A 223,587-nucleotide genomic window follows, 5' to 3' on the forward strand; every position below is an offset into this window, starting at 1 on the left:
ATGCAGCCGAGTCTCGTTATCCAGGACGATCAAGAGCATCTTCCTTCCCTTCTGGCAACAGACGCGCAGGAGCTGTCCTATCAGCTCCAGCAGCACCAGGCCAAAATCTTCCCACCCCTTTCTCAAAAGACGATGCGGGTCTTTTCCCCTGCCGAGGCAGCGGGTTTCATTGGCATCGGCGAGGGTTATCTCAGGCAGGTCGCAGCCGAGGGGCACGGCCCGGACCCCCTTGCCAATGGCCGGCGCCTTTATGGTGCTGACGATATGGATCGGATCCGTCGGGTTCTCGATGAACGCAACGGGACGCCGAAATACGTCCCGTCCCGCAAGGGCGCCGACAAGCTTCAGATCGTGTCGGTGATGAACTTCAAGGGCGGCTCAGGCAAGACGACCACCGCCGCGCATCTGGCGCAATATCTCGCCTTGAGAGGCTACCGCGTTCTGGCCGTCGATCTCGACCCGCAGGCCTCTCTTTCGGCCCTGTTCGGCCATCAGCCGGAACTCGACGTCGGCGAGGCAGAGACGCTCTACGGCGCGATCCGCTATGAAGATCCGCGGCCGATTGCCGATATCGTGCGCGCCACCTATACCCCCCATCTCCACCTGATCCCTGGCAATCTTGAGCTCATGGAGTTCGAGCACGAGACCCCGAAGGCGATGGCATCCGGAACCGCGGAGACAATGTTCTTCGCCCGGATCGGCGAGGCGCTGACCGAGATCGAAAGCCTCTACGATGTTGTGGTCGTCGATTGCCCGCCGCAGCTCGGGTTCCTGACGATGTCGGCGCTCTGCGCTGCCACGTCTGTGTTGATCACCGTGCATCCGCAAATGCTCGACGTTATGTCGATGTCGCAGTTCCTGACCATGACCAGCGAGCTCATGTCCGTGGTCGAAAGGGCAGGGGGCCGGACGAGTTACGACTGGATGCGGTACCTCGTCACCAGATTTGAACCCAATGACGGCCCGCAAAGCCAGATGACGGGCTTCATGCGCGCCATCTTTGGCAACCGCATGCTTCAGAACGCGATGCTGAAATCGACCGCCATCGCCGATGCCGGGGTGACGAAGCAAACGCTTTATGAAGTGGACAGGTCGCTGTTCGTCCGCGGCACCTACGATCGCGCCTGGGAATCGCTCAATCTCGTGAATGCCGAGATCGAGGCCCATATCCGATCCACGTGGGGAAGGAAGTAATTAGATGGCACGAAAAAACCTCATCGAGATATCGTCGTCCACCGCGGTGCGCCCCGAGCCCACTGCCCTGAGGGACAATCGCCCGATCGCCGGCTTTGTGCCACAGGCCCGCAATCCGGCCCCTGTCGGCGGGATCACCAAGACGCTTGGCAACATCACCGAGAAGGTCGAACGGGCGAACGATCTTGAACGGCAGCTGGCCCAGGGCCAGATGGTCGTCGAGATCGATCCTGGCCTTATCGACGCGTCCTTCGTCGAAGATCGACTGGAGATCGACGCGGTTCAGCTGAACGAGCTGGTGGAGCAGATCCGCGAGCATGGCCAGCAGGTGCCCATCCTGGTGAGGCCCCACCCGCAGACGAAAGGCCGCTATCAGGTCGCCTACGGCCATCGGCGGCTGGCTGCGGTCAAAAAACTTGGCATCCGTGTACGGGCAGTTGTCCGCGAACTCACTGATGATCAGCTTGTGGTCAGCCAAGGGCAGGAAAACAGCGCCCGAACCAACCTCTCCTATATCGAGCGGGCGCTTTTCGCTTTGCGGCTCGAGCAACGGGGTTTTACCCGCGACATCATCATGGCGGCGCTGGGTGTGGATAAGGCCGCTCTCTCCAAGATGCTGATCGTGACGCGGCAGGTGCCGATCACCTTGATAACCGCCATCGGCGTGGCACCGGAGATCGGCCGCAGACGCTGGCTGGAATTGGGTGAGCGCCTTGAGAGTGTGGAGCCTGACCGGATTTTGGCGGAGTTGTCCGCGGACAACTCGCGGCCGCTATCAAGCGACGAGCGGTTTCATCGGGCGCTGGCGCTGGCCTCCAGAAGACCGGCCGTAACCAAGGCTCCTGCCGCCAATTCGCAAATTTCCGGAATTCCGGTCCAGTTCAAGAAGAACGCATCGAGCGCAACCTTTGTTTTTGATAACAAGGCCGCGCCCGGGTTCGATCAGTTCGTGCAGGAGAGGCTCGAAGGCCTCTTTGCAGAATTCCAACAGAATAAAGGAGCGTAAACCGCAAAAGAAAAAGGCCCCCAAGCGACATGGTCGTGGAAGCCCTTCTCAGATCTTAGCAAATCCAGAATCGCATTTCCTCGAATCACTGTCAAGAGTTTAGGCGCCGTTTGGGCGTGCGGATTTCTTTTGCCTTAGCGAAAGTGAAGGCAGATGGAGAGTAGGTATGTGACGACGCCCTTTGGGCGGCGGGCAATGTCGCTTGGCATGTTGGTAAATCAGCAACTTGCCGAGACAATTGAACCCGGATTTACCCGTAACAAATGGAAACTGTTCAGAGCCGTCTGCGAGGCACGGCCGTTGCTGGGCGTGACCGATCGTGCCTTGACGGTGCTGGACGCGCTGTTGACCTTCTACCCTGATGACGAGATTTCCGAGGCGAGGGGTCTCGTCGTCTTCCCTTCCAACGCCCAGCTCTCTCTCCGCGCCCGTGGCATGACGGCTGCGACCCTCCGGCGACATCTTGCCGTTCTCATCGAGGTCGGTCTCATCCTGCGCAAGGATAGCCCGAACGGGAAACGTTACGCCCGGCGCAGTAGGGCTGGAGAGATCAACGAGGCGTTCGGCTTCAGCCTCGCGCCGCTTCTGGCGCGTGCAGCCGAGATCGAGAGCATGGCCGCCCAGGTGATTGCCGATCGGGAACTGCTGCGGATCACCCGCGACCGGCTCACCGTCTGCCGGCGTGATATCGCCAAGCTGATTGCCGCAGCCTTCGACGAAGGTGTTCCGGGCGATTGGGGGATGATCCTCGACATGTTCCGGGCGCTGGTCGGGCAGATTCCGCGCGTCGCCACCGTCAAAACCCTCGCTCCCGTTCTGGAGGAGATGGAAATGTTGCGCTCGGAAATCATCAACCTCTTGGAAATCCGGGTAAAAACGCAAAAAATCGACGCCAGAGAGTCTCAGATTGAGCGCCACAAACAGAATTCTAATCTTAACTACCATTATGAATCTGAACCCCGCCTGGAGATCACGCGTGTTGCACCCTTGCCGAACGGACCCCAACCGTTGAGTACACCCGTTCCAGGTAACCAAAGCAGCGAAAGAGCGTCCCGCAACGACGGTGTAGGCCAAAGATCTCTGCAATCCTTCCCGCTCGGGCTCGTACTCCAGGCCTGCCCGCAGATCGCAGACTACGGGCCAGGCGGGAGGATCGACAACTGGCGCGACCTGATGGCGGCGGCGGTCGTTGTCCGTACCATGCTGGGGGTCAGCTCTACCGCCTATGAGCAAGCGTGTATGGCGATGGGGAGGGAAAATGCCGCGACCGTCATTGCCTGCATTCTCGAGAGGGGAGGGCACATCAACTCGGCTGGCGGCTATCTGTGCGATCTCACCCGCCGTACCGAAAGAGGCGAGTTCGCTGTCGGTCCGATGCTGATGGCCCTTGCGCGGGCAGGCGTTCCCGGTCGCCGGCTCGCGGGCTGAGCGTGAGGCAAGCGCCCGGGGCCGCGGAGATGCAGGATCGGCATGGTTTCAGGTCGACGGGGTGTGCGGTTATTTGCTGAATATCCGATAGAAACCGCTCACACCATTGCGCCGATGTTCTGGTATCAGCCAGCCAGCCGCTCAGGGAGAACGACCAGGATGCGGTATCGAACGGTTTTTCCCGACGACCGTCAGGACGGAGTGGCTTGTATCCGGTTGGCGTTGGGACGGCGTAGGTTGAAAAGATTGCCGGCAAGGATCAGTCCCGCGCCAATCGCCGTAAAACTGTCGATCGCCTCGGCATACAGGAGGTAACCAAGGAGGGCGGACAACGGCACGCGCAGATAGTCCATCGGCATCACCACCGTTGCGTCGGCATGGAACAATGCCTTTGCCATGCAATAGTGGGCGAATGTGCCTGTAAATGCGATCAGGAAGATCCACGGCCAGATTGCTGCAGACGGCCAGACCCATACGTTCAGCGCCGGTACTATTCCGATTACCGATTGAATGACGAGCATCCAGAAGATGATCTTCGTTGCGCTGTCGGAACGTGTCAGGGCCTTTGTGGTGATGAAGGATATGGCGAATACAAAGGCTGCGCCGAGCACGATGAGGTGACCCGGGTTGAGCGCCGCAGCACCGGGGCGCACGATCAGAGCTACGCCGGCCAGACCAAACAGGATTGCCACGCCTTTACGCCATGTCAGCCGTTCTCCGAGAAACGCCGCGGCCATTAGAGCTGCCCAGATGGGGGCGGTGAACTCGATGGCGATGACTTGCGCCAGCGGGATCAGTGTAAGGCCCATTAGCCAGGCGAACTGGCCGACATAGTGGGCAACGTTGCGGCCTATGTGGCTTGGCAGAATGCTCGTTCGCATCGCCTTGATGCCGCCTTCGCGATGGACAAGCGGCAACAGCATGAAGAAGGCGATAACGGAGCGCATCTCCATCACCTGAAAAACGTCGATCTCGCGGGTTACGGCCCGACCCGAGACGGCCATGAGCAGGAGCAATGCGATGGATGTCATCATCCATGCGGCCGCCCTGATATTCGACTGCTTATTTTCCACGTATGTCTTTCTTCCCGCCGCGCAGCACGAGGATCACAACCGGGCTCAGCCATGGGCCGCGGCGGCTTCTCCTGGTCGGCGTTAGATACGACGGAAGGTCTGTCGTTGTGAATAGTCCAACTTCCGACCATCCGTGCCTCCCTGCGAACGCCAGAGCAATGGCTTGGCGGGAGGGGCAGATCGGGCTACTCCGGTTCTCCGCTCGCGATCACTTTATCGTCGGACCTGGCATCGTGCTTGATCCATGACGGATCAAGCAGCTCCAGCTCGCTCCAAGGGCGATATGACGGGTTGACGATCGGCCCGGCGCACCACTCCACCTCACGGCCGAGCGAAACCTGCACATAGTCAGCCGCGCCCGATCCGGCCGGAGCGAACGCGTAAACGCTGTTGCCGTGCCATTCCGAAATCTGAAGGCCGGTTTCGCGCAGGCGCTCCCACATTGCGCGGATGCCGCCATTGTCCTTCCCCAGTTCGGCTTCTATCCATGCTCGGTACTCGGCGAGCCGAGTTCCATCGGCGGCAAGCACCGAACGCTCGACCCGCCAATATTCATCACGTCATTCACCGCGGTGAAGGCGAACCCGGGAAACGCCTCGGTCAGCGCCGCCGCCAGTGCGGAATCGTCGGTGCCACCCGGCAAGCGCGCCAGAACCGCCTCGACCGAGGCATGGTCTGGAAGCCTTGGGTGCCTTCTCGAAAATCTCGGCCATACGAAAATCCGACCCGTTCAACCCGCCGTCGCCCGCCAAACTCCATATCGGACGCGCCTATAGATTAATCTCTGCGGCAGGGCTGTCCAACCCGAACCGCTCTTTCATCTCGCCCGTACGGACCCATGGGTCACCGGCGATCTTGACGATCATTTCCTCGAAGACGCGCACGAAGGCATCCCTGGTGGCGTTCTCGGTCAGGCTTTCGGCCTGCGCAAGAGGAAGCAGCGGCTTCATGTCGATGAGGAGGCGCGGATTCGCGAGCTTGGCGAACATCCGCTCCTCTGCCTGGGCGCGCGATATCGATTGCCCTGCAAGGGCGAGATATTGGCCGAACAACACGGCGACCCGATCGACATTCAGACCTTCGAACGCCTCCAGCGCGTGAGAAAGATCGTAGAGGTCGCGGCCCTTGTCGCGCTGAAGAAGCGCTCGCAGCTTTGTCGCCAGCATCTCCTCGCGAGAGAAGGTCGGGATCGCAGCCTCGCCGGCGAACCACGGATTGTCGACGCGCAGCGCCATGGCTTGCGGAGGATCGAAGGCTTCGATTTCGCGCGTATTGATTTCGACCTTGAGCCGGATGGGTACACCACTTCCGTCTTCAGCCTCGGCACGGAAACGAAACTTGGGGGCGACCGGGCTTTGGTCGAATTGCGCGCGGCCGAGCCAAGGTTCCAGAACGACGCGCAACTGATCGAGGATCGATCCGATCGGGCCCGAGGAGGTTCGGACGAGGTCTATATCTTCGGAGTAGCGAAGCGGCTTGGGGAAATGGAGCTTGTTCAGAGCCGTGCCGCCGCGAAAACGAAGTTCGGCGCTCAGCATCGTGTCGTTGAAGATGTCGATGAGGGCGCGGCTGATGATAAGGTCCTGTTCAACCTGCCGCTGGTCCGCCCAGGGAACGACACTACCCCAGGCGACGATGTTCTGAGAAGGGATCATTCGTCGACCTCCGGCGTACGGCGCACGATCACATGCCAGCGGTCGTCGCGCTCCTGCGGCTCGGGCGTGAAATCGGGATCACGTGCCTCCTGCCTGTCGAGTTCCGTCCATGGCGCCGCGCCGCGATCGGTCAGCGCCGCGTGCATAGGGACTGCGCGATCGGCGTGCCCCAGCCGATCCAGCAAGTGACCGAGACGCTGGACCACAGGCCGTTCGGCCGCATTGGAGAGCGCGGCAAGCTGAGGGGGCGAGATTTTCTCGGCGAGGTCCGTGAGTACCGTCGCGACATTATCGATACCGCCTGCGGCCTGCGGGTAGCGCAGGAGGTCGAGCGCCGTAAGAGCGGGCGAGGATATTTTCATTCTACCTGTATCTGTCTTTCGGTCCTCGATGCCCGCCTCCACCGCCGCGACGTCCTTGCGGTAGTAGAAGACAATCAGATTGCGGCCCGCTTTGATCTTGGGCATGCGTTTGCCGGTAATGATCTGGAACTCCATCACGGCTTGGTGCGTAGCGCCGTGGAGTTCGGCCGCTTTCAGCAACCCGACATAGTAAGGCTGCTGTTCGTACCGCATCAGGGCATCGATGTACCACGAAGGGGGCGGCGCGCCCCACGAGGCGAACTGCGGGGGCACGGCGACATAGAGACCCTGGCGCGGCCTGATCAGCGCCTTGCGGCGTTGCAGCCGCTCGGCGGCATCAAGGAACGCGCCTCGAGCGAGCCCCAACGCCTGTTCCACCTGCTCGCTGGTAAAGACCACCTGGCCCGCGGATAGCAGGCTGGCGATATGAGATGACAGAGCGGATCGTTGATCGTGAACCATGTTGAATTATCCGCGCTTAGAGCGGATAATTCAACATGATTCATGGATCACAAGTAAATCATGATGGCTTTTCCGCACTAAGTGCGGCTTTCCCGACATGATTTATCGCTTCCTCCCGAGAAGAGCCTGTTAGCCCGCCGTTGGTGCGACCGTTAGCGAAGCGCCGTACATCCTGGACAGTTTGCTGATGAATGAGGCAGGTCGGCAGGTTGGGGAACAATATGCCGATACGACCGGCTTCACGGATCACCTCTTCGGCATCAGCGCCATGCTTGGCTGTCGCCTCATCCTGCGTATTCGTGATTTGCCATCGAAACGGCTACGTGTTCAATCCCGCAGCAACGCTGAAGGATTTACGCGGCCTGGTCGGCGGCAAAATCCGGGAAGAGTTGATCGTCGCCAATTGGCCCGATCTATGCCAGTGCGCCGCCACGATGGCTGCCGGCAAGAGCAGACTGAGCCAGCTACTCCGGAAACTCGCATCCTATCCCCGACAGAACGATTTGGCTGCGGCGCTGCGCGAGGTAGAATGCGTCGAACGTACTCTCTTTATCATAGGATGGATCCTCGACACCGATATGCAGCGCCGCGCCCAGATCGGCCTCAACAAGGGCGAGGTGGGTGCAAGCGTCCGATTGTTGTTGCTAAGTGGCGGGAATGAGCGCGTCGTGCTACCTCCAGCATTGTGCCGGGAGGAGAACTATCATGCCGTGGAAGCGAGTACCGGCCTACATCGCGGGCGTTCAATGGGGCACTCCCGTTGCCGTTCGCATCGGTTACGGTTCGCCTGAAATGATAGAGAACGCTGCGGACGGGCTGGAATTCCTTGAAAGACGTTGGCCGCCTGAGCGCGATAAACAGTATCAAGCCGCCAAACAAGCGTGCGAGGGTGCGCTCTTCCATAGTCGTTCGAGCTCCGTAGCGCGCGAGGCATTCATAGCAGCCGCCATTGAGGCATATGTTCTTGCCTAGTGCAGCGTGAGCTTGGCTGTTCGTCCTGACTTCGCCCTTGTTCCCGGGGACAACCCGCGGCACCAATCTCTCGGGCATCAACCGCGGTGATGAGTGTCTTCAGGGATCATCTCGCGTGTGCTAACCCAACATCGATCTCCCGACGCCCTCTGAACGAGAGCCAAGTTTGATGCCATCGATCCTGAATAGGGAACCCTCTTCAGCCACATGACGCATCCCCATGCGCCACCGCACAAGCCTGTCCCGGCATTCGGTCATCACGGGCATTGGCCGCCGTTGCAGCACTAAATCCAGTAGAGGTAGATCTCGTTCCCTATGGCCACCCCCCAGCTAGATCAGGCGTCAGCCCACCGCATTCTCATAGTCGAACGTAATCAAAATGGCTTGTGCCGAAGTGTCATGCACCCCCTCAACCCTGATGCCATGCGTCTGCAGTTCCAGTACACGACTTTGAAATTCGAGCGATTTCAGTTGTTGGCCAGCCTGCAGAATGCCTCCGTCAAATCTGAGATCGAGCCTGTCACCCATCATGTGCGATGCTCCCGCTCCGCCGCTCCTGATGAGTTCAACTCCACGCTTCGTCACTTGGATCGTTCCGACATAAAGTTCGCCCAGACCGGCATGCTTTCCGATGATGGAATTTATGACGTCGTCGCTCAAAAGCATCAGCAATGCGTTCTTTGCCTTTTGCTGTACCTCCCGTCGCTCCGCGTTCGCGCGATCCGAGGCCTGCTGCAGTTCGGCTTCTCTTTGCGCTCGAGCAGCAGTTACCGTGGCCGCGATGCGCTGTCTCAGGCCAGCGGCGGGGTCTCCCGCCGATTTGACCATCGGGCGGTTGCCCAGAGCCTCCGCCGGGTGTGAACTCTCGGCAATATTTACAACCTGTCCATCGAACGCCGTCGGTTTCATGATGCTTTAGCCTTGTTGGTGGGTCTTCCGAATTCCGGAGCAGGAAACTTGGCCTCCGCGAGCATAGCGACCTGCGTTGCCGAAGCACCTAACTTGAGAAAAAGCCGCTCAGCTTCCACTTCACCCAATCGATATTTTTTCGCAAACTCGTAAACCGCGGCTCGTGGTCCATCCAAACGTGGTTGTACGGCTTCGAATTTTATCATCGAGAATTCTCCTAGGGCCCATCAAGGGGGTTCGGATGCAGTGGTGGCGCGAGCGGCGATTGTGTTCATAGGCTCTGATCACCGCGTGCCGACGGCCGCGCGACCTGTCGAACGTGTTGAGATCGCACGTTTCGCGTCCCAATCATCGCCGCAAAGCTCAACCAGTAGGTGACGAATACGCTGGTACCAAAGGGGACAAGACATCAACGATCGACTGAGACTAGCTCACGTGATGGCCGACAAGTCCAACGCCAAATATTGAACCATTTACGGCTGGCCTACAGGAGTGACATCTGATCCAGTTGGTTCTGGACCAGTCCGCGGTCGCAACGTCCCCTTCCTCGCCCGTCCAACCAACGTTTTCCGCGCCTGATGCAAGGCCTTCAGCACCGGAGGAAGACTGCCACCGGCCGTCTGCCATGATGTCAGGGGTTAACCCTCCGCAAGCTCGAGAAAGGCCTGCTTCAGCGCTTCTGGCAGCCGATATCACGACCTGAATAGGGAGCGGAAATCCGAGGTTTAGGGCGAACATCTGATCCTCGTGACCTTGCCCCGTTGAAATAATCCATTTTGAAGTAAGCTCTGGCCCATTGAGAGGACCAGAGAATGAAGCGCAACCGTTTCACGGACGAACAGATCATCGGCATTCTGAAGGAGCACGAGGCGGGCACGCCGGTCGCGGAGCTTTGCCGCAAGCACGGTGTCAGCGATGCCAGCATCTATAAATGGAAAGCCAAGTTTGGCGGCATGGAGGTGTCCGAGGCCAAGCGGCTGAAGACGCTGGAGGACGAGAACACGAAGCTGAAGCGGCTTCTGGCGGATGCCATGCTCGACAATGCCGCTTTGAAAGACCTTTTGGGAAAGAAGTGGTGACGCCCGCAGCCCAGCGGAAAGCTGTCGCACATCTCATGAACCAACGTGGGATGAGCGAACGGCGGGCGTGTAAAGCCATCGGTTTTTGCCGGATGACGATCCGTTATGACACTAAACTCAGCGACGATCAGGGCCTTCGCGAGCGCATGAAGGCGTTGGCGCACGAACGCCGCCGCTTCGGCTATCGACGCCTTCATGTGCTGCTCAGGCGCGAGGGACACCTTGTAAACCACAAGAAGCTCTTCCGGCTCTATCGCGAGGAGAAGCTGACGGTGCGCAAGCGTGGCGGCCGAAAGCGAGCGATAGGCACACGAGCACCGATGCTGGTTCCGATGGCGTCCAACGATCGTTGGTCGTTGGACTTCGTGTCGGATCAGTTCACCGATGGTCGCAGGTTCCGGGTTTTGACGGTCGTCGACGATTGCACCAGAGAATGCCTTGGCCTCGTCGCGGATACCTCGCTTTCCGGCCTTCGGGTTGCCCGCGAGCTTGATCGGATTATCGAGGAACGTGGCAAACCCAGGATGATCGTCAGTGACAATGGCAGCGAGTTCACCAGCAACGCGATCCTGCAATGGGCCGACCGGACCAAAGTCGATTGGCACTACATCGCACCAGGCAAACCGATCCAGAACGCCTTCATCGAAAGCTTCAATGGTCGGCTGCGCGACGAGCTCTTGAATGAAACGCTCTTCTCGTCATTGACCCACGCTCGATCAGCGCTTTCAAACTGGCGCAGCGATTACAACGATCATCGACCGCACTCCGGCCTTGGCTGGCTGACACCCGCCGAGTTCGCTCAGACCATCAATCCGCGACGTGATGCGGTGCTGCGCAGCCGAAATGGCTCCGCACCGCAACCCGCCGCTACCGCCCCAAATACAGCAACCAAAAACCGCTGGAGCGAACTCAAAACTGGATAAAACTTGGGGGCAAGGTCACTCGATCCTCTTTCAGATAAGCAGTAATCCTTATTAGAAAGCAATAAATACATCTTTGAATTTATGATTGTTATGCGGAAGAATTTCCAACTATATCAAAACATTACCGGCGAATTTAGATTGTCTGAAAGATCACAGGCCATTGATTTTTTTAGATATGCGATTATATTTAAAGATGGATCGAAAAAAGGTGAGCTGGATTTCGAGGTTTGTTATTTTAATTCTTTCTTGAAATCGTTCCGATCTAGGCGATCGCAGGCTGACGCAGTCTTTTTGGCCAAAATCAGATCAGTCCCACGAACTGTCCGCCACCCCACAGCAGGATACTCCGACCTCAGATCGTCCCGGTCTTAGCGGTTCGATGAAGGAGTTCCATAATGGCAATCGAGCAGGCCGGCGTGCGGATTGCACGCAAACCCTGGGGCAGCCACGATCTCCAGCCCTGGGCGAAGACACGCCACGACGACGCGATCGGCGAAATTTGGTTCGAGCGCGCCGACGCGCAGGCCCCCGATCCTGCTCTGCTTCTCAAGCTGCTCTTTACAAAAGAGGCCCTGTCGATCCAGGTCCATCCCGACGACGGCCTTGCGCAATCGCTCGGCATGGGAACCGGAAAGACCGAGGCATGGTATATTCTTTCAGCGGAACCGGGGGCTCAGGTTGCCGTCGGGTTGACGAGGAGGCTAACGCAGCCGGAACTGCGCCATGCGATCCTTGATGGCTCCATAGCCGATATCGTGGATTGGCGGAATGCCGTCGCGGGCGACGTCATTTTCGTCCCGGCCGGAACCATTCACGCCATTGGCGCCGGGCTTGTTGTCGCGGAGATTCAGCAGAGAAGCGATACGACATTTCGTCTTTTCGACTATGGCCGCGAGCGCGAACTGCATGTGGAGCAGGCCGTCGCGGCTGCGGATCTAGAGCCGGCGAATGCCCAGGCAATTCCGATGGACCTCACAGAGGTGAGGACACAGCTGGTCTCCTGTCCTTTCTTCGTCCTCGAACGGGTCAACCTTCCCGCAGGCTCGAACTGGGAGTTGAACGCGGAATGCGAAACTTGGATGCTGGTCATCGCCGGTGAGATAGACGTCGGGAAGGCATCTGCCGGCATCGGAGACGCGTTGTTTGCCGACGCTTCGCACACCCATATCAAGGCCGGAAGCAACGGACTGACCGCCCTGCTTGCCTATGCCGACGCGCAACCAAGGTCCGACCTGCTACGCAATCTCGACATACGCACCGCCAAGCCGGCATTCCGGCATCTTGAACAGGCACTCATTCACCACCAACAACCGGCGGGCTTGCCATTCCGCTCAACGGAGGCATGACCATGACCCAACTCAGGAAAATTGCATTCATCGGCAATTCGCTCCCGCGTCGCTGCGGTATCGCGACTTTCACCAGCGATCTTCAACAGGCGGTTTCCAAATCCCCGGCAAAGGTGGAGGCGGTCATCGTGGCAATGAACGATCACGGCCATACCTATGATTACCCTCCCACTGTCTCGCTTCAAATACGTGACGGAAACCTCGAGGACTATATCAGCACCACCCAGGCCCTGAATGCCGGACGATTCGACGTAGTTTGTCTCCAGCATGAATTTGGAATTTTCGGCGGCGAAGCCGGTAGCTATATTCTGGAATTGATGTCGCGCCTGAACATGCCGATCGTGACGACCCTGCACACGGTTCTTGCCGAACCCAATGCAGCCCAGCGCCGCGTTCTGACGCGGATTATCGAGACATCAGCAAAGGTCATCGTCATGGCCGAGAAGGGCCGTGCGCTTTTGCGTCAGGTCTATGATGCCCCGGCAGACAAAATCGACGTGATCCCGCATGGGATTCCCGACATCGCCTTCGCGGAACCGGACCTCGCAAAGGCAAAACTCGGGTTCAATAATAGGCCCGTTATCCTGACATTCGGACTGCTTTCGCCCAACAAGGGCATAGAGGTGATGATCGATGCGATGCCTCTGATCCTGGAAAGCAGCCCGGACGCTGTCTATGTAGTGCTCGGTGCGACCCACCCCAATCTTATCCGCAATCAGGGCGAGGCCTATCGCGAGAGCCTTGTTGCCCGGGTGCAGGCGCTCGGCATCGAAAACCACGTCATTTTCCTTGACCAGTTCGTCGACCAGGCAAAGCTCCTGGACTTCATTTCCATGTGCGACGTCTATGCGACGCCTTATCTGAACGAGGCGCAGATGACATCGGGCACCCTGGCTTACAGTTTCGGCTTGGGAAAAGCGGTCGTTTCGACACCCTATTGGCATGCCCGCGAACTTCTGGCCGAGGGCCGCGGCATTCTGGTTGCGTCCGGCGATGTAAAAGCCATCGGCACCGAGATCGCGGGATTGCTGACGGATGACACAAGGCGCGATGCCATGCGTGCGCGTGCTTATGCCAGCAGCCGGTCGATGACGTGGCAAAGGACGGCCGAACGTTATGTGGCCGTCTTCGAGACCGCCAGGCGACATTTGCGGGCCCTCGCAACCGCTGCCGGGGAGAGACATGCACCAATACGCGACGTCTCCGTCCTGCCGGATACGCAGCTCACCTATTTCCTTTCCATGTGCGACGACACAGGCCTTTTTCAACATGCCGTCCATTCGGTGCCTGATCGCGCGCACGGTTACTGCGTCGATGACAACGCACGGGCATTGCTTCTGGCGAGCGCCCTCAACACGTCGGGCGAAAAATCTCTACCGGAGACACTGACGAGCCGATTTGCATCCTTCGTGCAACACGCGTGGAATCCCGACAAGAAGCATTTTCGCAACTTCATGGGCTTCGACCGGAGATGGCTCGAAGACATGGGCTCCGAGGACAGCCATGGGCGCACGCTCTGGGCTCTGGGAGAATGTGCCCGCAGCGATATCAATGCGTCCCGCCGTAGCTGGGCGGCGGCCCTGTTCGCGGAAGCTCTGCCGACGGTAGAAATGTTTCGCTCACCGCGCGCCTGGGCTTTCACCCTCCTTGGGCTGGATGGCTATTGTGCCATAAGGGGAGAGGATCTTTTCGCCAAACGGATGCGCCGTCTTCTCGCAGACCGTCTGATGGATATCCTCGTTCGTGTGGAGACGGGGGATTGGACCTGGTTCGAGGAAGGCCTCTCCTATGACAATGCACGCCTGCCCCAGGCGCTGATCATAACGGGCCACGCCAGCGGAACATCCGCGTATGTCGTTGCGGGTGTGCGGACCCTGCGTTGGCTGATGACAAAGCAGACGGCGCCGGGGGGCCATTTCCGGCCGATCGGAACCGATGGTTTCGGCGACATCCGCAAGCCACCCCAGGAGTTTGATCAGCAGCCGCTCGAGGCCACTGCAACGATCTCGGCCTGTCTTGCCGCCTGGCACGCCGATCAAGGCGCAGAATGGAAAAACGGCGCCAACAGCGCATTTGCTTGGTTTCTCGGCAGCAACGATCTTTCGCAGACACTCGTCGACATCGATACGGGCAGTTGTCGCGACGGACTGCACCGCCTGCGCGTCAACGAGAACCGGGGTGGGGAATCCGTAATCTCCTATCTTCTGGCCCTTGTGGAGTATCGCCGGTTCGCCCGTGTCAGCGAGCAGCCTGCAGAACCCGCCCCCCTTCGCGCCCTCTGCGCCTAATCGCCAATCAGATCAATTGAGGTCCCTTTGTCACAAGCCACTTTTCTGAACCGTCAGGCCCTTTTCCTGCGCCCCGATTCGTCGCGCGTCGTCGTGCGACCTTTCAAGCCTGCCACCGAACCGAGGGACCTCAATCCCACCGACAAGTCGCGGGCAAACCATATCGTCGACCGCGTTCTGGCGCTTGACCTGGAGACGACGGAAACCCTTCTCGCCGACGTCCTGGAGAATTTCGAGGGCCGCCACCGTAACCTGCTCGCGACGTTCGAAAACCGGGCCGCGGAAATGGAGGAGGCATTCGCGCCTCACGCCAACTTCACGAAAAAACAGCGTCAGCTTGTTGGCGCGTATTTTCTCAATGAATATTCCTTCGAAGCATCCGCGTTGTTCAATCCCAGTATTGTCTCCCATCCGGATCAGTCGGGTCTGGAAAAGGGGAGCCGGCGTTTCGTTCTCAGCTTGCGCGCCGTCGGCGAAGGGCACGTGTCGTCCCTGACATTCCGTACCGGCGTGATCGCCGCCGATGGCGGCGTTGACATCGATCCGACGGTGCGGCTCGCTTCCACGCCAACCGTCACGGCGCGCACATCCGTTGCGGCAGGCGAGCAGGTCGACGTCAGCTTCGGTTCGGAACAGTCGATCAGCGAGCGGGTCATCTTTCCGATCACACCCGCTCAGTCGAACGGAATCGAGGACGCGCGGTTTGTCGAATTCGAGGACAACGGAGAGAAGACATTTTACGCGACCTACACGGCCTACAACGGCATGGGCATCCGCTCGGAACTGCTGGAGACCAAGGATTTCGTGTCTTTTCGCTTGAGCCCACTCGCAGGCACCGTGGCCAGGAACAAGGGAATGGGCCTGTTTCCCCGCAAGATCGATGGCCGCTACGCGATGATCGGCCGGCAGGATAGCGAGAACCTCCACCTCATCTATTCCGACGATCTCTATACCTGGAATGGCGGGCAGTTGATCCTCGGCCCCAAGTTTCCATGGGAGTTCGTTCAGATGGGCAATTGCGGCTCGCCGATCGAGCTCGACGAAGGCTGGCTGCTGTTGACCCATGGCGTCGGCGCCGTCCGCAAATATGCTATCGGCGCGGCGCTGCTCGATAAACAGGATCCCTCCAAGGTCCTCGCCCGTTCGCGGGAACCGCTGGTGCGGCCGGAACCATCAGAGCGGGAAGGGTATGTGCCGAACGTCGTCTATACCTGCGGCGCCATGCGCCACAACGACCAGATCGTCCTGCCATACGCGATATGCGACACGTTCTCGAATTTCTCGACGATCAAGATTGCAGATCTTCTGCGAACGCTCGACGGCTGAGCCAGCTTATTTCGCCGCTTTGGCGCAAGCCACGCTAACCTTCGGCGATCGGTCTTTCTCAATCCCGGGCGTGGTCAGGCCATACCCGGGATTGCCTATGTGTGGACGAAGCAGATGCGGAATAATCCTAGATAAGACGGTCGTCTTCCTTTGCCGGCAGCGAACGGCGACGCGCGCTTTCCTCTGCCGATTTCCTGTGTCCTTCGACGGCGGCCCCTCGGATCTCGTCGAAGCGGTTCTTTTCGTTCTCCGGCGGCAAGGGTGCTGCAGCGACTTTGTTTTCGAAACGGATCATGATGTCATTCTCCTGTTTGGCAGATGGAGGAGGTGGCCCGATGACAGGGCGCTGAGGTATCTTGAGGAGGCGGTTAGACGGACAGAGCAGTGCTGCAGCCTTCGGCGACGTGGCTGTCGGCGGAGGTCTGGCCCGGCATGGTGGCCCAGCCACCGGCTTCGATGAACTGCCGCTTCCTGTAGCTGTCGGGGATGGCCTTGAGTTCGGTCAGTTTCGTTGCTGCGTCCGGTGCCGCATTGAAACGCTGGACGCAGATGGCGGAGGCGAGTTCGCCCCGAGCCGTGTCGCCCGCAGTCACAGACAAGGCTCGCGACGAGCCGCCCGTCACCCAGCCGCCCCAGTTGAACCCGACGACGATGGTGGCGATCACCGTGATGAAGCACGCCCATACGAGAACTGTCTTGCTGGGCTGGTAGTTGTCGAAACGCTGGGCGATTGAAATCTTGCCGCTGCTTTGCGTGGCCAATGGAATATCCCTTCATGGATGTTGCGGGTCCGCTCCCGGCAGCACCGGCCGAGCGGTTCAGGCACTGCTCTCAGTATCCCATCCCGGCGATGCCGCCGTTGACGGCAGCAGGTTCCTTCACCGGCATGTCGGCGATCATTGCCTCGGCGGTATCAGGAACGATAATCCTGCATTTGGATTCGAGGTCGCCTTCGGCGCGACTGATGACGACGCGGTCGTGGAGTGGCCGGAATTCGATGGGAGTCTTTCTGCGGCCGGCGCATAGGGCGGCTGCAACCTCTATATAGTCCCTCTGGCGCTCGATTGGTAGGACCGCCAGATCATATTTAATATTTACCCGAAATTTTAGACGCGTATATTCAGTATTTATTTGTTTATTGAATGAAGATTCGACTTATCCAAAGGATCTTGGCAGCGATATATCAGAATCAATACAGAATTATTGAATATAGTATTATCGCGGCTTGCACGGGAAAATGGTTGAGGGATCGGCGTTGGAGCCTGATCTCGTAGTGGGCTCATGGGCTTGAGTCGGGGCAGACCGGTGCGGTTCTGGTGCCTTGCAAGCGCGCAGCGAAAGCTGCGGAGGTGTTCTAATCTTACTGCGTCACAAAATTCGGGGATTCGGGCCGGGCAATGACGTGCTAAACCTGCCGTTCCCCAAGATTATCGACCCCCGCGGATCCCCGCGCGGGTCAAGGATAGTCAGATAATGCACCATCCCGTCGACAATAGGGACAGTCTGCGATGTTTGGTTCGCGGAAGACGGTCGCCCACTCGCTGAAGCTGAGATTGGTGGTGATCACCACACTGGTCCGCTGGTAGAGCTTGCTCAGCAGGTGGAAGAGCAGCGCTCCGCCTGAGGCGCTGAACGGAAGGCATCCCAACTCGTCCAGGATGAGCAGGTCACGCGTCGCGCCCAAGTCCAGACGCCTGGCGGATCGCGGATGGAGCGGTGATCGCGAGGTCCTGTCCGAGCAGCGGCAATGCAGGGAGTGCCGCCTTGAGGTCGGCAAGCCTTCTCGCTTCGGGCACGACCGTCACCTGTGGCGCCTTGTGGCGATGGTTGATCCTGACCTGGTTCGGGCGTTGCAACTGAGTATTGAGCCCCGGTATGTCGGCGACCGAGTTCGGATCGATCGCCGCGATGAAGGGCAGGCGAAGGTAACGCGCCATGGCGCCGTAATAGGCCGCCTCATCGACCTGTCCGCTGTGAAGCCGTTCGCTTTCGATGCTGGTCCCGTTGCGCCGCGCGAGAGGGCGAGGAGTTCCGGGTCGCCGGCAGCGCTGCCGTTGTCAGCCGACAGGTTTCCGGACGACGCCGAATTGTTCCACGCATCATCTTGCACCGGCAGCGCTGCTGGCGGATATTCCCTCAAGCGCATGTCTCTGCTACACCGCCCGCAAGCAAGCGCCCCAACCTGTCCCGATCTGGATCATAGAGATGCATCCCATGATTGCATCCCCGAAAATCAAGGGGTTCTTCCGTCTTCTGCGGCTTTGCCTTCTGACCGCAGGAATTGTTGCCGCCGCGGTCCCGGCTCGGGCTGCCGAAGGCAGCAGTCCGCTGCCCCTGATGTTCGATGCCAAGGAGCGGCTCGCCCGTCCCGATCTTTCCACCGTGATCCGGGTCCGCATCCTGACGAGCGTCGATTTCCCGCCGTTCAACTTCGCCGACCAGACAGGCAGGCTTGCCGGCTTCAATGTCGACCTTGCCCGCGAAATCTGCGCCGAGTTGAAGATCGAGGCGAAGTGCCAGATCCAGGCGCTGCCTTTCGACGAGCTGGAAAAGGCCCTGGAGGGTGGCGCCGGCGAAGCGGTCATGGCCGGCATGGCCGTGACGCCGGAGCGGCGCCAGCGGTTTGCCTTCTCGCGGCCTTATCTCGGCGTGCCGGCGCGGTTCGCCCGCAACCTGAAGGCCAGGATCGACGGCGATACGGCGGCAGCGCTTTCCGGCAAGCCCGTCGGCGTCGTCAGGGGTACCGCCCATGAATTGATGTTGAAGGCGTTTTTCCCGAAGATCGCCGCGACCCCGTTCGACAATTACGAAGCGGTGCTGGAGGCCCTGAAGACGGGCAAGGTGGATGCCGCCTTTTCCGATGGCCTGAGACTACCCTTTTGGGTGGCGGGCGAAGGTTCGGCGAAATGCTGCGCTCTCTTCGACGGCCCCTATCTCTCGGAAAAATTCCTCGGCGAAGGCCTGTCGATCATGCTCGGCAAGGACGACCCGCTCTTGGTCGCCGCCTTCGACCAGGCGCTCAGCGTCCTGTCGCGCAACGGCCGGCTGCAGGATATCTACCTGCGCTATTTCCCGAACGGGCTTTATTGATGGCCGAGTAGGAGCAGTTTCCTACTCCCTCACTTATTGGCTGGCCCAGATGATGCGGGCTATCCATTCCACCTCGGAAAGGTCGAAGCTGCGGTTCGGATGTTCCGGATTGAGGGAGAGCAACTCCACAGTCCGGGCGCTCTGGCGGGCGAGCACTTTTGCCATCACCTCGCCCTCCTTGGTCTTGAGGACCACGCGGTCGCCACGGCGCACCTGGGCGCCGGGCTCGACGATCAACACGTCGCCGTCGCGATAAAGCGGCATCATTGATTCGCCTTGGACTTCCAGCGCATAGACGCCGGCCTTGCGGGACGGATCGACCGGAAACTCGACCACGTCCCAGCCCTGGCCGGCCGGAAACCCGCCATCGTCGAAAAAGCCGCCGGCGCCGGCCTGCGCAAAACCGAGCAGCGGGATGGAGCCGTTCTGCGGCGGGAAATTACCCTCCGGGACCGAGGAGCGGCCGGGAACGGCGGGCAGGTAGCTCATGAACTGGTCGATCGTGGCGCCCGTCGCCTCGAGCACCTTGGCGATCGATTCCGTCGACGGCCAGCGCAGCCGCCCGTCCGGCCCGAGCCGTTTCGACTTGTTGAACGAGGTCGGATCGAGGCCGGCGCGTCGCGCCAGCCCGGAAGGCGTCAGCTGGTGGCGTTGGGCGAGCGTATCGATCGCGCTCCAGATCGTATCATGTGACAGCATCGTCGTCCGTACCCGTGACCGGTGCGCGAGACAAGGCCGGACAATCCAGCGCTCTGCGAACCTCTCGATCAGAACCCTACCGATCAGACTTTTGTCGACCGGTTCCTTGAACGCCTCGCTCCAGCGGGCTGCCGGCTCGCGCGCACCCCGAATTTTAACGGAAGCTCAGCCTCGCGTAAAGGGACGAGAGGAATAAAATCCTGTTCCAGTCCTGGCCCGTGTCAAGCCACCAGCGCCATGTTGATCTTGCCGAGCTTGATCACCGCCTGGGTGCGGCTGTCGACATTGAGCTTGAGAAGGATTGCCGAGACATGCGCCTTGATGGTCGCCTCGGAGACGCCGAGTTCATAGGCGATCTGCTTGTTGAGCAGCCCCTCGCCGAGCATGGAGAGCACGCGGTTCTGCTGCGGCGTCAGCGTTTTCAGCCGTTCGATGATCTCGGTGAGGCCCGAATCTTCTTCCGGTCCGGCAAGGTAGTCTTTCGGTGCCCAGATGTCGCCTTCCAGCACCGTCTGGATGCCGGCGCGGATATCGTCGAGCCCGGAGGATTTCGAGATGAAGCCGGAAGCGCCGAGTTCCAGCGCCCTGCGGATGGTGGAGCAATCGTCGCTGGCCGAGACGATGACGATCGGCAGTCCGGAAAATTCGGCGCGCAGCGACATCAGTCCTGAAAAGCCGCTGACGCCCGGCATGGCGAGGTCGAGCAGCATCAGGTCGGCATCGGGATTGTCTTCGGCCGCCCGCCGCGCCGCCTCGAAATCGCCGGCCTCGATGATCACGAGTTCTTCGGCAATGCCCCGCACCGAATGGCTGAGCGCGCCGCGAAACAGCGGATGGTCGTCTGCGATGATGATCGTGAGTGTCTGCATGTCCACGCCCCCTCCCAAGAGCATAGTCGTGCCAATGAATCTTAGAAAGTTGTAAACCTCTCGCAGACCCGAAACAAGTGCGGGAGATCACGTACGATTGGGTTGTGGTTTATCGGCTTCCCGTTCATCCGCGAACTCGCCGACGATCGCCATGAAGCGCCGCATGAACTTCTCCATGATCGACAGCGAGCGGTCGACTTCCGCATCGCTCGGCAGCGCTTTTGGCAAGGCGTCCGGCGGAATGTTGCTGAGCCGCTCCTCGAGCGCGGTGACCCGTTTGGCCAGCCGGTCGAGTTCCTGTTCGTAGGCTGCCCTCTCGTCGGGTTGCATGCGGCAGGCGAGCGTGCCGTTCTCGTCGCGGCAGAGCGTCATCGCACCGGTTTCGGTATCGAGCCGGACGATGCCGGTCTCGGTGCGTTGAAGCTGGAAACGGTTCGTCTGCGCTTGTTGCGCCGAGGCGGCAAGGGGCAAGAGCAGTACGCAAGTCGTCAATGCGAGCGTTTTCATGTTGTGGTCCTCCTGCTGTAACGGTGGACAAGCGCCGGGCTTTGCGGCAAACGGTCGGAGAATAGCAGGTCCCCGAGAGTTGATGATGACGGATATAGTGTACAAGATCGTGCCGGAAACGCTCTGGCGCCAGGCAAAGCAAAAAGGTGTCTTCGAAGGCGCCGAAATCGACCTCAAGGACGGCTTTATCCATTTTTCCACCGGTACACAGGCAAAGGAGACTGCAAGGCTGCACTTTGCCGGCGTCACCGGCCTGATGCTGGTCGCGGTCAATGCGCCCAGTCTCGGCGAGGCGCTCAAATACGAAGCCTCCCGCGGCGGCGATCTTTTCCCGCATCTTTACGGCACCCTGCCCGTTTCGGCCGTCCTTTGGGAAATGCCGCTGCTGATCGGCGTCGATGGCCTGCATGCCTTTCCGGAGAAAATGCCATGATCGGCCCCTTTGCCGGGTTTGCCTCGCGCAGCCTTTTCGTTTTCGATCCGGAAACTGCGCACGGCCTGTCGATCGCCGCCCTCAAAACCGGCCTCGTGCCTGCCTGCCGCCTGGCCCTCGATCCGCGGCTTGCCCAGACGGTCGCCGGCATCCGGTTTCCGAACCCGATCGGGCTTGCGGCCGGTTATGACAAGAATGCCGAGGTGCCGGATGCGATGCTGAAGCTCGGCTTCGGTTTTACCGAGATCGGCACGGTGACCCCAAAGGCCCAGACGGGCAACGACAAGCCGCGCATCTTCCGCCTGGTGGAGGACCGCGGCGTCATCAATCGGCTCGGCTTCAACAACGAGGGCCATGAGGCGGCGTTCACGCGCCTGACCGCACGGCGCAACTTGTCCGGCATCGTCGGCGTCAATATCGGCGCCAACAAGGATGCGGCCGACCGGGTTGCCGACTACGTCGCCGGCATCCGAAAATTTTATGCGCTCGCCACCTATTTCACCGTCAACATCTCCTCGCCCAATACGCCGGGCCTGCGCGATCTTCAGGCGCGCGACAGCCTGAAGGCGCTGCTCGACGCCATTCTGGCCACCCGCGCCGAAGAGGCGCTGCGCCATGGCCGGACCGTTCCGGTCTTCCTGAAGATCGCACCCGATCTGACGGAGGTGGGCCTGGACGATATCGCGGCCGAGGCGACCGCGCATCCGCTCGACGGGCTGATCGTCTCCAACACGACGCTCGCCCGAGATGGATTGAAGGACCAGGCCCAGGCGAAGGAAGCGGGCGGTCTTTCCGGCGCCCCGCTCTTCAAGCGCTCGACGGCAGTCCTTGCAAAAGTACGCAAGCGCGTCGGCCCGGACCTCGCCGTCATCGGCGTCGGCGGCGTCTCGAGTGCGGCGGATGCGCTGGAAAAGATCCGCGCCGGTGCCGACCTCGTGCAGCTCTATTCCTGCATGGTCTATGAAGGCCCCGGCCTGCCGGCGACGATCGTCAAGGGGCTTTCGGGCCTTCTCGACCGGGAGAAGGTCTCCTCGATCCGCGAGCTGCGGGATGCCCGCCTCGATCAATGGGCCGGGACAAAGCTCTGACGCGCCTTGCGCGGCACCATGGCCGCCAGGAAGAAGCCGCGCATCAACAGGAACAGGTTGAGCGACAGCCAGAGCCCGTGATTGCCCATCATCGGCACGAGCACGGCGAGGCTGACGCAATAGCCCGCAAATGAGACGAGCATCATGTTGCGCATCTCGCGCGACCAGGTGGCGCCGATGAACACGCCGTCCATCTGGAAGGCGAGCGCGCCGGTCAGCCCCGTCACCGCCGCCCAGCCGAGATAGACATAGGCTTCCTGCCGCACCGCTTCCGACGTGGTGAGAAGCTGGATGATCGGCTGGCCGAAGCCGATGAAGAAAAGTCCGACGACGCCGGCCATCACGAAGGACCAGAGGCCGGTCAGCTTCAGCGCCCGATCGAAGGACGGCCGGTACTGCGCGCCCACCGCCCGGCCGGCGAGCTGTTCGGCGGCACCCGCGAGCCCGTCGAGGAAGAAGGCGGACAGCATGAAGATGTTCATCAGCACCGCGTTGGCCGCCAGCGTCACCGCCCCAAAGCTCGACCCGACGCGGGTCAGTACCGCAAACGCGCCGTTCAATATCAGCGAGCGGATCAGGATGTCGGCATTGAGCTGGAAGAGCTGGCGCAGCTTGGCCACATCGAAAACGTCCGCGAGCGTCGGCCGGTCGGCGGCGGAAAACTGCCGGCTGACGATGACAAGGCCGATCACCACGGCGGTCACTTCCGCTGCCGCGGTCGCCCAGGCGACGCCCGCCACGCCCCAGCCGAACACCAGGCCGAACAGGATGGCGAGCACGATATTGGTGCCGTTGAGGATGATCTGCAGCGTCAGCCCGAGCATGCCCTGGCCCTGCCCGAGCACATAGCCGAGAATGGCGAAATTGGCGAATGTTGCCGGGCTCGTCAGCACCCGGATGCCGAAATAGTGCCGCGTCACGTCGGCCACGGCCGGATCGCTGGTCATCAGGTCCGGCGCGTATCGAAGGATCAGTGGCGAGAACGCCAGCATGATCGCCCCAAGGCCGAGCGCGCTCAAGAAGGCTCGCCAGAACACCGCCTGCTGTTCCCGGCGGTCGCCGCGGCCGAAGGCCTGCGCCACCAGCCCGGTGGTCGAGGTGCGGAAAAAGCTGAGGCTGCCATAGATAAGGTCGAAGAGGATGGCGCCGATCGCCAGACCCGCGAGCGACTCTGCCTGGCCCAATTGCCCGACCACCGCGGTATCGGTGAGGCCGAGCAGCGGCGTCGTCAGGAAGCCGAGCGTCATCGGGATGGCGATCCCAAGCACCAGCCGGTGCGTCACGTCGAACGGCCTGGCCACCTCGGTCTCTTGATTACGCCCCCCGCTCTCCATGGGTCAGCCGGAAAGGACCATGGCCCAATAGGGCCGGGCGCCAACCGAGGTCCGTGCCATGGCAACCCCGAGCCCCCGGTAGGAGCCGAGCATGTTTTCGAGATGTTTGGGCGAATCGATCCAGGCCTGCACGGCAGCCGTCACCGTATCCTGCCCGCTGGCGATGTTTTCCGCCGCCGGCAGCGCCACGTCGCTGCTCTTCATCCGGGCGCCAAAGCTGTCGCCGAAGCCGATCAGGTGCTTCATCTCGTTGGCTTTCGCCATGCGAACCGCCTGGCGGGCCGCGGCCTTGCGCGCCGGCATGTCGAGCGCCAGCGCAGGCAGGCCGCGGCTCTGCCGCAGCCTGTTGACCATCGGAAGGGCGGCCTGGGTTTCGTCCTCGGCACCGGCAGTCGGCGTCAGGACTGATGTGGTGGAGCAGCCGGCAAGCACCAGCGCCATGCCGGAAAAGACGAGGAGGTCCCGCCGGGAAGGTTTGATCAGTGAAGTCATGTCAGCGGCGGTAGCTCATCAGGCGCAGGATGACGAAGATCGGGATGACGATGATCGCGCCGAGCACGAGATAATTGCCGACCCGTCCGAGCGCCCGGAAGCCGTTATACCAGAGGTCCAGGAACCAGTAGCGGATCGTGTCGACGATATTGTCCGGCGTGAAGCCGAAGAATGCCAGCACGAAACCCACCACCAGGCACACCACGATCAGCTTGATGATCGTGCGACTTGGCGTATCGCCCAGGAACTTGTTGACCCCGTCCGCCATCCTTGTCCTTCTCCGAATTTCCCATGAGAGATAATCGGCAGCCGTTGCCACCGCAAGCGTTTCCCCTCAGATAGAACTTGAGTTTTTTTGTGGCTTCGGCAAAGAACCTCCACCTCCGAGGATCATCCATGCCGCCCAGCCCGTTTTCCAGTCAATTCTCCTCGGGCGATGCCACGGCTGATCGCCGCGCCGATTACGCCCGCATGCTGGCGGAGGGCGGAGATTTCGCGGCTGCGGCGGAGCTGATCGAACAGGCGCTCGAACTGGCGCCCGACTGGGCGGCCGGCTGGTTCCGGCTCGGCGAATATCGCGACAAGGCCGGTCTCGGCACGGCCGCGGACGCCTATCGCCAGACGCTAGCTCTGCGGCCGGACGACGTTTTTGGCGCCCGCCTGAAACTCGCGCTGATCGGCGCGGAACAGACGCCCGACCGGCCGCCGAGCCGTTATGTTGAAGGCCTGTTCGACGACTATGCCGACCGGTTTGATACTGCGCTCGTCGAAAAGCTAGGTTATTCGGTACCCGGCAAGCTGGCGGCGCTGGTCATGCCGCACGGGCCTTTCAGCAATACGGTCGATCTCGGCTGCGGCACCGGCCTGTTCGGTGCCGAAATCCGAACCAGGACCGCGCGCCTCGAAGGTTTCGACCTGTCGACCAACATGCTGGCGAAGGCGCAGGCCAAGGGTCTTTACGACCATCTCGGCCAGTCCGACCTCAGCCTCGCATCGGACGACTCCGGCCTGTTCGGCGACCTCTCGTTCCACCGCGCCGATCTGGTCTCGGCGGCCGACGTGCTGATGTATCTGGGCTCGCTCGAAACCGTCTTCCCGCTGGTCCTGGAACTGCTGGCGCCGGCCGGTGTCTTCGCGTTCTCGGCCGAGGATGCGGGCGAGGACGAGGGCCGGGGGGCTGGTTTCGTGCTGCGGGATTCCCTGCGTTACGCCCATTCGCAAGCTTATATCCGCGCGCTGCTTTCCCGCTTCGGCTTCGATCTGCTCTGCGTGGAAAACACCGTCATTCGCATGGATGCTGGAAAACCTGTGCACGGCGTTCTGTTTCTGTCGAAAAAGCGCGGCTGAACGCCCAGCCACGAACTCAAATGTGGAATCTTAAATGATGGGGCAGAAGTAACCCATAGGATTGCAGCCGCTCAAGCAGCATTCCCGATACCGAGTTTTTTCATAGACCCCATGCTGCATGCGGCCCTTCTCTCCCAAGGAAATTCTTGTTGGCCGCATGCATCTCACATTTATATGTGAAGAGGATGGAGGATTACGGCATGTTGAAGAACACGACCATGAATCTGCCAGATGAACTGGTCGCCAGGGTAAGAGCGTACGCAGCACAAAACCGGACAACCATGACGGCCATTGTCCGTGAGCATTTTGAGGTAATCACCGAGCCGGAGAAGGAAATTTCCGACCAGGACCCACTGCTGGCCTATTCCAAGGGCTTGCTCTCTCGGCGCGAGGTCGTCCGCCGCCTTGGGCTAAGAGACTATGCGGACCTGCTGGTCGCGCTAGGGGATGCTGACCTTCCGATGCCGCTTCCCCCGGCACACGAGATCGAAAATCAAGCTGCCACCTTCGCCAAGCTCTGGAGAATGGAATGAAGAGGTGCACGATCGTCCCGCCAGATGCGGGTCCGATCAACAGCCCTGGATGGCTGATCGGCTTGATCTTCCGCTTGCACTGGACATGAGGATTGTCATTGTCGATGCCGTCTACGATGAACTAACAAGCGATATCTCCTGCCCCAAGGACTCCGAGGTCAAAGATTTCATCGACAACAACTCTCCACCCCAGCAATCCTGGTAGAAGACCTGAAGACGCCAGAAGGTTACTGACCTGCCGGATGGCATCGATGAAGCCGCCTCAATTGGCAGTTCGTGGAAGCCTTGATCTAAAGGGACGGGCTTCCACAAAGTCGATGTTCTCAGCATATATTCGCGGGATTCCACGTCCAGGTAAGTGGCTGGGCTGAACCCGCCGATTCCTGCTTTTTTCCGCGCCCGCCGATGAACACTTGAAGATCCTTGCCGACAGTTTTATTGCAGTGCAATATCACCGAAAACCTGAGGGGTTCAAATTGGCTGAGCAGCAGAGGCGCGGTCTCGGATTTTACAGCGCCGACCCGGCACAACACACGCTGCTGGAAGATGGGCAAGGCCTGTTCATCGGCGCCATGGTGTCGGCGCTCGGCTTTTATTTTCTGAACGAGGTCGGCCTTTTGACCGGCGGCACGGCGGGCGTCGCCTTCCTGCTGCATTATGCGTTCGGGATCTCGTTCGGCCTGTTGTTCTTCATCGTCAACCTGCCGTTCTACTACCTGTCGTTCAAGCGCCTGGGCCTCGCCTTCTCGCTGAAGACCTTCCTCGCCATCGCGCTGGTCTCGGTTATCACCGAACTGGAAAGCCATTTCTTCCTGATCCAGTACCTGCACCCGTTCTGGGCAGCCCTGCTCGGCGGCCTGGTGCTCGGTTACGGCCTGCTCGGGCTTTATCGCCACCGCGCCTCGCTCGGCGGCGTCGGCATCCTGGCAATCTATATTCAGGAGCGCTTCGGCATCCAGGCAGGCCTCATCCAGCTCGCCTTCGATCTCTGCGTCATGCTCTGCGCCTTCGCCGTCGTTTCGCCCATCACCGTCGCATGGTCGGTGCTGGGCGCCGTCGTGCTCAATCTCGTGCTGGCCATCAATCACCGCTCCGACCGGTATATCGTCGCGCGGTGATCGAGGCGGGAGCTTGCGTCAGGCGGCCCCCAATCAGGCGGCCTTGGTGGCCGGCTTGTCGATCGGGTGCTGGTTGCGGAAGCCGACGGCCAGCCGGTTCCAGGTGTTGATGACGCCAAGAGCGACGGTGATCTTGACGATCTCTTCCTCGGTGAAATGCGCCTTCAGCGCGTCGAAGGCGGCATCCGGAATGCCGGTATCGGCGATGCGGGTCACGGCATCGACCCAGCCGAGCAGGGCGCGTTCCTTGTCGTCATAGACCGGCGATTCCCACCAGACGCACATCATGTTGATCCACTGTTCCGAAAGTCCGTCATGCCGTGATTCCTTCACATGCATGTCGACGCAATAGGCGCAGCCGTTGATCTGCGAGGCGCGCAGCTTGATGAGGTGGATGAAGCGGCGCTCCAGACCGGAAGCCTGCACGTAGTTTTCGAGTGCCGTGACGGCCTTGACGGCTTCCGGGGCGGCCTTGAGCATGTTGAGACGCTGATGCATGGGTCTTCTCCTTGGGGTTTTGGCCGCCTTCGGCGCGCCTGTGGCCCGGTTACCGGGCGGTTCTGCGTTCGTTGATTTCCAAAAAGGCGCAGCCGCGCGCGGCGATGCCGCCGTCGTCGGTTGCGTTGAGGTCCGCCAGGATGTCGGCGATCGTCACCTTGGCGAGTTCAGCGCGATAGGCCTTTTCGGCCTTCAGCATCGCGGCGTTGATGCCGCAGGGTTTGGTGAAATAGTGGCCCGGCAGCGGGTTCGGTCCCCGTTGGCGGATTTCGGCGCAGCGGAAGGCTGGCGCCGGTCCTTCGACGGCAAGCACGATATCGAGAAGCGTGATCTCCGCCGGCTTCTTCGCGAGCCGGTATCCGCCCTTCGGACCCGGCGCCGTTTCCACCAGCCTGGCGCCCGAAAGCGCCTGGAGGTGTTTCAGCAGGTAGCTGGTTGAAACCCCGTGGAAGTCCGCAAGGGCAGCGGCCGACAGCACCCCGCCTTCGGAAAGGCTGGACAGCATGCTGATGCTGTGGATCGCCTGTTCGACACCGTCGCCGAGTTTCATCGCTCATCTCCATATCATGGATAAAATTTATCCATGATTGTCACGCGCGCGTCAAGCCCCTTCTTTTTCGCGCGGTTTCTCTTAACTTAGCGGCGTGGATATCGTCGAAACCTCCTCTACCGGCCGTGACGCCGCGCTTCTGCCCCGGCCGTTCCAGAAATGGTTCGCGGAGAAGGGCTGGCAGCCGCGCGCCCATCAGCTGGAACTGCTGTCGCGCTCGACGGCGGGCGAAAACATGCTGCTGATCGCCCCGACCGGTGCCGGCAAGACGCTTGCCGGTTTCCTGCCGTCGCTGACCGATCTGACGCGGCGCGGCAAGATCCCGCCGGGCTCCGCCTTCACCGGCATCCACACGCTCTACATCTCGCCTTTGAAGGCGCTGGCGGTCGATATCGAGCGCAACCTGATGAAGCCCGTCTTCGAAATGGGCGTGGACATCTCGATCGAAAACCGCACCGGCGACACGCCGCAGGCCAAACGCCAGCGCCAGAAGCTCAACCCGCCGGACATCCTGCTGACCACGCCGGAACAGGTGGCACTGCTGCTGGCCAACAAGGAGGCCGAGCGTTTCTTCAAGGACCTGAAATACGTGGTCCTCGACGAGTTGCATTCACTCGTCACCTCCAAGCGCGGCCACCTCCTGTCGCTCGGCCTTGCCCGTATCCGCCGGCATGCGCCCCACATGCGCACCATCGGCCTCTCGGCCACCGTCTCCGATCCGATGGACCTGCAGCGCTGGCTGGTGCCGCAGGGTGAAAACCCAGCCCCGCCCGCGGGCCTCGTGCATGTCACAGGTGGCGCGGCACCCGATATCACCATCATGCGCACCGAGGACCGCATCCCCTGGTCCGGGCATGTCTCGACCTACGCGATCCCCGAGGTCTACGAGGAGATCAAGCGCCACAAGACGACACTGATCTTCGTCAACACCCGCTTCCAGGCGGAACTGCTGTTCCAGACGCTGTGGACGATCAACGAGGACAACCTGCCGATCGCGCTGCATCACGGCTCGCTCGACGCCGGGCAGCGCCGCAAGGTGGAAGCCGCCATGGCGGCCAACAAGTTGCGCGCCGTCGTCGCCACCTCCACCCTCGATCTCGGCATGGACTGGGGCGATGTCGATCTGGTCGTGCATGTCGGCGCGCCGAAGGGCGCTTCCCGCCTTGCCCAGCGCATCGGCCGCTCCAACCACCGCATGGACGAGCCGTCGAAGGCGATCCTGGTGCCGGCCAACCGCTTCGAGGTGATGGAATGCCAGGCGGCGCTCGACGCCAATTATCTCGGCGCCCAGGATACGCCGCCGGTCGGCGAGGGCGCGCTCGATGTGCTCGCCCAGCACGTGCTCGGCATGGCCTGCGCCGAACCTTTCGATCCGGTCGAACTCTACGATGAGATCACCAGCGCCTCGCCCTATGCCACCCTCTCGTGGGAAATGTTCGAGCGCATCGTCGATTTCGTCGCGACCGGAGGTTATGCGCTGCGCTCCTATGAGCGTTACGCCAAGATCCGCAAGACCAAGGAAGGCCGCTGGCGTGTCTCAAATCCGGCGGTCGCCCAGCAATACCGCCTGAACCTCGGCACGATCGTCGAGGCGACCGAACTTAATGTCCGGCTGGTGAAGCGCAATGCCAAGGGAACCGTCGGTCGGGGCGGCATGTCGCTCGGCAAGGTCGAGGAATATTTCCTCGAACAGCTGGTGCAGGGCGATACCTTCCTGTTCGCCGGCAAGGTGCTGCGCTTCGAAGGCATCCGCGAGAATGAATGCCTTGTTTCCAACGCCTTTTCGCTCGATCCGAAAATCCCCGCCTATGCCGGCGGAAAGTTTCCGCTCTCCACCTATCTGGCCGACCAGGTGCGCGGCATGCTTGCCGATCCCGATCGCTGGGGCGTGTTGCCGGACCAGGTGCGCGATTGGCTGAACATCCAGCGCGAACGCTCGATGCTGCCTGCCAAGGATGAACTTCTCATCGAGACCTTTCCGCGCGGAAAGCGGTTCTTCATGATCGCTTATTGTTTCGAGGGACGGCTCGCCCACCAGACGCTCGGCATGCTGCTCACTCGCCGGCTGGAGCGGACCGGCGCCCGCCCGCTCGGCTTCGTCGCCACCGACTATTCGCTAGCCATCTGGGGCCTCAACGATATCGGCGCGATGATCCGCGCCGGTGCCTTGAGCCTCTCCGACCTTTTCGACGAGGACATGCTCGGCGACGATCTCGAGGCCTGGCTCGACGAATCGTATATGCTCAAGCGCACCTTCCGCAATTGCGCCGTGATTTCCGGCTTGATCGAGCGGCGCCATCCGGGCAAAGAAAAGACCGGAAGGCAGGTTACTGTCTCGACCGATCTCATCTACGACGTGCTGCGAAGCCACGAGCCGGACCACGTGCTTTTGGAGGCGACACGGCGGGATGCGGCATCCGGTCTTTTGGATCTTGCCCGGTTAGGCGATATGCTGGCGCGAATCAGGGGGCACATCACCCACCGCGATCTCGACCGCGTTTCGCCACTTGCCGTTCCGATCATGCTGGAAATCGGCAAGGAGAGCGTTCCGGGCGAGGCGCATGACGCGGTGCTGCAGGAAGCCGCCGACGAACTGATCGCGGAGGCTCTCGGCTGATGCGGTACGCTGGACTGGAAGACATTGAATTGATGCACCGCCTCGCTTTGGCGCGAACGATTTCAGGAGGACCTGCCGCAACCGGTGCGGAAGAGATCGTCGTGAACGGCGTTCTCGCCGTCTGCGATCCGCTCGGAGGTCTTTATCTGCCCGAAACCGGCGTTCTCGTCGTCTCCGACCTGCATCTGGAAAAGGGTGCTGCCTTTGCCCGCCGCGGCATGATGCTGCCGCCCTACGATACGGTCGCCACGCTCAACATCCTGTCCGCCGTCATCGCCCGCTATGATCCGAAGACCGTCGTCTCGCTCGGCGACAATTTCCATGACCGCAAGGGATCGGAGCATCTTGCCGCCGACCTGCGTTCGCTGATCACGACCATGGCGCGCGGCCGCGAGTGGGTCTGGATCAACGGCAACCATGACCCGGACGGCACGGTCGACCTGCCCGGCACCTGCACCGACGAACTCTTTTATGGCGGCCTCGTCTTCCGCCACGAGCCGAGCCTGATTTCCGGCCCGGGGGGGAGCAAGGGCGAGATCGCCGGCCACCTGCATCCGTCGGCCACCGTCCGACGCCGCGAAAAATCCGTCCGCCGCCCGTGTTTCGCCAGCGACGGCAACCGCCTCCTCATGCCGGCCTTCGGCGTGCTGGCCGGCGGTCTCGACCTGCGTCACCGGGCCATGCACGGCCTGTTCGACCGCGAGGCCCTGGTCGCGCACCTTCTCGGCCGCGACCGCATCTATTCGGTGCGCTACGGCAATCTGATCGGTTGACCGTCTGGTTTAAACCTGTCCAAGCGCCCTACCACATGCGCGGACGCGGATGCCATCCATCATCGACAGCCCTTTCGACGCCGACAGGCTGGACTGACAACGATTACGATCTCACCAGATCCAACAACCAGCGTTCCACTCTAAGGAAACCTGTCCAGATGAAACGATACCCAATCCTCATGCTCGACCGCATCGAGGGTTATGCGGTGACCGCCGAGCCGGAGGGTCGGAGCGTTCAGTGCAGTTCGTAGAATGGACGGTTTGGTGCGAACGTGCCCGACATAACGGCAACTGTCGCCGTCGCGAAATTCGGTGACATTGTAGTCGACCAGCGCCAAGACTGTCGTGCCGGCGGCGAGTTCCCCTTTTAGGCCTTCAAATACGGTCATCATTCGCTGTCCCCCGGGCCAAGGGAGCATTGTGCGCCGCAATATCGAAGGTGTAAAGCACCGCATGACCGGTCGGTTTTGAACGAACATCCGCAGCCAGCGCCGGCGTAGACCAGATCTCACCGATAGACCAGCACCGGCGTCTTGGAATGCGCCAGCACCTTCATCGTCACGCTGCCGAGCATGAAGGCCTTGAAGCCGGAGCGGCCGTGCGAGGCCATGGCGATGACGTCGCAATGGTAGGTGCCGGCGGTTTCGACGATGGTGCTCGCCGGATCGAGGCTGCCAAGCTTCACCGTTTCGCACGCGACCAACCGTTGTTTCGCCGCTTCCTGGGCGTCGGCGAGAATGCCGTCGGCCGCCTCGTTGTTCTGGCGGTCGTATTCCGCATAGGCGACTTCCATGCCGGTCGGGTTGAGCGTCAGGACCTGCAGCGGTTCCATCACCACCAGAACGGTGGCTTCCGCGCCGATCTCGCGCGCGAAGTCGAGCGCTTTTTCCAGCGCGCTGGTCGAAAGCGGAGAGCCGTCGGTCGGGATGAGAACATGTTTGAACATCTGTGCCTCCTTTTAATCTGGTGACATCATCGCAGCTGCCCGGGATCATTCGTTGATCCAGCGCAAGCCGCAGGCCCGGACGTTACGACGTTATCACATGTCCGGACCAGGGATTGATGCCGTCCCGCAACCAGCGAAGGCTATCCTGCCAGAAGCCTTCCCGGTGCCGGGAGTGGAACAGGCTGAAATGTCCGATGGCGGCCAGGCCGTAATCCTCCGGCTTCAGCAGCACCTGCGTCACCTGGGCATTGCGATAATAGCTGAGCGTGCGCCGGATTGCCGCCACCGTACCGATGTCGTCGTCCGACATGGTCACCGCCAGGATCGGCGCCGTCACCGTCTCGAACCGCCGCAGCACATCGCTTCGTTCCGATGCCGGATGGGTCGATTCCATCCGCGCGCCGCGAAAACTCCATTCGTTCGCCACCCCCGCCGGCAGGTCCTCCAGCCATCCGAGACGCTTTCCGGGGAAATAGCCGAAGGCGGCAGTCAGGGCTGGCATCACCACATGCCATTTCAGAAACAGCCGCAGGCGGCGGCCGCTGGCATAGTCCGGCCAGTAGGCATATTGGGCGCCCATGGTCAGCATCCGGTCGATGCGTTTGGCCATCGGCGAAAGCCCGGGCAGGTAGCCGCCGATGCTGTGGCCGACGACGTAAAGCGGTTGCCCCGGCCTTGCCGTGTCCATGAACCTCAGCGCCGCGTCGAAATCCTGCTCGCCCCATTCCCGCCAGCGATAACTGCATCCCTTCAGGCTTTCGGGGCGCGAAAGGCCGATGCCGCGATAGTCGTAGGTCAGTACGTCGAAACCTTCGCCGGCCAGGAAGTCGGCGTAATAGTGGTAATAACGGGCAAGCACCCCGGTCGCCGGATTGACGACGACGCTGCCGATGGCCGGGGACCGTGCCTGCCAGAGGTGTCCTTGGAGAGTGATACCGTCCCGGCAGGCCAGGCCGACAGGCTGCCCGGCGGGCCGCGACGAACGAGCGTCGCCGTCGCTTTCCCGATCCGCAGCCGCTTCGCATTCCGTATCGGCCATCGTCCTTCTCCCTGGAAGGTGACCATATATCGCGCTTCGTGAGGCGCAATTAGCCGAAGGGAGAAGGCGGCTCAGATCTGAAGATCCGGCCGCGCATCGCAGCCCGCCCTTCGCCTGCGGCGTCAGGCCGCCTTTGCCACCGCGTAAGTCAGGATCACTGCGCCGTTGGCCGTTGTGCTGGAGCTCAGCAATTTGAGTTCGGTCTGCTGCTCGGCCTTCTTGAAGAGGGGATTGCCGGAGCCGAGAAGCACCGGCGCGATGCACAGCCGGTATTCGTCGACGAGGCCTTCCTTCATCAGCGAGGCCACCAGTTCGGCGCTGCCGAAGATGAAGATCGTCTTGCCGTCCTCGCCTTTCAGCCTGGTGAGCTCGGCAACGGGATCGTCGACGACCCGGGTATTGTTCCAGGGGGCATCCCTTATCGTCTTCGACACCGCGATCTTGGCGATATTGTTCATGTAGTGCTTGACCTTGCCGCCTTCCTCGGCGGTCGGCCAATAGGCTGCCATGCCCTCGTAGGTCCTGCGGCCGAATACCAGGAGGTCGCCTTCCTCGCCGAACTGTTCGGAAAGCTTTTCCAGTTCCGGCCCCCAGGCATAGTTGTGGAAGGCGAGGTCCCACGGCTTCTCTCCCTCGAAATAACCGTCGAGGCTCATCAGGTTCCAGACCACCAGCTTTCTCATGTCATCCTCCATCGCGTTTAAACCAGTTGCAAAAAGCAAGCAGTTGAAAGCTAGCTAAACTGATTGTAGAATGCAAGCGGTATTGGAGAAAAAAATGAACGACACATATCGGTCGGGTTGCCCGATCAATCTGACGCTGGAGGTTCTCGGAGACCGCTGGAGCCTGATCGTCATCCGCGACATCATGTTCGGCAATCGCCGCCACTTTCGCGAACTGCTGCAGAATTCCGAGGAAGGCATCGCGTCCAACATCCTTGCCGACCGGCTGAAGCGGCTGGTCGAGCGGGGCCTGCTTTCCCGCGAGGACGACCCGAGCCACAAGCAGAAGGGAATCTACAGTCTCACGGAGATGTCGATCCGCCTGGTGCCGATCTTTGCGGAAATGGGCGCCTGGGGCCGCCGTTTCATGCCGGTGTCCGAAGAGCTTTCGATCCGCGCGCAACTGCTGGAGGAGGGCGGCCGGCCGCTCTGGGAGGATTTCATGGCAGAACTGCGCGTCCTGCATCTGCATGCGCCGCGCGATCCTGGCAAACCTTCCGTGTTCGACCGCCTGCGCGCCGCCTATCTCGAAGTCGTCGCTCGAAACGCGGCGGCGGCCGATGCCGCGGAATGATCAGTCCTTGCGGAAGACGATGCTGGCGCCCCAGCCGGTGATGACCGCGATCAGCACGCAGAGGAAACCGTAAGCGAGCGGTCGGTCGTGGGCGGCGTCGGTAATCGCCTGTTCGATGCCGGTCTTGACGACCCGCAGCGGCATTTCCCGCTGGTTGATCAGCTGGCCGCTCTTGAACAGGTAGGCGCGCACCATGTGCATCCCGTCGGGGATGTTGGCCGGCAGTTTCAGGGAGGCGCGGAACAGGCTCGACGAGACGAAGCGCACGCCGCTCGTGTCGCGCTGGTAAAGTCCGTTCGACAGCTTCAGGCGCCGATAGGCGTCGCGGAACTCGCCGATCATGCCGGAATCGGGGATGTAGCCGACCGGGTTCAGCGCCAGGTGGTCGATGCCGACCCCGATATTGTTGAGGCTCGGCGCCTCGTCGATGCTGTCGATCATCCGGGTGCTGGCGAGCGAGTAGCTTTCCGGCACCTGTTCGAAGGTCAGCCCCTCGGTATTCATCCAGATCCCGAAGACGCGCTCCTTCTTGCGCACCGTCGCATAGTCCTTCGGCCCTTCGAGCGTCACCACCACGTCGTATTGGCCGATTGCCAGGAACAGCTCGTCGGCATTGGTGAGCGCCCCGAAGATCGTCAGGTCGGCGCCGCGGAAATCCGAGGCGATGGCGATTTCGCTGGTCGAAGTGCCGATCTCCAACCCTTCCTTGACGCCCGATGCCTGGCCGAACGGCACTTGCGCCTCGACCGGGAAGGCGAGCGCCAGGAGCGGCAGCAGCAGGGCGGTGCGAAGAAACCGGCGCATCAGTAGGACATCCCCCCGACCGCGACCGAATAGACGTCGTTCGGCGTGACGATCAGCCCGACCGCCAGACGAATGCCGACGGCAAGCACGAGCAGCGCCAGGAGCGCGCGCAGCTGTTCGCCGCGCAGCTTCTGCCCGACCCGTACCCCGTATTGCGCCCCGATTACGCCCGCCACCATCAGGATCGTCGCCAGCACGATATCGACGGAATAGTTGGTCGCCGCCTGCACCATGGTCGTGTAGGCGGTCACGAAAATGATCTGGAACAGCGAGGTGCCGACGACCACGTTTGTCGGGATGCGCAGGAGATAGATCATCGCCGGCACCATGATGAAGCCGCCGCCCACGCCCATGATCGAGGTCAGCACGCCGATGCCGAAGCCAAGCCCGACGATCGGAATGGCGGAAAGATAGATCTTCGACTTCTTGAACCGCATCTTGAGCGGCAGCCGGTGCACCCAGTTGTGCTGGCCGGGGCGCTTGATCGGCAGTGGATTGTTGTTCTTCGCCCGGCGCATCGCCCGGACGCTTTCCTGCAGCATCAGCGCGCCGATCGAGCTCAGCAGCACGACGTAGAGCAGCGAGATGAACAGGTCGAGCTGTCCGATACGTCTCAGCCACGAGAAGACCCAGACACCCGCCGTCGCGCCCGCAAGGCCGCCGACAAGCAGGACCGAGCCGAGCTTCATGTCGAGCGTGCCGCGCCTGAAATGGGTGATCGCGCCGGAAATTGACGAGGCGACGACCTGGTTGGCGCCGGTCGCGACCGCCACGACAGGCGGGATATTGTAGAAGATCAGCAGCGGCGTGATCAGGAAGCCGCCGCCGACGCCGAACATGCCCGAGAGGAAGCCCACGGCCGCGCCCATGCCCAGAATGATGAAGATGTTCACCGACAGCTCTGCGATCGGCAGGTAGACAGTCACGGCAGAACCTCGACACGGCAAAAAGCGACGCCCTCGCGGGCGTTCGCGATGTGGTTGTCCGCCCGGTGCGGCGAAGGAAACGTGATCTCACATGCCATGTGAACAGGGCATGAAGGGTGTCACCCGTCATGCGCCCGGGCGCCGCTGCGAGTCAATTCGCAAGTGCCGGATAATGCGGCAATTTTACCGTTTTTGTGCGGGCGTGATTAATATCGCGCAACTCCCCGATCCCGGTCGGGTAAGTAGACTTACTTGTTCTTCGCAAGTAGTTCCTTGACCAGCGCGTCGGTGATCTTGCCGTTCGGTTCCTGGCCGACCGAAGTCTGGAAGGCCTTGATGGCGGTCACGGTCTTGGCGCCCATCTTGCCGTCGGCGGTGCCGGCGTCGAAACCGCTCTTGTTCAGGATCGCCTGGATATTGCGGATCGCCTTTTCCATGTCGATCGAAGCCGTGGTGAGCGGCTTGCCGGAGGCCCATTCGTCCGGGAGATTGATGGAGTTGGCCTTCGGATCGAGCGGCTTCACCTTCCACCGGTCGACCTTGGCGCGGGCGCTTTCGAGCTGTTCCTTGCGCATGGCGTTGGCCACTTCGTCGCGCTTCTGGGCGGCGTCCTTGTCGCCTCCCTTGGCCGCGACCGCGAACCACTTGTAGGATTCCTCGAGATCCTGCTTCACGCCATTGCCGCGGGCAAGCAGGATGGCGAGGTTGAACTGGCTGTCGGCGACGCCGAAGTCGGCGGCCTTGGCGAACCAGGAGACGGCCGCGGCATAGTCCGGCTGGCCGGCGGCACCCGACGCCTGGAGCACGGCGAGATTGTGCATCGCGCTGGCATTGCCGGCCTCGGCGGCCTGCTTGTAATAGGTCATCGCCTTGGTCAGGTCGCGGGAAACGCCCGTGCCCTTTTCGAAGAGGTTGGCGAGCCGGTACTGCGCCGGCGCCAGGCCGCGGTCGGCGGCGAGCTTGTACCAGTTGGCGGCCTCCGAGAGATCGCTCTTGACACCCTTTCCGTCGGTGAAACGAGCGCCGATCTCGAAAAGCGCGTTCGGGTCGCCGGCAGCGGCCGCGTCGGCAAGCGACTTCGGTTCGATGCCGACCGGAACCACGATCGCGGCCGGAGCATCGGCCTTGGGCACTGCGGCGAAGCTGTTCTGGGCCGGAAGCGGGTTGCCGGCCGGCTCCATCACGGAGGGCTGGCCCGTCGCCGGGCGCGGATCGGTCAGATGGTTCGCCGTCGTCGGGGCCGGCGCTAGTTCGACGGGTCGCGTCGGTGCGGCCGCGATATCCGCGTCGCTTTCGGCGCCGTCGGTCGCAGCCTGATCCTCGACGGTCGGAATCCCGTTGCTGCCGCTCATATTGGCCGGTGCGGCCGGCCGGGCAGGGGCCTCGATCGTCGGGGCCGGCGCCACGGGAGCCTTCGTGCCGCTTGTCAGCGTCTTGGCGAGCGGCATCGCCATCAGCACCAGAAGCACGGCGCCGACGGCCATCAGGATCGGACGGCGATGCTGCGAAAGCATGGCGCCGAAACCCTTGTTGGCGGAAGCCTTGGCGGCTTTGCGCAGGTCCTTGGAGGGCGAACCGCCCTGCGAAGGATCGGTTTCCTGGGCAGCGGCCTTGGCGGCGCGGCGGGCGGCCGCGATATAGTCCGCACGTTCCGCGGCGCTCGTCCGATCGGTGTCGAATTCGCCGGCGACCTGGCTGGCGCGAACCCGCTCGAGGATCTTCTTGACGTCGGGTGCGCCTGAGCCGGGCTCCAGAAGGTCGTTTTCGCGATCCGCCGGCAGCACGTCGGAGGGGTCGAGTGGCGGCGTCGGCTCGATGACGGTGCGGCCACCCTTCGGCGCCTCGGCCTTGCCGCCGGGCAGGAAGCGGCGGGAAAGCTCGGTCAGAAGGCTGGTCTTGGCGGCCTTTTCCCGGGTGGGATTGTCCTTGGTGGCGGTTTTGGTGTCGGCATAGTCGGCGCGAAGCACCGTTTCGTCGGAGGATGCTTCTTCCGGGGCTTTTGCACGGTGACCGAAGGTCGCTGCCGGCTGTTCGTCGGCCTCGGCCTCCGCCAGCTCGTAGCGCATCAGCTCTTCGGCTGCCGCGACGGAAAGCTGCGCGGCCGCCGGCATGGCCGGGGCAGGGCGGGTTTCGTAACGAGCCGGTTCTTCATGATGGCGATCGCGCTCCGCATGAGCGGAGGCGACAAGCCGTTCTTCCATGCCGTCCAGGCGGTCGGCGATCTGCACCAGCGTGCCGTGCAGGGCTTCGAACGTCTGGTGGGTGCGGTCGTCCGAATGCCGGGTCAGGTCTTCGAGGTGGCGAAGGTCGTCGGCAAGCGCCGAAAGTGCCGCCATGTCGGCGGCGGCGCCCGGTGTGCCCGCCATGCCGTTTCGCGAATAGGCTTCCACCACCGTCTCGGCCGCCTGGCGGGCAGCCTCGATGATGTATTCGTCGTTGGTCGCCATATAGCTTTCGAGCGCCGTCATGCGGTTTTCGAATTCGGCGGGAAGGGCGCCGGCACCTTGCTGCGGCTGGCTGATCAGCACCGAAAGATGGGCGATCTGGTCTTCGAGACTGCGAAGCGCGCCGTCGTCGCCGCGCGGCGACGCCGTTGCCTCGTCAAGCCGTGTGGCAATATCGGTCAGCCGGTCTTCGATCCGCCCGAAGGCTTTTTCGTCGATCGCCGACTGGGCCGGCGGCTGATAGGCGATTTCCTCGATCCGGCGGGCAAGATAGTCCAGCCGTTCGGCGAGCACGTCACTGACGCTACCCTGCTCCAGACCGTCGATCTTGCGGGAAATATCGGCGAGGTAGGCGGAAAGTTCGGGGTCCTGGGAAGGCTTCTGCGCCTGTTCCAGGATCAGCGAAAGCTGTTCGAGCCGTTCCTCCAGGCGCATTGCGGCCTGTTCGTCGGTGAGCTCCTCGATGCGGCCGGTCAAGGCCTCGATGCGGGCGGACAGCGCTTCGGTCGGATCGAACTGGGTATGGGTCGCCTGGCTGATCGCATCGATCTGGTCGGCGAGCGCGCTGATCCGGCCGTCCAGCCGCTGCAGGAAGGATTGGTCGATCGAGGCCGAGGCCGAGGCGCGGCTGCCGGCGGCAATCGCCCGGCTGATCTCGTCCAGCCGCTCGTCCAATGTCGCGAACTGTTCGGCGATGACCGAATCGTTCGGCTGCATCCGCGAGCCGAGCTGTTCCATGGCGCTCGCCACCGTGATCAGCTTCTGTTCGAGCGCCCGGATCACCGGGCTGTCGCTCATTTCGCCGAGCTGGCCCTTGATGTCGTCGATGCGGTAGGCGAGCGAGACGAGCTCTTCGCGCAGGGCCGTGGAGTCGAGGCCGTGCATGCGATCTTCGAGACCCTGCCAGCGGGTTTCCATCCGCCGCACGGAATCTTCGCGGGCGAGGCCGTCCATGACGGCGCGCAATTCCTCGAATTCGTGGCGCAAGCCGGCGGCCTCCGGCGTCGCCTGATAGCCGAGCTGGCTGATGCCTTCGGCAAGCCGGGCAAGGTCGCTGCGCAGGTCCTCGGTGAAGTGCTGATCCTCGGCAATGGATTTGATCGAGCGGATTTCGGAGCGCAGCGCCGTCATTTCGCGCGCGACGCTGTCGGAAATATCCTGCTTCAGCTCCTGGCGCAGGCCGATCAGCGCCTGGGCGATGTCCCGCATGCCATTGTCGACCTGCTGCTGCGGCTGCGGTGCGGGTATGCGCGGCTGCGCGGCCGGGCGACGGGGTTCTTCGCGGCGCGGCGCTGGCGCGATCGGGCGCTGCTCGGTGTAACGGGGCGCTTCGGCGCGGACGGGGGCCTGGCGCGCCGGCGGGCGGTAGGCCTCAGGCGGGCGCAGCTCGGTTCGGCGCGGTTCGGCATGGCGCGGTTCTTCACGGCGCAGATCCGGCGCGCGCTGGCGTTCGGGACGGGCGGCACGGTCGCGGCTGGCCTCGAGCATGCGCTGGCGCTCGCGGATCTGTGCGAGCGGGTCGCTTGCGAGTGGCGGTTCGCGATAGGCAGGAGCCGCGGCGGGCCGGCGCTCCTGGCGCGGCTCGGCAGGCTTCGGCGCGCGGCTGTCGCGTGCGGTACCCGACATCAACCCCTCTATACGCGCCTCGAGCCCTTCGATGGTGCGGTTCAACGCATCCAGGGAAGAGCGGTCGCCGGGACGGGAAGGGGTCGGTCGTGATCCGTTCATGTGCTCGCTCGTTTCGACGTTGTACCTGCTGGCTCTCGTACCGGCCTCGTTTCAGGGATAGGATGATCCCCAAAGGGCCGTATATTAGAAATGCCTTGCGCAGGACTGCCATTTCAGCGGACGCGGGACGTCTTGGTAATAAATGCACTGCGTCGCTTAAGAGCCCACTATTTCGCGAGACGTGGTAAACAAGTCGTTAACCCGGACGAAAATTTTAACCTTTTCGATGCGTTTGGCCGCTTTGCGATGATGACGTAGCGCCTACCGCCTCTATCTTCCGGCTTTCCCATCCAGCCTCGCAACTGTTCGGTCCGTTAAGACTATGCCCGGGACGGAGGAATGGCGGTGGTGCAGATCGCCGAAGTTCCCGCCGTCGCAATTGACGTTTACGCGAACGTCAATTATTTGTGGTAGGAGGAATACGGATCCTGCCGTGAGCCATGGGCCACGAGGCGGATCCGGAAGACGAGGATTTGGAGGAAGCTCGACCATGCCAGTGTACAAGGCCCCGGTGAACGACACGCTGTTCATTCTCAACGATGTGCTCGGCATCGAGCGCTATGGCAATCTGCCGGGCTTTGCCGATGCTACTCCGGACATGCTGGAAGCGATCATCGGAGAAGCCGCCAAGGTGGCCGAAGACGTCCTTTTCCCGCTGAACCTCTCCGGCGACCAGGAAGGCTGCACCCGCCGTGACGATGGTACGGTCTCGGTGCCCAAGGGTTTCAAGCAGGCCTATGATCAGTATTGCCAGGCCGGCTGGATCGGTCTTGCCGTGCCGGAAGAATTCGGCGGCCAGGGCCTGCCCTACACGCTGCATGCTGCCGTCGGCGAATACATGTCGTCCGCCAACATGTCGCTGATGATGTATCCGGGCCTGACCCAGGGTGCCATTGCCGCGATCCTCGTGCACGGTTCCGAGGAGCAGAAGAAGACCTACCTGCCGAACATGGTCGCCGGCACCTGGTCGGGCACGATGAACCTCACCGAGCCCCATTGCGGCACGGATCTCGGCCTGCTGCGGTCGAAGGCGGTGCCGCAGGCCGACGGGTCCTACAAGATTTCCGGCCAGAAGATCTTCATCTCCGCCGGCGAACACGGCATGACCGACAATATCGTCCATTTGGTGCTTGCGCGCATCGAAGGCGCGCCCGAGGGCACCAAGGGCATCTCGCTCTTCATCGTCCCGAAGTTCATGGTCAATGCCGACGGGTCGCTGGGCAAGCGCAACGGCGCTACCTGCGGTGCGATCGAACACAAGATGGGCATCCACGGCAACTCAACCTGCGTCATGAACTATGACGAGGCTACCGGCTTCCTGATCGGGCCCGAGAACAAGGGCTTGGCGGCCATGTTCGTGATGATGAACGAGGCCCGCCTCGGCGTCGGCCTGCAGGGCCTGTCGATCGCCGAGACCGCCTATCAGAACGCCGTCGCCTATGCCCGCGAGCGCATCCAGGGCCGTTCGCTCTCCGGCGCCAAGGCGCCGGACAAGAAGGCCGACCCGATCATCGTCCATCCGGACATCCGCCGTACGCTGATGACCATCCGCGCCTTCAACGAGGCCGGCCGGGCCTTCCTGCTGTGGACCGCGCTGAAATCCGACATCGCCCACCGTTCGCCGGATGCGGCCGAGCGCCAGAACGCCGACGATCTCCTCGGCCTGGCGACCCCGATCTTGAAGGGCGTGATGACCGACAAGGGTTTCGAGCATGCCGTCATGGCGCAGCAGGTCTTCGGCGGCCACGGCTATATCGAGGAACATGGCATGAGCCAGTATGTTCGCGATGCCCGCATCACCATGATCTACGAAGGCGCCAACGGCATCCAGGCGCTCGACCTGGTCGGCCGCAAGCTGGCGCTCAACGGCGGCCGCGCCGTCATGGCGATGTTCAAGGAGATCGGCGATTTCTGCGAGGAAAACCGCGCCGACGAGGCGATGGCGCCCTTCACCAAGGGTCTCAAGAAGGGCTTGAACGACCTGCAGGCCTCCACCATGTGGTTCATGCAGAACGCCATGGCCAAGCCCGACAATGCCGGCGCCGGCTCGACCGACTACATGCACCTCTTCGGGATCGTGACGCTCGGCTACATGTGGGCCAAGATCGCCAAGGCGGCCCAGAGCGGACTTGCCGCCGGCGACGCCCGCGCCGACTACCTGAAGAACAAGCTGGTGACGGCGAAGTTCTTCATGGAAAAGATCATGCCGGAAACCGCGATGCGGAAAGTCCGCATCGAAGCCGGCGCCGACAGCGTGATGGAACTGGCCGCCGACGCGTTTTGATTTTGCGCCGACGCGCTCCCTCCCCCTTGTGGGGAGGGCTGGGGAGGGGTCTTCCCTCCCATGTCCGAGATTTGAGGCAATATAAATTGCCACCCAGGGAGATGACACCATGACCGAAGTCTTCATTTACGACCACGTCCGCACGCCGCGCGGCCGCGGCAAGAAGGATGGGGCGCTGCACGAAGTGCCGTCTGTGCGGCTCGCCGCCAAGACGCTGGAAGCGATCCGAGACCGCAACGGCCTCGACACGTCTTATGTCGACGACATCATCATGGGCTGCGTCGATCCGGTCATGGATGCCGGCGCCGTCATCCCCAAGGCCGCCGCCTTCGAGGCCGGATATTCCACCCGGGCGCCCGGCATGCAGATCTCCCGTTTCTGCGCCTCGGGCCTCGATGCGGTCAATTTCGCGGCCGGCAAGGTCGCGGCCGGGTCCGACGACATCGTCATTGCCGGCGGCGTCGAGTCGATGTCGCGCGTCGGCATGGGCATGTCCGGCGGCTCCTGGTACATGGACCCGTCGGTCAATTTCCCGGCTTATTTCATGCCGCAGGGCGTCTCGGCCGACCTGATCGCCACCAAATACGGGTTTTCCCGCGACGACGTCGACGCCTATGCCGTCGAGAGCCAGAGGCGTGCGGCCAGGGCCTGGGACGCCGGCTACTTCAAGAACTCGGTCATTCCGGTCAAGGACCAGAACGGCCTGATCATCCTTGACCGCGACGAGCACATGCGGCCGACCACCGACATGCAGTCACTGGCCTCGCTCAACCCGTCCTTCCAGATGCCGGGTGAGATGGGCGGTTTCGAAGCGGTCGGCATCCAGGCCCATCCGGAAATCGAGCGGATCAATTACGTCCACCATGCCGGCAATTCGTCGGGCATCGTCGATGGCGCCGCGGCCGTGCTGATCGGCTCGAAGGCCGGCGGTGAAGCCATGAACCTGAAACCGCGCGCCCGCATCCGCCACTTCGCCAATATCGGCTCCGATCCGGCGCTGATGCTGACCGGCCCGGTCGACGTCACCGAAAAGCTGCTCGCCCGCTCCGGCATGAAGATCTCCGACATCGACCTCTTCGAGCTCAACGAAGCCTTCGCCGCCGTGGTTCTCCGCTACTGCCAAGCCTTCGAGATCAGCCACGACAGGATCAACGTCAACGGCGGCGCCATCGCCATGGGCCACCCGCTCGGCGCCACCGGCGCGATGATTTTGGGCACCGTCCTGGACGAGCTGGAACGCCGCGATCTCAACACCGCGCTGGTCACGCTGTGCATTGGCGCCGGCATGGGTACAGCGACGATTATCGAACGGGTCTGATCTGCCGGCAAAGCAAAGAGGCACACGGCATGTATGAGAGCCAGAAGAACGAAGTCGAGAAACAGTTCGCCCAGCATAACCTGGCGAAGGACATGGCAAAGGCGCACGAAAAAGCCTCGCACCCCGTTTCCGCGGGTCATGTCCGGTCGCTGAAGCTCGGCAATCTCGTTCTTCTCGTCGTTCTGCTCCTTCTCGTCGGCTGGCTTTGCCTCGTACTCGGCGTATTCTGAATTTCAGGGAAGAGGAAATCCCATCATGAGCACCTACAAGAACTTCACCGTCGGAACCGACGCGGACGGCATTGCTCTCGTCACCTGGGACATGCCTGACAAGTCCATGAACGTCTTCACCATGGAGGTGATGGACGAGATCGATGCGATCGTCGATGCGACGGTTGCCGATGCGGCCGTCAAGGGCGTCGTCTTCACGTCCGGCAAGTCGTCCTTCTCCGGCGGCGCCGATCTGACCATGATCAAGTCGATGTTCTCGATGCTCGCCGAGGAACAGGCCAAGGATCCGGCCACCGCCGCGCAAAAACTGTTCGATGCCGCCGGGCGCATGTCGTGGCTGTGGCGCAAGATCGAGACCAACGGCAAGCCGTGGGTTTCTGCGATTAACGGCACCTGCATGGGCGGCGCGTTCGAGCTGTCGCTCGCCTGCCATGGCCGCGTTGCCGCCAATTCCAAGTCGGTGAAAATAGCGCTTCCGGAAGTCAAGGTCGGCATCTTCCCCGGTGCCGGCGGCACCCAACGCGTGCCGCGTCTGGCGAACGCCCAGGATGCCCTGCAGATGATGACGACCGGCTCGTCGCTGACCGCCCAGCGCGCCAAGGCCATGGGCCTCGTGCACCAGGTCGTCGAGCCCGCCGAGCTGATCAACGCCGCCAAGCAGATGATCAAGGACGGCCTGAAGCCCGTGGCCCCCTGGGACGAGAAGGGTTTCAAGGTCCCCGGCGGCGGCATCTGGACGCCGGCCGCAGCCCAGCTCTGGCCGGCCGCCCCCGCCATCCTGCGCCGCGAAAGCGCCGGCAATTATCCGGGCGCGCTCGCCATCCTGAAATGCGTCTATGAAGGCCTGCAGCTTCCCTTCGATACCGGGCTCAAGGTCGAGCAGCGGTATTTCACCGAGATTCTGCGCACCACCGAAGCGTTTTCGATGATCCGCTCGCTGTTCGTCTCCATGCAGGAGCTCGGCAAGGGCGCCCGCCGCCCGGCCGGTATCCCGAAGTCCGAATTCTCCAAGATCGGCGTCGTCGGTGCCGGCTTCATGGGCGCCTCGATCGCCTATGTGACGGCCGCCGCCGGCATTCCCGTCACCCTCATCGACCGGGATCAGGAAGCCGCCGACAAGGGCAAGGCCCATTCCGAAAAGCTGGTGGCCGATCAGGTCGGCAAGGGCCGGATGACCAAGGAGGAGGGCGAAAAGCTGCTCTCGCTGATCACCCCGACGCCGGATTATCAGGCGCTGTCGGATGCAAGCCTCGTCGTTGAGGCGGTGTTCGAGGATCGCGCCGTCAAGAAGGCGGTCATCGAGGCGGTCGAAGCGGTCATCCCGCAAACCACCATCTTTGCCTCCAACACGTCGACCCTGCCGATCACCGGCCTTGCCGAGAATTCGAAGCGCGCCGACCAGTTCATCGGCGTGCATTTCTTTTCGCCGGTCGAAAAGATGATGCTGACCGAGGTCATCCTTGGCGAAAAATCGGGAGACAAGGCACTGGCCGTGGCGCTTGATTTCGTCGCCGCGATCAAGAAGACACCGATCGTCGTCAACGATACCCGCGGCTTTTATGTCAACCGCTGCGTCTTCCGGTATATCAACGAAGCCTATGACATGCTGACCGAAGGCGTGCCGGCGGCGATGATCGAGAATGCCGCGAAAATGGCCGGCATGCCGGTCGGCCCGCTATCGCTCAACGACGAAGTCGCCGTCGACCTGTCCCAGAAGATCATGAAGGCCTCGATCGCCGATCTCGGCCCCAACGCCGTCAAGGCGGAACACATGGCGCTGGTCGACCAGATGGTCGACGTATTCGACCGCCGCGGCCGCAAGAATTCCAAGGGCTTTTACGAATACCCGGTCAAGCCCGCCAAGAAATTCCTCTGGCCCGAGCTGAAAACCCTCTACCCGCAGAAAAAGGCCTCGGAGGTCGATGTTAGCGTCCTGAAACAGCGCCTGCTGGTCACGATCGCGCTTGAAGCCGCCCGCACGGTCGAGGAAGGCATCGTCACCGATCCGCGCGAAGCCGATGTCGGCTCCATCCTCGGCTTCGGCTTCGCCCCCTATACCGGCGGCACGCTCTCCTACATCGACGGCATGGGCGTGAAGAACTTTGTCGCGCTCTGCGAAAAACTGGCCGCAAGCTACGGCCCGCACTTCAAGCCGACGCCGCTCCTGAAGGACATGGCGGCGAAGGGCGAGACCTTTTACGGGCGGTTCGACCCCTATGCGAAGGTGGGGGAGGCGGCGTAAGGCTGCGAACAGGCGTTCCAAGGACAGACTGGACCCGGCAGTGCTGGTCGTATCGTAGGGCTGCGGCGTCTGAGGAACCAGGCACCCAATGCTCGTCGCCGTTGGCGGCTGCGTGGATACAATAGGCGCACTCTTTGGTGAAGATGGACCCGTGCGCCTTTTGTACCGATAGGAGGCAAAATTACGCTCACGGCCTATCTATCGGGGTCTCGCGGTAGAGGCTTCCGGCCGCCATGTCCTGGCCGACAGGGATCCCTCATTGCCGTGCTCCACGCCGGTTGAGGAAAGATTATCGCTTTCCTCTAGATGTATCGATTTTCTCGGCAAGCCAGATCTTGATCAGCGACTGGTATGGGACATCACGTTTGCCAGCGGCGACCTTGATCTGTTCCAGAAGCGAGTTGGGCAGGCGCAACGAAATTGACGTGGACGACGGCTTCAGGTTCGGCAATCGCACTTTGGTTGCCTTGCTCCAGTCGACATGACCGGCGGAATCATGGTGTTCCCAATAGGTCCGCTCTTCGGCTTCCGTACTGAAGTGCGGCACGGGATCAGGCCTCCTGCTCATAATAGCTCCGCTCCTTCCGGCTCATATCCCGGGCGGAGATCACCCGGATTCTCGTTTCGCTTGCTCGAAGCGTGAAGGTAATATGGAGCAACCTTCCGTCATCGGTGCGACCAAGCGCATGAATGCGCTGCTCTGAAAAACTATGCCTCAGATCGGGCACCATCAGCAGCGGTTCGTTAAAAAACACCTGCTCAGCTTCGCTCTGGCTGACGTCGTGTTTGTCGGCACTCTTACGGGCATTTCCTTCGTCCCACTCGAATCCGACAATCCGTTCCCAATCGATCATCGATGTATATTGCCATAATATACGCTGGATTCAAGGCAGGAGGAATAATGAAGGAGGAAAATGCTTTTCCGAAACCGGCCCTTCCGGCGCCGCTGGCGTTTACCCGCGGTGCCATCTCGTCTCCACCAGCGAGCGTCGGATGTCGCGCCGATCCACAACCGCCAGATCGTGGTGCTCAAGCGGAACACTGGAGCCACGGGCTTCATCTCCGCAAGGCAGGAAGGAACTTTTCCATCTGCGCTATCAAGGCAGTCCCGCCATTGAAAGGGCCTGTTCAGGCTGCCAGGTTCCGGCCGCGGCTTGGCCAACACAAGTTCCGTCATTTCAGCTCCCCGCCCCCTGCTTCCCCAACCCCGTTTTTCCTTCTATCTTCCCCGCATTTGCAGATCTCAGGTTGCAGGAGGGGTTATGTTTGGAGAGGTGAAATATCGTCTGGGTGGCTTGCTGGTCCTGGTTATCGGCGCGGCCGTGGGGTGGTCGGCGATATGGCAGCCGCTTCAGCAGGCGGATTTGGGCGCCGACACCGTCACGTGGATGCCGCGCGTCGTCGTTTTGCTGGCGGTGTGTGCGGTTTTCGGCCTCTATTTGCTCTTCACCGGCAACCGCTATCCCTATCGCGATGTCGAGCGTAGCACCTTGACGACGGCGGGATGGATCTTGTTTGCGATCATCGCCGTGGCTGCGGTCGCCGGTTTCTTCTGGATGGACATGACGTTGAAGTCGCTCGGCTACCACTGATCGCGCCAGGCGCCGGTGCTTGTCATCCGACCGCCATCTCGCCAATCCTGGCAACGCAACGAGCAATGGCTGCCATCTGGATCGGCAGTTCGCCAACCGGGAGCCGCCCATGGACCTTGCCACCCAAGCACTCGCCTTCACCGATCCCGCCGAATGGGCCTCCTGGCTTTCCGCCCACCATGCCACCTCGTCCGGCGTCTGGCTGCAGATCGGCAAGAAGAACCCGAAGCGGACCCTGATCACCATCGACGAGGCGCTGGACGTGGCGCTCTGCCATGGCTGGATCGACAGCCAGCGCAAGGGCCTCGACGCGACCTCCTATCTGCAGCGGTATTCGCCGCGCCGCGCCAAAAGCCCGTGGTCGAAGCTCAATGTCGATCGGGTGGCGGCACTGACGCAGGCCGGGCGGATGCAGCCGGCGGGGCTGGCGGAGGTCGAGGCGGCCAAGGCCGACGGGCGCTGGGCGGCCGCCTATGCGCCGCAGCGCGAGGCCGGCCTGCCGGACGACCTGATGGCGGCGCTCGCTGAAAATGCCACCGCCGCCGCAGCCTTCGAAAAGCTCGACAAGACCAGCCAGTATGCGGTGGTGCTTCCGCTCCTCAAGGCTACGACCCCGGAAATCCGCCGCGCGCGGCTCGAAAAGGCGGTCGCGAAACTGGAAAAACCCAGATAGGCGGCCCAGGACGGCGATTGAAAAAAGAACCTACACCTTGTTCAGGAAATGAGACCTCCTGGTCCGCTTTGGGGCTGATAGCGGAAAATTCCGCTACGAGCATACGCGGCGTTCATCCAGTGCCTCAAAAGGCTTGGTCACATACACAAGATCACAGCGGCTCGGCGAAAAGCGTGAAAGTCCACGAGAGAACCGACCATTCGCATCAGAATTTATCACGGTTGTATATTTTAGGGATATCTCTGGCAAAAAATCCAAGGTCCGCGACGCCATCTCATCGGCAGTCAGCAGCGATTGCGGCTGGACATAATCATGAACGGCCGCCCACGCGGCCTCGGGTTCTCGTCCGAGACGACACGATCGTGCGGGTAGGCGCATCGGGATTGTGCTCGCGGATCGGCAAGACGCGCATGCGCTTGCTGTTCTGGTTCAGCCGGCGGTCGATGGTCACCGTTGAGCTGCGACTACATGAATGCTCTTTGCAATGATACCAAGCACTTGTGAAAAGCCGCCGTTATAAGTGAACCTCACCCGCGCTTTTTCTCCGTCTTCTTGTCATGTTCCAGGCGTTCCCCCCCGCGACCAGACACCCGCCCCGCAGACCCCAGCAACTGTGTCGTCGATTGCCCTACCCGTGCGGGGCAGCTACCCCTTCGAGGCACGACCTGTTGAGGTGAGATACATGCCGCCGCGCTCACTGCACGCGACGGTTAAAGCGCGCCTCCTTGGCGGCCGGGAGCCACCAGACCGGTATGCCGTCGAGCGAGATTACCTCATTTGGCGTAACCTGAACGGGGGATGACGTATCTCAGGTTATCTGCGATGTTCCCGCCGCCAAGAGACTGTTGAGGGCTCGAACGGGAAAAACGGGCGAGCCCTCTTCTTTTTGAACCTGTTTGTTCAGCGTCGGGTTGGGGGCCTGCACCACGGCGGACCGGCGCAGGCCCTTGCATAGGCAACTGTTCTCCCTGAAGGCCGGCCAGGCAATCGGCGCTTATGCCGCTGATGAAGTCTTCAATGGTCGACGGCGCTGCTTCGCCGACCTCGTCGGCGGCGAACTTCTGGAACAAGTAGTCGAATGCGGCATCTCGCCATGCGATGAAGGCGGCCGCCTCGGCAGCCCTTTGCGGCTCGGTGCTGCCCAGATAGCCAACAACCGTCGATCGGCTGCTGTATCTCCGCTCCTGCGCGAGGGCCGCGGCCACTGAACGCCAACTGTTGGAGTGCTGACGCCTCTTGGAGGAAGGACAAAGCATCCTACCTGCCCGGATTGACCTAGGCCGAGTTCAAAGCGTTGGCGAAACGCCGCAGATCCCGCGAGGTACAGAGGCTCACCAGTATTTCAAGACCTATCTCGGCTTCTGGAAGACCTGCGACCTTTCTTCCTGCCGCCGGGCCAAGGCCTGCAGAGGGTTTCTCACGGAAGCGCAATATCGCGCCAAACCGGGTTACCACGACAGCTTCCCACCCTGTGTCGGCCCTGGCGGTGCGCGTCAGCAGGAGGTGCTGGCGGGGATGAGGCGGCTCGGCGGCGCGGACGACGACGAGCCAAAATACGACGGCCGCCGGAAAACCGGGGAGGAGGACGAATGATCGCCCCGATGCCGGCCGGTTCCAGGCGCGCCCGTCACGCCTTGTCGAGCGCGATCGTCAGGTCGGCGATCAGGTCGTCGGGGTGCTCGATGCCGATCGACAGCCGGATGGTCGAGTCGAGCACGCCGATCCTCTGGCGCACCTCGGCAGGCACGCCGGAATGGGTCATGGTCGCCGGGTGGCTGGCAAGCGATTCCGTTCCCCCGAGGCTCACCGCCAGCTTGAAGATCTGCAGCGCGTTCAAAAACCGGAACGAGGCCGGCTGGCCTCCCCTGATATCGAAGGAAAAGGTCGAGCCGCCGCCCGTGCACTGCGCCGCAAACACTTGCCCCACCGGCGATGCCGGGTCGTGATAGGGCAGGTAGTGGATGTTCTCGACATTCGGGTGCCCGCGCAGGAAGTCGGCGACCGCCAGCGCGTTGGTATTGGCCTTTTCCATGCGGATCGACAGCGTCTCCAGGCTGCGGCCGAGCATCCAGCAGGAATGCGGGTCGAGCTGCGTGCCGATCGCCCCGCGCAGCGCCTTCACCTGGCGCATCACCGCCTTGGAGCCGAGGGCGGCGCCGGCGATCAGGTCCGAATGGCCGCCGACATATTTGGTCAGCGAATAGAGCGAAATATCCGCCCCGTGCTCGATCGGCCGCTGGAAGACCGGGCCGAGCAGCGTGTTGTCGCAGGCGATCACCGGCCGGTGCCCCTGTTTTGCGCCGATCGCCTCCGCCACCCGGCGGATCATCGCCACGTCCACCAGGCTGTTGGTCGGGTTCGCCGGCGTCTCGATCAGGATCACCGAGACGCGGCCCCTGCCCATCGCCTCCTCGGCCGCCGCCGTCACCGACTGCTCGTTGACCCCGTCCGCAAACCCGACCGCCGCAACGCCCATGTTGAGGAAGGTTTTCGAAAGCAGCGTTTCGGTGCCGCCATAAAGCGGCTGCGAATGCAGCACGCTGTCGCCGGGCCTGACGAACGCCATCAGCGTCGTGGCGATCGCCGACATGCCGGAGGAAAACAGCACGCAGCTCTCGGTGCGCTCATAGACCGCCAGCCGGTCCTCGACGATCTCGCTGTTGGGATGGTTGAAGCGGGAATAGACCAGTCCCGCCCCGGTGCCCGCCGGCGGCTCGCGGCGGCCGGAAACGAAGTCGAAGAAGTCGCGGCCCTCCTCGGCGGACTTGAACACGAAGGTGGAGGTGAGGAAGACCGGCGGCTTGACCGCACCCTCGGAAAGCTCCGGGTCGTAGCCGTAGTTCAGCATCTGCGTTTCGGGATGGAGCTTGTGATTGCCGATATGCGTCTTGGAGGGATGCGGGGCGGTCATTGTCGGTCTCCTGGTCTGAAATAAGCGGATGCCATGACCGGAGATAATATCGGAAAAGCCGCCGCCAAGGGGCGCTACCTGCGAAAGCCGGGTTGCTCAGCGCGCCGCGGGCACGGCCGGAGGCGCGGCTGCCGCTGCCGGCTCTCCCCAGGCCGAGATCGGCTGTCCGCCCTTGGTCGTCACGCGCATGTCGTAGAGCGCAAGCGAGGCCTCGACCTGGCGCATGTCGGCGCAGCGGTTGATGATGCCGCCGATATATTGCACGCAGTCGCTGACATTGCCCTGTACCGAGCCGGTCGCCCAGTCCTTGACGATGCCGTCGGCGCCGACCAGGAAATAGGAAAGCCGGTTGTTCTGCGACACCGTCGAGCGGCCGACCAGCCCGCCGAAGCTCGAACCGGACTCGGTTTTCGAAGCCGGTGCGATATGCCGGTAGATGGTCATCCCGTTTTTCAGCTGCGTCCCGCCGATCATCGGCCCGAACGTCGCGTCGGAGCCGGAAAGCCGCGCCAGGGTCGACTGGTTGACATTGGCCACCTCCGCATAGGGACGGCCCATCGCATAGCTGGTGAAGGACCGGTTGGCGGCATTTTCCGCCTTTTCCGCCACCTGCGAACAGCCCGCCAGAGCCAAGCCAAACGCCATCGAAAGAGCCGCCAGAAAACGCATAAATGTCCCCCTGTCTGCAACGCCCCGTGCCAAAGACCCGGTCGATCTCCGGTCTATCGGTGGATGTGCCGGGCGCCCCCGCGACCCGGTCGTTAGTCACTATCAGATTTTGCATGTTTTGAAAGCGCCGCTCCCGGCTCTGCCGCGCCGTTCCGATCGGAATCTCCGGCTTCCGGGGGGCAGGTATCGGACTATGTCGTTGACCCGTGCACTCGCGCAGGGCTATCACTGCTTGCGTCAATAAGGGAGGATGCCCGCGAGTATTTCAGGGCATCATGATCAAAGAATGCCACGCCTTTCCGCCTCCACCGCACTTGCCCCCCATGTCGCCGCACCCGGTTTCGACCGGGCTCTTCTGAAGCCCGGCATTCTGCATATCGGGCTTGGCGCATTCCACCGCGCCCATCAGGCGGTCTATACGGATGCAGCACTCGCCGCGGAGTTCGGGGACTGGGGTATTGTCGGCGTCAGCTTACGCTCGGTCGACATCGTCCAGGACCTTGCGGCGCAGGATGGGCTTTATTCTGTGGTTACCCGCAGCGCCGCAGGCGACAGCGCCCAGGTCGTCGGCTCGATCACAAAAGGCCTGTCGGGCGTCGAGGACCAGGCGGAAATCCTGGCGCTGATGGCCGACCCGGCAATCCGGATCGTCACCATCACCGTCACCGAAAAGGCCTATGGCATCGATCCGGTATCCGGCTGGCTCGACCGCACCCATCCCTCCGTCAAGGCCGATCTTGCCGATCCGACCTCGCCAAAAGGCGTGATCGGTTATCTGGTCGAAGGCCTTTCGCGCCGCCATGCCGCGGGCCTGCCGCCTTTTACCGTGCTTTGCTGCGACAACCTGCCGACCAACGGGCGGATCGTGCGGCGGCTGGTGATCGAACTGGCCGGCGCCCGGGACCCGGCGCTCGCCAACTGGATCGCCGGCCATGGCGCCTTTCCGTCCAGCATGGTTGACCGGATCGTGCCGGCCGCCACCGACGAGACGCGGGAGCTTGCCGAAACGCTGATCGGCGCCAAAGACAGGCTGGCACTCGGCACGGAACCCTTCATGCAATGGGTGATCGAGGATCATTTTCCCGCCGGCCGGCCCAAGTGGGAAGCCGGCGGCGCGCTTTTCGTCGACGATGTCGAGCCCTATGAGAAGATGAAGCTGCGGCTGCTCAACGGTTCCCATTCGCTGGTCGCCTATCTCGGCCAGTTGAAGGACCTCACATTCGTCCGCGACGTCATGGCCGTGCCGGAGTACCAGGCACTGGTGCGCCGCCACATGGCGGAGGCGGTGAAGACGCTCGATCCGGTGCCGGGCATCGATCTCGGCGGTTACATGGACCAACTGATCGAGCGCTTCGAGAACCCGACCATCGCCCACAAGACGCAGCAGATCGCCATGGACGGCACCCAGAAACTGCCGCAGCGCATCTTCGCAGGTGCAGTGGAAGCGCTGGCGAATGGTGGCGATGCGTCGTCTGCAGCTTACGTTGTGGCGCTCTGGATCGCCTATGCACGCAAGACTGCGGAGATCAACGATCCGCGCGCGGCTGAGCTGAAGGCTGCCGCCGCCAGGATGACGGCGGACGATCCGTCGGCATCCTTCTTCGCAATTGCGGGCCTGTTCCCCCAGGCTCTCACGGAAAATAGCGCATGGCGCGCGCAGGTGAACGCGGAGCTTGAAAAACTGAATGCCGGCTGATGCCGGCATCCTCGTGGGCGTGCTCTAGTATCAGCCCTTGAACGTGTAGTCGGCGATCGATTGCGGTTTCATCTCGATCGAGAAACCCGGTCGCACCGGCGGCATATAGGCGGCGTTCTCGATGATGCAGGGCTCGACGAAATGCTCGTGCAGGTGGTCGACATATTCGATTACCCGGCCTTCCTTGGTGCCGGATACGGCGATGTAGTCGATCATCGACAGATGCTGGACGTATTCGCACAGGCCGACGCCGCCGGCATGCGGCCAGACGGGAAGGCCGTATTTCGCCGCGAGCAGCAGCACCGCCAGGACCTCGTTCAGCCCGCCCATGCGGCATGAATCGATCTGCACGATGTCGATCGCGCCTTCGGCGATGAACTGCTTGAACATGATGCGGTTCTGGCACATTTCGCCGGTCGCGACCTTTACGGGACCGATCGCCTCTCGGATTTTGCGGTGGCCGGCAATGTCGTCCGGGCTGGTCGGCTCCTCGATGAAGAAGGGTTTTGCAAAGGCAAGTTTGTTGACCCAGTCGATCGCCTGGCCGACCTCCCAGACCTGGTTGGCATCGATCATCAGGTAACGGTCGGGGCCGATTACCTCACGGGCGATCGTCAGGCGCCTGATATCGTCTTCGAGATCGCGGCCGACCTTCATCTTCACATGGTTGAAGCCTGCATCGACAGCTTGCTTGCAGAGCCGGCGCAGCTTCTCTTCCGGATAACCGAGCCAGCCGGCCGACGTCGTGTAGCAGGCATAACCCTCGCGCTTCAGCACCTCGATGCGCTCCGCCTTGCCCACTTCCGCCCGTTTCAGGATCGCCAGCGCATCCTCGCGCGACAGCACGTCGGTCAGGTAACGGTAGTCGACGATATCGGCGATCTCTTCCGCCGACATCTCGGCAACCAGTTGCCAGACCGGCTTGCCCTTCTGCTTGGCGAGCAGATCCCAGAAGGCGTTGACGACCGCGCCGGTGGCGAGGTGGATGGCGCCCTTATCCGGCCCGATCCAGCGCAACTGGCTGTCGCTGGTCAGATGCCGCCAGAATTTTCCGGGTGCCTTGGCGAAGGTTTCGAGTTCCTGTCCGACCACCAGATGCCGCATCGCCTTGATCGCCATGCAGCAGATGTCGTTGCCCCGCCCGATCGTGAAGGTCAGGCCGTGGCCGGCAAGATCTCCGCTATCGGTATCGAGGATGACATAGGCCGCCGAATAATCCGGGTCCGGATTCATCGCGTCGGAGCCGTCGAGGCTCTGCGATGTGGGGAAACGAAGATCGAAGACGCGGAGATCGGTGATGCGGGTCATGGTTCTCTCGTATTGCCTCAGATGGTCCAGCCGCCGTCGATGGCGTAAGCCTGGCCTGACGTATAGGTGGCGCCGGCGAGGTAGAGGGCGAGCTCGGCGATTTCTTCCGGAGTGCCGAGCCGGCCCATCGGTTGGCGGGCGATGAAGGCGGCGCGGGCCTCGTCGTAATTGCCCTGGGCCCGCATGCGATCCTGCAGCGAAGGGCTTTCGACGGTGCCCGGGCAGATGGCGTTGCAGCGGATGCCGTCGGTCACGTAATCGGCGGCGACGGATTTGGTGAGCCCGATCACGGCCGCCTTGGTGACGCCATAGGCGAAGCGGTTGGGCACGCCCTTGATGCTGGAAGCGACGGACGACATGTTGATGATCGCGCCGTCCTTTTTCGCAAGCATGCCGGGCAGCACCGCCCGGATGGTGCGGATCATCGCCCGGACATTGAGGTCGAGGGCGAAATCGAAGTCGCTGTCCTTCATCTCGAGGATCGAGCCCCCGTGAACGAAACCGGCGCAGTTGAAGAGGATGTCGACCGTGCCGATGCGCTCGACACAGGCGACGATAGCCGCGTTATCAAGCACGTCGAGCCTTGCGGTTCTCAGGTTGTCGAGTTTCGGCAGCGCAGCCAGCAAGCCTTCATTGATATCGGTTGCATGGACCATCGCGCCGGCTTCTGCAAAGGCGAGCGCCGCCGCCCGGCCGATGCCCTGGCCCGCGGCAGTCACGAATGCGGTCTTTCCATCAAGTCTGATCGTCATGTCTTATCCTCGAATTGCCGGTTCTCATACCGTTTGGCCGGCCGTCAGTCTGATTGAGGAAATTCTCAATCATGATGAAAGACCTCTTCCATCATCGCCCACCACTCGCCTTCTTTGCGGCTGTCGAGCGGCTTCTGGCAAGGGATGGTGAAAGACCACCATTCCTGATTTTTAGGGTCGGCGGCTATTTTCGCCATGTCGGCTTCAAAATCCGTGCCGTGATATTCCCAGGTTCCGAACAGCAGGTTCTCCGGCTCGCGCAGGAAGATCGTGTAGTTCCTGATGTTGGCGCGGCTGATGAGGGCGAGCACTTCCGGCCAGACGGCGGCGTGCAGGCGCTTGTATTTTGCGATCATCTGCGGCTCGATGCCGATCACCATGCCCATTCGCTGCATTATCGCCTCCTTCAGACTTCCACCAGCGCCTTGACCACGCCGGCTGCCGGATCGGTCAGTCCCGTAAAACGTTCCGGTACCTCCGACAGCATCATTCTATGGGTGACCAAGGCTGCGGGGATCTTGCCCTCGCGCATGGCCTGCATCACCCGCTCGAAATCCACGGCCGTCGCATTGCGGCTGCCGAGCAGCGTCGTCTCGCGTTTGTGGAATTCCGGATCGGAAAAGGTGATGTCGCTCGAAACTATCGAGACGAGCACGTAGGTGCCGCCATGGGCGACGAAACCGAACCCGCGTTCGATCGCTTTCGGATTGCCTGTCGCATCGAAGACGGCATCGAAGAAGTCGCCGCCGGTTAGCGCCGAGAGCTCTCCGTGGTCGTCCGGACCAAGTTGAACCGTGGAGGCGAGCCCAAGCTGCTGGCGGGCGAAGTCCAGCCGGTCGCCACGACTGTCGAGAAGCGTCACCGCCGCGCCCTCGAGCGTCGCGAAGATTGCGACCGCCAGCCCGATCGGACCGGCGCCGGTGACCAGAACGCTCTGTCCCGGCTCGATCCCGGCGCGGGCAACCGCATGGGCGCCGATCGCCAGAAATTCCACCATCGCCGCCTGGTCGAGCGAAAGCCCCTCGGCCTTCAGCACGAATGCTTCCGGCAGGCTTAGATATTCCGTCATGCCTCCATCGCGATGCACGCCGAGGACGCCGAGGTTGCGGCAGCAATTGGTCCGACCCTTGAGGCAGGCATGGCAGTGGCCGCAGGAGATATAGGGCATGATCGAGACGGTATCGCCGACCGCAAGCGCACTGCCGGCCGGTGCTTCCTCGACCGTGCCGGCGAGCTCGTGACCCATGACGCGCGGATAAGAGAGATAGGGCTGGTTGCCGGTGAAGATATGCAGGTCGGTGCCGCAGACGCCGATGCGCCGCAGCTTCACCAGCACTTCACCCTCGCCGCGAAAAGGCTTGGGACGGTCGATGGCGCTGAGTTTGCCTGGTTCGTCGCAGATGATAGTCAGCATACTCTTACGCTCCGAGTCGATAGAAACGCTGGGCATTGCCGCCGAAGACCTCGCCATGAGCGTCGGCGGGCACGATATCGAGGCATTGGTCCAGCCAGGCTTGGTAATCCCCGGCAAGCCTCAGCACCGGCCAATCGCTGCCCCAGATGACCCGTTCCCGGCCGAACAGGTCGAAAATGGTTTCGGCATAGGGCCGCACCGCCTGGGGCTTCTGGTCGCCCGCCTCGGTCAGCAGGCCGGACAGCTTGCAATGAACGTTCGGCAGTTCGGCGAGCACTTTCATGCGCGCATACCAGTCGATGAAACGGCCTTCAGAGATCGGCGGCTTGGCGCCATGGTCGATCACGATCGGCAGGCCAGGGTGTCGCCGTGCGAAGGCAAGCAGCGGTTCGAGATGGCGCGGCAGCACCAGCGCATCGAAGACCAGATTGTGCTCGCGCATGGCGGCAACAGCGGCGTCGAGCGCGGGATCGCCGATCCAGTGGTCGTCGCCGATATCCTGCAGCATTGGCCGCAGCCCTTTGAGCTTCGGATGCCGGGCCAGCCGGGCAATGGCTGCCGGCGCGCCGGGTGCTTTCATGTCGGTCCAGCCGACCACGCCGAGGATGAAAGGCGTGCTGTCGGCGAGATCGAGCATGAAGGCGGTGTCCGCCTCGTTCTCCATGGTCTGCACCAGCACCGTGCCGTCGATGCCGGCGGCCTTAAGAAGCGGGCGCATATCGCCAGGCAGGAAATCCCGGTGGATTGCCTGAAGCTCGGCCGGCGGCCACTGGCCCACCCGGTCGGCAATTCGCCAGAAATGCTGATGCGCATCGATCCGCATGGTTCAGCCTTCCTGACCGGGCATCGGCGCGCCATCGGCGATCAGCCCGCGGGCTTTCAGGCGGGACCAGAAGGAGGCGGGGATTTCCTCTCCGAACCAGTCGACATTCGCCTTGATCTGTTCGGCGGTGCGTGCGCCGGAGACGACCGTCACCACGGCCGGATGGGCGAGGGGAAACTGCAATGCCGCCGCCTGCAGGCTGACGCCCTCTTCCTCGCAGGCCGCCCGCAACACGTCGACGCGGGCGAGGATATCGGCCGGCGCGTCCGCATAGTTGAATTTGCGGTTGCCGGCGAGCAGGCCGGAATTGAACGGCCCGGCCACCACGATGCCGACGCCCTGGCTGGCGCAGTCGTCCATGAAGGAAAGGCTCTGCTGTTCGAGCAGCGTGTAACGGCCGGCGAGCATGGCGACGTCGATATCGAAGACCTGCATCGTGTCGCGGATGATCTCCCATTCGTTGACGCCGAGGCCGACCGCCTTGGTAAGTCCTTCCTCACGCAGCTTCTTCAGCGCGCGAAAGCCGCCGCCGGCGGTCAGCTGGTACCAGTAGTGCTGATGCCGGTCGCCATGGGTCATGCTGCCGATGTCGTGGATGTAGAGAATATCGGGCTTGAGGATGCCGAGCCGCTGCTGGCTTGCCTCGAAGGACCACATGATGCCGTCGTAGCTGTAGTCGAAGACCGGCCGGAAGGGCAGCGGCTCGACATATCCGTCTTCCTGCGGGCCGACCGTCTCGTCCGGCTGCATGAGCCGGCCGACCTTGGTGCTGAGCACGAAGTCGCCGCGCGGCAGGTCCGTCAGCATGGTGCCGAGCCGCCGCTCCGAGCGGGTGTATCCGTAGAAGGGCGCCGTATCGTAATAACGGATGCCCGCCTCCCAGGCGGCTCCAAAGGCGCCGGCCGATTCCTCGTAGGAGGTCTTGTGGTAGAGACTGCCCATCTGCGCGCAGCCGAGCCCCATCTGGGTCAATTCGACGGAGGCGTGGGGCAGCTTGCGGCGCTCGGTGACATTCATGGGATCGTCCGAAGTCCTTTGGGATAGGATCACGGACGCGCATCATTCGCGATGCGCGCCCGCTGGGGGTAAGGTTAGTAGAGAACGTTCTTGGCTTCCGGCTTGTCGATATTGTCCTTGGTGACGACGACGACACCGGTATCGACGAACTTTTCGACCTTCTCCTTGTTGATCGACTGGAGCACGGTCTTGACGCCGAGTTCGCCCATCTGGAAGGAGCCCTGCACCGCGATGGCGGAAAGCGTTCCGTCTTTCACGAATTCCTGCAGGTCCTGGTTTCCGTCAAACCCGATCGCGACCACCTTGCCGGCCTTGCCGGACTGTTTCAGCGCGCGGCCCATGCCGATCGCCGTCGGCTCGTTGGCGCCGAAAATGCCCTTGAGGTCGGAATTGGCGGCAAGCACGTCGGTCGTCTGGTTGAGCGCGGTCGCCATCTGGGACTGCGAGTAGAACGGTCCGACGATGGTCAGCTTCGAGTTCGCCTTGATGTAATCGGTAAAGCCGCCGACACGGCCGATTTCCGAGCCGGCACCCGCGACGTAGGACATCACGGCGATCTTGCCTTCCTTGCCCACCTTGTCGATCAGCGCCTTGGCGGCAAGCTCGCCGGCCTTCTTGTTGTCGGTGGCGAGGAACGACTGGTAATACTGCTCGGATCCCTTGGCGAGCAGCGAGTCGACGATGATAACCGGGATGCGGGCTTCCCAGGCCTTCTTGACGGCCGGAACCAGTGCGTCCGGATCGGACGGCGCCAGTACGATGCCGGAAACCTTGCGGTTGACGGCGTTCTCGACCATGTTGACCTGGTCGGCGATCGCGGATTCCGCAGCCGGTCCCTGGAAGGTCATGGTGTTGCTGCCCCCGCCGGCCTTCATGGCGGCATCGGCACCCTTCTGGACATTCTGCCAGAAAGTGGAATTGACGGTCTTCACGATGACGGCGATTTCGCCAGCCTGAGCCGAGAACGCAGTCAGTGCGATCACGGATGTCAGCAGTGCGGCAGCAAGCTTTTTCATGTCTTCCTCCTCTTTTCGTTGGCCTGAAACGGCCGGTTTTTTTAGAGAGCTCCTCACTCCCTTGACGTCTCGCGGGTAAAGGTCCGCGTGCCCTTATCTCAGCGGCGGTTGCGCAGCTGGTCGATCCATACGGTGACCAGAATGACGAGGCCGATGATGATCTGCTGCGTGAAGGCGGAGACGCCGTTCATGTTGAGGCCGTTGCGAAGGATGCCGATCACGAAGGCGCCGATCGCGGTTCCGGAAATGGTGCCGACGCCGCCGATCAGCGAGGTGCCGCCGATGACGGCGCTGGCGATCGCATCCAGCTCGTACATCACGCCCTCGTTCGGCTGGGCGGTGACGAGGCGCGACATCAGCACGCAGCCGGTCAGGCCGGCGAGCGTGCCGGAGAGAACGTAGGTGAAGCTGACGATGCGAGCGACGTTGACGCCCGAAAGCCGCGCCGCGTCGGCATTCGAGCCGACCGCATAGATATGCCGGCCGAGCACGGAGCGATTGAGCATGTAGGAGACGGCGATCGCGATCGCGATCATCAGGATGACCGGGTAGGGGATGCCGGGAAAAACGATGGTCGGGAAGCCGTCGTCGCCGATGGTGACGACCCGGAAGAGCGAGCCGTTGCCGAGCTCGCCGAAGGATTCGCCGAGCCCCGAGACGGCCCGCGCGCCGGTGATCTGCAGAGCCACGCCGCGGGCGATCAGCATCATGCCGAGTGTCGCTATGAACGGCGGCAGCTTCATCTTGGTGACGAGAATGCCGTTGATGTAACCGCAGGCCGAGCCGGTGAGAATGCCGCAGATCATGCCGAGCCAGACGGGCGTTCCGAAATCCTTGACCACCAGCGCCGCGACCACCCCGGAAAGCGCCAGGACCGAGCCGACCGACAGGTCGATGCCGCCGGTGATGATGACGCAGGTGGCGCCGATGCCGAGAAAGGCGATCGAAGTCACCTGCAGCGCCACCGTCATGCCGTTGTCGATGGTGAAGAAGGCGCTGCTGGTCGCCGAAAACACCCCGATCAGCACGAACAGGCTGCCGAGCGCGGCGAATTTCTGGATGATATCCTTCTGGCGGTCGCTGAACGTGCCGCTCTTCTGTTTCGAAATTTCGGTAATTTCAGCCATGTTATGCCCTCATCCTGCCGACCGAGCGTAGCCGGAGGCGTATCGCATGATCTCTTCCTGATCGGTTTTCGCAGTCTCCAGCACGCCGGTGATGCGGCCCTGGTGGAAGACCGCGACGCGGTCGGTCATGCCGAGAATTTCCGGAAGCTCGGAACTGATCAGCACGACGCCGATGCCGTTTGCCGCAAGCTCGTCCATGATCCGGTAGATCGCCAACTTGGCGCCCACGTCGATGCCGCGGGTCGGTTCGTCAAAGAACAGCAGCTTCGACTTCCGGAACAGCCACTTACCGATGATGATCTTCTGCTGGTTGCCGCCCGAAAGCAGCCGCACCGGCTGCTTGATCGAGGGCGTGCGGATGTTCAGGAGATCGATGTATTCCTTCGTCGCCCGCGCATGCTTGGCAAAGTCGATCAGGCCGAAGCGGTTCGAGACCGCCTCCATGTTGGCGAGCGTCATGTTGGCATCGACCGTCATCTTGATCGCCAGCCCCTGCGCCTTGCGGTCCTCGGACAGATAGGCGATGCCGGCGGCGATCGCGTCGTGCGGCGAGGTGATGGTCAGCGTATGGCCATGCAGGGTGACCGTGCCGGTGTCGAGCGGATCGGCGCCGAAGATAGCGCGCGCCACTTCCGTGCGTCCGGCGCCCATCAGGCCGGCAAAGCCGAGGATCTCGCCGCGGCGCAGCGTGAAGGAAATATCACGGAAGACGCCGGCGCGGGAAAGGCCTTGCGCCGAAAAGATGACCTCGTCGCTCGGAACCGAGGTCCGTTCCGGAAACTTTTCCTCCAGCGACCGGCCGACCATTTTCGAGACGATCGCGTCGATGCTGGTGGCGGCAAAATCGTCGGTGGCGATGTAGCGGCCGTCGCGTAGCACCGTGACCCGGTCGACGATCTCGGACATTTCGTCGAGCCTGTGCGAGATATAGACGATGCCGACGCCCGACGCTTTCAGGTCGCGGATGACCTTGAACAGCAGCCGCGTCTCCTGCTCGGTCAGCGACGACGTCGGTTCGTCCATGATCAGCACTTCGGCGTCAAGAGACAGCGCCTTGGCGATTTCGACCATCTGGCACTGGGCGACGGACAGGCCCCGCACCGGACGGTCCGGATTGATGTCGACCCCGAGCCGGTCGAGGCAGCGCTTGGCGTCGGCGCGCAGCTTCTTGCGGTCGACGAGGAAGCTTCCTGCGAGGAAACCACGGCGCGGCTCGCGGGCGAGATAGATGTTTTCCGCCACCGTCAGGTGTGGCACGAGGTTGAGTTCCTGGTGGATGATGGCGATGCCGGCGGCTTCCGATTCCCGCGTCGAGGAGAAATGCCGTTCCTCGCCCTTGTAGGTGATCGTGCCGGCGCTCGGCTGGTAGACGCCGCTGACGATCTTCATCAGCGTCGATTTGCCTGCGCCGTTTTCGCCGCAGACCGCATGAACTTCACCGCGGCGGAGGTCGAAATGGACGTTGGCAAGCGCTTTGACGCCCGGGAAGTCCTTGCTGATATTGTCGAGGCGCAGCAGCGGTTGGGTCGTGGAAGCCGATGCGGCACGGCCCGGCAGCGTGGCGGCGCCATGCATAGTCTGCCCAAGCTCGGCCGGACTGTTTTCCACATTTGCCTCCCCGGGCCGGTCAGGCCCATTCACCGGCGGCTCCTCCCTCCGGCGTTGATAATGGGTAAACCTGAGGGCGGAAGTGGTCAAGCCAATTTTTTCAGAACCCAGGTGCCGACCCGTGACGGCAAAAGGAAAAAGGAATGAGAACGATTAAAGCCTTTAAAATCAACGACTGAAATTTGTTTGTTGCTCTCCTCACGCCTGCTGATATGGTAAGGCCACATTGTTAGGACGATGAAATTCATGAACGGACCCATTAAGACGGCAGAACCGCGGCGGCTGTATCAGCAGATCGCCGACCAGATCCGGGTGCTGATCCAGGGCGGCCAGTTTCCGGCCGGCGCACGCCTGCCGGCCGAGCGGGAGCTGGCCCAACAGCTTGGCGTCTCGCGCCCGTCCTTGCGCGAAGCGCTGATCGCGCTCGAGATCGACGGAAGCGTCGAAATCCGAATGGGGTCGGGCATTTACGTGACGGCCGAGCCGGACCGCCGGCCATGGCAAAGCGGCTCCATGGGCGAAAGCCCGCTCGAACTGATGCAGGCAAGGGCCGCCGTCGAAGGCGCGGTCATCCTGCTCGCAGCGGCAAAAGTCACGCCGGAGACGTTGCGGTCGCTGCGCCAGACGCTCGACCAGATGCGCACGGAAATCGCCGAAGGGCGCAAGGCGCTCGACCTCGACCGGCTTTTCCACCTGACCATCGCCAGCCAGTCGGGAAATTCGGTGCTGGCGCATATCGTCGGCGACCTGTTCGACGAGCGCCACAGCCCGATGTCGGCGCAGATCCGGGTGCGGTTCGAGACCCCGCAGACATGGGGCGCTGCCCTGGCCGAACACGAGGCGATCTACGCGGCGCTGGAAACACGCAATCCGCTTCTCGCCCAGGCGATGATGCATGCCCATCTGGAGGAATCGAAACAGCGCTGGATGAATCACGAGACACGGTGATATTCCTGTGGCGGTTTCGGGAGGAAACAAAAAAATGGACTTTGCGGCTTCACCCATCATCATCTTGAACCCGATCGACGACGTCGGCGTCGCAAGGCAACCGATGCGGGCCGGCGGCCCGACCGGTTACGGCGATCTCATGGCCCGCGAGCTGATCGGCCGCGGCCACAAGGTGGCGATCAGGGCGATTCCCACCGGTGGCGAGGTGAAGAAATACGGCCAGGTGATCGGTATTGCGACCGAGGACATCGCGCCGGGCAGCCATGTGCATCTGCATAACCTCGCCATGCTGCCCTCGGAGCACGAGCATCAGTTCAGTGTCGATATCGAGGAAAAGGGCATGCTGCCGGAAGCCGAGCGGCGCACCTTCATGGGTTACGATCGGGGCCTCGGCGGCGCCGGCACCCGCAACTATATCGGCGTTATCTCGTCGGTGAACTGTTCCGCCACGGTGTCCCGCTACATCGCCGACTATTTCAACCGCCTCGGCGGGTTGGACGGTTTCGACAATATCGACGGCGTCGTGGCGCTCACCCATGGCGGCGGCTGCGCGCTCAACAACAAGTCGGAAGGTTACCGGCTGCTGATCCGCACCATCCAGGGATATGCACGGCATCCGAATTTCGGCGGCATCCTGATGATCGGCCTCGGCTGCGAAACCAACCAGATTGCGCCGATCCTCGAACATTACCGCATGGAAGAGGGCGAGCGGCTGCGGACGATGAACATCCAGCAGCATGGCGGCACCCGCAAGACCATCGATGCGGCAATTGCGATCATCAAGGAAATGCTGCCCGGCGTGAATTCCGCGACGCGCACGCCGCAGCCTCTGTCGAAACTGAAACTGGCGCTCGAATGTGGCGGCTCAGACGGTTATTCCGGGATTTCCGCCAATCCCGCCCTCGGTTATGCCTCGGACCTGATCGTCCGCAACGGCGGCACGACGGTGCTGTCGGAAACGCCGGAGATCTACGGCGCCGAACATCTGCTCACCCGCCGCGCGGTCACCCCGGACGTGGCCCAAAAACTTCTGCAGCGGATCGACTGGTGGCGGGACTATACCGCCCGCAACGGCGACGAGCTGAACAACAACCCTTCACACGGCAACAAGCTCGGCGGCCTGACCACTATTCTGGAAAAGTCGCTGGGCGCGGTCGCCAAGGGCGGTTCGATGCCGTTGAAGGCAGTCTACGAGTTCGCCGAGACGGTGACGGAACCGGGTTTCGTGTTCATGGATACGCCCGGCTACGATCCGGTCGCGGTGACCGGGCAGGTCGCGGGCGGCTGCAACGTGATCTGTTTCACCACCGGCCGCGGCTCGGTTTCGGGCTTCAAGCCGTCGCCCTGCATCAAGATCGCCACCAATTCCGAAATGTACGAGCACATGAAGGAAGACATGGACTTGAACTGCGGCGGCATTGTCACCGGCGAGGAGACGATCGAACAGGCGGGACTGCGGATTTTCGAGGACGTCATTGCGGTAGCCTCGGGCAAAAAGACGCTCAGCGAAATCTACGACTACGGCGACAACGAATTCGTGCCGTGGCAGGTCGGGGCAGTGACCTGAGCCGCTGCCCCGAAAGTTAGGCCGTGAGCCCATAAGAGCTTGATGATTGCGTTAGGTAGAAATCGTCATGCAATTCGACTATTCGTGGTGAATGCTCAAGTTTGTAGAACAACAGCTCGGTCAAGGATGGGTGGACGAGCCAAATGCGCCAGAACCTCAGGTGTCGGTTACGGACTCCTCGGTTAACGTCTGTTTTCGCTCCTACAGGCTTGTGCAAGACAAAAAGCGATCGGGTATTTTCGGGAGTTTGAACCCATTTTCGAAGGCCGATCCGAAGCGCGATGAGACATGGGGCACGCTAAGCTTCATTGGTTGCACCCGGTGGCGCTGGGATAGCACCAACGATCATGAATGGTATAAGGCGGATGGCCATGGTCGCTACAGTGGCATCGCTCCGCGCTGGGGCAAATTCTATGAGTTAGTTGGCCCCGACTCGATCCGCGATGCCGTACCTTGGGAGACAATCCGGGCCGATGCAGCTAACTCTCGACATTTTCTCTATTATTTTCGCGACGAAACGCTTGAGTTCATGGCCGAGAAGTGGTCGTTCGTCCCTAACCTGACGGTTTAATTTGGGTTTTGTGTGGGACTGAGCTTTCCTTTTCATACTCTCCGCCATAACGAGGCCACGGCCTAGTTTACCGAATGACCATCTGCTGCGGTGCGCCGGGCTTTGCCGGCTGCTGCACCTTGACCGGCGCCGGTTCCGCCGTGCCGAACAGCTTGTCGCGTTCGCGCCACAGGGCCGGCAGCGACAGCAGCGCGATCGAGACCAGCGCAATCGCCGTCTTGGTGAACTCGTCGAGCTCTGGCGTCCGTCCGTCGAAATAGTAGACGAAATAGACGATCGCGACGTGCCACACATAGACGTAGAGCGAGTGGCGGCCGAGAAGCTGCAGGTACTTGATCGAGAACACCCAGGTGATGGCACCGGCGATGCGGCGCACCCACTCGTCCTTGTGTTTCGGACCGGCCACAATTAGCCAGGTGACGAGCATGGCGACGGCTGCGAAGTTCAGGAGATAGACCGGGCCGAAATCGGCGCGGATCTCCATCGAGGCGAACTTGCCGATCATGTGCGGCGGCATCAGTTCATGCGCGGTGATCAGGCGCAGCGGCAGGAAGAAGAGAACCATCAGCAGCGCCAGCTTCGGGATGAAGGTATTGTCCGGCGACAGGATGTTGCTCCACTTGATCTTGCCGGACGAGGTCAGCGCGCCGAGCACGAGGCCCGAATAGAACACGACCTGCCAGCCGAGCAGATTGAACGACACGCGGATGCCCTGGTCGTCCGCACCCATGACCATATCGTTGAGCGGTGTCGTGGCGATCTGCTGCAGGCCGAGCTGGGCCGCCATCCACAGGATCACCGAACCGGCCACCACGTAATGCCACTTGTCCTCCAGCACGAGCTTCACCAGCATCGGCGCGAACAGCATATAGACGATATACTGGGGCAGGATGTCCATGAAGGTCGGCTGGTACAGGAAGGTCGCGATCGCTGCGAGACGCAGCGGGTCATCGAAGGTCGTGTAACCCAGCCAATTGAACCAGATCGAATAGGCGCCGGGCAGAAGCATCTGCGCGACCAGCACAACCAGCACGACGCCCATCGCATAACGATAAAGCTCGAACGCCCGGTTGTAGATGGCCGTCCGTCCGGCCGCATAACCGTTCTTCAGCATCTTCTTGGCATAGACCATGCCGATCAGCAGGCCGGACAGGAAAACGAAGCCCTGGGCGTCTTCAACGAAGGCGAGCTGATTGTGGTTGATCTTCACCAGAAGATAGCCACCGGCAAAGATCAGATGGTTCAGCACCATGAAAACGAGGAAATATCCTCGCATACCATCAATAATATCAAAGCGTTTCATCGGTCGCGGTCTCCGTCTTTTGCCGGTTCCGATGGGCTTTCGCCTTTCGGTCCGTAAGGCCTCTGCGGGCCAGGATGTACGCGGCTAAACGCGGCAAAAAGCCGGACAGTTCCAGCCCAATCTGGGCGTTTAGACCTGATCTACTGTAAACAGTCCGTGATGACTCTGGGATGAACGCTGGGTTGGGTGAGGTTCACACTATTCCGCCGCGACGCGCTTCAGCCCTGCAACCTGCGTGAGGTAGGCCCGCATGGCCGCAGGCTTCACCGGCTTGTGCTGAACGCCGATGTCGTGACGCTCCGCTTCGGCGCGCACTTCGGGCGTGCGGTCGGCGGTGATGATCAGCGCTGGGATGTCCGCCTGGTATTTTTGGCGGAGCTTGAGAACGGCCTCGATGCCGTTGCCGTCGTCAAGATGATAGTCGGCGATGATGATTTCCGGCGGCGGTTCGCGGCGCTCAATGATGTCGTCGAGCGCGGCCAGCGAATCCGCCTGGCCGACTTTGCAGCCCCAGCCGGTGATCAGCAGCGCCATGCCCTCGAGGATCCGCGGCTCGTTGTCGATGCACAGCACCCGCAGCCCGTTCAGCGGCTGCGAGCGCTTGCGGCGGTCCGACTGGTCGGCGGCATGGATTGTCTGCGATGCAGTCAGGTCCATCGGCACCTGCACCCGGAAGGCGGTGCCTCGACCGGGCGTGGAGGCGAGCTGGACCGGATGGTTGAGCACCCGCGAAATGCGGTCGACGATCGACAGGCCGAGACCGAGGCCGGCCGCTGTCTTCGCCCCCTCGTCCAGCCGGGCGAATTCCTTGAACACGGTGCGAAACTTGGAGGGCGGGATTCCGATGCCGGAATCGAGCACTTCGATGACCACCTGGTCGCCCCGCCGGCGGGCACCGATCAGCACCTTGCCGTCGATCGTGTATTTGATCGCGTTGGAGACGAGGTTCTGCACCAGCCGGCGCAGCAGGTTGGCGTCGGAGCGGACCTTCAGCGATGTCGGCATGACGACGAATTCCAGGTCCTTCTCTCGGGCCATCGGCGCATAGTCGGTCTCGATGCGTTTCAGAAGGTCGTCGAGCGGCACCGAGGTGAAACGCGGCTTCATGGCCCCGGTATCGAGCCTTGATATGTCGAGGACGGCGCCGAGGATTGCTTCGACCGATTCCAGCGCGGAATCGATATTGCGGACCAGCGAACCGTTGTTGTCGGAGGTGCCGAGCCGTTCCACCAGTGCCGAAGAATAAAGCCGGGCGGCATTGAGCGGCTGCAGGATGTCGTGGCCGGCGGCCGCGAAGAACCGGGTCTTGCCGATATTGGCCTCGTCGGCGGATGCCTGGGCCTCGGCAAGCTCCTTGTTGACGCGGGTGAGCTCGGCGGTGCGTTCACCGACCCGCTGTTCCAGCGTCTCGTTTGCCTGCTTCAGCGCCTGGTCGGCCGCGACCCGCTCGGAAATGTCGGTGAAGGTCGCGACGATGCCCTTGTCGGGCATGGCATTGGAGCGAACCTCGACGATCCGCTCGCCACCGTTGAGGACGAGCGAGAATGGCGCGTCGAGCGTCTGGAATTGGCGGATGACTTCGACCTGATCCGACGCAGCCAGATCGCCGCGTTCCGAGAGGATGGCGACCATGTCGGCCAGCGGAAAGCCGACCTGGCCGACCTGTTCCGGCAGATCCAAGAGATTGCGGAAGCGCCGGTTCCAGATGGTCAGGCGCTCGGAACTGTCGAAGACGGCAATGCCCTGGTCCATCTGCGACAGCGCCGTCTGCAGCATGTCCTGGTTATATTGCAGCGCCTCGCTTGCCTGGTCGAGCAGCCAGGCGGTGTCGGAATTGGTGTCCTCGGCCTTCTGCAGGATCAGCGACAGCACCAGCCGGGCGGAGGACGAACCGATCGCGCTGCCGAGCAGCTGTTCGGAAAAATGGATCATCGCCATGTCGGCGGGCTGGTCGTCGCCGAACTTGCGGCCCGCGCTTTGTTCGTAATTGGAGAAGGAGCGCCGCATGCGTTCTTCGCCGAGATACCGGGCGATCGCCGTCTTCAGGTCGCCGACGCTGACGCGGGTCTTCCAGCCGCGCGTTGCAAATTGCGAGCGCAGATGCCTTTTGACGAAGATGCCGGCCTGGATGCGCTCGACCGGCCGCGGATTGCGCGACAACGAGCCGAGCACGAAGGCGAGTATGTTGAGCGTCAGGCTGAAGATCGTCGCGCTGACCAGCGGGTCCGTCTGCGGCCCGGAGAATATGCCGGTGCCGGGGAACAGGAAATTGAGGACAGCCGTCGCCACATGGGAATTGTCCGGGCCGCCGAGGCTCGGCACGAACAGCAGATAGGCCCAGGCGAGGAAGCCGAAGGACATGCCGAGGATCGCGCCGCGGGCATTGGCACGGCGCCAGACGAGGCCGCCGAGGAGGGCAGGAGCCACCTGGGCGATCGCCGCGAAGGCGAGCAGGCCGATGGAGGCAAGGCCCGACTGGCTGTCGGCCATGCGGTAATAGGCATAACCGAGGATGAGAACGCCGAAGATCGCGACGCGGCGGATGTGCAGCAGCGTGCGCGTAAAGTCGGTGCGCTGGCCGGAGCGGGCGGCCATCAGCCGTTGCCTCAGGAAGATCGGGATGATGATGTCGTTCGACACCATGATCGAAAGCGCCACGGATTCGACGATCACCATGGCGGTGGCGGCGGAAAAGCCGCCGATGAAGGCGATCAGCGAAACGACCTTCAGTTCCCCGGCAAGCGGCAGCGTCAGCACGTAGAGGTCGGCGTCGCCGGTGCCGCCGAAAGTGATCAGTCCGGCCATCGCGACCGGCAGCACGAAGATATTGATGGCGATGAGGTAGAGCGGCAGAAGCACGCCGGCCACCTTGCGCTCGTTGGTGGTGCGGTTCTCGACCACGGTCACGTGGAACTGCCGCGGCAGCATGATGATCGCAAACGCCGACAGCGCGATCAGGATCAGCCAGCGGCTGATCGGCGTCTCGTAGGCGAGCGCCGAACCGACGAGCATGTTTTCCGATGCCTTGGCGAGCAGGTCGGCCGGCCCGTCGAAGAGAATGAAGAAGACCGAAAAACCGACCGTCGCAAAGGCGAGCAGCTTGACCACCGATTCCATCGCCACCGCAAGGATCAGCCCGTCCTGGTGTTCCGTCGCATCCGTGTGGCGGGTACCGAAGATGACCGCGAAACAGGCCATCATCAGCGTGACGATCAGCGCCAGGTCGATGAAGTAGAGATTGCCGCTGCCGATGCCGTAATCCGACGGGTTGACCATGGCGGCCACCGAGCTCGACACCGCCTTCAGCTGCAGCGCGATATAGGGGACGGCGCCGACGAGCGCGATGATCGCGACGATCATCGCGACGGTAGAATTCTTGCCGTAGCGGGCGGCGATGAAATCGGCGACCGACGTCAGTTTCTCGGCCTTGGCAAGCTCGACGATGCGCCGGATGATCGGCATACCGAGCGTAAAGGCGAGGATCGGTCCGATATAGATGCCGGTAAATTCCAGCCCCCTCTGCGAGGCGAGCCCGACACCGCCGAAATAGGTCCAGGAAGTGCAGTAGATCGCAAGGCTCAGCGCATAGACGATCGGTCGGCCGTTCTTCGGCACGCCGAAGACACGGCTCCGCCGGTCGCCGTAACTCGCCACTGCAAACAGCAGCAGCACATAGGCGAAAGCCGAAACGAAAATGATCCAGCCCGGAAGCATTGCTCCTCCGCAAAAGGCTTTGAGCCTCAAACATTAGGGGAAAAGCATGCGCTTGGGAATCAGGGAGCCTCTCGGCAAAAAGTCCAATAGACGATCGTAGTTAGGCCTTCGCCTGACGCCATCTTTTCACATCCGCAGAAAGCGCTATCTTGCGTTTTACCGAAACTGAAAAGCCATGGGGGATATTGGCGATGTCAATGGTCAGCGAATTCCGTTCCTTTATTGCCAAGGGCAATGTCGTCGACCTTGCGGTCGGTATCATCATCGGCGCCGCTTTCACGGGCATCGTAAAATCGCTGGTCGATGACATCGTGATGCCGATCGTTGGCGCGATCACTGGTGGCGGCTTCGATTTCTCGAATTATTTCCTGCCACTGTCGAGCGCGGTCACAGCGCCGTCGCTCGCCGCTGCCCGCGAACAGGGTGCGGTCTTTGCCTATGGCAATTTCATCACCGTTCTCATCAATTTCGTGATCCTGGCGTTCATCATCTTCCTGATGGTGAAGGCCGTGAACAAGATGCGCCTGGCCGATGAAAAGAAGTCGGCTGACGAAGCGCCGGCTCCGCCGCCGGCCGATATCCAGCTTTTGACCGAAATCCGCGACCTCCTGAAGTCGAAGTGATCTTTTGATCACGCGGTAAGGATTCATCAGCGGAATCGATCTCCGCGTCACGGATTATCATGGGATTCCGCGGCTTTCCTGCGCTAAGGATGTGGGGAAACAAGCCTCAAGGGAATTCCCATGTCGATCATCTCCAGTCTCAGCCCCCGCGCCGTCGCAGCGCCTGAAAGCGGCATTGTCGAGGTCCTCAACTACGCCCGCGGGCGGGAGGGATTGATCCCGCTCTGGGCTGGTGAAGGCGATCTGCCGAGCCCGGATTTCATCAACCGCGCCGCAACCGAGGCTCTGCTCGGCGGCGAGACCTTCTACACCTGGCAGCGCGGCATTCCCGAACTGCGCCAGGCGCTGTCGGACTATTACGCGCGGCATTTCTCGGTCTCGCTGCCGGTCGAGCATTTTTATGTCACCGGCTCCGGCATGCATGCGATCATGCTGGCGGTGCAGGCGGTGACCTCTCCCGGCGACGAGATGATCTACCTGTCGCCGACCTGGCCGAACATCATCTCGGCGATCGAAATCTCCGGCGCCCATTCCGTCGGCCTGCCGCTCGATTTCGTCGGTGGCCGCTGGTCGCTCGATCTTTCCAAGCTGGAGGCGAAGATCACCCCGAAGACCAAGGGCCTGTTCATCAACACCCCGGCCAACCCGACCGGCTGGACCGCGACGCTGGAGGACTTGAAGAACATCCTGGCGCTTGCCCGCAAGCACGGCATCTGGATCGTCGCCGACGAGATCTATGCCCGGTATTATTACGGCGGCGCGCCAAGGGCTCCGTCCTTCCTCGACATCATGGAGGAAGGCGACCGGATCATCTTCGCCAATTCCTTCTCCAAGAACTGGTCGATGACCGGCTGGCGGGTCGGCTGGATCGTCGCTCCGCCGGAAATGGGACAGGTGATCGAAAACCTGGTGCAGTATTCGAATTCCGGCGTGGCACAGTTCCTGCAGCGCGGCGCCGTGGTGGCGCTCGACAAGGGCGACGACTTCGTGAACGCGAATATCGCCCGGGCGACCAAGGCCCGCGACATCCTCTGCGACGCGCTGATTGCCACCAACCGGGTCGAAACCTTAAAGCCGGATGGCGCGCTTTACGCTTTCGTCAAGGTGGACGGCATCACCGACAGCCGCAGTGCGGCGCTCGATATCGTCGACAAGATCGGCGTGGCGCTGGCGCCCGGCTCGGCTTTCGGCAAGGGCGGCGAGCTTTTCCTGCGCGCCTGTTTCCTGCGCGATCCGAAGCAGATCGAAGAGGCCGCCGGCCGCCTCTCGGACTATATCAAGCGTCTCTGATCCGATCCGGCACGCAAACGCTAAAATTCGAGCGATTTGCTCAAGAGCCCATTTGCCTTGACCCCAGATATACCCGGCGCTACCAGCGCGGGGTAAGCATTGTTGAAGACTGCCCGTGTTCTTGTCCTGCCAACGATAAGAAAGCAGGGAAGTATAGACATGGCAGTTCTGGTAACAGGCGGCGCGGGTTACATCGGCAGCCACATGGCCTGGGCTTTGCTCGACGCGGGCGAGGAAGTTGTCGTTCTCGACCGGCTCTCGACCGGTTTTCGCTGGGCCGTGCCGGCGGAGGCGCGCTTCTATCTCGGCGACGTCGGCGACCGCGCCGTTCTTTCGCAGGTCTTTGCGGAAAACGACATCACCGCGATCCTGCATTTCGCGGGCTCGATCGTGGTGCCGCAATCGGTCGCCAACCCGCTGGATTATTACGAGAACAACACCGGCAATACCAGGCTGCTTGCCGCAGCCGCGGTCGCCGCCGGTATTCGCCATTTTGTCTTCTCTTCGACGGCTGCCGTTTATGGAGACCAGAAAGACGACACCCCCGTCTTCGAAAACGCCGACCTGCATCCGAAGAACCCCTACGGCCAGTCGAAGCTGATGTCGGAGATGATGCTGCGCGACGCCGCCGCGGCGCATGATTTCCGTTTCGTGGCGCTGCGTTATTTCAACGTCGCCGGTGCCGATCCGCTCGGCCGCACGGGATTGTCGACCGAAGGTGCCACGCACCTGATCAAGATCGCCTGCGAGGCCGAGCTCGGCAAACGCCGTGGGGTCGATGTCTACGGGACCGATTATTCGACACCCGATGGTACCGGCATCCGCGACTATATCCATGTCACCGACCTCGTGGACGCGCACCTGAAGGCCCTGAGCTACCTGCGTCGCGGCGGCGAGCCTCTGATCGCCAATTGCGGTTATGGCCGCGGCTACTCGGTCCTGGAGGTTCTGGACGCCGTGATGCGGGTTGGCGGCCGCAAGTTCGAAATCCGCTATGGACCCCGCCGGCCGGGCGACGCGGCAAGCGTGGTCGCCAATTCGACGCTGGCGCGCCGGCTGCTTGACTGGAAACCGCGCCACGACGATCTCGATCTCATTGTCGAGACTGCGATCTCCTGGGAGAAGGGCTTGGCTTCCCGCAAGGCCGAAGACCTCAAGTCGCTGCAGAGCAGGCTGGCGTCGGCACGCTTCTAGGGTTCCAGTCAGAAGAAAAAAGGCCGGCATAGTCCGGCCTTTATCCGTTTCTTTATCCGGGCCATTCGGTCACATGGCGATCTTAAGCATTTGGCGATAAAGCGAGAAGGCACCCCCCGTTATCGGTATCCCATGCGACGTTTTCTTCTTTGTGCTTTTCTTGCCCTTCTCCCGGTCGTGGCAACGGCTGAAAACATGCCGGCGCCACAGAAACCTGCGGCCCAGAATGCTGTACACGCTCCCAAACTGGTCGAGCCGCATCTGCATGTCGCGCGTTCGGGCAATGCCGTTCGCCCCCGTGTGGCGCTGACCTTCGATGCCTGCATGGGCCAAGCCGACGAGCGTATCCTTTCGACGCTTGTCCGGGAAAGAATTCCGGCGACGATCTTCGTCACGGCCCGCTGGCTGAGAAACAACCCGCAATCGGTCGCAATCTTTCTGCAGAATCTCGACCTCTTCGAACTGGAAAACCACGGCCAGAACCACGTGCCGGCGGTCGATGTGCCGGTCCTGATCTACGGCATCGCCGCTGCCGGATCGCCAGAGGCGGTTCGCCAGGAGGTGTCAGGCGGCGCTGATGCCATGCTGGCGGCTGGTTTTTCCGCACCACGCTGGTTCCGCGGCTCGACGGCAAAATACGATCCTTCGGCCATACGCCAGATCCGCGATATGGGCTATCGGGTCGCCGGGTATTCGCTGAATGGCGACGGTGGCTCCCTGCTCGGTGCCGACGTCACCGAAAAACGCATCGCCGCCGCCAAGGACGGTGACGTCGTCCTCGCACATATCAACCAGCCCACGCATGCGGCCGGCGAGGGTGTGGCCCGCGCGCTCGTTGCCCTGAAACGACGTGGCGTCGAGTTCGTACGCCTTTCCGACGTGGACGGCATTGGCGACGACGACACGACCCAGTGAGGGCGCGGTCTCTCGGACCATTTTAACCCTTGAATACAGATCGGGGAGAGACGGATCCGTCTCTCCCCGATCTCGTTTCGGCAATGGGGGCATTTACCGGACGACCTGCACGACCGTGCGGGTCTGCGGATCGACGATGACCCGCTGTTCGTTCACCACCGCATAGGCGTATTTCGGGCTGTCCGGAACCGGGGTCAGCACGACGGTCTCGGGGATGGGCTTGCCGACGACGATCTTCTCCTTGATGACGACGGGCGATGCCGGGGCAGGAGCCTGTTCCACATAGGTCACGACGGGTTCCGGTGGCGGGTCGATGGCGGTCCCGGCAACTGCGCCGGCGACGCCGCCGACGGCAGCCCCGACCGGGCCTCCGATGATCGCACCGGTGACAGCGCCGCCGGCTGCACCATTGACGGTGCCTTGCTGGGCCGAGGCAACAGGTGCGAGGACGCCGAGCATTGCGGCGGAAAGAATAAGGATCTTGGTCTTCATTGATAGTTCTCCTTCCAGGTGTTGTGACGCGGGCGAGCGGTTCGCGCCGCGCCTTGGAATGCGATCGAGGCTGCTATCTCGTGACCGGCGCCGGCGGCTCGATCTTCGGCAGGGTCACGTCGATGCCGATGTCGCGGTTTGCGAGGTAATCGCTTTCGAACAGGAAGAGCCCGCCTGCGATGACCACGATCAGCAGGATGGCGGCGACGGCCCAACCGCCGCCGCCCGTATGGATCACTGTCGGTTCCCGGTCACTCATGGTTTTCTCCCGCGTTCAGCGCTCAGCCGACCAGGATGTAGACGACCTCATGGCTCGAGGGGTCGACGATGATGATCCGGCCATCCGCCAGCACGAAATATTCGTAACCGCGATAGGCCGGTACGATCTCGACGATGCGCGGCGGCAGCGGATGCAGTTCCACGGTCGTCGGAACGGCGACGCCGACATCGACATTGATATCGACATCGACCGGCTCGACCTTGTTCTGGACGAGGATATTGCGCACCTCCGTCCTCTGTTCGGCCGAAATATTGATGCTGCCGGTCGTCTCGTTCGAAGGTTTATCGGTGGCAGCCTGATCGGAACCGGGTTGCTGGGCGCCGTTGTTCTGGCGGGCAGTGTCGTCGGTTGCCGGCTTGGTGGCATCCGTTCCAGAGCCCGAGCCCGAATTGGCGGTCGTAGAACTGCCGCTCTGGTCAGCAGGTTTCTGCTGCGCCGTATTGTCCGTGGCGGGCGACTGAGCACCGCCGGCTTGCGTCTTCGTGGTATCGCCCGATTTCTCCTGAGCCGCCCTATCGCCCTTCGGCTTAAGGCGCTGCTGGTCGCTGCCCTGGGCCTGGGCGTTCATTTTGTCATTACCGCCGGTCGAACCCTGTGGCTGTTGTGTCGTGGCGCCCATATCCTGCTGCGGTTGAGCCTGTTTGGCGCCGGACGAACCGTCCGAGCCTGGGGTGCCTTTGCGTGGCAGGATAGGAGCCGCGGCGTCGCCCTTGTCCTGAGCCTGACTTTGAGCGATCGCTGGCACCACCGAAAGCGTCGATCCGGCCAGGAGCGCTATCGCGAGCGTGTGTTTCATTGACGGTTTCATGATGTTTCCTCTATTTTCTGGTTGACCTGCGAACCCGTGGGTGGGCCGCACTCACACCTCGAACTTCCGTTGCCATGGGCGCGTTCCGGGATTCGGGCTTCAGTCGGGCAGGGCGGGACTTCAGGCCGATCATGTTTTGGGCCTTTGGTCTGATGGGACGGGGTAAAGGTCCAAGGGGGGATGAAATCGCCGAACCGCGCTGATAGGGTGCCGCTGATCCTTGGGAGGCTCAGGGGTTCCGTCATGGACAACGACACGTTCCAGACGAGATGGCGATCGATCCCCGTCGCGGCTTTTTGTCTGCATGGCCATCTTGGGAGCGCTGCCGTCTGATGGATCAGACCCGGTTCCTGCGCGATCATCGGTCCTTTTCAGCGCAGAACCTTGCCCGCCGACCGTCCCTGTCGCGGTCGGCGGGCTCTTTGACCGGGAATTCGGGCTACGGAACCATACGCCAGGCCTCCGGTTTAGACTTGCATAACAGTTTCAAAAATGTCCCAAGCAGGAGATGGCCACCCCAGGAGCCAAGAGATGCCGATCCGTAGAATGCTTTTCTTGAGCGGAGCGCTCACCGTCATTCTTGCAACCGTGCTGCCTTTGAAGGTTGTGACCGGTGCGGACGGCTTGCTGCGCGTCACGCTGTCGAGCGTCGCGGCCCAGGAAGGCAACGGCAATGGTGGCGGCGGAAGCAATGGTGGAAACGGCGGTGAAAACGGCAACGGCGGTTCCGGCGGGAATGGCAACGGAAACGGCAGTGACAATGCCGGCGGCAATTCCGACAATAGTGGAAATAGCAACGGCAATAGCGGCGGTAACGGAAATGGCAACGGCGGCGGAACCGATACCGGCACCGGTGGGACCGGTGGTCCGGGAACCGGTACTGGGGCCGGATCGACCCCGGCAGGCGCAACCACAACGCCGCGCAGCGCAACCGCTGCTCCCGCGCGGCCTTCGGTCCCGGCGACTCCGGCTCCGGCTGCCCCAGCGAAAGCCGCCGTCGAGGTCGATGTTCGGGGACCCTCGATCACCGTCCGCCACCACAACGGCGCGACAGAACGGATATCTCAAGGCCGTTACGAGATGCGGGATTCGCATTCCCGCACGATCGTCAACCGGGCTGCGACGCCCTCGGATACCTCAAGGTTACGGTCGTTCGGCCGCTGACCGTTGATCGGTCGCATCGCGAAGGGCAAGCGCCGCCTCCGTCCGGTTGGTCACCTTCAGCTTCGAGAGGATGCGGGTCATGTGGTGCTTGACGGTCTTTTCGTGAAGGTCGAGTTCTCGCGCCACCCGCTTGTTGCTGAGTCCGGATGCGACGAGGCTCAGAACCTCCTGTTCGCGATCGGTCAGCTCCGACAGAAGGTTCGGCTTAGCGGGCGCTTCGCTGGAGGCCGATAGGCCGGCGATCAGTCGCGCCGAAAGGGCAGGCGAAACATAGCTCTCTCCGGATGCCACGGTTCTGACCACGTCTGCCAGGCCTCTCGAGCCGACACCCTTGAGAACATAGCCTTTTGCGCCAAGCTTCAGCGCGGTCGCGATGTCTTCGCTTGCCTCCGAGACGGTCAGCATGACGATCTTCAGGTCCGGGCAATAATCGAGCGCTTCGGCGATGGCCTCGAGACCGTTTCCGGGCATGGAAATATCCATCAGCATCACGTCCGGGCACAATTCCCGCACGATGTGCAACGCGTCGTCGCGCGAACCGCCTTCGCCGACCATCTCGAAATCCTCGATCTCGCCGAAGCTGCGCGTCACGCCTTCGCGGAACAACGGATGATCGTCGACGACCGCAATCTTTATTCCTACCATCAGGCCTGCTCCATTTCCTGCACGTTCAGCGACATTCTGACCGTGGTTCCGTCCTTCGATGTGATGATCTCGAATGTGCCGCCGAGGCTTTCGATCCGCTCCCTGAGCCCCGCAAGCCCGAGACCCTCCGGGCGTATGTGCTGGGGGTCGAAACCCGGCCCCCGATCGACAACTTCGACAACGACATTGCCATCGTCGAAACTCTGGCGGACGCTCTGATCGATGCCGCCGCCATGCCGGAAGCCGTTGTTGAGCGCTTCCTGCGCGAAGCGATAGATGCAGATCTTGGCCGAGGGCGAAAGTGGCCGCGATCGGCTCGACACCGACAGCGCCACGGCCACGCCCGTGCGCTGCCGGTGGGCGTTGACGGCGCGCTGCAGCACCTCCGGCAGCTCGGCAGTTTCGATCTGCGGCAGAACCAAGCCGCTGCAGATGCTGCGGATTTCGTCCATCGCCTCGTCGAGGCGGGCCTTGATCGTGGTGACCTCCGCCTCGCGGGCGGTCGGCGGCGTTGCGGGATCGGTCAGCAGCCGGCTGTCCACCCGCAGTGCCGCATAGGCGACAAGCTGGGCCGGCCCGTCATGCAGGTCGGCGCCGAGCCGGCGCAGATAACTCTCGTTGAGGGCGGTGGCGCGTCGCGAGGCCCGCTGGGCCCGGGCGTGAAGGGCCTCGTTCTGCGAAAGCAGGTCGGAGAGTTCGGCGACCCGCTGCCTCAGCGCCTGTCGCTGATGGTCGATCGTGCGGCTGCCGCGGAAAACGATCGCCGAAAGAATCAGGAAGAAGGCGATCGTGACGCCGGCGACCGCCGCCCAGCTTCGAAGCTGCGCCTGATAGAGGCTTCGCTCGAAATCGCCCGCAACCTCGTAGAACTCCGAGACCGCGACCACCTCTCCCGACCAGGGCTGCAGGATGGGGTTGTAGATTTCGAGAAGTGGCATGCCGGTCGCCCGCTCGATCTTGCTTTCCGGGTCTTCGGCAAGTCCGAAGCGCGCCACCATCTGTCCGGAAAATGCGGTTTGCAGACCCTCGCTCGGACCGAATTTCTGTCCCACCATGCTTTTGTCCGTTGCATAGAGGATCGTGCCGTCCCTGCGCCAGAGCCTGAAGGATATGACCTTGCCGCCGAGGGCACCCTGGCCGAAGGTCTCGTCGAGGGCGCGGGTGGTGACGTCGTCGAGCGTCTGGTTGGTCTTCATGTCCGGAAGCAGCGGGGCGATGATGCTGTCGACATAAAGGGCGGTCGAGGCGGCGGAATTGCGGGTGACGGTGGCTTCGATCAGGCTCGTCACGAAGGCCCCGACCAGAAGCATTGCCGCGAAGGCAACCAGACCTCCCGTCAGCAGAAACTGCCGGGCGAGGGATTGGTCGTTCCAGCGATCAAGAATTGCGCCAAGCCGCATCAGCATGCCATGTTGTTGACCCGCACCATGCGAGCCAATGGCGCGCAACGCGCAAGGGGGCTGATCCGTTGCATTGGGTGCGGATTATCTGATCCGGGACGCAGACGCCCGCGTGGCAATAGCTGCACGGATCTTTTGGACGTGCTGAGCGTCCAGTTTTCAGCGTAAACCAGCTTCTCCTTCATTGATCAGGCCTCGAGTGAATGGGCTGGTCAACTCCTTTGCCACTGGAGGATTAGCAAGAAAACGGCCGCCGTCAAACTGTAGTTGCTGATCGGGCCGGAATGGCGAAGGAAAAGGTCGCTCGGTCGGCTCCGCGTGTGGAGAGCCAACGTGCGGGCGTTTTGTCAGGCCATTTCGGGCGCATTGAACTTGAACAGGTAGTCGTGCTCCGTAAGCTGGTCCAGAAGCGTATAGCCCTTGGCTTCCAGGAAGCTCCGCATCCGGTCGATGTTCCGGCATTCTATAACCATGAACCTGAAATTATGGCGATCGAAATCCACACCCATCAGGACCTCCAGTTCGGCACCTTCAACGTCCAGCGACAGGACGTCCATCAGCGCCGGCGCCTTGCCCTCGTCCAGGATCGTGCTGAGCGGCTTTGCTACCGCGCCGAACTCGAATGTCGCTTCCCGATTCCTCAGGAATTGTCGCGAGAGTTCCAGATGGGCCGATACGCTCTCTAAATCCACCTCGACATTCGTGGAGACGCTCATCAGGTTGCCATAAGTCATGTCCACATATTTATGAGGATACCCGAAGCGCACGCAAGCATTGCAGAATATGGCGTTCTTCTCGCTGCGGTTCTTCCTGCATTCCAGAAAATTGTTCGGCGAAGGTTCTATGAGGATGCCGCTCCATCCGCGATTTTTCTCGAAATAATAGGTGTTGGACTGGCGAATACCGTCATTGGCACCGAGTTCCACGTAGAACCCGTTGTCGTAGTCCATATATTTCTCGATCTTCCGATCCAGCTCGTTGAGCCCGAAATACGCGCTGACAGGCTTCTTCTTTTTAAAAGGAAGACGTAGTTTGGGCATCGAAATTCACTCCGTAATTCCGCAAACGACAGGCGCGGGGTCCAGATTCGGCAACGAGGGACGGCTGGGCCGCGGCACTAGTTCCCGTCAGCGTTTCGGGATTATCTTTCTCAGGATGCGCTTCAGCCCCTTTTCCTTCTTCTTCCGATAGCAATGCTCGCGCATATAGGTATCGTCGGCGAGGAAGTTCGTGGCGGGCACCTGCGGGTGGCGGAGCGGAAACTCCAGGCTCTGGCGAGGAAGGTCGGCCAAGCTGCTCTCATCCAGCGTGTGGGTTGCGTCCGCCCGGAAACCCAGGTTGCTGATCAGGTTGTGCTGCGGCTGTATGCTGATCTGCCGTTGGAGCCACTGCGAAAAGTGAAACTGATAGCCCCAGGCGTCGAGCCCGCCCTCGAACACCCGGTTGAAGGCCTTGATCCAGTGTTCGAATTCTTCGGGATAGGCGACGGTGTTGAGCCAGCCGTTCTCGCGTAAGGTCCCCCAGCGCGATATCGACACATCGTAATTTTGCCAGACCCGCCGCCAAGTGGCCCAGCCCCAGATGAGCGGGTACCGACTGAAGAAGTAGCTGTCCTCGATCGTTACCCGGCCATGCGTAAGATTTGAGCCGGCAATGGAGCCGACGCGCTCGTCATCCTCGTATCTTTCCAGAAGTTCGGTGCAATAGGGGAAGAAGCTGGGATCCGGCAGGCAGTCGTCTTCAATGATGATCGCGCGATCAGTCTGCGAGAATACCCAGTCCAGTCCGGAGGATATCCGCTTGCGGCAACCCAGATTAGTGTCTGAATAGTTGCGGAAGACCTCGCAATCCCAGTCGATATCCTCGACCACCTGCCTCGTCTTTGCACATTTCTCGGCTTCGTTCGCGCGGTCCGCGCGTGCACCGTCGGCGATAATGAAAAGCTTGCTTGGCCGCGCCCGGGCTATCTCCCGAAACACCGACTCGGTGAGATCTGGTCTGTTGAAAATGATGAAGACTACTGGGGCGATCGGTTTTGCTTCGTTCATCTATCCACTCGATTACGGACCTGAAGGAGATCGAAATCGCCGTCCAAAGTCTGGAGACCGCCTTTAAACGGACGGTGTTGCGCGACACCCGCACAGCGTCCATTCCGCCCGGTCTCGTAAACCAGATTTGTGCTTTGAGCAAGCGAGGGACGTGCGGGGGGTGGGCTTGCGGAGGCCGCAGGGGAACGATCCGACCTTCTGTCCTGCCCCGAATTCAGGCTGACACAGGCATCCTCGAGGCCAAGCGGGACAGCAGCAGCCTCAGCCGGTCTTCGGCGGCGTGCCTTTCACGTTCGAAATGCTCCAGGCGCTGGCGGCCCAGCTCTTGCCAGTGGCCGTCGCCCGGCCCCTGAGCAAGCCGTTCGATGCAGTCGGCAAGCGAATGGGCGTCGTCCGGGTCGAAAAGAAGCGCGGCATCACCTACGAAATCGGCAAATCGCTGCGGATAAAGGACCGGTTTGCCCAGAACCCATGCCTCCATGGGCGGAAGGTTGGAAGGGCCGAAATAGCTCGGCATGACCAGCGCCTTAGCGCCCTGATACAACAGGCTCATATCCTCGGACGGCACGAAGCCGAGGAAATGTGTGCTGCCCGATACCCCGAGACGTTCCGATATGCGCCTGATCGCGCCGGCATGTCCCTGATCGCCACCCGCGAAGACGATGCTGGGCGCGGTGCCCTTGCGCTTGGCCAGAAGCGAGCAGGCCTCAAGCAACCTGACATGATTCTTGTGTGCCCAGAATTGCGCCGGATAGAAAAGGTAGCCTGGGGCAAGGCCGTAACCTTCGAGCATCTTAGCGAGTGCGCCCGGAGCTGAAGTCGCCTCCCGCAGCAGTGGCGCGGGAGAAAAAGGCACCTCTATGAAGCGGTCGCTTGCGACGCCGTAGCGCTGTGATGCCAATCGGCTGGTGTGAAGCCCGTCCGTCAATGTCGTGGCCGCCTTGACGACCGCGCGTGAATAAAGCTCTTCGCGCTTCTCGAATTCGCGGTTTTCGGTGACCTCGGGAAACTCGGGATGTTCCAGATGGCAGAGATCCCAGATCGTGAAAATGTAAGGCGTCGCCTGGAGGTCGAGCGCATATCCGCTCGGCGCAGTGAAATAGACGAGATCTATTCCCTGCCGCTTTATCTCAAGCTCGAATTCCGTCATCTCTTCACGCCGCCTGCGCGCGGACTGGAAGGCCTGGGCAATCTTCTTGGACAGCTTGCGTTTCGGCTTGACGAAATGCCTAGCCTTCAGGCCGTGGGCGGCAAGGCTTGCGATATTGCTTTCTATGGTCGTGTAGATTTCGACGTCATAGGGCTCGGGTGCGATCCGTAGCATCTGCAGGGCGGCGGTGATCGATTGGTTGAAGCCACCCCCGACGGAAATCTTCTTTTCCAGAATGACGGCGAGTTTGAGCCTGGATTTCGCCACTGCATCCTCTGTCGCCATGATCAGTGCCCGGTTTTCTCAACGAGATAGTAGACACTCCAGCTGTGCCGCGAAGGCGAACTCCGGGTCAGCCATTCGCCGGTTTCTTTCAACTTCAAACCGGCGGCTTCTATGTGGCCTTGAATTTCAGCCGGGAAAAAATACCGCATCGGATGGAGTTCCTCGAAACTCGAGATTGCCCCGGTCTTCTTGTCTTCGACGAAGAAGGTGAACTTGACGGTGACGACATGCGCGCTGCTGTCATGCTGCGGCTCCGCGATCCGGACAATCTTGAGATTGTCGTTTTCGGCCCGGCGGACACGGGTTTCGGGGAGCACATGCTCTACGGCCGGCCCGTGCCAGAGATCGAAGAGAGCAACGGATCCGTCTGACATGTGGGCGCTTAATGTCGCGAATGCAGCCGCCACGTCGGCTTCATCGGTCTGGTAGCTCATGACGTGGAACAGCGAGACGACTGCATCGAAGGGCCGTCCAGCGTCGAAGTTCCGGAAATCGCCCTGCGTGAAGCGCGCGCGCCCCTCAGGGATATCGGCCGCCATGCCTCTTGCTTGCGCCTGCGCGAGCATGTGAGCGCTCAATTCCACCCCCAGAGTTTCGAAGCCGCTTTTGGCCAGCATCAGGTCGTGCTGGCCCGTGCCGCACCCGAAATTTACGAGCGTACGGGCGCCCGGCGCGATCTCCCGCACCAATTGCGCAACGAACTCAGCCTCTTTCGCATAGTCCTTGCCGGCGTTGAGTGTGTCGTAGATTTCCGCGTAATTCGCGAACACGCTCATCGAACGATCTCGCGGACGGCGCTGGCGACCTCATCGATATCCGCGTCCGACAGCCCGAGACCGCTTGGAAGATAGAAGCCGTTGGCCCCGATATGCTCCGAAACCGGATGATGTTCACCCGCGAAAAGCCCCATCTTCTCGAATACGGGCTGGCGATGCATCGGCCAGAAGAATGGGCGCGTGCCGATCTTCCGGCTGGACAAGGCCGAGACGATCTCGGCGCGGGTCTTTTTCGCCGAAGGGCGAACGACGAGACCGAAAACCCAGTAGATATTGTCGGCATAGTTGGTCGAGCGCGGCGCCCTGTCGAAGCAGTCGAGGTCGCCCAGGCGCTCTTCATAGGCCGCGCCGATCGCTCTCTTGCGCGAAACGACGTCATCCAGTTGTTCGACCTGCGCCAGCCCCAGCGCGGCCTGCAGGTTGGACATCCGGTAGTTCCACCCCAGTTCGTGATGCACGAATCGCTGCTCCTCGATGAAGCAGAGATTTCGAAGCGAGCGTGACCGCTCGAGCAGTTCGGGGTCGTCCGACAGGACCATGCCGCCTTCGCCCGTCGTGACATGCTTGTTGGGATAGAAGCTGAATATGCTGATATCGCCGAAACTGCCGCAGGGCTTTCCTTTGTAGGTCTGCCCATGCATCTCGGCGGCGTCTTCGATGATCTTCACGCCATGACGCTTGGCCAGATCGAGGATCGGGTCCATATCGACGGGCAACCCATAGATATGCACGACCATGATCGCTTTTGTGCGGGGTGTGATGCGCTGCTCGATCGCCTCTGCCGTCATGTTCCAGGTGATGGGATCGCAATCGACCACGACCGGTGTCGCGCCCGCGCGGACGACGGCGGCGGCACAGGAAATGATCGTGAATGTCGGAATGATGACTTCGTCGCCTTCTCCGATCTTCAGAGCCTTGACGGCGACATCCAGGGCGCATGTGCCATTCGCGACCGCGACGCCGTCGGCGCGCGAAACCTTGGCGGCAAAGGCTTTCTCAAAGCGGCGAACGAAGGGGCCTTCGGAGGAGACCCAGCCACTCTCGATGCACTCCGCGAGGTATTCGGCTTCTCGTCCCTTGAATGACGGTGTGTTGACGGGGATCATGGAGCCTTCACCTTCTGGTCTGGATCGATCGAAAAATGGGTGGATGGCAAGGAGATGATTTCCTGCTCCGACGCCCCTTCGAAGATGGTTTTGTCTTCGTTTCCGGCATAAGGGCCTTGCTTGACCTCCAGCATCTCGACGGGCTCCAGCATCTTGAAAGCGTGTCCGCCGGATGTCAGCATCAGTACATCGCCCGCGCCGAGCTCTTCCGACCCGATATATTGCTGTTCCGAGGTGTAAAAATCGGCCCGCAGACGGCCACTCTTGATGACGAGCACTTCCTGGGTCAGTTGGACCGCCCGCTCGTTCAGATTGTGATAGTGCGGCCGGATATATTCGCCCTCGGGGCGTTTCATATAGGCCAATTGCTGCGAATAGCTTCCATCCGTCACGAACGTCACACCCGGTGACGTGAACTTGCTGGATATGATGATCGCAATCTCTGTCCCGTTGAAACTTATCCGCTTAATCATTTTTCATCCCAGGATGTGTGGCCCATCGGAAGCGTATACCTCTACCTTTGAAGTGTATCTAGCACCTGTCGCGGACATCCAGAAGATTTCGCGACCCAAAATCAGGCGGGCGGTCAAAGAAGGCCGATCTGGCCTCCGGTTCGACATGCCGGCTTAAGAACCCTGTTGCCGGCCGTGCAGCGAGAGATTCAAGACACGCAGAAGCGGATTGGCGGCGAGGGCATCCTGAAAATAAGCGGCTGCGCGGGCGGTACCTTGCCAAAAGCTCGCGGGATTGGCGGCGATGCGCAGAATAGCTTCCGCAAATTCCCGATCGGTCGTCGCAGCCACGCCGTTCCCGTGGGAAAGAAACGCCATCATCGACATCCCTCGGGTGTGGATGACCGGCTTGTGCGCCGCGACGGCATCTTGAACGACACCGGATCCCTGGAGGCTGTAAATAGCCGGTTCGTAAGGCAGCAAAACCGCGTCCACCGAATGAAAAAGCTGTTCGAATTCCTCCGGCGAAATCCGATTGTCCTGCGGAGAAACAAAGACATTCCGCTCTCCCTTCAGAAACTCTTGTGACGCTGCGTAGACACCGCCGTCACGAAAATCCGCCGCCGAACCCTGGATGACGAAATCTATCGGAGGGGCCGAGCCGGTCTCCGCCAGTTCGGCAAGAGCTGATATGATACCCGTGAGCCGCTGGCTGCCTTTTTCCGATCTGGGTTCCCCGAAAACGCCTATTCGAAATCTACCGCCTTGATTGATCTCGGCAATTGAGACTGTTGGGACGGATATGCTGCAGGGCAGGTAAAACCCGCCTTCTACAGGCATGTCAAAATTCTCGCGGAAATAAGCCGCGAGTTCCTCGCTCTCGGTGAACAGGAAAATGCTCGTTGGCAACTTTTCAAGAATCGTACGCAGTCGCTTTGAACGGATCCTTTCGTTTCGGTCACCCAGTTCAGAATTGAGAAAACGGAGGCAAATCCTGGGTGCTCGATCTGCGAATATCGTCGTCAGTTCGACGGCTGACTCAAGAGTATCGAGGTCCGCCGTCGGCACGATAACGAGATCCCCCGAACCCAATTGCAGGCTGCGGCATATCCCCGCCAACGGCGCCCCAAATGCGGAAATGGGCAACCTGAGCGTATGGGCAGATTTAAGGGCGCCGAATACCGCCCCCAACCTCTGGGATATATTCCCATATTGCAGTCGCGATCGCAGTCTAGCGAGCTTAACGGACCTCGCGGTAAGCTTTCCAGCCGCTGCTCCCAGGAACCCGTCATAGGATTCTCCTGCCACGAAATTTGTATCATGGTCCGGAAGCAGCATGCTCAACGCAGAGATCTGGGTATGATGATGCCCGCGATTGTGCTCGAGCTTTCGCTCCACGATCAGAAGTTTTTTTCGCTCTATCGCGTCGGTCATCGCCCGTACCCTCGTGCAACGCTGCATCCACCATTCCATCGGACGAGCTGAATGCCACGTCCGCGGTCCTGAGATGCCCGGGAGACCTGCCCTCTTTTCAACAGCAAGGCAAGCTGAGTGGTTTGAGCGCTCGACGTGCCGTTGGTGGAGACAACCTGCAGACTTGACCCGCCATGGCTGGGGCTTTTATTCGAGTTCACTCTCTTCCGGGGCCTTTAGGTTGTTCAACCGGGCATACAGGCCGTCCTTGCGGTTGGCGAGCTGTTCATGGGTGCCTTCTTCGACTGCCCGTCCTTCGTGCATGACGATGATCTTATCGGCGTTGACGACGGTGGAGAGGCGATGGGCGATGACGACGACGGTTCGCCCGTGCATGGCTGAATCGAGCGCCCTTTGCACGGCGGCTTCGGATTCGTTGTCGAGCGCCGAGGTGGCTTCGTCGAGAAGCAGGATCGGTGCGTTGCGCACGAGCGCGCGTGCGATCGACAGGCGTTGCCGCTGGCCGCCGGAGAGGGTCATGCCGTGTTCGCCGACCGGTGTTTCGTAACCCGCCGGCTGCTTGAGTATGAACTCGTGGGCATGGGCAAGGCGGGCGGCCTCCTCGACTTCGGCATCGGTCGCTTCGGGCCGTCCGTAGCGGATGTTGTCGCGGATCGTTCCTTCGAACAGATAGGGTTGCTGCGTGACATAGGCGAGGCTGTGACGCAGCGAGGCCTTGGTCACATGGGCTATGTCCTGTCCGTCGATCAGGATCTGGCCTTCGGCCGGATCGTAGAAACGCGGGATCAACGAGATGATCGTCGACTTGCCGGCGCCCGACGGGCCGACCAGGGCAGTGGTCTTGCCGCCCTCCGCGATGAGGTCTACCCCCTTGAGGATCGGCTGGCCGCTGCCATAGGCGAACACGACGCCCTTCAGTTCGATCTGCGCCTTGGTGACGACAAGGTCAGGGGCGTTCGGATTTTCCCGCTGCAATGGCTGCATGTCGAGCAGATTGTAGATCATCCGGGCGTTGATGACGGATCGTTCGAGCTGCACCTGCATCCGGGCCAGCCGGCGGGCGGGGTCGTAGGCCATCAGCAAGGCCGTGATGAAGGCGAAGAAGGCGCCGGGGGCAACATCGTCATAGATCGAACGGAAGGCGGCATAACCGATCACGCTGGAGATCGCCACGCCTGCGAATGTCTCGGTAAGCGGGGCGGTGCGTTCGGACAGGCGGGCAATCCGGTTGCTCTGCCTTTCGGACGTTTCGATAATGCGCCGGACCTTGGCTTCCAGCTGCTGTTCCATGGTGAAGGCCTTGACGACGGTAATGCCCTGGATCGTTTCCTGCATGGCGCCCAGCACCTTGCTGCTGACCTCGACGGCTTCGCGCGTCACGCTACGCAGCCGCTGCGACAGGTAGCGGATCGCAAGAATGAGCGGTGGCGCCACGGCAAACACGATCAGCGAGAGAACCCAGTCCTTGGAAATCATCACGATGATCAACGACGCCAGCGTCAGCAGGTCGCGGGCGGTCGATGTGACCACCAGGTTGAGGACGTCCCTTATGCCGCCGATATTCTGGCCGATCTGCCCGGCGAGTTGGGCTGATCGCGATTCCGCGAAAAAGCCGACCGAAAGCTTCATGAGATGCGAATAGAGGCGCTGCTGATAGCGAGCGACGATATTGTTGCCGATCTTGGACAGCGTCACCGCCTGCCCGTAGGTCGCCAGGCCGCGAATGACGAAGGCTGCAAAGATCGCAAAGCAGATGACGAGGACCATGTCGGCCCGTTTGTTGGCAAAGGCCTCGTTGACGACCGACTCCATGATCCATGCCGTGAAGGCGGTGGACATGGCTGTCGCGATCAGACAGAAGATCGCAAAGGCATAACCGCGGATATGATCCCTGCCGTTTTCGGCGATCACCCGCTTGAGGACGCTGGTCACAGCGCCCGAATCCAGGTGGTTCTTCCTGCTTTTTTTGCCGCTCAATTGGGCTCCCGCTCGCCGCACCCGACGATTAAGTTCTCACATAGGCGGCGTATTAAACGCTTGCAAACCACTTTGCCAACCACGCCTCATACGATTCTGAAGACCCGTGGCCCGATCGCATCCAGGCGGCGTGTCAAACGGCATTGAATATTGGCTCTGATTCACCGTTGATGATGCTCAAGCGCCGGCCCGCTGTTGACTTTACATACGGGGCCACACGTTGCTGGAGCGCCACTGCGCCCTTCCAGCTTCCGATGCCGTGGGCCGGATCGGCAAAACGATGGTCGTCAAAGGCCTCTCTCTCGAAAACAGAAGCCACGAACATGGCAAAATAACAGGAGCTATCCAGGATTTTGACATCAAAGTGTTTCTCGGTTAGGTGGCGATATGGCTTACAAGGAAGCGGGCATGAACGCGAGAATATTGGTAACCGGTGGAGCTGGATTTCTCGGGTCGCACCTCGTCGAGCGCCTGCTTGATCGAGGACACGAGGTACTTTGTGTCGACAACTTCTTTACGGGCACTCGCGGGAATGTTGAGCATCTGATCGGCCATCCACGGTTCGAACTGATGCGCCATGACGTCTGTTTCCCGCTCTATGTCGAGGTTGACGAAATCTACAACCTTGCGTGCCCCGCATCTCCCGTTCACTATCAGCACGATCCCGTCCAGACGACCAAGACCTCCGTCCACGGCGCTATCAACATGCTCGGGCTTGCAAAGCGAGTACGGGCAAAGATTTTGCAGGCTTCGACATCTGAGGTTTATGGAGATCCCAGCATCCATCCCCAGGTCGAAGAATACTGGGGCAATGTCAATCCGATCGGAATTCGGTCCTGCTATGACGAAGGCAAGCGCTGCGCTGAGACACTGTTCTTCGATTACCGGCGCCAGCACAAGCTGCGAACGAAAGTGGTGCGGATTTTCAATACCTACGGCCCGCGTATGCATCCAAATGACGGCCGTGTCGTGTCCAACTTCATTGTCCAGGCGCTCAAGGGAGACGACATCACCATTTTCGGTCAGGGCGAGCAGACGCGCTCGTTCTGCTATCGCGACGATCTCGTGGAAGCAATGCTGAGAATGATGGCGACCGGAGACGATGTTGTCGGCCCGTTCAACATCGGAAATCCGAACGAGTTCACGATACGCGGCTTGGCGGACCTTGTACTCGAGCTGACCGGATCAAGATCGAAGTTGGTATTCCGACCGTTGCCTTCTGACGATCCGATCCAGCGTCAGCCGGACATTTCCAAGGCGAAGCAGTTTCTCGACTGGCAGCCGACAGTCGAACTGCGGGCGGGACTTGAGAAGACGATCGCCTATTTTGATGAACTACTTGGCGATGCCAAGGCTCCATTGGTTAATGAGGCGAGATGAGCTTTCTGCTGTGCTCCAATACTGATTTCCTGAGGATTTGATGTTTTATCATTTTGCCCGGCCGCAGGATAAAACCGTTTCAACGATGGGCGAGCCCACGGTGGTTACCCGCGCTCTACCAAGGAACTTCGAGGAGAAAGACGCCGGCCTGTTCAGGCCTAATCTGAGCTACGATGTCCCTGCAAGTCAGATTCTGCAGCTTGAGAACATCACCGCACGTGCCAATGGCTGGCTTTATCAAGGCCACACTTTGTTGAAGGAAAGCTTCGCCGGTGACCGCCAGCTTAGCGTTACGCGGCGTCTGAAATCGCTCGGAAAGTTATACCGGCTGCCCATCGAACGCATTTCCAAAGGCGCCTGGATCACAGACAACTGGAGCAGCAATTATTTTCACTGGCTGACGGATGCGATGCCAAGGCTCCATCTGGCGAGGGAGCAGGATCGTGACCTCCACCTGATCCTGCCCTTCTCCTTCCAATTCGTTCCCTTTGTGGAGCAGTCGCTCTTACCCTTCCGCCTTGGTTCCACGACGTTTATTCCGGAAGACAAGACTTTCGCCATTGAGAAGCTGGTGCTTCCGGCCCATGCCGCCGCGACAGGCAATTACAACGAGCGCTTGATCAGATCTGTTGCGGAGAGATACCGCCTGGCCTTTGGTACCGAGCGAAAACCGGACCGGCGTATCTATATCAGCCGCAGCAAGGCACCGGTCAGAAGGGTGCTGAATGAAGACGAGATCGCACCGGTTCTCTCCAGGCATGGTTTTGAGATAATCCATGGCGAGAGCTTGACATTCTCCGAGCAAGTGCGGCTTCTGAGCGAATGCACCATGGTTGCCGGCCCGCATGGTGCAGGCTTTGTCAACATGTTGTTCATGGCGCCGGGCGGCTCGATCCTGGAAATTCATCCGCGGGATACGAAGACCAATAATTGCTACTTCACGCTCGCCTCGGCGTTGTCGCATCCTTACCACTACATGCTGGCGGACACTGCTTCCACGCATTTGGAATCCCACCATGACAACATGACTGTCGATCCCGGAGAACTCGACAGAAATCTCGAACGTATGTGTTCCATGGCACGTGGTTCTGTCTGAAGAAGACAAATTACAATAGTCCCTGGATTTCCGGAGCGGTCGGCCGAATCGCAACTTTCAGCCTTCCGATATACAGCCTGATGAGGGCCACTCGACGATAACCTCCAGAAGCCGCGGCGTGCGTGAGTACTGCATTCTCCAGTGTTACGGTTTCCACCGGATCCTCCCCGGGGTTGGCTTCACAGGTCTCAAGGTGGAAGATATGAATGTGAGATTGCCAGCGAGCCGATTGTTCGGCTTCCTGTGCCTTATTCGGAGCAAGGAAATAACGTGTCAAGCAAAGTGAGTTTCTCGAGGCTGCTCCGATCAATCGCCGAAGAGATTTCCGACATCAGATTCCTGCTCCGGTCCGGCTCAGGGCTGAAAATCGTCCTCAAATACATGAAGTTCCGCAGAATGCGGCGCAGTATCGAGAAGAAATACAAGCCCGCCACGAAAGCCTTCGTCGCATCTGAAGTGAAGGGCCTGCAGCTTAGCAATGACTGGTTCGTCGGCCATCTTCCAATCTGGATGTGGTTGTTCGATCGCTTCGATCTCCGGAGCAGAGCCGACCTGAAGGCGCTCGAGATCGGCAGCTGGGAAGGCATGTCCGCCTTTTTCTTCCTTAAAACTCTGCCGAACGCGACGTTGACCTGCGTGGATACCTGGGCTGGTTCCGATGAACACGACAAGGAGGCGATGTCGGCCGTCGAGGGCCGGTTCAATGCGAACCTTGTAGGTCATGCCGGAAGAATGACCAAGTTCAAGGGCACATCCAACGCTTACTTCATGGAGAAGCCAAAGGACCTTGCGTTCGACTTCATTTACGTCGACGGCTCGCATCTCGCGGACGACGTGATGATGGATGCCGTGAACGGGTTTGCGGCACTCAAACCTGGCGGGATAATGGTATTCGACGACTATATCTGGGGCTACTATGCGGACGCGAACGACAATCCGGCGAATGCGGTCCACCGCTTCCTGGAAATGAAGAGGGGAAAGTTTGAACTTGTCTACCTTTTCCAGCAGGTCATCATCCGCAAGACCTCAGTATGACACCTCTATTCGTGAATGTGTCGGGCATTTGGAGTAGCCGGGTATTAGCTAACTGTCAGCCACTGGCAGCTTCAGATCCGGGTGATATCTAACGGTTCTCTTCCGGGGCCTTTAGGTTGTTCAACCGGGCATACAGGCCGTCCTTGCGGTTGGCGAGCTGTTCATGGGTGCCTTCTTCGACTGCCCGTCCTTCGTGCATGACGATGATCTTATCGGCGTTGACGACGGTGGAGAGGCGATGGGCGATGACGACGACGGTTCGCCCGTGCATGGCTGAATCGAGCGCCCTTTGCACGGCGGCTTCGGATTCGTTGTCGAGCGCCGAGGTGGCTTCGTCGAGAAGCAGGATCGGTGCGTTGCGCACGAGCGCGCGTGCGATCGACAGGCGTTGCCGCTGGCCGCCGGAGAGGGTCATGCCGTGTTCGCCGACCGGTGTTTCGTAACCCGCCGGCTGCTTGAGTATGAACTCGTGGGCATGGGCAAGGCGGGCGGCCTCCTCGACTTCGGCATCGGTCGCTTCGGGCCGTCCGTAGCGGATGTTGTCGCGGATCGTTCCTTCGAACAGATAGGGTTGCTGCGTGACATAGGCGAGGCTGTGACGCAGCGAGGCCTTGGTCACATGGGCTATGTCCTGTCCGTCGATCAGGATCTGGCCTTCGGCCGGATCGTAGAAACGCGGGATCAACGAGATGATCGTCGACTTGCCGGCGCCCGACGGGCCGACCAGGGCAGTGGTCTTGCCGCCCTCCGCGATGAGGTCTACCCCCTTGAGGATCGGCTGGCCGCTGCCATAGGCGAACACGACGCCCTTCAGTTCGATCTGCGCCTTGGTGACGACAAGGTCAGGGGCGTTCGGATTTTCCCGCTGCAATGGCTGCATGTCGAGCAGATTGTAGATCATCCGGGCGTTGATGACGGATCGTTCGAGCTGCACCTGCATCCGGGCCAGCCGGCGGGCGGGGTCGTAGGCCATCAGCAAGGCCGTGATGAAGGCGAAGAAGGCGCCGGGGGCAACATCGTCATAGATCGAACGGAAGGCGGCATAACCGATCACGCTGGAGATCGCCACGCCTGCGAATGTCTCGGTAAGCGGGGCGGTGCGTTCGGACAGGCGGGCAATCCGGTTGCTCTGCCTTTCGGACGTTTCGATAATGCGCCGGACCTTGGCTTCCAGCTGCTGTTCCATGGTGAAGGCCTTGACGACGGTAATGCCCTGGATCGTTTCCTGCATGGCGCCCAGCACCTTGCTGCTGACCTCGACGGCTTCGCGCGTCACGCTACGCAGCCGCTGCGACAGGTAGCGGATCGCAAGAATGAGCGGTGGCGCCACGGCAAACACGATCAGCGAGAGAACCCAGTCCTTGGAAATCATCACGATGATCAACGACGCCAGCGTCAGCAGGTCGCGGGCGGTCGATGTGACCACCAGGTTGAGGACGTCCCTTATGCCGCCGATATTCTGGCCGATCTGCCCGGCGAGTTGGGCTGATCGCGATTCCGCGAAAAAGCCGACCGAAAGCTTCATGAGATGCGAATAGAGGCGCTGCTGATAGCGAGCGACGATATTGTTGCCGATCTTGGACAGCGTCACCGCCTGCCCGTAGGTCGCCAGGCCGCGAATGACGAAGGCTGCAAAGATCGCAAAGCAGATGACGAGGACCATGTCGGCCCGTTTGTTGGCAAAGGCCTCGTTGACGACCGACTCCATGATCCATGCCGTGAAGGCGGTGGACATGGCTGTCGCGATCAGACAGAAGATCGCAAAGGCATAACCGCGGATATGATCCCTGCCGTTTTCGGCGATCACCCGCTTGAGGACGCTGGTCACAGCGCCCGAATCCAGGTGGTTCTTCCTGCTTTTTTTGCCGCTCAATTGGGCTCCCGCTCGCCGCACCCGACGATTAAGTTCTCACATAGGCGGCGTATTAAACGCTTGCAAACCACTTTGCCAACCACGCCTCATACGATTCTGAAGACCCGTGGCCCGATCGCATCCAGGCATGTGAGCCAGTTCGCTGCCGTTGGTAACATCGCGGTGTGATACTTATTCGGTCAATTTGCGCGGAAGGAGGCGAGATGCAGGAAGGCCTTGCCTGCCACGGCCAGGCTTCTGTGCGGCCGGTTTTTCATCACCCATCTGGTGCAGCACCGGCAAGGCCCCCGTCACGTCCACAGTCCGGCCCCGAGCATATACTCTGTTGTACAGGACCTGTGTCTGTAACGGAGGGCAGCGCGCCGACCGCGGGCTTGGCCTCACCGGCTTAGCGAAGCAATGATTGCTACACGCGTGGACAACCGGGGGCTTTGGAAATCATCACGGAATCCGGACGGCCACGGCCTCCACCGCGTTTGCCGTACCCATCGATATAATAGTACCTTCGGTTCTCAGCGTTGATGTACGGGTCGTCCAGGTATCGTGAGGCAGCGCCCAGGGCTTCACGCGGGCCGCAGCCTGAACGTTCGTATCGCCGCTCGCGGCGATCGTATCGCCGATCATAGCCATCCGGGCGCTCGATCCGCATGCCACGTTCTCCGAATTCAAATTCGAACCCTTGGGCAGTGGCAGGGGCAGGTTGAATGCTGACGCCGACAAGCAAGGCCGACATGCCCGCCAGCAATCCGAATTGTTTCGCTTTCATTGTTTCTCTCCAGCAACGGTAATAAGCCAAATTAGCAGAGCTAAAATGAACGGCAGCATAACAAGTTCCGTTCGCTCCCGGATCATCTCCTTTGGCGTTTACGCCTGATAATAGAAAGAAGAATTGCCGAGAGACGGCAATAAGCGTCTCGCCGGAGGAGGCATGGCACGTGGGGCAATTCGGGACAGGTTCTGCAACTCGTCGAGCGACGGGGAGCCGCCGATGAGAGTGTAAGTCCAAACCGCTTTTCTAGAAGGAAAAATGGTGCTGCTAGAGAGATTTGAACTCTCGGCCTCTCCCTTACCAAGGGAGTGCTCTACCCCTGAGCTATAGCAGCGTCAGCCGGCGCGAAAGACCCGCGTCGTCGGCAGCGGCCTATTGCCATAGGTTCACCGGCAGCGCAAGCCGCAAATTCCAAGTTCTTTGCCAACGAGTGGGGAAAACGTCGCTTCCGCTTTCAAGAATCCCGCTTTTTGAGTATGGAGAGCCATGGCGAATGATGAAGAACGGCACGATCCAGAAGGCGCAGATATCGGCGAAGGCCGCGGCGACCGGGCTCGCAAGGCGGCTCAAGCGCGCGAGGCGCAGCGCAATGCAAAGGCTGCGGCCAAACTTCGCGAGAACCTGATGCGCCGCAAGACCCAGGCGCGGGCGCGCCGGGCGGGCGAGGAGGATTCGACCGAAGGGCTGCCTGCCGCAAAAACGGACGAATCATCATAGCTTATGCGCCGGGACGGGACAGCGGGCAGGCTATTGCGGCGGGCCATTTCAGCAATCATTGAAGCAGCGGCGGATTTCGTCTAAGGACGCCACCTTTCGCGCTCAGAAGGAAGAGTTACAACTTATGGATCGCATCAGAATTGTGGGCGGCAACGAACTCAAGGGCACCATTCCGATCTCGGGAGCGAAAAACGCCGCTCTGCCGCTGATGATCGCTTCCCTTCTGACGAGCGATACGCTGACGCTCGAAAACGTGCCGCATCTGGCCGACGTGGAACAGCTCCTGCGCATCCTCGGCAATCATGGCGTCGATGTCGCCGTCAATGGCCGCCGCGAGCGTCAGGAAGAGAGTTATTCCCGCACCATCAACTTCACCTGCCGCACCATCGTCGATACGACCGCTCCCTATGAGCTGGTCTCGAAGATGCGGGCGAGCTTCTGGGTCATCGGGCCGCTGCTCGCGCGCGAAGGCCAGGCGCGCGTTTCCCTGCCGGGCGGCTGCGCCATCGGCACGCGTCCTGTGGATCTCTTCCTCGAAGGCCTGCAGGCGCTCGGCGCCACCCTGGAGGTCGACGGCGGTTATGTGAACGCCACGGCGCCGAAGGGCGGCCTGATCGGCGCCCGCTACGTCTTCCCGAAAGTGTCGGTCGGCGCGACGCACGTGATGATGATGGCGGCGACGCTTGCCCGCGGCACAACGGTGATCGAAAACGCCGCACGCGAGCCGGAGGTCGTCGATCTCGCAAAGTGCCTGACCGCCATGGGCGCCAAGATTTCCGGCGCCGGCACCCAGACGATCACCATCGAGGGCGTCACCTCGCTCTCGGGCGCGCGCCATCGGGTTCTGCCGGATCGCATCGAGACCGGTACCTATGCCATGGCGGTTGCGATGGCCGGCGGCGATGTCGTGCTCGAGGGCACCGAAGCTTCGCTGCTCGACAACGCTCTCGACACGCTGCGGCTGGCCGGCGCCCATATCACCGAGACGGAAAGCGGGCTGCGCGTCGTGCGCAACGGCAACGGCATCCAGCCGGTCGATATCACCACCGAGCCGTTCCCGGGTTTCCCGACCGACCTGCAGGCGCAGTTCATGGCGCTGATGACCCGGTCTTCCGGTGTCTCGAACATTACCGAGACCATTTTCGAGAACCGCTTCATGCACGTGCAGGAACTTGCCCGCCTCGGCGCCAGGATCTCGCTCTCCGGGCAGAAGGCCCGGGTCGAAGGCGTGACGCGCCTGAAGGGCGCCCCGGTCATGGCAACCGACCTGCGCGCTTCCGTCTCGCTGGTCATCGCCGGCCTTGCCGCCGAAGGCGAGACCATGGTCAGCCGCGTCTATCACCTCGACCGCGGTTTCGAACGGCTGGAAGAAAAGCTCACCCGCTGCGGCGCCGTGGTCGAACGCGTCAGCGACTGATCGATCCGCAAGGCTGATATTTTGCAAAGGACGGTCGGGGCATTGCCCTTGCCGTCCTTTTTTTGCGTTTCTATCTCTTTGAGACGTCCATCCCTTTCCCGCCTCATATTGTTTGATCCGGCACACCACGGAGATTTTCCCCATGACCCATACTCAAGCCCCCGTCTGGTTCATCACCGGCTGCTCCACCGGCTTTGGCCGCGAACTCGCCAAGCTGACGATCGAGCGCGGCTGGCCGACCGTCGTCACCGCCCGCGGCAAGGATCGCGTCGCCGATCTGGCCGACGACAAGGAACATGTCCTGGCGCTCGATCTCGACGTGACAGACATGAAGCAGATTGCCGATGCGGTTTCGGCCGCCGAAGAGAAGTTCGGCCGCATCGACGTGCTGGTCAACAATGCCGGCTACGGTTATCAGGCGTCGGTCGAGGAAGGCGAGGAGGACGAGATCCGCGCGATGTTCGACGCCAACGTCTTCGGCCTGTTCGCCATGACCCGCGCCGTGCTGCCGGGCATGCGGGCGCAGCGCAAGGGCCACATCCTCAATATCACCTCGATGGCCGGTTTCATGGGCCTTGCGAGCTCCGGCTATTATGCGGCGAGCAAACATGCGGTCGAAGGTTTTTCCGATGCGCTCGCCCATGAAGGCGCGCCGCTCGGCATCAAGGTCACCTGCGTCGAGCCTGGTCCGTTCCGCACCGACTGGGCCGGCCGCTCCCTAAAGCAGACGCCGAGCAGGATCGCCGACTATGCCGAGACCGCCGCCGCCCGCATGGGCGCAACCTCCGGCTATAGCGGCCGCCAGCCGGGCGATCCGGTGCGCGCCGGCGAGGCGATGATCGCCGCGACCGAAGCGGATCAGGCGCCCCGCCACCTGGTATTGGGGGCCATCTGCTATAACGCCGTCACCCAGAAGCTGAAGGAGCGCTTGACCCAGATCGAACTATGGGAGGAAATCAGCCTTTCAGCCGATTTTCCCAGCTGAATGCCGGTGGGGGGGTGCTGGCGACCTATCGATTGACGTTACCGAGATCGAAAGCGTGGCGGGATGCGTCGGGAGGGACTTGGTCGTCATTTGGTTCACTCGCAACGCAGGGCGCCTCGCTGAGAGGCGGCCCTGCTGTTTGCATCTCTGGTGATGACTAGAGCCTTCCCTCCGTGAGCAGCTCGCGGGTCCGCTTCAGCGTCGACAGCAGAGCGGACTTGTAGCCATTATCGCTGTCGAACTGCGCCTGTTCGGCCTGTTCCTCTGGGCCGTTCGGTTCCTTGCCGCGCAGGCCGAGGTAGCAGTAGAACCGAAGCCGCAGTGCGCCGGCTTCATCCTCGAACAGTTCGTTGATGATGGCGCCTTCGCGCGGACCGGTTGCCTGGAAGAACGTGACCTTGCTCTGCGGTTCAAGGGTGATGATTTCACGAAGGTCGGAGCCGGCGATGGTGGCTTCGCGCACGAAGTGGGTCGCGCTTTCTTCCACGACATCGCAGCGGGTGCAGAGACCGGGTGGGAGGAACAGGCGCGCATCGCGCGCCTTTAGTTCCAGGCCTTTCCAGATCTGCTCGCGGGTGAGCTTTGTTTCGCCTTCCGGATTTACCGGGACGATGGCGGTCGAATAGATCATGACGATGGTCCTTGTTTTGACATTGTGGGACGGCCTGCCTCAGGCAGCAGCCGCGGTTTCCGTGGCGAAGTTGCGATAGGAGCGGAGCGGTCGGCCGAGGAGCGTTGTCAGGCGCTCGACGTCGCCGCCTTCGGGCAGCATGCCGTCGGTCAGGAAGCGTTCGCCCATCATGCGCATGTCATAGGCCATCCATTGCGGCATGAACTGCTTGAGGTTCTGCTCGAAGGCTGCCGTATCGTCACCGCCATAGCTGATCGGGCGGGCAAGAACGTCCGACCAGATGGTGGCGATGTCCGTTCCCGTGAGTGTGTCGGGACCGACGAGGTTGATGCGGTTGAGTGGAAGCGGCTGTGCAGCCTGTTCGCGACGCAGCAGCTCAAGGGCGGCGATTTCGGCGATGTCACGCACGTCGATCATCGCAAGCCCCTTGTCGCCGACCGGCATCGAATAGACGCCGTAGCCGGTGATGACGTCCTTGATCATCAGGTCGTTCTGGATGAAGTAGGCCGGGCGCAGGATCGTAGCCTTGAAGTCCATCTGCTCGATCATTCGTTCGACGCCGAACTTGCCCGCAAAATGCGGCACGTTCACGTAGACGTCGGCGTGGATCACCGACAGGTAGACGATCCGCTCGATGCCGGCCGACCTGGCGACGTTCAGCGCGACCAGCGCTTGGGTGAATTCGTCCGGCACCACTGCGTTCAAGAGGAACAATGTGGAAACTCCAGACATGGCGTTTCGCAGTGAATCGATATCGAGGAAGTCGCCCTGCACAACGTTGACGCCCGCCGGGAAAACGGCTTTCGAGGGGTCCCGGACAAGAGCGCGGACATCAGCGCCGCGCTTGACGAGGTGTTCGACGATCTGGCTGCCAACATTGCCTGTGGCGCCGGTAACGAGAATGGTCATGATATTTCTCCGTGTTGGTTACTTGACACGCCGAATATGTGTGATCCACTAGCAGCCCAATAGACGGAAATTTTAGACGCACCGTCTCGCTGGTGGGACACATATGGACCTTCTTGCCCTCGCCGATTTTAATCTCGTGGCCCGCCACGGCGGCTTCGGCAAAGCGGCAAGGGCCACCGGTCGGCCCAAGGCAACCCTGTCCCGCCGCGTTGGAGAACTGGAAAGCAGCCTTGGCCTGCGCCTGTTCGAGCGGGGCGTGCGTGACCTGAAGCTCACCGAAGAAGGACGTGCGCTCTTCGAGCGGACGGCGAGGCTGCTCTCCGAACTCGACGAGACGGCTTCGGCGATTGCTTCGGGTGGCCAGACGCCCAAGGGGAAGTTGCGCATCAGCGCGCCGGCGCTTTTCTCCCAGAGCGCGATGGGCAAGATTGCGGCGGGATTTGCCCTTAAATATCCGGAGGTGCGGCTGGAGGTGACGACCGAGGATCGGCCTGTGGACATGATCGAGGAAGGCTACGATCTGGTCATCCGGGTCAATCCGGATCCCGACGAAAACCTGGTCGGGCGGGCGTTTCTGCGCGACCGCCTGGTCGTCGTGGCGAGCCCTGACCTTCCTCGCCCGGCCGCCGACTCACCAGCGCCGGGTGTCATACGCGGCGCCGGCGATCGACAGACCTGGAATGTCGCGACATCAAAAGGGTCTGCGAAGATCACCATCGAGCCCGTCCTTTCTCTGTCGTCGCTGATCATGGTGCGGGATGCGGTCCGGGCAGGCGTTGGCGCCGCACGTTTGCCGATCTCGCTGGTGAGCCACGATCTGGCCAACGGCACCTTGCTGCACTGGGGGAATATAGAGGGATCGGAGATCGCATTATGGGCGCTCTACCCATCCCGGCGACTGCTCAGTGCTCGCGTGTCGGCTTTCCTGGAGTTTCTCAAGCAGTCCTTCCCAAATGGGACGCCGGACGAACTCGCCGCCTATATCGGCAGGTGATGACCGGACCGGCTCTCGGCCGTAGAAAGGCCTGAGCAATGCCCCGTCTGCCCCATTCCCCTCTTCAACCGTGCCGACACATCCGTCGGTGCGGATAAAGCTACGTTCTGTCTTGCGCTCCGCCGTTGCTTCTTGCCTCGCCACATCCTATCTCAAGTCCAGGAACTTTCGCGTGAATACGCGCCTCTGGATGGATATTGGAAGCGATGACCGACTTGAAGCTGCTGGCCCTTGATACGGACGACCTGGGCGTCATTTCCGCCCATATGCAGGATGCGGTCTTCAAGGTGGGCGACGTGCGCTGGTCGCAGCCCGAGCGCAACTTCTCGCTCGCGGCCAACCGCTTCGTCTGGGAGAATGCCGCGGCCAAGCAGCGCAAGGGGTTCGAACGCCGCCGGGCGGCGATCGTCTTCAAGCGGGTCGAGGCGGTGCGCTCGACCGGCATCAACCGCGGCCGCCAGGATGAAGTCCTGTCGCTGCTGGCGATCACCTTTTCGCAGAAGGGCGACGGCCCGGAAGGCACGATCGAACTGGTGCTTTCCGGTAAATCGACGATTGCGCTCGACGTCGAATGCATCGAAGTTGCTCTTGCGGATGTCGGCGGCGCATGGGAAACGGCGTCCAAGCCCCGTCATCCCTGATCTGGCCCCGTTTGTCCGAACAGCCCGACCGGGATAACATTGTTTTTTGAGCTGGAAGGAATATCCGCTTGGCAATTTGGCTGGATCAGGCGTCGCCGGATTTTGAGGCAAGATTTTCCGCATTTCTGTCGACCAAGCGGGAGGTCTCGGAAGACGTGAACACGGTGGTGCGCGCCATCATCGACGATGTGCGTGCTCGCGGCGATCAGGCGCTGATCGATTATTCCGCCCGTTTCGACGGTATCGACCTGGCCAAGGTCGGAATAAAGGTGACCGAGGCCGAGATCGGCGCCGCACTTGCCGCGACCGACCGGAAGGTGATCGACGCGCTGAAGTTCGCCGCGGAGCGCATCGAGCGCCACCATGCCCGCCAGATGCCGAAGGACGATATCTACGAGGACGCGATCGGCGTCGGCCTGGGCTCCCGTTGGACGGCGATCGAGGCGGTCGGGCTCTATGTCCCGGGCGGCACCGCGAGCTATCCGAGTTCTGTGCTGATGAATGCGGTGCCGGCAAAAGTTGCCGGCGTGCCGCGTGTGGTCATGGTCGTGCCGGCCAATGGCGGAACGATCAATCCCGCAGTGCTTGCCGCCGCCCACATCGCCGGCGTCACCGAGATCTACCGCATCGGCGGCGCGCAGGCGGTCGCGGCACTCGCCTATGGCACGGAGACGATCGCCCCGGTCGCGAAGATCGTCGGCCCCGGCAATGCCTATGTGGCGGCTGCCAAGCGCCATGTCTTCGGCACCGTCGGCATCGACATGATCGCCGGCCCCTCGGAGGTCCTCGTCATCGCCGACGGGGAAAACGATCCGGACTGGCTGGCGGCCGATCTGCTCGCCCAGGCCGAACACGATGCCGGCGCGCAGTCGATCCTGGTTACCGACGATGCCGGGCTCGGCAAGGCGGTGGAGGCCGCTGTCGAGCGCCAGCTGAAGACCCTGTCGCGTTCGCAGACCGCTGCCGCCAGCTGGCGTGATTTCGGCGCCGTCATCCTGGTGCCGGACCTGCAGGCCGCGCTGCCGCTTGCCAACCGCATCGCCGCCGAGCACCTGGAGCTCGCCGTTGCCGATCCCGACGTGCTGCTGCCCGGCATCCGCAATGCCGGCGCGATCTTTGTCGGCCGCCATACGCCGGAAGTGATCGGCGACTATGTCGGCGGTTCCAACCACGTGCTCCCGACCGCCCGCTCGGCCCGTTTCTCGTCCGGCCTTTCGGTGCTCGATTTCGTCAAGCGCACCTCTATTTTGCGGCTTGGGCCCGATCAGCTCCGCCAGCTTGCGCCCGCGGCGATTACGCTTGCCCATTCCGAAGGCCTCGATGCCCACGCCCGTTCCGTTGCGATCCGCCTGAACGGCTTGCCCCTCGACGACGAGGGTTGACGGATGGGGCAAGGGGACTTCCGGCTCTACGACGTCGTTCTGGACGACTCGATCGGGCGCTCGACGCCCGATGTGGAACACGAGCGGGCGGTCGCCATCTTCGACCTCGTCGAGGAAAACTCCTTCGAGCCATTCGGCCATGCCGGCGGCCCCTACAAGCTGAAACTCTCGCTCGTCGATGCCAAGCTGATGCTCGGCATCACCACGGACAAAGACGAGCAGGTCGCGACCCATATCCTGTCGCTGACCCCCTTCCGGCGGATCATCAAGGATTACTTCATGATCTGCGAGAGTTACTACGAGGCGATCCGCTCCTCGACGCCAAGCCGCATCGAGGCGATCGACATGGGCCGCCGCGGCGTCCACAACGAAGGCTCGCAGACGCTGATGGACCGGCTGGACGGCAAGATCCGCGTCGATTTCGATACCGCGCGGCGGCTTTTCACGCTGGTCTGCGTGCTCTACTGGCGCGGCTGAGCATGGAGGCAGTGCCCGCCCCCCTGATGAAGGCCAAAAGACCGGGCGCCATTCTTTTCATGTGCGGCTTCAACGTCATCCGTTCGCCGATGGCGGAGGCCATTGCAAAGCGGCTGCTGCCACCCGATATCTACGTCCAGTCGGCTGGCGTGCGCTCCGGCGAGCGCGATCCGTTCGTGGATGCGGTACTGGAGGAGGTCGGGCTTTCGATCGGCCGCCATCAGCCGCGTACGCTGGAGGAGCTCGAGGACGATTTTTTCGACCTGATCGTCACGCTGACTCCGGAAGCCCACCATGCCGCGCTGGAACTGACCCGTTCAAATGCCGTGGACGTGGTCTACTGGCCGACCATGGACCCGACCGCTGCGACAGGCACCCGCGACCAGATGCTGGGTGCCTATCGGGAGGTCCGCGACCATCTCTGGAAGCTGATCGACGAGCGCCTTTCCCGCATCAGCCGGCATCCGGCCGAGACCGCCTGAAACCGCTCGCCGCAGGCCGCTTGAAACGACATTGAGAATAGCGCTCAAGCGAGGTTCACAAAGCGGACATGATTGTGTAGTTTCCGCGCAAATTTCCGGGCGGGCGCGAAAAGCGTTGCCGGCCCAACCAAACACAGGAAGAAAAACTATAGATGGCTAAAGAAGAAGTCCTCGAATTCCCGGGCGTCGTGACCGAACTCCTGCCCAACGCGACGTTTCGCGTGAAGCTGGAAAACGAACACGAGATCATTGCCCACACCGCCGGCCGCATGCGCAAGAACCGTATCCGCGTTCTGGCTGGCGACAAGGTGCTCGTCGAAATGACACCTTACGACCTGACCAAGGGCCGCATCACCTACCGCTTCAAGTAATCCTCATCATCCGCGGCGGGCTCTCATGGCGCTGGAACAAAAGCTGATACTGGCCTCCGGTTCTCCGCGCCGCCTCGACCTCCTCAACCAGGCCGGCATTACGCCGGCGCGGCTGATGCCGATGGATATCGACGAGACGCCGAAGAAATCCGAACATCCACGCTCGCTCGCCCGCAGGCTTTCGACCGAAAAGGCCGAAGCGGCACTGGCGGCGATCAAAAACGATCCGGCCTGGCGGCACAGCTATATCCTGTCGGCCGACACGGTGGTCGCCGTCGGCCGCCGCATTCTCGAAAAGACCGAATATACGCAGGAGGCCTCGTCGGCCCTGCACCTGCTCTCCGGGCGCGGCCATTGGGTCTATACCGGCATCTGCCTGATCACCCCCGGCGGTCAATTCCGCCAGAAGGTCGTGCAGACCAAGGTACGCTTCAAGCGGCTTTCCACCCGCGAGATCGAAAACTATATCGCGTCCGGTCAGTGGCGCGGCAAGGCGGGCGCCTACGCGATCCAGGGTATTGCCGGATCGTTCATCCAGAAACTCGTCGGCTCCTACACCAATGTCGTCGGCCTGCCGCTTTTCGAGGTGACCGGACTTCTGGCGGGCGAAGGCTTCGACGTGGTGGCGGCCTGGCCGGAGGGCTGATAGAGGCGGGTCCAGACGGTGCAGGCCGATGGAGCAGGCCGAAAGGCGCTTCGGCTGCGCCCGCAGGGTGTCATCGGCGCTGGAAGGCTGCCGAATGCGCCATGCCCCCCTGTAGAAAGGAGTATTCAACGATGACATCAGAACCGATCAAGACCGGCGGCAAGGTCGAGCCGCTCAGGAAGACGAGGCCCTGCCCGGAATGCGGCAAGCCCTCGGCGCGCGACCACTATCCCTTCTGCTCCGACCGTTGCCGTACGCTGGACCTGTCGCGCTGGCTGACGGGCTCATATGCCATTCCTGTCTCGGACGACGAGACCAAGGCCGACGGTTCGGACGACTGAGCCGGGCAGGTCGCGCCTGTTTTTGTTCAGGAAATCGCGATTTTCGCAAACCTGTCAAAAAAGTGGTCTCTGGCGCTGGACATGGCCGAACAAGATGTTATAACCCCGCTCGCTCCGGGGGATACGCCCCCGCCGGCCTCGGGCCGGAAGGCTTCATAGGCCTCGATGCCCGGATAGCTCAGTTGGTAGAGCAGCGGATTGAAAATCCGCGTGTCGGTGGTTCAAATCCGCCTCCGGGCACCATTTCTTTCAAAGAAATCCAGTGCTTGGCGCAGTTGCGCTTTTCAGCGTGTTGCAAAATATTCCCAACGAATTCAACGGGTGTGTAGGTGTTGCAAACAAGTCCCTGCAACACGGCAACTAGGTAAAAGCCGCCCTGCAGAACAGGACGGCAATACCGTATGGGATTTGCCCTGCGGTGTAGGAGCGGGTGGTGATGGCAAATCCCCGGTGTGGTGGTGGGCGCCTCTGGAATCGAACCAGAATTTCCAGCTTATCTTCGTCGACGAGAACGGCGAAGGTCAGGGCGTCCGATTGCGAAAGGAAAAGTAGACAACTTTTCCGCTGCATGATCTGCTCCAGAAAAATGGAGGGGAACATGGCAGCGGACTGGATTGCCTTGATCAAGGAACAGGGTGAGGTCGCGAAGCGGATGGCGACAGATGTTCCCACGGTATTGTCGGATCCGAACCTCACACTAGACCAAGCCTCTAAGCTCTACAAAGTGGTTGAGCGAGGCGCTCTGGACTTGGATTCCATTGTTGAAAGATGGAAGAGTTCGAGGTAGACGAGCCCCTGTTCGAGGCGGACGAAGTGCCGCAGAACATCTGGGACAAACTGTCCATCGCTTTGGCCAACAAAATGCGGACAATGCAAGGTTTGGATCCGATTGAGTTTCCAGATGACGATGACGAAGAAGATGATAATTGAAACCGGTGCCCTTCACGTCCGGCTGCGGGACCGGCAGCCTTGAGCCTCGGTTACACCACCCGGCTGTACGAACTAGTGGCAGACGGTGCGCTGGAGCCCCTTGGCCGCAGCCCAATAAGCCAGTACGGCGGATTCTGCCCAAACGTGGGTTTTGACAAAGAGGAACGATCAAGCCCGGATTTGGTTTACCCACATTCTGAGACTTATGGAGGCCACCATGTGGGCAATCCTGATCGGTGCCGCCCTAATAATCGGCGGACTTCTTCTTCTCTTTTCGTCTGCACTTGGTCGAAGACCGAGTGATCCGCATCAAATGCCGCTAGGCGGCGGCACGCTTGAGCCATGGCGCCAAGGCCTCAGGTACCTTGGAATATCGAAAAACTGGCCAGGCCTAGCCATAATCGCGGCAGGCGCACTTCTGTTGGCTCTGGGTGGTTATTCGTGACGCTCGACACGCTTGACCGCTCCAAAACGTTGAAATAGCTTTCAATAACGCCTCACCAGAGCCACCACCACAGAGGAGACGATGAAAGGCTTTCGGCATTCGTGCCGGCGGCAAAAGAGGTGGCTCGGTTTGTCTGAGCAGTTCCGGGCGTTTTGCTAAGTGGATTTCCGCCTCGATTATGCTGCTACCATCAGCGGTGTCAGCGCATTGAAGTAGCGCCGGCTGTTGTAGAAGTTCAGATATCGGCCAATGGCAGCGCGGGCCTCGGACACGGTCTTGTAGGTGTGGAGATAGACCTCCTCGTATTTGATCGACCGCCAGAGCCGCTCGACGAAGACATTATCCCGCCACGCGCCCCTTGCCGTCCATCGAGATAGCGATCTCAGCTTTCTTCAGCACCGCCTGAAGTCCACTGAGGTGAACTGCGATCCCTGGTCGGTGTTGAATATTTCAGGCTTTCCATAGCGAGCCAGCGCCTCCTCGACCGCTTCGATGCAGAAGTCTGCTTCCATCGTGATCGACAGCCGCCATGACAGAACCCTCCGGCTGAACCAGTCCACGACAGTGCAGAGATAGACGAAGCCGCGCGCCATGGGGATGTAGGTGATGTCCATTGCCCAGACGTGATTGGGTCTGGTGACTGGCATCTTGCGCAAGAAATAGGGATAGACCTTGTGTCCCGGCGCGGGTTTGGAGGTGTTCGGGCGACGGTAGATGGCCTTGATGCCCACCTTCTTCATCAGCGTGGTGACGTGCAGCCGCCCAGTTTCCAGTCCTTCTCCCCTCAAGAGCCCTTGCAACATCCGGCTTCCGGCAAAAGGGTAGTCGAGATGCCGTTCGCATCAGGGCAAGATCGTCCTCCGACACTGGACGTGGAGAATAGTAGACGCTGCCACGGCTGAAGCCGAGAAGCTTCGCCTGGCGTGTGACCGACAGTTCGTGTACGCGGACGATCATTTTTTTCCGCCCAGCAATCCCGCCTTGCCGAGCGCTTCGGCTAAAAAACGTTCTCCAGTGTGAGTTCGCCGATCTTGGCGTGCAGCGTTTTGACATCGACGGTGGGGCCCGCCGGTTCCGCCTTCGGTTCATCGCCGAAAACGCCTGTCGTCCCCTCAAGGAGGTGGTCTTTCCAATGTTTGATCTGATTGGCGTGCACGTCAAACTGCTGGGATAATTCCACCAGCGTCTGCTCGCCTCGGATGGCGGCGAGCGCAACCTTTGCCTTGAAAGCCGGGCTATGGTTCCGGCGCGGTCGTCTCGTCATGGTATCTCCTGTTCTCGGCATCTAAGCCGAAGTCAGGCAGAAATTCCACCTATCCTGGCTGTTCAGATTTCCCGAGCCAGCTCTATCGTAGCAGTCGTTGACAGAAAAACTCTTTTTCCCTAATTGGAAGGCCCATTCGATTTGGGAGAGGCAGCGACCTGATGCAATTTTCAATAGTAATTCCGATCTACGGGGATGGCTATTTGGCAAGAAACTGCTGCGAGGAGCTACGGCACGTCTTTCAGGCATACCTTGAAAAAACTGATATCTCCGCGGACATGGAACTGATTTTCATTAACGACGGCAGCCCAAACAACTCCTTTGAAATTCTCAAAGAAGTCCGGAACGACTTCAATTTTGTTAAAGTCGTTGATCTCTCGCGCAACTTTGGACAGCACGCGGCAATTGCCTGTGGTTTCCAATTGGCATCTGGCAAGTATGTAATGCGCATGAATGTAGACTGTCAGGACCCGCCTTCCGAGGCTCCCAAGCTGCTCGATGCCGTTAGGACCGGGCAATATGATCTCGTAATCGGCCAGTATAGGAAGCGGAACAGCCCTCTGGTGGACCGAATTACTTCTAAGTTGTACTTTTGGGTTTTCGAATTGTTCACGGGCCTCCGTTCCCCGCCTCACACATCCCCTATGCGAGTTATGAATAGAGCATTCGTGGACGTCTATAACAGTCTGACGGAGAAAGCCCGCTTCCCACAAGGCCTCGATCAATGGCTGGGCTTCCGTCATCATTACGTCGAAATCATTCACAGGGAACGGGCCGACGGTAAGTCGTCCTACAATTTTCGTAAGCGACTGAGGCTTGCCCTGACGGGAATTCTCTATTTTTCAGATAGACCGCTGAAGTTCATCGCAGGAATTGGACTCGCCTTCGCCCTTATCGGCGCTTTACTTGGCACCTTTGTGGTCGTGCAAAAGCTGTTGGGCGCCACTGTTATGCCGGGTTACACATCACTTGCCGCAATCGGCCTGATCGGATTCGGCGTTCAGGTGGGCAGTACAGGCGTACTCGGTCTGTATCTGGGACGGGTCTTTACCGAGGTACAAAACAGGCCGCTTTATATCGTGCGTGAAATTCTCTAATACACGATAAGGAAATCAGAACATGTCAACAGGTCACGAGTCGTCAATCCTTTCTTACTCACCAAGTGATGCACTGGAGTCGAGGAAAGAAATTTTTGATATCATGCAGTCCTATCAAGCAACGGATGAGGAGAAGGAGCGTTCGCTCGGTCTTTTTCTAAGAGGTTCGTTGCTGGCTAGGATCCTAGGCGTCGCTGAGATCTATCAGAAGATAGTTTCTCTTCCGGGGATTGTCATGGATATCGGCACGTGGAGAGGCCAAACGGCCGTATTGTGCGAGAATCTTCGCGCAATTTACGAGCCTCTTCATTTCAATCGGCGTATTGTCTGCTTTGACACATTTGAAGGCTATGCGGGATTCTCTGACAAAGATAAGTCCACCGAACTCCATAAGGAGGGAACTTACGACCTCGGCGGAGAGGACTACTCCAAATTTCTTAGCAGGCTGCTCGTCTTGCACGAACGTAGTAACGCTATGGGGAACTACAACGGCAAGCACAAAGTCATCAAGGGTGATTGTCGCGTCGAAATCCCGAACTTCTTCACAGAAAATCCTGGGGAGTTCGTCTCCTTAGCCTTTTTCGACGTCAACTCGTACGATCCGACTCTGAAGTCCTTTGGGGATGTCTGGGACCGCCTGGTGCCCGGTGGCATTGTCGCGTTCTGGCAAATCAGTCGCGGTGTTGCCGTTCAGGCCGAGGGCCAAGTTTACGCGGACAACATTCTGACGAAAGTGCCCCATAAAATTTACCGGAGTTCGACTTATCCGGGCCTCTGCTATTTGGTTAAATAGCCGTCTAATTCAGCTATTGGGTTCTTATGGAAACAGTTATAATCGGTAACGGGATCATTGCCCTGACAACTGCGTTTCGCCTCGCGAAAAGGGCAGACGCTCGGGATCTTATCACTATCATCGGGCCGAGCGCCCGCGCGGGTTCTGCTACCCGAGCGGCGGGCGCCATGTTGAACTCGTTTGCCGAGATCGAAAAAGGATCGCTCGATCATGAAATTGACATGTTCCGTTTCGAACTCAGCCATTTAGCGGGGAGAATGTGGCCGCGCTTCGAGAATGAAATGATCGAAGCCGGCGCGTCTTGTCTGCCATTGGGATGCAGGAAGTGCTCTGGCTTCGGCGGCGGCGGTTGCGTTGATACCGGTACCTACGTTGTCAATAACACCGCCGCAGATGATCTGGATGACGAAAACTACGATGCAATCGTCAATGCCCTAGAGCAATTCGACGAACCGTTCAGGCATGTCTCGCCAAGAGACATCCCAAACTATTTGCCGGAACAGAAGGCGCGAGCAACACGCGCCCTCTACATTGAAAATGAAGGCTGGTTCAATCCGAAACTAATTTTGGAGAAACTCGACAATCTTCTCAAGCGGTTCCCTCAGGTAAGGTTTGTTGATGCCGAAGCACAACGGCTGTTGAAGACGGCTGAGGTGTTAACCGGGGTTGTACTTTCCAATGGTGAAACGCTCGTTGGTGACACCTACCTCCTAGCGACGGGGGCGACGGTCACGGATCTGATTGAAAAGAGCGATCTGGGAATTGATATCCAGCGCATTTTCTATGGCGTTGGGGTTTCGCTTGAAATCAGAAGCCGCGACTTTCCACACACCAAGGCCATAAGGACGCCTAACAGGGGGCTCGCGTGCGGTATTTACAGCGTACCATTCTTCCGTGATCCCGACGAGCCACAAGACCATATCCTGATCGGTGCGACGAATTTTATTTCTCCCACTCCGTACAACTATGGCCGCCTTACCAGCGTCGAAACGCTGATGAAGGCCGCTATGGAACAGATCAACGTTAATTTTTACAAGGCTGATCTCGTCGGCATCAATGTAGGCTGGCGTCCGACAAGCCAGGATGGCTATCCGCTGATCGGCCGGACCTCGATTTCGAATCTAGTTGTCTGCACCGGGACCAAGCGTGACGGGTTTCATCTGTCGCCGCTGCTTTCGGAGATACTGGCGAACATCATACATGGCGACAAGACGGATGAACGCATTGAGTGGTTTCATCCCGAACGCAAGCCGCTGCGTATCCTTAGTCGCGAGGCAGCAATCGAGAAATCAATCAAGCATATCATGAGCGCCGCCTATCAGCACGGCTTTACGCCTTCACCGGGCGGACTCACGCGACAAATCGTCGAAAGTCATAAGGCCAACTTAGAAAGACTGCATGATGATGTCGGAGCCCACGACTGGGGCATCCCGCCGGACATGCTGGATATGTACCGGTACGGTCATGCTAAAACTGAACTACGGCAAAATAAATGAGATTTTTTCTCGCACTGGCTCCGACCATCTCCTTCGTAGTATATGGGCAGTTGATGCTCAAGTGGCGCGTAGGCACACTTGTGAAAGCGGGAGTGCTCAATGGAGGAATTTGGGAACGGCTAGTTTCCTATTTGATTGATCCCATTATTGTATCTGGCTACGTAGCGGCATTTCTCAGCTCGCTTTCGTGGATGATAGTGGTTGAGCGGTATGCGCTGAGCTTGGCATTTCCGGTCTACATTGGGATGACTGTGTTTCTGGTTACGCTCGGAAGCGTCGTTCTACTGGGAGAGAATTTAAATACACAGAGGGTTCTCGGAATTTTCATAATATTACTCGGAGTTATACTTTGCAGTCAGTCGCAATAGATGCCGACTGCTTAGTGCCTTTAACACCATCCCTCCCTCTAAACACGGCATAAAGTGCGGATACAAAATGAGGAAATATGAATATATCGATCAATGGCTGGAAAAAGCCAGGGCGTATTTTTCTGTAAATGCTCCGCAGTTGCTCGGCATATTCGACACTTATTCCGCAGAAGCGCGGTTTTCGGTTGACCATATCCGTGGGGACCTAGAATCTTTGCGCCCAGATGCGAAGATTCTTGAGGTTGGCGCAGGTTCCTTCCTACTGACATGCTTTTTAAAGTCTGCGGGTTACCAGATCGTTGGACTTGAACCCGTCGGCGATGGATTTTCACACTTTGATCAAATGAGGACTTTGGTCCTTAAGTGCGCGGCCGAAGACGGTATTGAACCTGAGTTTCTGGGGGCTTACGCGGAAGATTTGGACGTCGATTTGGTATATGATTATGCGTTCTCAATTAATGTGATGGAGCATGTGGGAAATGTCGATCGAGTCATCGAGCGGGTTGGGCGAGCGCTAAAGCTGGGGTGTTTTTACAGATTCACCTGCGCAAACTATGCCTTTCCTTACGAACCGCATTTTAATATTCCGACTCTCTTCTCAAAGAGGTTAACACGTTACGTGTTTGACAGCCGGATCAGGTCCAAGGCGGACCTACTTGATAACGAGGGTATCTGGGCGTCGCTTAACTGGATTACGGCCTCATCAGTCAAACGATCGGTGCGTAGGATCCCCTCTCTCAATGTCAAAATGAATACGCGTATGCTTGAAAAGGCAGTGAAGCGACTTGCAACAGACCGTGAGTTCGCAGCTCGCAGATCTCCATTTATGCTTCGTTTCGTGGCTTTCTTAGTTGCAATTAAAGTGCATAAATTTTTCTGGATCGTGCCCGCCGAAATTCAACCGCTAATCGATTGTTGGGTAGAGAAAATTTCAACACAGTCACCGACTACACTGCCGCAGGTTGCGACCTAAAGGTCCTTGCGCACAATTATCGTAAACTCATACAATCCGTAGTCGTGGAGAAGCGCTACATTGCGCGAGAAGCGCCGCTTGCATATGTCAAAGAGCCCGAGCGGATCGGCATAATAAAGGTAGGATCGCATCTTTTCCGAGTCCGAGTATGACGTGAGGCAGTTGAACGCAAATCCCTTCCGCGACGAGGCATTCATCTTTTCTATGGTCTGGATTATAGAGCTCAGCCAGTCTTCGTCCGATCGCTCGAGCCGCACGTTGAATATGCCCGACGCGACACAATAGTCCGAGGGCTCATCCAGGGAGTTCCCGACCAGGAACCGGAAATTTTGCTGATTCTCGAACCGGGCGTTGGCAGCCGAAACCATCTGCTCGGAGATATCTATGCCCGTATATTGAAAATCGTGGTTCAGAGTTCTGAGATAGTCGACCAGCGCCCCATATCCGCAACCGATGTCTCCTATTGTATATGGAGCTGCGGGGTCGACAACTTTTAGCAGTTGAGAGAACCGGAGGTTCTGGCCCGCCTCACCGCTCCAATCCACGCCAGCTGCACGGTTTCCATGCGCCCGGAGCTTGTCGGAGTAATAATTTGCCACGTCGTTGAGGAGGTCGCCGTTTTCCAAAGTCATTCGATACACTCATGTCGTTATGGGCCGATCATGATAAACGTATCCGATGCTTGAAAACAAACGTTATGTTTGACTTCGAGGTGTCGGATCAGCGTAACCCGTTCTGCTCCCACATTGCTCGCTGTCGCCTGATCTGTGATCGCCTATCCATGGACAAGCGACAAGGAGTTTCTCCATGGAGATTACAAATCTAGGCTATTCAAACTCAAGTATGGAATCACCCATCGAAACGGGTTAAGAGGTCTTCAACATTCGGGGGTGCCGGTGATCGTGGGTAAACCGGGTAGGTTATCTGCAGTTGGGTATTGAGCAGTGAGTAGCCGAGTGGCTCTGAAAGATAAGACCAATAATCCGACGGTAGCAGTTACGCGCCATGCAACGGCGACCATTTCGGTTTTGGGAACATTGGTGATTTTAGGCTGGCTTCTCAGATACAGCTTCTATGGACTCGATTTTACAGACGAAAGCTATTACCTCGTATGGATGTCGAACCCTTTTATCTACGAGGTTTCGGCATCGCAGTTCGGTTTTATTTACCGTCCTCTTTATATTCTCCTGAACGGCGATATTGCCTTGCTCAGGCAAGCCAACATAGTAATCACCTTCAGCTTGGGATGGGGGTTAGCTTATACCTACTTGGCTTCACTCGCGCCTGAGGTCCGCCAAGGTCGTGTCGCCCTACATGTCACTGCCGCAGGGTTGGGCACCAGCTCCCTTGTCGTGTTCAGTACGTGGTTGGCCACCCCAAATTACAACAGCCTTGCATTTCAGTCGCTGATGATTACTGCCATCGGTCTGCTTCTCGCCGACAAAACGATCAGTCGTAAAAGCGTCGCTGGATGGATCATCGTTGGCATCGGCGGTTGGTTGGCATTCATGGCCAAGCCAAGTACGGCGGTGGCGTTGGCTGTCGGCATTTTCGTCTGCCTTCTAGTGTCCCGCAAGTTCTCGCTTCGACTGCTTTTGCTTGCTGCCGCGACCACTATCGGGCTTCTTCTGCTCAGCGCGACGGTGATCGACGGATCCATTTTGGGTTTTGCAAAACGACTCCAGCTTGGGATTGATTTCGGGGGATATCTAGGTGGTGGTCACACCATGAGTCAAATCCTTCGGATTGACAATTTTCGAGTCCGCACCCCGGGACAGCTAGCCATTCTGTCTGTTTTGGTGATGGCACTTGTTGCGATCTGGGGTGCTCTGTCTGAAAAACCGAGGGACGTGATCGTTTTCCTGGCTGTATCTGTTGTTTTTTTCACGGCCACTGCGTTGCTCGCCTTTGGCCGAGTTCATAAGACCGCCGGTCTCGGAGAATTTGAGGGACTGCTGATCTTCGGGGTAGTATTTGCCGCTGCGTTGACCGGCCTGATATTTGGCCGGCCCAAGGCGCTGAGTTCTCTTTCAGTAGCGCAATGGGCGGTAGCCATCTTCTTTCTCGCAATGCCACACATTTATGCATTTGGAACGAACAGGAATTATTGGGAGAATGGAGCTTGGGCGGGCATTTTCTGGCTGCTGGCAGGCGTAACGCTATTGCGGCCGGTTGTTCGTGAACGTGGAACCTGGTCGTTCGCACTGCCGCTTGCGCTGGCTACTCAGATGGTCACAGCAGTCCTCTTGCAGACGGGGCTGGAACAGCCCCAGCGCCAAACTCAGCCTCTCAGGCTTAACGAAACTACTTTGGAAATCGGACCGCAACGGTCTGCTTTGGTATTATCCGCAGGCTATGCGACTTATATAGCTGATGCGGTGGCGGCCGCCCAAAATGGCGGTTTCGAACCCGATACCCCAGTGATAGATTTATCAGGCCAGTCCCCGGGCATCCTTTATGCTATCGGTGCAAAAAATATTGGCCAAGCTTGGATCATAGGTGGATATCCAGGCAGCCTGAAGCTTGCTAAAGCCGCGCTGGACCGTGTTCCGTGCGAAAAGATTGCGGAGGCGTGGGTTCTCTTTGAGCCCGATGGCCCGCGGAGCATTCCGACGGAACTCATGTCGAGTTTGGGAGCTGCTTTTCCTCGAAGCTATCAGGAGGTAGGTACTTGGCGGACTGCAGAAGGTGCAGGCGGCTATGATGCCAGCCGTGCCCAAGAACTTTATAAACCGACGGCAACGACTGAGGCTTTGAGTGCCTGCAGAGCCATTCGAGCGAAGGAAATGAAGTGAAGAAGGTGGCTATCGTCCAGTCCAACTACATCCCGTGGAAGGGCTATTTCGACATGATCGCCGCGGTGGATGAGTTCATACTCTACGACGACATGCAATATACTCGACGCGATTGGCGCAATCGGAACCAAATCAAAACGCCTCAGGGGGTTCAATGGCTCACGGTTCCCGTCCGTGTTAAGGGGAAGTACCTCCAGAAAATCCGGGAAACGGACATAGAGGGCACTGAATGGGCGAGTGCCCACTGGAAGAGCCTAGTCCAGAACTATCGTCGTGCCCCACACTTTGAGGAAATCGCTGGGTGGTTGGAGCCGCTTTACCTGAATGAATCGCCAATTCGCCTTTCGGAGCTCAACCGTCGATTCATCGAGGCAATATGCGATTATCTTTCGATCCAAACCGTGATTTCCAATTCGTGGGACTACAGGTTGGTGGATGGAAAGACAGAGCGTCTGGCAGAGCTTTGTGCGCAAGCTGGTGGCACAAGGTACGTATCTGGCCCCGCGGCAAAAGACTATGTAGATGAAGAAGTCTTCAAAGAGCGAGGAATAGAGCTTACCTGGTTCGACTATACGGGTTACCCGGAATATCCCCAGCTCTGGGGCGGGTTCACTCATGGCGTGACGATCCTCGATCTGCTGTTCAATTGCGGGTCCGAGTCGAGCAGAAAGATGAAATGGGTGCATCCGTGAAGCGGTCTCTCGTAAGCACCATGTATCGATCAGCCCAGTATCTGGATCGCATAATCCGATGACATGCCGGTTGATGACCCGCGACTATGTCAACGATGGGTATTGCGTGCGGAAAGTGTTCTTATCAGAACTGGTTTGAATCTTCCGCTGGGTGGTTCACTACTACTCGTCGCCAGAAAGATGTGGAAGCAACCATCTTTCAGCATGAGGGGTTTTTATCCAATCGAGGCCGATCGTGTCGGTGAGGAGACATGAATGAAAGCGATTGTTCTTGCTGGCGGCGCGGGCTCGCGGCTGTATCCCCTGACGCAAGTCTCCAGTAAGCAGCTACAGGCTGTTTTCGACAAGCCTATGATCTATTACCCTCTGACCGTTCTGATCGCGTCAGGGGTCAGGGAATTCTGCCTCATTGCGACGCCACACGACTTGCCTCGGTACCGGAGTTTGCTCGGGGATGGCAGCCAGTGGGGAGTGGCAATCCAGTATCGCGAGCAGCCAAGACCCGAAGGAATTGCACAGGCATTTTTGATTGCGGCGGATTTTGTGGGCACCGATGATGTGATCCTGATGCTGGGCGACAATATCTTTTCCGGTGGGGACGATTTCCCCCGGGCAGTCTCCAGCTTTACGGGTGGTGCAACAATTTTCGCTTACCACGTCAAGGATCCCGAGCGCTACGGCGTGGTGGAGTTCGACCGGAACGGAAAGGCGATCTCCATTGAAGAGAAGCCCCAGCATCCCAAAAGCAGCTACGCCGTCCCTGGCGTATATGTCTACGACAACAGCGTGCTGGGCATTGCGAAGGCGGTGAAGCCGTCCGTCCGGGGCGAACTGGAAATCACTGATATCAATCTGGAGTATCTGAGGCTCGGCAAGCTGCAGGTACGGCGCTTGAGCCGCGGCTTTGCCTGGCTTGACGCCGGCACCAGTACCGCGCTGCACGAAGCTTCTTCCTACATCGAGGCGATCGAGCGACGGCAAGGCGTAAAAATCGGTTGTCCGGAAGAGGCGGCGCTGGTGAGAGGGTTCCTCAGCATTGCCCAATTTGAAACCTTGATCGAGCGCATGCCGGCATGCGAGTACAGCGACTATCTGCGCGGCGTCGCCGACGAGTGGCACAGGCTTCAAGAGGATCAGCAGTGAGCGAGAAAATCCCGTTCAACCGGCCATTCATGACCGGTAAAGAGCTATACTACATCGCGGAAGCGAAGTTCGGCAACATGCTTGCAGGCGACGGACCTTTCACGAAGCGTTGCCACGAGTGGCTAAAAAATAAGAGTGGATGCGTAAAACCGCTGCTGACGCACTCGTGCACCGCCGCCTTGGAGATGGCGGCATTGCTTCTCGACATCGAGCCTGGTGACGAGATCATCATGCCTTCGTTCACGTTCGTTTCGACCGCCAATGCATTCGTGCTGCGCGGCGGCGTTCCGGTGTTCGTCGATATCCGGGAAGACACTTTGAACCTGGACGAGCGCCTCATCGAGTCGGCTATCACCTCGCGCACTCGCGCCATCGCCCCGGTTCATTATGCGGGTGTCGCCTGCGAGATGGACACCATCATGAGCATTGCCAAACGCCATGGCCTCAAGGTCGTGGAAGATGCGGCGCAGGGCGTGATGGCAGCCTATAAAGGGCAAGCACTGGGCAGCATTGGCGATCTCGGGGCCTACAGCTTTCACGAAACCAAGAACGTAATTTCGGGAGAAGGCGGAGCCCTGCTGGTGAACGACCCCGCCTTGGCGGTGCGCGCCGAAATCATCCGCGAAAAAGGCACGGACCGCGGACGCTTTTTCCGGGGTGAGGTCGATAAATACACTTGGCAGGAGGTGGGTTCTTCGTTCTTGCCGGGCGAGCTGATCGCGGCTTTCCTATGTGCCCAGCTTGAAGAAGCCGAGCGCATCACCAACCACCGCTTGGACATCTGGCAACATTATCACACGCTTCTTGAACCGCTTGAGGCTAGAGGATTGCTTCGCCGGCCCATCGTCCCGGACGAATGCCAGCACAATGCTCACATGTACTACGTTTTGCTGGCGCCGGAGATCGATCGTCAGAAGGTACTCAGTGAACTGAAGAGGAGCGATATCTTCTCGGTTTTCCATTATGTGCCCCTGCACTCTTCGCCCGCCGGAAAACGGTATGGCCGCACGCAGGGCGACTTGCAGGTGACCAACATCCAGTCGGAAAGGCTGGTGCGTCTGCCCCTGTGGGTTGATCTGACTGCTGAGCAGCAGGAACACGTTGTCAGGGTTTTGAAAGATGCCATCGGCTGAGCCATCAAGAGCATCGACGGGAATGAAAATTCTGGTGACGGGCGGGGCCGGTTTTATCGGATCGGCAGTTGTCCGTCACATTATCCAGAATACCGGCGACTCGGTCGTCAACGTCGACAAGCTGACCTATGCTGGAAATCTCGATAGCCTTCGTTCAATCGACGGATCGAGCCGTTACATGTTCGAGCGCGTCGATATCTGTAATCGGCCTCAGCTAGAGCGGGTATTCGACCAACATCTCCCAGATGCCGTCATGCACCTTGCAGCAGAGAGCCATGTTGATCGGTCCATCGACGGTCCCGCGGCCTTTATCGAGACCAACATCATTGGCACCTATACCCTGCTCGAGGTGAGCCGAACTTATTGGCAGGGATTGGACGCAGAGCGTCGGCAGGCCTTCCGATTCCATCACATCTCTACCGACGAAGTTTACGGCGACCTGCCTCACCCAGCCGATACCGTTGATGCCCACCACCACCTTTTTACCGAAAACACCGGCTATGCCCCCAGCAGCCCATACTCGGCGAGCAAGGCCAGTTCCGATCATCTGGTTCGCGCCTGGATGCGAACATATGGTCTGCCGGTTCTGGTGACCAACTGCTCCAACAATTATGGCCCTTACCACTTCCCGGAGAAATTGATCCCCTTGGTGATCCTAAACGCCTTGGAGGGGAAGCCTCTGCCGGTCTATGGATCTGGCGATCAGATACGGGATTGGCTTTACGTCGAGGACCACGCGCGTGCGCTTCACAAGGTGGTCAGCGAAGGCCAGGTTGGGTCGACCTATAATATCGGTGGCCACAATGAAAAACAGAATCTGGAAGTTGTCAGGACAATCTGCGATGTCCTGCAACAGCTGGCTCCTCCCGGTGTCGGCCATCCTGTCAAAGAATACAGGTCGCTGATCACCCACGTGCAGGACCGGCCTGGACACGATCGCCGATATGCCATCGATGCGGGCAAGATCAAATATGAGTTGGGTTGGCAACCTGCCGAGACATTCGAGACGGGCATTCAGAAGACTGTACGGTGGTATCTGGACAACTTGGACTGGTGCCGTCACGTACAGGACGGCAGCTATCAACGTGAACGACTGGGGCAGGTCAGGCAGGTTTGATAGCGGATGCTATTGGGGCTAATCCGCATCCTCATTGATTAGAACCCATTGGCCCATTCTCTGCGTCCGATGGACATGATGCGCCATGGCTGGCTTTCGAGCTTTCGCCAAGCATCGCAGCAGTGGGCAACGATATCATCATAGGATTTGAAGACGCGGTTCGACAGCCAGTTCTCGCGCGATTGATTCGAACGCAACCGAAACTGCAAAAGTGGTTGGACCAGCTATTCCTTTACCCACACTCTCTTCGATAAAAAAACCCATGGTATCGTTGGTAGCGCCAAACGCATCACCCGCCCAACCGGGTGCCTTTTCCCAGCCGAAATTTCGGTCATTCTGGTTTTCGTCAGCCATCGTTACCTCACCGATCTCCAGCTTTTAATTATAACAATAGTTGTTTCTAAAATTAGAAAAAACAGAAAAAGCCACACAAAAGATACAAAAATCAAAACAATACTAGTGCCGAATATTAATTGACCAGGCCCTCCATATCTGCTTCCTGGAAATACGTAAAAAGCAGAAAAAAATAAGATAAAAGCCGACCAAAGAATAGAAATGTAACGAAGTCGGCCGGCATTTTTTCGTGTTTCTTTTTCAACGTAAGTACAAATCAATAATACCGTTAAGGGGGCAAGTATCGCAATAAATGGCGGGAAAACCCAAAACGACAAAAGCATCCTGCACCCCAACTGAGGGGTCTCATTGTCATAGAAGTGAGCCATATTGGTTAGCGGACCGGCGAGACGTAGAGCACTTGCGCAAAGGGAGCGGCCAAAGGCGCTCTCCAGCGGAAAAAAAGCAATTACTGTCCCCAATCCAGCAAATAGATAAAAGGACCATCTGAATAGCTTAGACAACGGTCCTCTTACCGGGGCGAAGTCAGGCAGAAGTAATACCGAGCCAGCCGGGTTGCTATTTCCTTCGTCGTCCTGCTCATTGCTCACGGGACTACGTAAGCTCCTCCAACTGGACGAGCCCCAGCGGCCTGCATCAGGCGATCAGTCGCTCGCAATTTCGAACCGGTTGTCACATGGACAAACGAGTGACTTGCTCCCATCGACCGGGCCCAATCGCGGAGCCCTGCGACGAGAGCCAGAAAGATTTTGGCGCGCCTGATGGGGCCGAGCTTCAGGTCGACTGCGATGACCTGCACATTGGCAAACAGCGGGCCGTCGGAAAGCATATACGAATCCGCAGTCGCCCACGCCACACCCGACGGCACTCCGCCCGATTCCGCCACAATGCAGACCATACGCGGCGGACGAGAGAGGATCGTCTGGAAGTGCTTTTTCAGCTTCCAGTCGGAAAAAGGCTGGTTGCGAAACACCGTGGTCGCATGATGCTGGATCATGATGTCGCGTACTGCTGGTATGTCCCCCTCGTCAAAAAGGCGAACACGCAGGCCAGAAGCAGGTTTCCGGTCAGCCTCGATTTCCGGGCGAGCGAAAGCGATCGCGGAAAGCGATTCTTGTGAAATGTCCATAGGTAATTTTGCCCCAAGCCCTATCAACAGGGAAGGCATCGCACTGCATCCGAAGGTTGTCAATCGAGGTTTGAAAAATATTGACGATGTAAACCCGATCGCAGCGGCAACAGGTTTCATCGCCGTCCGAGGGTCTCGCCCGAGCCGGCGTGTCTTGCTATCCGGGTGAGAGGCCGCCCGAGTTGGGGCCCCGCAACATTCGACGCAGATTCACTGTGGTGATTGACGCATCAACGTTAATGCAAAAGAACGCACTTGATGCGTCAGCGTTAACGCAGTAGCATCGTAATGCTTCGGCAAGCATCCTAACGCATGCAGCGTCAAAGGAGACTCCAATGCCTGTGATTACCGTCGCGAACCCTAAGGGTGGGGCCGGCAAGTCGACGACGACACTCGTGCTCGCAACCACACTGGCCCAGCAGGGCGCCAGCGTCGTTATCCTGGACTGCGACCCGAACAGGCCGATCGAGGGCTGGAGGCGGGGAGCCTCAAAAAATCCTGTCATCGTCGACGGTGGGGTCAACGAAAGCAGCATCACCGCCAAGCTTGACGAGTATCGCAAGAAATACCAGTTCGTGTTCGTTGATCTCGAGGGCACAGCAAGCCGGCTGATGTCGCGGGCGCTCGCCAGGGCACAGCTGGTCGTCATTCCCATTCAGGCCAGCCCGACCGACGCCGAGCTGGCAGCGCGGGCCATCCATCTCATTCAAGAGGAGGAGCAGGCCTTCGAGAAGACGATCCCCTACCGCATCCTGTTCACCAGGACGTCGCCGGCGATCGCCACCAAACTCGAAAAGCAGATTACCAGCCAGCTCGCGGCGGGGGATGTGCCGACGTTCCGCAATCACCTGTACGAACGGTCGGCGTACAAGGCGCTCTTCTTCCACCAGCTCGACTTGCTCGAGCTCGATCCATCCGAGGTGAACGGGCTGCCGGCAGCCAGGGACAATGCCCTGCGGCTCGCTGAGGAACTCGTCGATCTCGTCGCCAGCGTGAGGGCAGCAGCATGACCGGTAAGAACCTTGGCTTTGGCAAGCTTGCCGATATCAAACCGGACATTGAATCTGAACCTGGGATCTCAGATCGGAAGATCGATGAAATCGGCGAGCGCCACGGGTTCATCGCACGCGAACCGGTCCAGAAGTTGACCCGCCGGAAGCCGGCGGAGCCGTCCGCCAACCTCAATATCCGCCCGTCAATCACGACGTTCAACCGTTTCCTGCAATTTTGCGAGCGGAATCGGATGTCGTATCCCGAGGGGCTGAAGGAACTGATGGACAGGGCAGGGGTATGATTGACGCAGCTGCGTTAACGCACATGAACGCATTGCGTTGGAAACGATCCTCCGAACCCGCGCCACGGTCGGGGGCGGATAGAGATCCACGACCCAATTTATCGACAAAAACACGACGCGGGCGCTGGTTCTCAAGGTGCCCGATCTTCGCGCCTATCGCGAAGCTGGTCATTGGATCCAATTGGCGGGCTAGATGAGGAAGCGTCGAAAGTGAGCTCGTTCGGTCGGCCGAATCGAAGCCGGTCGCCCGGGGGTCAGTTCGGCTTACGTCCCTTGCAGTCTTTCAAGGTGTTCCCTGCAGACATGGTCCACCCGTTCCAGCAATACGGCGGCCCGCTCTCCCAGCCATGAGAGGGCCTCTTCGCTGATCTCGTAGTGCTTTGAGTACCGCGCCTTCACATAGGCCTCGTTGAGTGTGTTGAACCAGGCGCGCTCGCGGTGCTGATCGCGCGGGAACGCCTCGGCCAGACGCCGGTCCTGTTCCTCGGCGAGAGAGCGCAGGAACTTGATGTTGTGGGAAGGCGGACCATAGTTCGTGAGCGTGAGGAGCACGCAGGAATAAGCCTGCTCGAGCGACTGGTGGAGAAGAAATGCTGCCAAGCGGGTATTCTTCAGGTCTAAGTAGTAGCCAACGCCTTGAGCAAAGGATCGGGCCAACTCAAATCGTTCAGAGAAGTGGTTCCTACCAATACGCAACCGATCTTCCGGCGACAGCGCGCGCGGCTCCGCCAGCGGCTCATCATCCAGTTCATATAGGACGATGCCTTCCTTGCGGATGTCGGAGAAGAAGTATTGCCCCTCCTTCAGGTAGGTGTTCACCTCACGCCTGGAATGGACGATGAAGCTCACCGGGGTTTCGATCGACTTGTCGCGGATCAGCCGGTCGGCGGCCTTGTACCAGTAGTCGGCGAATTCGCAGAGCCTGCGGTCGTTGACGATGATCAGCAGATCGAAATCCGACCGGTAACCTTTCATGGTGAACGGCTCGTCGACCCATCCACCCTTGGCATAGGAGCCGAACAGGATGATCTTCAGAATCCGGCCGCGCTTCTTGAAGTCCGCCGTCCCCTGTTTCAGCGCATCCTCGAACTCCTCATGCAGGATGTCCAGGACCCTGCCGAGCTCTCGCTGTTTGCGCAATGGCATATGATCGAGGGATGACTTCATCATAAACGGCGATGACCTCAGGAAGGACTGGCGCTGCTGGTGCAATACGAGTGGTTGCGTCGCTTGTTCTACACATACGGCAGGGCGCAGGGAAGCGGGGATCAAAGGTCGCAGGGCCGGTCCGTGCAACCCGCTCTCCTGGTTTCGACGGATCGCGTCGTGGGCAGTCGCATGACTTCGTGGGCATTGATCAGGTCGTGGCAAGCCGCCGTCCGGATCGTTGATCGAGTGCACCGGCCGAACTGTTGCGTGATGCAAGTTGAAGCGGAGCTTGAGGAGGGGCCGAAGCCTCACCAAAAGAGATCCCGACCGGATTCCTCACTGCTTCGATTGGACACTATGCAGATATCTTTTATACGCCCAGTGATCAACAGGGCCAAGGTCATCAGCCCTCTTCTCACGACGACATGGTGTGCGCGTTAGTCAATAATCTAGGTGCAAAACCGCACGTTCTACCTTGGGGCGCGCATCGCTTGATTCCCTCCCACGCTCCAGAAGGCTTCGATCTGGCCATCCTGCCTGCTGGAGCCGGCTTTGCGCGGCCGCGGTTCAACGATGCGGACGACGCCTTCGCCAGAGTCAAAATTCCTCGGGGCTCGTGCCCTTCGAAACCGCCTGCACTCGACGCTGACGGTTGCGCCAAGACGCGGGAACGCGCCGCCCGGCTCAACGGACGCTCCGAGTTGCGAGCGACCGTGCGGGATGCCGTGCTACTCGGCGTACCAGGCGAACTTCACGGGCCGGCTAAACGGCTTGCCCCGCACCGCTGCAGCCCCTTGCGCTAGACGAAGCCGTTTGGAAACCTAGTATCATGAGGGAGGGTGGTGTGACCGGTGCGATAGCGGACTGCGCAATCAGATGATGAACGACGGCTTGTCGAACGAACCGGTTCAAATCGCCGTTGCTGGCGTGGTCGAGCGCCTTCAGCGAGTAACCCTCGTCGAGCGCTGACCGTCGTAGGCGGCCTGAGAGGGAAACCACATCATCTGCCAAGACGTTGGTTCGCTCTGAAATCCAGTCCTCCAGCCAATCGTCGATGATACGCATATTCTCACCTTCGAAAACTCACTCCTATTCCGCAACGCCATAATTCCTGGAGCAGCATTGGGTTCCGGCACCGGCCGTCCTCCACCATCGCTCCCCCTCGTTCATATGCTGTACAGGCCGATTGCAGACAATTTCTTAGCAGTTATATGAAGACGCCAAGCGGTTTGGAGCCGCTGTGCGTGTTGTTAATTGCCGGCTTGATATCCTTATAAATGTAGCTACATTAAATTATGAAGATAATGTGGGACGAACCCAAGCGGTTGGCCAACCTCGAAAAGCATGGTTTCGATTTTGCTGATGTAAGCGATCTCGATTGGGCGAGTGCCGTCATAGAGGAAGGCAAGCCAGATGCTCTCGGCAAAAGACGTTTGAAGGCCATCGGTTACTTTCGCGATGGGACAGCCGCAGCCATTTTTGCGACACTCGGAACTGAAGCAATATCAATTATCAGCTTTCGCCCAGCGAGTGAAAAGGAAAGAGGGAAGCTTCCATGGCCACCAAAAATCAAAAAATGAAGAGTTTTGAACCGGGTCGTGGTTACACGAAGGAAGATTGGGATGCTGTCGATTTTCCCGAGCTAACCGCGGAAGAGCTCGACAACATGCGCCCCGCGATAGACGTGCTACCGGCAGAGTTCTTCAAGGCGATGGAGGAGCATCGCAAATCGCGTGGGCGCCCATCGTTGGAGCATCCCAAAAAGCAAATTACTCTCCGATTGGACGAAGATGTAATCGCTAAATTTCGCGCAAGCGGAAAAGGTTGGCAAGGTCGAATAAACGAAGCTTTGCGAAAAGCTTCAGGCGTATAGCCGGCTCATAAAACTAGCGCATTTTTAGCGCAGTGCGGTACTCACTTTAAGTTCTCAATAGTTTATCGGGTGCGTCAGCCAATTGAAAATCCGCGTGTCGGTGGTTTAAATCCGCCTCCGGGCACTTTTTTTCTAAAGGGAACAGTGCACTAGTCTCCGACGGTAGGCGACGGGTGTGTTTCAGCGTGTGGCATTGCCGGTGTAATAAAATCAACGCGTTACCACGTGTTGCAGATCACTCCGTCCAACACGATTGCAATACGGCGATACGAAACAGCCCGCACGCTTTCGCAAGGCGACTCTAATTTCGATCGCCGCGTTTCGGCGCGGGCGACGAGGTTAGAAGTCCTGCTTAGAAGCTTGTCACTATGGTAGCTCTCTTCATTTCGAGAAGTCGAATACCGATTCTGCTTCTTTCTTTGGCTCATCGGTGGAACTGACGCTCTTCCCGAGTGAAGCTGCGAGTTTGCGATGGAAGACGCTACGTGTTTCAGGGTCCAGATTGAGCCGTTTCATCGCTTCTGAAATGCGACTCGCGGGCCTGCCGTTCGCAAGATAAACCTGCTTCAGCCCCGGCATTCCAGCCATCACCGAACTATCGGCGTCGGCGGCAGTCAGGTCTATGGCACCGCATTCGGTAAGCTTAGCCATGGAGGGTTTGTTGTCGAAGTCGCGGTAGCACTGTTCGACTTCCTCAATCGCACCGGATATGCCCGTCTGCGTATAGATCTGCATGAAGCGTGCCTTGCCTTTTTGCGCGGCCGTTGCGACATCGTCGGTCCAAGATTCGCTCGGCACGGCCGGAGGCGCGACCGAGGGCGTGATGTTTGCTTCGGCGGCAGCGGGCAGTACCGCATCGCTGCAGAAGCGGTCGGCGAGCGCGCGAGCCAGTTTATTGGTCTTGACCAAGCCGATCCGGTTGCCGGTTGAAAGCTCATTCAGGACCAGTACCTCGCCCTCTGTCGTATAAACGCGGATGATGGCAGCGCAGGGGGCGGCATCTCCCACGCGCTGGAGCCATTCGAGCTTGTTGCCATAAGGATGGCGAGCATTTGGGCTAATTTCCAGCATGTCCTCGCGCTGAAGCGGTGTTTTGCCGCCCATTGGCAGGTAGAAGACGCCGAAGAGGCCCTCCACATATTGTAGCACGGCCCGGACATTGCCTGGTCCGGTACATTCGCGAAGGAAGGCATCGTCACCTTCCTCCTTCACCGGGCAGGACAGGGTTTCGGAATAGGTCGAGCGGAATTCGGCGGTGTGTGCGGATGAAGCCAGGCAGAGGCCTGCCAGAAGGCCAAGTGCGGACAGTCTCGAAATGCTCATGGGTGTGTCTCGTTCAAGCGTTCAAGTTAACGGCAGGCAGATGTGCCCATAAAGCAGGCCGCGACGATCTCCACGCGCATGCGCTGTTTTCCAAGCCGTTCAATGGTGTGCTCATCTTCCACGGCCAATATCCAGTCGGCATCGCTTTGGTCATCCTCCTTCAGGATGAATTGCCACGGCTCCTCGTCGGCGGGGAAGCGGACGGTCATCGCCTGTTTCTTCCACATCAGCATGCCGCTGCTAGAGAAGCTGACGCCGATCTCGCGGGACGCGCCCTTGCAGATGAGATCCTTCAGCGGGGCCTTCGACACACCGTTCGTTCCGGCCACGGCAATGGTAGTCTCGAGAAATTCGGCCGGCGCCCCTGCTGCGGCGAGTGCATTGCTGCAGCGCAGTTCCTCTTCCTTCTTCGCCAACTTCACAGTCTCTTCTCGACAGGCGCTGTAGACAGCCGTGACGGCTCTGCCGCTAAGCGTCGACGGCAAGGCCTCGCACAGGGCGCGCGCCGCCTTCGACCGTTCGCCGCCGGGTTCCACGGAAGCGAACGCGGCAATAACCTTTTCTAGCGCCGCCGTGGTCTGCTTCTCCTCAATCGTTGCCCGGGCCGCATCGCATTTCTCACGGACCGCGTTTTTTCTGTCCTGTGCCAGATTGCGCAGGTAGATCAATTCATCGCAAAGATCGCCGATTTCCTTGGGGGTGCCTGGTTTGTCGAGCGTGTAGGATGAGACCTTTTTGTCGAGGTCCGTCATTGCGATCGAAAGAATTTCCTCGCGGCGGGTATCGAGCGGCTTGCCGAAGAACCGCTCTGCGAGATCGGACTGTCCGTGATTGAGTCTAACCTGCTGGGGATCGGGCTGGAGGTTCCGGGTCTCGATCAGCGTTGCGGCTGTCGCTGGCAGGGCGCGCAGGCGTGCCTGCTCGGCAAGCAGCGTCTGGATGAGTTGCTGGCGCTTCTGGACGTTGGCCCACTCGGATGCCAACCGCTGCGTATAGTCCTTGGGGATGGAGTTGCAGCCGGGTGCCTCCTCCAGGAATCGTTCGGCCATGTCGCGTGTCCAGTAGTCTAGCGGGACAGCGAGAGCGAGCCCGAGCTTCTTGAGATCGAAGTTATCATACGCCACGTTGAGGTTCGCAAAGCGCTGACACATGAGCCCGGCATCGGTAGTCCCCAGGGTGGTTCGAGGATCAAGGCCGCTGTCGGCCAGCCGGTCGGCGGTGTCTTGGAGCACCTTCACGATCTCCGCGAAACCGTGCCTGTAGGCCGAAACCCGCAAGGTGTTCGCCAGTGCCGCATCAAGGCGCGCCTTCAGAGCGTGACGTTCGGCATCGGTGGAAATCGGCAATGCCGCGAGCTCAGTAGCCAAAGTCTTGCGATACCTTGTCCAGAATTCGCCAACCGATTGCCGGTAACGCTCGGAATAGGTGTCCCGGTCCAGTTCCGGCAGGCCCTCGATGATCGGTGGAAAGCGGGTCGCATCCGCCACGCCCGCTGCGACGTCCTCGCCGGGCGCGGGGGTATCGAGCAGCGTGAACAATCGGTCGAGGCGGTCGCGCGGGCTTTCGGAACGGGTCACGGCAAAGATCGAGCAATCCGATTGCGGTGCACCCTTCATCCAGATGGCGCGGATCGTTTGGTCATTGGCCGCGATATCGAGCCGCGGATTGCCGTTGGCATCGGAGAGACGCATCCCGTCCGACGTCTTGCGCTCGGTCAGATCAAGCCAATAAACTTGGCCCGAGTGGCGCTGCTGGTAATAGACGGTGACGGCGATTTCGCCTGCTGCATTCCTCCGAATCTTCCAATCTGTGGCATAGTCGTCCTTGCCGCAGTTGAAGCCGCCGGAATAGTGGATTGTCTGCGCCTGCTGGGCGCTGGCAGGGGCCGCGCCGAGCAGCGCGCTGGCTGTTAACGCGGTGGCAATAAGATATCGCATTGTATGTCTTTCGAGATTTGCGCTGGAAATGGACGTGGGAGGACCTTTAGCGAGCAGACACGACCCATCCGTCGCTGGCGTGGACCATCCGGACCGGCACTGCCATGGAGCGACCGTTGTCTCCGAAAAGGCCGCCCTTGACGATGTAGCGCACGTCGCAAACGTAAGCCTGCTCTCCGCTCTCCATGCAGCCGATTTTCTCGAGATTCGTGACTTCGATCGACATCATCTTGCCGAGCGGAGTGGCACCACTAGGCAGCCCCGCCGTCAATCCTGCCGTTAGCCCCTTCAACTGGTTCTGCTCCGCCTTGATCGAGCCGTTCAGGGCCTTACTGATGTCGCTGGCCGACGGTTCAGCCGAGCAGGAGGCCAGCAGGGCGGCCAAGCCGTACAGCGTTGTAATCCGGCCTGCCGATGTCATGGTCATCGCGCGCATTCCCTTGTCCTGTCCAGTCATGTGTTATATCAGCCAGGTCGAGGGCTTGGCGATTGCGTCGCCACGATGCAGATAAACAAGGCTCTTGATGCAGCGGATCAGGTACCAGATCGACGTGGCGAAGAAGGCGAAGATGCCGATCACGAGGAGGGTCAGCACGAAGCTGACGGCAAGGAACAGCAGGCCCTTCCAGAACGTGCCGATCAGGTAGCTGTAGTGCGAGGCAAGCAGTGGCGAGGCCTTGCCACGGTCAATATAGCTTAGGATAACGCCGGCCGGCGCGCAAACCAGCATAAGGATGCCGGCGGCATAGCCCAGCGTCTTGCTTGCTTCGGTCTCAGCGGCTTGTATGGTAATATTTGTCATTTCGGCAACTCCGATTGTCAATAGATGTTCTTTGGAGGAGTGGGGCACCTCTCATGAGGCGAATAATATTTAATGGCCGCATAGGCCGGTCCCACTTGTTGCCGTCTTATGGGAAGACGGCTGCGACAATCCTCGTCGCCCTCAGTCGCCACAATTCCATCCAACTCTTAAATGGACGGTAAACTGAAGGGGGGGGTATTTACCCCATCCCGCGTCGTTTACGACGATGCCTTTTCTCATGCTCAACAAGGGTTTAACGGCGAACTACAGGCAGATCTCGGACACTATGAATTCGACAATGCCCGGCGAGCAAATGCCGCGTCGCAGCAATCTTTTAATAACTAATATGCGGTGTATATGCTGTTGAAATAGATAAAACTTCTTCTGTGTTCGCCAAAAGACATGAGTTCATTCAATACAATTTCCCATCATCTCATCGATTTATGGTTACAGTCCGATGAGGCGACGAACCCGGCAAGGTTGTATGCCGGGATCATCAATAGGCTGAGTGTAAAAATGGCAGTGTCCGTTGTGACGACGACAGCAAGCGACCCTTACGATTGGCATTTCCGAAGGATCAAAGATTTCGGCTTTAAAAGCCATCAACTGGACAGAATGTCGCGGGAGTTTCCCGATTCCGTCCTGCGCGATCTCAACAGAAGTTTCGTGGACGACGCGATCATCCCTGCATATTCGCGGGCCGTCGCGGCGGGCCGTCCAGTGATCGATCTCGTAAGGACGAGGCTTCTCGGTGTCCGGATCGGCTATGAGCGACTGATCTTGCCGCAGAAATGTGGGGGAAAGCCTCAATGGTGTATCAGTCTGGCCGAGGGACGTTTCTTCATCTCTCCGATGCAGGAGGCGAAGACCGACATTACCGACGACAACATTATCCAGCTTCTTATCGAAGGGCAGACGACGAAAGAAATCGCAGAGTTCTTGCATCTGTCACCACGGACGATCGAGCATCGGATAGATAGGTTGAAGAGCCGATTTGAAGCAAAGAACTTGGTTCATCTGGTGGCGAAACTCGTCGCCACTCAGGTTGGTCGTAGGGAGAAGGACAGAGCCTAGGCTACTTCATCGCTTTCTTGCTGGCTGCAGCCCGTGCCTGGAGGGCTTCCATGGAAAGGCCTGTGCTTGCTGATGCGATGTTGTAAAGAGCGGTGGTGATATCCTTTGTTTTGAAAGCCACACCGTTGTCGCCAAGCTCGTGATTAAAGCTGAGGAAATTTCCATTTCGGTCCAAAATGAGGTGGAGGCCGAAGAACATTTGATCGAAATCGCGGCTACGCGTTTTGTAGAGGTTGACGCCTCCGGCGGTTGTGTCGAGATCGCCCTCGAAGTTTGCAATGAACATCTGTGTTACTGCCAAGTCATCCTGACCGCGACCCGTGACGACCTCCCCGAACTTGCAGGTCCCCAGATACGGCACATTGGGCAGAATGGATGAGCGGATAGCTTTTCTCATTCTGTGCCCGGTCGGAAGCTTCGAGGCGAACAGCTCGCTGGCATCGTCGCCGAGAACGAATAGATTTTCTTTCGTCGCTGCGATGACATCGGCAACGGCCATGTTCGCTGTGATCAGGCGGAACTTCTTCGCCGAGGTGGCCATAGGCTCCGGTTCGCCTGTTTCGCCACTAAACCATCGTGCATAGCGGGCCGAGGCAACTTCAGCCTCGGACGAGACAGAAGCGACTGAGAGGGCCGAGCGTGCGATTTTCTTCACCTCATCGCCGAAGCGGTCGCCATACTGGAGTTTCGATGCCGGATTCATGATGCCCTCTCGCTGTTCGTCGGGTCGAAAGTATGACCGATTCATTAACGGGCTGGTTTCGGTGGCTTCGTAGTTTCCCCCTCATATGATCCAATCGAGCGATTTCCGCACCATTTATTACAGATGGTTGATGTTCTGCAGGGGCTGCGCCTTTCTTCCAGCCCAGCCTTTTCTCTCGTCCGCTTGGAAACCTCGGCCCATAGCGCACAGCCCTCTTTTTTCGCTGAGCTCGCCACTGCGGCGTCAGCGCCACAGCCGGCGACCTTGCAATGGAACGGCGCTTGGCAACTCCTCCGTCAGACCCTCTTTCCGGCGGCATCGAACAGATGGAAACGGGCGGCGTCGGCGGTCAGGGCCATGGTTTCGCCGATCTGGATGGCTGAGCGGCCTGCAACGCGGAAGACGACGGGACTGCCGTCGGCGGTCAGGGCATGGACGTAGCTTTCGGCGCCAACCAGTTCGACCGCCGCCACCTGGACTTCGGCCCTGACGGCCCCGGGCGCATTGCCGTTGGCGATCACGATGTCCTCCGGGCGGATGCCGATCGTGGCGGCACTGTTGGGCAGTCGCGCCTCGGGCGACATCTTCCAGCCGGCGCCGTTGCCGAGTTTCATCAGGTTCATGGACGGCGAGCCGATGAAGGTGGCGACGAACGTGGTCTCGGGCTTTTCATAGAGTTCGATCGGCGTGCCGACCTGCTCGATCCGGCCCGCGTTCAAGACGACCAGCCGGTCCGCCAGCGTCATCGCCTCCATCTGGTCGTGGGTGACGTAGATCGAGGTCGTGGCGAGCGAACGCTGCAGGCGGCGGATCTCGACCCGCATCTGGACGCGCAGCTTGGCGTCGAGATTGGAGAGCGGCTCGTCGAACAGGAAGGCTGACGGCTTGCGCACGATGGCGCGGCCCATGGCGACGCGCTGGCGCTGGCCGCCGGACAACTGGCGCGGCTTGCGTGCGAGGAACGGCTCGATCTCCAGCGCCCGCGCGGCCTCGGTGATGCGGCGGTCGATCTCATCCTTCGGCGTGTTGCGGTTCTTGAGGCCGTAGGCGAGGTTCTGCCGCACGGTCATGTGCGGATAAAGCGCATAGTTCTGGAAAACCATGGCGATGTCCCGTTCCGCCGGTTCCAGTTCGTTGACGCGCTTGTCGGCAATCGTCACCTCGCCCGAGGAAATGCCTTCGAGACCCGCCACCATGCGCAGAAGCGTGGATTTTCCGCAGCCGGACGGGCCGACCAGCACGATCATTTCGCCGTCTTCGATATCGAGCGATACGCCCTTGATCGCCTCGATATTGCCACCATAGACCTTGCGGACGTCCTTCAGTTCAATTCTTGCCATTACTTCTCGGTCTCCACCAAACCTTTGACGAACCAGCGCTGCATCAGCACCACGACGATGACGGGAGGAATGATCGCCAGGATCGCGGTGACCATGACGTAGTTCCAGGGGGTTGAGGCATCCGTGAAATCGACCATGCGGCGCAGGCCGATGATGATCGTGTTCATCTTCGCGTCATTGGTGACCAGCAGCGGCCACAGGTATTGCGTCCAGCCGTAGATGAACAGGATGACGAAGAGTGCCGCGATATTGGTCGTCGACAGCGGCAACAGGATGTCGCGCATGAAACGGAACGGCCCGGCATTGTCGATGCGGGCAGCCTCGACCATCTCGCCCGGGATCGTCAGGAAGAACTGCCGGAAGAGAAAGGTGGCAGTCGCCGAGGCCATCAGCGGCAGCGTCAGCCCCGCATAGGTGTCGATCAGGCCGAGATCGACGATGACCTTGTAGGTCGGCAGGATGCGCACTTCGACCGGCAGCATCAGGGTGATGAAGATCATCCAGAAGAAGCCCATGCGGAAGGGAAAGCGGAAGAAGACGATCGCAAAAGCCGACAGGAAGGAGATGACGATCTTGCCGATGGCAATCGCGATTGCCACCACGAAGCTGTTGAACAACAGCCGCTCGAGGCTCACGCCGACCACGCGCTCGACGCCGCCGGAGATGGATTCGGTGTAGTTTTCCATCATGTGGCCGCCGGGCAGCAGCGACAGCGGCGGACGGATGATGGCGCTCGACGTCGCCGTCGAGGCGATGAAGGTATAATAGATCGGAAAGGCAACAATGACGATCCCGAGGATCAGCATCAGGTGCCCCATGAGGGTGGCGAGCGGGCGGTTCTCAATCATCGGGTCACCTCAACCATAATGCACGCGCCGCTCGACGAAGCGGAACTGGAAAGCCGTCAGCGCGATGACGATGACCATCAGCACCACCGATTGGGCGGCGGACGAGCCGAGGTTGAGGTTCACGAAGCCGTCGCTGTAGACCTTGTAGACGAGCGTCTCGGTCGCCTTGGCAGGCCCGCCGCCGGTCACCGAATGGATGATGCCGAACGTGTCGAAGAAGGCGTAGACGGTGTTGACGACAAGCAGGAAGAAGGTCGTCGGTGCAAGAAGCGGGAAGACGATGGTCCAGAAACGGCGGCTGCCGCGGGCGCCGTCGATTGCGGCGGCCTCCAGCAGCGATTTCGGGATGGCCTGCAGGCCGGCGACGAAGAACAGGAAATTGTAGCTGATCTGCTTCCAGGCGGCGGCAACCACGACCAGCACCATCGCCTGATCGCCGTTGAGCAACGGGTCCCAGGCAACGCCATTGCGTCTGAGAATATAGGCGAGCGTCCCCATGGCCGGATTGAACATGAAAAGCCACAGCATGCCGGCCACGGCCGGCGCCACGGCATAGGGAATGATCATCATGGTGCGATAGAAGCCCTTGCCGCGCACCACCAGATCCGCCGCCGTCGCCAGCAGCAGCGCCAGGCCCATCGAGAGCAGGGCGGTCGCGACGCTGAAGACGAGCGTCACCTGCAGCGCATGAAGGTAATTTTCGTCCGACAGGATCAACCGGAAATTTGCCAATCCGACGAAACTGCTCTGCAGGCCGAACGGGTCTTCCCGCATCGCCGATTGATAGAGCGCCTGGCTTGCGGGCCAGAAGAAGAAGATGACAGTGAGGACGATCTGCGGCGCGACCAGGAAATAGGGCAGGATCTTGTTCGGAAAGACGACGCTTTGCACGGGCGGGCTCCCTTGGAATGCGAATGAGGCCGTCCGCGTCGGCTGACGCGGACGGCCCTGGCTGCTTACTTGCCGATTGCCTGCTGGATCGCGGCATTGCCGCGTTCGACAACCTTGTTGAGCGCCGTCTTGGCATCCTGTTTTCCGGCCAGCATCGACTCGAACTCCTCGTTCATGATGTCGCGGACCTGCGGCAGGTTGACGAGGCGGACACCCTTGGAGTTTTCGGTCGGCGCCTTGCCCATCATCTGCAGCAGCGGCGCCTGGCGGCCGGGGTTCTTGTCATAGAAGCCGGACTTCTTGGTGTCGTCATAAGCTGCCATCGTCACCGGCATATAGCCGGAAACCTGGTGCAGGCGGGCCTGGATCTTGGTCTGCGACAGGAAGTTGAAGAACTCCGCAGTGCCCTTGTATTCCGCATCGCTCTTGCCGGCGAAGACCCAGAGGCTGGCGCCGCCGGGAATGGTGTTCTGCGGCCGGCCGGCGCCCTCGTAATAGGGAAGCTGGCCGATGCCGTAGTTCATGCCGGTCTTGATGATGTCGCCGAGGCCGCCGGAGGATTCCGTCAGGATACCGCATTCGCCCGATGTGAAGAGCTGCTTGGCTTCGGACGTGCGGCCGCCATAGCGGAAGGTGCCGTCCTTGCCGAGATCGGCGATCGACTGGAAATGCTTGACGAAGAACTCGGAGTTGACGGCGAGCTTCACATCCACGCCGGCCAGCCCGTTTTCGTTGCTGCCATAGGAGACGTTGTTCCAGGCGGCGAGATTTTCGGTCTGGATCCAGGTGAGCCAGGTCGAGGTCATGCCGCAGGGGGCAGCCCCGCTGGTCTTGATCTTTTTGGCGGCCTCGAACACCTGCGGCCAGGTCTTCGGCGGGTTGGCGGCATCGAGGCCGGCCTTCTGGAAGATATCCTTGTTGTAATAGAGGATCGGCGACGAGGAGTTATAAGGGAAGGACAGCATGGTGCCGTCCGGCTTCGAGTAATAGGCAACAATGCCCGGCAGGTACTGCGACTTGTCGAACTTGTAGCCGCCCTTGGTCAGCACGTCGGCGACCGGCACGATCGCGCCCTGGGCGCCCATCATCACGCCGCTGCCGGCGTCGAATACCTGGATGATCGCCGGCGGCTGCTTGGCACGGAAGGCGGCGATGCCGGCATTCAGGGTTTCCGGATAGCTGCCCTTGAAGACGGGAACGATCTTGTAGTCCTTCTGGCCTTCGTTGAATTCCTTGGAAAGCTGCTCGACGACCTCGTTGTTGGCGCCGGTCATGGCGTGCCACCATTGGATTTCGGTGACGGCCATCGCGCTCGACGCCATGAGCAGCGATGTGGTTGCGGCAATTGCTGAAGCAAGAACGATTTTCATGGATGTTTTCCTCCCTTGACCATGAACCGAAGATAAGGTCCGACGAGGACCCTTTTCTGCGCGCCGCCGGACCTTATGGCTCGGACGGCGCGTGATTGAAGCGGTTACGCAGCCGCCGAATCCCCTGCGCCGACGCCGGCGATGCGTTTGAGATCGCTGACGGCACCGGGGCCGGCGGCAAGCACCGGCGCCCCCTTGGTGAGCCGCCCGCCTTCCGTGGGGAAGGGCAGGAACCAGCCGCCTGCCTCCTCGACGATGCAATAGCCGCCGAGGCAGTCCCAGGCGTGCATGTAGGGCTCATAGTAGCCGACCAGCCGGCCGGCGGCGACATAGGCAAGCATCAGCGCACCCGATCCCAGCCGGACGAAATTGCCGCCGCCCTCGAGGAGATCGTTGACGATCTTGCCGACCGCGGCCGGCGTGACATGGTGGTTGGCGCCGATGCCGGTCAGCCCGTTGCGGATCGTCTTGCGGCCATCAAGCGAAAGCCGCTTGCCGTTCAACGTGGCGCCCTGTCCCGCCGCTGCGGAATAGATTTCTTCGTAACAGGGCACGAAAATCACGCCGACGACCGGCTTCTTGTCATGGAGAACGGCGATCGAGACGCACCAGTTCGGCATGCCGCTGACAAAGGGGCTGGTGCCGTCGATCGGATCGACGACCCAGGTATAGCCGGAACTGCCTTCCGCAAGCCCGTATTCCTCACCCAGGAAGCCGTCGTCCGCAAATGTGTCGGACACCCGGTCGCGGATGAGGTTTTCCACCTCCCGGTCGGCGATCGAGACGACATCCTGCGGATCGCCCTTGGTTTCGATGACCAGTGTTTCGCGCCGGCTGAAATAGTCGAACGCGACCTTTCCCGCTTCCCGCGCGATCTTTTCGGCAAGCGCGTGGCGATCCTTGATGTGCTGCTCGTTATTATTCATGAAGAAACATGCCCCTGTCTAAAGACTTTCATTCCGCGATGATGGCGATGCCGCGGCTCTTGAGGCCGATGGCGACCTGTGTGCCGGGAGGAAGAGGGCGGTCGACCGACGGGTCGACGATGAACAACGTCCCGCCGCTCGTTTCCGCCTCGTATTCGATATGATCGCCGAGATAGGCCGTGTGGCTGATCCGCCCGGAAAAGGCGGCGCTTTCGGCAGGCTCTACGGTGATGGCGCTCGGTCTCACCGCAAGCTTGCCACGGCCGGGCCTTGCCCCGCGCGCCGGCACGACGTGGCGCAGTCCCTCGATGCTGACGGTCGCCTGCGCGCCCGCGATGTCGATGATCTCGCAATCCACGACATTCGCCTCGCCGATGAAGTCGGCGATGAAGGATGAGGCCGGTGCCTCGTAGAGGTCGCGCGGGCTGCCCTCCTGGGCGATGCCGCCATCTTTCATGACGATGATCTTGTCGGAGACCGCCAGCGCCTCGTCCTGGTCGTGGGTGACGTAGACGGCGGTGAACTGCAGGCGCTGCTGAAGCTCGCGGATTTCGGTGCGGACGCGACGGCGCAGACGGGCATCGAGGTTGGACAGCGGCTCGTCGAGCAGCAGGACCTGGGGTTCGAGGACCAGCGCGCGGGCGACGGCGACGCGCTGCTGCTGGCCGCCGGACAGTTCGGCGGGAAGACGACGTCCCATTCCCGCAAGGCCGACGAGTTCGAGCCCGTGCTCGGCCTTTTCACGTGCCACCTTCCGGCTCAGCCCCGACGACTCCAGCCCGTAGGCGATATTGTCGAGCGACGTCATGTGCGGGAAAAGGGCATAGGACTGGAAGACCATCGAGACGTCCCGCTCATTGGCCGGCAGCATGGTGACATCCTTGCCGCCGATCAGAATCCGGCCGGAGGCCGGGTGTTCGAGGCCGGCAAGCATGCGCAGCGTCGTGGTCTTGCCGCAGCCGGAGGGGCCGAGCAATGTCACCAGCGTGCCGGGCTCGACGGTCAGCGACAGGTCGTGAATGGCCGTGAAGGCGCCGAAGGTCTTGCGGACATTCTGGAAAACGACCGATCCGGCATTGGCGGGTCTCATGCGATTTTCTCCTGCGGGAGGGACGTCGGGACACGGGCGAGCTCGACCGAGATGCGGTTTTCGCGCCTTAGCCGCCGTTCGCCGACGATCAGCTGAAAGCCGGTAATGACAGCGATCATCACCACGATCAGCATGGAGGAATAGGCGATCGCCACGCCGTATTCGCCGTTCTCGACCAGTCCGACGATATAGGAGGTCGCCATGTTGTACTGGGCGCTGACCAGGAAGACGACGGCGCTGATCGAGGTGATGGCGCGCACGAAGGAATAGACGAGTGCGGCGGTGATGGCCGGCCTCAGGAGCGGCAGGATGACTTTGCGGATGGTGCGGAAGCTCGTTGCGCCGAGCGTCATCGAGGCTTCGTCGAGGCTCTTGTCGAGCTGGCTCATGGCGGCGATGCCGCCGCGCACCCCGACCGGCATGTTGCGGAAAACGAAGCAGGCGACGAGGACCAGCGCCGTGCCGGTCATTTCGAGCGGCGGCAGATTGAAGGCCATGATGTAGCTGATGCCGATGACCGTGCCGGGAATGGCAAAACTCATCATCAGCGCAAATTCGAAGAGCTCGCGGCCGGCAAATTTCTGCCGCACGATCACATAGGCCGTGGCCAGTCCGACGGCAGCGGTCAGCGGCGCCGAGATCAGCGCGATCTCCATCGTCGTCCAGAAGGAATTCCAGGCGACGCCGGTCCAGACCAGCGAACCGTCGCGGACGGTGACGGAGAAAGCCTTGGCGTAGTGGGCAAGCGTCAGCGTGTTGTCGAGGCCCCAGGTCTTCACGAAGCCGCCGAAGATGATCATGCCGTAGACGACGAGCGTGAAGATCATCCAGGGGATGACGACCGCATGTACGGCAATCGACAGCGGGCGGGGCAGCGCGATATGGGCGCCGCTGTCTCCCTTGCCGGTGACGGTCGCGAAATTCTTGCCCGAAAGCCAGAGCCGCTGCGCGAGGAAGGCAGACAGGGTGAAGCAGAGCAGGATCATGGCGAGCACCGCGGCGCGGGCCGGATCGTTCTGCGAGCCGACGACGGCAAAGAAGATTTCCGTCGAAAGCACGCCGTGACTGCCGCCGAGGACCAGCGGGTTGCCGAAATCCGCCATGCTTTCGATAAACCCGATCAGGAAGGCGTTCGCGAGCCCGGGCTTCATCAGCGGCAAGGAGACGCGCCAGAATGTGCGCCAGCGGTTTGCGCGCAATGTCTGGGAGGCCTCCTCCATCGAGGGGCTGACCCCTTCGACGACGCCGATCAGAACGAGAAAGGAGATTGGCGTAAACGACAGCACCTGGGCGATCCAGATGCCGGTGAGGCCATAGAGCCAGCGGCTCGGCTCTATGCCGAAGACAGACGAAAGGCCCTCGGTGACGACACCGGCACGGCCGAACAGGAGCGTCAGCGCCAGGCCGATGACGAAGGGCGGCGTGATGATCGGCAGCACGGTCAGCAGCCGCAGGCCTTTCTTGAAGGGAAAATGCGTGCGGGTTGCGACCAGTGCGAAGGCGAGGCCCAGCAGCGTTGAGCCTGCAGCCGTCATGATCGCCAGGAAAAGTGTGCGCCAGGCGATCCCGCAGCGGGTGCCGCCGGCAAGACAATCGAGGCTCCAGATCGAGGATTCGGCGATATTGCGGCTGAATCCGTCGAAATTCACCGAACCGTCGACGTCCTGGAAGGCACCGATGAACATGCTGCCGATCGGATAAAAGACGAAGACCGCGACGAGGAAGATCAGCACCGAGATGGTCGAGACGACGAAGGCGTCGCCGCGCATCACGCCCCTTTCGGCAAGGCCGAAGGAAAATATCAGGACGAAGACCACGGACATCAGCACGGCGCCGGCACCCATCGAAGACTGGCCGCCGGCGAGTTCACCGAAGAGCGTCTGGGTGATCGCCCAGTTCCAGCCGGTATTGCCGATTGCAAGCCCCTGGAGCGCGAGAAAGACGATGCCGAAGCCGCCCGCCCAGGCGAGAAGCGCGCCGCGCCGCATCGGGTCGGTCACGAACCGCGCCGCGGCCGCGCCGAAAAGTGCCAGCAAGGCAGCCAATAACCAAAGCCGGCCGTGCACGAAGATCTGCAGCATCCCGGGAGCAGCCGAGGCCGCTCCCGGGAAGTCCCCCAGCCAGGTGAATGACAGAAAACCCTTCTCGATCCGGTACCACGGCAAAACGACCATGGCCGCGGCGCCGAAGGCAAGGACAAGGTCCAGTCTGCGATTGCGATGGTCCATGGTCGGCCGCGACCTCATCGAGAGCATGGAAAGTCCGGTCGCGCTACAGGCTAAGCCGCAGCGCGACGATGGCGATCGAGATCAGTTGGCGCTCGCGCCGATTTCCTTGTCCCAGCGCTCAAGCAGCTTTTTGCGGGTGTTCGGGTCGCCATATTTGGTGAAGTCGTAGTCGATCAGCTTGATGTCGGCGAATTTCGGCGCTTCCTTCGGCACGTCCGCCTTGGCGTTTGACGGAAGCTGGAAGGATTTCGCCTCCTTCATATGCGACTGCACGTCGGCCTTCAGCGCCCAGTCATACCACTTCTTGGCGTTCTCCAGGTTGCGAGCGCCCTTGACGATCGACATCGAGCCGATTTCGTAGCCGGTGCCCTCGCAGGGCGCGATCGACTTGACCGGGAAACCCTCGACCGTCTGAGCGACCGCATCATGCATGAAGACGATGCCGATCGCCGTCTCGCCGCGAGCGGCGGCCTTGACGGGCGCCGAGCCGGACTTGGTATATTGCGAAATGTTGGCGTTGAGTTTCTTCAGATAGTCATAGGCCTTGTCCTCGCCCATGATCTGCACGAGCGTCGCCAGCGCCGTATAGGCGGTACCGGAGGAATTCGGATTGGCCATCTGGATCTCGCCCTTGAACGAGGCGTCGAGAAGGTCGGCCCAGCACTTGGGCTCCTTGTAGTTCTTCTGCTTGAAGAGTTCGGTATTGTAACCCCAGCCGAGCGCGCCGGCATAAACGCCGACCGTGCGGAAACCGGAGCTTTCCGCCTGCTTCTTCGCCCAGTCGTTCAGCTCTCCCAGAAGCGGCGACTTGTACTCCTGCGTCAGCCCCTCGGATGCCGCCTGCAGATGCGGATCGCCGGTCCCGGCCCACCAGATATCGGTTTTCGGATTGCGCGCCTCGGCGCGGATCTTGGCATAGGTTTCTCCGGAAGACAGGCGAACCATGTTCACCTGAATGCCGGTGTCCTTCTGGAACATCTGCTGCATCAGCTCGCAGATGACCACGTCGGCAGAGCAGATCAGGTTGAGTTCTTCCGCGGCACGAGATGCCGATACGTTCATAGTCAAGCCGGCCGCCAGAGCGGCAGCGGCTGTGAGAACCAGGCGCATGATTATCCTCCCAGATTATGGTGACGCCTCCACATCACCCGCCTTTGCAAGCGTGTGCAATGGTTCCATGGAGTTGGGGATCTTGTCAACAACAAATTGCTAAAGAATATGACCTCCAGCCGTATTTCTTGTCATATGCTTGTTGCACTCGCTTGCAAAAATAGGCATTGATTGAGGCAAGGGAGAGGGCGATGAGCCGCAGGATTTTTGTCAGCGCCAAGGAAGTCGCTGACCGGGCTGGTGTGTCCAGGTCGGCCGTTTCGCGCACGTTCACGCCGGGCGCAAGCGTTTCGGAGGAGACGAGGCGACGGGTGATCGAGGCGGCCGAGGCGCTGGGTTATCATGTCAACCACCTCGCTCGCGGGCTGATGCGCAACGAAAGCGGCATCGTCTGCCTGATCGTGTCCGAGCTCGATACGCCCTACCGTGCCAGCCTCATCCGGGCGCTCACCAGCCAGCTCCAGAGCGCCTCGAAGATCGCCATGCTGATCAATACCGACCGCTCCGACGACAGCGTCGACCAGGCGCTCCGCCAGGCGATCAGCTACCGCGCCGATGCCTCGATCATCCTTTCCGGCATGCCGGACAGGTCGATTACCGATCTGTGCCTGAAGAGCGGACAAAGGCTGGTGCTGATCAACCGCGACGAGGATCGCGACGGCGCCCTGATGATCAACCTCAATGATCGCGATGCGGCCCGGCGTAGCTTCATCGCCTTGCTGCGCGCCGGCTGCCGCAACTTCGCCTTTGCCAATTCGGAAGCGATGACGCCGAGCCTGATGGCCCGCGAGGAGGGTTTTCGCGCTGCCGGTCGCGAGCATGGCTTGGAGGTGACGGTGGAGCGTTTCGGCTCCACCACCTATCAGAGCGGCGCGGTGCTGGCGCAGCGGCTGCTCACCCGCGAGACGCGGCCGGACGCGATCTTCTGCGTCAACGACCTGCTTGCCTGCGGCTTGATGGATGCCGCTCGGTTCCAGTTCAACCTTGCCGTTCCGTCCGAACTCTGCGTCGTCGGCTTCGACGACATCGAGCAGGCATCCTGGTCCTCCTACAATCTGACGACCTTTGCCCAACCCGTCGACCGGATTGCAGCCGAAGCCGTGGCCTGGCTCGATCAGGTCACGCCGGCTCAGACGAACTCGCGAAGACTTGAGGCAGACCTCGTCTGGCGCGGATCGGTGAGGGGCGGATGAAGCTGCAGGCAAGCATAGGATGGGCGGCCGTGGCCTGCCTCACCTGGCGCCGGTAAGGTTGAAGGCGGGGATCACCTGTCCCTGCGCCCGGAACAGCCGCTCCAGTTCCGCCACATCCGGGCAGGCCGGGACAGACTGCAGAAAGGCCGGGTCCATCTCGGCCTTGGGGAGCGCGATGACCGCCGCGGCAAGCAGCGTCGTCCCTGCCTCGACCTGTCCACGCAGCTGCGGAAGAAGCGTCTTTGCGTGAACGAGATTGCTATTGGCGATCGGGCTCATGGCATGGCCCTCCCGCTTGAGGGCAGGCGAGACGTCGATGATTGCGCTTGTGTCGGTCTGACCATACCAAACGGCCAGACCTTCGCCTCGGCTGGCGGTATCGGCCTGGAAATCCGCCTGTTCGATGGCAAAACCGCCCTCCGTCGTTTGCAGCGCGCGAGGCGTGACAATGCGGTGGATGCGGATATGCCAGGGGTTGGCCGGCACCAGCCAGGTCTCCACCGTGACGTCGCTCCAGGGCTTCCAGCGGGAATAGAGCCTGTCGCCGGCGATCAGCGCCTGCTCGAGCGTCTCGCGCATGCGGAAATGCACGCCGTCGTCGGAAAGCCCCAGCATGCCGTCAAAACTTGCCGCCGCGAAATGCCGGTCGTTGGCCTCGATGTTGAAGGCGTAGCGGGTGGAATAGACGAATTTCGAGTATTTCTCGTTGGCGCCGCGCATCTTGTCGTGCTGCTGGCCGGAGGCGAGGACGACCACGTTGCCGGGCGTATGCATGGCGACCATGCCGGGTTCCTTGAGCGGAACCGGGTTGGCAAAGGAGGGTGCCGGCGCTTCCTGTGCCAGCCAGAACGGATGGTCGTCGGGCAGAGCCAGGGGTAAAAAGAATTTCAGCGCCCAATAGGGCGAGCAGGCAGAGTTGTAGCTCTCGCTCATCAGGAGATTGGGATAGCCGTAGCCGATCGACAGAACCCCATCGCGGTCGGCGATCGGAAGCTTCGACCACCAGCGGATATGGCGCATGTAGTAGCCCTTGATCTCGGCCCAGGGCAGGGCCTCGACGCCCGCAAAGGCCAATGCGCCCCAGAAGCCGCCGGCGGCAAACCGGTATGTCTGGCTGCGCCCGAAGGCGAGCGCCGCGCCATCCGGGCCGAACCAGTGGCGGATATCCTGCGCAAAGACACGGGCTCGCTCGCGATAGCCATCGCCGCGCGCAGTATCGGCCTTCGCGAGCCCCGAGTAGATCAGCGCATAAAAATGCAGGGCGAAGGGGATATAGTGGTCGACGCGCTTGACCGGCCCGTCGCGATACCAGCCTTCGCCAAGCCGAAAGGCCTCCGTCTCATCGAGATATTTCTCAGTCATGGATCGGTCGAAGTTTATGCCGACGCGCGTCAGGCCGAGATCGATGAGAACCCGGAAGAATTTCCAGTTGTTGTCGATGAATTCCTTGTCGCGGGCTGACAGGAGATAGGCTGCGACGGCTTTTTTCTGCTCGTCGCCAAGCGGATCCCAGATGTGTTCGGGAACCATGGCAAGCGCAAAACCGACCGCCGCCAGTTCCACCTGACGCTGGTCGCGATCGGAGATATCGCCCCAATACTCCGGATGAGAGGGATCGGTGCCGTTTGCAAGGCCGCGGCGGTAGAGGTCCCAATGCGGGAGGTCCTGGCCTCCGGCTGCAAGCGGCACGATCCCCCAGAGCGGTCGGGCAAAACCTTCAAGATCGGCCGCGGCACGATCGAAATGCGCGCCGGTCGCGCTCAGGCGAACCCGTGCGCCGCCTTCGGAAAAATACGGAAGAAGCGGTTTGAACAGATCCAGGACCGCTCTGCCGAGATCGGCTCGGGAAAGAAGAGGGTTCCCGTAAAGGGGATTGGCTTGGACTGGGTCGTAGATCACGGGCAAACCATTTTTCATCGAAAAAAGTGACCCGCGGAGGACGTGTCCTCCGCGGGTCGGGTTGTTACTTGATGGCCTTCACGCCGTCGGTCATTTCCTTCAGGCCATCGCCGATCGAGATGTTGTCGGTCATGATCGAGTCATGCGCACGGTTGAGAACAACCTCGATCTTCGCGGCATTCGGATTGACGGCCATTTCCAGGAAGGACTTGCCGGATTGCAGCGCGTCCTTGCTCGCCTGGTCCTGGGGGAAGCCCGGCAGCGATGCGATCTTGGCCGTGACTTCCGGGGTGCGGACGGTCGGGATCGTGCCGGTGCCGGCGATGATGGCCGCGCCTTCCGGACCGGTGACGAACTTGATGAAGTCGAGCACCTCGGCCTTGTGCGTGGAGTTGGCATTGACGGCGAGACCGGAAATCTGCGCTGCGGTCGTGCCTGCTGCAACGCCATCCGGATGCGGGAACTTGACGATCCCCCAGTTCTTGCTCTTCGATTCGCCGGAGGCAACCTTGGCGATCTGGGTGCCGACGAACCAGGTACCCATCGGCAGCATGCCGATCGTGCTGTTGAAGAACAGCGCCGAGTAGTGGGTATTGGAGGTCTTCAGCGACGCATAGGACGGAACGACGCCGGCCTTCTGCAGGGCAAGCGCCCGCTCATACCACGGCTTCAGGAAAGCGTAGTCCGGACCCGCGAGCGTCTGTTTGCCGTCGAGGATGCCCGGAAGCTGGACCGTGGAGCGCCATGTATGGAAGAGCGCGCCATAGGTCTTGTTGGCGCCCATGCCGCCGGCGAGCTTTGTGGCGATCTGGTCGAACTGCGCCCAGGTCATGTCGTTGGTCGGATAAGTAACGCCCGCTTTGTCGAAAATGTCCTTGTTGTAATAGACGACCCAGAAATCCGAGCGGAACGGCAGGGCATAGATCTTGCCGTCGATCTTGAGTTCGTCGACGAGGCCGCCGAAGGACGCCGGGTCGATCTTCTGTTCCGTCATGAAGCCGGAGAGGTCCGAGATCGAGCCGGCACGGACGAGGTTCGTATAGTTCGGAACGTCCTTGACGGTGACGATGTCGATATCCTTGGAGCCGCCCGCGAGCTGCGTGGCGATCATCTGCTGGTAGTCCTGCGAGCCGAGGTCCACGGACTCGAACTTAACGTTCGGATTCCTGGCCTGGTATGCGGCGATCAGCGGCTTGTAATAAGCCACCTTGTCCCAATCCCACAGCGCCCATTTGAGCGTCACGGCATTGGCCGACTGTGCGTATGCCGATCCCGCGATCGACGTCGCCATGGCGAGACCCGCCATCGCGAACCTCACCGATCTCCCGAATTTCCCCAAATACATTTCCGTTCTCCTTCCCTGAAGTGTCTCTGGATTAGATATGCTTAGCGTCACCAGCCTGTGGTTCGCGATGCGCCTGTATTGCCATTGGCAGGGCTAGAACCATGACCGCTGCCCGATGGACGCCGAATGAGACGGCGAACATTCCGAGTGAAAAGTTGAGGGTGGCCGGCATGAACACGGACACCGGATAAAAGACGATATGCGCGAGCCAGAGCGCCGCCACGAATGCAAGCGCGCCGAGCGCCGGCAGCGGACGGAGGACCGATGCAATGGCTGCCAGCCGCAGCAGCACTGGCGCCGAAAGATCACGCATCACCATCAGCACGACGAGGTGGCAGGCCACCACGGCAATGAAAACCGTGGCGATCAGCGCAATCGTCAGCGGCAGGGCGAGCACGAGATTGTCTTTCGCGGTTGCGGCATAGGTGACGATCGCATAGACGCCGAGGCCGATCGCAAGGGTGAAGGTCAGGCCCCACGCGGTCGCACGCCAGAAATATCGAAAAAACGCGTCGGCGAAATCCCGCAGGAGATAGGTGTTGCGGTCTTCGACGAAGGCGACCGAAATGCGGGCGGTCGCAGCGATTGCAGCGGGGATGGTGACGACGAAGAGCGCGGCCAGAATGAACAGGATGTTCAATTTGACCATCTCCCACCACTCGCGCGCGAACGTATCGACGAAAAGGGCAAGACCGGTCTTCTTCGGCGCATTCTTCGGAATGCCCGGTCCTTCCTTCGTCCACATTTCGCGCAGCCATTGCATGGCCGTTTCCTCCCGCTCGCCTAATAAAGGATCGAGCGCTCCGTTTGCCTGTCGAACAACTGCATATTGGTGGTGTCGACGACCAGCTTGACCTCGTCGCCGATCGCACCCTTGAACCGGGGCGAGACGCGCGCGATGAAGCTGCGTCCTCCGGCGATGATATTGAGATGGATTTCCGAGCCCATGGGTTCGGCGAGTTCCATGACGGCGCCGAAGGGCGCCAGGTTTTCCGGGGCGATATCGGCCGGCGGCAATTCGTGAAAATTCTCGGGCCGGATGCCGATGACCAGTTCGCGGCCTTCGTAGGGTGCGATGCGGCTTTTGTCGAAATGCGCCGGCAATGGCAGTTCCCGCCCGTCGAACGCGGCGAAATACCGCTCGCCGCGCCGCTCGATCACCGATGGCATCATGTTCATCTGCGGCGCGCCGATGAAGCCGGCGACGAACATGTTGACCGGCCGATCATAGAGGTTCTGCGGCGTGTCGACCTGCTGGATATGCCCGTCCTTCATCACCACGATGCGATCCGCCATGGTCATCGCCTCGATCTGGTCGTGGGTGACGTAGATGAAGGTGGCATGCAGACGCTTGTGCAGCTTGGTGATCTCTGCGCGCATCGTGCCGCGAAGCTTGGCGTCGAGATTGGAGAGCGGTTCGTCCAGCAGGAAGACTGCCGGATTGCGCACCATGGCCCGCCCGAGCGCGACGCGCTGGCGCTGGCCGCCGGACAGCGCCTTCGGCTTGCGGTTGAGAAGGTGCGTGATGTCGAGGATCTTTGCAGCGTCCTGAACCTGGCTGTCGATGAAATCCCGGGACACTTTTCGAAGCTGCAGGCCGAAAGCCATGTTCTTGTAGACGGTCATATGCGGATAGAGCGCGTAATTCTGGAAGACCATGGCGATGTCGCGGTCCTTCGACGGCACATCGTTCATCAGGTCGCCGCCGATCTGGAGCTCGCCGCCGGAGATCTCCTCCAGCCCGGCGATCATCCGCAGCGTCGTGGACTTGCCGCAACCCGACGGCCCGACGAGAATGATGAATTCCTTGTCGGCGATCTCCAGGTCGATGTCATGGACGACAGTGAGGGCGCCGTAGGACTTGTTCAGTTTTTTCAGTGAAATGCTGGCCATCGGATTCTCTCACCAATAGGAAGACCAGGCGCGCGACAGGCGCGTCAGGGCTTCCATGTAATAATAGTCGCCCCAGGAGACGCACTCGTCGACGCCTTCGCCGCGGCAGGTGTTGTAGGGCGATTTTTTCGAATAGGTTCCGTTGAGGACAAGGCCGTTGGACATGGCCGCGTCCCTTACCGCGTAGCGCTCGGCAAGGCTCTTCATCATGCGCCGCGCAAGCTCGCGGTAACGTGCGGCGACATCGGCCTCGACAAGGTCGGCCATTTCGAGCAGTCCGCAGGCGACGATCGAGGCTGACGACGTATCGCGCGGCTCGCCGTCTCCGTCGGAGAACACCAGGTCCCAGTAAGGCACCATGTCGGCCGGCAGCTTCTTCAGATAGAAATCGAGAAGCCGGTCGAACGTGTCGCGATAGTCTTCAATCGGCTCGTAGCGATAGGAAAGCGCCATGCCGGCAACGCCCCAGGCCTGCCCGCGCGCCCAAAAACTGTCGTCCTTGTAGCCCTGTTTCGTCGCACCACGTACGGGCGCGCCGGTAACCGGGTCCATGTAGAACGTATGATAGGTGGAATTGTCCGGCCTGACCGAATGTGCCAGCGTGGTGCGGGCATGGATGAGCGCGATGTCGCGATATTTCGCATCGCCGGTCTCGCGGCTTGCCCAATAGAGCAGTGGCAGGTTCAGCAGGCAGTCGATGATGTAGCGGTATTCCTCCGCGACACCCTTGCGACCCCAGGCCTGGATGAACTGGCCGATCGGCTGGAAGCGCTCGATAAGCTGGTCCGCGGCCAGGATGGCGGCCTTGCGCCCGTCCTCGTCGCCAACCAGCTTCCATGCGGCGATGCACGACGGCGAATAGAGAAAGCCCATGTCGTGGTGGTCGGTTTCGATGCGGTTCTCGATCCTATGCAGGAAGCTTTGCACCTGGATCTGCGCTGCATGCTGGAAAACCTTGTCGCCCGTATGCTCGAACGCCAGCCAGATTTCTCCCGGCCAGAAACCTGCGGTCCACTGGGTATTGTCGACGGCGGGATAAAAATTGCCGACACTGGAATGGTTCTGGGACGCGTAGGTGAAGGCCGGAAGATTGCGCCGGATCTGGGCGACGGCGAGATCGAGCGCTGCCTGGACCTCGGCATCGGTGATCGGTTGGGGAGCGATCTGCGTAACGGCATTCATGACGTTAACCCTTGAGGCCCGACGAAGCGACGCCTTCGACGAAGAAGCGCTGCAGCGACAGGAAGACGATCAGGACGGGAATGAGGGCGACGACCGATGCCGCCATGATAAGCCCGTACTCGGCGGAATATTGCGAGATGAACATGCGCAGGCCGATCTGGATCGTCTTCAGCTCCGTCTTGGTCAGGTAGATCATCGGACCGAGGAAGTCGTTCCAGGTGGTGACGAAGGTGAAGATGGTCAGCGTCGAAAGCGCGGGCTTCGACAGCGGCAGCATGATGCGGGCCCAGATCTGATATTCGTTCATGCCGTCGATGCGCGCCGCTTCGCACAGCTCCGTCGGGATCGACATGTAGAACTGCCGCATGAGGAAGACACCAAAGGCGGTGAAGGCCTGCAGGCAGATCAGCGCCAGATGGGTGTTGTTCAAGCCGAACTCGCGCATCAGCAGGAACTGCGGCACCATGTAGACCTGCCAGGGCATGGCGATGGTCGCGATATAACCGAGGAAAAGGGTATTCTTGTAGGGAAAGTCGAGCTTGGCAAAGGCATAGGCCGCGAAGCTCGATGTGAGCAGCTGAAGCAGGGTGACGATGATCGTCAGCTTCGATGTGTTGTAGATGAACAGGCCAAGCGGAATCTTCGTCCAGATGTCCACGTAGTTCTGCCACTGCGGTTGCGACGGAATCCACTCGATCGGGAAGACGAAGACGTCCCGGCTGAGTTTCAGCGAGGCGGACAGCATCCAGGCGAAAGGCATCAGCATCACGGCGGTGATGACGATGACCGTCGCATAGACTGCAATGCTCTTGGCGGTAACCTTGCGTCCGGCAATCTTCACGGATCAATCCTCCCTCTGTCGGCGGAACTGGACGACCGTGACCGCCAGTACGAGAAAGAAGAGAACGAGCGCGATCATGCTGGAATAACCGAGGTCCCAGGAAATGAAGGCTTCGTTGTAGATGTGATAAACGAGGACCAGCGTCGAGGTGCCGGGGCCGCCCTGGGTGATCATGTAGATCTGATCGAAGACCTTGAACGACTGGATGGTCAGCATGACCGTGACGAAGAAGGTGGTCGGCCCGAGCTGCGGCACCGTGACATAGACAAATTTCTGCCACGCATTGGCGCCGTCGAGATCGGCCGCCTCGTAGAGCTCGGAATTGATGCCCTGCAGCCCGGCGAGGTAGATGACCATGTAATAACCCATGCTCTTCCAGACGCCGAAGAGGATGACCGTCACCATCGCCCAATGCCGGTCGGCTGCCCAGCCCGGCATGTCCTTGGGGTCCAGGCCGAGCGTATAGAGGACCATGTTCACCGGCCCCATTTCGGGGTTGAAGATCATGTTCCAGACCACGGCGACGGCAACCAGCGAGGCGACATAAGGGAAGAACATCGCCGTGCGGAAGAAGTCGCGCCCGAAGATCTTCTGGTTCAGCAGGATCGCCAGGCCGAGCGCGCAGGCGAGCGTCGCGGGGACCGAGACGACCGTATAAATGATCGTGTTCCAGAATGCGGCAATGAAGACCTTGTCTTCGAACAGCCGCCAGAAATTGTCGAGACCGGCGAAGGTGATCGCATTCGATCCGTCCCAATGCATGAATGCCAGCACGAAGGCGAACAGGATCGGGCCGAGCGTAAAGACGGCAAAACCGAGGAAATTCGGGGCGATGAAGGAATAGGCGACCAGCGCGCTGTGTATCTTGCGCCGGCGGCGCGACAACACCTTGCTCGACGGCCGGGACGCGGCCGGCGCATCACCTGCGGCAATGGTCGAATTCAACATGGACACTTTATCCCTCCGCGAACCAGGATGCTCCGATCGATGCCCAAGGGCCATCCACGACCGCTCATTGTCTTACGAGCGTGCCGCCTCCCTACCGAGGGGATAGCACATCTCTCACATTGGTCAAACAAATTTATGGATAAATCATATGAATTCTGTAGTCATCTTAAAATACGTATGATAGGTGGCGAATGAGGTCGTTTATCGGTCGCATGGAGGAAGGTTGATGTTCAGCGAGATCGCCGGGTCGTTGCCGCCGGTTTTGGCGGACTTCATGCCCGGCGCGCCGATCGGCGACCGGGCCGCCTGGGATGCCGTATCGGATGATATGCGCGTCGCGGTCATCCGGGATGCGGAGGCGGCGCTTGGCCGGCCGTGGTCGCTCATCAAAGCTTCCGACTATCGCGAATATTCGCTGAACGGCAACCGCTCGCGCTTTGAGGCGCTGTATTTTTCGCGGCGACGGATGTTGAACGATCTGGTTCTTGCCGAGCTGCTCGAGGCCAGGGGGCGTTTCATCGATGCGATCGTCGACGGTGTCTTCCTGATCTGTGAGGAAAGCGGCTGGCAGCTTCCGGCTCATAACGCTTACGAGCGGGGCGGGCTGCGGTTTGCCTTGCCCGATCCGGCGCAGCCGGTCGTCGATCTGTTTGCGGCGGAGACGGGGGCCCTTTTGGCGACCGTGGCTGCTCTGATGAAGGATCGGCTCGACCAGGTCAGCCCGCAGGTCGTCGCCCGCATCGAGCGGGAGATCCGGGTGCGCGTATTGTCGCCCTATCTCGACCGGCATTTCTGGTGGATGGGCAACGGCACGGAGCGAATGAACAACTGGACGGCGTGGATAACACAGAACGTCCTGCTTGCGGCCTTTGCCCTGAAGACGGAACAGGACCTGCGGCGGCAGGTCGTCGCAAAAGCCCTTTCCAGCCTCGACGCCTTCATCAAGGATTATGCGCAGGATGGGGCCTGCGAGGAGGGAGTGGTCTACTATCGTCATGCGGCGCTCTGCATGGCCGGGGCGATGACCATCCTCGACACGGTGGCGCCGGCTTCGATGACGCCGCTCTGGAAGGCTCCGAAAGTCCGCAGCATGGCGGAATATATCGTCAACATGCATGTCGCCGGCCGCCGGTATTTCAATTTTGCCGATTCCGCCGCGGTCATAGAACCCTGCACCGTGCGCGAGTATCTGTTCGGCAAGGCCGTCGGGTCCGATGTCTTGGCGGCATTTGCCGCACGCGACCGCCTGTCGTCCGAGCACAAGCATCTGCCCGAGGAGTGGAACCTCTGGTACCGCGTGCAGGAACTGCTGGTAACGCCGGCGGCCGGCGGAGAACGGACGCCGGCAGGCAATGCGTTCTATCCGGGAATTGGCCTGTTCGTTGCCCGCGACGACTGCTTTGCGCTCGCCGTCAAAGGCGGCAATAACGGCGAAAGCCATAACCACAACGACGTCGGCAGCCTGACGGTCTACAAGGACGGCAAGCCGTTCCTGATCGATATTGGCGTCGAAACCTACACGGCAAAAACCTTTTCCTCCGAGCGGTACGATATCTGGACCATGCAGTCGGGCTTCCACAACCTGCCGACTTTCGGCGGTGTGAGCCAGGCCGCCGGCGCGGATTTTTCGGCGCGGAATGTCCAGACCGAGTTCGCTGAAAATCAGGCGCAGATATCGCTGGACATAGCGCCCGCCTATCCGGCCGAGGCACGCGTGCAATCCTATCGGCGAACCGTCACGCTTCGGCGCGGGCAGGAGATCGAGGTCGTGGATATCCATCAGGGCGAACTGCCGGCGGTGCTTTCGCTGATGACTTGCGTCGAACCGACTATCGACCGCGCCCTTCATTTCGGTGGTCTCGGCCGCATCGACCTTGATGGAGCCGGGGAGATTGAGGTCGATGCAATCGATATCGACGATGCCCGGCTGCGCATCTCCTGGCCCCCGAGAATTTATCGACTGCGCATCCCCTTTGCCGGGACCTGCCTGAAACTGCGGATCGTCTGAGGAGGACGAGCATGGAACTGACACTGAAAGTCGTGGACGTGGCGGGCGAGGTTCGCGCCAGGGTAACGGGCACGGACGAGGCATATCTCGTTTTTCGCGACAGCTACAACGAAGGCGATCAGGTCGTCGTCGAAGCGTCCGAGCCGGGATATCTCATGCTCGCGCTCGACGACGCGATGACGCCTGCGATCGTCTATATGAAGGGGCAGAGTTATGCGCTCGGGGTCCCTTTTGGTCCCAAGCGCATTCCTTATTCTCCGCGGGCCTTTGAAGGCAAAATCCACAGACTATGCGTCCGCAAGGCGCGCCCGGAGGAAATCGCGGCGCGCCGGAACCTGGCATTCAATCCGTGGGACGACCACGCCAATGCCTCCATATTTCCGCACGCCAGGGCGAATGTGGAGACACGCGGGGAGGCGGTCTTTGCCGCGCGCAACGCCATCGACGGCGAAAAGGCGAACGACGATCATGGCTTCTGGCCCTACACGAGCTGGGGGATCAATCGCGATCCCGATGCGACGCTGACGCTCGATTTCGGCCGGCCGGTGAAAATCGACGAGATCGTTCTCTACCTGCGAGCGGACTTTCCGCACGACGCCTGGTGGGAAAAGGCCAGCGTCACCTTTTCCAACGCCGAGACCGCATGTTTCTCGCTGGCCAAGACGGGTGCGGCTCAGCGTTTCCCGGTGAGGGAACAGACCGTGGAATGGATCAGACTGCACAGCCTGATCAAGGCCGACGACCCGTCGCCCTTTCCAGCGCTGACCCAGATCGAAGTCTGGGGACACGAGGCGGATTAAGTGAATCAGCGCCGAAGGTTGCCATCGGTCCCGTAAAGCCTGCATGGTCGGGTTCGTCATGATTAGATTGCCTGAACATCGGTCTGCGAAAAGTCATTACCCTTGAACAGCAGCGGCTCGCCGGTCAGTGCGGCGAGAGCGTACGAGAAGCAGTCGCCGTAGTTCAAGGCAGCCGGATGACGGCCCTTGCCGTAGCGGCGCCAGGCCCGGCGAGCCTGATCGGCGTGCTCGGCGCTCACCGCAACGACATCTACTTTGACCTTGTGCAGCCAGAGATCGAGTTCTGCTCCACCTGCTTCGCCAAAACGCCCCTCGATGACCATCGAGGCTTCGAGAAGCGTTGCCGCCGAAATGAGCCGGAGGGGATCGTCGGCAATGCGTTCGCGATAATATTGGGCATCCGGCTCACTGAAAAAGATTGCGACGATCGCCGACGTGTCGATTACCATCAGTTCGGAACACCGTTTTCATCGTAGCCGATGATTTCATCCGGGCTGCGGTCATCGAGAACCGGCAGAGCGCTGAGGCGCCGTTGCATTGCCTCCATGTCCTCGAGGAGGGCAGCCTTTGCCGTTTCCGATCCCATACGCTTGAGACGTTCCTCAAGCGCGCGCCGTGTCGCTATAGTGATGGTTTCACCGGTGCGTGCAGCCAGTTCACGCGCGAGCTTTTCGGTATCGGGGTCTTTGATGCTCAGTGCCATAGCAGGTATCCAGATTCCTTGGTGTCTATAATCTACCTCACAAACCTTCGCAGCGCACGCAATTACAGCATGTGAATCAGCGCCGAAGGTTGACCCCTATGATCGGCCCCGTAAAGCCTTGATCTACTGAGATGAAATGCAGATCGGGTGGGATCACGATCGGCGCCGATGGTGCCCCCGTCCTCGGTGCGAGTTTGCCAGTCAAGTAGGCGCTCGCCGTCTTTTCAAACGGGGTCAACCTTCGGTGCTGTTTCACAGGATGCGCGCCGAAGAAGGCATCCGCGTATTACATAGATGTGTTTGATCAGCGAAACCGCATGCGAAAGCGACTTGCGAAAACGGTTCATCCGTCTGAGGCAGGCATCTAGCTTGCTTCCGAGGCCAGTTGCTTCCCCGGCAGGCCCCATCATGTAAGACATCTCTTTCATACCCATTCCGAAGCGCGCGATCCCATCAGGTGCACCAAAGCTCATCGATCCACCGAAAGCCATCGCTATCTTCAGCATGGTCGGCGCCATTCCGGACCTGTTGTTATAGACCACCGGATCGACGACGGCGAAGACCGATCTTTCCGGCAATTGGTTCAAAGTGGGTTTATTGGATGGAAATGGATGGATTAATGGACGCCATTGTGCCATATCCTTTGTGGATGGAAATGGATGGACTAATGGATGCCGGCCCTCGACCTATCCAAACTGCGCATCACGCCTGAAATCCTGTCGCTGATCGCCGAGATTGACGAGTTCAAAGGCGCCTGGCGAGCGTTGGGACGGATCGCGCCCGACCGACTGTCCAGTCTGCGCCGGGTTGCAACGATCGAGAGCATCGGATCGTCAACCCGTATCGAGGGAGCAAAACTGAGCGACCGCGAGGTCGAGAGGCTACTCTCGAACCTGCGCATCGGCTCTTTCACCAGCCGTGACGAACAGGAAGTCGCAGGCTATGCCGAGGTGATGGAAACTATCTTTTCCGCTTTCGAAGAGATCCCCCTGAACGAAAACCATATCCGCCAACTCCATCGGGACCTGCTCATTCACTCGACCAAGGACGAGCGGCATCGGGGAAGTTGGAAGACGCTCTCCAACAACGTCGAAGCGTTTGACGAAGATGGCCGTAGCCTTGGCATCGTCTTTGCGACGGCATCGCCTTTCGATACGCCGGGCCGGATGGCCGACCTGGTGGCCTGGCAACAGGCTCAGGAGAAGGATCGTACGTTTCATCCGTTGCTCATCGTGGCGGTTTTTGTCGTCATTTTCCTGGAGATCCATCCATTTCAGGACGGCAATGGCCGGCTCTCGCGCGCCTTGACCACCTTGCTCCTGTTTCGGGCCGGTTATTCCTATGTGCCCTATAGCTCCCTCGAAAGCGTCATCGAGCAAAACAAGGAAGCATATTATCTTGCACTGCGACGGACACAGGGCACGATCCGAACCGATGAGCAGGATTGGAATCCGTGGGTCGAGTTCTTCCTGCGAAGCCTGCAGCGGCAGAAACAGCGGCTGGAGCGCAAGATCGAGCGCGAGCGCATCCTTTTTGGTGATCTGCCGGAGCTGTCCATCGCAATTCTCGAATTGGCCCGCGAGCGTGGAAGAGTGACCGTGATGGACGCGGCCAAGGCCACAGGCGCAAGCAGAAATACCGTCAAGGATCATCTGCGCGCATTAAACGAGCAGGGACATCTAACCCTTCATGGAGCAGGCCGCGGTACCTGGTACGGCCTGAGCTGACCAAGGAAAATGACCGGCGGACCGCCAATGTGTGAATCAGCGTCGATGGCTGACCCCTATGATCGGTCCCGTAGAGCCTTGATCTACTGAGATGAAATGCAGATCGGGTGGGGTCACGATCGTCGCCGATGATGCCCCCGTCCTCGTCGCGAGTTTGCAAGTCAAGTCAGGCGCTTGCCGCCTTTTCAAACGGGGTCAACCTTCGGTGCTGTTCACAGTGGATCGGGGCCTAAGAGCCGGCCCGGCCATGCGGCCGGCCTGCTGAAGCATCAGCTTGAAAACGCTTTAAAATCCCTCAGCACATCCCGGTAGCGGATCTGGCTTCCTCTCAGGTGGTCGCGCATGGCATTGCGCGCCGCTTCCTCGTTGCGATCCGAGATTGCCACGACGATCGCTTCATGTTCCGTGTGGATCATGCGGCGGTAGGCGGTCTGTTCGCCGGACCGTTCGCCGGGCGTCGCCCTCGATTGCGGAATGGCCGCGGTACCGTGAAATTCCAGATGCTGCCGGAACAGCGGGTTGTTGGTGGCGTCGGCGATGGCGAAATGCAGCGCAAGATCCGCCTCGCGGATCGATTCATTCTGCTCGATGCATTGCAGAATATGCCGATGACAATCGAAGATAGCCTCTTCCTGCGCCGGCGATCGGCGCATCGCCGCCAGACCGGCAGCCTCGATCTCAAGCGGAGCCCGCACCTCGAGCACCTCCAGATCGGACGATACGCGCGCCCGGTCGATTTTCCGGCCGGAAGGAGCGGAAGTCTCCTGGCTGAGCACATAAATTCCCGCGCCCTGCCGCACTTCGACAAGCCCGTCCGATCTAAGCGCCGCGACCGCTTCGCGGACCACCGTACGGCTTACGCCGTGGGTTTCCGTCAGTTCGACTTCGCTTGGGAGTTTGTCGCCGGGCGAGTATTGACCGCTGGCAATTGCTGTCCGAAGACTTTCCCCGACCCGTGACACCAGCGATCCCGGTCCCTTGTTCCGCTCCTTGGTCTGGGTTGTCACGCTCAATCCCCGCTGCAACGACGCGACGCGTCCGCGCCGTATTCATCACACGTGTATGACAAATTCGGACTCATATCAATGCGGGAGTGAACTCCATTTGCCCTGAGAGGCATTGAACAACGCCGGCGGAGGTCGAAAACAAAAGCTGGACGCTTAAATTCGTCTGCTGTATTTCCTCAACTCGGCGAATGTCAGAAATTGGTATGATGACATCGGCCATCGCTTTCTGACCCTGCCGGCCTTTTTCGAGCATGAAGCCGGCGTGCAAACGAGTGACGAGATGCGGACAAGTCCAGACGTTTCCGAATCCGAGTTGGATCGGGAAGCCAGGCTGCAATTCCTCACCTGGGAGCGCAGGCCTGCGGATATTCAAAGCGATCCCCAAAAGAGGCTGAAGGAAAAACTGGTGCAGTCCGCCGGGGCGCAAATCGCAGACAGCGCTTATATCGCAAGCGACGCCCGCATTTTCACCTCATCTCTGATCCTCGGAGATCGTTCCTGGATTGCGGGGCACGCCCTCGTGCGGGGAGATGTGGAAATCGGCGCCAATTGTTCGGTCAACCCCTACGCATGCATCTCCGGAAAGGTCCGGTGCGGAAACGGTGTGCGTATTGCGTCGCTGGTGTCGATCGTCGGTTTCAATCATGGTTTCGACGATCCGGACATACCGATCAACGATCAGCCTCACGAGACGCTCGGCATTACGATCGGCGATGATGTCTGGATCGGTGCCAATGCGGTCATTCTGGACGGCGTGACGATCGGGAGGGGTGCGGTTATCGCTGCCGGGGCTGTTGTCACCAGGGACATTCCAGATCTGGCGATCGCGGCGGGCGTGCCGGCCAAAGTCGTGCGCCGTCGCGGGGAGACGGCAGCGGTAGGGAAATCGCGCCGGGTCGAGGTCGAACAGGCGCTGCTGCGGATCGGCAGGATAGCGGAAGCCGAGTGGCGGGATGTGCGGGAACGGCATCTGACACCCGAGGGTTATCTGTCGCCAGATGCCGATGGCACGGCGCGCATGAGCGTCAGGCATGAATGCGATGCGATCGAGATCGCCGCCGGTTTTGGGGAGCAGCCTTCCGGGAATGAGGCGAAGGCGATCGCCGATCGTTTGCAGGCGCTGCAGGACCCCGCGACCGGCTTTTTTCCAGATCCGTTTCGGTCACCCGATCCTGCGAAGAACATCCGCGATGATTCCCTGGCTCTCTATAACGTGCTGGCGGTCGGTTATGCGCTGGAGATACTCGGCGCGCATCCCTCCCACCCGATCTCGGGCGTCGAGATGGACGCCGTTGAGCTTTGTGATTGGCTGGAGGCGCTGCCCTGGAGCACCCGTGCATGGTGGTGCGGCGACCGGGTGGACGCTATCGCCACTGCGCTTTATTTCAACGCCCGGTATTTCAGGAGCGGCAGGGGTAAGGAAATCCTCTTCGGCTGGCTTTCGACCCATTTCGATCGTTCGACGGGACTGTGGGGGGAGCCGACCGCGGAACAAGGGTTGCTGCAGCCGGTCAACGGCTTTTATCGCCTCACACGCGGAGCCCATGCCCAGTTCGGCATCCCGGTTCCTTTCCCTGAATCCGCGATCAATTCCGTCATGACGCATTATCGAAACAACCGCGGCTTTTCCGGGCCAACCTATACGGCCTGTAACCTGCTCGATACGATCCATCCGCTTTGGCTGTGCCTCAAGCAGACAGATTTCATGCGCGGCCAGGCGGAAGCCGTGGCTGAGGAGATCATTCTGCGTTCACCGGACCGGTGGCAGGCAGAAAGGGGCTTTGCTTTCGCCGACGGTCAGACAGGAAGCCTGCAGGGCACGGAAATGTGGCTTTCGACCCTGCATCTTGCCGCGGACCTGTTGGGCCTGGCTGAAAATTTCGCCTTCGTTCCCAAAGGGGTGCATCGGACGCGATCGGCGGGAATGGGGCTATAGCGCTTGCAGGCGTTGATTTTTGCCTAGCGGAACCGCGGCGGTCGTGGCGGCGAGTTCGAGTGGATCTCGTGCACCGGAGCGTGTTTTCCCAGCAGCCTTAACATCTTTTTTTCGTCCTCCAGCCGCATTCCGTTTCTGCGGCAGTGTTCGGCGACGTCGTGGTCGCGTGGCCCAGGAATTCTGACCTGCCGATTGGTATCCTTCTTCATGACGCTTCCTCCTAACAATAAAACGCTCCCAGCTGGGAAATGTTCGTTAGAAGTGGCTAAAATTCAACCCCTGCCGTCAAATTCCGCTGTCGCGTGAGAGGGGATATTGCCCGCATCAGGCTCTATAGGGCTCAGCCGAGCGTGTCGCCGAATTCCCATCGAGAAAAAGCCCCTCTGCAGAGCAGAAGGGCTTTCCCGTATCAACGCCAATCCCGGCGATCGCGCCAGTCGCGATGACCACGCCATTCCCAGCGAGGCGGTCCGCGGTGGTCCCATCGATCCCGCCGGTCCCACCGATGGCTGTAGCGGGGCGGCGGCGGCCGCCAGCGGTTGGGGCGGCAATCGCCCCACCGGTTCAGGTGGTAACCGCGGCCGCAAGCCCAATCGACCTTTTCGGCGGTTGGTTTTGCCGGCACGGCAATGGTTCCGATCGGCATGGCATTTGCCGCGCCTCCAAAAAGACAAGCTGCGATCAAACTGGCCGCTAAGACTATCCTGCGCATCGGTTTCCTCCAGAGTGCACACGCTGACAGATTGCGGCGCGATCCTTGAACCGTTGCTGAAGTCCGCATTCATCTGCGCTTCAGCTTATGTACGTTTGATCGCGGGCGGCCTTTGCGGGCGTCCGCGCAAGTCCCGACAGACTGTCCTCCACCAAAGTTGCGGCGAGGCGGTTTGAACAGGGACCAATCTGGTTCCCTCTGGTCTCGGCCGGCCTCAGCGATAACGTGAGCGGTCCCGGCCGTCGTCGCGAGAGTCGGAATCGTTCGAAGACGTTCCTCGCTCAAGCCGGTCCAAGACCTGCAGGAGAAGATCCGCGCAATCCTTTGTGGGTTCGCCGTCGGCGCAGCGCAGGTCGATCGTGGTCCGCCCGTTCTCGATGCGGAAACGAGCGCCGCGCTCCCGTGGCGCTCGACGGTCGGCCATCGGCGGCATCCGCCACTCGTCTCCGTCCCGGTCCGCGGCCGGTCCCTGAGGACCGGGCGGCGGTGCGTTCGGGGCGCGATCCCGCTCAGCCTGTGGCGGGGTATTGGGAGATGCGTTAGGCGGTTCCTGCGCGAGTGTCAGGTTGGCAGACAGGCAAAGAACGGCCGCTGCCGTGATGAGAAGAGGTTTCATGTCGGGCCCTCCGGTTCCGGGTGACCAACGAACGATGACAAGGGTTTGTTTGTTCCAGCCGGCGTTCGCGTAACGGCCTTCGGCTCTCATGGTGGAGACCGCTCGGTCGAAACTCCTCGTAGGCTGGATTCTCAGAAATTATCAGGCGAGGTAGTGGATATGGGGTCGCGAATGGTGCGGCGAGGCTTCTACCCGTGCTTCGACGGAAAATACGTCCCTCAGCAGGGCTTCGGTCAGCACCTCTTCCGGTGCCCCGCCGGCGACGATCCTGCCGTTCTGCAGGACGATCAGCTGATCGCAGAACATCGCTGCATGATTGAGATCGTGAAGCGCGATGATACTCGTCATCGGCAGGCCGGAAACCAGCCGCATCAGGCCGATCTGATGCTGGATATCCAGATGGTTGGTCGGTTCGTCGAGGATGAGTTCCTTCGGCGATTGCGCCAGCGCCCTGGCGATATGGGTCCGCTGCTTTTCGCCGCCGGAAAGGGACTGCCAGCGGTCGTTGCGCTTGTGGGCCATGCCGGCGCGTAGAAGAGCGGTCTCGACCGCGTCGTCGTCGGTGAGCGACCAGCCTGAAAATATCGACCGGTGCGGAAACCGCCCGAGCTTCACCACATCGACGACCCTCAGATTGGCATTGGTCGTGGCATGCTGTTCAACGAAGGCGACCCTTCTTGCGATCGAACGCCTCCCGATCGTCTTGAGATCCTTGCCTTCAAGCATGATGGACCCCGAATGCGGCAGTTTCAAACCGGCGAGCAGACGCAGGAGCGACGTTTTTCCCGAACCGTTCGGTCCCAGAAGGCCGAGTGTCTTGCCCGGCTGTGCCGCGAACGAAACGCCTTCGAGCACGGTCTTCCTGCCAATTTTCCAGGTGAGGTTCTCGGTCTTGATGCTCATGACGCGCGTTGGAACCGGTAGAGGATGATCGAAAAGAAGGGCACGCCGACCAGCGCGGTGACGACGCCGATCGGCAGGACCTGCTGCGGGATGAGGGTACGTGACGCAATGTCCGCCACCACCATGAAAACGGCGCCGATAACGGCGCAGGCCGGAAGCAGGCGGACATGCAGTGGCCCGACGGCAAACCGCGCCACATGCGGTACGACGAGGCCGACGAAGCCGATCGAGCCGACCATGCTGACGATCGTCGCCGTCATCATCGCCGTCAGGGCAAAAAGCACGATGCGTGCGCGCGCGACATTGACACCGAGCGCCGCCGCCGCCTCATCGCCGAAGGCGAAGGCATCGAGCACGCGGGCATAAAGCAGGCAGGCCAGCAGCGCGATGCCGACGATGATCGAGACCAGCGTCAGCTCCGGCCAGCGCACGCCGCCGAAACTGCCAAGCAGCCAGAACATCACGTCGCGCGCCTGCTGGGCATTGCCCGACGTCGTGACGATGTAGGAGGTCGAGGCATTGAAGAGCTGCGAAGCGGCGACACCGGCAAGGATTGTGCGGTCCGCACCGCCGCGCGTGCCGTTGGATAGCAGCGCCACGAAGAAGAAGGCCGCGAAGGCGCCGGCAAAAGCCCCGGCCGACAATGAAACCGCGCCTGCGCCAACACCGAGGATGACGATCGCGACGGCGCCGGTGGACGCGCCGGCGGAGATGCCGAGAACATAGGGCTCGGCCAGCGGATTGCGCAGCAGCGACTGCATGATCGCTCCCGACAGGGCAAGGCCCGCACCGCAAAAGGCCGCGACCAGCGCCCGGCTGAGACGGTAGTCCCAGATGACCGTCTCATGGATACGGTTGAGCGCCACCGCCGTCCAGCCCAGCCGGTTGGTGACCGCAGAAAAGGTCGTCGCGAGCGGGATCGGCAGATCGCCGATCCCGACGCTTATGCCGACGACGAGACCGATGGCTGCAAGCGAAGCCACCAGCACGGCTGCGAAGGCGAAAAGCTGCTGAAGAGGGCGGCGCTTTTCCGTCACTTCAGAAGACCGATGGCCTTCAACTGGTCGGCCACTTGTTCGGCGCCATAGATCGTCCGCACGGTCGGGTTCATGGCCTGACCGTCCATCACCACCATTGCCTTGTTCTTCACGGCGGTGATCTGGCTGACGGCCGGATCGGTGGTCAGGAACCTGATCTTTGCTTCCGGCTTGTCGAGTTCCCAGCGGTTACGGTCCAGATTGGCGACGACGATCACGTCCGGATTGGCAGCGATGATGCTTTCCCAGCCGAGCGTCGGCCATTCGGCTTCGGCGGTGACGGCATTGCGGCCGCCCAGGACATCAGCGATGAAGCCGGACGCTGCGTTCTTGCCGCCGAGATAAGCATCAGCCGACGGGCTGGGGCTGGAGAACCAGAAGACGTAGGAGAGGCTTTTGCCGTCCTTCGAAACGCTGGAGCGGAGTTTGGCTTCGCGCGCCTTGAAATCGGCGATCAATGCCTGGCCGCGATCGCCGACATCGAAGATCTGCGACAGTTCGTCGATTTCCTTGTAGAGCAGATCCATGTTCCACAGCTGGGCGCGGCTGCCGTACTGGTCCTTGACCTCCTTGGTGCTGAGGCAGGTGCTGGGCGAGAGATAGGACGGGACGCCGACCTTGTCGAAGTCCTCACGCTTGGCGACCTTGCTGCTCGGGCCGACCAGGCTTGGCAAGGCGGCGGCCACGAAATCCGGGTTCTCGGCCAGGATCGATTCGAAGGTCGGGAATTCGACGCTCAGAAGCTTGACCTTGGCATTGGCTTCGGCAAGCTGCGGCAAAACCTTGCTCGGCCAGAAGGCGGTGCCGGACATCTTGTCCTGGAGGCCGAGCAGCAGCAGGATTTCGGCGCTGTTCTGGCCAAGCCCGATTGCCCGCTCGGGCGCCTTCTGGAAGCTGACCTGCGCGCCGCAGTTTTCGATGGCCAGGGGATATTTCGTCGAAGCGAATGCCGAGGAAACAGTGAAGCTGGATGCAGCAGCGATCAACAGCGCGGTAAAGGTGGATTTCAGCGTGAGCATGGCAGGTCCCGGTTCAAGTCTGCCATGGCGAATAACCGTTCCTGCTCGTTTTAACAAGACAAAGCCAGTCACCTTTGATGTCGCAAGCTGACATCTGCCAAAGTCGGATCGTCGCCTGCCTCGCAGACGTTGCGCTGAACTCGAACAAGCTCCGTTAGATCAGGTTGCGCCGTTTTGCCTTTATCAGGGCTGCAAGCTCGTCACCGCTGATAATCGGTTCGGGGATCTGGCCGCAATGAACGAAGAGCTCGATGGCCGGAAGCTCGCCGATATTCTTTCTGCAATAGGCCAAGGCCTTTTCCAGCGAGACGAAGGTCCGGCTGGGGACGTCTTCTGACCAGCAATGCACCGTGGCGGGCACGCGTGCATGTCCCGGATTCCGGTCGGGCATTTTTCGGGTTTCCTCGGCGTGTCGTATTGATGCGAATTTTGATCACAATTATCATATGATAAGAATGCGCGTGGGCTTAGCTGCTGGGGTGGTTACCGATCTGAAACCCGGACCGCGGCAATTTGAACGGCCTGCGCCTCATCTTCCCCGCGCTAGGGAGGAAGGCGCAGCGGGTGCAGCTAGCGTCAGGTGCCGGCATAGATCCCATAGAGCGCGATGAACGCGTAGAGACAGAAGGCTGCGACCGCGACGCCCGCGATAAACATGATCAGGCCGCGGCCGGCGATGACTTTTCGCTTCTTTTGGGGTTCGGGATCCGCCGACGGCGACAATCCCGTCGGTGTTTTACTCCTTGGCGTGTCGCTTGGCTTCATAAGTCGATCACTTCGTCTGGTCGATGGCGTGCGGAGACGGCGGTGTTTGAGGACCCGTGGGCTCGCCGGGGGTCAGGAAAAAGAAATAGACTGCACCGATGACAAGTGCGGCCGCGAGAATGGCGGTGACAAATTTCATCATGTTGTTGCCGGCTTTTCTGGACGTGTCGGTCATGACGGCTCCAACAGGCTGGTCGGCTAATAGTTCCCCGCCCGATGCCGGGATGTCCTGATGGCGCTCTCCGGGAGCGGTCGACGGCTCCCGGATCGAACTCGTCTTCACGCCGCTGCCGCGAGCAAGACGCTGGCTATAATCAAGCAGCCAAGCGCCGCGTTCAGCCCGATGTAAAACGCCAGTTCATGTGGGTGGTCGGGTTTGCGGTGCATCTCGTTCTCCTCCTGCAAGCCCAACCTGCCGTCGCGTTGGAAAGTTCCGGCCGGCATTGTCATGGCCCTGAAAGGGATTGCACGAAGGAGAACAGGAAGACGCGCCGCCTAGTCTCCCGCTGCCCCAAGCCCAAGCGGCCCATTGATCCTGTTCAGTGCTTCCCCGAGGGATTTGACCGCTTCCATCGTCACGGCCTGTGCCGACATCAGCATAGCGAGGTCCGCGTCCTTCCCCTGGTGGGACAACGCGAGAGCGCGCTTGTGCAGCTGTTGGCTCATGGTACCGAGTTGCTCAAAAATAGTTTCGTCCATCGTCATCCTCCGAAGTCTGCGCGGTTTAAAGCCCCAAGCCGGCATTCAGTTCCTCGCCTGCGAGCGAAAAGAAACATCCAGAAGACGTGGCTCAAGAATTGTTGAGAGGGAACGGGGATGGTCAGAAAGGGGCCGAGTAAAAAACGCGACGAAACGTTTGTCCGGGGAAGGCTCGTCATCGCCAGAGGCTTCTTGAAGGATGCGAGAAACAGCAACGCCGTGGCGGATCCTGGCGACATAGGCAATCCGTCCATGTCAACGATCATCAATTGCGCCATCGCATTCACCGATGTCATCACCGGCAAGTACATCGGCGAGACCAACAAAGATGATCACCAAGCGGTGGTGAAGCTGCTTCAGGCGGCTTTAGGAAACCGACTACCGGAAGCCCAAGCCCGAAACCTTGCATCGCTTCTCGAACAGAAGGATGAAGTTCAGTGCGGGTCTCGAGCCAAGACCAGAGGAGATGCTGACAGAGCGTTGGAACGGCTGGAAGAATATGTGGAATGGGCCGAACGAATAATCGCCGAGTGACCCTGACCAATGGAAGCCAGTGCCTCGCGGAGCACGTGCAGCAAGAAGCCTGGGAGATCGCAGTCCTTTGAAGAATTCCGTATTGGACAGGGCCTGTGGGGATCTGCTGGCAGTTGCTCCCTAATTGCGGGAAAAAGTGTATCGGAGCCGAAGTTTCAGTTGCCGGCACCCATGCGGATCAGCCTTTCCGGCGTGTGGCTGCTCCGGCGCCTTACCCAAGACGATCTTCTGGAGAGCGGCAGCGAACGTGTGGAACGTGTGCAATCCAATCCTCCCTTTGGTCGATGCGGTCAGCATCTGTGTATTGAGGAAGCCAAATGCCCAGGCGTCCGGTTCCACAGCGCCTTGATTAAAACCGGTGAATTTGCCCTCTGCGCCGAAAGGCGGATGCTGCCGGTTCGCGGGGGGCGCAGGCCGAGATCATGCCGCGAGCCGAGGGTCGGCTCCCGCTCTTTCGTGGGAGCCGATTCGTCGTTTCCAGGTCACTGCGGCGGCAGAACCACGTTGCTGTCGGTGGTGCTTTTGACCGGCTTCTGCCCCGGGACATGGGACATGCTGCGCGTCTTGCTTTGCAGTTCATCACCCTTGACCCGCGTTTTCGTCTGCGACTTGCTGAATGTGCCCTGGTCCATGGCCTGCGCCTTCGACTGCGCTTTCAGCTGGTTCGGGTTCTCGTTAACTTTGGTCTGGCTCTGGGCTTTGCCATCGGCCGTCGCCGCACTGCCTGCAGAGCCGATCGAGGCCGTCGTGCCGTCGTCGGTCTGGCAGGCTCCGGCAGTGCCGAGCGTACTCGCCGATGTGCCGCCTGCGGCGGCACTGCCGGCGGAGCCGACCGTGCCGGCCGAGTTGCAGTCCTGTGCAAGCACGGGTGTGGTGGCGACCGAGGCCATAAGCGCCAGGCACGCCAGGGATATTTTCTTCGACATGTCTATCTCCTTCATTTCCGAGGCGGGGTTACGTCGCAGGTGCCGTCCGACCGGCGGGTGATCACCGTCCCATCAGGCTTGGTGACGCTTGCCGTCGAAAATGCCTGATTGCCGGCCGTGCCGGTTGTGACGGATGAACCGGCGCTGGACGAAGCCGAGCCACCGCCCGAATGCGTCGTCGTTGTCTTGCCGTCGATTGTCGTCGAGGACGATACGCTGCCGCCGCCTGCGGTTACCGATGTCGACGTGCCGTTGCCGGTCGAGCCCGTGCTTTCGATGATGGTGCAGATGGTGCCGTCGTCAAGCTTGATGGTTTCGGTGGCAAAGGCCGAGATCGCGGTAATGGTCGCCAGGATCAGCGGCAGTGCGAAACTGCCCTTGTATGCGAATGATGCCGAGGTCATTTCGGCTCTCCTATTGATTAGGACGAAGGCGGAACAATCCGCCCCCGTCCGATGGGTGGGACTAGCAGGAAGCGCCGTCTTTCTTGGCCTGGCCCGGAGGACATGCCTTCTTGCCCTGACCGTGTTCAAGGCCGGCCGCGCCAGCCGCGCTGCCGCCGGTTCCGACCGAGCTGGTCGACATGCCGTCCTTGGCCGAGGTGCCGCCGGTGCCAAGCGTCGAAGCGGAGCCCGACCCGCTGCCGGAACCTGCCGCCGACCCGCCGGTGCCAACGGAGCTGCTGGACTGGCCATCGCCTGCGGACGTGCCGCCGGTGCCAAGCGTCGAAGCGGAGCCGGAGCCGCTGCCCGAGCCTGCCGCCGACCCACCGGTGCCAACCGAGCTGCTCGACTGGCCGCCGCCGGCAGAAGAACCGCCGGTGCCCAGGGTCGAGGCGGAACCGGTGCCGCAGTTGGTGGTGCCGGGTGCGCAATTGGTTCCGGCAGAACTGCCGCCCGTCCCGACCGTGCTGCTGGACGTGCCGCCGCCGGCACTGGTCCCTCCGGTGCCGACAGTGCTGCTGGTCTGGGCGAAGGCTGACAGTGTAGTGCCCGCGAGAAGCGCCGCGGCAAATGCCGCGCGTGTAACAACGTTCATGTCTTATCTCCTTGAGTTTCCACATGCTTCCGACCGCGAACAGCGTTTCCGAAGCTGCGAAGAAAACTCGCTTTCGACGGCGCGTGTTCCCGACCTCGGGCTTCAGTCCTATCCAGGCTGAGACCTTGGGCCACGGGCGACACCGACCAAGGTCCGGAGCGAGGAGGAAGAGGTCGCGAAGGCGGAACTTGGACCGCAATTGCGGGTTCAAGGCGTCTCGAAAAAGGAGGTTCCGATGGAAGAGAGCGTGTATCAGGCGCGTTGGCTGCTGATCATCATCGCTTTGCTGGCTGTCGCAATGACCGCCGTCGGCGCCGCAGCTGGGTGAGCCGGCTGAGGGCGGCTGGCGCGGTTGAGCGCCTTCTTTGGCGGGTCCCTGCGAGAGGGCAGCGGTAAAACGGAAACCACTTGCCGAGCCGACGAAGACTTTTCGTTGGGTATGGTGCTTCGTGCATGCCCGCAGATATCGAATTACGTGCCAGGTGGTGCAATCTCGCATTGGCGAGAGGTGATGACGGCCGCGGTGGTGGTGCGAACCGAAGCTTCAGCTCGCTGAATACGTGCTCGGCCATGAAATCTACAAACTCATGTTGATTACGAGATACGTTATGGATGTAAATCTGGGCAAAGCCACACGTCGCGCATTCTTCGACCAGTTCATTTCCGCGCGTAATCAAGGGAATGAATTTGCCTATTTCCTCGGGCGCCACATCGCGTGATGCCGAATCGAATTCCGCAGGGCTTTTAAGCTCAGCTAACAAATCCGGCTCGACCGCCGCATTGCGCCTCTCCTGCCAGGTGGCCATTCGCGCCTCATCGATTGTGGACGCCCAGGACACCTGAGCTGGAGGGCAAGGGGTTTCCCCGCTCCACCGTTTGCCTGGAATACCTCCGCGATCCTTTTCATTTCGTTCGCCGCTTTCCGAACTGTCACCAGCCCGTCTGCCCACTTTCCAAGCCAGGTTGCGGTCCGCTTGGTGAGCGCCGCGCCCAACCACAATGGCGGCTTCTCTGGAAGTGACCGCAGCTTTACCTGATCTGTCTTGAGCTGTCGGTGGTCAACGTCACCGTCTAACCGGCAAAGGTGGCACCCACGGTCGCTCGCGGCGGGAAAATATAGGGAATTCAAAGGCATTTTTCGAAATCTTTGAATTCGTGTGATATTCTAAGATCCCAGCCGATTATACCGAGATGCTGTGTTTCGAGCTCGTTTCAGGCTCGAATCTGCGCCTGAATTCGCCTGCATCGCTTCTGAATATTATGGGTGATGCGCTCCAGGACTCTCGTCGGATCGCCAGCGGTGTCGACGATCTGCTTCGCGACATCTTCGCAGAAGCCATCAATTACCGCCGCAAGCTCCTGGACACGCCTGATAGTCGAGGCACCGCTCAACCCGACCTCCTCAGCGAAGGCCTGCCAATCTGCTCGCCTCAAGTCAGGCCCGATGAAACGCCCGGCGATGCCTTGAGGCAGGCTCTGATCAACCTGCCGGTAGACCGCCGCACACATCAAATCGTAAAGCGGCGCCAGCTTCGCAGATCCGCCGGCACCGATCAGGATGGAGTAGTTCTTTGCATGCGAATCCGAATTGCAGATCAGTACGTTGAAAATCACTGCGTCGAGAAGCGTCAGGCGCTCGGCGGGGGAAACAAGATCGCTGACGGCATCGAACAGCATCTTCAATGTCACGCCGCGGCCCGTCTGGGATCGCTCGTATTTCTGCGATGGAAAATGACCCGTTAGCTGGCAAAGGTCTTCCTGGTGCAGCCTGCGGATCTCACCTTGTGGATCCGTAAAACGGTCATAGCGCTTCACCAGCAAATAGCGCCGTTTGCCGGCTATGCCGATCGTAGCTTCGGCCGCTTCCAGTCCGCAGGCCCGTGCAAGGGCCAGGCAGAAGGCTTCGTTCTCGACGCTTCCAGCCAGACGGTTGGTGTCTGGCTTGATGATATGGGTCGATGGCGTGCCATCGACCGGGATCGAGATAGCGCCATTGTCATCAACGAAGACGGGTAGCTTTTCCTGTACGCCCGCAAGCGACATGGAGACCCCTCGCTCTCCGACCAGGAAGGGTTTGGACGGAAGCTCGTTGAGGATTCGCTCCAGCGCCTCGTCGTCCGGAATGGGCTGCAGGTTGACGCCCGCTTTGCGGGGTTCGCCAATCGACAGCGCTCCGGCCGTGTCGCGACCGATGTGACCGAGCAGGCCCACGATGTCCTGGGGAGACACTTTCAGCCGCTGACCGATCTCGGCGAGATGGGTTTCCGGCAGCAGGTTGGCGAGCCATGGCAGCAGCCTGTCCGCGCCGACCGCTCCTGATCGTAGCGGCATGGTCAGCGAGATAGGGAAGGCCGAGCGGCGCGCCTCCCATGACGGATCGTAGTCGAGCCGCCATTCCCCCTCGAACGTCATCTCGCCAACGAGGAAGGTTTCGTAGAAGATGGTTGTCATCGGCCATCACCGAAAGTCGGCAGGAAGCCGAGGTCATCTTCCATGGCGGTCAACGAGGGTTGGGCTGTCTTCAAGTCGCCGATCTCGATACCGACCGTGCGTGCGACGATCAGCGCCTTTTCGAGCTGGCAGCTAGGCTTGCCGGATTCGAGCTCGACGATGAAACGTTCGCCTGTACCGGAACGGGTGGCAAGCTCGGTCTGGGTCCAGCCGAGACCTTTGCGTTTTTCCCTGACGGCAGCGCCGAAATCGCGTGCGGATCTGAACATCGAGCATCTCCTGTATCGGCTTACCGTACAGGAAGATTTCCTGAGTTTCAATGCCATCCTTACCGATCGGGAAGTGTCGCCCTTGGAAATGTAGATTCACCCCGATCGGGAAGTTTTATATTCGAAGGAGAACGCGAATTCAGGGTCCCTGAGCTCAGGGTGTCGCGTGTGGTACACCTCCGGGTATCGTAATTTCCGCAACGCAGGCAGGCATTTGACGGCGGCTATCTGGCGGAAAGTCCCACCGATTCCGCCGAAAGGCGGACAAACGCACATTCTGTTGTGAGACAACGATACCACCAGGTCTGACGGCGAGAACGGCTTGCGCCAGTCGAGATCATCGAGAGTCGATTTGCGTTCCCAGCGCTCCAGATCAATTTCGATATGGGCAAATGCTTCGCGGGCTGCCTGAAGCGGCCGCATCCATCATCACCCTCGTGAGACGGATCGCACGCCGCTCGTGAATTCTCGGGCGGACTCTAAGGCCTTCGATCTCAATGGCACGCAATGCGGCCTCGTCGCCAAGGCGGCGGGCCAGTGACGTCGCTTGCTCTACTGCTGAGGCCAGTTCGGCGAGCTCATCGGCGACCTCCTGCAGTTCATCGTTCGAAGGCGTTGCGATTTTGCGTAGGTCGTCTTCGCTCCCGACCCAGGGCACCAGCTGCTACATGGCCAATGCAGCTTCGCGTTTTGCTCGCGACGCAGCATCCGCAGCGTTCGAACGGCGCTGGTCGATATCGCGCGTGCCGCGTCAACAGCCGTTCGCAGGTCAGTACTGTCGTTCGTTTCCAACGAGTGAGCCCGCAGACGAATATGGACATTGATGCCCGGGCGGGCCCCTAGTCGTTCAGTCTGAAAGAGGCAGCCGAGCCCCCTGAGCCAGATGCGCTTTTTAGCCTAGGTCTTGGTATGGCATGCCGGGTTGCGTCGCCACCCGGCATGCCGGATCGTCACTTAACCGCCAGAGCCTCGTTGATCTTGCCGGCGTCGGCCTCGAGGTTCTTGTAGGTTTCCTCCAGGCTCAATTCGCCAACGATGAGCTGGCTCATGCGCTGGACGATCTGCTGGTAGATCGCCGTCCCGCCCTTCATGCGTTCGAAATCGCGCGCGGCCTGCGGAACGTTCTTCTTGTTGTCCAGAAACACCGCCATGGATGCCTTGGCGTCGTCGCTGGAGATCTTGTATTGCGGGTTCTTGATGTCCGCGCCCGTCAGGATGACATAGGTCTCGGCGATTTCGCGCTGCACTTTCTCGGAGCCGAGAAACTCGATGAACTGCGCGACCGCTTCGGGATGTTCGGTGCGCTTGAAACCGACGATCGCGGTCGCACCGGGCATTGCATAGCAACCCGCATCGCCGCAGGGCGCGTTGATGGCCGTCCACTGGAACGCGTTGCCGATCTTCTTCTGGAAGGGGTTCACCATCCAGTTGCCGGCGAGGTAGGTGACGACATTGCCGTTGACGAATTCATCGCCCATGTTCTTGTATTGCGAGCCGCCGGCTGCGCCCCACATCTCCTTGGGAAAACTGCCGTTCTGGGTCCAGGAATAGAGGTCGGCGATATATTTGCGCGCACCTGCATCCGGGAAATTGAACTTGCCGTCCTTCACATAGACCGAGCCGTAGGAATAGGCGCCGCCGGAAAAACGGTGGCCCGACCGGTCCATGGTGAAGGGGATCTGCGCGCCCGTCGCCTTTGCAACGCGGGCGGAAGCTTCGACGATCTCCTTGAGCGTGGCCTTGGGGCCGGGCAGTGGCTCGCCGGCCTGCTCGAACAAGGTCTTGTTGACGAACGGCAGGTTCAGCGTCTGGGACGCGACATAGCCGTTGATCGACTTCGGGTCGTTGATATTGGGCAGGCGGAGCTGGTTGAGGCTGTCCCCGTGGAGCTTGGCGAAAGCCTCCGGGTCCTTCATGTGGGACCGCATGTCGAGATAATAGGGCGCCAGCTGCCAATCGGTGATCTTGGCGAGATCCGGACCCTTGCCTGCCGCCAGCTGGACCGGCAGCTGCTTGACCACCGCGTCATAGCCGGACGATACGAAATTGATCTTGACGTCGGGATGTGACGCCTCGAATTCCTTGCTCAAGGCGGCCATGCGCTCGACATAAGCCTGGTCGTCGTCGGTGAACAGGAACGTAATGGTCTTGGCGTCCGCCATGGCCACGCCCGAAAGAGCGAAGGCCGAGAATACGAACGCACTTATCCCGGATAGAAGTCTCTGCATTTTTCATCCTCCCAATGAAAATATTTTCACAATTCGGAAGATTTCCTTTCGGATATTCCTTCGAATTTCTCCTTTTTGAAGCTTGACAATCCAAACGTCAAGCTGTCTTGTCGCGCTAAATTCGAAACTGCTCACAAAGCTGACGGGCGAGTTTCAATTTATGAAAAGATTTTCATGATCTGAGGGAGGCAGTCATGGAGCACTCACCTGCAGCCGCAGGCCGTTCCGGCGGTGCCAGCTATCATGTCGCCCCGGGCGAAACCGTCACCGCGTGGGTCGTCTCGGATTTGCGCCAGGCGTATTTTCCAGGTGAACCGGCGCCGGCGGAAGATCGCGTCAACTACCGCTTCATCAACGGCTTCGTGGATGTCGGCGACTTGCCTTGCCGGAAGGCCTTCCAGGCACAGATGATCGGACGGGAAATCCCTGCCGAGCACGACTGGAAGCCGGCCTCCCTGAACCTGCCGGGGCCGAACCGCCGCGTCGAGTTCACCGGCTTCTGGCACGTGCCCACCCATGTCGGCCGCTGGCTGCGCGGCAGTTTCCGCCCCGAGGCTGCCCGCCACGTCCCGATGCGGCTGAGAACCTGCGGCGGCGTGCGGATCTGGGTCAACGGCGAGGAACAGGTGCGGTTCGAGCCCTTCCGTCGCAATGTCGAGAGCGAAACGGGGATCGTCCTGGCGCTGAAGGCCGGCGACAACGACGTCCTTGTGCTGACCGAAGACCTGGCGGAGCGCGACACGATCTGGTTCTTCGAGCTGGAACTGGCCGATACCCAACCGCTGGACATCGCCCTGCCGACCGCGCTGGACCGGCAGGAGGTCCGGCGGCTCGAGCTCCTCGCGCGTGCCATCCGGCCCGCCGTCGACGTTTTCGTCGATCGCCCGCTGGAAATCCTCTTCGACACCCCGCCGGGGGCCGATCTGCCCGTCGGCATCGAGGTCGACAGCCATGGTCATGACCGGGCCGTGCTGGCGACGGCGGACCTGATGCTGGGTGCCGCCGAGACACGGCTTGTCGCTCCCGCAATCAAAGGCCTGCCGGACGGATATCACGGCATCAGGCTGAAGATCGGTTCCGGCGCTGCGGCCGTCGCCCGCCATATCGACGCCGCCTTCATGAGCGGCCTCGTCCTGCCGCAAGCCGCCGCCACGCTTGCCGAGCGCAAGCGTGAGGCGCTGATCTTCAGCGCCCGTTTCGGCGCCGAGCGGATCGGCCGCGTGCTTGCCATGGCTGCAGCCGGCGAGATCGACCGCGAGGCGACGGACAGGATCATCGCCGCCACGCTCGAGATCATCGACCGGCGGGAGGATTGCTCGGATTTCGTGATGGTGCCGCTCCTCTGGCTTCTCGGCGAATATGAGCATGTCCTGTCACGGGAGACGGCGGAGAGCATCCGCGCCTCCGTCGCCGGCTACCGCTACTGGGTGGACGAGCCCGGCAACGACGTGATGTGGTTCTGGAGCGAGAACCATGTCCTGTGCTTCCACACGAGCCAGCTGATCGCCGGCAGGTTGATGCCGGATACGGTGTTCTCCGCTTCCGGCAGGACGGGCCGCGAGCAGGCGCGGCTGGCGGAAGGCCGGCTTCGCCGCTGGTTCGACAGCGTCGAGGCGCACGGCCTCGCCGAATGGAATTCCGCAGCCTATTATCCGGTGGATTTCATCGGTCTGCTCGCCCTCGAACGCTGGGGCGGAGACGATATCGCCGCGCGCGCTCGCCATCAGCTGGATCTGATCTTCGCGATGATCGCGCTGCACACTCTGGCGGGCGTTCCCGCCGGCTCGCAGGGACGCGCCTACGACAAGGAGTTGCGGGCCGGGCCTCTGACGGAACTGGCGCCATTCGCCCGCGTGGCGTTCGGCAGCGGCTGGCTGAACGGCGGCGTCGCGTCCCTGCCGATGTTCTGCGCCGGTTCCTACGCGCCGCCGGCCGACCTGCTGGAGTTTGCCCAGCTTGCGCCCGGACGCGCGATAGAAGCGCGTTACGCGCAGGGGCTCGAAAGCGGCAGGCTCGTGCTCTTCAAGACGGAAGCCTCGCAGCTCTCGACCGTGGTCGATCACAAGACCGGCCGGCGGGGCCACCAGCAGCACGTGCTCGACATTCGGCTTGCCGGCCACCCGATGGCGAGGCTCTGGGTCAACCATCCCGGCGAAGACGACCCTTGGGGCACGCAGCGCCCGTCCTATTGGGCCGGCAACGGCGTTCTGCCGCGGGTCATGCAATATCGCGACGTCGCCCTGCTGATCGCCGACACCGAAGGCACGCGCCATGCCTGGACCCATGCCTATCTCGGTCGCGACGGCCTCGACGAGGTCGTTTTGGACGGAAACTGGCTCCTGGCCCGCTCGGGCCGGGGCTTTGCGGCACTCCATGCGACGAACGGACTTGAACTCGTGACCGACGGCGCGACCGCCGGACGCGAGGTGCGCTCCGAGGGTGCCCTCACCGGTTGGGCGGCGGTGGTGGGCGCGGGCGACGAAGCCGCTTTCCGTCATTTCGTCGAACGTATCCGCGCCACCTCCGTCTTGTTCGACACCGACAGCAAGGCGCTGAGCCTTACGCCGCCGGATCGCGAAACACTGGTGCTCTCTTATGCCGGCGAATTCACCGTCGGCGGAGAGCCGCGACCCTTCATCCACGACCAGCCCGTGCCGATCCTGACCTATGACAGCACGACCGCCGGCGATGGCGCCCATCCATTCTATGCATAAAGGACATTCCGACCGATGGATTCGATGACCCTCAACAAACCGGCCCTGCAGGAGACGATCGATCAGGTCGCGGTTGCGTTCAGCCGCCTCAAGGGCATCAAGGAAGGCCTTGCCGGTGCCGATGCGGACGGCGGTATCCAGTTCGACGAATGGGACTGGGAAGTCGGCGTCGGCCTCTACGGCTTCCTGCGCCGCGCGCTTGCCGCCGGCGACCGGAAGGCTATCGACGACCTCGTCGCCTGGTACGGCCGGCAAATCGGCCGGGGCCTGCCGCCGCGGCAGATCAACAGCACGGCACCGATGCTGCCGCTCGCCATCCTTATCGAACATGTCGACCGGCCGGATTTCCGCGCGCTTGTCGAGGACTGGGCGGACTGGCTCGTCCACCGGCTTCCGAAGACCGAGGACGGCGGTTTTCAGCACGTCGTCAAGGAACGGCTGAACGACGGCGAGCTGTGGGACGATACGCTGTTCATGGCCGGGCTGTTTCTGGCGCGGGCGGGCGTCGCCTGCGGGCGTCGCGACTGGATCGACGAGGCCGTCTACCAGTTCATGGTGCATGCCCGCTATCTGTCCGATCCGGTCACCGGCCTCTGGTACCATGGCTGGACCTTCAACGGCCGGCACAATTTCGCCAAGGCCTTCTGGGCGCGCGGCAACGCCTGGATCACGGTCGCCATTCCCGAACTGTTCGAGCTCGTTCCCGATCTCGAGGAAAAGGACAAGCGTTTCCTCTCGAACGTGCTTGCAAGCCAGGTCCACTCGCTGAAGCGACTGCAGCGTCCGGACGGCATGTTCCATACGCTGCTCGACGACCCGACATCTCCGCTTGAAACATCGGCGACGGCCGGGATCGCCTACGGCATCCTGCGCGGCATCGATGCGGGCATCCTCGATCCTTCCAACCGGGTGCATGCGGAACGCGCGCTGGCGGCCGTGCTCTCCCAGGTCGACGACGAGGGCGTCGTCCAGGGTGTTTCGGATGGCACCCCGATGGGGCACGATCTCGATTTCTATCGCCGGATCCCCAACCTGCCGACCCCTTATGGGCAGGCGCTGACGATGCTGCTGCTGACGGAAGTCCTGCTCGAGGGCGAGGAGGGCGCATGAACAGGTTCCCGTCCCTTCTCATCGAGCCCGTGCAGGAGGACGAGACGGCGCGCATTCAGGCGGCGATCGACCAGGTGGCAGCGCGCGGCGGCGGCTGCGTCGAACTTGCCGAAGGCGTCCACAATACGCGCGGCCTGAGGCTGCAATCCGGCATCGAGCTTCATCTGGCGATGGGCGCGATCCTGCGCCCGGCGGCCGACTACGGGGCTTACGAGCAGACATCGGTTTCGGTTGTCGCCGAGAAGTCGAACCGTGCGATGATCGTCGCCAGAAACGCGACGGACATAGCCTTGACCGGCCCGGGGCGGATCGAGGCGGGCGGCGAACATTTCATCGCCGGCAATGACGAGGCGATGGGCACCTTTGTCCCGGCGGAATTCCGCCCGCGGGTGGTGGTCTTCGAATCCTGCCGCGGCGTGCGGATCGAGCAATTGGAAATTGTCGATTCGCCGATGTGGACGCTGCACCTGGTCAATTGCGACGACGTCTATGTTGGCGGCGTGAAGGTATCGAACAACCGGCGCATGCCGAATACCGACGGCCTCGTTCTCGACGCTTGCCGGCACGCGGTGGTGGAGGATTGCGTCATATCGACGGCCGACGACGGCATCTGCCTGAAGACCAGCACTGGGGCGGACGGCCAGGCGATCGGAGAATGCGAAAACGTGCTCGTGCGCCGCTGCCTGGTCGAAAGCAACAGCTGCGCGCTCAAGATCGGCACGGAATCCTACGGCGATTTCACCGACGTCGTCTTCGAGGACTGCCGCATCCAGGATTCAAACCGAGGACTGGGGCTGTTTTCGCGCGACGGCGGGCACATGACCAATATCCGTTTCTCCCGGATAGAGGTGGATTGCCAGGAGACGCTCGACGGCTTCTGGGGATCGGGCGAAGCGCTGACGGTGACGGTGGTGGATCGCATCCCCACCCGCCGGGCCGGTGTCGTTCGAAACCTCGTCGTCGAGGACCTCCACGGCCAGATGGACGGGGCGATCGCGCTCGTTTCGACGTCCGCCGCAGGAATCGACCGCGTCAGGCTTTCGCGGCTGCGACTGCGGCAGCGGAAGGGTCCGCTCGGCACCGGACTTCGTTATGATCTGAGGCCGACCAACGCGGATATCGCACCGAGTGCGGACGCTGCCGGCCGAGCGAATGCATGGACGAAGGGCGCGGACGGACGGGTGGTCGGCCTTGTCGACTACCCGGGTGGCATGCCGGCGCTTTTTACCGCCGGCATAGAGGAGATTACGATCGAGGAGACGCATTTCGAGAGGCCGCAACCGATACCGGAAGGCTGGAACGTCGAAAGCGTCATCCATAAAGTGACTGAACCTGACGGGAGCAGGGAATGGGAAATCTGAAACTTACGAATGTCACCAAGGCGTTCGGCGCGCTGACCGTTCTGCACGGCATCGACCTGACGATCGACAACGGCAAGTTCGTCGTTTTCGTCGGTCCGTCCGGCTGCGGCAAGTCGACCCTTCTGAGGATCATCGCGGGGCTGGAGGACATCAGCGCCGGCGGCATCGAGATCGGCGGGCGCGACGTCGTCCAGCTTTCGCCGGCGGAACGGAAGATCGCCATGGTCTTCCAGTCCTATGCGCTCTATCCCCATATGAGCGTGCGCAAGAACCTCGCCTTCGGGCTCGAGAACCTGAAATTCAAGCGCAGCGAAATCGAGGCGCGGATCGGGGAGGCGGCCCGCATGCTGGCGATCGAGCCCTATCTGGATCGCAAGCCACGGCAGCTTTCCGGCGGCCAGCGCCAGCGTGTCGCGATCGGACGCGCCATCGTGCGCAATCCCGATATCTTCCTCTTCGACGAGCCGCTCTCGAACCTCGACGCGGCGCTGCGCGTACAGACAAGGGCGGAAATCACCCGGCTGCATCGCCAGCTGAGAACGACGATGATCTACGTCACCCACGACCAGGTGGAGGCGATGACCATGGCCGACGAGATCGTCGTGCTCAATGCCGGCCGGATCGAACAGGTCGGAACGCCGCTCGAACTCTTCGACAATCCGAGGAACCTCTTCGTGGCGGGCTTCCTGGGTTCGCCGCGGATGAACATGCTGAAGGGCCAGGTGACGGCGGTCGGCGAAGCCGGGGTGACGATCGACGCCGGCTACGGCGCACCGCTCTCTGCGTCGATCGATCCCGCCGCGGCGAAAGTAGGCCAGGCCGTGCTCGTCGGCATACGGCCCGCGCATTTTTTGGTCGGCGACCAAGGACTGCCGTTCGTCGTCCAGTATCACGAGAGCCTCGGGACCGAGACCTATGTCTACGGGACGCTCGAGGGGCGGGACGAACAGATCATCGTCCACCAGACCGGCCATTTCGCGCCGCGGACCGGCGACCTTCTGCGGATCATGCCGCTATCCGGCCGGGTGCACGTCTTCGATCCCGATAGCGGCCTGGCTCTGCCGCAGTCCGTCAGCCAACGGAGTGATGTCCATGAGCACGCCTAAGGCGACCGATCTCGGCGGCCGTGCCCTCGACTTCGTCATGGGCATCGTCGAGGCACCGATCAACGGGTTCGAACGGCTGATGGGCAGGAAGCGGATGCCCTATCTGTTCCTCGCACCGAACCTCATCCTTTTCGGCATCTTCACCTTCCTGCCCATCGCCATCGCGGTTGGCTACGCCTTTACCGGCGGCACCGGCCTTTTCGTGTCGGAGCGGCCTTTCGTCGGCTTCGACAATTTCCGCCAGCTCCTGCAGTGCGAGGACTACCTTCGTCCGGGGAGTTGCCGCGAATCCCTGTTCTGGACGGCGGTCTGGAACACGCTGTGGTTCGTCGGCTTCAATGTCGCCGCGACCCTGCTCGTGGCATTGGTGACCGCTCTCATCCTCAACCGGGCGATGGCCGCGCGCGGTTTCTTCCGGGCCATGTTCTTTTATCCCGTCCTGCTGTCGCCGGTCGTCATCGGCCTGATCTGGAAGTGGTTCCTGGACCGCAACGGCCTGCTCAACGCCTTCCTGCAGATGCTCGGCGTTCCGCCGGAAATCTTCCTGCTGGACGTCGGCTGGTCGCGTTTCTTCGTGGTGGTCGTTTCGGTCTGGTTCCACATGGGCTTTTATACGCTGATCCTTCTCGCCGGCCTGCAGGCCATTCCGAAGGACCTCTACGAAGCCGCCTCGATCGACGCTGCCTCGCCCCGGCGCACGCTGTTCCGGATCACGCTTCCGCTTCTCGGGCCGAACCTGCTCGTCGTGCTGATCCTGCTGATGATCCGCTCGGTCCAGATCTTCGACGAAGCCTGGGTGCTGACCAATGGCGGCGGGCCCGGCACGGCAAACAGCTTCATCGTGCAGTACATCTACCAGATGGCATTTGGCAGCGACCTGCGCCTTTTCGGCCTCGCCTCGGCCGCCTCGGTGCTGATGGGTCTCGTGCTGCTGGCCCTGACGCTCATACAGCTGCGGCTTGGCCGCAAGATGGAGTCCTGACCATGTCGCAAGGCCTCTCACCCATCGCCTTCCTGACACGCACCCGCCGGCCGGGCCGGATCGGCCTCACCGACATTCTCTCCTGGGCCTGGCTGGTCCTGGGCACGCTTGCCGTGCTCATTCCGGTGGTCTGGGCGGGGCTTTCCTCGTTCAAGCCGGCCGCCGAGATCACCCGCTTTCCGCCGACGCTGCTGCCGCGTGCGGCGGTCCAGCAGACCGTACCGGGCTTCGACGCCCCGCTCAGCCTCTGGACCGTCGACGTCGACGGCCAACGGCGCGAGATGGCGATGGTCCGGCGCATCGGGCTGAAGGCCCAGATGATCGATCCGAGCAATCCCGGACCGCCGGTCAGCGTCGACGTCAAAAGCATGTCGCCGGTCCAGCGGCTCACCATCGCGACCGAGAACTATACCGATCCGCTCACCAGGTTCGACTTCCTCACCTTTCTGAAAAATTCGGTCTTCGTCACCTTCGTCGCAACACTGCTGACGCTCGTCGTCAACGCGCTTGCGGCTTTCGCGCTGTCGAAATACCGCTTCCGGGGCGAGAAGGCGATCTTCGTGCTGATCATCTCGACGCTCATGATCCCCCTGACGGTAGTCATGGTCCCGGCCTATCTGGTCGTCGTCGGCGTCGGCCTGGTGGACAGTCTCTGGGGCATCATCATCCCGACGATCGCCTCGCCGACCGGCGTCTTCCTGCTGCGCCAGTATATGCTCACCATTCCCGACGAACTCATCGAGGCGGCCCGTGTCGACGCGGCAAGCGAGTTCCGGATCTTCTGGCGCATCGTCCTGCCGCTGACGGCGCCGGCCCTCGCGGTGCTGGCGATCTTTTCCGTCCTTTGGCGGTGGAACGACTTCCTCTGGCCACTGATCGTCTTGAGCAGCCGCGAAAACTTCACCCTGCAGGTCGGGCTCAACGCCTTCCAGGGCGAGTTCTCGGTGCAGTGGAACTACATCCTCGCCATGACCTTCCTGAGCCTGGCGCCGGTCACGGTCGTCTTCCTGTTCCTGCAGAAATACATCACCACCGGCATTGCCGGCACCGGAATGAAATGAGGTTCACCTGCGGGGCGGCGCGACGCTGCCCCGCAGCACCAGCTTGCAGCCGAGCTCCAGCCGGTAGGCCGGCCGCAGCGGATCGTTGGCGACCAGCCGCTGTTCCAGAAGGCTGATTGCGGCCGCCCCCAGCCGGTCGGTCGGCAACTGGACCGTCGAGAGCGGCGGGGTGCTGAATTCCCCAGGCACGATATCGTCGAAGCCGAGCACGGACATTTCCTCCGGCACGCGCATGCCGAAGGCTGAAAGCGCCCTGAGGCAGCCAAGCGCCAGGTTGTCGGCAGCGCAGAAGATCGCGGTTGCGCCGCGCAGGCTGCTATCTTGGGAAAGCAGCTGGCGGATCGCCTGCTCGCCCTGGCGGGGCTCGTATCCCTCCGCCTCGACGATCATCTCCGGCAATACGGCAAGGCCGGCTGCAAGATGCGCATCGGCATAGCCGTCATACCGGCGGCGGATGGTGGTCCTGCCCTTCCAGGTCAGATGCAGGATGCGGCGATGGCCGAGCGAAAGCAGGTGCTCGGTTCCCTGGCGGGCGCCGAAGCGGTTTTCACCGGTGACCGTATCGACCAGCATCGAAGGGTCCTCGCCGTTCAGGATGACGAGCGGCGCTCGTCCTGCGGCAAGGGCGCGGATCAGTTCCTGCCGGTCGTCGTTGAGGATGACGATGCCGTCGACGTTTTCGGCCTGCGCCATCCGGCGCACCTCGTTGGCGTCGATCCGGCTGCCGGCGCTGACGAAAGGCACGATCCGGATGCTGAGCCGCTCGCATTCCTGGCGCAAGCTGTTGAGCATCGTCCAGCTGACGAGATTGACGTCGCTGTGAGGCGCCGCATCGCTGGTGATCGCCAGGAGGATGGTGCGAAGCGTGGCGATCGTCGCCCGGCTCCTGCGCTTTTCCAGATATCCCAGCCTTTGCGCGGAATTGAGCACCCGCTCGCGAACCTCTATGGAGATCGGCGCGGTTCCGTTGAGAACATGGGACGCGGTACTGAGCGAAACACCGGCATCCAGAGCCACATCTTTCAAGCCTAGCTTGGCTTTCAACGGAATTTCTTTCGATCTAAGCTGGGTTTTTGAAGCGCCGATACGAGCAAACAATGTCTCACATTGCTCGTGCGGTCCATTTGGATATTTCCGCGCACGACTCGTTGCCGGAGCGGTGCTTCATCCCCCTGATGTGATGAACCTCGTCCATCATGCATGCTCACGGGGCTTCAACGCAAGAAAATCTTGACGCGGCCTTCCGTCGAAAAGCCGCGTCGCCGTTATTGCGGGAGCGCTCCCGTCTTCTCGCCCCAGGCATCTGTGTCCGACACCAGATGCCTTGGACTTATTCGTCGATGACGATCGACTTGCCTTCCTTGACGGCCCGCAGGGCTGCGTCGGCTAGCATCAGGGCGATCACACCCGTCGGCGAAAGGCGAGGGGCCGAGTCGCTTTCGAGGCTGTCGATGAAGGCGGAAATTTCCGGCATTATGGAGCAAGTGCCACAAACACTAACAAGTGCCACAAACACTAAGTTGTATCCCCTGATAGAAAATGCCCGCACAGGGCAGGCATCTAATCAAGGAACTGGTTGATATCCTAGCGAAGGATATCCAGCCCTTTCCGCTCAACAAGATCGAGAATCTTGATAGCTGTGCTGTTTGGCTTTTTGCATCCCTGCTCCCACGCGGCCACAGTAATTTTCTTTTCTCGGCCTTTATGGCAATCGAGCCGCCGCCATTCAGCCGAGCACCGTTGCCGACCGTGATGGCATCGTCATTGCCGGCGGCAACCAATGTGAATCCACCCTCTTGGCCGATATCGCAATCAGCACCGACATGGATTGAGCCCGCATTGGCTTCCATGCGAACGCCACTGTGCAGAACCGTTCCTGAGCCGATCGAGATGCGACCGTTCTCCCCAGTCAAGATCGTCACGTTCGGCCAGATGAAGATGCCGGCCGTAAGCCGGATCTGCCTCGAAACCAGCGTCGAAAACGGATCCATCATCGTCACGCCGCGCTCGGAAAGCAGGATCGTTTCTTCGACCGTCAGGAACCCATGCACCGAGCGGGTGTCATCGATGCGGCGGATATGATCAATCATTCCGGGCCGCCTCATCAGCCGAAGCGATCGCCAGCAGCCGGTCTGCAACCAGATCGCCTTCATGCTGGCCGCGGTTCCAGGCATCCTCCAGCTCGTCGAGCATGGTCACATGCGCGCCATCCTTCGGCAGGTCGTCGGCCAGATAGGGAAAAATCCCGACTGTCTTCTCGAAAGGAAAGAGCAGCCGATTGCCCAGGACCTGCAGGGACGGCGACGTCTCAACGTCACCTGCTCGCCATGTGTCGCCGAAAGCGGACACGACATCGCCCAGCGACATGCCCAGCGTCTCACGGCACTGCAGAATATTGCCGATGAACACCTTCGGACAGCTTGCCCGCTCGACCGCCGCCAACACGCCATCGACCAGCAGATGGGGCAGAACGCTGGTGTAGAAGCTGCCGGGCCCGAAGGCAATCAGGTCGGCGCGCTCGACGGCTTCCAACGCAGCGGGGTTGGCGGATGGCGTAAGGCCTTGCTTACGCGTGAGTTCGATCGCCCGAATGCCGATCTCGGCATCCTTGTCCGACATCTTCGTAATCACATCCTGCGGGGCGAGCCGGTTGCCATTCTTCAAGGTCGCGGACAGGATGAGGTCGCTGTCGAGCGAGCATGGCCAGACATTGCCGGCGATGCCGCAAAGCTTGCGGAAGACGAAAATCGCGGTGTTGACGTCGCCATTATGAGCAATGCAGGCGCCGGTGAGGATGAAATTGCCGATACTGCCGTTGCGGAAATCGAAACCCTTGCCCACCGTGGTGGAGAAGGTCTTCAAATAGTTGAGGATCGCCCCGCGCAATCCAGCTTCCATCCGCTCCAGCAGCGGATGGCGTCCCTCGGCGTAATACTCAAACTCTGCCGATGTCTCTTCCACGCTGCGGTTGGCAGAGAGGCGCGTGTTACAGATCCGCACGATATCCCCGGAGCGTCCTTCCCCGTGCGCCATCGTCATCAGCGCCTGCCTGATATCGCCGATGGAAAGAATGCCAAGTTTTTCGCGAATAGCCTTGGAGCTTCCACCGCTATCCCAAGCAGGCACGATGCGCGTCAGATGCACCTGGCGGCGGCTGAGCGCGATGTTGATGGTGCGGCAGGCGGTCCCTCCCGAAAACAGGACGATGTTCCTCATTGACAACAAGGCGCCTTGATCAAGCCGTTCCCCCGTAGTTCGATCTTCAAAACAAATTGCATGGCATGAATGAACGAAAGCTGAGTTCTATAATGAGCAAAATTTCTGAACGCATTCTCATTAAATACTAGGTCTCCGTCAACAGCATGAACTGGCTGCTTCATGCCCCCAAACTACAAAAACCGCGATCTTCGAGGACAATAAAGCAGCGCCGACGAGTGCTGGATCGCCCGGCCTCCAGAGAGTTTTCTAGATGGTGTAACGGGCGGAGCCCAGCCAGCCGAGTTTGAAGGTTTGGTGGTCGTCCCTCACAATGATGGTGTCGCGGAGTCAGGAGTGGCCTGCTCCATAGCATCACGGAGAGACGACCATGAAGCAGTATGCCGGCATCGACGTATCATTGGAATACTCGAGTGTGTGCGTGGTGGATGCGGATGGCCGCATCGTGCGGGAAGCGAAGGTCCTCAGCGAGCCCGATGCGCTGACCGCCTGGTTTGCCGAGCACGGCGTGGCCATGGAGCGGATCGGCCTTGAGGCTGGCCCCCTGTCGCAATGGCTTTATGCCGGGATGGCGAAGACGGGTCTGGCGGTCGAGCTGATCGAGACGCGGCACGTGCGCGGCCTTCAAGACGATGCCGGTGAAGACCCACAAGAAGGATGCGCGGGGCATTGCGCAGGTTGATGCGGCTTGGTTGGTTCAGGCCGGTCCACTGCAAATCTCTTGCCGCCCAAGAGGTGCGCGCGCTGCTGACAGCCCGCAAACTGATCCAGGGGAAACCTCATGACATCGAGATGAGCATCCGCGGCATTCTTCGCGGCTTCGGCCTTAAGGTGGGACCGACGACGCGACGCACCTATGCGGCACGGATCCGCGAACTGATCGAAGGTCATCCGACCTTGGAGGCGATTGCCGCGTCGCTGTTGAAAGCGCGCGACGCGCTTGCGGACGAATTTGCCGGTTTCGAACGCAAGTTGCGTGTCATCGCCCGTCAGGACGACAAAGCCCGTCGGTTGATGACGACGCCGGGCGTCGGCGTCCTGGTGGCACTAACATTCGCGGCGGCCGTCGACGCGCCTGAGCGTTTCCGAACATCACGAGCGGTGGGGCCGCATTTCGGATTGACACCGAAGAAGTATCAATCGGGCGAGACCGACTACAGTGGTCGCATCTCGAAGATCGGCGATGTGGGTGTGCGAACCGCGCTCTACGAGGCGGCCAACGTCATCCTGACCCCGCCGGTCAAAGGATCGGACCTTAAAACTTGGGCGCTGGCGGTTGCCAGACGTGCGGGACCCAGAAAGGCGCGCGTTGCACTGGCCCGCAAGCTGGCGGTGGTGTTGCACCGCATGCTCAGGGACGGAACCAACTTCATTCCTCGCAAGGCAGCGCCAGTCATGGCCGGCTGAGGAGGAGGGTGTAAAAGGATGTAACAAGACAGGCTTTCGGGCGGGCCATACCATCAGCCCCCCGGAGCAAGGTCCCTTCGCCGGGACGATGGATGGGTTAGGCCGCAGTGAGGTAAGCAGCCCCAGTGGACTGCGCGTTTCTAGATTGGCCAACCGGTCCTCAGCAGACCCCATAAAGCAGCGACCCCGCGTCGACTGCGGACAGAAGCAAGCACTCGGCGAGGGATTAGGCTCAAAAGGGATTGACTCGCTAAAGCCCGTTACAGAAGCGACCTCACTCTGCCACGGTGCAGGCCGCTACTCACCCCTGATGAGATCTCAAGAGCTTGGAATTTCACGAGATCGGCGAAACACGGGGTTCTTCGGCGATGATGAAGGAGTTTCCAGATCCGGGTGACGGGTAGTTCTGCTTTGAAGCAGCTCTCCTTTTCGCTCGAGAACCGGATAAGCCGTCGCGGCAACGAGGTGCGAATTGATCTGTTTGAAATCACGAAGCAAATCGAGATGGAGCGAGCTTGTTTCGGCGGTGTCGATATCGCCCTTGCGAAGGCGTTTGAAATGATCGCTCATGCCTTCGCGTTCGGCTTCGCGGAAGACGATCTTTTCATCTGCCAGCATTCTGGCCACACGCTCGTCCTGAGACATGAACAATGCCGAAGCGGTCCTGAGATTTGTCGAAAGGCGGTCGATCAGGTCGGACAATTCGCGCTGCCCGTCTTTCGAAAACTTTATACCCCGCCGCAGCCTTTTTGCCAGATGGGGAAGGACGTTCTGGTCAAGCACATCGCCGGCATGTTCGAGGCCGGTAGAGAACAGTAGAATTTCGTCGAGCCGGTGGCGGTCGGTCTCGCTGAGTTCATCAGGATCAATCGAAGTCAGATACTGCTTTACCGCCTTATTCAGCCGGTCAAGGATGGTGTCCATCCTCCGTAACGCCGAAAGGGCACGTCGATCGTTGCTTGTCAGAGCTGCTTTCGTGCCTTTCAGCATCTCGCCGAGAATGTCCACAAGCCGCAGCACCTCTCTGGCGGCTGCCTGCAATGCGACGACCGGCGTCTCTTTGGCTGAAGCATCGAGGTAGCGGGGAAGGCCAGGATCGGTCGCGTCGATCTTCTGCGGCAATAGCCTGACCAACAGATTTGCCAAAGGCCCGAGGAATGGCATGACTGCGACGGCAACGATGAGATTGAACGCCGTATGGAAATTTGCAACGATCCGTGCGCCGTCGGTATCGATCGCCATCATCCACGTGACAATGGGTGAAAGCGCGGTGAAGACGATGCCGATCCCTGCAACGCGCGTCGCTAGATTTCCCAATGGCAACCGTTTGGCGGAAAGATCGCCGGGGGTGTTGCCCTCCACGACCGGATTTATCGCTGTGCCAAGGTTGGCGCCGAGAGTGAGTGCGAAGGCTTGATAGGGATCGATCAATCCTTTGCTGGACAAGGACATGACGAGCAGGACCACGGCAACGCTCGAATGTGCTGCCCAGGTCAGAATGGCGGCGAGTATCAGGCTCAGAACTGGCGTCTTGGAAATTGCCGAAAGCACGGCCTCGAAAGCCGGCGTGTCTGCGTATTCGGTCAGCACGGCGAGCAATTGGTGTAGCGCAAGCAGCATGAAGCCGATGCCGATGAACACACGCCCCAGGTCATGGACCTGCGGGTTCTGAGCTCGGCGAAACATCAGTACGCCAAGGAGAATAAGGGCGGGCGACACGGCAGCGACGTCAAAGGACAGGACCTGAACGATCAGGGTCGTTCCAACGTTCGCACCAAGCATGACAGCGAGCGCCGGTACGAGATCGACCAGACCTCCCGCAGCAAAACCCGATGCCATCAAGCCCGTGGCAGTGCTGCTTTGCAGGATCGCGGTCACGCCCAGCCCGGCCAAAAATGCTTTGAAGCGGTTGCTCAGGGCACGACCCAGAAACGACCTCAAGCCGGGACCAAAGGCTCGCTGGATGCCCGTCTGCACCATTCGGGTGCCCCAGAGAAGAAGGGCGATGTGTCCGGCAAGTGCGACGATGGCGATCATGAAGGTCATTTTGAGCGCACCGGCCGCGAATTTTCCTCGATACCCCGAATCCACGCCGCGGCTTGCCTGGCGGCCTCAATGAGGACCGGCTTCGGCGCCTTGTACCACTCGGTTTCGGGAAGGCTTCGCTGTGTCCGGACAAACGCGACGGCGCTTTCCAGCGTCGGGAATTCCTGTGGCAAAGTCGAGTGCAGGAAAAGCGAGACGACCACAACCGAGCGCGACCGCCCCCCTCGGCAATTGATAAGCACGCTACCGTGCTCGCGGCGCGGATAGGATGGCTTTTCGGGCAAAACCTGCTCGAGCGCTGCTTTCAGAATGTAATAGGCAGCGAGCATCTGTGTGTCGGGATTTCCGCTGCCGTCAATGAGGCCGATTTTGTAATATCGGATTTCCCCCGGCCCGTAGACGCTGCCCTCATGGTCCGCAACCAGTGCCGCCTGCTGCACGTAGTTGAAGTCCAGATTGACTGCGCAGTTGACGACAGTGGTGATACCGTGCTCGCGCAGCATCGGTAGATCGCTTGCACCTTCCTTGCCGGAGATATAGAGATCCACACCGTAGGCAGGATGTTTTTCGTAAATGAGGCTCAGCTTATCGAGCTGTTGCGATTCATCTCTTTCGCCACTAATTTCGTTGGCTCTGTTCATCATATCCGTCACGCCGCTCCGTTGCTCGCCAGAAGTTTCCCGATACGAGCGCTGGAGATTTCCCGCGCGATCCGATTGAGGGTAGGGTAGTCACCCCCACTGCCGGTGGCGACATAGCCTGGGCACATGAAATCCGGGCTGCCGGGGGGCACCTTTCCCAAAGTAAGGGGCTCGTAACGGCCGCCGGCGTTCTTCAGGATCAGGATCGCGGCCGCCACATCCCAGGAATTGACGCCAAAGCCGGCTGCCACATCGACGAAACCAGCCGCCACGTGCGCGATGCTAAGCGCGGCGCTACCGGGTCGGCGCACAGTGGAAAATGTGTCCACGAGATCACCAAGACGAGAAAGGGCGATCTCTCGGCCGTCGAGACGAAAATCGCGCGACACAGGATAGCCGGTGATCAGCGTCGCACGCCGTTCATCATCCGCGGCCTTCGATCGTATGATCTCGCCATTCAGATAGGAATGCTCGAGATCGGCCGAGAACAGCGCGTTCGCAACAGGATCGAACACGACGCCGGCAACGACGCTGTCATTTCGAACGGCCGCAATCGATACGCACCAGAAAGCAAAGCCGCTGGCGAAGTTCGCCGTGCCGTCGATGGGGTCGACATACCACCGGATGTCTCCATCTCCGATCTGTCCGCCTTCTTCCCCGAGAATGGCCGAATTCGGCTCATTCTCCAGAATAATATTGCGGATGGTGATCTCGGCATTCTTGTCGTGGACGGTGACGATATCGTGCAGGTCGCGTTTGTAGTCTACCTCCATATCCGATCTGAAAGCCGCCATTAGCGGCGCCTCAACAGTGCGGGCCGCCATCGTCGCCACAGCCATGAGGCGTTTTGCCTCCGCCACGCGCTGTTCTCCGGTTTTTGGCAAATCGTCCGAAGCTTTCTGCAAACTGGTCATGTCATCGTTCCATCATCAAGGTTCCGGCACGGGCACAGGGGTGCCGCGTGCCGGAGAGGGGTCATTTGCTGTAGTTCAGGCGCCAGAAGTCCTGCCATTCCTCGCGGTGTTCGAAATCCGCCAGGCCGGTCGAGGCCTCATAGGCGAAGAGACGGTTGGAGACGGCCACCAATCCCGACGGCTCGTCGGCAGGCATTTTTACGTCGATGTTGGTGGGCAGCTTGCCGTCCTTCATCTGTGGGGTGATGCCCTCTTCTGTCAGGACGTAACGAATGAAGAGCTTTGCCATGTTCGGGCTCTTCGTCTTGGAGGCGATAAGACCGAGTTTGGTGTAGGTCCATCCCACCCAAGGCTGCAGCTCCTTGCAAAGGCCGAGCTTGTAGCCCTTATCCTTGTTGTCCCTGAATTTGGCAGAGCTCAGCAGGCCGAAGAATGGCGTCTTTTGCCCCGGCGCACCGATCGCTTCCGAGGCAGGGTCGTCACCCTCGACCAGCAATGGAGCGTTTGCCGCCACCGCCTTGATCCAGGCCGCGGATGCGCTTTTTTCCTTGGTCTGGAGCGGCTTGCCATAAAGCGCCTTGTAGGCGTCGGAGACCTTGCCGTCGGCATGCTTTTCCATCTGGTTGAACCAGTCTGTGTAGGTGCTCTTGGTCAACGGATCAACGAGCGCGACCTTGCCCTTCCACTTCGGTTCCGTGATCTCCCACAGGTTGGCTACCGGGCATTTGTCATGGACCTCCGTATTGTAGGCCCAGACATTGGCATTCGTGGAAATCGCCAGCGGGTTCTGGAATTCAGAGGGAATCTTCGCCTTCATGTCGTCCGGCAGATAGCTCTGGACGAAACCCTGCGGCAGCAACTGTGCAAGTGCTGCCGGAGTGTCGGTGATGAGCGCGACGTCGCCCTGAACATTGTCGGCCTGGCTTTCGCGGATAATCATTTCGAGCTGGTTGTTTGCCGAAACCTTTACCCCGGTCGCCTTCAAACCGTATTTTTTCGTAAAACCCTCCGCCATTTCAACGATCTTGCCGGTGCTGTCATAGACATTGATCGGCTTTTCCTTCTTGGCGGCTTCGATCAATGCGTGGACGTCGTCTGCAGCGCGTACGTGCGGTGCACCGAGCCCGACTGCCAGAGCCAAGGCCGACAGTTTCACCATGCGTTTTGCGGATATCATTTTGTTCACCTTCCCCTCCCAAGGAATGGCGCGGACGGGGTCCGCGCTTTGCTCATTTTCTGTAGTTAACGCGCCAGAGATCCTGCCAGCTTTCGCGCTTGTCGAGATCGTCGCCTGCCGTTGCGGCTTCGAAAGCCATCAACCGGCCAAGATGTGCCGAGACGCCTGACGGCTCATCCGCAGGCAGGCTGATTTTGGAATTGCCGGAGACCTTTCCGTCCACGGTCTGCGGCCCAACGCCTTCCTCCGTCATCAGATAGCGGATGAACAGCTTGGCGGCGTTGGGGCTCTTCGTCTTTGCTGCAATCAGCCCGAAGCCCGGATAAAGGAAGCCTGCAAACGGCTTGATATCGGTACACATCCCGAGCTTGAGGCCGCTCGTGATATTGTCGCGGTATTTGGCCGTGGAGGTGATGACGAAGAACGGGTTCGCCTGGTTGGGTGCGCCGGCAGCATTGGCGACGGTCGTGGAGTCGGACAGCAATGGACCGTTCTGGGCAAAGGCCTTTACCCAGGCAGCCGTCGCGCTTTCCTTGCCTGTATCGAGCTTCTTGCCGTACTGGAGTTCATAGGCACGCGCCATGTCTCCATCGTGATGCTTTTCCATCTGGTTGAACCAGTCCGCATAGAGCGGCTTGTCGAACAGGTCGAGCATCGCGACCTTGCTTTTCCACTCCGTTTCGGTCAGTTGCCAGACGTTGTCGATGGGGCATTTGTCGTATTTCTGGGTGTTGTAGGTCCAGACATGCGGATCAGAGACGACCACGAGCGGATTGCGGTATTTTTCCGGAATATCGGCAGCGATATCGGGTGGCGTCCAGCTTGTAGCGATGCCTTCCGGCAGAAGCTGCCCCATTGCGGAGGCGACATCCGTCGCGACGCTGATATCACCCACGACGTTTCCAGCCTGATGCTCGCGAATCATAAGTTCGATCTGCATGGCTTCGTTGACCTTCTTGCCGGCCGCCCTCACCCCGTATTTTTCGGAAAATGCCTTTGTCGTATCGACGATCTTTCCTGTCACGGCATAGACCGTGATAGGCTGTTCCTTACGTGCCGCCTCGATTAGGGCATCGAGATTGAATGTGTTCTCCTGCGCCGCCGCGATGCCGGCGGGCAGCAAGGCAGCCAATACCCAGCCGGCCACAACGGCAGCCCTGTGCTTTCTCAACGTCTTCATTTGTCCCTCCCGTTATTTTTTGTAGTTCAAGCGCCAGAAATCCTGCCATGCATCGCGTTGGTCCCAGTCTCCAAGGCTCGTCGCGATCCGGTAGGGAAAAACCTGGCTAAGCACGGCACCGATGCCGGACGGTTCGTCTGCGGGCAGGGAGACGTCACGGTTGGTCGATAACTTCCCGTCTTCCGCCTGGGGCGCGATGCCTTCGGCAGTCATGACGTAGTGGATGAACAGCCTTGCAGCATTCGGGCTCTTGGTGCCCTTGGCGATCAGGCCGATGCCTGGATACATCCACCCCAGCCACGGCTTCAGATCCCTGCAGAGACCGAGCTTCATGCCCTTGTCCTTGTTGTCGCGAAACTTTGCCGAGCTGATCATGCCCATGAAAGGCTGGGTCTGCCCTGGTGCGGCGACCGCGTCGGCCGCGCCGGCGTCGGCATCGGTGAGCAGCGGACTGTTGGCAGCGAGCGCCTTGACCCATGCTGCGGTCGCGCTGCTTTCACCCGCAGCAAGATCCTTGCCGTAAAGCTCCTTGTAGGCAGCGGCGATCTTGTCGTCGCCGTGCTTCGCCATCTGATTGAACCAATCGATGTAGGATGATTTGCCCAGCGGATCCTGCATTGCCACCTTGCCCTTCCACTTGGGCTCGGTCAGCTGCCAGATATTGGTAACAGGACACTTGTCAAAAAGAGCGGTGTTGTAAGCCCAGACGTTGGCGCTTGTGACGACTGTCAGCGGGGTCTGATATTCCGCCGGGATTTTGGGCGCCATGTCCGGCGGCAGCCAACTTTCCGCGAAACCCTGCGGCAGAAGCTGAGCCATGGCAGCCGGAGCGTCGCTTACGATCGAGACGTCGCCCTGAACGTTCTTTGCCTGGGCTTCACGGATCATCATCTCGAGCTGTGCCGCTGCCTTTATCTTCGCTCCCTGTGCGTGGAGCCCGTACTTGGCCGAGAAGGCTTTCGCCATGTCCACGATCTTACCGGTACTATCGTAGACGGTGATCGGGGCCTCCTTCTTGGCGGCTTCGATCAGGGCCTGCAGATCAAAGGCGTCTGCGGCCATTGATGCTCCAGCTGTTCCGGCCAGAACGGCCACCGAGAGCAGCATTGACTGCGCCCTTCGGTAAAACGTGTTGTTCATGCGAGAAATCATCGACTTTTCCTCCCTTGAGTCGTGGTTTTCCTTGCAGTGATTCAGTTGACAGCGGCGGCCCCGAGAAGGGCATCCGCTTCCGCGATCCTCATGCCGGCCTTATCGAAGACATGCAGCGCGCTCGTCTCCGCGTAGAAATGCGTTTTCGAGCCAGGCTCTACCCGCGGCAGCACCGACGTCGTCAGAAAGAGCGTGTTGTTGTCGCTTCGGAGTTCGAGGATCCAGCTGCCGCCCGTCGGCAGCACGCCCGTTACGATCATCTCGCCGCTGAAGCTGCCGGGTGGGATCTGTGCCTTGTCCGCGGTGTAGCCGATCGCTTCCGGACGGATGCCGATCGCGCCGATGCCTTTCAGCGCTGGATGTCGCGCGGAGAGGAATACGGCCGCCTCCCGGGCGATGTCGGTCATGTCGCTGGTGTCCAGCTCGAGGATGTTGATCGGGGGGCTGCCGACAAATTCCGCAACGAAGCGATTGGCCGGACGATCATAGATCTGGTTCGGCGTGCCCATCTGCTGGAGGGTGCCATTGTTCATAACGGCGATCGTGGTTGCGAGCGTCATTGCCTCCCATTGGTCGTGGGTGACGAAGACGATCGTCGTCTTGAATTCCTTGTGAATGCGTTTGAGCTCGGCGCGCATTTCAAGGCGCAAGCGGGCATCCAGGTTGGAGAGCGGCTCGTCGAGCAAGAGCACACCGGGATTGACCGCCAGCATCCGGGCGAGGGCGACACGCTGTTGTTGCCCCCCGGAAAGTTGCGACGGATAGCGGTCGCGATATTTGGCGATATCGAGCGCCTGCATGACTTGTTCGACCCGCGCTTCGCGTTCGGCCTTTGGCAGCTTGCGCAGACGCAGGCCGAAATCCGTGTTGCGTTCGATCGTCATGTGCGGCCAGAGTGCATAGCTCTGGAAGACGAGGCCCATTTCACGCTTTTCCGGCGGTACGAATACCCCTTCCCGAACCGAGTCCACGACCCTCTCGCCGATCCGGATTTCGCCGCCTGAGAGGTTTTCCAGCCCGGCGATCATCCGCAGCGTAGTTGTCTTGCCGCAGCCCGATGGTCCCAGAAGGCACATGAACTCGCCATCGCGGATTTCCAGGTCCAGATCGGAGACTGCGTTGGCTGAATTGACGCCGTAGTTCTTCTGGGCACCGTTGAGATTGATAGTCGGCATCAGCTTCCGAGTCCTTCTGCGAGATTGGTCTTCGTGAGTTTTTGGGCCGCCAACGTTCCAAGGTAGGCGATTGCCGCGATCATGAGCACGACGGCATTGGCCGCTTGTGTGTAGTGGTAGTCGACGAGGCGCAGCGAATAGGTCGTCAGCACGTCGGTGCTTGGCACGGCGAGGATGACGAACAGGCTCAACCCCTTGATGCCGGAAATGAACGGCAGCAGCACGCCGGTGACGAGTGACCCCTTCTGGATCGGGATGACGATCGAGATCATGCGGCGGAACCAGCCTGCGCCGGCAATTTGCGCGGCTTCCTCAGGCTCCTTGCCGAGCTGTGTCATGGCGGAAATGCCTGCACGGGATGCGTAGGGCATCTGGTCCGCGATCAGCGCCAGCACAAGAATGGTCACGGTGCCGTAGAGTGCGGGCATGGGACCGCGCGGGACGGCAAACAGCGAGAGATATGCCGCCGCAAATGCGATGCCGGGAACGAGATAGGGCAAAAAGGTGACCTGCCGCAGATATATCGACAATGCGCGAACCGGTGTGCGGATGACCACATATCCCACCAGCAGGCCGAGAATGCCGGAGGTCAGCGATGCAAGGCCGACGATCGTCAGCGTGTTCTTGGCGGCAGACCAGAGGTCCGGGCTCAGAAGCACGCCCGTCTGCAGCGCGACGGTATTGAGGTTGGTGCCGATCCAGTAATCGAGTGTGAAATTGTCGAGCGTGAAGCGCGCCGGCATCTTCATGACCGTCGACAGAAACAAGGTCACCAGCGGCAAGCCGACACTCAGAACAAAAATGGCAGCCGCAAACACCGTTGCGGGAAGGCGCATATTGCCGAGACGGTTCTGCCGGTTCATGGACCCCTTGGAACCGACGGTTACGAAGCGTCGTGCTTCCCGCACAAGCCGTGCATCGATCATCAATGTTGTGATGCCGATGATCATGATCGATGCGGCGACGACGCCGGCGACACCTGTCTGGCGGGAGGCAATGCTGCGAAACAGCGAGGTGGAAAGGACTTCGAATTTTACCGGCAGGCCGAGAACGTAAGGCACCCCGAATTCGCCGAGGCATTTTGCGAAAATCAGAATCATGGACGACAGAAGCGCCGGGCGCATCAGCGGCAGGATGATCTTGAGAGCGACTTGATATCGCCGGGCGCCCAGAATTCGAGCGGAGTCCTCAAGCTGCGAATCGAAGCGGCGCAGAGCCGAGCCGAAAAGCAGAAGGACGAAGGGCGCATAGTGCAGAGCCAGGATAATGGTGATCGGGAAACGGCCATAAGCGACCCAATCCGGCGGCGTAAGGCCCATAGCCTCGAACCACCCAGGCTGACCGCCTACGGTGCGGTTTTTGAAAAGGGTCGTCCATGCAAGCGCAAACGTCCACGCAGGCAGCATGTAGGGAACGATCAGGGCGGTTGCGAACCAGCGTCGGCCGAACATATCCGTCCTGCTGATCAGCCAGGCAAGGATGCCGCCGACGACGAGAGACAGCAATATGGCGCCGATCGCCACCGTCAACGTATTGAACAGCGGCCGCCAGAAGAGATCGACCGAAACCGGCGAGATGAAAACGCGGTCGAGGTAATAGCTCGTCAGATCGCCGATATCCTTGGCGAGCCGCCGTTCGTGCCCGAACTGCACGCGAACAGCATCAAGAACGATCGATACGATCGGGACGGCGATAAGGTAGGTGAATAGAAGTGCGGTCAGCAAACCGATCAGCGATGTAGGTTCGCGTGACGCGACCTTCGCCCGGTACCGCCATCCTTGCCAGGCGGTAGGCTGACGCACGGTGCCAGTCGCGGGCGGCGCCTTCGCTGCTTCACTGATTAAGGCCATTCTCTTCCCCTTTGGACTTCGGAATGCGACGATCGGATAGCGAGCGGCGACACTGCGTGCGGGGAAGCGGCGCGAATCTGTCTTCCAGCAAACCGGCGGAGGCCGGCATCTGCAGGACAGAAATACCGCTGATCTACAACAATCCTCCCTGCTCGCATCGGTCGTCGGCATAAGCTGCCCACCTGGATGTCGATCTCCGCAAACTCCTCATGCGAAGGCCGATCATCGCGAACCTGAGCAGAACAAAAATTCTATTTACCGCCTGCTCATGGAATACATAATCTGCCTGCGTGGAATTTTTGTCAATAGAAAAATGCACACGTGGTCATCGGTCTAACTTGTTGTTTAAAAAAGATATTTTTAAACTGCAACAAGATATTCTCGTTGCCTTGCTTCTGGGGCAGATAAATCTCTTGCGAGAGGCTTTCGTATTGGGGCCGGCTTGTAAGCCGACTTGGCGTATGAGCTTGCAGACGTACGGATTTCCGGACACTTATATGAGCGCCGCCATACAGGGTGGCGCGTGATGAGCGAAGTCGGAAGTTGGACGGCAGGAGGGTGCATGGCGCGAGCGTTCGTGACGGCTGAAGAAGTGGCAAAGCGCGCCGGAGTGTCCCGTTCCGCGGTCTCACGGACTTTTACCGAAGGCGGCAGTGTTTCGCCTGCGGTCAAACGCAAGGTCCTCAAGGCAGCTCGAGAACTGGGCTATCGGGTGAACCGGCTGGCGCAGGGCCTGAACAATGACCGCTCGAACCTGATCGGGGTGGTCGGCGCCAACATCGCTTCGCCCTTCATCGCGAAACAGCTCGATCTCCTGAGTATCGCGCTTTTGCGAAAGGGCATGCAGTGTCTTCTTCTCAATGCCACCGATGCCCGCAAGGACATTGCGCCGCTGATCGAACTTCTGTTCGAATTTCGCGCCCGCGCAATTGTCGTTCTCTCCGGCGAACCACCGTCCACCATCATCGACCAATGCACGGCGAACGGCGTCAGGCTCGTTCTCGTCAACCAGGTGCTTGAACGCACCGATACGAGCCTGGTGCTGACGGATGACTCTCGCGGCGCTGATCTCGCGGCGCAACGCTTGCTCCAGGCGAAATGTACCAAAGTGGCGCTGGTGACGAGCGGTAGCACCACGCCTGCCCAAGTCCGTCGCGCGACGGCATTCAGCCAACGAATGAAAGCCTCGGGCGTGGAGGTCGTCCCGTGGTCGGAAGGGCCAACGAGTTATGACAGCGGTTACCGCGCGGGCTGTGAGCTTCTCGAAGATCGCTCGATCAATGGCGCATTCTGCGTAACCGACCTTCTGGCGCTCGGATTTCTGGATGCGGCCCGCAAGGAGGCGGGGCGCAAAGTGCCCGAAGACCTTTCGGTCGTCGGCTTCGATGACATCCCGCAGGCTGCCTGGAAGAGCTATGAATTGACGACCGTAGCGCAGTCATTCTCGGCTCTTACCGAGAGCGTGGTTGCGGCGCTCGAATCCGACGACCAGGAAACTCGTCTTCAGGTCGTCCCGGTCTCAATGGTCGAGCGCAAGACGGTGCGGTAATGCGTGGCAATTGGTATCGGCTTCGAACGATCACGCCGCCGCGGATTTGTGCTTGAGAGAAATCTTGAAGGATCTGGCGTCGCGCTCAGCACGATCCAGAAAATTGATAAAAGCACCGAAGAAAATAGCCAGAAACGTTCCGACCGTTCCGTCGCTGCCTTGGCCGGGGTCTCGACCATAGGATTGCGCCAGCTTACGGTAAAGATCACGCCTTTGCGCCGTTATGTCATCCAAGGCCAGCATGGCCGCCTGCCTCAGGCAATACCAGTCGACGATTGCGTCGATCATGCCGATTGATGCCAGATCGTCATCCGCCGGCGCTTTGCTGTCGATGATCCGGCAAGCCTGCAGAAGATTCAGGTCCGATACCGCATCCAGGACATCCGCCGGCCATTCCTTGGGGAAGTAGCGATGATGGACAAGGGCTTTCTTGTGCGCCCGCAAGTAGGCGCCGTAGTTTTTTGCGTCGAAGGCGGCATCCCGCGGCGTGCCCGATCGATCGCTCTCCTGCCGATACGCGGTGATGATGTTTTGATCGAGTGTCAGGCCGGAGAGTTCCACGGTTTCGACTTCGATGCTGTCGAGGCTGGGCCTCGCGAGTTTGAAGGCGGCCGGATAGGCGACCAGCGAGGGAACGGCAATGTTGACGATCTCGTGCTCGCCGAGACTCCGGCGCGTAACGCCCTCGACATGCAGGTGTCCGCTGAAATGCACAGCCACGCCGGCGTTCAGAAGCCGGTCCCCAACGGCGGCACGCGGTGTCCTGCGCGCCACGTTTGTTTCTCCGAAAAGGACACATTCGGCACCGGTCGCACCATCGAATGGATCGAGCACCGGATAATGCGAAAACGCGAGAAGCGTCTTTCCAAAAGCTTTGGCGCGCGAAGAGACATCGGCGATCCAATCGATGATGAACGGCTTGCAGCGAAGAAGCGCGTTCCATCCCGCTGCGGTGCTATCGATGAAGGCCGCTTCTTCCCCCGTATCGCAGGATCCGTCACGCGGCTCGAAAACGTTTGCGTCTATCATCAGGAGCCAAAGCCCATCCTCCGGCTCGACGAGATAGGAGGCATCCATGAGCCGATAATGGTTGCGGCCATCCGGCGAAACCGTATCATATCGCCGGGCCTCGATCGCATCGGACGCGCCGAAGGGCGTTTCCCAATGCAGATAATGCGGTTGGCGAAAGTAGCCGAACTCTGCCATCGCACGCAGCCCAACGGGATAACCTTCACAGAACATGCCGGCGCTGAAAATCGTGCCGGGCGCTGTATTCTGGCTATCACTTGTCACCTCCACGGATTCGGCATTTTGGCCTAGAAATCCTTTGGTGTGATGGCGGCCAGCGGGGCCGAAAATATCATGATTGCCGGGAAGCGCGTAAAACTTCGTCCCGTTTTCGCGAGCATGCCTTGCCAGGATTTCTCGAAGGCCTGCGAGCGTTTCGCGCTGACCATCGTCCGAATAGTCCCCGAGCAATACGACATGCCTGATCTCGCGCCGTTTCACTTCATCCAATGCAGCCAAGAGGGCCTGCGTACTTTCATTGAACACTCGCGTGGATTGGCGCGTGTCGACCCAGCTGCGAAGAGCCATCCGGTCGCCGTCAATCGTGATGCCGGGAAAATCGAACCCGGCTTTGACATCATGGAAGTGCGCATCGGCGATGATGGCGACAGAGGGCAATTCAGGCATTGGAGATCACGTCATCCGATGGGGCCGCGGCGATCAGGTCAATCCATTTCGACGCACGACGAGCAGCCTCGTAAAGCATAGGCTTCGGTGTTTCAAACCACTCGTCCGGACGCAGTTCGCGACGTTCGCGAATATGGGCGACGGCTGCGTCCAATGTCGGATAAAGGTGCGGCTGCTGCTTGTGAAGGAACAGTGCCACGAGCGAAACGGAGCGACTGCGACCGCTGCGGCAATTGACGAGAATATTGCCGTCGTCGGGAAACGGATAGGTGGCCCTTTTCGGTATGCTCTGACGCAGGGCGCCGTCGAGAATATAATAGGCACCCAGCAGCATTGTTTCCGGGCTGCCCTCGCCATCGATCAGTCCAACCTTGTAGTAGCGAATATCCGCGTAGCCGCTCCCGCAAATTTCTTCGGATGCTGGCTCGTCCGGTGCTCTGACAAGGTTGATATCGAGATTGACCGCGCAGTTGACGACGACCGTTATGCCATGGCGTTTCAGCATCTCGCGGTTGCTGGCACCCTCCCTGCCGCCGATGTAGAGATCGGCGCCATGTGGCCCGAGCCCACGGCCGATCAGGCTGATATCCGGGCGAGCATAAACTGGCGCATCCATGTCGTTTCCTTTCCGCCGGCAGCTTCAGCCTCCCGACCCTTTCCTGTTAGCCTCTGGCGCGCGGGAGGTCATTGGCGCGAGATGCGGTGCGGCGAGCGGAATTCGGCTTGCCTGGCTTACGCCAGCGGCGATAGCCCGCGTCGAGGCAAGTACGGGACCGCCCTCGGCGAGAGTGCCGATTTCCATGAACGGACAAACGACACCGCCGGCTTCCTCGACCAGCAGAAGCCCGGCAGCACAGTCCCAGGAGTTCATGTGCAACTCGATATATGCATCGGAACGGCCGTCGGCCACATAGGCGAGCGCCATCGCGCCGGAACCGGTTCGCCGGACATTTGTCCCAAGTGCGAGAAGTTCGCTGATCGTCCGAATGTAGATTTCGTTCGGTACGCGGCCAGACCAACCCATTTCGACCGAAGCCGCATCGAATGTTCCTGTGGCAGAGACGCTGATTTCCGTCTCATTCAGTGTCGCACCGGCGCCACGGCGTGCGAAGTAGAGTTCGTCCTGGGCTGGATTGTAGATCGCACCGATTTCCAAGTGGTTATTCTCCACATAGGCAATCGAAATGCAGAAATGGGGAATTCCCCTGGCGAAATTCGCGGTGCCGTCGATCGGATCGACGACCCAGAGCCGATCGGTAACCTTCCCGCCACCTTCTTCTCCGAGAAAGCCGTCCTCCGGAAAATGCCTGGAAATCGCGCTGCGGATCAGCGCTTCGGAGGCAGCGTCCGTTTCGGTAAGAAAGTCTTGCGGACCTTTCATCGAGAAGGCGCGGCCGGCATTTTCCTGAAAGCCCGCCAATACCAGTGCGCCTGCCGCCAAAATCACGTCCTTGCACAACAGGGCGCGACCAGAAAGATCATTTGGATAGGGAGATTTCGCTGACATTGGTATTGGTCCAACTCGATGCACACGCGTGCAGATTTGCACGCGTGTGCATCCGATTGCAAGTTAAATTACCGGCCGCCGAATCATTTGAAGACGCACGGAATGGATCGGCCCCGAACGTTGTGTCGGGGCCGAGACTCGGGAAGTTATTCGCCGATAACGACGGCCTTGCCTTCCTTGGCCGCGCGCAACGCCGCATCGGCCAACGCTAGTGCAATCACGCCATCCTCTGCTGAAGGCGAAAGCGGAGTGCCTTTTTCGAGGCTGTCGATGAAGGCGGAAATTTCCGCCGCATAGGCCGCCGTGTAGCGGGTCATGAAGAAATCGTGCAGCGGCGGGCGGGTGTAGCCGTCCTCGTTGGCGATCTCAATCGAGACCGGACGCTGGTTTTCCGCAGCGACCGAGCCGAGCGAACCGTGCACTTCGATGCGCTGGTCATAGCCATAGCTGGCACGGCGGGAGTTCGAGATAATGGCCTGGCGGCCACTCTTGGTGGTCAGGATCAGGCTGGCGCTGTCATAGTCGCCCAGCTCACCGATCTTCGGATCGACCAGAACTGCACCGGATGCCATGACCGTGTGGACTTCTTCGCCGAGCAGGAAGCGCGCCATGTCGAAGTCATGGATCGTCATGTCGCGGAAAATGCCGCCGGAAACCCGGATATATTCGGCCGGCGGCGGGCCGGGATCGCGGCTGGTGATCGTCACCATTTCCACCTTGCCGATCCTGCCGTCGTCGATCGCCTGTCGCACCGCGCGGAAATGCGGATCGAAGCGGCGGTTGAAACCGAGCATCACCTTTGCGCCGGTCCTGCGAACCGTCTCGACGCAGGCTTTGGCGCGGTCTACGTCGAGGTCGATCGGCTTTTCACAGAATATGGCCTTGCCGGCCTTGGCAAAACGCTCGATCAGGTCGGCATGGGTATTGGTGGGGGTGCAGATGATGACCGCGTCGATATCCTTGTCCGCCTCGACAGCGTCGATCGTGCTGACCTTGCAGCCGGTGCTGTCGGCAATTGCTTGCGCCGCGTCGGTCATGGCATCCACCACGGCGACAAGCTTGGCCCGCTTGTCTTCCGCGATGGCGCGCGCATGTACCTTGCCGATCCGGCCTGCGCCAAGAAGCGCCAGTTTCGTGACCATATTGTCCTCCCATGGTAACCCGACGGATCATATCGCAAGCGTCTGGCCCGAATCCTGTCGGGCCGTTCCTCGGTTGCTGCGACGATCATTATCGCTTGTCCAAAGCAAATTTGGAACATATATTCTATTTTGCTAGATCGTCACTGTATTCGTGTCAAGCGGGATCGAGGAGAAAAGTGTGGCGGATTTCTCACCACCGGCCAATGTAAAGGGTTTCGAGGAGCGACTTCTCGAAGTCTCTGAAAGCCTGCCGAAACGCCTGCGCCAATGCGCGGACTACGTCGCCTCCAACAAGGACCGGATCGCTGTTTCGACCGTTGCGGAAATGGCGGGAGGGGCGGGGGTGCAGCCTTCGGCTTTCATACGCTTTTGCCAGATTCTCGGCTTTTCCGGCTTTTCCGAAATGCAGCGGCTGTTTCGGGAAACCTATGTGGGTGGATGGCCTGATTATTCCACCCGGCTGCAGCATCTGAGGGAAAAACCGGAAGGAAGCCCGTCCGCTCTGCTCGGCGAATTTGTGGAGGCCGGCAGAGCGTCGATGGAAAGTCTTTTAAGCACAGTCGATCCGACCGCCCTCAATGAAGGCGCCAATCTGCTTCTTGCTGCGAAAATGGTTCATATCATCGGGCTGGGACGTTCGTTCTCAGTGGCGACATATGTTGCCTATCTCTTTGAGAAAATGGAGGTTCCCGCGGTCCTGCATACGTCGCTCGGTAAGCTGGATAATCGGCATGCTATTCGGGAAGGTGATGCGCTTCTGGCATTCACCTTTGCGCCTTATTCGGCACCGACACTGGAGCTTGTCGAAGATGTGGCAGCTCGCAAGATTCCGATTGTCGCCGTAACTGACTCTGCGATTGGGCCGCTTGCAAAATTTCGTCCGACGACGCTGCTCGTTTCCGAGGTCGATTTCGGTGCTTTCCGATCCCCTGCCGCGACGCTCTGTCTGGCAACCGCGCTTGCCGTCAGTGTCGGCACGGCGAAATCGCAACTGGCTTGAATTTTTGTGTTGTACCCTATTAAAATGGAATTTATGATCTATTTTAGATCTTGATGGAATGCTAGCGGAGGCTAGCGCCATCTCGAAAGGGAGGAAATCTTGGCGTCACTGGATCTCATCACGATCGGCCGTTCGTCCGTTGATCTTTACGGCGTGCAGGTCGGCGGGCGTCTGGAGGATATGGCCTCCTTCAACAAATATATCGGCGGCTCGCCGACGAACATCGCCGCGGGTGCGGCAAGGCTCGGGTTGAAATCGGCGCTGATCACCCGCGTCGGGGCCGAGCATATGGGCCGGTTCATTCGCGAGCAGCTGATCCGCGAGAAAGTCGACGTGCGCGGCGTCAAGACCGATCCGGAGCGCCTGACGGCGCTCGTTCTGCTCGGCATCCGCGACCAGCACCAGTTTCCGCTGATCTTCTATCGCGAGAACTGCGCCGACATGGCGCTTTGCGAAGACGATATCGATCCGGCCTTTATTGCAGAAGCCGGCTGCGTCTGCGCCACGGGCACCCATCTTTCCCACCCGAACACCGAGGCTGCCGTCCTGAAGGCGCTGCGGCTCGCCCGCGAGAATGGCGCCCGCACGGCCCTCGACATCGACTATCGCCCGAACCTATGGGGCCTTGCGGGCCATGAGGCAGGCGAAAGCCGCTTCATCGAGTCCGGCAAGGTGACGGCAAAGCTGCAATCGAGCCTGCATCTGTTCGACCTGCTGGTCGGGACGGAAGAGGAATTTCATATCGCCGGCGGTTCGACCGATACGCTCGAGGCACTGAGAGCGGTTCGCGCCGTGTCCAAGGCGACGCTGGTCTGCAAGCGCGGCCCGATGGGCGCCGTCGTCTTCGAAGGCGATATTCCCGACAGCCTCGACAAAGGCCAGACGGGGCAGGGATTTCCGATCGAGGTCTTCAACGTGCTCGGCGCCGGTGACGGCTTCATGGCAGGCCTGCTGAAGGGCTGGCTCACCGGCGAGGACTGGCCGACGGCGCTGAAATACGCCAATGCCTGCGGCGCCTTCGCCGTCTCGCGTCACGGCTGCACGCCGGCCTATCCGAGCTGGGAAGAGCTGCAGTATTTCTTCCGCACCGGCATCCGGGACAGGGCGCTGCGCAAGGACGGCGCGCTGGAGCAGGTGCACTGGTCGACCAACCGGACCGGCGAGTGGCCGCAATTGCGGGTCTTCGCCTTCGATCACCGCATGCAGCTCGAAACCATTGCCGATGAGGCGGGCCAGAGTTCGGAGCGGATCGACGCGTTCAAGGCGCTTTGCCTGAAAGCGGCGCTCGACGTCTCGGACGGCAGGCAGGGCTACGGCATTCTCTGCGACGGGCGACTCGGCCGTGAGACGCTTTACAAGGCGACGGGCACGGGGCTGTGGATCGGCCGGCCGGTGGAATGGCCGGGCTCGCGCCCGCTGACCCTGGAGCCCGAGCTTGGCCCCGATTTCGGTGGCATCACGGAATGGCCGGTCGAAAACGTCGCCAAGGTTCTGTGCTTCTACCATCCCGATGATCCGGTCGAGATGCGGGAAAAACAGGAAGAGGTGATCCAGCGCCTGTTTGCCGCCACGCGCCGCAACCGACTGGAAATGCTGCTGGAGGTGATCCCTTCCAAGGTCGGACCGGTCAACGATCGGACCGTTGCCGATATCGTCGAGCGTTTCTACGAGATCGGCGTCTATCCCGATTGGTGGAAGCTCGAGCCGATGAAGAGCGAGGCCGCCTGGGCGAATGCCTGCGCCGCGATCGAGAAGCACGACCCCTATGTGTGCGGTATCGTCGTGCTCGGGCTCGATGCGCCGATGGCGGAACTGGAGGAAAGCTTTGCCACCGCGGCACGCTTTGACCTTGTAAAGGGTTTTGCCGTCGGCCGGACAATTTTTGGCTATGCGGCGCGGCGCTGGTTTGCCGGTGCGATCGGCGACGACGAGGCAGTGGCCGACATGGTGCGAAAATACCGCGAACTCTGCACGGCCTGGGACACGGCACGCGCAAGAGCCGGCAGCGGAGGAGGAAACGGCCAATGACAACAGTGAGACTGACCGCTGCGCAGGCGATGGTGCGCTATCTCGCAAACCAGATGACGGAGGAGGGCGTGTCCTTCATCGCCGGCGTCTGGGCGATCTTTGGGCATGGCAATGTCGCCGGCATGGGCGAGGCGCTGGCGGGCATCCGGCCGGACCTGCCGACCTATCGCGGCCAAAACGAGCAGTCGATGGCGCATGCGGCGATCGCCTATTCGAAACAGCTTCGCCGCAGCAGAGCGATGGCGGTGACCTCCTCGATCGGACCGGGCGCGCTCAACATGGTGACGGCGGCGGCACTGGCGCATGTGAACCGCCTGCCGGTGCTTTTCATTCCAGGTGACGTCTTCGCCAACCGCGGCCCGGATCCGGTCTTGCAGCAGATCGAGGATTTCGGCGACGGTCTTGCAAGCGTCAACGACTGCTTCCGGCCGGTCAGCCGCTATTTCGACCGCATCAGCCGGCCGGAACATCTCCTGACCGCGCTGCCGCGCGCCATGCGGACCCTGACGGATCCGGCCGATTGCGGACCGGTGACATTGGCCTTCTGCCAGGACACACAGGCGGAAGCCTATGATTATCCGGAGAGCTTCTTCGAGCCGAAGACCTGGCATTGGCGCCGGCCGCGGCCGGATGAGAACGAGCTTGGGCGTGCTATCGAGGCTATCAGGGCGGCAAAGAACCCGGTCGTCGTCGCCGGCGGCGGCGTGCATTTTTCCGGCGCGACCGGCACGCTCGCGGCGTTTGCGAGCCGGCACAATATCCCGGTCGTCGAGACGCAGGCCGGCAAGTCGGCGCTGCCCTGGGACCATGCATCCAATTTCGGCCCGGTCGGCGTGACCGGCGCTTCGAGCGCCAATGCCGTTTGCGAAAACGCCGATCTGGTGATTGGCGTCGGCACCCGGTTCCAGGATTTCACCACCGGCTCCTGGGCGCTCTTCAAGAATCCCGCGCGCCGTATCCTGTCGCTCAATGTCCAACCCTATGACAGCGCCAAGCACGAAGCGATCCCGCTCGTCTCGGACGCGAAGGTCGGGCTGGAGCTGATCAGTGCGGCGCTCGGCGATCACCGTTTCCGGGGAGCGGAGGCCGGCCTCAAGGAGGATTGGTTCGCCAATGCGGATGCAGTCACCGCTGCCCCCAATGACGGCAATCTGCTGCCGACCGACATGCAGGTGATCGGCGCCGTGCAACGCGCCTCGCGCGACAATACGGTCGTGATGTGCGCCGCCGGCACCATGCCGGGCGAGCTGCACCAGCTCTGGAAGGCGGGCAGGCCGCTCTCCTACCATATGGAATACGGCTTCTCCTGCATGGGCTACGAGATCGCCGGCGGGCTCGGCATCAAAATGGCGGAACCGGATCGTGACGTGATCGTCATGGTCGGCGACGGTTCCTACATGATGATGAACTCCGAGCTTGCGACGGCCGTCGCCATGGGCGTCAAGATCACCGTCGTGATCACCGACAACCGCGGCTATGGCTGCATCAACCGGCTGCAGATGGCGACCGGCGGCGAGCAGTTCAACAATCTCTATGCGCACACCAACCAGGCGAACCCGATGCAGATCGATTTCGTAGCCCACGCCGCCGCGATGGGCGCCGATGCCCGCAAGGTCTCCTCGATCGCCGACCTGGAAGCGGCATTGAACGGCGCGCGGGAAGCCAAAGTCTCGACCGTGATCGTCATTGATACGGATCCCTACCCGACGCCCGAAGGCGGGGGATACTGGTGGGACGTCGCGGTGCCGGAGGTCTCGGACCGCGCTGAAGTCACGCAAGCCCGCGCCGCCTACGAGGCGGCACTCAAGGAAAGACGCTGACATGATCCTCTACGGTACCAACCCCATCGCCTGGTCGAACGATGACGACCGCTCGCTCGGCGCCCATATCAGCCTTGACCAGTGCCTCGACGAGACCGCGAAGATCGGTTTCGACGGCATCGAGAAGGGACACAAGTTCCCGCAGGAACCGGGGGCATTGAAGGCCGTGCTGGAGCCGCGCGGGCTGCGCTATGTTTCCGGCTGGCATTCGCTGAACCTGCTCGTCAATTCCGTCGAGGACGAGAAACAAGCGATGCAGCCGGCGCTCGACCTCCTCAAGGCGATGGGTTCGAAAGTCGTCATCGTCTGCGAGACGTCGAACGCCATCCATGGTGACGACGGCAAGGCCGTCAACGACCGTCCGAAACTCCCTGACAGCGAGTGGAAACCCTTCGGCGCCGGCGTCGAGGCGCTGGCGGAGTTTGCGGCCGGGCAGGGCATCAGCCTCGTCTACCACCACCACATGGGCACGATTGTCGAGAACGAAGACGAGATCGACAGGTTGATGGCCCATACCGGCCCGCATGCGAAACTTCTGCTCGATACGGGCCATTGCCTGTTCGGCGGCGGCAATCCCGAGCGCGCCGCAAAAAACCATATGGCCCGCGTCGGCCATATCCACGCCAAGAACGTGCGGCCCGACATCGCCGCGCAGGTACGGAACGAAGGTCTCTCTTTCCTCGAAGGCGTCCGCCGTGGCGTCTTCACCGTCCCGGGCGACAAGGAAGGCGGCGTCAGTTTCCCCCCGGTGCTGAAAATCGCCGCCGAGCATGGTTATGAGGGCTGGCTGGTGATCGAAGCCGAACAGGATCCGGACGTGCGCAATCCCTTCGAATACCAGAGCATGGGTCTTTCCTCGCTGAAGGCGATGGCGCAAGCCGCCGGACTCGACAAGGGGAGGGGCAACCCATGACGAACCTGCTGCGCAAGCCGAAGGGCGCATCCGGCAAGGTGCATGACGTAACGCCGAAGGATGCCGGCTGGGGTTATGTCGGCTTTGGCCTCTATCGCCTGAAGCCGGGGGAGAGCGCTGCCGAAAAGACAGGCGAGACGGAAGTCATCCTCGTGCTGGTCGAGGGCAGGGCGGATATCTCCGGAGGCGGCAAGGCTTTCGGCGAACTCGGCGACCGGATGAACGTCTTCGAGCGCAAGCCGCCGCACTGCGTTTATGTGCCCGCTGGTTCCGACTGGAGCGCCAAGGCGACCACCGAATGCACGCTCGCTGTCTGCACCGCGCCGGCCAAGCCCGGGCGCGAAGCAGCGGTGATCGGGCCGGAAGGGCTTTCCCTCAATACCCGCGGCAGGGATGCGAATACCCGCTACATCTTCCCGATCGCCATGGAAGAGCGTGACGTCGCCGACAGCCTTCTGGTCACCGAGGTGTTCACGCCGGCGGGCAATTGGTCCTCCTACCCGCCGCACCGGCACGACGAGGACAATTTCCCCGACATGACCTATCTGGAAGAGACCTATTACCACCGGCTGAACCCGGCGCAGGGGTTCGGGTTCCAGCGGGTCTTCACCGAAGACGGCTCGCTTGACGAGACCATGGCCGTCTCCGACCACGATCTCGTGCTGGTGCCGAAGGGCCATCATCCCTGCGGCGCGCCCTATGGCTACGAGATGTATTATCTGAACGTCATGGCCGGCCCGATCCGCAAATGGCGGTTCAAGAACCACCCGGACCACGACTGGATCTTCAGAAGGGACAATCCCTAAGCCGGTTGCCTAAATCAGTTCCCTGGGATGCTCGGCGATGTCGCCGATCTCGGCCATCTGGGTGTCGAGCTTGTCGAGCATCTCGCGGAAAATCCCCGCATAGGCCGGATCGTCGGCGATGTTCCGCAACTCGTGCGGATCTTCCACGCAGTCGAATAATTCCCATTCCGGGGGGGCGCCATTCGGTCTGGCGCCTGGCTGTCCCAGATCGTCATTGTACCAGTAGATGAGCTTGTAGCGGGCGTCGCGTACCCCGTAATGCGCCCAGGCGCCGTGGATGGCATCGTTGTGCATCCAATAGCGATGGTACACCAATTGCTGCCAGTCGTCCGGGGTCCGCCCCTCCAGCACCGGTCGCATCGACCGCCCCTGCATGAAGGAAGGCGTCCGCACCTCGGCATAGTCCAGGAAGGTGGGCGCAAAATCGACGTTGCAGGCGAGGTCGCCACTGGTCGTGCCGGCCGGGATCGCCGCCGGGTAACGCGCCAAAAACGGCATCTGCAGACTTTCCTCATACATGAAACGCTTGTCGAACCAGCCGTGCTCACCAAGGAAGAAGCCCTGGTCGGAGGTGTAGATCACCAGCGTGTTCTCGGTCAGGCCTTTTTCGTCGAGGTAGTCGAGCAGGCGGCCGACATTGTCGTCGATCGATTGAACCGTCCGAAGGTAGCGCTTCATGTAACGCTGGTATTTGAATTCCGCGAAAGCCTGTGGGTCGGTGAAGGTGTAATTCCGGCCGGTCGACGCGCATACCACGGTGATGCTTTCGCCACTTTTAAGTTCCGGCACGCGGCGAACCTGGATCTGATCCAGCATCAGCTCGCCCGCGACAGTGGCCGGCCCCTCAGGCTGCACCAACCCGAGATCCTCCCAGTTGAGGTCGGACCGAACGCGCATGCGGGCAGCGGCGGCCGCCGCCGCCCGGCCGGAATAATCGTCGTTGAACGTCGACGGCAGCGGAAGATCCTCTTCCGACCAGAGATGATTGTGTTTGTGGTCGGGCACGAAATTACGATGAGGCGCCTTGTGGTGGCACATCAGGAAGAAGGGGCGGCCATCGCCTTGTTCGATGAAATCGATCGATTTGTCGGTGATGATATCGGTGACATAGCCCGGAATTCGCCGCCGGCCATCGCGATCTATGAAGGCCGGGTCCCAGTAGTCGCCCTGCCCGGGAACGACGGCCCAGTCATCGAACCCCTTCGGCTCGTGGAGAGGCCCTTCGCCGAGATGCCATTTGCCGAAGATGCCGGTGCGGTAGCCTGCCGCTTTCAAAAGCTTGGCCACGTTGGGAAGACGATTGTTCATGTGGGTCACCAGCGTCGTGACGCCATTGACGTGGTTGTGCGTGCCGGTCAGGATCGCAGCCCTCGACGGCGTGCAGATCGAATTCGTCACATAGGTCGCGTCATGTCTCACCCCCTCCTTTGCGAGCCGGTCGAGATTGGGGGTGTGGTTGAGACCTGCGCCATAGGCCGAGATCGCCCGCGCGGCATGGTCATCCGACATGATGAAAAGGATATTCGGTCGCAAGTCTTCCTCCCTCGCATGCGGCAGGAAGATGGATGATCGCAACCATCGACCTCGTCCGCTTCGGTAAAGGATACAGCGTCAGGTCATGCGCCAATAATGCAATTTCAGAAGCAAGCGATGCTGAAAACTGATCACTATTGATCGCTGGGCCCGGTCTCCGGTGGAGTCAATTATGCTGCTCATTTGCAAGTTTTTTCGGTCGTGAAATAACAAGTTTTTTATGCGAAGATCGAGAATTTCACAATGAAATCAAAAATTTTGATTGCGTTTACACAGCCCGCTCTGCGCGAAGGACCGTCACCCGCACGGGCCGAGATTCTGCGTAGCTTTCCGGTGGAGCAGAAGCTCTGGGCAGAACCCAGAGCCTGACCTTCTGAAGCCCTCGCGAAGAGGGACCGCCTCTTTGAAAACTGCGGCATTATGGAGCAGTTGCCACAAGAACGAGATGAGGACTGATGCTATCTCCTGAGGGTGCCTCAGGAGTGTTGCGTATGGTTGAAATCGTCGCCGGATTGAAATCGAAGCTGGTCGAAATCGACACCCAGATCGATCTGCTGCGCCGCGAGATCGGCGATCTCGAAGATCAGAGGGATGCCTTCGTGAAAGTTATCAGGGTCTACGATCCCGACTTCACCTTGGGGAGCGCTGCGCTACGTAGACCTCGTTCAGCGCCACGGGGAACGGCGAGTAGCCGTGTCACCGAGCTTCTGAAGGAGAAGAACAACCGTCACGTCGTCCTCGATATTCTGAGACGCGCGGATAGGCCGACATCCAGCTCCGAAATCGCGAGACAGTTCGCTGCTGATGTAGAACTTGGCGAGGAAGCGGAACGACTGGAAACCGCGTTAGCGAGCAGATTCTCGGCAACGCTCGATGGCCTACAGAAGCAGGGGCTGGTCAAACATGCTGGAACCGTCGATGGCCGTCGCCACCTATGGGAGATCAGCCGTTAGTCCGGAGGCTCGCCCTGGAGCCAGACTTGGTCGCTGATATTCTGGGCAGCTCCCTGCCAGTATCCGCAGAGGTTTCTCGATGTCGGTCGAGCAGTGATTGTCCGAAGCAGATCAGCGAGTTGCCACCGCAGCCCCATGTAGCGCGTGTCCTCCTTCCACGACAGCATCGCCATGTACCAGTCGAGGTACTTCGTCGAAAAGCGGTGGTTGACACCTTGGTATGCTTTCTCGACGCGGCTGAAGAAGCTCTCGATGACGTTCGAGTTCGTCCCGTTGTCCTCCTGGTACTGCAGGCTGTGGTTCACGCGATGCATCGCGACAAGGCCGACAAGATCGTCGTAAGCCTTATGCTCGTCGGCGATCAACAACGCCTTCGGATCGACATGCTTGGCGACGGCTGCCCAAGCATCCTTGCCGTTTTCATCCATGATGACCCGTGTCAACGTCCTATTCGGGGCATGCTTGTTTGCCTCCCTCAGCGCCAGGACGCACATGCGCTTGCCGTTCTGGTTTTCCTTCTTGCGACCGTCCTTGCGTTCTTCCTTCTTGTTCGATTTGCGGAGGACGCCTCCGACGTACTTGCCGTCGATCTGCACCGTGCCGTGCAGCTTGATGGCATCACCGCGAAGGCCGACGGCCTCGCGGAGCTTCTGCAGCAGGACATTTGCCGTCTTGTACTGGACGTTAAGCTTGCGGCAGAGGTGGAGCGCCGCCATTCCCTTGGCGGCCGTGATCTCCTCCCAGATCGCCATGATGATCTTCTTGAACGACAGCTTGCGGTTTGCAAATACCGTTCCGGATGTCACCGAGAACTCGGCGCGGCATTCCGGCTCCGAGCATCTGAAGCGGCGACGACGGACGCTGTACGGCTCCAGGCAGCCGCAGCGCGGACAATAAGGTTTGCCGCCGTTGTCGGCCCAGCGGAAGCCGACGAACAGGCCGTAGGCGTCGTCCTCGGAGAGAGACCAGACTTTCTCGGGGTCAAGGTTACGGCCATCCGGACGTAGGAGCGGATGCTGTCCGAAGCCCTCCTTCGGATCAGGCCAGGCGCAACGGTCGTATTTCGAACCTCCGGTCTCCTGCGGAGAAGGGGTCGTAGGAGTTAGGCCTCAGGATGGGAATTCGCTTCTGGAGCATGCTCAGGTTTCCGGTCGATACGCAGGACATAGGCGGACTGCTCCGTCGGAAGGACGGAAACAAAAGGTCAGCGCTCTATTCGTATCGATCTCAACATAACGCTTCGGGTAGCAGAAAGTGGATTAAGAGTCGAATCGACGCTTTGGCGCACCACTTTTGAGAGGTGTTTCGATTGCAAAGCTTCGAGGAATATTTATGTTCAGGGCCAGAAATCAACTCAAGGATGCGGTGGCCACCACGAGTACCATGAGAGATTATTGCGATAACCGTCTTGATGTCTGTATTACGGAGTGATATATAAATTGCCAGTGAGAGTTTTGAAGGATGTGGAGTTTAACAACTGGGCCATCGAATACGGCGTAACGGATGAGATGCTGTGTGTGGCCGCAAAAGAGATCGAGGACGGCCTCGTCGAGGCCCGCCTCGGCGGCTTTCTTCTAAAGAAACGGGTTGCTGCGCCGGGCCGAGGCAAGTCAGGAAGTTATCGGACCATCGTTGGCCATCGGCAAGCTGACAGGCTCATTTTTGTTCACGGTTTCGCGAAGAACGAGACTGATAACATCAAGAGGAACGAGAAGGCCGCCCTTCGAAAGCTATGCGATGTCTACATGGGCGCTGACGACAAGAAACTCGCTGAGATGATTAAAAAGAACACCATACTGGAGATTGAGTGCAATGAGCCGGATACTGAAGAACGTACATAAGTCTGCTGAACGACTGCACGAAGCAGGTTTCGTCGACGACATGACGATGAGAGAGTTCGACGCGCTTTGCCTCCCTCCTTTGCGTGATTATTCTCCCGATGAGATCAAGAAAATCAGAGCAGGGACGAAGGCAAGCCAAGCTGTATTTGCTAGCTTCATCAACGTTAAGAAAATTACTGTTGCCGCGTGGGAGCAGGGAAGCAAAAAACCAAACAGCACAGCTATCAAGATTCTCGATCTTGTTGAGCGTAAAGGGCTGGATATCCTTCGCTAGGATGTCAACCAGTTCCTTGATTAAATGCCCGCCCCTGTGCGGGCATTTTCTATTAGGGGATACAACATAAGTGTTTGTGGCACTTGCTCCATAATGCCGGAAAACTGGCTCTTTGTGCACCGTGGCGACCCGCAAACGAAAATTCTCAAAGAAGAACGCGCTCCTACCTCTCCCTCCCCACCATCATCATTCCTGCCACGCCCACGGCGCCGCGATGCCGCGACATCGGCTTCTCGGCCATCGCACCATCCTCGTCGCCACCCTGTTCGTCCCCGCTTACCAACGCTAACGAAGGAACCCATCCCGTCCAAACTCATCCCATCCGGAGAGGTTTGAAGCCTTGTCGGAAACCGCCTGCGTAGGCGGCGGGGTTGTTGCGCGCTGCTTCAACAAACGCGTGAGTTTCGCCTTGTATGCGGCACGTCGCCTGTTTTCGGCTGCCGCTGTCGCGTCATTCTCCCGCCATTCCTCAACAAAACCCCGGTCGAGAATGTCTTCGACAACCTTGGGATCAAAGACGTGGAACGTGATCTTTTTAGCCCGGCCACGCAACTTGACAGTTCGCGTTCCCGCACTGGGCAGCCGACCGTCTGCGAGCCAGCGGTGTCTCTCGCTCGTTTTAATCGCTAAGATGTCCTGTATCTCGCGCGGGATGACAGGCAACGTTTCGATGTCCTCCAGCGCTCTGGAGACAATGGTCGAGGCGGCTTGAAACTCGGTCTTCGCGTTCGCGGACATCGACAGGATCAGCTCATTTCCTTCGAGTATGAGCGACTTCTTCGATGGAACCGGGAGCCGAGCTCGCATCTCGAGAAGTATCCCTTTCGCACGGACTGACGACCCCAGCGTCGCTGCGGGCGTCAGTGTCCATGTCCTGAGGAACTCGATCTCGTTCTTTTCGTGCTTCGGCATGAAGCTTAGATGGGTTTCACATCCAGTCACATCAACGTTCGTTGCGTCAGCGAGCCATTCGGCGAATGATGACGCTTCAGGGGTCATCGTAAGCGCGGGGATGTCAATGCTCAGGGGAAGATCACGCGTCTTCGCAGGACGCAACTCGCGCTTCCATCGAAAATCCGACGTTCAGCACCTCGACTTGGTGACCTGACACGCGCCATCACCTTCGACTTATGATTATTTTCGGACAAACTCACGGAGCGAACGACCCACGCCGACTGGACGGAGACCCAAAAAAGCAAGCGAAATGAATGCATGGTAAGGTGCCTGGCGACGATTCAAGAGAGCGTAGTCAGTTATCGAGATGAAAGAGCTCCCTGCAGAGTGCGATCAGCTGGCGCACCGGAGCCCAGTCGCCGAGTTCTTCGCGATAGATCACCCCCGTCCGCGTGTGCCTGTAACTGAGATTGACCGGCACCGGGACGATGCGCGGGCAGGAGGTCGCAAGCACGGCCGCATCGGGCAGCAGGCAGAGGCAATCGCTCCGCTGAAGGATGGACAATGTCGAATGCAGGCTCTCGCAGCTCAACCGGATATCGGGCTCCCGTCCCAGCCGCTCGAAAAGACCATGCTGGGTGGTGGCCTGATAGATCGGTAGCTCGGAATGCACGAGCCAGGGATAATCGAGCAGGCGCTCCGGCGGAACCGCGCCCGCCGCATCGCGTGCGGCGAAGATCGGGTGATCCTCGCGGGCCATGACATTGTTGATCACTTTCGTCAGCGGAAGTGCAACAAGGCGGAAGTCTTGCGGATCATCGACCGTCATTCCCGTGAACAGCATGTCGAGGCGTCCCTCCAGGAGATCGGTGATCGAGGTCGCATAACGGCTGTTCCTGAGCTCGAACACGATCTTGGGGAACCGCCGCTGCATGTCGACGAGCAGCTCCGGCAGGATTGCGGGGCGCCACATCGGTCCGGCGCCGATCCGCAGATAGGCCTTGCCTATTGCCCTGTCGGACATCAGCTCCTGTTCGGCCACTTCCCAGTGGCGCATCATCCGCAGCGATTCCGACAAGACCCTCTCGCCGAACAGCGTCGGACGGACACCGCGAGCGTGCCGCTCCAGAAGCGGCCGCCCGAAATGGGCCTCCAATTGGGCGAGAGATCGAGACAAAGCGGGTTGCGTGAGGTTCAGCCGCTCGGCGGCCCGGCGGAGGCTGCCTTCCTCCACGATCGCCTGAAGACGGAAGAGGTGGGTGATCTGATCAAGCATGGCAGTGATAAGCTTCGTTTATCGGTCACGCCGTTAATTGCATTTTCCGTGCATTGCCTCAACTGGTATGGCTTCGAAACGCCAAGAATATGTATCTGGCAGAATCTTATTCGCTACATGCAGCCTGTCTGGCCGGGGAGCGGGCAAGTCAGGCTCTCGGGGAGGAGAGCATGCGAAACCGATTGATTTTGTCCGCCTTGACGGCGGCTTTTTTATCCGTGCCGCCAGTCGCCCAAGCAGAGGTCGGGAACAATCCCGAAACGCTCGCGCTGGCCGGCATTCTGGATAACGACACCTTCGACCGTGCCGGCCTTTCCATCGGCCATCGCGCCCAATACTGGATGCCGGTTTTCGACACGCTGCTCTATACGGCCCCCGACGGCAAGACGATGCCGAACCTGGCCACCGAATGGCGCTTCAACGGCGAGGGCACGGAGCTGACGCTCAAGCTGCGCGAAGGCGTCAAGTTCACCGACGGAACACCCTTTAACGCGGAGGCGGTGAAGGCAAACCTCGAATATCTGCGCGATGGCGTCGGGCAGAACACCTGGATGGCTGGCGCCATCAAGAATGTCGAGATCGTCGGCCCCGCCGAGGTAAAGCTGCATCTCAAGGAGCCGGATCCGGGCATGCTCTTCAATCTGGCGACCGTCGGCGGCGCTATGGCGAGCCCCGCGACGCTCGGCCAGGCCGATTCCAAAATGCTCCCGATCGGTTCCGGGCCCTACGTCTACGACACCGCGCGCTCGGTGACCGGACGGCAATACGTCTACAAGCGCAATCCGGATTATTGGAACGCCAGCGCCTTCCCGTTCGAAACCATGACGATGACGCCGATCAACGATCTCAGCGCGCGGATGAATGCACTGAAATCCGGTCAGGTGGATGCCGCCGCGGGCGAAGGGCAGGTCGTCACCGAGGCCGAGGCGAGCAAGCTGACGGTCTCCAGACTGCCCGTGGACTGGCTGGGCCTGTTTCTCTCCGACCGCGACGGCAAAATGGTGAAGGCGCTGTCCGACGTCCGGGTCCGGCGCGCGCTCAATATGGCCTTCGACGAAAAAGCGATCCTGAAATTCGTCGCCCGGGGTTATGGCGAGGTCACGGATCAGCCTTTCGTCCCGCCGAGCGAGGCATTTGATCCGTCGCTTGACGGGACCTATCAATATGACCCGAAGGCGGCCCGTGCCCTGCTTGCCGAAGCCGGTTATCCGAACGGCTTCAGCGTCACGATGCCGGACATCGGCACGCTTGCTCCCTACACCCCGATCATCACCCAGCAGCTCAAGGATATCGGCGTCACCGTCAGCTGGGTGAAAGTTCCGCCGAACGTCACGATCGCCGAATTGCTGTCTGGCAAATACCCGATGTTCCTCTTCCGTCTGGGCAGCCAGTCGCCCTGGGCCGACTTCAACAAATTCGCCTTCGCAAACTCCCCCTGGAATACCTCCAAGGCAAAGGACGAAAAGCTGGAGGCTCTCCTGAAGACCGCCCAGTACACGCCTCCGGGCAAGGATCAGAATGCCGCGATGCAGGCCGCCAATCGATACATGGTCGAGAATGCCTTCTTTGCGCCCTGGTTCCGGATCGACAGCATCTACATTTCCAACGCGCAGGTGAAGGTCCAGATGCAGGCGCAGAACATCGTGCCTTGGCCGCGCAATTATGCGCCCGCAAAGTGAGCTCGGACGCCGATGATACGGTATCTCCTTAAACGGGTCGCTTCCGGCATCGCACTGCTTTGCCTGGTCTCGACCGTAACCTTCATGATGGTTTTCGGGGCCACGGGCAACGTCGCCCGCAACATCCTCGGTGAGAACGCCACGGCCGACCAGGTGGCGGCGTTGAACAGCCGGCTGGGGCTCGACCGACCGCTGATGGTCCAATTCGGCGACTGGGTGAGCCATGCCGTCCGCGGCGACCTCGGTCCGTCATGGACGATGAGCGAAAGCGTGGCGTCGGCACTGGCGAGCCGGCTGCCCGTCACCCTGTCGATGGTGACGATCGCGGTGGCGATGATGGCGCTGCTTTCGGCGATGCTCGGCATCGCCGCGGCTGTCCGCGGCGGCTGGGCAGACCGCGCCATCCAGATCGTCAGCGTCGCAGGTTTTGCGATGCCGAACTTCTGGCTTGGCCTGCTGCTGGTCCTCACCTTCTCGGTCGAGCTCGGCCTGTTGCCTGCAACCGGTTATGTTTCGTTCAGTGCTTCACCGTCCGCCTGGGCGGCTTCCCTGGTGCTTCCCGTAACGTCTCTGGTGCTTTCGGGAATAGCCTCGGCCTCCCAGCAGATCCGGGGCGCGGTCATCGATGCGCTCAAGCAGGATTATGTGCGCACACTCCGCGCCCGCGGCGTCAGTCCCCGTTCGGTTCTCTATCGCCATGCGCTGCGCAATGCGATGCCGGCGGCGCTGACCGTTCTTTCCGTACAGTTCATCGCTCTTCTTGGCGGTGCCGCCGTCATCGAGCGCGTGTTCGCCATTCCCGGCATGGGATCGTTGACGGTCTCGGCTGCGCTGATCGGCGATGTTCCCGTGCTTATGGGAGTGGTCGTGACCCTGATCATCGTGGTTGTTCTGGTGAACATACTGATCGACTTCCTCAATGCATGGGCAAATCCGAAGGTGAGGATGTCATGAGCGATATCAACGCCGCCCAGCCGCCAATCCCCACCGCGTCGCAGCGCCGTCATTTCGTCCGCTCGGTGCTCACCAATCCGACAGGCCTTGTCGCTGCGCTGGCGCTGCTGATCGTCATCGCATCGGCGATCTTCGCGCCTCTGCTTGCCCCCAACGATCCGTCCGCCGTCCAGATATTCAAGGTCAATGCCGTCGCCGGCGACGGTTATCTCCTCGGCGGTGACGGTTCGGGCCGCGATATATGGAGCCGTCTCGTCCATGGCGGCCGCAACACATTCCTCGGCGCGCTGATCACGGTCGTCATCGCGGCATCCATCGGGGTGACGGCGGGGCTCTTCGCCGGCTTTTATGGCAGGAAGCTCGATCTGGTGGCCCGCTGGATCTCCGACGGCATCATGGCACTGCCGGCGCTGATCGTATTGCTAGCCTTCTATCAGGCGCTCGGGGCCTCGATCTACCTGTCGATGGCGGTCTTCGGGGTGATGCTGTCGCCTGGCTTTTTCCGGCTGACGCGCAATCTCGTCAACGGCGTCAAGCACGAGCTCTATATCGATGCGGCACGGGTCTCGGGTCTCAGCGACCTCAGGATCATCACCAGGCATATCCTGCTTTCGGTGCGGGCGCCGGTGGTCATCCAGACCTCCATCGTCGCGGGCATTGCCATCGTCGTCCAGTCCGGTCTCGAATTCCTGGGGCTGGGCGACCCCAGCACGCCGACCTGGGGCGGCATGCTGCAGGATGCCTTCTCCAACATCTATGTCTCGCCGCAGGCGATCCTCTGGCCGGGGCTGGCAATCACGGCAACGGTGGCGTCGCTGGTGCTGCTTGCGAATGCCATTCGCGACCGCATGCAACAGGGCGGCGTTCAGGTCAGAGCGCCGAAGGTCCTGCCCCTGGCGGTGAGCGAACCGCTGCCGCAAACCGCATCCGACGTGCTCCTCGACGTGCGGGATCTGGTTGTTGCCTATCCTGCGAGCGAAGGCTGGCGCGAAGTCGTCAAGGGCGTGAGCCTCAGCCTCAGGCGCGGCGAAGTCCTGGGGCTCGTCGGCGAAAGCGGATCGGGCAAGAGCCAGACGGCCTTTGCCATCCTCGGACTTTTGTCGCCCGGCGGGCGGGTTCTTTCCGGCTCCATCCGTTTCGACGGTATCGATCTCGGAAAATCTTCCGGGGATGAGGTCCGGGCTCTTCGGGGCAAGCGCATCGCCTATGTTCCCCAGGAGCCGATGGCCAATCTCGATCCGGCGTTCCGGATCGGCTTCCAGCTCGTCGAGCCGATGATGACGGTGCTCGGGATCTCGCGGGCGGAAGCGACCCGGCGGGCGCTGAAACTGCTTGCCCGCGTGAAGCTGCCGGACCCGGAACGGGTGTTTCGGGCCTATCCGCACGAAATCTCGGGCGGCATGGCCCAGCGCGTCCTCATTGCCGGTGCGGTCGCCTGCAGCCCCGACCTTCTGATCGCCGACGAACCGACGACCGCGCTCGACGTAACCGTGCAGGCGGAAGTGCTCGATCTTCTGCGCGACCTGCAAAAGGAGTTCAACATGGCGGTCATGCTGGTGACCCACAATTTCGGTGTCGTGGCGGACAGCTGCGACCGGGTGGCCGTCATGAAGGACGGCAGGATCGTGGAAATCAACACCGTGGCTGATCTCTTCGCCGCGCCGGCGCACGACTACACCCGCATGCTTCTCGGATCCGTTCTCGAAGATGGCATGACGCGCATATATCGACCACCGGTGAGGGAGGAGATGCGCGCATGAACGATCAGATCCTCGTCGATTGCCGCAACGTCAATGTCCATTTCGGCGCCCACCATGTCCTGAAGCACGTCAATCTGACCATCCGCCCCGGTGAAACCGTAGGGCTGGTGGGCGAGAGCGGGTCGGGCAAGACGACACTCGGGCGCGCCATTCTCGGCATCGGCCCGGTCAGCTCCGGCGAGATATGGTTCGACGGCGAGCATATCGCCGGGGTGCCGCCCCGCGCCCGCAAAGGCCAGGCGGCCATCCAGGCGGTCTTCCAGGATCCCTACAGCTCGCTCAACCCGTCGATGACGATCGAGGACATCCTGACGGAGCCGATTGTCGCGCGCCGGCTCGCCTCGCGTGCCGATGCCTCCCGGCAGGTCCGCAAGCTGCTCGATCAGGTCGCCCTGCCAAGCGACGCGGCGGAACGGTTCGCCCGCGAGTTTTCCGGCGGCCAGCGCCAGCGCATCGCCATTGCCCGGGCGCTGGCGCTCTCTCCGCGCCTCATCGTCTGCGATGAACCGGTCTCGGCACTCGATCTTTCCACCCAGTCGCGGGTCATGGATCTGTTCATCGAGATCCAGGAGCGGACGGGCGTCGCCTATCTTTTCGTTTCACACGATCTGGCGGCGGTGCGCCACATTTCGCATCGTGTTGCGGTGATGCGTTTCGGCGAGATCGTCGAGTTCGGAGAATGCGATCAGGTGACGGCGCGCCCCGCTCACGACTACACCAAGCGTCTGCTTCTCGCCGCGCCCGTTGCCGATCCCGCAAGGCAGGCGGAACGGCGTGCGGCGTTCCGCGCCCTTGCAATGACGGCTTAAACCATGCGCGCCATCGTCCTGATGTTCGACAGCCTCAACCGCCGCCTCCTGCCGCCCTATGGCGACAGGACAGCCCATGCCCCGAATTTCGGGCGGCTTGCGGAAAAGACGGCCACATTCGACCGCTGTTATGCCGGTTCCATGCCCTGCATGCCGGCCCGGCGCGAAATGCATACCGGCAGGTACAACTTTCTTCATCGGTCCTGGTCACCGATCGAGCCGTTCGACGACAGCGTGCCGGAATTGCTGAGAAACGCCGGTATCTACACCCACCTCGTCACCGACCATCAGCATTATTGGGAGGATGGGGGCGCGACCTATCACACGCGCTTTTCTTCGCACGAGTTCTTTCGCGGCCAGGAAGGCGACCTCTGGAAAGGCATTGTCGAGGGTGTGGATCGAACCCGTCTCGTCGACTTCCTCTACCAGATGAGGCGGCAGGATCCCATCAACCGGACCTATCTCGCAGACGAGCGAGACCACCCGCAAACCCGGACATTCGATGCCGGCCTGCAATTCATCGAAACCAATGCCGACCAGGACGACTGGATGCTGCAGATCGAGACCTTCGATCCGCATGAGCCGTTTTTCAGCTATGCCGAATATCACGCGCTCTATCCCGATACCGGCGAGGATTTCGACTGGCCGCCCTATGACCGCGTGACCGAGGCGGAAGAACGGGTCCTCCAGGCGCGGCATCGATATCTGGCGCTGCTTTCGATGTGCGATCGCAATCTCGGCCGGCTGCTTGACATGATGGACGAGAAGAACATGTGGGACGATACGATGCTGATCGTCTGCACGGACCATGGCTATATGCTCGGCGAAAGGGGCTGGTGGGGCAAGTCCGTCATGCCGTGGTACGACGAGACGATCCACACGCCCTTCTTCGTCTGGGATCCGCGGGCCAGGATTGCCGGCGAAAGACGTTCCGCGCTCGTTCAGACCATAGACATAGCGCCGACGCTCCTCGACCTCTTCGGCCTCCGACCGACGCCCGATATGCAGGGAAAACCTCTTCTCGAGACCATCAAAAACGATGCTCCGATCCGCACGGCGGGACTGTTCGGGAATTTCGGGGGGCACGTGTGTGTCACCGACGGCCGTTACGTCTACATGCGGTGCTGCGCCACCGAGGACAATTCGCCGCTCCATGAATATACGCTGATGCCGACCCACATGCGCGCCCGCTTCTCCCCCGACGAACTGTCCAAGGCGGAGCTCGCGCAGCCTTTCTCCTTCACCAAGGGGGCGCCCGTCCTGCGCATACCGGGATGGACGATCCGGGGACCCTGGGTCTTCGGGACGCTGCTCTACGATCTTGAGACGGATCCCGAGCAGAAAAATCCGCTCCGAGACGATAGGATCGAATTGCGGATGGCCGAGCTGCTCGTCGATCTGATGCGTGCCTCCGATGCGCCCGCCGATCAGTTCGAGCGGCTGGGCCTTCCGCAAACGGGACCGGTGCGCGACGAACACCTGCTCATAGAAAGACAATGGGCGCAGGTCGTTTCCGGCCAGCGCAGCGTGGCGCGGGCAAGCGATTTCCCTCAGGGGGCTCGGGTGGCGAATATCCCCATCGCGAAGCTTATGGCCGACGAAACGACCCGCCGCATCCTGATTGCGGAGGTTCCTCGTCTTGCGTCCAAGCCGCTGCCCGCGCCACTCGCCGCGAAGACGCTCGTGCAGGCCGCAACGGTCTGGCCGGAACTGGACGTGGAAAAGCTCGAGGCGATCGAGCGGGCGCTCACAAAGCAGGTTTGAACGGAGAGATCGATGCCATCGACACTGGATCATCTGACGAAATCGCCCTTCAACCTCGATCGCGAAGCCCTCGACTGGGTGACGCAGACGTTCCAGGGCCTGGACGATACCGCCCGCGCAGCCCAGCTTTTTAATCTCAATTCGCGCGGTGACGACCGCGAGACGGAGATCCTCCGCCTCGGCGAGCTTCAGCCGGGTGGCATCACCCGTTATTTCGGCGCGGATGGCACGAGGGAACGCGAGCATATGGCAGCGGTCCAGGCCGGGGCCAGGGTTCCTCTGCTCGTTTCCGCCGATCTCGAAGGCTCACGCATGAGCCTCTCCTTCGGCACGGCCGTTCCCAACCCGCTGGCCCTGGCCGCCGTCGATGATGTCGAGCTGACCGAGGCGATTTCCGACCTGATGGCGCGCGAAGCCCGTTCCGTCGGGATCAACTGGTCCTTCACACCGGTGCTGGATATCAACGCGGCCTTTCGCAGCCCAATCGTCGCAACGCGGGGATACGGCTCGGATCCGGCGCTGATCGAACGTCACGCACTGGCACAGATGCGCGTCTTCCAGCGCCTTGGCCTTGCCGCGACCGTGAAACATTGGCCGGGCGAAGGGTATGACGAACGCGACCAGCACCTGGTCACAACGATCAATCCGCTGTCGATGGAAGAATGGCGAGCCACTTTCGGTGTGCTCTACAGGGCGGCCATCGATCAGGGGGTCAAGTCGGTCATGTCGGCGCATATCGCGCTGCCGGCCTATGTCCTGGAACGCGATCCCGATGCAGGCGAAGAAGCCTATCTGCCGGCCTCGGTCTCTGCGCCGCTCAATACCGCACTCCTGCGGGGTGAGCTCGGCTTCAATGGCCTGATCGTCTCCGATGCCAGCGAGATGGCCGGCCTTTCGGGCGTGATGCCGGCGCATGATGCAAAGATCGAGATCATCGCGAGCGGCTGCGACATGGTTCTTTTCTCCTCCAAACCGGAGGCGGAAATCGCTGCGGTGCGTGACGCCGCCCATTCCGGGCGCATTCCAGCGGAGCGTTTCCACGATGCCGTGACACGTGTCCTCGCCCTCAAGGCTTCGCTCGGCCTGCATCGCGGCGTCGCGATGCCGGTCCCTGCAGGTGAGGCGTCCTCCCAAAAATTGGCCAACGAGGCTTTTGCTCGCGCGCCCACGCTGGTGAAGGACAGGAACGGTACGCTGCCGCTCGACCCCGAAAAGCATCGCCGCATCCTTGTCGTTTCCGGCGGGATCGTCGAGCCGATGCAGAACGCGAGGCTGGATTTCAAGCTGCCGGAAATGCTGGCTGCCGAGGGTTTCGAGGTGTCCCTCAATCCCTATGGCGCCCCGCTCGATACGGATGGGCACGACCTCGTCCTCTATCTGTTCGGCGAAGAGACACTCCTGACGCGCGGGCGCATTTTTCTGGATTGGCGGGCACTTCATGGGGATTTCAGGGCCGCCATGAAACGGCCGTGGACGAGCCTGCCGACGGTGATGATCTCCTTCGGTTTTCCCTATTATCTCTACGATGCCCCCCGGGTGCCGACCTATGTCAATGCCTATTCCACCCACGAGGCGATGCAGGCCGCTGTGGTGGAGGCGCTGATGGGGCGGAGGCCGTGGAATCGCAACAGTCCCGTCGATCCCTTCGCCGGAGCGCCTGACGCGCGATACTGATCGCGCCGCGGAATGGATGCTGGATGAAGGACATGTGGAACCGCGCCCTCGTCAGAGGCCGCGGTCATGTCCGGGTACGACGTCGTAGGCGATCCGGAAGCCTGTATTGCTCGAGGCGCTGTCCGGGGAAAGGCCC

At 60.6% G+C, this 223,587-nt stretch carries 218 protein-coding genes, 2 tRNA genes and 7 pseudogenes (1 of these 227 only partly in view); 95 read left to right on the forward strand and 132 right to left on the reverse strand.

The annotated features are described in order from the left end of the window. The 3 genes from repA to repC (ACSQ3G_RS22735) all read left to right on the forward strand — a co-directional run. Positions 1–1,194, forward strand: a 1,194-nt coding sequence (repA, locus tag ACSQ3G_RS22725) for a plasmid partitioning protein RepA (protein ID WP_436111768.1), incomplete at its 5' end; no start/stop codon positions are given. A gap of 4 nt (positions 1,195–1,198) precedes the next feature. Then, on the forward strand, positions 1,199–2,200 hold the full coding sequence (repB, locus tag ACSQ3G_RS22730) for a plasmid partitioning protein RepB (protein WP_436111769.1): 1,002 nt from the start codon (positions 1,199–1,201) through the stop codon (positions 2,198–2,200). A gap of 153 nt (positions 2,201–2,353) precedes the next feature. After that, a complete protein-coding gene (repC, locus tag ACSQ3G_RS22735; protein WP_436111770.1) occupies positions 2,354–3,628 on the forward strand; it encodes a plasmid replication protein RepC in 1,275 nt (424 codons plus the stop codon). A gap of 191 nt (positions 3,629–3,819) precedes the next feature. On the opposite strand, the gene ACSQ3G_RS22740 is transcribed toward repC (ACSQ3G_RS22735), so the two are convergent. Beyond that, a complete protein-coding gene (locus tag ACSQ3G_RS22740) occupies positions 3,820–4,662 on the reverse strand; it encodes a DMT family transporter (protein WP_436111771.1) in 843 nt (280 codons plus the stop codon). On the opposite strand from ACSQ3G_RS22740, the gene ACSQ3G_RS22745 reads away from it, so the two are divergent. After that, complete coding sequence (locus ACSQ3G_RS22745; RefSeq protein WP_436113252.1) at positions 4,649–4,786, forward strand: hypothetical protein; 138 nt, start codon at positions 4,649–4,651, stop codon at positions 4,784–4,786. The genes ACSQ3G_RS22740 and ACSQ3G_RS22745 overlap by 14 nt on opposite strands. A gap of 100 nt (positions 4,787–4,886) precedes the next feature. On the opposite strand, the gene ACSQ3G_RS22750 is transcribed toward ACSQ3G_RS22745, so the two are convergent. From ACSQ3G_RS22750 to ACSQ3G_RS22760, 3 genes are all read right to left on the reverse strand, one after another. Beyond that, complete coding sequence (locus ACSQ3G_RS22750) at positions 4,887–5,231, reverse strand: hypothetical protein (protein ID WP_436111772.1); 345 nt, start codon at positions 5,229–5,231, stop codon at positions 4,887–4,889. A gap of 240 nt (positions 5,232–5,471) precedes the next feature. Continuing rightward, entirely contained in the window at positions 5,472–6,356 is an 885-nt protein-coding gene (locus ACSQ3G_RS22755) for a nucleotidyl transferase AbiEii/AbiGii toxin family protein (RefSeq protein ID WP_436111773.1), read from the reverse strand. Beyond that, complete coding sequence (locus tag ACSQ3G_RS22760) at positions 6,353–7,180, reverse strand: type IV toxin-antitoxin system AbiEi family antitoxin domain-containing protein (protein ID WP_436111774.1); 828 nt, start codon at positions 7,178–7,180, stop codon at positions 6,353–6,355. The genes ACSQ3G_RS22755 and ACSQ3G_RS22760 overlap by 4 nt, the downstream gene beginning before the upstream one ends. Positions 7,181–7,319: 139 nt before the next feature. Here ACSQ3G_RS22760 and ACSQ3G_RS22765 point away from each other — a divergent pair. Both ACSQ3G_RS22765 and ACSQ3G_RS22770 read left to right on the forward strand, forming a co-directional pair. Further along, positions 7,320–7,833: pseudogene (locus ACSQ3G_RS22765) on the forward strand (Tn3 family transposase); the annotation flags it as partial. Positions 7,834–7,972: 139 nt separating this feature from the next. After that, the gene (locus ACSQ3G_RS22770; protein WP_436111775.1) at positions 7,973–8,152 is read left to right on the forward strand and encodes a DUF982 domain-containing protein; all 180 of its coding nucleotides are present in this window, start codon (positions 7,973–7,975) and stop codon (positions 8,150–8,152) included. Positions 8,153–8,494: 342 nt separating this feature from the next. On the opposite strand, the gene ACSQ3G_RS22775 is transcribed toward ACSQ3G_RS22770, so the two are convergent. Together ACSQ3G_RS22775 and ACSQ3G_RS22780 are read right to left on the reverse strand one after the other, a co-directional pair. Beyond that, entirely contained in the window at positions 8,495–9,061 is a 567-nt protein-coding gene (locus tag ACSQ3G_RS22775; RefSeq protein ID WP_436111776.1) for a hypothetical protein, read from the reverse strand. Continuing rightward, positions 9,058–9,267, reverse strand: coding sequence for a hypothetical protein (locus ACSQ3G_RS22780; RefSeq protein WP_046664802.1), 210 nt, complete (start codon positions 9,265–9,267; stop codon positions 9,058–9,060). Before ACSQ3G_RS22780 ends, ACSQ3G_RS22775 begins: the two co-directional genes overlap by 4 nt. A 606-nt stretch (positions 9,268–9,873) precedes the next feature. Between ACSQ3G_RS22780 and ACSQ3G_RS22785 the strand changes: the two genes are divergently transcribed. The 4 genes from ACSQ3G_RS22785 (at position 9,874) to ACSQ3G_RS22800 (ending at position 16,023) form a co-directional block, all read left to right on the forward strand. Continuing rightward, positions 9,874–11,063, forward strand: a protein-coding gene (locus ACSQ3G_RS22785) for an IS3 family transposase (protein WP_255760215.1) whose coding sequence is annotated in 2 segments (ribosomal slippage) — positions 9,874–10,123 and positions 10,123–11,063 — 1,191 coding nt in all. Because the reading frame shifts where the segments join, the coding sequence is not laid out codon by codon here. Positions 11,064–11,458: 395 nt separating this feature from the next. Then, entirely contained in the window at positions 11,459–12,409 is a 951-nt protein-coding gene (locus ACSQ3G_RS22790; protein ID WP_436111777.1) for a class I mannose-6-phosphate isomerase, read from the forward strand. 2 nt (positions 12,410–12,411) lie between these two features. After that, complete coding sequence (locus ACSQ3G_RS22795; protein WP_436111778.1) at positions 12,412–14,697, forward strand: glycosyltransferase family 4 protein; 2,286 nt, start codon at positions 12,412–12,414, stop codon at positions 14,695–14,697. A 27-nt stretch (positions 14,698–14,724) separates the two neighbouring features. After that, positions 14,725–16,023 (forward strand): glycoside hydrolase family 130 protein, encoded by a 1,299-nt coding sequence (locus ACSQ3G_RS22800; protein WP_436111779.1) that lies wholly within the window; start codon positions 14,725–14,727, stop codon positions 16,021–16,023. Between the two features lie 127 nt (positions 16,024–16,150). On the opposite strand, the gene ACSQ3G_RS22805 is transcribed toward ACSQ3G_RS22800, so the two are convergent. From ACSQ3G_RS22805 to ACSQ3G_RS22825, 5 genes and pseudogenes are all read right to left on the reverse strand, one after another. Next, positions 16,151–16,318 carry a hypothetical protein gene (locus ACSQ3G_RS22805; protein ID WP_436111780.1) on the reverse strand — a complete coding sequence of 56 codons (168 nt, stop codon included), beginning with the start codon at positions 16,316–16,318 and terminating at the stop codon, positions 16,151–16,153. Positions 16,319–16,391: 73 nt separating this feature from the next. Further along, on the reverse strand, positions 16,392–16,784 hold the full coding sequence (locus tag ACSQ3G_RS22810) for a hypothetical protein (RefSeq protein ID WP_436111781.1): 393 nt from the start codon (positions 16,782–16,784) through the stop codon (positions 16,392–16,394). A gap of 142 nt (positions 16,785–16,926) precedes the next feature. Continuing rightward, positions 16,927–17,022, reverse strand: a pseudogene (locus ACSQ3G_RS22815) (co-chaperone GroES); the annotation flags it as partial. A 457-nt stretch (positions 17,023–17,479) separates the two neighbouring features. Further along, complete coding sequence (locus ACSQ3G_RS22820) at positions 17,480–17,707, reverse strand: ATP-binding protein (protein ID WP_436111782.1); 228 nt, start codon at positions 17,705–17,707, stop codon at positions 17,480–17,482. Then, complete coding sequence (locus ACSQ3G_RS22825; RefSeq protein ID WP_436111783.1) at positions 17,691–17,960, reverse strand: hypothetical protein; 270 nt, start codon at positions 17,958–17,960, stop codon at positions 17,691–17,693. Before ACSQ3G_RS22825 ends, ACSQ3G_RS22820 begins: the two co-directional genes overlap by 17 nt. A gap of 268 nt (positions 17,961–18,228) precedes the next feature. Between ACSQ3G_RS22825 and ACSQ3G_RS22830 the strand changes: the two genes are divergently transcribed. Continuing rightward, a complete protein-coding gene (locus ACSQ3G_RS22830) occupies positions 18,229–19,113 on the forward strand; it encodes a transporter substrate-binding domain-containing protein (protein WP_436111784.1) in 885 nt (294 codons plus the stop codon). Between the two features lie 33 nt (positions 19,114–19,146). On the opposite strand, the gene ACSQ3G_RS22835 is transcribed toward ACSQ3G_RS22830, so the two are convergent. From ACSQ3G_RS22835 to ACSQ3G_RS22845, 3 genes are all read right to left on the reverse strand, one after another. Beyond that, the gene (locus ACSQ3G_RS22835; protein WP_436111785.1) at positions 19,147–19,812 is read right to left on the reverse strand and encodes a S24 family peptidase; all 666 of its coding nucleotides are present in this window, start codon (positions 19,810–19,812) and stop codon (positions 19,147–19,149) included. A 221-nt stretch (positions 19,813–20,033) separates the two neighbouring features. Beyond that, entirely contained in the window at positions 20,034–20,681 is a 648-nt protein-coding gene (locus tag ACSQ3G_RS22840) for a response regulator (protein ID WP_105437121.1), read from the reverse strand. Between the two features lie 87 nt (positions 20,682–20,768). Beyond that, a complete protein-coding gene (locus ACSQ3G_RS22845) occupies positions 20,769–21,188 on the reverse strand; it encodes a hypothetical protein (RefSeq protein ID WP_436111786.1) in 420 nt (139 codons plus the stop codon). A gap of 82 nt (positions 21,189–21,270) precedes the next feature. Between ACSQ3G_RS22845 and ACSQ3G_RS22850 the strand changes: the two genes are divergently transcribed. Both ACSQ3G_RS22850 and ACSQ3G_RS22855 read left to right on the forward strand, forming a co-directional pair. Then, on the forward strand, positions 21,271–21,621 hold the full coding sequence (locus tag ACSQ3G_RS22850) for a DUF952 domain-containing protein (protein WP_436111787.1): 351 nt from the start codon (positions 21,271–21,273) through the stop codon (positions 21,619–21,621). Next, on the forward strand, positions 21,618–22,709 hold the full coding sequence (locus tag ACSQ3G_RS22855; protein WP_436111788.1) for a quinone-dependent dihydroorotate dehydrogenase: 1,092 nt from the start codon (positions 21,618–21,620) through the stop codon (positions 22,707–22,709). Before ACSQ3G_RS22850 ends, ACSQ3G_RS22855 begins: the two co-directional genes overlap by 4 nt. Here ACSQ3G_RS22855 and ACSQ3G_RS22860 read toward each other — a convergent pair. Genes ACSQ3G_RS22860 through ACSQ3G_RS22870 form a run of 3 tightly spaced genes read right to left on the reverse strand, consistent with a single transcriptional unit; the run spans position 22,685 to position 24,803 of the window. Further along, positions 22,685–24,043, reverse strand: a complete 1,359-nt coding sequence (locus ACSQ3G_RS22860; RefSeq protein WP_436111789.1) for an MATE family efflux transporter — start codon at positions 24,041–24,043, stop codon at positions 22,685–22,687. The two genes, ACSQ3G_RS22855 and ACSQ3G_RS22860, sit on opposite strands and share 25 nt — an antisense overlap. Positions 24,044–24,046: 3 nt before the next feature. Continuing rightward, a complete protein-coding gene (locus ACSQ3G_RS22865; protein WP_436111790.1) occupies positions 24,047–24,535 on the reverse strand; it encodes a CAP domain-containing protein in 489 nt (162 codons plus the stop codon). 1 nt (position 24,536) lies between these two features. Next, positions 24,537–24,803, reverse strand: coding sequence for a DUF6460 domain-containing protein (locus ACSQ3G_RS22870; protein WP_436111791.1), 267 nt, complete (start codon positions 24,801–24,803; stop codon positions 24,537–24,539). A 128-nt stretch (positions 24,804–24,931) separates the two neighbouring features. On the opposite strand from ACSQ3G_RS22870, the gene ACSQ3G_RS22875 reads away from it, so the two are divergent. The 3 genes from ACSQ3G_RS22875 (at position 24,932) to ACSQ3G_RS22885 (ending at position 27,533) form a co-directional block, all read left to right on the forward strand. Further along, on the forward strand, positions 24,932–25,882 hold the full coding sequence (locus ACSQ3G_RS22875; RefSeq protein ID WP_436111792.1) for a class I SAM-dependent DNA methyltransferase: 951 nt from the start codon (positions 24,932–24,934) through the stop codon (positions 25,880–25,882). Positions 25,883–26,082: 200 nt separating this feature from the next. Beyond that, positions 26,083–26,415 carry a hypothetical protein gene (locus tag ACSQ3G_RS22880; RefSeq protein ID WP_105401869.1) on the forward strand — a complete coding sequence of 111 codons (333 nt, stop codon included), beginning with the start codon at positions 26,083–26,085 and terminating at the stop codon, positions 26,413–26,415. A gap of 476 nt (positions 26,416–26,891) precedes the next feature. Beyond that, the gene (locus ACSQ3G_RS22885; RefSeq protein ID WP_436111793.1) at positions 26,892–27,533 is read left to right on the forward strand and encodes a YitT family protein; all 642 of its coding nucleotides are present in this window, start codon (positions 26,892–26,894) and stop codon (positions 27,531–27,533) included. Positions 27,534–27,566: 33 nt separating this feature from the next. On the opposite strand, the gene ACSQ3G_RS22890 is transcribed toward ACSQ3G_RS22885, so the two are convergent. Then, positions 27,567–28,031: a carboxymuconolactone decarboxylase family protein gene (locus ACSQ3G_RS22890; protein WP_105437128.1), complete on the reverse strand. Its 465-nt coding sequence runs from the start codon at positions 28,029–28,031 to the stop codon at positions 27,567–27,569. A gap of 49 nt (positions 28,032–28,080) precedes the next feature. Next, positions 28,081–28,581 (reverse strand): Rrf2 family transcriptional regulator, encoded by a 501-nt coding sequence (locus ACSQ3G_RS22895; protein WP_436111794.1) that lies wholly within the window; start codon positions 28,579–28,581, stop codon positions 28,081–28,083. A gap of 94 nt (positions 28,582–28,675) precedes the next feature. Between ACSQ3G_RS22895 and ACSQ3G_RS22900 the strand changes: the two genes are divergently transcribed. Further along, positions 28,676–31,198 carry a ligase-associated DNA damage response DEXH box helicase gene (locus ACSQ3G_RS22900; protein ID WP_436111795.1) on the forward strand — a complete coding sequence of 841 codons (2,523 nt, stop codon included), beginning with the start codon at positions 28,676–28,678 and terminating at the stop codon, positions 31,196–31,198. 32 nt (positions 31,199–31,230) lie between these two features. Beyond that, positions 31,231–31,971 (forward strand): ligase-associated DNA damage response endonuclease PdeM, encoded by a 741-nt coding sequence (gene pdeM, locus ACSQ3G_RS22905; protein WP_436113171.1) that lies wholly within the window; start codon positions 31,231–31,233, stop codon positions 31,969–31,971. A gap of 140 nt (positions 31,972–32,111) precedes the next feature. Here the strand turns inward: pdeM and ACSQ3G_RS22910 are convergent, their stop codons facing one another. The 4 genes from ACSQ3G_RS22910 to ACSQ3G_RS22925 all read right to left on the reverse strand — a co-directional run bounded on the left by ACSQ3G_RS22910 (position 32,112) and on the right by ACSQ3G_RS22925 (position 34,639). Further along, on the reverse strand, positions 32,112–32,363 hold the full coding sequence (locus tag ACSQ3G_RS22910) for a hypothetical protein (RefSeq protein WP_436111796.1): 252 nt from the start codon (positions 32,361–32,363) through the stop codon (positions 32,112–32,114). Positions 32,364–32,479: 116 nt separating this feature from the next. After that, positions 32,480–32,917 carry a universal stress protein gene (locus ACSQ3G_RS22915; protein WP_436111797.1) on the reverse strand — a complete coding sequence of 146 codons (438 nt, stop codon included), beginning with the start codon at positions 32,915–32,917 and terminating at the stop codon, positions 32,480–32,482. Between the two features lie 82 nt (positions 32,918–32,999). Beyond that, positions 33,000–33,956, reverse strand: coding sequence for an alpha/beta hydrolase family protein (locus tag ACSQ3G_RS22920; RefSeq protein WP_436111798.1), 957 nt, complete (start codon positions 33,954–33,956; stop codon positions 33,000–33,002). Between the two features lie 122 nt (positions 33,957–34,078). Next, a complete protein-coding gene (locus ACSQ3G_RS22925) occupies positions 34,079–34,639 on the reverse strand; it encodes a dihydrofolate reductase family protein (RefSeq protein ID WP_436111799.1) in 561 nt (186 codons plus the stop codon). A 94-nt stretch (positions 34,640–34,733) separates the two neighbouring features. Here ACSQ3G_RS22925 and ACSQ3G_RS22930 point away from each other — a divergent pair, with 94 nt between their 5' ends. Then, positions 34,734–35,252 (forward strand): winged helix-turn-helix transcriptional regulator, encoded by a 519-nt coding sequence (locus tag ACSQ3G_RS22930; RefSeq protein ID WP_436111800.1) that lies wholly within the window; start codon positions 34,734–34,736, stop codon positions 35,250–35,252. Here the strand turns inward: ACSQ3G_RS22930 and ACSQ3G_RS22935 are convergent, their stop codons facing one another. The 3 genes from ACSQ3G_RS22935 to ACSQ3G_RS22945 all read right to left on the reverse strand — a co-directional run bounded on the left by ACSQ3G_RS22935 (position 35,253) and on the right by ACSQ3G_RS22945 (position 41,154). Next, positions 35,253–36,056 carry a TIGR02186 family protein gene (locus ACSQ3G_RS22935; RefSeq protein WP_105401667.1) on the reverse strand — a complete coding sequence of 268 codons (804 nt, stop codon included), beginning with the start codon at positions 36,054–36,056 and terminating at the stop codon, positions 35,253–35,255. It abuts the gene before it with no gap. Continuing rightward, on the reverse strand, positions 36,056–36,982 hold the full coding sequence (locus ACSQ3G_RS22940) for a sulfite exporter TauE/SafE family protein (RefSeq protein WP_037086641.1): 927 nt from the start codon (positions 36,980–36,982) through the stop codon (positions 36,056–36,058). The genes ACSQ3G_RS22935 and ACSQ3G_RS22940 overlap by 1 nt, the downstream gene beginning before the upstream one ends. A 248-nt stretch (positions 36,983–37,230) precedes the next feature. Next, entirely contained in the window at positions 37,231–41,154 is a 3,924-nt protein-coding gene (locus ACSQ3G_RS22945) for a peptidoglycan-binding protein (protein WP_436111801.1), read from the reverse strand. A gap of 490 nt (positions 41,155–41,644) precedes the next feature. On the opposite strand from ACSQ3G_RS22945, the gene ACSQ3G_RS22950 reads away from it, so the two are divergent. The 4 genes from ACSQ3G_RS22950 to ACSQ3G_RS22965 all read left to right on the forward strand — a co-directional run bounded on the left by ACSQ3G_RS22950 (position 41,645) and on the right by ACSQ3G_RS22965 (position 47,228). Continuing rightward, on the forward strand, positions 41,645–43,438 hold the full coding sequence (locus tag ACSQ3G_RS22950) for an acyl-CoA dehydrogenase C-terminal domain-containing protein (protein ID WP_436111802.1): 1,794 nt from the start codon (positions 41,645–41,647) through the stop codon (positions 43,436–43,438). A gap of 109 nt (positions 43,439–43,547) precedes the next feature. Then, positions 43,548–44,756 carry an acetyl-CoA C-acetyltransferase gene (locus tag ACSQ3G_RS22955; RefSeq protein ID WP_436111803.1) on the forward strand — a complete coding sequence of 403 codons (1,209 nt, stop codon included), beginning with the start codon at positions 43,548–43,550 and terminating at the stop codon, positions 44,754–44,756. A gap of 29 nt (positions 44,757–44,785) precedes the next feature. Then, on the forward strand, positions 44,786–44,986 hold the full coding sequence (locus ACSQ3G_RS22960; protein WP_436111804.1) for a hypothetical protein: 201 nt from the start codon (positions 44,786–44,788) through the stop codon (positions 44,984–44,986). A gap of 25 nt (positions 44,987–45,011) precedes the next feature. After that, positions 45,012–47,228 carry an FAD-dependent oxidoreductase gene (locus ACSQ3G_RS22965; RefSeq protein WP_436111805.1) on the forward strand — a complete coding sequence of 739 codons (2,217 nt, stop codon included), beginning with the start codon at positions 45,012–45,014 and terminating at the stop codon, positions 47,226–47,228. Positions 47,229–47,517: 289 nt separating this feature from the next. Here ACSQ3G_RS22965 and ACSQ3G_RS22970 read toward each other — a convergent pair whose 3' ends face one another. Beyond that, a complete protein-coding gene (locus ACSQ3G_RS22970; RefSeq protein ID WP_436111806.1) occupies positions 47,518–47,796 on the reverse strand; it encodes a BrnA antitoxin family protein in 279 nt (92 codons plus the stop codon). Then, the gene (locus tag ACSQ3G_RS22975; protein ID WP_436111807.1) at positions 47,780–48,082 is read right to left on the reverse strand and encodes a BrnT family toxin; all 303 of its coding nucleotides are present in this window, start codon (positions 48,080–48,082) and stop codon (positions 47,780–47,782) included. The genes ACSQ3G_RS22970 and ACSQ3G_RS22975 overlap by 17 nt, the downstream gene beginning before the upstream one ends. A 408-nt stretch (positions 48,083–48,490) precedes the next feature. Here ACSQ3G_RS22975 and ACSQ3G_RS22980 point away from each other — a divergent pair, with 408 nt between their 5' ends. Continuing rightward, on the forward strand, positions 48,491–48,820 hold the full coding sequence (locus ACSQ3G_RS22980) for a hypothetical protein (RefSeq protein ID WP_436111808.1): 330 nt from the start codon (positions 48,491–48,493) through the stop codon (positions 48,818–48,820). A 109-nt stretch (positions 48,821–48,929) separates the two neighbouring features. Further along, positions 48,930–49,493, forward strand: coding sequence for a YdeI/OmpD-associated family protein (locus tag ACSQ3G_RS22985; RefSeq protein ID WP_436111809.1), 564 nt, complete (start codon positions 48,930–48,932; stop codon positions 49,491–49,493). Positions 49,494–50,266: 773 nt separating this feature from the next. Here ACSQ3G_RS22985 and ACSQ3G_RS22990 read toward each other — a convergent pair. Further along, positions 50,267–50,698 (reverse strand): hypothetical protein, encoded by a 432-nt coding sequence (locus ACSQ3G_RS22990; protein WP_436111810.1) that lies wholly within the window; start codon positions 50,696–50,698, stop codon positions 50,267–50,269. A gap of 31 nt (positions 50,699–50,729) precedes the next feature. Here ACSQ3G_RS22990 and ACSQ3G_RS22995 point away from each other — a divergent pair, with 31 nt between their 5' ends. Further along, complete coding sequence (locus ACSQ3G_RS22995) at positions 50,730–51,086, forward strand: hypothetical protein (RefSeq protein ID WP_436111811.1); 357 nt, start codon at positions 50,730–50,732, stop codon at positions 51,084–51,086. Positions 51,087–51,120: 34 nt separating this feature from the next. On the opposite strand, the gene ACSQ3G_RS23000 is transcribed toward ACSQ3G_RS22995, so the two are convergent. Beyond that, a complete protein-coding gene (locus ACSQ3G_RS23000) occupies positions 51,121–52,404 on the reverse strand; it encodes a cystathionine gamma-synthase family protein (RefSeq protein WP_436111812.1) in 1,284 nt (427 codons plus the stop codon). Between the two features lie 96 nt (positions 52,405–52,500). Further along, positions 52,501–53,073, reverse strand: coding sequence for a hypothetical protein (locus tag ACSQ3G_RS23005; RefSeq protein ID WP_436111813.1), 573 nt, complete (start codon positions 53,071–53,073; stop codon positions 52,501–52,503). 286 nt (positions 53,074–53,359) lie between these two features. On the opposite strand from ACSQ3G_RS23005, the gene ACSQ3G_RS23010 reads away from it, so the two are divergent. Continuing rightward, positions 53,360–54,769, forward strand: coding sequence for a mannitol dehydrogenase family protein (locus ACSQ3G_RS23010; RefSeq protein WP_436111814.1), 1,410 nt, complete (start codon positions 53,360–53,362; stop codon positions 54,767–54,769). Between the two features lie 30 nt (positions 54,770–54,799). On the opposite strand, the gene ACSQ3G_RS23015 is transcribed toward ACSQ3G_RS23010, so the two are convergent. The 9 genes from ACSQ3G_RS23015 to ACSQ3G_RS23055 all read right to left on the reverse strand — a co-directional run bounded on the left by ACSQ3G_RS23015 (position 54,800) and on the right by ACSQ3G_RS23055 (position 63,801). Beyond that, the gene (locus tag ACSQ3G_RS23015) at positions 54,800–56,077 is read right to left on the reverse strand and encodes an L-fuconate dehydratase (RefSeq protein WP_436111815.1); all 1,278 of its coding nucleotides are present in this window, start codon (positions 56,075–56,077) and stop codon (positions 54,800–54,802) included. 17 nt (positions 56,078–56,094) lie between these two features. Beyond that, positions 56,095–56,829 (reverse strand): SDR family oxidoreductase, encoded by a 735-nt coding sequence (locus ACSQ3G_RS23020; protein WP_105441049.1) that lies wholly within the window; start codon positions 56,827–56,829, stop codon positions 56,095–56,097. Between the two features lie 65 nt (positions 56,830–56,894). Then, entirely contained in the window at positions 56,895–57,224 is a 330-nt protein-coding gene (locus tag ACSQ3G_RS23025; protein WP_436111816.1) for an L-rhamnose mutarotase, read from the reverse strand. 11 nt (positions 57,225–57,235) lie between these two features. After that, positions 57,236–58,243 (reverse strand): zinc-binding alcohol dehydrogenase family protein, encoded by a 1,008-nt coding sequence (locus ACSQ3G_RS23030; protein WP_436111817.1) that lies wholly within the window; start codon positions 58,241–58,243, stop codon positions 57,236–57,238. Between the two features lie 4 nt (positions 58,244–58,247). Continuing rightward, complete coding sequence (locus ACSQ3G_RS23035; protein WP_436111818.1) at positions 58,248–59,066, reverse strand: amidohydrolase family protein; 819 nt, start codon at positions 59,064–59,066, stop codon at positions 58,248–58,250. A gap of 3 nt (positions 59,067–59,069) precedes the next feature. Continuing rightward, on the reverse strand, positions 59,070–60,083 hold the full coding sequence (locus ACSQ3G_RS23040) for an aldo/keto reductase (protein WP_436111819.1): 1,014 nt from the start codon (positions 60,081–60,083) through the stop codon (positions 59,070–59,072). A 74-nt stretch (positions 60,084–60,157) separates the two neighbouring features. Further along, positions 60,158–61,099 carry an ABC transporter substrate-binding protein gene (locus ACSQ3G_RS23045; RefSeq protein ID WP_046607376.1) on the reverse strand — a complete coding sequence of 314 codons (942 nt, stop codon included), beginning with the start codon at positions 61,097–61,099 and terminating at the stop codon, positions 60,158–60,160. A 98-nt stretch (positions 61,100–61,197) separates the two neighbouring features. Next, positions 61,198–62,226: an ABC transporter permease gene (locus ACSQ3G_RS23050; RefSeq protein WP_436111820.1), complete on the reverse strand. Its 1,029-nt coding sequence runs from the start codon at positions 62,224–62,226 to the stop codon at positions 61,198–61,200. A gap of 9 nt (positions 62,227–62,235) precedes the next feature. Further along, on the reverse strand, positions 62,236–63,801 hold the full coding sequence (locus ACSQ3G_RS23055; protein ID WP_436113172.1) for a sugar ABC transporter ATP-binding protein: 1,566 nt from the start codon (positions 63,799–63,801) through the stop codon (positions 62,236–62,238). A gap of 279 nt (positions 63,802–64,080) precedes the next feature. Between ACSQ3G_RS23055 and ACSQ3G_RS23060 the strand changes: the two genes are divergently transcribed. From ACSQ3G_RS23060 to ACSQ3G_RS23070, 3 genes are all read left to right on the forward strand, one after another. After that, on the forward strand, positions 64,081–64,782 hold the full coding sequence (locus tag ACSQ3G_RS23060) for a FadR/GntR family transcriptional regulator (protein ID WP_436111821.1): 702 nt from the start codon (positions 64,081–64,083) through the stop codon (positions 64,780–64,782). 34 nt (positions 64,783–64,816) lie between these two features. Next, positions 64,817–66,349 (forward strand): UxaA family hydrolase, encoded by a 1,533-nt coding sequence (locus tag ACSQ3G_RS23065; protein WP_436111822.1) that lies wholly within the window; start codon positions 64,817–64,819, stop codon positions 66,347–66,349. 91 nt (positions 66,350–66,440) lie between these two features. Then, on the forward strand, positions 66,441–66,920 hold the full coding sequence (locus ACSQ3G_RS23070) for a hypothetical protein (protein ID WP_436111823.1): 480 nt from the start codon (positions 66,441–66,443) through the stop codon (positions 66,918–66,920). Positions 66,921–66,987: 67 nt separating this feature from the next. Here the strand turns inward: ACSQ3G_RS23070 and ACSQ3G_RS23075 are convergent, their stop codons facing one another. Next, positions 66,988–68,223 carry an OpgC family protein gene (locus ACSQ3G_RS23075; protein WP_436111824.1) on the reverse strand — a complete coding sequence of 412 codons (1,236 nt, stop codon included), beginning with the start codon at positions 68,221–68,223 and terminating at the stop codon, positions 66,988–66,990. Positions 68,224–68,421: 198 nt separating this feature from the next. After that, the gene (locus ACSQ3G_RS23080) at positions 68,422–71,937 is read right to left on the reverse strand and encodes a hybrid sensor histidine kinase/response regulator (RefSeq protein WP_436111825.1); all 3,516 of its coding nucleotides are present in this window, start codon (positions 71,935–71,937) and stop codon (positions 68,422–68,424) included. 197 nt (positions 71,938–72,134) lie between these two features. On the opposite strand from ACSQ3G_RS23080, the gene mscL reads away from it, so the two are divergent. The 4 genes from mscL to ACSQ3G_RS23100 all read left to right on the forward strand — a co-directional run bounded on the left by mscL (position 72,135) and on the right by ACSQ3G_RS23100 (position 75,959). After that, positions 72,135–72,560: a large conductance mechanosensitive channel protein MscL gene (gene mscL, locus ACSQ3G_RS23085; RefSeq protein ID WP_105441057.1), complete on the forward strand. Its 426-nt coding sequence runs from the start codon at positions 72,135–72,137 to the stop codon at positions 72,558–72,560. A 120-nt stretch (positions 72,561–72,680) separates the two neighbouring features. Beyond that, on the forward strand, positions 72,681–73,850 hold the full coding sequence (locus ACSQ3G_RS23090; protein ID WP_436111826.1) for a pyridoxal phosphate-dependent aminotransferase: 1,170 nt from the start codon (positions 72,681–72,683) through the stop codon (positions 73,848–73,850). Between the two features lie 159 nt (positions 73,851–74,009). Beyond that, positions 74,010–75,044, forward strand: coding sequence for a UDP-glucose 4-epimerase GalE (gene galE / locus ACSQ3G_RS23095; RefSeq protein ID WP_436111827.1), 1,035 nt, complete (start codon positions 74,010–74,012; stop codon positions 75,042–75,044). 132 nt (positions 75,045–75,176) lie between these two features. Then, the gene (locus ACSQ3G_RS23100) at positions 75,177–75,959 is read left to right on the forward strand and encodes a polysaccharide deacetylase family protein (protein WP_436111828.1); all 783 of its coding nucleotides are present in this window, start codon (positions 75,177–75,179) and stop codon (positions 75,957–75,959) included. 93 nt (positions 75,960–76,052) lie between these two features. On the opposite strand, the gene ACSQ3G_RS23105 is transcribed toward ACSQ3G_RS23100, so the two are convergent. From ACSQ3G_RS23105 to ACSQ3G_RS23115, 3 genes are all read right to left on the reverse strand, one after another. Next, entirely contained in the window at positions 76,053–76,451 is a 399-nt protein-coding gene (locus tag ACSQ3G_RS23105; RefSeq protein WP_436111829.1) for a DUF1236 domain-containing protein, read from the reverse strand. 73 nt (positions 76,452–76,524) lie between these two features. After that, positions 76,525–76,710, reverse strand: coding sequence for a hypothetical protein (locus ACSQ3G_RS23110; protein ID WP_436111830.1), 186 nt, complete (start codon positions 76,708–76,710; stop codon positions 76,525–76,527). 22 nt (positions 76,711–76,732) lie between these two features. Next, a complete protein-coding gene (locus ACSQ3G_RS23115) occupies positions 76,733–77,539 on the reverse strand; it encodes a DUF1236 domain-containing protein (protein WP_436111831.1) in 807 nt (268 codons plus the stop codon). Positions 77,540–78,070: 531 nt separating this feature from the next. Between ACSQ3G_RS23115 and ACSQ3G_RS23120 the strand changes: the two genes are divergently transcribed. Beyond that, the gene (locus ACSQ3G_RS23120) at positions 78,071–78,703 is read left to right on the forward strand and encodes a hypothetical protein (protein ID WP_436111832.1); all 633 of its coding nucleotides are present in this window, start codon (positions 78,071–78,073) and stop codon (positions 78,701–78,703) included. On the opposite strand, the gene ACSQ3G_RS23125 is transcribed toward ACSQ3G_RS23120, so the two are convergent. The 10 genes from ACSQ3G_RS23125 to ACSQ3G_RS23170 all read right to left on the reverse strand — a co-directional run bounded on the left by ACSQ3G_RS23125 (position 78,683) and on the right by ACSQ3G_RS23170 (position 89,976). Further along, positions 78,683–79,351 (reverse strand): response regulator, encoded by a 669-nt coding sequence (locus ACSQ3G_RS23125; protein ID WP_436113173.1) that lies wholly within the window; start codon positions 79,349–79,351, stop codon positions 78,683–78,685. The two genes, ACSQ3G_RS23120 and ACSQ3G_RS23125, sit on opposite strands and share 21 nt — an antisense overlap. Next, a complete protein-coding gene (locus tag ACSQ3G_RS23130) occupies positions 79,348–80,754 on the reverse strand; it encodes a sensor histidine kinase (RefSeq protein WP_436111833.1) in 1,407 nt (468 codons plus the stop codon). Before ACSQ3G_RS23130 ends, ACSQ3G_RS23125 begins: the two co-directional genes overlap by 4 nt. A gap of 341 nt (positions 80,755–81,095) precedes the next feature. Then, complete coding sequence (locus ACSQ3G_RS23135; RefSeq protein WP_436111834.1) at positions 81,096–81,788, reverse strand: FkbM family methyltransferase; 693 nt, start codon at positions 81,786–81,788, stop codon at positions 81,096–81,098. 87 nt (positions 81,789–81,875) lie between these two features. Further along, on the reverse strand, positions 81,876–82,796 hold the full coding sequence (locus ACSQ3G_RS23140; protein ID WP_436111835.1) for a hypothetical protein: 921 nt from the start codon (positions 82,794–82,796) through the stop codon (positions 81,876–81,878). A 214-nt stretch (positions 82,797–83,010) separates the two neighbouring features. Beyond that, positions 83,011–84,231, reverse strand: coding sequence for a glycosyltransferase family 4 protein (locus ACSQ3G_RS23145; RefSeq protein WP_436111836.1), 1,221 nt, complete (start codon positions 84,229–84,231; stop codon positions 83,011–83,013). Between the two features lie 2 nt (positions 84,232–84,233). Further along, entirely contained in the window at positions 84,234–85,007 is a 774-nt protein-coding gene (locus ACSQ3G_RS23150; protein ID WP_436111837.1) for a class I SAM-dependent DNA methyltransferase, read from the reverse strand. Beyond that, positions 85,004–86,113 (reverse strand): DegT/DnrJ/EryC1/StrS family aminotransferase, encoded by a 1,110-nt coding sequence (locus ACSQ3G_RS23155; protein ID WP_436111838.1) that lies wholly within the window; start codon positions 86,111–86,113, stop codon positions 85,004–85,006. The genes ACSQ3G_RS23150 and ACSQ3G_RS23155 overlap by 4 nt, the downstream gene beginning before the upstream one ends. Then, the gene (locus ACSQ3G_RS23160) at positions 86,110–86,586 is read right to left on the reverse strand and encodes a cupin domain-containing protein (protein WP_436111839.1); all 477 of its coding nucleotides are present in this window, start codon (positions 86,584–86,586) and stop codon (positions 86,110–86,112) included. Before ACSQ3G_RS23160 ends, ACSQ3G_RS23155 begins: the two co-directional genes overlap by 4 nt. A gap of 153 nt (positions 86,587–86,739) precedes the next feature. Continuing rightward, positions 86,740–87,999, reverse strand: coding sequence for a glycosyltransferase family protein (locus ACSQ3G_RS23165; RefSeq protein WP_436111840.1), 1,260 nt, complete (start codon positions 87,997–87,999; stop codon positions 86,740–86,742). A gap of 186 nt (positions 88,000–88,185) precedes the next feature. Further along, on the reverse strand, positions 88,186–89,976 hold the full coding sequence (locus tag ACSQ3G_RS23170) for an ABC transporter ATP-binding protein (protein WP_436111841.1): 1,791 nt from the start codon (positions 89,974–89,976) through the stop codon (positions 88,186–88,188). A 387-nt stretch (positions 89,977–90,363) separates the two neighbouring features. Between ACSQ3G_RS23170 and ACSQ3G_RS23175 the strand changes: the two genes are divergently transcribed. From ACSQ3G_RS23175 to ACSQ3G_RS23185, 3 genes are all read left to right on the forward strand, one after another. Further along, on the forward strand, positions 90,364–91,356 hold the full coding sequence (locus ACSQ3G_RS23175; protein WP_436111842.1) for a UDP-glucuronic acid decarboxylase family protein: 993 nt from the start codon (positions 90,364–90,366) through the stop codon (positions 91,354–91,356). A 40-nt stretch (positions 91,357–91,396) separates the two neighbouring features. Continuing rightward, positions 91,397–92,452, forward strand: coding sequence for a glycosyltransferase family 61 protein (locus tag ACSQ3G_RS23180; RefSeq protein ID WP_436111843.1), 1,056 nt, complete (start codon positions 91,397–91,399; stop codon positions 92,450–92,452). Between the two features lie 396 nt (positions 92,453–92,848). Beyond that, entirely contained in the window at positions 92,849–93,487 is a 639-nt protein-coding gene (locus ACSQ3G_RS23185; RefSeq protein ID WP_436111844.1) for a class I SAM-dependent methyltransferase, read from the forward strand. An 88-nt stretch (positions 93,488–93,575) separates the two neighbouring features. On the opposite strand, the gene ACSQ3G_RS23190 is transcribed toward ACSQ3G_RS23185, so the two are convergent. The 3 genes from ACSQ3G_RS23190 to ACSQ3G_RS23200 form a co-directional block, all read right to left on the reverse strand. Continuing rightward, entirely contained in the window at positions 93,576–95,315 is a 1,740-nt protein-coding gene (locus tag ACSQ3G_RS23190; protein ID WP_436111845.1) for an ABC transporter ATP-binding protein, read from the reverse strand. A 451-nt stretch (positions 95,316–95,766) separates the two neighbouring features. Next, the gene (locus ACSQ3G_RS23195; protein WP_436111846.1) at positions 95,767–96,126 is read right to left on the reverse strand and encodes a hypothetical protein; all 360 of its coding nucleotides are present in this window, start codon (positions 96,124–96,126) and stop codon (positions 95,767–95,769) included. Between the two features lie 262 nt (positions 96,127–96,388). Further along, positions 96,389–96,463 (reverse strand) — tRNA-Thr (locus tag ACSQ3G_RS23200). A gap of 152 nt (positions 96,464–96,615) precedes the next feature. Between ACSQ3G_RS23200 and ACSQ3G_RS23205 the strand changes: the two genes are divergently transcribed. The 3 genes from ACSQ3G_RS23205 to ACSQ3G_RS23215 all read left to right on the forward strand — a co-directional run bounded on the left by ACSQ3G_RS23205 (position 96,616) and on the right by ACSQ3G_RS23215 (position 99,248). After that, positions 96,616–96,846, forward strand: a complete 231-nt coding sequence (locus ACSQ3G_RS23205) for a hypothetical protein (RefSeq protein WP_436111847.1) — start codon at positions 96,616–96,618, stop codon at positions 96,844–96,846. A 124-nt stretch (positions 96,847–96,970) separates the two neighbouring features. Then, positions 96,971–98,263 carry a UDP-N-acetylglucosamine 1-carboxyvinyltransferase gene (murA, locus tag ACSQ3G_RS23210; RefSeq protein WP_046669444.1) on the forward strand — a complete coding sequence of 431 codons (1,293 nt, stop codon included), beginning with the start codon at positions 96,971–96,973 and terminating at the stop codon, positions 98,261–98,263. 142 nt (positions 98,264–98,405) lie between these two features. After that, the gene (locus ACSQ3G_RS23215) at positions 98,406–99,248 is read left to right on the forward strand and encodes an oxidoreductase (protein WP_436111848.1); all 843 of its coding nucleotides are present in this window, start codon (positions 98,406–98,408) and stop codon (positions 99,246–99,248) included. A gap of 157 nt (positions 99,249–99,405) precedes the next feature. On the opposite strand, the gene ACSQ3G_RS23220 is transcribed toward ACSQ3G_RS23215, so the two are convergent. Next, on the reverse strand, positions 99,406–99,879 hold the full coding sequence (locus ACSQ3G_RS23220) for an SRPBCC family protein (protein WP_436111849.1): 474 nt from the start codon (positions 99,877–99,879) through the stop codon (positions 99,406–99,408). Between the two features lie 39 nt (positions 99,880–99,918). Continuing rightward, positions 99,919–100,788, reverse strand: coding sequence for an SDR family oxidoreductase (locus tag ACSQ3G_RS23225; protein WP_436111850.1), 870 nt, complete (start codon positions 100,786–100,788; stop codon positions 99,919–99,921). A gap of 103 nt (positions 100,789–100,891) precedes the next feature. On the opposite strand from ACSQ3G_RS23225, the gene ACSQ3G_RS23230 reads away from it, so the two are divergent. The 11 genes from ACSQ3G_RS23230 (at position 100,892) to ACSQ3G_RS23280 (ending at position 107,497) form a co-directional block, all read left to right on the forward strand. Beyond that, positions 100,892–101,782, forward strand: coding sequence for a LysR family transcriptional regulator (locus tag ACSQ3G_RS23230; protein WP_436111851.1), 891 nt, complete (start codon positions 100,892–100,894; stop codon positions 101,780–101,782). Between the two features lie 206 nt (positions 101,783–101,988). Further along, positions 101,989–102,423 (forward strand): DUF2948 family protein, encoded by a 435-nt coding sequence (locus tag ACSQ3G_RS23235; protein WP_105427427.1) that lies wholly within the window; start codon positions 101,989–101,991, stop codon positions 102,421–102,423. A 68-nt stretch (positions 102,424–102,491) separates the two neighbouring features. Beyond that, a complete protein-coding gene (hisD, locus tag ACSQ3G_RS23240) occupies positions 102,492–103,805 on the forward strand; it encodes a histidinol dehydrogenase (protein ID WP_436111852.1) in 1,314 nt (437 codons plus the stop codon). Between the two features lie 3 nt (positions 103,806–103,808). Then, complete coding sequence (locus ACSQ3G_RS23245; protein WP_046607346.1) at positions 103,809–104,282, forward strand: UPF0262 family protein; 474 nt, start codon at positions 103,809–103,811, stop codon at positions 104,280–104,282. Between the two features lie 2 nt (positions 104,283–104,284). After that, on the forward strand, positions 104,285–104,764 hold the full coding sequence (locus ACSQ3G_RS23250) for an arsenate-mycothiol transferase ArsC (protein ID WP_105441081.1): 480 nt from the start codon (positions 104,285–104,287) through the stop codon (positions 104,762–104,764). A 152-nt stretch (positions 104,765–104,916) separates the two neighbouring features. Continuing rightward, positions 104,917–105,135 carry a translation initiation factor IF-1 gene (infA, locus tag ACSQ3G_RS23255; RefSeq protein WP_004435948.1) on the forward strand — a complete coding sequence of 73 codons (219 nt, stop codon included), beginning with the start codon at positions 104,917–104,919 and terminating at the stop codon, positions 105,133–105,135. A gap of 25 nt (positions 105,136–105,160) precedes the next feature. Continuing rightward, positions 105,161–105,781, forward strand: coding sequence for a Maf-like protein (locus tag ACSQ3G_RS23260; RefSeq protein ID WP_436111853.1), 621 nt, complete (start codon positions 105,161–105,163; stop codon positions 105,779–105,781). 131 nt (positions 105,782–105,912) lie between these two features. Beyond that, positions 105,913–106,122, forward strand: a complete 210-nt coding sequence (yacG, locus tag ACSQ3G_RS23265; RefSeq protein WP_046607348.1) for a DNA gyrase inhibitor YacG — start codon at positions 105,913–105,915, stop codon at positions 106,120–106,122. Between the two features lie 167 nt (positions 106,123–106,289). Further along, positions 106,290–106,365: transfer RNA gene (locus tag ACSQ3G_RS23270), tRNA-Phe, on the forward strand. 525 nt (positions 106,366–106,890) lie between these two features. Continuing rightward, positions 106,891–107,052, forward strand: a complete 162-nt coding sequence (locus tag ACSQ3G_RS23275) for a hypothetical protein (RefSeq protein WP_436111854.1) — start codon at positions 106,891–106,893, stop codon at positions 107,050–107,052. Positions 107,053–107,269: 217 nt separating this feature from the next. After that, positions 107,270–107,497 (forward strand): hypothetical protein, encoded by a 228-nt coding sequence (locus tag ACSQ3G_RS23280; RefSeq protein ID WP_436111855.1) that lies wholly within the window; start codon positions 107,270–107,272, stop codon positions 107,495–107,497. A gap of 176 nt (positions 107,498–107,673) precedes the next feature. Here ACSQ3G_RS23280 and ACSQ3G_RS23285 read toward each other — a convergent pair. Continuing rightward, positions 107,674–108,761: pseudogene (locus tag ACSQ3G_RS23285) on the reverse strand (IS3 family transposase). 161 nt (positions 108,762–108,922) lie between these two features. Between ACSQ3G_RS23285 and ACSQ3G_RS23290 the strand changes: the two are divergent. From ACSQ3G_RS23290 to ACSQ3G_RS23305, 4 genes are all read left to right on the forward strand, one after another. Beyond that, the gene (locus tag ACSQ3G_RS23290; RefSeq protein WP_436111856.1) at positions 108,923–109,858 is read left to right on the forward strand and encodes a glycosyltransferase family 2 protein; all 936 of its coding nucleotides are present in this window, start codon (positions 108,923–108,925) and stop codon (positions 109,856–109,858) included. Between the two features lie 22 nt (positions 109,859–109,880). Then, a complete protein-coding gene (locus ACSQ3G_RS23295) occupies positions 109,881–110,651 on the forward strand; it encodes a class I SAM-dependent methyltransferase (RefSeq protein ID WP_436111857.1) in 771 nt (256 codons plus the stop codon). Positions 110,652–110,677: 26 nt separating this feature from the next. Continuing rightward, positions 110,678–112,147: an NAD(P)/FAD-dependent oxidoreductase gene (locus ACSQ3G_RS23300; protein ID WP_436111858.1), complete on the forward strand. Its 1,470-nt coding sequence runs from the start codon at positions 110,678–110,680 to the stop codon at positions 112,145–112,147. A 435-nt stretch (positions 112,148–112,582) separates the two neighbouring features. Continuing rightward, the gene (locus tag ACSQ3G_RS23305; protein WP_436111859.1) at positions 112,583–113,488 is read left to right on the forward strand and encodes a class I SAM-dependent methyltransferase; all 906 of its coding nucleotides are present in this window, start codon (positions 112,583–112,585) and stop codon (positions 113,486–113,488) included. On the opposite strand, the gene ACSQ3G_RS23310 is transcribed toward ACSQ3G_RS23305, so the two are convergent. After that, positions 113,485–114,120, reverse strand: coding sequence for a class I SAM-dependent methyltransferase (locus ACSQ3G_RS23310; protein WP_436111860.1), 636 nt, complete (start codon positions 114,118–114,120; stop codon positions 113,485–113,487). The genes ACSQ3G_RS23305 and ACSQ3G_RS23310 overlap by 4 nt on opposite strands. Positions 114,121–114,444: 324 nt before the next feature. Between ACSQ3G_RS23310 and ACSQ3G_RS23315 the strand changes: the two genes are divergently transcribed. The 5 genes from ACSQ3G_RS23315 to rfbB all read left to right on the forward strand — a co-directional run bounded on the left by ACSQ3G_RS23315 (position 114,445) and on the right by rfbB (position 120,368). Further along, on the forward strand, positions 114,445–116,283 hold the full coding sequence (locus ACSQ3G_RS23315) for a hypothetical protein (RefSeq protein WP_436111861.1): 1,839 nt from the start codon (positions 114,445–114,447) through the stop codon (positions 116,281–116,283). Next, on the forward strand, positions 116,280–116,975 hold the full coding sequence (locus ACSQ3G_RS23320) for a WbqC family protein (RefSeq protein WP_436111862.1): 696 nt from the start codon (positions 116,280–116,282) through the stop codon (positions 116,973–116,975). Before ACSQ3G_RS23315 ends, ACSQ3G_RS23320 begins: the two co-directional genes overlap by 4 nt. 255 nt (positions 116,976–117,230) lie before the next feature. Beyond that, positions 117,231–118,118 (forward strand): glucose-1-phosphate thymidylyltransferase RfbA, encoded by an 888-nt coding sequence (rfbA, locus tag ACSQ3G_RS23325; protein WP_436111863.1) that lies wholly within the window; start codon positions 117,231–117,233, stop codon positions 118,116–118,118. Continuing rightward, complete coding sequence (rffA, locus tag ACSQ3G_RS23330) at positions 118,115–119,251, forward strand: dTDP-4-amino-4,6-dideoxygalactose transaminase (RefSeq protein ID WP_436111864.1); 1,137 nt, start codon at positions 118,115–118,117, stop codon at positions 119,249–119,251. The genes rfbA and rffA overlap by 4 nt, the downstream gene beginning before the upstream one ends. A 22-nt stretch (positions 119,252–119,273) precedes the next feature. Continuing rightward, a complete protein-coding gene (gene rfbB, locus ACSQ3G_RS23335; RefSeq protein ID WP_436111865.1) occupies positions 119,274–120,368 on the forward strand; it encodes a dTDP-glucose 4,6-dehydratase in 1,095 nt (364 codons plus the stop codon). 38 nt (positions 120,369–120,406) lie between these two features. Here the strand turns inward: rfbB and ACSQ3G_RS23340 are convergent. From ACSQ3G_RS23340 to ACSQ3G_RS23355, 4 genes and pseudogenes are all read right to left on the reverse strand, one after another. Continuing rightward, a pseudogene (locus tag ACSQ3G_RS23340) lies at positions 120,407–120,547 on the reverse strand (IS630 family transposase); the annotation flags it as partial. Further along, the gene (locus ACSQ3G_RS23345) at positions 120,507–120,722 is read right to left on the reverse strand and encodes a hypothetical protein (RefSeq protein WP_436113253.1); all 216 of its coding nucleotides are present in this window, start codon (positions 120,720–120,722) and stop codon (positions 120,507–120,509) included. The pseudogene ACSQ3G_RS23340 and the gene ACSQ3G_RS23345, both read right to left, overlap by 41 nt. 2 nt (positions 120,723–120,724) lie before the next feature. Then, positions 120,725–121,312 (reverse strand): hypothetical protein, encoded by a 588-nt coding sequence (locus tag ACSQ3G_RS23350; RefSeq protein WP_436111866.1) that lies wholly within the window; start codon positions 121,310–121,312, stop codon positions 120,725–120,727. Then, a complete protein-coding gene (locus ACSQ3G_RS23355; RefSeq protein WP_436111867.1) occupies positions 121,309–121,890 on the reverse strand; it encodes a GNAT family N-acetyltransferase in 582 nt (193 codons plus the stop codon). Before ACSQ3G_RS23355 ends, ACSQ3G_RS23350 begins: the two co-directional genes overlap by 4 nt. Before the next feature lie 296 nt (positions 121,891–122,186). Between ACSQ3G_RS23355 and ACSQ3G_RS23360 the strand changes: the two genes are divergently transcribed. Both ACSQ3G_RS23360 and ACSQ3G_RS23365 read left to right on the forward strand, forming a co-directional pair. After that, complete coding sequence (locus tag ACSQ3G_RS23360) at positions 122,187–122,861, forward strand: AAA family ATPase (RefSeq protein WP_436111868.1); 675 nt, start codon at positions 122,187–122,189, stop codon at positions 122,859–122,861. After that, complete coding sequence (locus ACSQ3G_RS23365; RefSeq protein WP_436111869.1) at positions 122,858–123,145, forward strand: hypothetical protein; 288 nt, start codon at positions 122,858–122,860, stop codon at positions 123,143–123,145. The genes ACSQ3G_RS23360 and ACSQ3G_RS23365 overlap by 4 nt, the downstream gene beginning before the upstream one ends. 264 nt (positions 123,146–123,409) lie before the next feature. Here the strand turns inward: ACSQ3G_RS23365 and ACSQ3G_RS23370 are convergent, their stop codons facing one another. Both ACSQ3G_RS23370 and ACSQ3G_RS23375 read right to left on the reverse strand, forming a co-directional pair. Further along, complete coding sequence (locus ACSQ3G_RS23370; protein WP_436113174.1) at positions 123,410–124,315, reverse strand: nucleotidyltransferase and HEPN domain-containing protein; 906 nt, start codon at positions 124,313–124,315, stop codon at positions 123,410–123,412. A 741-nt stretch (positions 124,316–125,056) separates the two neighbouring features. Continuing rightward, positions 125,057–125,359 carry a hypothetical protein gene (locus ACSQ3G_RS23375; protein WP_436111870.1) on the reverse strand — a complete coding sequence of 101 codons (303 nt, stop codon included), beginning with the start codon at positions 125,357–125,359 and terminating at the stop codon, positions 125,057–125,059. A gap of 230 nt (positions 125,360–125,589) precedes the next feature. Here ACSQ3G_RS23375 and ACSQ3G_RS23380 point away from each other — a divergent pair, with 230 nt between their 5' ends. Both ACSQ3G_RS23380 and ACSQ3G_RS23385 read left to right on the forward strand, forming a co-directional pair. After that, a complete protein-coding gene (locus ACSQ3G_RS23380) occupies positions 125,590–125,874 on the forward strand; it encodes a BrnT family toxin (RefSeq protein WP_436111871.1) in 285 nt (94 codons plus the stop codon). Then, entirely contained in the window at positions 125,850–126,167 is a 318-nt protein-coding gene (locus tag ACSQ3G_RS23385; protein ID WP_436111872.1) for a BrnA antitoxin family protein, read from the forward strand. Before ACSQ3G_RS23380 ends, ACSQ3G_RS23385 begins: the two co-directional genes overlap by 25 nt. A 381-nt stretch (positions 126,168–126,548) precedes the next feature. On the opposite strand, the gene ACSQ3G_RS23390 is transcribed toward ACSQ3G_RS23385, so the two are convergent. From ACSQ3G_RS23390 to ACSQ3G_RS23405, 4 genes are read right to left on the reverse strand one after another with little or no spacing between them, the layout of a single operon-like run. Next, the gene (locus ACSQ3G_RS23390; protein WP_436111873.1) at positions 126,549–127,490 is read right to left on the reverse strand and encodes a hypothetical protein; all 942 of its coding nucleotides are present in this window, start codon (positions 127,488–127,490) and stop codon (positions 126,549–126,551) included. Between the two features lie 26 nt (positions 127,491–127,516). Beyond that, the gene (locus ACSQ3G_RS23395) at positions 127,517–129,427 is read right to left on the reverse strand and encodes a hypothetical protein (RefSeq protein ID WP_436111874.1); all 1,911 of its coding nucleotides are present in this window, start codon (positions 129,425–129,427) and stop codon (positions 127,517–127,519) included. A 46-nt stretch (positions 129,428–129,473) separates the two neighbouring features. Beyond that, the gene (locus ACSQ3G_RS23400) at positions 129,474–129,863 is read right to left on the reverse strand and encodes a hypothetical protein (RefSeq protein ID WP_436111875.1); all 390 of its coding nucleotides are present in this window, start codon (positions 129,861–129,863) and stop codon (positions 129,474–129,476) included. A gap of 24 nt (positions 129,864–129,887) precedes the next feature. Beyond that, positions 129,888–130,229 (reverse strand): DUF4870 family protein, encoded by a 342-nt coding sequence (locus tag ACSQ3G_RS23405; RefSeq protein ID WP_046631721.1) that lies wholly within the window; start codon positions 130,227–130,229, stop codon positions 129,888–129,890. A 516-nt stretch (positions 130,230–130,745) separates the two neighbouring features. Between ACSQ3G_RS23405 and ACSQ3G_RS23410 the strand changes: the two genes are divergently transcribed. After that, positions 130,746–131,303: a helix-turn-helix domain-containing protein gene (locus ACSQ3G_RS23410; RefSeq protein ID WP_436111876.1), complete on the forward strand. Its 558-nt coding sequence runs from the start codon at positions 130,746–130,748 to the stop codon at positions 131,301–131,303. A gap of 1 nt (position 131,304) precedes the next feature. Here the strand turns inward: ACSQ3G_RS23410 and ACSQ3G_RS23415 are convergent, their stop codons facing one another. The 9 genes from ACSQ3G_RS23415 to ACSQ3G_RS23455 all read right to left on the reverse strand — a co-directional run bounded on the left by ACSQ3G_RS23415 (position 131,305) and on the right by ACSQ3G_RS23455 (position 141,809). After that, on the reverse strand, positions 131,305–132,006 hold the full coding sequence (locus tag ACSQ3G_RS23415; protein ID WP_436111877.1) for a DUF6656 family protein: 702 nt from the start codon (positions 132,004–132,006) through the stop codon (positions 131,305–131,307). 296 nt (positions 132,007–132,302) lie between these two features. Beyond that, positions 132,303–133,346, reverse strand: a complete 1,044-nt coding sequence (locus tag ACSQ3G_RS23420) for a sn-glycerol-3-phosphate import ATP-binding protein UgpC (protein ID WP_436111878.1) — start codon at positions 133,344–133,346, stop codon at positions 132,303–132,305. Next, positions 133,346–134,194 carry a sn-glycerol-3-phosphate ABC transporter permease UgpE gene (ugpE, locus tag ACSQ3G_RS23425; RefSeq protein ID WP_436111879.1) on the reverse strand — a complete coding sequence of 283 codons (849 nt, stop codon included), beginning with the start codon at positions 134,192–134,194 and terminating at the stop codon, positions 133,346–133,348. The genes ACSQ3G_RS23420 and ugpE overlap by 1 nt, the downstream gene beginning before the upstream one ends. A gap of 9 nt (positions 134,195–134,203) precedes the next feature. Further along, a complete protein-coding gene (ugpA, locus tag ACSQ3G_RS23430) occupies positions 134,204–135,085 on the reverse strand; it encodes a sn-glycerol-3-phosphate ABC transporter permease UgpA (RefSeq protein ID WP_436111880.1) in 882 nt (293 codons plus the stop codon). Between the two features lie 65 nt (positions 135,086–135,150). Further along, positions 135,151–136,455, reverse strand: a complete 1,305-nt coding sequence (gene ugpB / locus ACSQ3G_RS23435; protein WP_436111881.1) for a sn-glycerol-3-phosphate ABC transporter substrate-binding protein UgpB — start codon at positions 136,453–136,455, stop codon at positions 135,151–135,153. Positions 136,456–136,559: 104 nt separating this feature from the next. Next, entirely contained in the window at positions 136,560–137,381 is an 822-nt protein-coding gene (locus ACSQ3G_RS23440; RefSeq protein ID WP_105401594.1) for an inositol monophosphatase family protein, read from the reverse strand. Positions 137,382–137,409: 28 nt separating this feature from the next. Beyond that, entirely contained in the window at positions 137,410–138,471 is a 1,062-nt protein-coding gene (locus ACSQ3G_RS23445; protein WP_436111882.1) for an ABC transporter ATP-binding protein, read from the reverse strand. Continuing rightward, on the reverse strand, positions 138,468–140,699 hold the full coding sequence (locus ACSQ3G_RS23450; protein WP_436113175.1) for an ABC transporter permease: 2,232 nt from the start codon (positions 140,697–140,699) through the stop codon (positions 138,468–138,470). The genes ACSQ3G_RS23445 and ACSQ3G_RS23450 overlap by 4 nt, the downstream gene beginning before the upstream one ends. 81 nt (positions 140,700–140,780) lie before the next feature. Then, positions 140,781–141,809, reverse strand: coding sequence for an ABC transporter substrate-binding protein (locus tag ACSQ3G_RS23455; protein ID WP_436111883.1), 1,029 nt, complete (start codon positions 141,807–141,809; stop codon positions 140,781–140,783). A gap of 191 nt (positions 141,810–142,000) precedes the next feature. Here ACSQ3G_RS23455 and ACSQ3G_RS23460 point away from each other — a divergent pair, with 191 nt between their 5' ends. Then, positions 142,001–143,002, forward strand: a complete 1,002-nt coding sequence (locus ACSQ3G_RS23460) for a LacI family DNA-binding transcriptional regulator (protein WP_436111884.1) — start codon at positions 142,001–142,003, stop codon at positions 143,000–143,002. 39 nt (positions 143,003–143,041) lie between these two features. Here ACSQ3G_RS23460 and ACSQ3G_RS23465 read toward each other — a convergent pair whose 3' ends face one another. From ACSQ3G_RS23465 to ACSQ3G_RS23495, 7 genes are all read right to left on the reverse strand, one after another. Further along, entirely contained in the window at positions 143,042–144,901 is a 1,860-nt protein-coding gene (locus ACSQ3G_RS23465) for a DUF2264 domain-containing protein (RefSeq protein ID WP_436111885.1), read from the reverse strand. A 64-nt stretch (positions 144,902–144,965) separates the two neighbouring features. Next, the gene (locus ACSQ3G_RS23470) at positions 144,966–146,246 is read right to left on the reverse strand and encodes an ABC transporter substrate-binding protein (RefSeq protein ID WP_436111886.1); all 1,281 of its coding nucleotides are present in this window, start codon (positions 146,244–146,246) and stop codon (positions 144,966–144,968) included. Positions 146,247–146,277: 31 nt separating this feature from the next. Next, entirely contained in the window at positions 146,278–147,009 is a 732-nt protein-coding gene (locus tag ACSQ3G_RS23475) for a DUF624 domain-containing protein (RefSeq protein ID WP_436111887.1), read from the reverse strand. 20 nt (positions 147,010–147,029) lie between these two features. Continuing rightward, the gene (locus tag ACSQ3G_RS23480) at positions 147,030–148,139 is read right to left on the reverse strand and encodes an ABC transporter ATP-binding protein (protein ID WP_436111888.1); all 1,110 of its coding nucleotides are present in this window, start codon (positions 148,137–148,139) and stop codon (positions 147,030–147,032) included. Between the two features lie 9 nt (positions 148,140–148,148). Next, entirely contained in the window at positions 148,149–149,321 is a 1,173-nt protein-coding gene (locus ACSQ3G_RS23485; RefSeq protein WP_436111889.1) for a glycoside hydrolase family 88 protein, read from the reverse strand. 4 nt (positions 149,322–149,325) lie between these two features. Beyond that, positions 149,326–150,162: a carbohydrate ABC transporter permease gene (locus ACSQ3G_RS23490; protein ID WP_040125532.1), complete on the reverse strand. Its 837-nt coding sequence runs from the start codon at positions 150,160–150,162 to the stop codon at positions 149,326–149,328. Positions 150,163–150,165: 3 nt separating this feature from the next. Further along, positions 150,166–151,164: a carbohydrate ABC transporter permease gene (locus ACSQ3G_RS23495; RefSeq protein ID WP_436111890.1), complete on the reverse strand. Its 999-nt coding sequence runs from the start codon at positions 151,162–151,164 to the stop codon at positions 150,166–150,168. Positions 151,165–151,336: 172 nt separating this feature from the next. On the opposite strand from ACSQ3G_RS23495, the gene ACSQ3G_RS23500 reads away from it, so the two are divergent. Both ACSQ3G_RS23500 and ACSQ3G_RS23505 read left to right on the forward strand, forming a co-directional pair. Continuing rightward, complete coding sequence (locus ACSQ3G_RS23500) at positions 151,337–153,118, forward strand: heparinase II/III domain-containing protein (RefSeq protein WP_436111891.1); 1,782 nt, start codon at positions 151,337–151,339, stop codon at positions 153,116–153,118. Between the two features lie 11 nt (positions 153,119–153,129). Continuing rightward, positions 153,130–153,918: a discoidin domain-containing protein gene (locus ACSQ3G_RS23505; RefSeq protein WP_436111892.1), complete on the forward strand. Its 789-nt coding sequence runs from the start codon at positions 153,130–153,132 to the stop codon at positions 153,916–153,918. 62 nt (positions 153,919–153,980) lie between these two features. Here the strand turns inward: ACSQ3G_RS23505 and ACSQ3G_RS23510 are convergent, their stop codons facing one another. The 3 genes from ACSQ3G_RS23510 to ACSQ3G_RS23520 form a co-directional block, all read right to left on the reverse strand. Beyond that, positions 153,981–154,367 (reverse strand): type II toxin-antitoxin system VapC family toxin, encoded by a 387-nt coding sequence (locus ACSQ3G_RS23510; RefSeq protein WP_436111893.1) that lies wholly within the window; start codon positions 154,365–154,367, stop codon positions 153,981–153,983. Then, the gene (locus tag ACSQ3G_RS23515; protein WP_436111894.1) at positions 154,367–154,621 is read right to left on the reverse strand and encodes a type II toxin-antitoxin system VapB family antitoxin; all 255 of its coding nucleotides are present in this window, start codon (positions 154,619–154,621) and stop codon (positions 154,367–154,369) included. The genes ACSQ3G_RS23510 and ACSQ3G_RS23515 overlap by 1 nt, the downstream gene beginning before the upstream one ends. 224 nt (positions 154,622–154,845) lie before the next feature. After that, positions 154,846–155,259: a hypothetical protein gene (locus ACSQ3G_RS23520; RefSeq protein WP_436111895.1), complete on the reverse strand. Its 414-nt coding sequence runs from the start codon at positions 155,257–155,259 to the stop codon at positions 154,846–154,848. Positions 155,260–155,292: 33 nt separating this feature from the next. On the opposite strand from ACSQ3G_RS23520, the gene ACSQ3G_RS23525 reads away from it, so the two are divergent. After that, positions 155,293–156,348 (forward strand): Fic family protein, encoded by a 1,056-nt coding sequence (locus ACSQ3G_RS23525; RefSeq protein ID WP_436111896.1) that lies wholly within the window; start codon positions 155,293–155,295, stop codon positions 156,346–156,348. Between the two features lie 269 nt (positions 156,349–156,617). On the opposite strand, the gene ACSQ3G_RS23530 is transcribed toward ACSQ3G_RS23525, so the two are convergent. Continuing rightward, entirely contained in the window at positions 156,618–157,355 is a 738-nt protein-coding gene (locus ACSQ3G_RS23530; protein WP_105421056.1) for a FadR/GntR family transcriptional regulator, read from the reverse strand. 70 nt (positions 157,356–157,425) lie between these two features. Next, entirely contained in the window at positions 157,426–157,728 is a 303-nt protein-coding gene (locus ACSQ3G_RS23535; protein WP_436113254.1) for a hypothetical protein, read from the reverse strand. On the opposite strand from ACSQ3G_RS23535, the gene ACSQ3G_RS23540 reads away from it, so the two are divergent. Next, positions 157,636–159,291, forward strand: a complete 1,656-nt coding sequence (locus tag ACSQ3G_RS23540) for an acyltransferase (protein WP_436111897.1) — start codon at positions 157,636–157,638, stop codon at positions 159,289–159,291. The two genes, ACSQ3G_RS23535 and ACSQ3G_RS23540, sit on opposite strands and share 93 nt — an antisense overlap. Before the next feature lie 23 nt (positions 159,292–159,314). On the opposite strand, the gene ACSQ3G_RS23545 is transcribed toward ACSQ3G_RS23540, so the two are convergent. From ACSQ3G_RS23545 to ACSQ3G_RS23590, 10 genes are all read right to left on the reverse strand, one after another. Continuing rightward, positions 159,315–159,500 carry a hypothetical protein gene (locus tag ACSQ3G_RS23545; RefSeq protein ID WP_436111898.1) on the reverse strand — a complete coding sequence of 62 codons (186 nt, stop codon included), beginning with the start codon at positions 159,498–159,500 and terminating at the stop codon, positions 159,315–159,317. Positions 159,501–159,700: 200 nt separating this feature from the next. Next, positions 159,701–160,072, reverse strand: a complete 372-nt coding sequence (locus tag ACSQ3G_RS23550) for a GCG_CRPN prefix-to-repeats domain-containing protein (protein WP_436111899.1) — start codon at positions 160,070–160,072, stop codon at positions 159,701–159,703. Positions 160,073–160,217: 145 nt separating this feature from the next. After that, the gene (locus ACSQ3G_RS23555; protein ID WP_436111900.1) at positions 160,218–160,619 is read right to left on the reverse strand and encodes a hypothetical protein; all 402 of its coding nucleotides are present in this window, start codon (positions 160,617–160,619) and stop codon (positions 160,218–160,220) included. Positions 160,620–160,760: 141 nt separating this feature from the next. Beyond that, entirely contained in the window at positions 160,761–161,522 is a 762-nt protein-coding gene (locus tag ACSQ3G_RS23560; RefSeq protein WP_436111901.1) for an ABC transporter ATP-binding protein, read from the reverse strand. Next, positions 161,519–162,559 carry a FecCD family ABC transporter permease gene (locus tag ACSQ3G_RS23565; RefSeq protein ID WP_436111902.1) on the reverse strand — a complete coding sequence of 347 codons (1,041 nt, stop codon included), beginning with the start codon at positions 162,557–162,559 and terminating at the stop codon, positions 161,519–161,521. The genes ACSQ3G_RS23560 and ACSQ3G_RS23565 overlap by 4 nt, the downstream gene beginning before the upstream one ends. Beyond that, positions 162,556–163,578, reverse strand: a complete 1,023-nt coding sequence (locus tag ACSQ3G_RS23570) for an ABC transporter substrate-binding protein (protein ID WP_436111903.1) — start codon at positions 163,576–163,578, stop codon at positions 162,556–162,558. Before ACSQ3G_RS23570 ends, ACSQ3G_RS23565 begins: the two co-directional genes overlap by 4 nt. Before the next feature lie 154 nt (positions 163,579–163,732). Next, on the reverse strand, positions 163,733–163,969 hold the full coding sequence (locus ACSQ3G_RS23575; protein ID WP_436111904.1) for a hypothetical protein: 237 nt from the start codon (positions 163,967–163,969) through the stop codon (positions 163,733–163,735). Between the two features lie 185 nt (positions 163,970–164,154). Next, entirely contained in the window at positions 164,155–164,343 is a 189-nt protein-coding gene (locus ACSQ3G_RS23580; RefSeq protein WP_436111905.1) for a hypothetical protein, read from the reverse strand. Between the two features lie 7 nt (positions 164,344–164,350). Continuing rightward, entirely contained in the window at positions 164,351–164,518 is a 168-nt protein-coding gene (locus tag ACSQ3G_RS23585) for a hypothetical protein (RefSeq protein ID WP_436111906.1), read from the reverse strand. 320 nt (positions 164,519–164,838) lie between these two features. Beyond that, entirely contained in the window at positions 164,839–165,042 is a 204-nt protein-coding gene (locus ACSQ3G_RS23590) for a hypothetical protein (protein ID WP_436111907.1), read from the reverse strand. Between the two features lie 117 nt (positions 165,043–165,159). Here ACSQ3G_RS23590 and ACSQ3G_RS23595 point away from each other — a divergent pair, with 117 nt between their 5' ends. After that, positions 165,160–165,576, forward strand: a complete 417-nt coding sequence (locus tag ACSQ3G_RS23595) for a hypothetical protein (protein ID WP_436111908.1) — start codon at positions 165,160–165,162, stop codon at positions 165,574–165,576. Between the two features lie 482 nt (positions 165,577–166,058). On the opposite strand, the gene ACSQ3G_RS23600 is transcribed toward ACSQ3G_RS23595, so the two are convergent. The 3 genes from ACSQ3G_RS23600 to ACSQ3G_RS23610 form a co-directional block, all read right to left on the reverse strand. After that, positions 166,059–166,502, reverse strand: a complete 444-nt coding sequence (locus ACSQ3G_RS23600) for a hypothetical protein (protein ID WP_436111909.1) — start codon at positions 166,500–166,502, stop codon at positions 166,059–166,061. Positions 166,503–166,513: 11 nt separating this feature from the next. After that, entirely contained in the window at positions 166,514–166,906 is a 393-nt protein-coding gene (locus ACSQ3G_RS23605) for a hypothetical protein (RefSeq protein WP_436111910.1), read from the reverse strand. A gap of 61 nt (positions 166,907–166,967) precedes the next feature. Next, positions 166,968–167,540: a hypothetical protein gene (locus ACSQ3G_RS23610; RefSeq protein WP_436111911.1), complete on the reverse strand. Its 573-nt coding sequence runs from the start codon at positions 167,538–167,540 to the stop codon at positions 166,968–166,970. Between the two features lie 427 nt (positions 167,541–167,967). Here ACSQ3G_RS23610 and repC (ACSQ3G_RS23615) point away from each other — a divergent pair. After that, positions 167,968–168,078 (forward strand): annotated as a pseudogene (repC, locus tag ACSQ3G_RS23615) (replication initiation protein RepC); the annotation flags it as partial. 674 nt (positions 168,079–168,752) lie between these two features. On the opposite strand, the gene ACSQ3G_RS23620 reads toward repC (ACSQ3G_RS23615), so the two are convergent. The 4 genes from ACSQ3G_RS23620 to ACSQ3G_RS23635 all read right to left on the reverse strand — a co-directional run bounded on the left by ACSQ3G_RS23620 (position 168,753) and on the right by ACSQ3G_RS23635 (position 172,488). Further along, positions 168,753–169,991 (reverse strand): type II toxin-antitoxin system HipA family toxin, encoded by a 1,239-nt coding sequence (locus ACSQ3G_RS23620; RefSeq protein WP_436111912.1) that lies wholly within the window; start codon positions 169,989–169,991, stop codon positions 168,753–168,755. After that, positions 169,988–170,260 (reverse strand): helix-turn-helix domain-containing protein, encoded by a 273-nt coding sequence (locus ACSQ3G_RS23625; RefSeq protein ID WP_105420958.1) that lies wholly within the window; start codon positions 170,258–170,260, stop codon positions 169,988–169,990. The genes ACSQ3G_RS23620 and ACSQ3G_RS23625 overlap by 4 nt, the downstream gene beginning before the upstream one ends. Before the next feature lie 96 nt (positions 170,261–170,356). After that, on the reverse strand, positions 170,357–170,683 hold the full coding sequence (locus tag ACSQ3G_RS23630; protein ID WP_436111913.1) for a hypothetical protein: 327 nt from the start codon (positions 170,681–170,683) through the stop codon (positions 170,357–170,359). 527 nt (positions 170,684–171,210) lie between these two features. Then, positions 171,211–172,488, reverse strand: a complete 1,278-nt coding sequence (locus ACSQ3G_RS23635) for an ABC transporter substrate-binding protein (RefSeq protein ID WP_436111914.1) — start codon at positions 172,486–172,488, stop codon at positions 171,211–171,213. 194 nt (positions 172,489–172,682) lie between these two features. Between ACSQ3G_RS23635 and ACSQ3G_RS23640 the strand changes: the two genes are divergently transcribed. The 6 genes from ACSQ3G_RS23640 to ACSQ3G_RS23665 are packed head-to-tail and all read left to right on the forward strand — an operon-like array spanning position 172,683 to position 180,822. Continuing rightward, on the forward strand, positions 172,683–175,202 hold the full coding sequence (locus tag ACSQ3G_RS23640) for a hypothetical protein (RefSeq protein ID WP_436111915.1): 2,520 nt from the start codon (positions 172,683–172,685) through the stop codon (positions 175,200–175,202). Between the two features lie 15 nt (positions 175,203–175,217). Continuing rightward, positions 175,218–176,312, forward strand: coding sequence for a beta-galactosidase BglB (bglB, locus tag ACSQ3G_RS23645; RefSeq protein WP_436111916.1), 1,095 nt, complete (start codon positions 175,218–175,220; stop codon positions 176,310–176,312). Then, the gene (gene pglB / locus ACSQ3G_RS23650; RefSeq protein WP_436111917.1) at positions 176,309–177,673 is read left to right on the forward strand and encodes a polygalacturonase PglB; all 1,365 of its coding nucleotides are present in this window, start codon (positions 176,309–176,311) and stop codon (positions 177,671–177,673) included. The genes bglB and pglB overlap by 4 nt, the downstream gene beginning before the upstream one ends. After that, on the forward strand, positions 177,661–178,779 hold the full coding sequence (locus tag ACSQ3G_RS23655; RefSeq protein ID WP_436111918.1) for an ABC transporter ATP-binding protein: 1,119 nt from the start codon (positions 177,661–177,663) through the stop codon (positions 178,777–178,779). Before pglB ends, ACSQ3G_RS23655 begins: the two co-directional genes overlap by 13 nt. Beyond that, positions 178,766–179,761 (forward strand): carbohydrate ABC transporter permease, encoded by a 996-nt coding sequence (locus tag ACSQ3G_RS23660; protein WP_040125508.1) that lies wholly within the window; start codon positions 178,766–178,768, stop codon positions 179,759–179,761. Before ACSQ3G_RS23655 ends, ACSQ3G_RS23660 begins: the two co-directional genes overlap by 14 nt. Positions 179,762–179,763: 2 nt before the next feature. Beyond that, entirely contained in the window at positions 179,764–180,822 is a 1,059-nt protein-coding gene (locus ACSQ3G_RS23665; RefSeq protein WP_436111919.1) for a carbohydrate ABC transporter permease, read from the forward strand. Positions 180,823–180,825: 3 nt separating this feature from the next. On the opposite strand, the gene ACSQ3G_RS23670 is transcribed toward ACSQ3G_RS23665, so the two are convergent. The 4 genes from ACSQ3G_RS23670 to ACSQ3G_RS23685 all read right to left on the reverse strand — a co-directional run bounded on the left by ACSQ3G_RS23670 (position 180,826) and on the right by ACSQ3G_RS23685 (position 184,038). Beyond that, complete coding sequence (locus tag ACSQ3G_RS23670; RefSeq protein ID WP_436111920.1) at positions 180,826–181,866, reverse strand: LacI family DNA-binding transcriptional regulator; 1,041 nt, start codon at positions 181,864–181,866, stop codon at positions 180,826–180,828. 286 nt (positions 181,867–182,152) lie between these two features. Beyond that, on the reverse strand, positions 182,153–182,296 hold the full coding sequence (locus ACSQ3G_RS23675) for a hypothetical protein (RefSeq protein WP_436111921.1): 144 nt from the start codon (positions 182,294–182,296) through the stop codon (positions 182,153–182,155). Between the two features lie 22 nt (positions 182,297–182,318). Beyond that, complete coding sequence (locus ACSQ3G_RS23680; protein WP_436111922.1) at positions 182,319–182,912, reverse strand: hypothetical protein; 594 nt, start codon at positions 182,910–182,912, stop codon at positions 182,319–182,321. Next, complete coding sequence (locus ACSQ3G_RS23685; protein WP_436111923.1) at positions 182,905–184,038, reverse strand: gluconeogenesis factor YvcK family protein; 1,134 nt, start codon at positions 184,036–184,038, stop codon at positions 182,905–182,907. The genes ACSQ3G_RS23680 and ACSQ3G_RS23685 overlap by 8 nt, the downstream gene beginning before the upstream one ends. A gap of 370 nt (positions 184,039–184,408) precedes the next feature. On the opposite strand from ACSQ3G_RS23685, the pseudogene ACSQ3G_RS23690 reads away from it, so the two are divergent. Beyond that, a pseudogene (locus tag ACSQ3G_RS23690) lies at positions 184,409–185,445 on the forward strand (IS110 family RNA-guided transposase). 318 nt (positions 185,446–185,763) lie between these two features. On the opposite strand, the gene ACSQ3G_RS23695 reads toward ACSQ3G_RS23690, so the two are convergent. The 8 genes from ACSQ3G_RS23695 to ACSQ3G_RS23730 all read right to left on the reverse strand — a co-directional run bounded on the left by ACSQ3G_RS23695 (position 185,764) and on the right by ACSQ3G_RS23730 (position 195,580). Further along, positions 185,764–187,491, reverse strand: coding sequence for a Na/Pi cotransporter family protein (locus ACSQ3G_RS23695; RefSeq protein WP_436111924.1), 1,728 nt, complete (start codon positions 187,489–187,491; stop codon positions 185,764–185,766). After that, positions 187,488–188,132: a dual specificity protein phosphatase family protein gene (locus ACSQ3G_RS23700; protein WP_436113176.1), complete on the reverse strand. Its 645-nt coding sequence runs from the start codon at positions 188,130–188,132 to the stop codon at positions 187,488–187,490. The genes ACSQ3G_RS23695 and ACSQ3G_RS23700 overlap by 4 nt, the downstream gene beginning before the upstream one ends. A gap of 8 nt (positions 188,133–188,140) precedes the next feature. Beyond that, a complete protein-coding gene (locus tag ACSQ3G_RS23705; RefSeq protein ID WP_436111925.1) occupies positions 188,141–189,046 on the reverse strand; it encodes an inositol monophosphatase family protein in 906 nt (301 codons plus the stop codon). A 61-nt stretch (positions 189,047–189,107) separates the two neighbouring features. Beyond that, positions 189,108–190,223 carry an ABC transporter substrate-binding protein gene (locus ACSQ3G_RS23710; RefSeq protein ID WP_436113177.1) on the reverse strand — a complete coding sequence of 372 codons (1,116 nt, stop codon included), beginning with the start codon at positions 190,221–190,223 and terminating at the stop codon, positions 189,108–189,110. Positions 190,224–190,275: 52 nt separating this feature from the next. Beyond that, positions 190,276–191,403, reverse strand: coding sequence for an ABC transporter substrate-binding protein (locus ACSQ3G_RS23715; RefSeq protein WP_436111926.1), 1,128 nt, complete (start codon positions 191,401–191,403; stop codon positions 190,276–190,278). 12 nt (positions 191,404–191,415) lie between these two features. Next, a complete protein-coding gene (locus tag ACSQ3G_RS23720; protein WP_436113178.1) occupies positions 191,416–192,510 on the reverse strand; it encodes an ABC transporter substrate-binding protein in 1,095 nt (364 codons plus the stop codon). 86 nt (positions 192,511–192,596) lie between these two features. Next, positions 192,597–193,730 carry an ABC transporter ATP-binding protein gene (locus ACSQ3G_RS23725; protein WP_436111927.1) on the reverse strand — a complete coding sequence of 378 codons (1,134 nt, stop codon included), beginning with the start codon at positions 193,728–193,730 and terminating at the stop codon, positions 192,597–192,599. Continuing rightward, positions 193,730–195,580: an ABC transporter permease gene (locus ACSQ3G_RS23730; RefSeq protein WP_436111928.1), complete on the reverse strand. Its 1,851-nt coding sequence runs from the start codon at positions 195,578–195,580 to the stop codon at positions 193,730–193,732. The genes ACSQ3G_RS23725 and ACSQ3G_RS23730 overlap by 1 nt, the downstream gene beginning before the upstream one ends. Positions 195,581–196,142: 562 nt before the next feature. On the opposite strand from ACSQ3G_RS23730, the gene ACSQ3G_RS23735 reads away from it, so the two are divergent. Next, on the forward strand, positions 196,143–197,129 hold the full coding sequence (locus ACSQ3G_RS23735; protein WP_436111929.1) for a LacI family DNA-binding transcriptional regulator: 987 nt from the start codon (positions 196,143–196,145) through the stop codon (positions 197,127–197,129). A gap of 30 nt (positions 197,130–197,159) precedes the next feature. Here ACSQ3G_RS23735 and ACSQ3G_RS23740 read toward each other — a convergent pair whose 3' ends face one another. The 4 genes from ACSQ3G_RS23740 to iolG form a co-directional block, all read right to left on the reverse strand. After that, the gene (locus tag ACSQ3G_RS23740) at positions 197,160–198,824 is read right to left on the reverse strand and encodes a metallophosphoesterase family protein (protein WP_436111930.1); all 1,665 of its coding nucleotides are present in this window, start codon (positions 198,822–198,824) and stop codon (positions 197,160–197,162) included. Beyond that, positions 198,817–199,440, reverse strand: coding sequence for a dual specificity protein phosphatase family protein (locus tag ACSQ3G_RS23745; RefSeq protein WP_436111931.1), 624 nt, complete (start codon positions 199,438–199,440; stop codon positions 198,817–198,819). The genes ACSQ3G_RS23740 and ACSQ3G_RS23745 overlap by 8 nt, the downstream gene beginning before the upstream one ends. 24 nt (positions 199,441–199,464) lie before the next feature. Beyond that, positions 199,465–200,331, reverse strand: a complete 867-nt coding sequence (locus ACSQ3G_RS23750) for an inositol monophosphatase family protein (protein ID WP_436111932.1) — start codon at positions 200,329–200,331, stop codon at positions 199,465–199,467. 146 nt (positions 200,332–200,477) lie between these two features. Next, a complete protein-coding gene (gene iolG / locus ACSQ3G_RS23755; RefSeq protein WP_436111933.1) occupies positions 200,478–201,473 on the reverse strand; it encodes an inositol 2-dehydrogenase in 996 nt (331 codons plus the stop codon). A 178-nt stretch (positions 201,474–201,651) separates the two neighbouring features. On the opposite strand from iolG, the gene ACSQ3G_RS23760 reads away from it, so the two are divergent. From ACSQ3G_RS23760 to iolB, 5 genes are all read left to right on the forward strand, one after another. Continuing rightward, positions 201,652–202,473 carry a MurR/RpiR family transcriptional regulator gene (locus ACSQ3G_RS23760; protein ID WP_436111934.1) on the forward strand — a complete coding sequence of 274 codons (822 nt, stop codon included), beginning with the start codon at positions 201,652–201,654 and terminating at the stop codon, positions 202,471–202,473. A gap of 99 nt (positions 202,474–202,572) precedes the next feature. Continuing rightward, complete coding sequence (locus ACSQ3G_RS23765) at positions 202,573–204,501, forward strand: bifunctional 5-dehydro-2-deoxygluconokinase/5-dehydro-2-deoxyphosphogluconate aldolase (RefSeq protein WP_436111935.1); 1,929 nt, start codon at positions 202,573–202,575, stop codon at positions 204,499–204,501. Beyond that, entirely contained in the window at positions 204,498–206,321 is a 1,824-nt protein-coding gene (gene iolD, locus ACSQ3G_RS23770) for a 3D-(3,5/4)-trihydroxycyclohexane-1,2-dione acylhydrolase (decyclizing) (RefSeq protein ID WP_436111936.1), read from the forward strand. Before ACSQ3G_RS23765 ends, iolD begins: the two co-directional genes overlap by 4 nt. 1 nt (position 206,322) lies before the next feature. After that, the gene (iolE, locus tag ACSQ3G_RS23775; protein WP_436111937.1) at positions 206,323–207,234 is read left to right on the forward strand and encodes a myo-inosose-2 dehydratase; all 912 of its coding nucleotides are present in this window, start codon (positions 206,323–206,325) and stop codon (positions 207,232–207,234) included. Next, positions 207,231–208,040 carry a 5-deoxy-glucuronate isomerase gene (gene iolB, locus ACSQ3G_RS23780; RefSeq protein WP_436111938.1) on the forward strand — a complete coding sequence of 270 codons (810 nt, stop codon included), beginning with the start codon at positions 207,231–207,233 and terminating at the stop codon, positions 208,038–208,040. Before iolE ends, iolB begins: the two co-directional genes overlap by 4 nt. A 9-nt stretch (positions 208,041–208,049) precedes the next feature. Here iolB and ACSQ3G_RS23785 read toward each other — a convergent pair whose 3' ends face one another. Continuing rightward, positions 208,050–209,573, reverse strand: a complete 1,524-nt coding sequence (locus ACSQ3G_RS23785; protein ID WP_436111939.1) for a sulfatase family protein — start codon at positions 209,571–209,573, stop codon at positions 208,050–208,052. Positions 209,574–210,064: 491 nt separating this feature from the next. On the opposite strand from ACSQ3G_RS23785, the gene ACSQ3G_RS23790 reads away from it, so the two are divergent. Continuing rightward, positions 210,065–210,526 (forward strand): hypothetical protein, encoded by a 462-nt coding sequence (locus tag ACSQ3G_RS23790; RefSeq protein ID WP_436111940.1) that lies wholly within the window; start codon positions 210,065–210,067, stop codon positions 210,524–210,526. Here the strand turns inward: ACSQ3G_RS23790 and ACSQ3G_RS23795 are convergent. Together ACSQ3G_RS23795 and ACSQ3G_RS23800 are read right to left on the reverse strand one after the other, a co-directional pair. Further along, a complete protein-coding gene (locus ACSQ3G_RS23795) occupies positions 210,523–211,332 on the reverse strand; it encodes an IS1595 family transposase (protein WP_436111941.1) in 810 nt (269 codons plus the stop codon). The two genes, ACSQ3G_RS23790 and ACSQ3G_RS23795, sit on opposite strands and share 4 nt — an antisense overlap. Positions 211,333–211,401: 69 nt before the next feature. Beyond that, positions 211,402–211,464 (reverse strand): annotated as a pseudogene (locus ACSQ3G_RS23800) (hypothetical protein); the annotation flags it as partial. Positions 211,465–211,971: 507 nt separating this feature from the next. Between ACSQ3G_RS23800 and ACSQ3G_RS23805 the strand changes: the two are divergent. Further along, positions 211,972–212,367, forward strand: a complete 396-nt coding sequence (locus tag ACSQ3G_RS23805) for a type II toxin-antitoxin system RelE/ParE family toxin (protein ID WP_436113179.1) — start codon at positions 211,972–211,974, stop codon at positions 212,365–212,367. Beyond that, positions 212,339–212,641 (forward strand): helix-turn-helix domain-containing protein, encoded by a 303-nt coding sequence (locus ACSQ3G_RS23810; RefSeq protein WP_037068639.1) that lies wholly within the window; start codon positions 212,339–212,341, stop codon positions 212,639–212,641. Before ACSQ3G_RS23805 ends, ACSQ3G_RS23810 begins: the two co-directional genes overlap by 29 nt. 285 nt (positions 212,642–212,926) lie before the next feature. Here ACSQ3G_RS23810 and ACSQ3G_RS23815 read toward each other — a convergent pair whose 3' ends face one another. Continuing rightward, complete coding sequence (locus ACSQ3G_RS23815; RefSeq protein WP_436113180.1) at positions 212,927–213,553, reverse strand: hypothetical protein; 627 nt, start codon at positions 213,551–213,553, stop codon at positions 212,927–212,929. A 337-nt stretch (positions 213,554–213,890) separates the two neighbouring features. Next, a complete protein-coding gene (locus ACSQ3G_RS23820; RefSeq protein WP_436111942.1) occupies positions 213,891–214,811 on the reverse strand; it encodes a LysR family transcriptional regulator in 921 nt (306 codons plus the stop codon). A 170-nt stretch (positions 214,812–214,981) separates the two neighbouring features. On the opposite strand from ACSQ3G_RS23820, the gene ACSQ3G_RS23825 reads away from it, so the two are divergent. From ACSQ3G_RS23825 to ACSQ3G_RS23850, 6 genes are read left to right on the forward strand one after another with little or no spacing between them, the layout of a single operon-like run. Beyond that, positions 214,982–216,490 carry an ABC transporter substrate-binding protein gene (locus tag ACSQ3G_RS23825; protein WP_436111943.1) on the forward strand — a complete coding sequence of 503 codons (1,509 nt, stop codon included), beginning with the start codon at positions 214,982–214,984 and terminating at the stop codon, positions 216,488–216,490. A gap of 12 nt (positions 216,491–216,502) precedes the next feature. Next, positions 216,503–217,444, forward strand: coding sequence for an ABC transporter permease (locus ACSQ3G_RS23830; protein WP_436111944.1), 942 nt, complete (start codon positions 216,503–216,505; stop codon positions 217,442–217,444). Beyond that, a complete protein-coding gene (locus ACSQ3G_RS23835) occupies positions 217,441–219,204 on the forward strand; it encodes a dipeptide/oligopeptide/nickel ABC transporter permease/ATP-binding protein (RefSeq protein WP_436111945.1) in 1,764 nt (587 codons plus the stop codon). The genes ACSQ3G_RS23830 and ACSQ3G_RS23835 overlap by 4 nt, the downstream gene beginning before the upstream one ends. Beyond that, positions 219,201–220,013, forward strand: coding sequence for an ATP-binding cassette domain-containing protein (locus ACSQ3G_RS23840; RefSeq protein ID WP_436111946.1), 813 nt, complete (start codon positions 219,201–219,203; stop codon positions 220,011–220,013). Before ACSQ3G_RS23835 ends, ACSQ3G_RS23840 begins: the two co-directional genes overlap by 4 nt. Before the next feature lie 3 nt (positions 220,014–220,016). Further along, a complete protein-coding gene (locus ACSQ3G_RS23845) occupies positions 220,017–221,777 on the forward strand; it encodes a sulfatase family protein (RefSeq protein WP_436111947.1) in 1,761 nt (586 codons plus the stop codon). Positions 221,778–221,789: 12 nt separating this feature from the next. Then, positions 221,790–223,451 carry a glycoside hydrolase family 3 protein gene (locus tag ACSQ3G_RS23850; protein ID WP_436111948.1) on the forward strand — a complete coding sequence of 554 codons (1,662 nt, stop codon included), beginning with the start codon at positions 221,790–221,792 and terminating at the stop codon, positions 223,449–223,451. A gap of 51 nt (positions 223,452–223,502) precedes the next feature. Here ACSQ3G_RS23850 and ACSQ3G_RS23855 read toward each other — a convergent pair whose 3' ends face one another. Next, positions 223,503–223,587, reverse strand: partial view of a formylglycine-generating enzyme family protein gene (locus ACSQ3G_RS23855; RefSeq protein WP_436111949.1) — the final stretch only. Its footprint extends 869 nt past the window's final position; the window shows 85 of its 954 coding nt (coding positions 870–954); its start codon lies off the right edge, out of view; its stop codon occupies positions 223,503–223,505.

Origin of the sequence: Neorhizobium tomejilense (assembly GCF_964254135.1) — a bacterium.
Lineage (GTDB): Bacteria > Pseudomonadota > Alphaproteobacteria > Rhizobiales > Rhizobiaceae > Neorhizobium > Neorhizobium tomejilense.

Bases quoted from the DNA above. Each gene is read 5' to 3' on its own strand.
- ACSQ3G_RS23745 (WP_436111931.1), bottom strand. From the start codon at position 199,440: ATGGATGCGCCAGTTTATGCTCGCCCGGATATCAGCCTGATCGGCCGT.
- ACSQ3G_RS22895 (WP_436111794.1), bottom strand. From the start codon at position 28,581: ATGAAACTCGGCGACGGTGTCGAACAGGCGATCCACAGCATCAGCATG.
- ACSQ3G_RS22805 (WP_436111780.1), bottom strand. From the start codon at position 16,318: ATGATCCGTTTCGAAAACAAAGTCGCTGCAGCACCCTTGCCGCCGGAG.
- ACSQ3G_RS23595 (WP_436111908.1), top strand. From the start codon at position 165,160: ATGGTCAGAAAGGGGCCGAGTAAAAAACGCGACGAAACGTTTGTCCGG.
- ACSQ3G_RS23365 (WP_436111869.1), top strand. From the start codon at position 122,858: ATGACCGGTAAGAACCTTGGCTTTGGCAAGCTTGCCGATATCAAACCG.
- iolE (WP_436111937.1), top strand. From the start codon at position 206,323: ATGATCCTCTACGGTACCAACCCCATCGCCTGGTCGAACGATGACGAC.
- ACSQ3G_RS23500 (WP_436111891.1), top strand. From the start codon at position 151,337: ATGTTCAGCGAGATCGCCGGGTCGTTGCCGCCGGTTTTGGCGGACTTC.
- ACSQ3G_RS22755 (WP_436111773.1), bottom strand. From the start codon at position 6,356: ATGATCCCTTCTCAGAACATCGTCGCCTGGGGTAGTGTCGTTCCCTGG.
- ACSQ3G_RS23220 (WP_436111849.1), bottom strand. From the start codon at position 99,879: ATGATCTATTCGACCGCCATCGTCCCGGTAAATCCGGAAGGCGAAACA.
- ACSQ3G_RS23460 (WP_436111884.1), top strand. From the start codon at position 142,001: ATGAGCCGCAGGATTTTTGTCAGCGCCAAGGAAGTCGCTGACCGGGCT.
- ACSQ3G_RS23730 (WP_436111928.1), bottom strand. From the start codon at position 195,580: ATGGCCTTAATCAGTGAAGCAGCGAAGGCGCCGCCCGCGACTGGCACC.
- ACSQ3G_RS23380 (WP_436111871.1), top strand. From the start codon at position 125,590: ATGAAGATAATGTGGGACGAACCCAAGCGGTTGGCCAACCTCGAAAAG.
- ACSQ3G_RS23700 (WP_436113176.1), bottom strand. From the start codon at position 188,132: ATGAACAGAGCCAACGAAATTAGTGGCGAAAGAGATGAATCGCAACAG.
- ACSQ3G_RS23070 (WP_436111823.1), top strand. From the start codon at position 66,441: ATGCTCAAGTTTGTAGAACAACAGCTCGGTCAAGGATGGGTGGACGAG.
- ACSQ3G_RS22920 (WP_436111798.1), bottom strand. From the start codon at position 33,956: ATGGCCGATACGGAATGCGAAGCGGCTGCGGATCGGGAAAGCGACGGC.
- ACSQ3G_RS23575 (WP_436111904.1), bottom strand. From the start codon at position 163,969: ATGCCCGACCGGAATCCGGGACATGCACGCGTGCCCGCCACGGTGCAT.
- ACSQ3G_RS23470 (WP_436111886.1), bottom strand. From the start codon at position 146,246: ATGTATTTGGGGAAATTCGGGAGATCGGTGAGGTTCGCGATGGCGGGT.
- ACSQ3G_RS23310 (WP_436111860.1), bottom strand. From the start codon at position 114,120: ATGACTTTGGAAAACGGCGACCTCCTCAACGACGTGGCAAATTATTAC.
- ACSQ3G_RS23790 (WP_436111940.1), top strand. From the start codon at position 210,065: ATGGTTGAAATCGTCGCCGGATTGAAATCGAAGCTGGTCGAAATCGAC.
- ACSQ3G_RS23175 (WP_436111842.1), top strand. From the start codon at position 90,364: ATGGCTTACAAGGAAGCGGGCATGAACGCGAGAATATTGGTAACCGGT.
- repB (WP_436111769.1), top strand. From the start codon at position 1,199: ATGGCACGAAAAAACCTCATCGAGATATCGTCGTCCACCGCGGTGCGC.
- ACSQ3G_RS23605 (WP_436111910.1), bottom strand. From the start codon at position 166,906: ATGACCTCGGCATCATTCGCATACAAGGGCAGTTTCGCACTGCCGCTG.
- ACSQ3G_RS23415 (WP_436111877.1), bottom strand. From the start codon at position 132,006: ATGAATCCGGCATCGAAACTCCAGTATGGCGACCGCTTCGGCGATGAG.
- ACSQ3G_RS22840 (WP_105437121.1), bottom strand. From the start codon at position 20,681: ATGCAGACACTCACGATCATCATCGCAGACGACCATCCGCTGTTTCGC.
- ACSQ3G_RS22825 (WP_436111783.1), bottom strand. From the start codon at position 17,960: ATGGCGCGTTACCTTCGCCTGCCCTTCATCGCGGCGATCGATCCGAAC.
- ACSQ3G_RS22890 (WP_105437128.1), bottom strand. From the start codon at position 28,031: ATGCATCAGCGTCTCAACATGCTCAAGGCCGCCCCGGAAGCCGTCAAG.
- ACSQ3G_RS23455 (WP_436111883.1), bottom strand. From the start codon at position 141,809: ATGCGCCTGGTTCTCACAGCCGCTGCCGCTCTGGCGGCCGGCTTGACT.
- ACSQ3G_RS23225 (WP_436111850.1), bottom strand. From the start codon at position 100,788: ATGACCATTCTCGTTACCGGCGCCACAGGCAATGTTGGCAGCCAGATC.
- yacG (WP_046607348.1), top strand. From the start codon at position 105,913: ATGACATCAGAACCGATCAAGACCGGCGGCAAGGTCGAGCCGCTCAGG.
- ACSQ3G_RS23160 (WP_436111839.1), bottom strand. From the start codon at position 86,586: ATGATTAAGCGGATAAGTTTCAACGGGACAGAGATTGCGATCATCATA.
- ACSQ3G_RS22865 (WP_436111790.1), bottom strand. From the start codon at position 24,535: ATGACTTCACTGATCAAACCTTCCCGGCGGGACCTCCTCGTCTTTTCC.
- ACSQ3G_RS23525 (WP_436111896.1), top strand. From the start codon at position 155,293: ATGCCGGCCCTCGACCTATCCAAACTGCGCATCACGCCTGAAATCCTG.
- ACSQ3G_RS22970 (WP_436111806.1), bottom strand. From the start codon at position 47,796: ATGAGCAGGAGGCCTGATCCCGTGCCGCACTTCAGTACGGAAGCCGAA.
- ACSQ3G_RS23135 (WP_436111834.1), bottom strand. From the start codon at position 81,788: ATGCCCAAACTACGTCTTCCTTTTAAAAAGAAGAAGCCTGTCAGCGCG.
- ACSQ3G_RS23110 (WP_436111830.1), bottom strand. From the start codon at position 76,710: ATGAGTGACCGGGAACCGACAGTGATCCATACGGGCGGCGGCGGTTGG.
- ACSQ3G_RS22915 (WP_436111797.1), bottom strand. From the start codon at position 32,917: ATGTTCAAACATGTTCTCATCCCGACCGACGGCTCTCCGCTTTCGACC.
- ACSQ3G_RS22855 (WP_436111788.1), top strand. From the start codon at position 21,618: ATGATCGGCCCCTTTGCCGGGTTTGCCTCGCGCAGCCTTTTCGTTTTC.
- ACSQ3G_RS23390 (WP_436111873.1), bottom strand. From the start codon at position 127,490: ATGAGCATTTCGAGACTGTCCGCACTTGGCCTTCTGGCAGGCCTCTGC.
- ACSQ3G_RS23550 (WP_436111899.1), bottom strand. From the start codon at position 160,072: ATGCGGACTTCAGCAACGGTTCAAGGATCGCGCCGCAATCTGTCAGCG.
- ACSQ3G_RS22835 (WP_436111785.1), bottom strand. From the start codon at position 19,812: ATGCTGTCACATGATACGATCTGGAGCGCGATCGATACGCTCGCCCAA.
- ACSQ3G_RS23040 (WP_436111819.1), bottom strand. From the start codon at position 60,083: ATGAATGTCACCGAGCGCCGCAAGCTGCCCCACGCCTCCGTCGAATTG.
- ACSQ3G_RS23235 (WP_105427427.1), top strand. From the start codon at position 101,989: ATGACCGACTTGAAGCTGCTGGCCCTTGATACGGACGACCTGGGCGTC.
- ACSQ3G_RS23845 (WP_436111947.1), top strand. From the start codon at position 220,017: ATGCGCGCCATCGTCCTGATGTTCGACAGCCTCAACCGCCGCCTCCTG.
- ACSQ3G_RS23685 (WP_436111923.1), bottom strand. From the start codon at position 184,038: ATGAGGAACATCGTCCTGTTTTCGGGAGGGACCGCCTGCCGCACCATC.
- ACSQ3G_RS23850 (WP_436111948.1), top strand. From the start codon at position 221,790: ATGCCATCGACACTGGATCATCTGACGAAATCGCCCTTCAACCTCGAT.
- ACSQ3G_RS22795 (WP_436111778.1), top strand. From the start codon at position 12,412: ATGACCCAACTCAGGAAAATTGCATTCATCGGCAATTCGCTCCCGCGT.
- ACSQ3G_RS23695 (WP_436111924.1), bottom strand. From the start codon at position 187,491: ATGACCTTCATGATCGCCATCGTCGCACTTGCCGGACACATCGCCCTT.
- ACSQ3G_RS23560 (WP_436111901.1), bottom strand. From the start codon at position 161,522: ATGAGCATCAAGACCGAGAACCTCACCTGGAAAATTGGCAGGAAGACC.
- ACSQ3G_RS23405 (WP_046631721.1), bottom strand. From the start codon at position 130,229: ATGACAAATATTACCATACAAGCCGCTGAGACCGAAGCAAGCAAGACG.
- ACSQ3G_RS22965 (WP_436111805.1), top strand. From the start codon at position 45,012: ATGAGCACCTACAAGAACTTCACCGTCGGAACCGACGCGGACGGCATT.
- ACSQ3G_RS23720 (WP_436113178.1), bottom strand. From the start codon at position 192,510: ATGCTGCTCTCGGTGGCCGTTCTGGCCGGAACAGCTGGAGCATCAATG.
- ACSQ3G_RS22870 (WP_436111791.1), bottom strand. From the start codon at position 24,803: ATGGCGGACGGGGTCAACAAGTTCCTGGGCGATACGCCAAGTCGCACG.
- ACSQ3G_RS23580 (WP_436111905.1), bottom strand. From the start codon at position 164,343: ATGAAGCCAAGCGACACGCCAAGGAGTAAAACACCGACGGGATTGTCG.
- ACSQ3G_RS23840 (WP_436111946.1), top strand. From the start codon at position 219,201: ATGAACGATCAGATCCTCGTCGATTGCCGCAACGTCAATGTCCATTTC.
- ACSQ3G_RS23740 (WP_436111930.1), bottom strand. From the start codon at position 198,824: ATGCCTGAATTGCCCTCTGTCGCCATCATCGCCGATGCGCACTTCCAT.
- ACSQ3G_RS23395 (WP_436111874.1), bottom strand. From the start codon at position 129,427: ATGCGATATCTTATTGCCACCGCGTTAACAGCCAGCGCGCTGCTCGGC.
- ACSQ3G_RS22745 (WP_436113252.1), top strand. From the start codon at position 4,649: ATGGATGTCATCATCCATGCGGCCGCCCTGATATTCGACTGCTTATTT.
- ACSQ3G_RS23480 (WP_436111888.1), bottom strand. From the start codon at position 148,139: ATGGCCAGCATTTCACTGAAAAAACTGAACAAGTCCTACGGCGCCCTC.
- ACSQ3G_RS23305 (WP_436111859.1), top strand. From the start codon at position 112,583: ATGAGGAAATATGAATATATCGATCAATGGCTGGAAAAAGCCAGGGCG.
- ACSQ3G_RS22880 (WP_105401869.1), top strand. From the start codon at position 26,083: ATGTTGAAGAACACGACCATGAATCTGCCAGATGAACTGGTCGCCAGG.
- ACSQ3G_RS22925 (WP_436111799.1), bottom strand. From the start codon at position 34,639: ATGAGAAAGCTGGTGGTCTGGAACCTGATGAGCCTCGACGGTTATTTC.
- ACSQ3G_RS23100 (WP_436111828.1), top strand. From the start codon at position 75,177: ATGCGACGTTTTCTTCTTTGTGCTTTTCTTGCCCTTCTCCCGGTCGTG.
- ACSQ3G_RS22950 (WP_436111802.1), top strand. From the start codon at position 41,645: ATGCCAGTGTACAAGGCCCCGGTGAACGACACGCTGTTCATTCTCAAC.
- ACSQ3G_RS23165 (WP_436111840.1), bottom strand. From the start codon at position 87,999: ATGACCGACGCGATAGAGCGAAAAAAACTTCTGATCGTGGAGCGAAAG.
- ACSQ3G_RS23060 (WP_436111821.1), top strand. From the start codon at position 64,081: ATGAACGGACCCATTAAGACGGCAGAACCGCGGCGGCTGTATCAGCAG.
- ACSQ3G_RS22740 (WP_436111771.1), bottom strand. From the start codon at position 4,662: ATGATGACATCCATCGCATTGCTCCTGCTCATGGCCGTCTCGGGTCGG.
- ACSQ3G_RS23130 (WP_436111833.1), bottom strand. From the start codon at position 80,754: ATGCTGATGCGGCTTGGCGCAATTCTTGATCGCTGGAACGACCAATCC.
- ACSQ3G_RS23080 (WP_436111825.1), bottom strand. From the start codon at position 71,937: ATGCTTCCGGGCTGGATCATTTTCGTTTCGGCTTTCGCCTATGTGCTG.
- ACSQ3G_RS23585 (WP_436111906.1), bottom strand. From the start codon at position 164,518: ATGACCGACACGTCCAGAAAAGCCGGCAACAACATGATGAAATTTGTC.
- ACSQ3G_RS23275 (WP_436111854.1), top strand. From the start codon at position 106,891: ATGGAAGAGTTCGAGGTAGACGAGCCCCTGTTCGAGGCGGACGAAGTG.
- ACSQ3G_RS23045 (WP_046607376.1), bottom strand. From the start codon at position 61,099: ATGAAAAAGCTTGCTGCCGCACTGCTGACATCCGTGATCGCACTGACT.
- ACSQ3G_RS23020 (WP_105441049.1), bottom strand. From the start codon at position 56,829: ATGACGATCAGACTTGATGGAAAGACCGCATTCGTGACTGCCGCGGGC.
- ACSQ3G_RS23115 (WP_436111831.1), bottom strand. From the start codon at position 77,539: ATGAAACCGTCAATGAAACACACGCTCGCGATAGCGCTCCTGGCCGGA.
- ACSQ3G_RS22955 (WP_436111803.1), top strand. From the start codon at position 43,548: ATGACCGAAGTCTTCATTTACGACCACGTCCGCACGCCGCGCGGCCGC.
- ACSQ3G_RS23215 (WP_436111848.1), top strand. From the start codon at position 98,406: ATGACCCATACTCAAGCCCCCGTCTGGTTCATCACCGGCTGCTCCACC.
- ACSQ3G_RS23155 (WP_436111838.1), bottom strand. From the start codon at position 86,113: ATGATCCCCGTCAACACACCGTCATTCAAGGGACGAGAAGCCGAATAC.
- ACSQ3G_RS23620 (WP_436111912.1), bottom strand. From the start codon at position 169,991: ATGACAACCATCTTCTACGAAACCTTCCTCGTTGGCGAGATGACGTTC.
- ACSQ3G_RS23590 (WP_436111907.1), bottom strand. From the start codon at position 165,042: ATGGACGAAACTATTTTTGAGCAACTCGGTACCATGAGCCAACAGCTG.
- ACSQ3G_RS23660 (WP_040125508.1), top strand. From the start codon at position 178,766: ATGAGCACGCCTAAGGCGACCGATCTCGGCGGCCGTGCCCTCGACTTC.
- ACSQ3G_RS23375 (WP_436111870.1), bottom strand. From the start codon at position 125,359: ATGCGTATCATCGACGATTGGCTGGAGGACTGGATTTCAGAGCGAACC.
- pglB (WP_436111917.1), top strand. From the start codon at position 176,309: ATGAACAGGTTCCCGTCCCTTCTCATCGAGCCCGTGCAGGAGGACGAG.
- ACSQ3G_RS22850 (WP_436111787.1), top strand. From the start codon at position 21,271: ATGATGACGGATATAGTGTACAAGATCGTGCCGGAAACGCTCTGGCGC.
- ACSQ3G_RS23440 (WP_105401594.1), bottom strand. From the start codon at position 137,381: ATGAATAATAACGAGCAGCACATCAAGGATCGCCACGCGCTTGCCGAA.
- ACSQ3G_RS23145 (WP_436111836.1), bottom strand. From the start codon at position 84,231: ATGGCGACAGAGGATGCAGTGGCGAAATCCAGGCTCAAACTCGCCGTC.
- ACSQ3G_RS23090 (WP_436111826.1), top strand. From the start codon at position 72,681: ATGTCGATCATCTCCAGTCTCAGCCCCCGCGCCGTCGCAGCGCCTGAA.
- ACSQ3G_RS23385 (WP_436111872.1), top strand. From the start codon at position 125,850: ATGGCCACCAAAAATCAAAAAATGAAGAGTTTTGAACCGGGTCGTGGT.
- iolD (WP_436111936.1), top strand. From the start codon at position 204,498: ATGACAACAGTGAGACTGACCGCTGCGCAGGCGATGGTGCGCTATCTC.
- ACSQ3G_RS22975 (WP_436111807.1), bottom strand. From the start codon at position 48,082: ATGATCGATTGGGAACGGATTGTCGGATTCGAGTGGGACGAAGGAAAT.
- ACSQ3G_RS23545 (WP_436111898.1), bottom strand. From the start codon at position 159,500: ATGAAGAAGGATACCAATCGGCAGGTCAGAATTCCTGGGCCACGCGAC.
- ACSQ3G_RS22935 (WP_105401667.1), bottom strand. From the start codon at position 36,056: ATGCGCCGGTTTCTTCGCACCGCCCTGCTGCTGCCGCTCCTGGCGCTC.
- ACSQ3G_RS23625 (WP_105420958.1), bottom strand. From the start codon at position 170,260: ATGTTCAGATCCGCACGCGATTTCGGCGCTGCCGTCAGGGAAAAACGC.
- ACSQ3G_RS22860 (WP_436111789.1), bottom strand. From the start codon at position 24,043: ATGGAGAGCGGGGGGCGTAATCAAGAGACCGAGGTGGCCAGGCCGTTC.
- ACSQ3G_RS22875 (WP_436111792.1), top strand. From the start codon at position 24,932: ATGCCGCCCAGCCCGTTTTCCAGTCAATTCTCCTCGGGCGATGCCACG.
- ACSQ3G_RS23835 (WP_436111945.1), top strand. From the start codon at position 217,441: ATGAGCGATATCAACGCCGCCCAGCCGCCAATCCCCACCGCGTCGCAG.
- ACSQ3G_RS23005 (WP_436111813.1), bottom strand. From the start codon at position 53,073: ATGCGTTTTCTGGCGGCTCTTTCGATGGCGTTTGGCTTGGCTCTGGCG.
- ACSQ3G_RS22980 (WP_436111808.1), top strand. From the start codon at position 48,491: ATGTTTGGAGAGGTGAAATATCGTCTGGGTGGCTTGCTGGTCCTGGTT.
- ACSQ3G_RS23815 (WP_436113180.1), bottom strand. From the start codon at position 213,553: ATGCCGAAGCACGAAAAGAACGAGATCGAGTTCCTCAGGACATGGACA.
- ACSQ3G_RS23640 (WP_436111915.1), top strand. From the start codon at position 172,683: ATGGAGCACTCACCTGCAGCCGCAGGCCGTTCCGGCGGTGCCAGCTAT.
- ACSQ3G_RS23570 (WP_436111903.1), bottom strand. From the start codon at position 163,578: ATGCTCACGCTGAAATCCACCTTTACCGCGCTGTTGATCGCTGCTGCA.
- ACSQ3G_RS23630 (WP_436111913.1), bottom strand. From the start codon at position 170,683: ATGCGGCCGCTTCAGGCAGCCCGCGAAGCATTTGCCCATATCGAAATT.
- ACSQ3G_RS23370 (WP_436113174.1), bottom strand. From the start codon at position 124,315: ATGATGAAGTCATCCCTCGATCATATGCCATTGCGCAAACAGCGAGAG.
- repC (WP_436111770.1), top strand. From the start codon at position 2,354: ATGGAGAGTAGGTATGTGACGACGCCCTTTGGGCGGCGGGCAATGTCG.
- ACSQ3G_RS23410 (WP_436111876.1), top strand. From the start codon at position 130,746: ATGGCAGTGTCCGTTGTGACGACGACAGCAAGCGACCCTTACGATTGG.
- ACSQ3G_RS23715 (WP_436111926.1), bottom strand. From the start codon at position 191,403: ATGAAGACGTTGAGAAAGCACAGGGCTGCCGTTGTGGCCGGCTGGGTA.
- ACSQ3G_RS23750 (WP_436111932.1), bottom strand. From the start codon at position 200,331: ATGTCAGCGAAATCTCCCTATCCAAATGATCTTTCTGGTCGCGCCCTG.
- ACSQ3G_RS23830 (WP_436111944.1), top strand. From the start codon at position 216,503: ATGATACGGTATCTCCTTAAACGGGTCGCTTCCGGCATCGCACTGCTT.
- ACSQ3G_RS22945 (WP_436111801.1), bottom strand. From the start codon at position 41,154: ATGAACGGATCACGACCGACCCCTTCCCGTCCCGGCGACCGCTCTTCC.
- ACSQ3G_RS23075 (WP_436111824.1), bottom strand. From the start codon at position 68,223: ATGAAACGCTTTGATATTATTGATGGTATGCGAGGATATTTCCTCGTT.
- ACSQ3G_RS23540 (WP_436111897.1), top strand. From the start codon at position 157,636: ATGCGGACAAGTCCAGACGTTTCCGAATCCGAGTTGGATCGGGAAGCC.
- ACSQ3G_RS23735 (WP_436111929.1), top strand. From the start codon at position 196,143: ATGGCGCGAGCGTTCGTGACGGCTGAAGAAGTGGCAAAGCGCGCCGGA.
- ACSQ3G_RS22775 (WP_436111776.1), bottom strand. From the start codon at position 9,061: ATGAAACCGACGGCGTTCGATGGACAGGTTGTAAATATTGCCGAGAGT.
- ACSQ3G_RS23725 (WP_436111927.1), bottom strand. From the start codon at position 193,730: ATGCCGACTATCAATCTCAACGGTGCCCAGAAGAACTACGGCGTCAAT.
- ACSQ3G_RS23675 (WP_436111921.1), bottom strand. From the start codon at position 182,296: ATGCCGGAAATTTCCGCCTTCATCGACAGCCTCGAAAGCGACTCGGCC.
- ACSQ3G_RS23290 (WP_436111856.1), top strand. From the start codon at position 108,923: ATGCAATTTTCAATAGTAATTCCGATCTACGGGGATGGCTATTTGGCA.
- ACSQ3G_RS23120 (WP_436111832.1), top strand. From the start codon at position 78,071: ATGCCGATCCGTAGAATGCTTTTCTTGAGCGGAGCGCTCACCGTCATT.
- ACSQ3G_RS23055 (WP_436113172.1), bottom strand. From the start codon at position 63,801: ATGCATGGCGCCGCCACGCTGCCGGGCCGTGCCGCATCGGCTTCCACG.
- ACSQ3G_RS22985 (WP_436111809.1), top strand. From the start codon at position 48,930: ATGGACCTTGCCACCCAAGCACTCGCCTTCACCGATCCCGCCGAATGG.
- ACSQ3G_RS23450 (WP_436113175.1), bottom strand. From the start codon at position 140,699: ATGGACCATCGCAATCGCAGACTGGACCTTGTCCTTGCCTTCGGCGCC.
- rfbA (WP_436111863.1), top strand. From the start codon at position 117,231: ATGAAAGCGATTGTTCTTGCTGGCGGCGCGGGCTCGCGGCTGTATCCC.
- ACSQ3G_RS23505 (WP_436111892.1), top strand. From the start codon at position 153,130: ATGGAACTGACACTGAAAGTCGTGGACGTGGCGGGCGAGGTTCGCGCC.
- ACSQ3G_RS23355 (WP_436111867.1), bottom strand. From the start codon at position 121,890: ATGCCTTCCCTGTTGATAGGGCTTGGGGCAAAATTACCTATGGACATT.
- pdeM (WP_436113171.1), top strand. From the start codon at position 31,231: ATGCACCGCCTCGCTTTGGCGCGAACGATTTCAGGAGGACCTGCCGCA.
- ACSQ3G_RS23185 (WP_436111844.1), top strand. From the start codon at position 92,849: ATGCGGCGCAGTATCGAGAAGAAATACAAGCCCGCCACGAAAGCCTTC.
- ACSQ3G_RS23400 (WP_436111875.1), bottom strand. From the start codon at position 129,863: ATGCGCGCGATGACCATGACATCGGCAGGCCGGATTACAACGCTGTAC.
- murA (WP_046669444.1), top strand. From the start codon at position 96,971: ATGGATCGCATCAGAATTGTGGGCGGCAACGAACTCAAGGGCACCATT.
- ACSQ3G_RS23180 (WP_436111843.1), top strand. From the start codon at position 91,397: ATGTTTTATCATTTTGCCCGGCCGCAGGATAAAACCGTTTCAACGATG.
- ugpB (WP_436111881.1), bottom strand. From the start codon at position 136,455: ATGAAAATCGTTCTTGCTTCAGCAATTGCCGCAACCACATCGCTGCTC.
- bglB (WP_436111916.1), top strand. From the start codon at position 175,218: ATGGATTCGATGACCCTCAACAAACCGGCCCTGCAGGAGACGATCGAT.
- ACSQ3G_RS23515 (WP_436111894.1), bottom strand. From the start codon at position 154,621: ATGGCACTGAGCATCAAAGACCCCGATACCGAAAAGCTCGCGCGTGAA.
- ACSQ3G_RS22760 (WP_436111774.1), bottom strand. From the start codon at position 7,180: ATGGTTCACGATCAACGATCCGCTCTGTCATCTCATATCGCCAGCCTG.
- ACSQ3G_RS23610 (WP_436111911.1), bottom strand. From the start codon at position 167,540: ATGAACGTTGTTACACGCGCGGCATTTGCCGCGGCGCTTCTCGCGGGC.
- ACSQ3G_RS23250 (WP_105441081.1), top strand. From the start codon at position 104,285: ATGGAGGCAGTGCCCGCCCCCCTGATGAAGGCCAAAAGACCGGGCGCC.
- ACSQ3G_RS22910 (WP_436111796.1), bottom strand. From the start codon at position 32,363: ATGATGACCGTATTTGAAGGCCTAAAAGGGGAACTCGCCGCCGGCACG.
- ACSQ3G_RS22790 (WP_436111777.1), top strand. From the start codon at position 11,459: ATGGCAATCGAGCAGGCCGGCGTGCGGATTGCACGCAAACCCTGGGGC.
- ACSQ3G_RS23105 (WP_436111829.1), bottom strand. From the start codon at position 76,451: ATGAAGACCAAGATCCTTATTCTTTCCGCCGCAATGCTCGGCGTCCTC.
- iolG (WP_436111933.1), bottom strand. From the start codon at position 201,473: ATGGTCACGAAACTGGCGCTTCTTGGCGCAGGCCGGATCGGCAAGGTA.
- ACSQ3G_RS23230 (WP_436111851.1), top strand. From the start codon at position 100,892: ATGGACCTTCTTGCCCTCGCCGATTTTAATCTCGTGGCCCGCCACGGC.
- ACSQ3G_RS23360 (WP_436111868.1), top strand. From the start codon at position 122,187: ATGCCTGTGATTACCGTCGCGAACCCTAAGGGTGGGGCCGGCAAGTCG.
- ACSQ3G_RS23245 (WP_046607346.1), top strand. From the start codon at position 103,809: ATGGGGCAAGGGGACTTCCGGCTCTACGACGTCGTTCTGGACGACTCG.
- rfbB (WP_436111865.1), top strand. From the start codon at position 119,274: ATGAAAATTCTGGTGACGGGCGGGGCCGGTTTTATCGGATCGGCAGTT.
- ACSQ3G_RS23820 (WP_436111942.1), bottom strand. From the start codon at position 214,811: ATGCTTGATCAGATCACCCACCTCTTCCGTCTTCAGGCGATCGTGGAG.
- ACSQ3G_RS23710 (WP_436113177.1), bottom strand. From the start codon at position 190,223: ATGATATCCGCAAAACGCATGGTGAAACTGTCGGCCTTGGCTCTGGCA.
- ACSQ3G_RS23705 (WP_436111925.1), bottom strand. From the start codon at position 189,046: ATGACCAGTTTGCAGAAAGCTTCGGACGATTTGCCAAAAACCGGAGAA.
- ACSQ3G_RS23015 (WP_436111815.1), bottom strand. From the start codon at position 56,077: ATGACCCGCATCACCGATCTCCGCGTCTTCGATCTTCGTTTCCCCACA.
- ACSQ3G_RS23030 (WP_436111817.1), bottom strand. From the start codon at position 58,243: ATGCTGACTATCATCTGCGACGAACCAGGCAAACTCAGCGCCATCGAC.
- ACSQ3G_RS22770 (WP_436111775.1), top strand. From the start codon at position 7,973: ATGATAGAGAACGCTGCGGACGGGCTGGAATTCCTTGAAAGACGTTGG.
- ACSQ3G_RS23495 (WP_436111890.1), bottom strand. From the start codon at position 151,164: ATGGCCCTTGGGCATCGATCGGAGCATCCTGGTTCGCGGAGGGATAAA.
- ACSQ3G_RS22930 (WP_436111800.1), top strand. From the start codon at position 34,734: ATGAACGACACATATCGGTCGGGTTGCCCGATCAATCTGACGCTGGAG.
- ACSQ3G_RS23035 (WP_436111818.1), bottom strand. From the start codon at position 59,066: ATGCGGATCGATGCGCATCAGCATTTCTGGCGAATTGCCGACCGGGTG.
- ACSQ3G_RS23420 (WP_436111878.1), bottom strand. From the start codon at position 133,346: ATGGCAAGAATTGAACTGAAGGACGTCCGCAAGGTCTATGGTGGCAAT.
- ACSQ3G_RS23600 (WP_436111909.1), bottom strand. From the start codon at position 166,502: ATGTCGAAGAAAATATCCCTGGCGTGCCTGGCGCTTATGGCCTCGGTC.
- galE (WP_436111827.1), top strand. From the start codon at position 74,010: ATGGCAGTTCTGGTAACAGGCGGCGCGGGTTACATCGGCAGCCACATG.
- ACSQ3G_RS23810 (WP_037068639.1), top strand. From the start codon at position 212,339: ATGAGCCGGATACTGAAGAACGTACATAAGTCTGCTGAACGACTGCAC.
- ACSQ3G_RS23445 (WP_436111882.1), bottom strand. From the start codon at position 138,471: ATGAGACCCGCCAATGCCGGATCGGTCGTTTTCCAGAATGTCCGCAAG.
- ACSQ3G_RS23485 (WP_436111889.1), bottom strand. From the start codon at position 149,321: ATGAATGCCGTTACGCAGATCGCTCCCCAACCGATCACCGATGCCGAG.
- ACSQ3G_RS22830 (WP_436111784.1), top strand. From the start codon at position 18,229: ATGCATCCCATGATTGCATCCCCGAAAATCAAGGGGTTCTTCCGTCTT.
- ACSQ3G_RS23260 (WP_436111853.1), top strand. From the start codon at position 105,161: ATGGCGCTGGAACAAAAGCTGATACTGGCCTCCGGTTCTCCGCGCCGC.
- ugpE (WP_436111879.1), bottom strand. From the start codon at position 134,194: ATGATTGAGAACCGCCCGCTCGCCACCCTCATGGGGCACCTGATGCTG.
- ACSQ3G_RS23150 (WP_436111837.1), bottom strand. From the start codon at position 85,007: ATGAGCGTGTTCGCGAATTACGCGGAAATCTACGACACACTCAACGCC.
- infA (WP_004435948.1), top strand. From the start codon at position 104,917: ATGGCTAAAGAAGAAGTCCTCGAATTCCCGGGCGTCGTGACCGAACTC.
- ACSQ3G_RS23025 (WP_436111816.1), bottom strand. From the start codon at position 57,224: ATGCAGCGAATGGGCATGGTGATCGGCATCGAGCCGCAGATGATCGCA.
- ACSQ3G_RS23475 (WP_436111887.1), bottom strand. From the start codon at position 147,009: ATGCAATGGCTGCGCGAAATGTGGACGAAGGAAGGACCGGGCATTCCG.
- ACSQ3G_RS23195 (WP_436111846.1), bottom strand. From the start codon at position 96,126: ATGAAAGCGAAACAATTCGGATTGCTGGCGGGCATGTCGGCCTTGCTT.
- ACSQ3G_RS23655 (WP_436111918.1), top strand. From the start codon at position 177,661: ATGGGAAATCTGAAACTTACGAATGTCACCAAGGCGTTCGGCGCGCTG.
- ACSQ3G_RS23825 (WP_436111943.1), top strand. From the start codon at position 214,982: ATGCGAAACCGATTGATTTTGTCCGCCTTGACGGCGGCTTTTTTATCC.
- ACSQ3G_RS23680 (WP_436111922.1), bottom strand. From the start codon at position 182,912: ATGATTGATCATATCCGCCGCATCGATGACACCCGCTCGGTGCATGGG.
- ACSQ3G_RS23510 (WP_436111893.1), bottom strand. From the start codon at position 154,367: ATGGTAATCGACACGTCGGCGATCGTCGCAATCTTTTTCAGTGAGCCG.
- ACSQ3G_RS23050 (WP_436111820.1), bottom strand. From the start codon at position 62,226: ATGGCTGAAATTACCGAAATTTCGAAACAGAAGAGCGGCACGTTCAGC.
- ACSQ3G_RS22845 (WP_436111786.1), bottom strand. From the start codon at position 21,188: ATGAAAACGCTCGCATTGACGACTTGCGTACTGCTCTTGCCCCTTGCC.
- ACSQ3G_RS23345 (WP_436113253.1), bottom strand. From the start codon at position 120,722: ATGGCTGACGAAAACCAGAATGACCGAAATTTCGGCTGGGAAAAGGCA.
- ACSQ3G_RS23295 (WP_436111857.1), top strand. From the start codon at position 109,881: ATGTCAACAGGTCACGAGTCGTCAATCCTTTCTTACTCACCAAGTGAT.
- ACSQ3G_RS23065 (WP_436111822.1), top strand. From the start codon at position 64,817: ATGGACTTTGCGGCTTCACCCATCATCATCTTGAACCCGATCGACGAC.
- ACSQ3G_RS23300 (WP_436111858.1), top strand. From the start codon at position 110,678: ATGGAAACAGTTATAATCGGTAACGGGATCATTGCCCTGACAACTGCG.
- ACSQ3G_RS23280 (WP_436111855.1), top strand. From the start codon at position 107,270: ATGTGGGCAATCCTGATCGGTGCCGCCCTAATAATCGGCGGACTTCTT.
- iolB (WP_436111938.1), top strand. From the start codon at position 207,231: ATGACGAACCTGCTGCGCAAGCCGAAGGGCGCATCCGGCAAGGTGCAT.
- ACSQ3G_RS23635 (WP_436111914.1), bottom strand. From the start codon at position 172,488: ATGCAGAGACTTCTATCCGGGATAAGTGCGTTCGTATTCTCGGCCTTC.
- ACSQ3G_RS23010 (WP_436111814.1), top strand. From the start codon at position 53,360: ATGCCACGCCTTTCCGCCTCCACCGCACTTGCCCCCCATGTCGCCGCA.
- ACSQ3G_RS23205 (WP_436111847.1), top strand. From the start codon at position 96,616: ATGGCGAATGATGAAGAACGGCACGATCCAGAAGGCGCAGATATCGGC.
- ACSQ3G_RS23520 (WP_436111895.1), bottom strand. From the start codon at position 155,259: ATGGCACAATGGCGTCCATTAATCCATCCATTTCCATCCAATAAACCC.
- ACSQ3G_RS23555 (WP_436111900.1), bottom strand. From the start codon at position 160,619: ATGAAACCTCTTCTCATCACGGCAGCGGCCGTTCTTTGCCTGTCTGCC.
- ACSQ3G_RS22960 (WP_436111804.1), top strand. From the start codon at position 44,786: ATGTATGAGAGCCAGAAGAACGAAGTCGAGAAACAGTTCGCCCAGCAT.
- ACSQ3G_RS23000 (WP_436111812.1), bottom strand. From the start codon at position 52,404: ATGACCGCCCCGCATCCCTCCAAGACGCATATCGGCAATCACAAGCTC.
- mscL (WP_105441057.1), top strand. From the start codon at position 72,135: ATGGTCAGCGAATTCCGTTCCTTTATTGCCAAGGGCAATGTCGTCGAC.
- ACSQ3G_RS23665 (WP_436111919.1), top strand. From the start codon at position 179,764: ATGTCGCAAGGCCTCTCACCCATCGCCTTCCTGACACGCACCCGCCGG.
- ACSQ3G_RS23140 (WP_436111835.1), bottom strand. From the start codon at position 82,796: ATGAACGAAGCAAAACCGATCGCCCCAGTAGTCTTCATCATTTTCAAC.
- ACSQ3G_RS22780 (WP_046664802.1), bottom strand. From the start codon at position 9,267: ATGATAAAATTCGAAGCCGTACAACCACGTTTGGATGGACCACGAGCC.